General features: G+C 56.9%; 154 protein-coding genes and 3 pseudogenes. 71 read left to right on the forward strand and 86 right to left on the reverse strand.

The genetic code is table 11. The annotated features are described in order from the left end of the window. Positions 1–183 precede the first annotated feature (183 nt). Together ACVCAM_RS05170 and ACVCAM_RS05175 are read left to right on the forward strand one after the other, a co-directional pair. Positions 184–627: a PACE efflux transporter gene (locus ACVCAM_RS05170; protein WP_046092201.1), complete on the forward strand. Its 444-nt coding sequence runs from the start codon at positions 184–186 to the stop codon at positions 625–627. Positions 628–721: 94 nt separating this feature from the next. After that, positions 722–1,093: a VOC family protein gene (locus ACVCAM_RS05175; RefSeq protein ID WP_055321905.1), complete on the forward strand. Its 372-nt coding sequence runs from the start codon at positions 722–724 to the stop codon at positions 1,091–1,093. Between the two features lie 60 nt (positions 1,094–1,153). Here ACVCAM_RS05175 and ACVCAM_RS05180 read toward each other — a convergent pair whose 3' ends face one another. Then, entirely contained in the window at positions 1,154–1,927 is a 774-nt protein-coding gene (locus tag ACVCAM_RS05180) for a DeoR/GlpR family DNA-binding transcription regulator (protein ID WP_021242483.1), read from the reverse strand. A gap of 86 nt (positions 1,928–2,013) precedes the next feature. Between ACVCAM_RS05180 and ACVCAM_RS05185 the strand changes: the two genes are divergently transcribed. Both ACVCAM_RS05185 and ACVCAM_RS05190 read left to right on the forward strand, forming a co-directional pair. Continuing rightward, positions 2,014–2,598 (forward strand): NUDIX domain-containing protein, encoded by a 585-nt coding sequence (locus tag ACVCAM_RS05185; protein WP_023292410.1) that lies wholly within the window; start codon positions 2,014–2,016, stop codon positions 2,596–2,598. A 286-nt stretch (positions 2,599–2,884) separates the two neighbouring features. Further along, positions 2,885–3,577: a helix-turn-helix transcriptional regulator gene (locus ACVCAM_RS05190; RefSeq protein ID WP_447093547.1), complete on the forward strand. Its 693-nt coding sequence runs from the start codon at positions 2,885–2,887 to the stop codon at positions 3,575–3,577. A 14-nt stretch (positions 3,578–3,591) separates the two neighbouring features. Here ACVCAM_RS05190 and ACVCAM_RS05195 read toward each other — a convergent pair whose 3' ends face one another. Then, entirely contained in the window at positions 3,592–4,230 is a 639-nt protein-coding gene (locus ACVCAM_RS05195) for an acyl-homoserine-lactone synthase (RefSeq protein WP_032674790.1), read from the reverse strand. Between the two features lie 438 nt (positions 4,231–4,668). Between ACVCAM_RS05195 and tam the strand changes: the two genes are divergently transcribed. Then, complete coding sequence (gene tam / locus ACVCAM_RS05200; RefSeq protein WP_407223352.1) at positions 4,669–5,427, forward strand: trans-aconitate 2-methyltransferase; 759 nt, start codon at positions 4,669–4,671, stop codon at positions 5,425–5,427. Positions 5,428–5,432: 5 nt separating this feature from the next. On the opposite strand, the gene ACVCAM_RS05205 is transcribed toward tam, so the two are convergent. The 7 genes from ACVCAM_RS05205 to ACVCAM_RS05235 form a co-directional block, all read right to left on the reverse strand. Then, positions 5,433–6,623 carry a cytochrome c biogenesis protein/redoxin gene (locus ACVCAM_RS05205; protein ID WP_407223351.1) on the reverse strand — a complete coding sequence of 397 codons (1,191 nt, stop codon included), beginning with the start codon at positions 6,621–6,623 and terminating at the stop codon, positions 5,433–5,435. 140 nt (positions 6,624–6,763) lie between these two features. Continuing rightward, on the reverse strand, positions 6,764–8,062 hold the full coding sequence (locus tag ACVCAM_RS05210) for an ATP-binding protein (RefSeq protein ID WP_214574306.1): 1,299 nt from the start codon (positions 8,060–8,062) through the stop codon (positions 6,764–6,766). Continuing rightward, on the reverse strand, positions 8,059–8,799 hold the full coding sequence (locus tag ACVCAM_RS05215) for a response regulator (protein WP_045335759.1): 741 nt from the start codon (positions 8,797–8,799) through the stop codon (positions 8,059–8,061). The genes ACVCAM_RS05210 and ACVCAM_RS05215 overlap by 4 nt, the downstream gene beginning before the upstream one ends. Before the next feature lie 44 nt (positions 8,800–8,843). After that, positions 8,844–9,839 carry an alpha/beta fold hydrolase gene (locus ACVCAM_RS05220; RefSeq protein WP_407223350.1) on the reverse strand — a complete coding sequence of 332 codons (996 nt, stop codon included), beginning with the start codon at positions 9,837–9,839 and terminating at the stop codon, positions 8,844–8,846. Positions 9,840–9,984: 145 nt separating this feature from the next. Then, on the reverse strand, positions 9,985–10,425 hold the full coding sequence (locus ACVCAM_RS05225) for a GNAT family N-acetyltransferase (RefSeq protein ID WP_032674786.1): 441 nt from the start codon (positions 10,423–10,425) through the stop codon (positions 9,985–9,987). A gap of 12 nt (positions 10,426–10,437) precedes the next feature. After that, complete coding sequence (locus tag ACVCAM_RS05230; protein WP_045415930.1) at positions 10,438–10,908, reverse strand: GNAT family N-acetyltransferase; 471 nt, start codon at positions 10,906–10,908, stop codon at positions 10,438–10,440. Between the two features lie 11 nt (positions 10,909–10,919). Continuing rightward, positions 10,920–11,507 (reverse strand): hypothetical protein, encoded by a 588-nt coding sequence (locus tag ACVCAM_RS05235; RefSeq protein WP_045415933.1) that lies wholly within the window; start codon positions 11,505–11,507, stop codon positions 10,920–10,922. Between the two features lie 290 nt (positions 11,508–11,797). Here ACVCAM_RS05235 and ACVCAM_RS05240 point away from each other — a divergent pair, with 290 nt between their 5' ends. Further along, a complete protein-coding gene (locus ACVCAM_RS05240) occupies positions 11,798–12,346 on the forward strand; it encodes a GNAT family N-acetyltransferase (protein WP_046092676.1) in 549 nt (182 codons plus the stop codon). Here ACVCAM_RS05240 and ACVCAM_RS05245 read toward each other — a convergent pair. The 9 genes from ACVCAM_RS05245 to sad all read right to left on the reverse strand — a co-directional run bounded on the left by ACVCAM_RS05245 (position 12,334) and on the right by sad (position 22,702). Further along, entirely contained in the window at positions 12,334–13,248 is a 915-nt protein-coding gene (locus ACVCAM_RS05245; RefSeq protein WP_407223349.1) for a bestrophin family protein, read from the reverse strand. The genes ACVCAM_RS05240 and ACVCAM_RS05245 overlap by 13 nt on opposite strands. A 201-nt stretch (positions 13,249–13,449) precedes the next feature. After that, positions 13,450–14,901 carry a tagaturonate reductase gene (locus tag ACVCAM_RS05250; RefSeq protein WP_407223348.1) on the reverse strand — a complete coding sequence of 484 codons (1,452 nt, stop codon included), beginning with the start codon at positions 14,899–14,901 and terminating at the stop codon, positions 13,450–13,452. A gap of 118 nt (positions 14,902–15,019) precedes the next feature. After that, the gene (locus ACVCAM_RS05255) at positions 15,020–15,547 is read right to left on the reverse strand and encodes a GNAT family N-acetyltransferase (protein WP_407223347.1); all 528 of its coding nucleotides are present in this window, start codon (positions 15,545–15,547) and stop codon (positions 15,020–15,022) included. Positions 15,548–15,629: 82 nt separating this feature from the next. Next, positions 15,630–16,595, reverse strand: a complete 966-nt coding sequence (locus ACVCAM_RS05260; protein ID WP_039266395.1) for a sensor domain-containing diguanylate cyclase — start codon at positions 16,593–16,595, stop codon at positions 15,630–15,632. 109 nt (positions 16,596–16,704) lie between these two features. Continuing rightward, the gene (locus ACVCAM_RS05265; protein WP_021242498.1) at positions 16,705–18,153 is read right to left on the reverse strand and encodes a GGDEF domain-containing protein; all 1,449 of its coding nucleotides are present in this window, start codon (positions 18,151–18,153) and stop codon (positions 16,705–16,707) included. A 113-nt stretch (positions 18,154–18,266) separates the two neighbouring features. Beyond that, positions 18,267–18,623, reverse strand: coding sequence for a DUF4186 domain-containing protein (locus ACVCAM_RS05270; protein ID WP_021242499.1), 357 nt, complete (start codon positions 18,621–18,623; stop codon positions 18,267–18,269). Further along, positions 18,623–19,549 carry a glutaminase B gene (gene glsB / locus ACVCAM_RS05275; protein WP_008503201.1) on the reverse strand — a complete coding sequence of 309 codons (927 nt, stop codon included), beginning with the start codon at positions 19,547–19,549 and terminating at the stop codon, positions 18,623–18,625. Before glsB ends, ACVCAM_RS05270 begins: the two co-directional genes overlap by 1 nt. 62 nt (positions 19,550–19,611) lie before the next feature. After that, positions 19,612–21,201 carry a methyl-accepting chemotaxis protein gene (locus ACVCAM_RS05280; RefSeq protein WP_135346303.1) on the reverse strand — a complete coding sequence of 530 codons (1,590 nt, stop codon included), beginning with the start codon at positions 21,199–21,201 and terminating at the stop codon, positions 19,612–19,614. 112 nt (positions 21,202–21,313) lie between these two features. After that, the gene (sad, locus tag ACVCAM_RS05285) at positions 21,314–22,702 is read right to left on the reverse strand and encodes a succinate-semialdehyde dehydrogenase (protein WP_407223346.1); all 1,389 of its coding nucleotides are present in this window, start codon (positions 22,700–22,702) and stop codon (positions 21,314–21,316) included. 98 nt (positions 22,703–22,800) lie between these two features. Between sad and ptrR the strand changes: the two genes are divergently transcribed. After that, positions 22,801–23,679, forward strand: a complete 879-nt coding sequence (gene ptrR, locus ACVCAM_RS05290) for a putrescine utilization regulator PtrR (protein ID WP_021242502.1) — start codon at positions 22,801–22,803, stop codon at positions 23,677–23,679. Here the strand turns inward: ptrR and ACVCAM_RS05295 are convergent. The 3 genes from ACVCAM_RS05295 to ACVCAM_RS05305 form a co-directional block, all read right to left on the reverse strand. Continuing rightward, positions 23,633–24,115 (reverse strand): GNAT family N-acetyltransferase, encoded by a 483-nt coding sequence (locus ACVCAM_RS05295; protein ID WP_262157231.1) that lies wholly within the window; start codon positions 24,113–24,115, stop codon positions 23,633–23,635. The genes ptrR and ACVCAM_RS05295 overlap by 47 nt on opposite strands. Positions 24,116–24,207: 92 nt before the next feature. Further along, on the reverse strand, positions 24,208–24,999 hold the full coding sequence (locus ACVCAM_RS05300; RefSeq protein ID WP_021242504.1) for a PhzF family phenazine biosynthesis protein: 792 nt from the start codon (positions 24,997–24,999) through the stop codon (positions 24,208–24,210). Positions 25,000–25,026: 27 nt separating this feature from the next. Continuing rightward, positions 25,027–25,815: a PhzF family phenazine biosynthesis protein gene (locus tag ACVCAM_RS05305; protein WP_023327464.1), complete on the reverse strand. Its 789-nt coding sequence runs from the start codon at positions 25,813–25,815 to the stop codon at positions 25,027–25,029. A gap of 177 nt (positions 25,816–25,992) precedes the next feature. Here ACVCAM_RS05305 and ACVCAM_RS05310 point away from each other — a divergent pair, with 177 nt between their 5' ends. After that, entirely contained in the window at positions 25,993–27,189 is a 1,197-nt protein-coding gene (locus ACVCAM_RS05310; protein WP_045354025.1) for a sugar transporter, read from the forward strand. Positions 27,190–27,268: 79 nt separating this feature from the next. On the opposite strand, the gene ACVCAM_RS05315 is transcribed toward ACVCAM_RS05310, so the two are convergent. Together ACVCAM_RS05315 and ACVCAM_RS05320 are read right to left on the reverse strand one after the other, a co-directional pair. Next, positions 27,269–28,111 (reverse strand): lysozyme inhibitor LprI family protein, encoded by an 843-nt coding sequence (locus ACVCAM_RS05315; RefSeq protein ID WP_008503532.1) that lies wholly within the window; start codon positions 28,109–28,111, stop codon positions 27,269–27,271. Positions 28,112–28,289: 178 nt separating this feature from the next. Then, positions 28,290–28,955, reverse strand: a complete 666-nt coding sequence (locus ACVCAM_RS05320) for a MarC family NAAT transporter (protein WP_008502235.1) — start codon at positions 28,953–28,955, stop codon at positions 28,290–28,292. 255 nt (positions 28,956–29,210) lie between these two features. Here ACVCAM_RS05320 and marR point away from each other — a divergent pair, with 255 nt between their 5' ends. The 3 genes from marR to marB are packed head-to-tail and all read left to right on the forward strand — an operon-like array spanning position 29,211 to position 30,299. Next, positions 29,211–29,645: a multiple antibiotic resistance transcriptional regulator MarR gene (marR, locus tag ACVCAM_RS05325; protein WP_008502236.1), complete on the forward strand. Its 435-nt coding sequence runs from the start codon at positions 29,211–29,213 to the stop codon at positions 29,643–29,645. Positions 29,646–29,666: 21 nt separating this feature from the next. Beyond that, positions 29,667–30,047, forward strand: coding sequence for an MDR efflux pump AcrAB transcriptional activator MarA (gene marA / locus ACVCAM_RS05330; RefSeq protein WP_008502237.1), 381 nt, complete (start codon positions 29,667–29,669; stop codon positions 30,045–30,047). 33 nt (positions 30,048–30,080) lie between these two features. Then, on the forward strand, positions 30,081–30,299 hold the full coding sequence (marB, locus tag ACVCAM_RS05335) for a multiple antibiotic resistance protein MarB (protein WP_407223345.1): 219 nt from the start codon (positions 30,081–30,083) through the stop codon (positions 30,297–30,299). Between the two features lie 32 nt (positions 30,300–30,331). Here the strand turns inward: marB and eamA are convergent, their stop codons facing one another. Continuing rightward, complete coding sequence (gene eamA / locus ACVCAM_RS05340) at positions 30,332–31,237, reverse strand: O-acetylserine/cysteine exporter (RefSeq protein WP_407223344.1); 906 nt, start codon at positions 31,235–31,237, stop codon at positions 30,332–30,334. A 194-nt stretch (positions 31,238–31,431) separates the two neighbouring features. Between eamA and ydeE the strand changes: the two genes are divergently transcribed. Further along, positions 31,432–32,625 carry an efflux MFS transporter YdeE gene (gene ydeE / locus ACVCAM_RS05345; protein WP_023292430.1) on the forward strand — a complete coding sequence of 398 codons (1,194 nt, stop codon included), beginning with the start codon at positions 31,432–31,434 and terminating at the stop codon, positions 32,623–32,625. 49 nt (positions 32,626–32,674) lie between these two features. Here the strand turns inward: ydeE and zinT are convergent, their stop codons facing one another. The 8 genes from zinT to ACVCAM_RS05385 form a co-directional block, all read right to left on the reverse strand. After that, complete coding sequence (gene zinT, locus ACVCAM_RS05350) at positions 32,675–33,316, reverse strand: metal-binding protein ZinT (protein WP_023344133.1); 642 nt, start codon at positions 33,314–33,316, stop codon at positions 32,675–32,677. Between the two features lie 52 nt (positions 33,317–33,368). After that, positions 33,369–34,067 carry an urea ABC transporter ATP-binding subunit UrtE gene (urtE, locus tag ACVCAM_RS05355; RefSeq protein WP_008502242.1) on the reverse strand — a complete coding sequence of 233 codons (699 nt, stop codon included), beginning with the start codon at positions 34,065–34,067 and terminating at the stop codon, positions 33,369–33,371. A gap of 9 nt (positions 34,068–34,076) precedes the next feature. Further along, positions 34,077–34,874: an urea ABC transporter ATP-binding protein UrtD gene (urtD, locus tag ACVCAM_RS05360; protein ID WP_031275252.1), complete on the reverse strand. Its 798-nt coding sequence runs from the start codon at positions 34,872–34,874 to the stop codon at positions 34,077–34,079. Next, on the reverse strand, positions 34,874–35,947 hold the full coding sequence (gene urtC / locus ACVCAM_RS05365) for an urea ABC transporter permease subunit UrtC (RefSeq protein ID WP_023327457.1): 1,074 nt from the start codon (positions 35,945–35,947) through the stop codon (positions 34,874–34,876). The genes urtD and urtC overlap by 1 nt, the downstream gene beginning before the upstream one ends. Beyond that, complete coding sequence (gene urtB / locus ACVCAM_RS05370; protein WP_023327456.1) at positions 35,947–37,521, reverse strand: urea ABC transporter permease subunit UrtB; 1,575 nt, start codon at positions 37,519–37,521, stop codon at positions 35,947–35,949. Before urtB ends, urtC begins: the two co-directional genes overlap by 1 nt. 24 nt (positions 37,522–37,545) lie before the next feature. Further along, entirely contained in the window at positions 37,546–38,817 is a 1,272-nt protein-coding gene (gene urtA, locus ACVCAM_RS05375; RefSeq protein WP_008502246.1) for an urea ABC transporter substrate-binding protein, read from the reverse strand. 200 nt (positions 38,818–39,017) lie between these two features. Next, a complete protein-coding gene (locus tag ACVCAM_RS05380; RefSeq protein ID WP_095442199.1) occupies positions 39,018–40,121 on the reverse strand; it encodes a cobalamin-independent methionine synthase II family protein in 1,104 nt (367 codons plus the stop codon). Between the two features lie 156 nt (positions 40,122–40,277). Further along, positions 40,278–40,691, reverse strand: a complete 414-nt coding sequence (locus tag ACVCAM_RS05385; protein WP_008502248.1) for a rhodanese-like domain-containing protein — start codon at positions 40,689–40,691, stop codon at positions 40,278–40,280. Between the two features lie 73 nt (positions 40,692–40,764). Here ACVCAM_RS05385 and ftrA point away from each other — a divergent pair, with 73 nt between their 5' ends. From ftrA to ACVCAM_RS05400, 3 genes are all read left to right on the forward strand, one after another. Continuing rightward, complete coding sequence (gene ftrA, locus ACVCAM_RS05390) at positions 40,765–41,772, forward strand: transcriptional regulator FtrA (RefSeq protein ID WP_126307149.1); 1,008 nt, start codon at positions 40,765–40,767, stop codon at positions 41,770–41,772. Between the two features lie 40 nt (positions 41,773–41,812). After that, positions 41,813–42,349: a dihydrofolate reductase family protein gene (locus ACVCAM_RS05395; protein ID WP_407223343.1), complete on the forward strand. Its 537-nt coding sequence runs from the start codon at positions 41,813–41,815 to the stop codon at positions 42,347–42,349. Positions 42,350–42,672: 323 nt separating this feature from the next. After that, positions 42,673–42,903 carry a DUF2554 family protein gene (locus ACVCAM_RS05400; protein WP_008502251.1) on the forward strand — a complete coding sequence of 77 codons (231 nt, stop codon included), beginning with the start codon at positions 42,673–42,675 and terminating at the stop codon, positions 42,901–42,903. Here ACVCAM_RS05400 and ACVCAM_RS05405 read toward each other — a convergent pair whose 3' ends face one another. Continuing rightward, positions 42,904–44,868 carry a peptidase U32 family protein gene (locus tag ACVCAM_RS05405; RefSeq protein WP_025911165.1) on the reverse strand — a complete coding sequence of 655 codons (1,965 nt, stop codon included), beginning with the start codon at positions 44,866–44,868 and terminating at the stop codon, positions 42,904–42,906. It lies immediately after the preceding gene. 80 nt (positions 44,869–44,948) lie between these two features. After that, positions 44,949–45,476, reverse strand: coding sequence for a helix-turn-helix domain-containing protein (locus ACVCAM_RS05410; RefSeq protein WP_248261489.1), 528 nt, complete (start codon positions 45,474–45,476; stop codon positions 44,949–44,951). An 89-nt stretch (positions 45,477–45,565) separates the two neighbouring features. On the opposite strand from ACVCAM_RS05410, the gene ACVCAM_RS05415 reads away from it, so the two are divergent. Next, on the forward strand, positions 45,566–46,732 hold the full coding sequence (locus tag ACVCAM_RS05415) for a benzoate/H(+) symporter BenE family transporter (protein ID WP_123922426.1): 1,167 nt from the start codon (positions 45,566–45,568) through the stop codon (positions 46,730–46,732). Here the strand turns inward: ACVCAM_RS05415 and ACVCAM_RS05420 are convergent. Beyond that, complete coding sequence (locus ACVCAM_RS05420; protein ID WP_023292442.1) at positions 46,712–47,584, reverse strand: helix-turn-helix transcriptional regulator; 873 nt, start codon at positions 47,582–47,584, stop codon at positions 46,712–46,714. The genes ACVCAM_RS05415 and ACVCAM_RS05420 overlap by 21 nt on opposite strands. Positions 47,585–47,757: 173 nt before the next feature. On the opposite strand from ACVCAM_RS05420, the gene ACVCAM_RS05425 reads away from it, so the two are divergent. Further along, positions 47,758–48,654, forward strand: a complete 897-nt coding sequence (locus ACVCAM_RS05425; RefSeq protein WP_008502257.1) for a DMT family transporter — start codon at positions 47,758–47,760, stop codon at positions 48,652–48,654. Positions 48,655–48,688: 34 nt separating this feature from the next. Here the strand turns inward: ACVCAM_RS05425 and ACVCAM_RS05430 are convergent, their stop codons facing one another. Continuing rightward, positions 48,689–49,363, reverse strand: coding sequence for a DUF3313 domain-containing protein (locus ACVCAM_RS05430; protein ID WP_008502258.1), 675 nt, complete (start codon positions 49,361–49,363; stop codon positions 48,689–48,691). Between the two features lie 135 nt (positions 49,364–49,498). After that, a complete protein-coding gene (locus ACVCAM_RS05435) occupies positions 49,499–51,094 on the reverse strand; it encodes an ABC transporter substrate-binding protein (protein WP_106105917.1) in 1,596 nt (531 codons plus the stop codon). Between the two features lie 111 nt (positions 51,095–51,205). Here ACVCAM_RS05435 and pepT point away from each other — a divergent pair, with 111 nt between their 5' ends. Further along, complete coding sequence (pepT, locus tag ACVCAM_RS05440; RefSeq protein ID WP_045335805.1) at positions 51,206–52,435, forward strand: peptidase T; 1,230 nt, start codon at positions 51,206–51,208, stop codon at positions 52,433–52,435. Here pepT and tehB read toward each other — a convergent pair. Together tehB and tehA are read right to left on the reverse strand one after the other, a co-directional pair. Further along, positions 52,432–53,025 carry a tellurite resistance methyltransferase TehB gene (tehB, locus tag ACVCAM_RS05445; RefSeq protein WP_045353998.1) on the reverse strand — a complete coding sequence of 198 codons (594 nt, stop codon included), beginning with the start codon at positions 53,023–53,025 and terminating at the stop codon, positions 52,432–52,434. The two genes, pepT and tehB, sit on opposite strands and share 4 nt — an antisense overlap. Further along, positions 53,025–54,026 carry a dicarboxylate transporter/tellurite-resistance protein TehA gene (tehA, locus tag ACVCAM_RS05450; protein ID WP_407223342.1) on the reverse strand — a complete coding sequence of 334 codons (1,002 nt, stop codon included), beginning with the start codon at positions 54,024–54,026 and terminating at the stop codon, positions 53,025–53,027. The genes tehB and tehA overlap by 1 nt, the downstream gene beginning before the upstream one ends. 122 nt (positions 54,027–54,148) lie before the next feature. On the opposite strand from tehA, the gene ydcK reads away from it, so the two are divergent. Further along, positions 54,149–55,129, forward strand: a complete 981-nt coding sequence (gene ydcK, locus ACVCAM_RS05455) for a YdcK family protein (protein WP_248249264.1) — start codon at positions 54,149–54,151, stop codon at positions 55,127–55,129. Here the strand turns inward: ydcK and rimL are convergent. From rimL to ACVCAM_RS05475, 4 genes are all read right to left on the reverse strand, one after another. After that, entirely contained in the window at positions 55,124–55,663 is a 540-nt protein-coding gene (gene rimL / locus ACVCAM_RS05460) for a 50S ribosomal protein L7/L12-serine acetyltransferase (protein WP_039025093.1), read from the reverse strand. The two genes, ydcK and rimL, sit on opposite strands and share 6 nt — an antisense overlap. A gap of 103 nt (positions 55,664–55,766) precedes the next feature. Next, entirely contained in the window at positions 55,767–57,422 is a 1,656-nt protein-coding gene (locus ACVCAM_RS05465; RefSeq protein WP_407223341.1) for a glucan biosynthesis protein D, read from the reverse strand. A gap of 242 nt (positions 57,423–57,664) precedes the next feature. After that, positions 57,665–58,438, reverse strand: a complete 774-nt coding sequence (locus ACVCAM_RS05470) for a transporter substrate-binding domain-containing protein (protein ID WP_021242531.1) — start codon at positions 58,436–58,438, stop codon at positions 57,665–57,667. Between the two features lie 10 nt (positions 58,439–58,448). Continuing rightward, the gene (locus tag ACVCAM_RS05475) at positions 58,449–59,618 is read right to left on the reverse strand and encodes a pyridoxal phosphate-dependent aminotransferase (RefSeq protein WP_021242532.1); all 1,170 of its coding nucleotides are present in this window, start codon (positions 59,616–59,618) and stop codon (positions 58,449–58,451) included. A 114-nt stretch (positions 59,619–59,732) separates the two neighbouring features. On the opposite strand from ACVCAM_RS05475, the gene ACVCAM_RS05480 reads away from it, so the two are divergent. Next, positions 59,733–60,575: a LysR family transcriptional regulator gene (locus tag ACVCAM_RS05480; RefSeq protein WP_008502268.1), complete on the forward strand. Its 843-nt coding sequence runs from the start codon at positions 59,733–59,735 to the stop codon at positions 60,573–60,575. Here the strand turns inward: ACVCAM_RS05480 and ACVCAM_RS05485 are convergent. Together ACVCAM_RS05485 and hglS are read right to left on the reverse strand one after the other, a co-directional pair. Next, entirely contained in the window at positions 60,562–62,067 is a 1,506-nt protein-coding gene (locus tag ACVCAM_RS05485; protein ID WP_407223340.1) for a carboxylesterase/lipase family protein, read from the reverse strand. The two genes, ACVCAM_RS05480 and ACVCAM_RS05485, sit on opposite strands and share 14 nt — an antisense overlap. 43 nt (positions 62,068–62,110) lie before the next feature. Further along, positions 62,111–63,454, reverse strand: coding sequence for a 2-oxoadipate dioxygenase/decarboxylase HglS (gene hglS, locus ACVCAM_RS05490; RefSeq protein WP_008502270.1), 1,344 nt, complete (start codon positions 63,452–63,454; stop codon positions 62,111–62,113). A 528-nt stretch (positions 63,455–63,982) separates the two neighbouring features. Here hglS and ACVCAM_RS05495 point away from each other — a divergent pair. From ACVCAM_RS05495 to ACVCAM_RS05530, 8 genes and pseudogenes are all read left to right on the forward strand, one after another. Further along, on the forward strand, positions 63,983–64,168 hold the full coding sequence (locus tag ACVCAM_RS05495) for a con-10 family general stress protein (RefSeq protein WP_004150795.1): 186 nt from the start codon (positions 63,983–63,985) through the stop codon (positions 64,166–64,168). Between the two features lie 77 nt (positions 64,169–64,245). Further along, a pseudogene (locus ACVCAM_RS05500) lies at positions 64,246–64,668 on the forward strand (YciE/YciF ferroxidase family protein); the annotation flags it as partial. Between the two features lie 23 nt (positions 64,669–64,691). After that, positions 64,692–64,895: a hypothetical protein gene (locus ACVCAM_RS05505; protein ID WP_181599803.1), complete on the forward strand. Its 204-nt coding sequence runs from the start codon at positions 64,692–64,694 to the stop codon at positions 64,893–64,895. A 24-nt stretch (positions 64,896–64,919) separates the two neighbouring features. Continuing rightward, positions 64,920–65,426: a ferritin-like domain-containing protein gene (locus ACVCAM_RS05510; RefSeq protein WP_014883791.1), complete on the forward strand. Its 507-nt coding sequence runs from the start codon at positions 64,920–64,922 to the stop codon at positions 65,424–65,426. 17 nt (positions 65,427–65,443) lie between these two features. After that, on the forward strand, positions 65,444–66,316 hold the full coding sequence (locus ACVCAM_RS05515; protein ID WP_008502274.1) for a manganese catalase family protein: 873 nt from the start codon (positions 65,444–65,446) through the stop codon (positions 66,314–66,316). Between the two features lie 67 nt (positions 66,317–66,383). Continuing rightward, a complete protein-coding gene (locus ACVCAM_RS05520) occupies positions 66,384–67,787 on the forward strand; it encodes a cytochrome ubiquinol oxidase subunit I (protein ID WP_021242535.1) in 1,404 nt (467 codons plus the stop codon). After that, the gene (cydB, locus tag ACVCAM_RS05525; RefSeq protein ID WP_407223339.1) at positions 67,787–68,797 is read left to right on the forward strand and encodes a cytochrome d ubiquinol oxidase subunit II; all 1,011 of its coding nucleotides are present in this window, start codon (positions 67,787–67,789) and stop codon (positions 68,795–68,797) included. The genes ACVCAM_RS05520 and cydB overlap by 1 nt, the downstream gene beginning before the upstream one ends. Before the next feature lie 8 nt (positions 68,798–68,805). Next, positions 68,806–70,431 carry an alpha-amylase family protein gene (locus tag ACVCAM_RS05530; protein WP_070534141.1) on the forward strand — a complete coding sequence of 542 codons (1,626 nt, stop codon included), beginning with the start codon at positions 68,806–68,808 and terminating at the stop codon, positions 70,429–70,431. Here the strand turns inward: ACVCAM_RS05530 and ACVCAM_RS05535 are convergent, their stop codons facing one another. Genes ACVCAM_RS05535 through ACVCAM_RS05550 form a run of 4 tightly spaced genes read right to left on the reverse strand, consistent with a single transcriptional unit; the run spans position 70,432 to position 72,925 of the window. Then, entirely contained in the window at positions 70,432–71,418 is a 987-nt protein-coding gene (locus tag ACVCAM_RS05535) for an SDR family oxidoreductase (protein WP_407223338.1), read from the reverse strand. A 17-nt stretch (positions 71,419–71,435) separates the two neighbouring features. Further along, complete coding sequence (locus tag ACVCAM_RS05540) at positions 71,436–71,954, reverse strand: 2-oxo-tetronate isomerase (protein WP_063615689.1); 519 nt, start codon at positions 71,952–71,954, stop codon at positions 71,436–71,438. An 11-nt stretch (positions 71,955–71,965) separates the two neighbouring features. Beyond that, on the reverse strand, positions 71,966–72,412 hold the full coding sequence (locus tag ACVCAM_RS05545) for a DUF421 domain-containing protein (RefSeq protein ID WP_407223337.1): 447 nt from the start codon (positions 72,410–72,412) through the stop codon (positions 71,966–71,968). Positions 72,413–72,421: 9 nt separating this feature from the next. Further along, positions 72,422–72,925 carry a hypothetical protein gene (locus ACVCAM_RS05550; RefSeq protein ID WP_045354183.1) on the reverse strand — a complete coding sequence of 168 codons (504 nt, stop codon included), beginning with the start codon at positions 72,923–72,925 and terminating at the stop codon, positions 72,422–72,424. 138 nt (positions 72,926–73,063) lie between these two features. Here ACVCAM_RS05550 and ACVCAM_RS05555 point away from each other — a divergent pair, with 138 nt between their 5' ends. The 4 genes from ACVCAM_RS05555 to ACVCAM_RS05570 all read left to right on the forward strand — a co-directional run bounded on the left by ACVCAM_RS05555 (position 73,064) and on the right by ACVCAM_RS05570 (position 78,138). Next, a complete protein-coding gene (locus ACVCAM_RS05555) occupies positions 73,064–73,453 on the forward strand; it encodes a YdeI family stress tolerance OB fold protein (protein ID WP_008502282.1) in 390 nt (129 codons plus the stop codon). Between the two features lie 64 nt (positions 73,454–73,517). Continuing rightward, positions 73,518–74,402 (forward strand): SDR family oxidoreductase, encoded by an 885-nt coding sequence (locus tag ACVCAM_RS05560; RefSeq protein ID WP_021242539.1) that lies wholly within the window; start codon positions 73,518–73,520, stop codon positions 74,400–74,402. Between the two features lie 180 nt (positions 74,403–74,582). Next, on the forward strand, positions 74,583–75,506 hold the full coding sequence (locus tag ACVCAM_RS05565) for a LysR substrate-binding domain-containing protein (RefSeq protein ID WP_021242540.1): 924 nt from the start codon (positions 74,583–74,585) through the stop codon (positions 75,504–75,506). A gap of 250 nt (positions 75,507–75,756) precedes the next feature. Then, on the forward strand, positions 75,757–78,138 hold the full coding sequence (locus ACVCAM_RS05570) for a glucose/quinate/shikimate family membrane-bound PQQ-dependent dehydrogenase (RefSeq protein ID WP_045335828.1): 2,382 nt from the start codon (positions 75,757–75,759) through the stop codon (positions 78,136–78,138). A 119-nt stretch (positions 78,139–78,257) separates the two neighbouring features. Here ACVCAM_RS05570 and ACVCAM_RS05575 read toward each other — a convergent pair whose 3' ends face one another. The 3 genes from ACVCAM_RS05575 to ACVCAM_RS05585 all read right to left on the reverse strand — a co-directional run bounded on the left by ACVCAM_RS05575 (position 78,258) and on the right by ACVCAM_RS05585 (position 81,534). Further along, the gene (locus ACVCAM_RS05575; protein WP_248249258.1) at positions 78,258–79,949 is read right to left on the reverse strand and encodes a methyl-accepting chemotaxis protein; all 1,692 of its coding nucleotides are present in this window, start codon (positions 79,947–79,949) and stop codon (positions 78,258–78,260) included. Positions 79,950–80,109: 160 nt separating this feature from the next. After that, positions 80,110–81,228 carry an S-(hydroxymethyl)glutathione dehydrogenase/class III alcohol dehydrogenase gene (locus tag ACVCAM_RS05580; RefSeq protein ID WP_021242543.1) on the reverse strand — a complete coding sequence of 373 codons (1,119 nt, stop codon included), beginning with the start codon at positions 81,226–81,228 and terminating at the stop codon, positions 80,110–80,112. Positions 81,229–81,258: 30 nt separating this feature from the next. Next, positions 81,259–81,534: a metal/formaldehyde-sensitive transcriptional repressor gene (locus tag ACVCAM_RS05585; protein ID WP_021242544.1), complete on the reverse strand. Its 276-nt coding sequence runs from the start codon at positions 81,532–81,534 to the stop codon at positions 81,259–81,261. A gap of 201 nt (positions 81,535–81,735) precedes the next feature. Here ACVCAM_RS05585 and ACVCAM_RS05590 point away from each other — a divergent pair, with 201 nt between their 5' ends. Beyond that, entirely contained in the window at positions 81,736–82,359 is a 624-nt protein-coding gene (locus ACVCAM_RS05590) for a hypothetical protein (RefSeq protein ID WP_044596400.1), read from the forward strand. Continuing rightward, positions 82,356–82,853, forward strand: a complete 498-nt coding sequence (locus ACVCAM_RS05595) for a surface-adhesin E family protein (RefSeq protein WP_232930694.1) — start codon at positions 82,356–82,358, stop codon at positions 82,851–82,853. The genes ACVCAM_RS05590 and ACVCAM_RS05595 overlap by 4 nt, the downstream gene beginning before the upstream one ends. Before the next feature lie 83 nt (positions 82,854–82,936). On the opposite strand, the gene ACVCAM_RS05600 is transcribed toward ACVCAM_RS05595, so the two are convergent. Continuing rightward, a complete protein-coding gene (locus tag ACVCAM_RS05600) occupies positions 82,937–83,866 on the reverse strand; it encodes a LysR family transcriptional regulator (RefSeq protein WP_407223336.1) in 930 nt (309 codons plus the stop codon). Positions 83,867–83,956: 90 nt separating this feature from the next. Between ACVCAM_RS05600 and ACVCAM_RS05605 the strand changes: the two genes are divergently transcribed. The 3 genes from ACVCAM_RS05605 to ACVCAM_RS05615 all read left to right on the forward strand — a co-directional run bounded on the left by ACVCAM_RS05605 (position 83,957) and on the right by ACVCAM_RS05615 (position 85,618). Then, entirely contained in the window at positions 83,957–84,433 is a 477-nt protein-coding gene (locus ACVCAM_RS05605; protein ID WP_008502292.1) for a GNAT family N-acetyltransferase, read from the forward strand. A gap of 124 nt (positions 84,434–84,557) precedes the next feature. Continuing rightward, entirely contained in the window at positions 84,558–85,226 is a 669-nt protein-coding gene (locus ACVCAM_RS05610) for an epoxyqueuosine reductase QueH (RefSeq protein WP_008502293.1), read from the forward strand. Positions 85,227–85,345: 119 nt separating this feature from the next. Beyond that, a complete protein-coding gene (locus tag ACVCAM_RS05615) occupies positions 85,346–85,618 on the forward strand; it encodes a DUF883 family protein (protein ID WP_008502294.1) in 273 nt (90 codons plus the stop codon). Between the two features lie 29 nt (positions 85,619–85,647). Here the strand turns inward: ACVCAM_RS05615 and ACVCAM_RS05620 are convergent, their stop codons facing one another. Beyond that, entirely contained in the window at positions 85,648–87,111 is a 1,464-nt protein-coding gene (locus ACVCAM_RS05620) for an EAL domain-containing protein (protein ID WP_407223335.1), read from the reverse strand. A gap of 276 nt (positions 87,112–87,387) precedes the next feature. Here ACVCAM_RS05620 and ACVCAM_RS05625 point away from each other — a divergent pair, with 276 nt between their 5' ends. Then, positions 87,388–88,272, forward strand: coding sequence for a hypothetical protein (locus ACVCAM_RS05625; RefSeq protein ID WP_025911207.1), 885 nt, complete (start codon positions 87,388–87,390; stop codon positions 88,270–88,272). 35 nt (positions 88,273–88,307) lie between these two features. On the opposite strand, the gene ACVCAM_RS05630 is transcribed toward ACVCAM_RS05625, so the two are convergent. The 4 genes from ACVCAM_RS05630 to ACVCAM_RS05645 form a co-directional block, all read right to left on the reverse strand. After that, the gene (locus ACVCAM_RS05630) at positions 88,308–89,483 is read right to left on the reverse strand and encodes an HlyD family type I secretion periplasmic adaptor subunit (protein ID WP_021242553.1); all 1,176 of its coding nucleotides are present in this window, start codon (positions 89,481–89,483) and stop codon (positions 88,308–88,310) included. Then, positions 89,480–91,660 carry a type I secretion system permease/ATPase gene (locus tag ACVCAM_RS05635; protein WP_447093548.1) on the reverse strand — a complete coding sequence of 727 codons (2,181 nt, stop codon included), beginning with the start codon at positions 91,658–91,660 and terminating at the stop codon, positions 89,480–89,482. The genes ACVCAM_RS05630 and ACVCAM_RS05635 overlap by 4 nt, the downstream gene beginning before the upstream one ends. A 72-nt stretch (positions 91,661–91,732) precedes the next feature. After that, positions 91,733–109,738: an Ig-like domain-containing protein gene (locus ACVCAM_RS05640; protein ID WP_447093549.1), complete on the reverse strand. Its 18,006-nt coding sequence runs from the start codon at positions 109,736–109,738 to the stop codon at positions 91,733–91,735. A 121-nt stretch (positions 109,739–109,859) separates the two neighbouring features. Continuing rightward, on the reverse strand, positions 109,860–111,197 hold the full coding sequence (locus tag ACVCAM_RS05645) for a TolC family outer membrane protein (protein WP_008502300.1): 1,338 nt from the start codon (positions 111,195–111,197) through the stop codon (positions 109,860–109,862). A 738-nt stretch (positions 111,198–111,935) separates the two neighbouring features. On the opposite strand from ACVCAM_RS05645, the gene ACVCAM_RS05650 reads away from it, so the two are divergent. Both ACVCAM_RS05650 and ACVCAM_RS05655 read left to right on the forward strand, forming a co-directional pair. Further along, entirely contained in the window at positions 111,936–112,679 is a 744-nt protein-coding gene (locus ACVCAM_RS05650) for a DeoR/GlpR family DNA-binding transcription regulator (protein ID WP_021242557.1), read from the forward strand. Positions 112,680–112,692: 13 nt separating this feature from the next. Beyond that, the gene (locus tag ACVCAM_RS05655) at positions 112,693–113,760 is read left to right on the forward strand and encodes an oxidoreductase (RefSeq protein ID WP_407223333.1); all 1,068 of its coding nucleotides are present in this window, start codon (positions 112,693–112,695) and stop codon (positions 113,758–113,760) included. A gap of 98 nt (positions 113,761–113,858) precedes the next feature. On the opposite strand, the gene cybB is transcribed toward ACVCAM_RS05655, so the two are convergent. After that, entirely contained in the window at positions 113,859–114,389 is a 531-nt protein-coding gene (gene cybB, locus ACVCAM_RS05660) for a cytochrome b561 (RefSeq protein ID WP_021242559.1), read from the reverse strand. Between the two features lie 189 nt (positions 114,390–114,578). On the opposite strand from cybB, the gene gap reads away from it, so the two are divergent. Next, complete coding sequence (gene gap, locus ACVCAM_RS05665; RefSeq protein ID WP_045372776.1) at positions 114,579–115,580, forward strand: type I glyceraldehyde-3-phosphate dehydrogenase; 1,002 nt, start codon at positions 114,579–114,581, stop codon at positions 115,578–115,580. A 49-nt stretch (positions 115,581–115,629) separates the two neighbouring features. On the opposite strand, the gene ACVCAM_RS05670 is transcribed toward gap, so the two are convergent. After that, positions 115,630–116,424: a YdcF family protein gene (locus ACVCAM_RS05670; RefSeq protein ID WP_407223332.1), complete on the reverse strand. Its 795-nt coding sequence runs from the start codon at positions 116,422–116,424 to the stop codon at positions 115,630–115,632. A 327-nt stretch (positions 116,425–116,751) separates the two neighbouring features. Here ACVCAM_RS05670 and ACVCAM_RS05675 point away from each other — a divergent pair. The 5 genes and pseudogenes from ACVCAM_RS05675 (at position 116,752) to ACVCAM_RS05695 (ending at position 123,114) form a co-directional block, all read left to right on the forward strand. Next, positions 116,752–118,075, forward strand: a pseudogene (locus ACVCAM_RS05675) (MFS transporter). Between the two features lie 158 nt (positions 118,076–118,233). Further along, positions 118,234–119,886 carry an MFS transporter gene (locus tag ACVCAM_RS05680; RefSeq protein ID WP_008502308.1) on the forward strand — a complete coding sequence of 551 codons (1,653 nt, stop codon included), beginning with the start codon at positions 118,234–118,236 and terminating at the stop codon, positions 119,884–119,886. 22 nt (positions 119,887–119,908) lie between these two features. Next, on the forward strand, positions 119,909–120,991 hold the full coding sequence (locus ACVCAM_RS05685) for an HlyD family secretion protein (RefSeq protein ID WP_025911245.1): 1,083 nt from the start codon (positions 119,909–119,911) through the stop codon (positions 120,989–120,991). Beyond that, positions 120,988–122,367: an efflux transporter outer membrane subunit gene (locus ACVCAM_RS05690; protein WP_407223331.1), complete on the forward strand. Its 1,380-nt coding sequence runs from the start codon at positions 120,988–120,990 to the stop codon at positions 122,365–122,367. Before ACVCAM_RS05685 ends, ACVCAM_RS05690 begins: the two co-directional genes overlap by 4 nt. 87 nt (positions 122,368–122,454) lie before the next feature. Then, a complete protein-coding gene (locus ACVCAM_RS05695; RefSeq protein ID WP_045416039.1) occupies positions 122,455–123,114 on the forward strand; it encodes an O-methyltransferase in 660 nt (219 codons plus the stop codon). 81 nt (positions 123,115–123,195) lie between these two features. Here the strand turns inward: ACVCAM_RS05695 and hrpA are convergent, their stop codons facing one another. Next, complete coding sequence (hrpA, locus tag ACVCAM_RS05700; RefSeq protein WP_407223330.1) at positions 123,196–127,098, reverse strand: ATP-dependent RNA helicase HrpA; 3,903 nt, start codon at positions 127,096–127,098, stop codon at positions 123,196–123,198. A 205-nt stretch (positions 127,099–127,303) separates the two neighbouring features. Here hrpA and azoR point away from each other — a divergent pair, with 205 nt between their 5' ends. Together azoR and ACVCAM_RS05710 are read left to right on the forward strand one after the other, a co-directional pair. After that, positions 127,304–127,909 carry an FMN-dependent NADH-azoreductase gene (gene azoR, locus ACVCAM_RS05705; RefSeq protein WP_008502313.1) on the forward strand — a complete coding sequence of 202 codons (606 nt, stop codon included), beginning with the start codon at positions 127,304–127,306 and terminating at the stop codon, positions 127,907–127,909. A 90-nt stretch (positions 127,910–127,999) separates the two neighbouring features. Beyond that, positions 128,000–128,686: an RluA family pseudouridine synthase gene (locus ACVCAM_RS05710; RefSeq protein WP_095442560.1), complete on the forward strand. Its 687-nt coding sequence runs from the start codon at positions 128,000–128,002 to the stop codon at positions 128,684–128,686. Positions 128,687–128,693: 7 nt separating this feature from the next. Here the strand turns inward: ACVCAM_RS05710 and ACVCAM_RS05715 are convergent, their stop codons facing one another. Then, complete coding sequence (locus tag ACVCAM_RS05715; RefSeq protein ID WP_023327414.1) at positions 128,694–129,233, reverse strand: DUF2058 domain-containing protein; 540 nt, start codon at positions 129,231–129,233, stop codon at positions 128,694–128,696. Between the two features lie 389 nt (positions 129,234–129,622). Between ACVCAM_RS05715 and ACVCAM_RS05720 the strand changes: the two genes are divergently transcribed. From ACVCAM_RS05720 to ACVCAM_RS05735, 4 genes are all read left to right on the forward strand, one after another. After that, complete coding sequence (locus ACVCAM_RS05720) at positions 129,623–130,738, forward strand: DUF6883 domain-containing protein (RefSeq protein ID WP_407223329.1); 1,116 nt, start codon at positions 129,623–129,625, stop codon at positions 130,736–130,738. 10 nt (positions 130,739–130,748) lie between these two features. Then, on the forward strand, positions 130,749–131,432 hold the full coding sequence (locus ACVCAM_RS05725; protein ID WP_100122597.1) for a YrhA family protein: 684 nt from the start codon (positions 130,749–130,751) through the stop codon (positions 131,430–131,432). Between the two features lie 213 nt (positions 131,433–131,645). After that, on the forward strand, positions 131,646–132,620 hold the full coding sequence (locus tag ACVCAM_RS05730) for a DUF1852 domain-containing protein (RefSeq protein ID WP_320750792.1): 975 nt from the start codon (positions 131,646–131,648) through the stop codon (positions 132,618–132,620). 23 nt (positions 132,621–132,643) lie between these two features. Next, positions 132,644–133,672, forward strand: a complete 1,029-nt coding sequence (locus tag ACVCAM_RS05735) for a methionine synthase (protein ID WP_021241377.1) — start codon at positions 132,644–132,646, stop codon at positions 133,670–133,672. Here ACVCAM_RS05735 and ACVCAM_RS05740 read toward each other — a convergent pair. Continuing rightward, positions 133,647–134,609 carry a LysR family transcriptional regulator gene (locus ACVCAM_RS05740; RefSeq protein WP_023327409.1) on the reverse strand — a complete coding sequence of 321 codons (963 nt, stop codon included), beginning with the start codon at positions 134,607–134,609 and terminating at the stop codon, positions 133,647–133,649. The two genes, ACVCAM_RS05735 and ACVCAM_RS05740, sit on opposite strands and share 26 nt — an antisense overlap. Positions 134,610–134,704: 95 nt before the next feature. Between ACVCAM_RS05740 and ACVCAM_RS05745 the strand changes: the two genes are divergently transcribed. Then, positions 134,705–135,139 (forward strand): DMT family transporter, encoded by a 435-nt coding sequence (locus tag ACVCAM_RS05745; RefSeq protein WP_021241375.1) that lies wholly within the window; start codon positions 134,705–134,707, stop codon positions 135,137–135,139. A 4-nt stretch (positions 135,140–135,143) separates the two neighbouring features. After that, on the forward strand, positions 135,144–135,602 hold the full coding sequence (locus tag ACVCAM_RS05750) for a DMT family transporter (RefSeq protein WP_008502322.1): 459 nt from the start codon (positions 135,144–135,146) through the stop codon (positions 135,600–135,602). Here ACVCAM_RS05750 and ACVCAM_RS05755 read toward each other — a convergent pair. The 8 genes and pseudogenes from ACVCAM_RS05755 to ACVCAM_RS05790 form a co-directional block, all read right to left on the reverse strand. Further along, positions 135,599–136,132 carry a DUF3833 domain-containing protein gene (locus tag ACVCAM_RS05755; protein ID WP_320750791.1) on the reverse strand — a complete coding sequence of 178 codons (534 nt, stop codon included), beginning with the start codon at positions 136,130–136,132 and terminating at the stop codon, positions 135,599–135,601. The genes ACVCAM_RS05750 and ACVCAM_RS05755 overlap by 4 nt on opposite strands. Further along, a pseudogene (locus ACVCAM_RS05760) lies at positions 136,129–136,653 on the reverse strand (hypothetical protein). The gene ACVCAM_RS05755 and the pseudogene ACVCAM_RS05760 overlap by 4 nt, the downstream one beginning before the upstream one ends. Next, on the reverse strand, positions 136,650–137,135 hold the full coding sequence (locus ACVCAM_RS05765) for a DUF2878 domain-containing protein (protein ID WP_407223327.1): 486 nt from the start codon (positions 137,133–137,135) through the stop codon (positions 136,650–136,652). The pseudogene ACVCAM_RS05760 and the gene ACVCAM_RS05765 overlap by 4 nt, the downstream one beginning before the upstream one ends. Next, positions 137,132–138,352 (reverse strand): SAM-dependent methyltransferase, encoded by a 1,221-nt coding sequence (locus ACVCAM_RS05770; protein ID WP_058653757.1) that lies wholly within the window; start codon positions 138,350–138,352, stop codon positions 137,132–137,134. The genes ACVCAM_RS05765 and ACVCAM_RS05770 overlap by 4 nt, the downstream gene beginning before the upstream one ends. After that, the gene (locus ACVCAM_RS05775) at positions 138,349–139,071 is read right to left on the reverse strand and encodes a DUF1365 domain-containing protein (RefSeq protein WP_008502327.1); all 723 of its coding nucleotides are present in this window, start codon (positions 139,069–139,071) and stop codon (positions 138,349–138,351) included. The genes ACVCAM_RS05770 and ACVCAM_RS05775 overlap by 4 nt, the downstream gene beginning before the upstream one ends. A gap of 1 nt (position 139,072) precedes the next feature. Next, positions 139,073–140,332 (reverse strand): NAD(P)/FAD-dependent oxidoreductase, encoded by a 1,260-nt coding sequence (locus ACVCAM_RS05780; protein WP_248224468.1) that lies wholly within the window; start codon positions 140,330–140,332, stop codon positions 139,073–139,075. Further along, entirely contained in the window at positions 140,329–141,048 is a 720-nt protein-coding gene (locus ACVCAM_RS05785) for an SDR family NAD(P)-dependent oxidoreductase (RefSeq protein WP_023292494.1), read from the reverse strand. Before ACVCAM_RS05785 ends, ACVCAM_RS05780 begins: the two co-directional genes overlap by 4 nt. Next, entirely contained in the window at positions 141,045–141,479 is a 435-nt protein-coding gene (locus ACVCAM_RS05790; protein ID WP_008502330.1) for a nuclear transport factor 2 family protein, read from the reverse strand. Before ACVCAM_RS05790 ends, ACVCAM_RS05785 begins: the two co-directional genes overlap by 4 nt. A 257-nt stretch (positions 141,480–141,736) precedes the next feature. On the opposite strand from ACVCAM_RS05790, the gene ACVCAM_RS05795 reads away from it, so the two are divergent. Then, positions 141,737–141,934, forward strand: coding sequence for a hypothetical protein (locus ACVCAM_RS05795; RefSeq protein ID WP_008502331.1), 198 nt, complete (start codon positions 141,737–141,739; stop codon positions 141,932–141,934). A 1-nt stretch (position 141,935) separates the two neighbouring features. Then, the gene (locus ACVCAM_RS05800; protein ID WP_407223326.1) at positions 141,936–142,718 is read left to right on the forward strand and encodes a hypothetical protein; all 783 of its coding nucleotides are present in this window, start codon (positions 141,936–141,938) and stop codon (positions 142,716–142,718) included. Here the strand turns inward: ACVCAM_RS05800 and ACVCAM_RS05805 are convergent. The 4 genes from ACVCAM_RS05805 to ACVCAM_RS05820 form a co-directional block, all read right to left on the reverse strand. Continuing rightward, the gene (locus tag ACVCAM_RS05805) at positions 142,699–143,100 is read right to left on the reverse strand and encodes a GNAT family N-acetyltransferase (protein ID WP_407223325.1); all 402 of its coding nucleotides are present in this window, start codon (positions 143,098–143,100) and stop codon (positions 142,699–142,701) included. The two genes, ACVCAM_RS05800 and ACVCAM_RS05805, sit on opposite strands and share 20 nt — an antisense overlap. 129 nt (positions 143,101–143,229) lie before the next feature. Then, positions 143,230–143,634, reverse strand: a complete 405-nt coding sequence (locus tag ACVCAM_RS05810) for a VOC family protein (protein WP_008502334.1) — start codon at positions 143,632–143,634, stop codon at positions 143,230–143,232. A 30-nt stretch (positions 143,635–143,664) separates the two neighbouring features. Next, entirely contained in the window at positions 143,665–144,300 is a 636-nt protein-coding gene (locus ACVCAM_RS05815; protein ID WP_222664579.1) for a TetR/AcrR family transcriptional regulator, read from the reverse strand. Continuing rightward, positions 144,297–144,692, reverse strand: coding sequence for a DoxX family protein (locus ACVCAM_RS05820; RefSeq protein ID WP_023292497.1), 396 nt, complete (start codon positions 144,690–144,692; stop codon positions 144,297–144,299). The genes ACVCAM_RS05815 and ACVCAM_RS05820 overlap by 4 nt, the downstream gene beginning before the upstream one ends. Positions 144,693–144,864: 172 nt before the next feature. Here ACVCAM_RS05820 and ACVCAM_RS05825 point away from each other — a divergent pair, with 172 nt between their 5' ends. Beyond that, positions 144,865–145,422, forward strand: coding sequence for a histidine phosphatase family protein (locus ACVCAM_RS05825; RefSeq protein ID WP_021241365.1), 558 nt, complete (start codon positions 144,865–144,867; stop codon positions 145,420–145,422). A 113-nt stretch (positions 145,423–145,535) separates the two neighbouring features. Here ACVCAM_RS05825 and ACVCAM_RS05830 read toward each other — a convergent pair whose 3' ends face one another. Then, complete coding sequence (locus tag ACVCAM_RS05830) at positions 145,536–146,114, reverse strand: TetR/AcrR family transcriptional regulator (protein ID WP_407223324.1); 579 nt, start codon at positions 146,112–146,114, stop codon at positions 145,536–145,538. A 103-nt stretch (positions 146,115–146,217) separates the two neighbouring features. Between ACVCAM_RS05830 and ACVCAM_RS05835 the strand changes: the two genes are divergently transcribed. Beyond that, positions 146,218–146,685, forward strand: a complete 468-nt coding sequence (locus ACVCAM_RS05835) for a nuclear transport factor 2 family protein (protein WP_023327398.1) — start codon at positions 146,218–146,220, stop codon at positions 146,683–146,685. A gap of 38 nt (positions 146,686–146,723) precedes the next feature. On the opposite strand, the gene ACVCAM_RS05840 is transcribed toward ACVCAM_RS05835, so the two are convergent. From ACVCAM_RS05840 to ACVCAM_RS05850, 3 genes are all read right to left on the reverse strand, one after another. Beyond that, positions 146,724–147,263: an ester cyclase gene (locus tag ACVCAM_RS05840; RefSeq protein WP_407223323.1), complete on the reverse strand. Its 540-nt coding sequence runs from the start codon at positions 147,261–147,263 to the stop codon at positions 146,724–146,726. A gap of 66 nt (positions 147,264–147,329) precedes the next feature. Beyond that, on the reverse strand, positions 147,330–148,052 hold the full coding sequence (locus ACVCAM_RS05845) for an SDR family oxidoreductase (protein ID WP_407223322.1): 723 nt from the start codon (positions 148,050–148,052) through the stop codon (positions 147,330–147,332). Then, positions 148,049–149,161 (reverse strand): alkene reductase, encoded by a 1,113-nt coding sequence (locus ACVCAM_RS05850; protein ID WP_447093550.1) that lies wholly within the window; start codon positions 149,159–149,161, stop codon positions 148,049–148,051. The genes ACVCAM_RS05845 and ACVCAM_RS05850 overlap by 4 nt, the downstream gene beginning before the upstream one ends. 99 nt (positions 149,162–149,260) lie before the next feature. On the opposite strand from ACVCAM_RS05850, the gene ACVCAM_RS05855 reads away from it, so the two are divergent. The 6 genes from ACVCAM_RS05855 to ACVCAM_RS05880 all read left to right on the forward strand — a co-directional run bounded on the left by ACVCAM_RS05855 (position 149,261) and on the right by ACVCAM_RS05880 (position 156,492). After that, positions 149,261–150,172 (forward strand): LysR family transcriptional regulator, encoded by a 912-nt coding sequence (locus ACVCAM_RS05855; protein WP_407223320.1) that lies wholly within the window; start codon positions 149,261–149,263, stop codon positions 150,170–150,172. Between the two features lie 133 nt (positions 150,173–150,305). After that, entirely contained in the window at positions 150,306–150,920 is a 615-nt protein-coding gene (locus tag ACVCAM_RS05860) for a TetR/AcrR family transcriptional regulator (RefSeq protein WP_407223319.1), read from the forward strand. A gap of 74 nt (positions 150,921–150,994) precedes the next feature. Next, positions 150,995–152,104, forward strand: a complete 1,110-nt coding sequence (locus ACVCAM_RS05865; protein WP_407223318.1) for an efflux RND transporter periplasmic adaptor subunit — start codon at positions 150,995–150,997, stop codon at positions 152,102–152,104. After that, entirely contained in the window at positions 152,101–155,190 is a 3,090-nt protein-coding gene (locus ACVCAM_RS05870) for an efflux RND transporter permease subunit (RefSeq protein WP_447093551.1), read from the forward strand. The genes ACVCAM_RS05865 and ACVCAM_RS05870 overlap by 4 nt, the downstream gene beginning before the upstream one ends. A 34-nt stretch (positions 155,191–155,224) precedes the next feature. Further along, the gene (locus ACVCAM_RS05875) at positions 155,225–155,818 is read left to right on the forward strand and encodes a TetR/AcrR family transcriptional regulator (protein ID WP_008502347.1); all 594 of its coding nucleotides are present in this window, start codon (positions 155,225–155,227) and stop codon (positions 155,816–155,818) included. 74 nt (positions 155,819–155,892) lie between these two features. Then, positions 155,893–156,492 carry an NAD(P)H-dependent oxidoreductase gene (locus tag ACVCAM_RS05880; RefSeq protein WP_023292508.1) on the forward strand — a complete coding sequence of 200 codons (600 nt, stop codon included), beginning with the start codon at positions 155,893–155,895 and terminating at the stop codon, positions 156,490–156,492. Positions 156,493–156,606: 114 nt separating this feature from the next. Here ACVCAM_RS05880 and ACVCAM_RS05885 read toward each other — a convergent pair whose 3' ends face one another. Further along, positions 156,607–156,909 carry a hypothetical protein gene (locus ACVCAM_RS05885; RefSeq protein WP_032651739.1) on the reverse strand — a complete coding sequence of 101 codons (303 nt, stop codon included), beginning with the start codon at positions 156,907–156,909 and terminating at the stop codon, positions 156,607–156,609. A 400-nt stretch (positions 156,910–157,309) separates the two neighbouring features. On the opposite strand from ACVCAM_RS05885, the gene ACVCAM_RS05890 reads away from it, so the two are divergent. Then, positions 157,310–157,861 (forward strand): cysteine hydrolase family protein, encoded by a 552-nt coding sequence (locus tag ACVCAM_RS05890; RefSeq protein WP_348554955.1) that lies wholly within the window; start codon positions 157,310–157,312, stop codon positions 157,859–157,861. Positions 157,862–157,917: 56 nt separating this feature from the next. Here ACVCAM_RS05890 and ACVCAM_RS05895 read toward each other — a convergent pair whose 3' ends face one another. Then, entirely contained in the window at positions 157,918–158,394 is a 477-nt protein-coding gene (locus ACVCAM_RS05895) for a WbuC family cupin fold metalloprotein (protein WP_041910151.1), read from the reverse strand. 140 nt (positions 158,395–158,534) lie between these two features. After that, the gene (locus tag ACVCAM_RS05900) at positions 158,535–159,212 is read right to left on the reverse strand and encodes a DUF1963 domain-containing protein (RefSeq protein WP_325820177.1); all 678 of its coding nucleotides are present in this window, start codon (positions 159,210–159,212) and stop codon (positions 158,535–158,537) included. A 250-nt stretch (positions 159,213–159,462) separates the two neighbouring features. Here ACVCAM_RS05900 and ACVCAM_RS05905 point away from each other — a divergent pair, with 250 nt between their 5' ends. Next, the gene (locus ACVCAM_RS05905; RefSeq protein ID WP_023344070.1) at positions 159,463–159,933 is read left to right on the forward strand and encodes a hypothetical protein; all 471 of its coding nucleotides are present in this window, start codon (positions 159,463–159,465) and stop codon (positions 159,931–159,933) included. Positions 159,934–159,980: 47 nt separating this feature from the next. On the opposite strand, the gene ACVCAM_RS05910 is transcribed toward ACVCAM_RS05905, so the two are convergent. Further along, on the reverse strand, positions 159,981–160,904 hold the full coding sequence (locus ACVCAM_RS05910) for a LysR substrate-binding domain-containing protein (protein ID WP_252074652.1): 924 nt from the start codon (positions 160,902–160,904) through the stop codon (positions 159,981–159,983). A 24-nt stretch (positions 160,905–160,928) separates the two neighbouring features. Further along, positions 160,929–161,465 carry a MarR family winged helix-turn-helix transcriptional regulator gene (locus tag ACVCAM_RS05915; RefSeq protein ID WP_348554956.1) on the reverse strand — a complete coding sequence of 179 codons (537 nt, stop codon included), beginning with the start codon at positions 161,463–161,465 and terminating at the stop codon, positions 160,929–160,931. A 130-nt stretch (positions 161,466–161,595) separates the two neighbouring features. On the opposite strand from ACVCAM_RS05915, the gene ACVCAM_RS05920 reads away from it, so the two are divergent. The 3 genes from ACVCAM_RS05920 to ACVCAM_RS05930 all read left to right on the forward strand — a co-directional run bounded on the left by ACVCAM_RS05920 (position 161,596) and on the right by ACVCAM_RS05930 (position 163,724). Beyond that, positions 161,596–162,756, forward strand: coding sequence for an MFS transporter (locus tag ACVCAM_RS05920; RefSeq protein ID WP_063436446.1), 1,161 nt, complete (start codon positions 161,596–161,598; stop codon positions 162,754–162,756). A 79-nt stretch (positions 162,757–162,835) separates the two neighbouring features. Continuing rightward, on the forward strand, positions 162,836–163,273 hold the full coding sequence (locus ACVCAM_RS05925) for a VOC family protein (RefSeq protein ID WP_407223316.1): 438 nt from the start codon (positions 162,836–162,838) through the stop codon (positions 163,271–163,273). Between the two features lie 13 nt (positions 163,274–163,286). Further along, positions 163,287–163,724, forward strand: a complete 438-nt coding sequence (locus ACVCAM_RS05930; RefSeq protein WP_023616868.1) for a VOC family protein — start codon at positions 163,287–163,289, stop codon at positions 163,722–163,724. A gap of 45 nt (positions 163,725–163,769) precedes the next feature. On the opposite strand, the gene ACVCAM_RS05935 is transcribed toward ACVCAM_RS05930, so the two are convergent. Together ACVCAM_RS05935 and ACVCAM_RS05940 are read right to left on the reverse strand one after the other, a co-directional pair. Next, positions 163,770–164,663: a dihydrodipicolinate synthase family protein gene (locus ACVCAM_RS05935; protein ID WP_407223315.1), complete on the reverse strand. Its 894-nt coding sequence runs from the start codon at positions 164,661–164,663 to the stop codon at positions 163,770–163,772. A 21-nt stretch (positions 164,664–164,684) separates the two neighbouring features. Beyond that, positions 164,685–165,380 carry a B3/B4 domain-containing protein gene (locus ACVCAM_RS05940; RefSeq protein ID WP_115465744.1) on the reverse strand — a complete coding sequence of 232 codons (696 nt, stop codon included), beginning with the start codon at positions 165,378–165,380 and terminating at the stop codon, positions 164,685–164,687. Positions 165,381–165,423: 43 nt separating this feature from the next. Here ACVCAM_RS05940 and ACVCAM_RS05945 point away from each other — a divergent pair, with 43 nt between their 5' ends. Together ACVCAM_RS05945 and ACVCAM_RS05950 are read left to right on the forward strand one after the other, a co-directional pair. Further along, positions 165,424–166,026 (forward strand): helix-turn-helix domain-containing protein, encoded by a 603-nt coding sequence (locus ACVCAM_RS05945; protein WP_023292519.1) that lies wholly within the window; start codon positions 165,424–165,426, stop codon positions 166,024–166,026. Positions 166,027–166,089: 63 nt separating this feature from the next. Continuing rightward, positions 166,090–166,551 (forward strand): GNAT family N-acetyltransferase, encoded by a 462-nt coding sequence (locus ACVCAM_RS05950; RefSeq protein WP_008502363.1) that lies wholly within the window; start codon positions 166,090–166,092, stop codon positions 166,549–166,551. Positions 166,552–166,719: the final 168 nt, after the last annotated feature.

Genomic DNA, 166,719 nt, shown 5'->3' on the forward strand with positions numbered 1-166,719 from the left:
AACGTAAGTGGAGGCAAAATCTGCATTTCTGCGGTCATGATTGACCTGGTCCATTGAATCATGTGAAGCCACCTTTTCAGGCATGATTTGTGTCGAGGCCCCGCACGACCCAACGTCTACGTTTACACATGGTTGAAAGACGTTTGATATACTTCAGCCTTTGCCCACTGCTGCCGTAAACTTATGGAAATTGAATTAGATAAAAGCTTTAGAGAAAGGATTTTCCACGCGGTCATTTTTGAAGTCACGGCCAACATTATCATCGCGCTGTCGCTTGCGTGGCTGATGAACGTGTCGGTACTCCAGTCTGGTTCGCTGTCCGTGATATCCGCGCTTACCGCCACGGCCTGGAATTTTGTGTTTAACAAATTCTTTGACGCTCTTCAGAAAAAATACCAGTTTGAAAGAACGTTCCTCGTCCGCGCGCTCCATGCGGCCTGTTTCGAAGCCGGACTTATCATCACGTTAATTCCTGTGGCCATGGTGATGCTGCATTTAACGATGACGGAGGCATTTTTTGTTGAGATTGGTTTGGTACTGTTTTTCCTGCCGTACACGATGCTGTTTAACTGGATTTACGATTACCTGCGCTGGACATTTGTTGGACGGAAACGGTCTGCTATGTAACGAGATATCTGTCACATAGATGCACCTGTGCTCATATTCGACTCCTGTCACCTTCTATACTCTTCATTTCTCTATCGCTTTCAAGGAGTCGATAATGTTTGATCATGTGAAATTTGGCGTCAGCGATTATGAAAAAAGTAAAACCTTCTTCCTCGAGGCGCTTCGTCCGCTTGGTGTCGAACTCATCGATGAAGGCGCGCCGGATTATGGTGTTGAGATGAGCTCTGGCGACGTTTCGCTTTGCCTTTTCCAGACAAATGACAAACCAGCGCCTCTGCATCTGGCGTTTGTGGCCAAGACCCGTCAACAGGTAGATGATTTTTACCATGCCGCGCTGGGCGCTGGCGGACGTGATAACGGTGAGCCGGGGCTACGTTCCTATGGTGAAAATTACTATGCCGCTTTTGTCATCTCGCCTGATGGTCATAACATTGAAGCCGTATGCCATGCGCCGGAAAGTCGGTAGCCCAAATATTTCGCTTGAGAACATTTTAGAAGCTAAATCCTGACAGCCAGTCGCTGGCTGTCAGAGGCTGTCACGATCTGAGGCCAGCACGACGGATACCCCCTTTTCCGATACCGCGCGGATCCACTCCTTATCTGTACCGTCTTCAACGATGATGGTATTCACTGATGATACATCGCCAATCACAAACGACGACGCGGTGTTGATCTTTTCCGGAGACGCCAGAACGACCGTTTCCGCGGCTCTGCCGGAAAATGCACGTTTGATGCATGCCTCTTCGAAATCGCCGGTTGTCAGCCCCGCATCCGGATGAATACCAGTCACGCCCATAAAGAACAGATCTGCATGAATATTCTCTATGCCTTCGATGGCCGCCGCGCCGACCGCAACAATCGAGTGTTTATACAACCGTCCGCCGATCAAAATCACCTCAATGGCAGGATGATCAACAAGCCCCAGAGCAATACTCGGGCTGTGCGTCACCACGGTGATGCGCAAGTCAGGCGGGAAAAAGGTAATCAGCTCCGAGGTTGTCGTGCCACCGTCGATAATCACTACCTGGCCTGATGAAATCAGCTGGGCCCCTTTCCGGGCCACCCTTTTTTTTGCATCCATCTTCACGGATTGCCGTTCGGCAAACGGAGCAATTGCGGAAGATGACGGTAGTGCGCCGCCGTGAACACGCTGCAAACGCCCTTCTGCCGCCAGCTCGCGGAGATCGCGCCGGATAGTGTCTTCAGAGACGTCGAAAAGAATGCTCAGCGCTTTTGACTGGACCTGACCTTCGGCACCCAGCTTTTCAAGGATCAATTGTTTTCGCTGACGAGTGAGCATCCTGTTTTCCTGATGTTGCATGTTTTACCTTGAAAGTGCATGATATTGCTGTTTATGAGTATTACTCTACGTAAGGAGGAACAATCGTGCAATCAAAACGTGCAGATGTGCGCATCATTAACAGTGAAACCCTGTCAGATAACTGGTACATCCTTAAAAAATACACCTTCGACCTGCAGCGCCGTGATGGCGAATGGCAGCGGCAACAGCGGGAAGTCTATGACCGTGGCAACGGCGCGACGATTCTTCTCTACAACCGTGAGAAAAAGACGGTCATCCTGACGCGCCAGTTCCGCTTCCCTGTTTTTATCAACGGACATGAGGACGATTTAATTGAAGCGGCGGCGGGATTGCTGGACAACATGGATCCTGAAAGTCGCATCAAAGCAGAAGCGGAAGAAGAGACCGGTTTCCACGTTACGCGCGTAGAGAAAATCTTTGAAGCCTATATGAGCCCGGGCTCTGTCACGGAAAAACTCTATTTTTATCTTGCCGAGTATCAGCCGAAAGACAGAACCGGCGCCGGCGGCGGGATCAAGGCTGAGGGAGAAGATATCGACGTGCTGGAAATGACTCTTGAAGAGGCATTACGCCGCATTGAAACCGGCAGGATTGTCGACGGTAAAACCATCATGCTGCTTTATCATATTGCCCTGAAAGGCATTCTGTAACCCACTGGTTTAAATCCTGATTTCAATTTGTTTGAACCTGGGAGAAAAGCGTAAAACCTCCTAAATTTTGCAGCCTACTATATTTAGTGAACGATTTCGAAATTCGATAAAAACATCAACAATTCCCTAAGTCATCTGCATTTACCATTCAAAAATCCCAAACGTTCACGAGGCTGCCAGTTGAGGCAGCCTGTCTTATCTGTTGACTGGATTAAAATGCGACTCGCTACAGATAACGAAGCATATTATACTTGCTCCTCCACTCGTACAGGAGGCAGCAACTCACGTGAAGGATACATATTACAACGACTTAACGATCAATACGCAAATTCAGAGTGAGCTGGACGCGTTTTTTGAGGACTTCAAAGGGATCGTCTTCGCCTACGCCATTATGAACAAGAAAGATCCCTCACAGATGAGGATAATCAATAACAGTCCAGAGTGGTTTACTATCTACCTTGAAAAAAAATATCAGTTCATTGACCCTGTTATCATTCGGGCCTTGCGCTGTGTGGAAGATTTTTTCTGGGAAAGTGATGTTGTCCTGTCAGATGGTTATAACCTGACGCGTATTTTCGACGAAAGTGTCCAGTATGATATTTATCAGGGACAGACGTTTCCTCTGCATGACTATTTGAATAACCTTGTTGTCTTATCCGTCATCAGTCCTAAGCATTCTGGGATTGACATTGAAAAATATCGGCCGCATTTTCTACGCTTCCTTGTTCAGTTACACCAGAAGACACTCAATCTGTATAGTCAGCATCAGCAGAAAAAGAATGTTTTCCTGTCGCCACGTGAGCGCCAAATCCTTAAATGGGTCAGCGCCGGAAAAACGTACGCAGAAATTTCTGTTATATTGTCTATTGCTGAGCGCACCGTTAAATTCCATATGGGCAACATCATGAAAAAGCTCGGTGTGAATAATGCAAGACACGCAATAAAACTTGGAACGGAACTCCGGTTACTGGAGGGCTGAGCCTCAGCCACTGGTTATAAATGGCGTAAGTGCTCGAGCATTTCGCGAAGCCAGTGACTGGATTTGTCTTTGCTAATAATGTCTTCAATAATGCTGGTGCTGGCGGGCATATAAATATAGTAAATAACCTCGCCTTTTTCAGAAACACCACGCTGAATAACTTCAACTTTCCAGTTCGCATGGCGAAATATGGCATACATTCCACGACTGGCTACAGCATACATTCCATGATATTTGTTCTTCATGCAATAAATATTCATTGCAAGAAACAATGCTTTACTGGCGGGCACGCCATGCAGACTTGCGGAATCTCGTATTTCTTTATCTAAAAATAAACGGCTCACTTCACAACAAGGAACATCTGCGGGAAAAATAATGGGGTTGTCGAAATAATTATGAAAAATTTCGCTTATCATTGTGGGCTGCGTTGCGTTAATAAATCGTGCGCCGCATAACAGTTGTCCATCATACATACCCAGTAAATATGTCGTGTTATGGGAATCAAATTGATCCTTCTCCATACCTTCGACGCATTCCACTTTCCAGTCGAGTCGGTCCCGAAACGTTTTTCTCCGGAGTCGGTAAAGTTCGCGCGCTAATGCTGGGGGTAAATCATCGTAGTCGTGTAAAAAAAATTCAATGACAGAATTCATGCTCTTGTTCCTGATAATAACACCTGAAACTATTATCACCTGTCTTTTAGGACAGCTTTCATTGTGCCGCATATTCCCTATACTTAAAAAGTACCTGACCACGAAGTTCTCGCAAAACTAAGCGGCCAGGAGGTCAAAGACCTACGAAACACCAGGGATATACCCATCGATGATTATCTAATATTTAAAGTTTCGGGTACAGAGCATAAGAAGCACTTTGCCGATAAAATATTAAAAAACAATAATCATAAAATAATTACAATAAATGTATTGCCCCTTAATCTTTTAAGGGGTAATATTTCCGTTTTATTATTTTTTGCACCTCTCTTCATTTTCAGACTCTGCTGGCTTCATCTGGCCAAACACCCTCGCCAATACCGCTTTGCAGGCATCTGCCTGTGCTATTCTTGCAGAAACATGCAAAACGGAGAATTGATAATGGCCGACTGGAACCCTTCTCTTTACCTGCAATTTGGCGCAGAAAGAACGCGTCCGGCCGCAGAACTGCTCGCCAGAGTTCCTCTGGATGAGGCCGCTACCATCGCGGATTTGGGCTGCGGACCGGGAAACAGCACCGCGCTGTTGAAGCATCGCTGGCCTTCTGCTCACATCACCGGGGTCGATAACTCCCCTGCCATGCTCGAAGAAGCACGCGCCGCCTTACCCGATTGCCATTTTGTAGAGGCCGATATTCGTCAGTACACGCCCGGCCAGCCGCTGAGCCTGATTTATGCCAACGCGTCGCTGCAATGGATTCCGGACCATTACGATCTCCTGCCGCATCTAGTCTCCCAGCTTAAGCTAAATGGCGTGCTGGCGGTCCAGATGCCTGATAACTGGCTGGAACCCACCCATGTGGCGATGCGTGAAGTGGCGCTGGAGCAAGACTATCCAGACCGTGGCCGCGAACCGCTGCCGGGCGTACACGCTTATTACGATATTCTGTCGGAAGCTGGCTGTGACGTGGATATCTGGCGGACAACCTATTATCACAAAATGAGCTCTCATCAGGCGATTATTGACTGGGTAAGCGCCACCGGCCTGCGCCCCTGGCTTCAGGAACTGAACGAGAGCGAGCAGAAACGGTTCCTGAAACGCTACCATGAACTGCTGGAAGAGCAGTATCCGCTCCAGGAAAACGGGCAGATACTGCTGGCTTTTCCAAGGTTGTTTATCGTGGCTCAACGCCAGCCCTGATCCGATTATGAGCGGGCTTCTTTGAGCAGCTGCTGGATAACCTTTTCCTGTTGCTCATAGTCACCTTCGCCAAAGGCGGTATAGCGCAGCTGCCCTTTGGCATCAAAATAGTAATGTGCTGGCCAGTACTGATTGCCGAACGCATTCCAGATTTGATAGTTGTTATCCGTCACCACCCGATACGGCAGTTGCCATTTATTCACCGCATTTTTAACCGACGACAGCGGTTTCTCCCAGGGATATTCCGGGGTGTGAACGCCAATCACCACCAGACCTTGCGGCTGGTACTTTGTGGCCCACTCCCGCACATGGGGGAGCGTATGCTGGCAATTAATGCAGTCCCACGTCCAGAAATCAATCAGTACAACCTTTCCCCGTAACGATTCAGACGTGACAGGGTCACCGTTTATCCACCCTGTTCCACCGCTTAGCGAAGGCAGCTGGCTGCTGGGCTCTGTCATGACTACCGGCTGGAGCTTCACCGGCGCGGTGGCAGGTTTCGCCAGATTCAAGAGCGCCGTCTCAAGACGGTCCGCGACGCCGTTTGCCCCTTTCAGCAGCGAAGTCATCCCCGTCGCGTTCAGGATGACTGCGGCTAACATCGCCACCCCCGCACCCTGACGCAGCTTCGCCATTAGCGCCGATTTTGCTCTCAGTGGTGCCATCAGCGAGCGTCCGCCGAACACGAGTAGACCCAGCATCAGCGCGCATCCGCTGCCATAGGCGGCAAGCAGTGCGCCTGTGGCGATGGCCGAATGCCCCGCAATATTAATGCTGAAAATCGCGCCCAGAATAGGCCCGGCGCAGGGAGACCAGAGCAGCCCAACCGCTAGCCCGGCCAGAAAAGCCGATGCCATTCCGCGCGTTTGCCCGCTACGGCTGTTGAGAACATGTCCCGCGCTGACGGCCGGTCCCGCAATACGCTGGGCGAAAGACGGGAAAATCAAGGCCAGCGCGGCGGTGGCCAGAATGACGAGCGCAATCCAGCGTCCGACAATGGTTGCCTCTGTTATCCACTCGCTGGCGACGGTGACGACCATTGCCACCAGGGTGAACATCACGATCATCCCCGCAAGCAGGGCCAGAATATGCCGACGCTGCCCCTGGAAACCGGCGAACAGGAGTGGAATAACCGGGAGCGTACATGGGCTGAGCAGGCTTATCATCCCGCCCAGAAAAGCGATTACCAGAAACATAGTGACCTCACATGACATGTACTGCGACACTGCAGTGAGGCTATTTCATCGTGCGGATGTGTTCAGGGTATGTGTAAACGCGTGGGTTTTGTCTTGCTCTGTATCGCCCAGGCCGGGAGATACAAAGCCGTACAATTTCACTAACGACGCGGTAGCGTAATGGCGACATCCAGTCCGCCCCCGGCGCGGTTCGCCAGCCTGAGTTTTCCTTCCAGCTGTGCGGTCAGCTGCGCGGCAATCGCCAGGCCGAGTCCTGTTCCGCCGGTATCGCGGTTACGCGAGGTTTCAACCCGATAAAACGGCTGCAGAACCGCCTCCAGCTCGGCTTCGGGTATTCCCGGTCCGTCGTCCATAATGTGAATAATGACCTCGCTGTCCGACGAAACGTCTATCGCAATCGCAGCACGCTCGCCGAATTTGAGGGCGTTATCCAGCAGGTTGGTCATCACCCGGCGAAGCGCCTGCGGCCGCGTGACGATGGGCAAGCGGGTTTCGCTTGCCTGAAAGTGCACGTTTTTACCGATGTCCTGATAATCGCAGGCGATGCTGTTGATCCAGGCGTTCAGCTCCAGCTTCAGTGACGTCTCCTCCAGTGATTCCGATGACCGGGCATACGCAATGCCCTCCCGCACCAGACGAGACATATTATCAAGGTCGTTCAGGAGCTTGTCGCGAAGTTCAGGCTCTCCGGCCATTTCGACGCGCAGCTTCATGCGGGTAATGGGCGTCTGGAGATCGTGAGAAATCGAGGCCAGGATCTGCGCGCGTTCCCGGAGATAAGACTGAATGCGCGCCTGCATGGCGTTGAAGGCATGCGCTGCCCGCTGCACCTCAAGCGGCCCTTTTTCCGTCATAGGCGTGCTGGCCGCCGGATCCAGCGCATCCACCGCGCGGGTAAAGTGTGAAAAAGGCCGTACCACCTGCCGCACGGCGATCCAGGCGCAGACGGCCAGCACGAGCAGCTGCAGGATGAGGACGACCGGGAGCCAGCTGGCGACGGGCGGCATGCGTGGGATCAGGTCAATGGTCAGCGGTGCGCCATCACGTAACGTAAGGTGGGCCTGAATATGTGAAATGGCGCCAGGAACGGCGGTAAAGCTAAGCGGGTAATGCGCGGCCAGCGTCGCTTTTAAGGTTCTGATGGCGTCCTGCGAACGCTTATCCGTCGGCGCTGCGCCGGGTTCCCCTGTACCCAGGATATAACGATAGTTACCTCGTTCAAGCCGCGGCAGCCAGGCGGCGCGTTCGCTGGCCGGTAAGCGGTCTAAAATGGCGACGCTGGTTGCGACATCGTTTTCCAGATTACCGAGCATCACCGTGCGGGCGCTGTGCATGCGTTCAACCATGACCAGCGTCAGGCTCAGGGCGTTAGCCAGCAGCAGACCGGCCAGCACGACGAGCAGCAAACGGGCCAGCAGCGAGCGCGGCCAGATCGTCATTCGTTAACCTCTTTGATGGTCACCGGCATCGTAAAGACGTAGCCTTCGCTGCGCACGGTTTTGATATAGGCGGGCGTGCGGGCATCTTCATTGAGACGCTGGCGAACCCGGCTAACCAGCAGGTCGATTGAGCGTTCAAACAGCTCGGCGTCTCGCCCCTGCGTCAGGTTGAGCAGCTGGTCTCGGGTCAGCACGCGCTGCGGATGGTCAAGGAAAACGCGCAGCAGACGATACTCCGCTCCGCTGAGCGCGACGATCACCCCTTCCGGGTCGATTAAGTGGCGAGCGACGGTATCGAGCTGCCATTCACCGAACATCACCAGACGCCCTGCTTCCGTCACCTGTAAATTGGGCGGCATCGCGCGAAAACGCCGTAAAATCGCTTTAATGCGCGCCAGTAGCTCACGCGCGACAAACGGCTTCACGACGTAATCATCCGCTCCCATCTCCAGCCCCAGGATCCTGTCCGTCTCCTCGTTACGCGCGGTCAGCATCAGAATGGGCAAATCTTTATACTTCCCGACGCGCAGCTCTCGACACAGCGTAAGGCCGTCGTCACCGGGCATCATGATATCCAGCACCACCAGGTCGATATGCTGTTTATCCAGCACGGCACGCATCTCTTTGCCGTTCGCCGCGCCGGAGGCGCGATAACCGGACTTAACGAGATAGTCGACAATCAGTTCACGAATATCCCTGTCGTCATCGACGACAAGGATGTGGTCAATATGTTCCACCGAACTCTCCAGACCGAAGGGTAACGTACTGAAAATAGCACATTTCACAGCTTGTCCGCGTCGATAACCGCCTTAACGAAATCCTGCGGATCTTCCTGAGGCGGATTGTGCCCCACGGTTGCGCCGAAGGTGCGGTGCTCATATTTGCCGGTAAATTTAGCTGCATAGGCCTGCGGTGCCGGATGCGGCGCGCCGTTGTTGCCGCCTTCGATGGTGATCGTTGGTACGGTGATATTCGGCAGCGTGGCCAGTTTTTGCTCGTAGCGGTCGTATTTGCGCTCGCCTTTTTCCAGCCCTAAACGCCAACGATAGTTACTGAGCGTCACCGCGACGTGGTCCGGGTTATCGAGGGATTTGGCGCTGGCGTTAAAGACCGCGTCGCTGAATTTCCAGTCAGGCGAGGCCTGCGACCAGATTAAGCGTGCAAAGTCATGCGTGTTTTTGGCATAGCCTTCAGCACCGCGCTCGGTGGCGAAATAGAACTGATACCACCACTGCTGCTCTGCTTTTGGCGGCAGCGGCTGTTTGCCAATCAGCTGGCTGCTGATGAGATACCCGCTCACCGACACCAGTGATTTTACGCGCTCAGGCCACAGCGCCGCGACGATATCCGCCGTCCGGGCGCCCCAGTCATAGCCTGCAAATACCGCCTGCCTGATATTCAGGGCATCCATCAGATTAACGATATCTTTCGCCATCGCCGAGGGCTGGCCGTTGCGCGGTGTGTTTGCTGACAGGAAGCGCGTGGTACCGTAGCCGCGCAGAGACGGCACAATGACGCGGTAGCCTTTTGCCGCCAGAGCGGGTGCGACCTCGGCGTAGCTGTGAATATCGTAGGGCCAGCCGTGCAATAAAATAACCGGCTGACCGTCCTTCGGACCAATGTCGACATAACCGACGTTCAGATCGCCAGCGTTAATTTGCTGGGGATGATCAAAGGCGGCCGCGAAATTCGTGCCGGTGGCTTCCGCCTGACAGGACATCACGATGCCAAGCGAAACGGTCAGTGCGAGGGTTGAGTAAGCAAGTTTGCTGAACATGTTGGTATCTCCGGTTGAGTACAATTCACGGGGATATCACAACACCTCAATGTATAGCGGATATGTGCGAAAGCGGGTTTATTGCAAGCCTGTGTATGTATCCGGGACGCTGATACAGTGTGATACAAACACAGGCCTTGAAGTCTTAGAGGGAGAGACGGTAGCGGACGTAGTCGTCAGCTTCACCATATTTGTCATAAAGTTTACGCGCCGGATTGTTCTCCCGGGTGACCCAGTACAGTTTCGACCACCCTTCGCGCTTGCCTTCCTCAATCAGAGCGTCAATGAGCGCCTTACCGGCCCCCGCCCCGCGTTCGGCAGCATCAACAAACAGATCTTCCAGGTAGCAGACGGGGGCCGTTGACCATGTGCCTTCATGCAGAATGCACATCGCGAAACCGATGACCTTTTGGTCCTTCTCCACGACCCGGCAGAACATCGATGAATGCGCTGAGAGCGCCCTTTCCCACGTCGCTGCGGTGACGGATTCCTCAAGGTAGCAATCATAAAAATGGGTATAGCCGTCCCACAGCGGTCGCCATTGGGAATAATCGTCTTTGTATAGCGGTCGTACCGTAACAGCCATGTTTTCCTCACATTACAGAGTAATCGCCATTTCAAAACAGCGTAAATCAGCCCCCGCCATACGCGAGTGATGATAGTTTTCGCGCAGCGTCACAAACCCCAGCTTCTGATAAAACGACTGGGCGTTAGGCGTTGCATCAAGCGTCAGGCGGGTTATCCCCCGGCTACGGGCCTCATGTTTGAGGGCCTCAATAATCCGGGTCGCCATGCCTTTGCCTGAGGCTGCGGGCAAGGTGAAAATCGCCTCCAGGCAATGGGTATCCAGATCGAGGTAGCCGGTTGCCGCAACATCGCCCTTTTCATCTTCAACCACGTAAAAAGGGTATTCAATGACCATGTGCCGATAGCGTTCGGGCATCAGATCGGGCGTCCAGCGCGCAATGACCTCAGCGTCGTAACTGGTTGTACAGCCGTGACGAATCGCCTGATTGCGTATATTCCAGAGTGTTTCGGCTTCCTGTGGCGTGGCTTTTCGTAATGTCATAACCTCCCCCTTTAACGGCTTTTTAGCCGCATTTCCCGTGCCAATCTGGCAAGACGCTGAGTACGACAATAGAGCGTAAACAGAACAAAGCCGCTGCCGTTCATCACCACCCGACAAAGTAACAGCGCGAAAGATGCAATGACGTGTGGCCAGAGGCTTCCATCATGAGAAAGCATGACATGTAGAACCTGAACGAGGGTCGTTATCAGCAGGATGATGAACAACGCCATAAAGCCCGACAATCCCGACGTCCTTCCACGAGCCAGTAGTACGCTTGTCACAATGAGCGCGCCTGTCATCGTCAATGATGGTAAGAAAAAGCTCAATGCATGATGTAAAGGTGACAAACCCTGCAACGTGCTGAGAAAAGGCAAAAGGTTTAGCGCAAACGCCACTAAAAACAGAGGTAACAGCATAGCTACCGGGTAAGGATTTTGACGCGGAAGCTCGCTGAGGGGTCGCGAAAAATACCGTTCCAGCTCGGGAGTGGAATTATCCAGAAGGCGGGTATCACGACGAGCAATAGCCTCCTCTATATCTTTACCATGTTGCAGGAGATCCTGGAAAACCCGTCCGGTTAACAAACTCAAAAACTTCATCAGAATACCGCCAGTGACTGAATGGTACCGATAATGTATTTACCGGTCCGTGGTAAGTTACTGGGCGCTGCAATAACGCCGCTCACCGCACTTCCTGCTAATGCTGCGGCACTTGTTACCACTTGCCCAAGTTGTCGAGTGAGTTCTACCTGAACCGGCCCGGTTGGAAAGCGTTTCGGATAAAGACCCGCGCGGATAAGAGCCTTGATTTTTTTGTTGCCAGAACGTCACATAGATGAAAATACCAGAACGCAAACAAAAGCATAACGCCTAAAAAGGGAGATCCGCGGATGACCATACCGACGTTCATGACAGAACGCTTACTGCTAAAACCGCTGGTTGCCGAAGATGCTGCCCAGATACAAACGCTTTATCCGCGCTGGGAGATTGTCCGCTATATGGTCTCTTCCGTGCCATGGCCCTACCCGGATAACGGCGCAGAAAACTATGTCAATAACGTGGCGCTGCCGGATATGGCAAAAGGGATTGCCTGGTTCTGGAGCATCCGGCGACGTGAGGTGCCGGATGAATTGATGGGCATTATTTGCCTGTACGACGTCGAGGATAACAACCGCGGGTTCTGGCTCGCGCCGGAGTTTCAGGGTTTCGGATATATGCGCGAAGCCAGTATTGCGGCGACGGATTACTGGTTCAACACGCTAAACAAATCCGTTTTGCGGGCCCCGAAGGCCGCCGCCAACAGCCGCTCCCGTCGTATTTCGGACAGTAGCGGCATGCGGCTTATCAGAACGGAGAAGAAAGCCTACGTCAGCGGGATGCTGGACTCCGAGCTGTGGGAGATCACCCGCGACGAGTGGAACGCCCGTCAGGTCAGCTGATAGTGCTTATCCGGCATCAGCCTGTCCGGAATGTTCTCTTCATCATTCATCTGCAGCAGATCGCGTTCCATCATGTTGCAGATGGCGTCCAGCGGCAGGTCGTTATCTTCCGTGCCAAACGGGTCTTCCAGCTCTTCCGCCAGGGTGTCCAGCGAAATAAAGGTGTAGGAAATCAGCGCAGAGACAAAGGGCGTCATGTAGTGCAGGTCCACAACCAGCGCGAACGGCAGCATGATGCAGAACAGATATACCGTGCGGTGCAAAATCAGCGTGTAGGCAAACGGCACCGGCGTGGTCGCAATGCGCTCGCAGCCGGAAAGGACGATAGACATGTCGTTCAGACGGTTGTTCAGGCTATGGAACAGAATGTCTGAGAGTTGCCCGTTTCGCCGCCGCACGGCCAGCCACTCCCCCATGATCAGCAAAATACGGTTCGCCGGTGAGTTGGCGTCCATGACTTTACGTAAATCCTCCGCAGCAAGATAACGAGAGAGCTGCTCAGCATTCAGTTCCCGGCGCAGGGTCATGCGCAGACAGTTGGCGAAAGCAATCTGCAGACGGACAAATTCGCCGAGGTGCTTATCGTCGGGTAAGGTGTTTTTTACCTCGCGAAACAGCGAGCGTGCCGCTATCATCAACTGCCCCCGAAGCAGCCTCGCCTCAACGTAGCGGGAATAACAGGCGTTGTTTCTGAAACCCAGAAAGATAGCGATCGCCACGCCGAGAATGCTGAATGGCGCCACGGTAAATTTGATACCGAGCGAGGTATACCACGGTAACATCAGGATAACGGCGATAGAGAGCAGGAAGTTGAGCAGCAATCGGGTATAGATCTTGGGAAGTACCGAACCGTGCCAGACAAAAATCAGTTGTAGCCAGTGCTGTTTAGGACGAACGATCATAGTGAGTTTCAGGCAAGAAAAGAGCGAGGCTATTAAACGTGATCCCCGTCACCGTTGCAAGCTTGTTAACGGGACATTGCATTTTCTCCCCTGATTAGCGAAATTCGCACGGTGCTGCATGTGCTTTTTTAAAAACAAAGCACATAGTATGTTGTAACTAAATGAGACCTATTCAAACCCGGCCGAAGCCGGGTGAATGCATTAGCAAAGCGGTTTAACCGCGGCGCGCATGCCCTTAAGCAGAATGGCATCCAGATCCAGCGTGACCTGGTCGACAAGACCGCTTACCTGCGTCAAGTCCTGCTCCCAGTGTTCGCGTGCGCTGAGCACCGACTGCACCAGTTCACGGGTGCTAAGCTGCCGATCGCGGTGCTGCGCCCACAGCTGCTGATAACGTTCCAGCCAGCGTGCATCATCCTGCACCGGATAGCTCTCCCCGTTACGCTCCGCGCGATAAAACGCGATCAATGCGGCCAGAGCAAACGTCAGGCGAGCCGGTAATTGCCCCGTTGCCTTCTGCCCTGCCAGCAGCTGCGGCAGGATGCGGGTACGGTATTTGGTCATACCGTTAAGCGCGATGGAGAGCAGCTGGTGTCTGATGTAGGGATTACGAAAACGTCCTGTCACCGCACTGGCGAACGATTCCAGCTCGTTACGCGGCAAATCGAGGACCGGGATGATCTCCTGATAAATCGCTTTTTCGACGAACGCGCAGATCTCCGCATCATTCATCGCCTCGCCTACCGTATCCAGCCCGGCCTGGAAGGCGACCGGCACCAGCGCCGTGTGCGCGCCGTTCAGAATGGCCACCTTGCGTTCTTTGTAAGGCCTGATGTCATCGACAATCAGCACGTTTAACGGGTACTTATCCAGACGAAGTTCGTGCGCAAGAGATGCCGGCCCCTGAATCACAAACAGATAAAAATGTTCGGCCGTGTCGAGGAACCCATCGTGATAACCCAGTTCAGCCTCCAGTGCGGCCGCTTCATCGCGGGGATAGCCTGTGACGATACGGTCAACCAGCGTCGAGCAGAAGCTGTTGGCGTCGTTGAGCCACTGAATAAAGGCGGCAGGCAGCGCCCACTCCTGCGCATAGCGCAAGACGAGTTCACGCAGTGCGTCACCGTTGTAGTCAATCAGCTCGCAGGGAATGATGATCCAGCCCTTGTCAGCCGCACCGTTGAAGTGGCTAAAGCGCTCAAACAGCAGACGCGTCAGCTTCGCCGGATAGCTCACCGCAGGGGCATCGTCGACGCTGTCACCCGCGTGGTAGCTGATACCCGCTTCGGTGGTGTTCGAGAATACAAACCGCATATCGGGATTGTGAGCCAGTTTCAGAAATGCGCCATAGTCGTCATAGACGCTGATTTCCCGGTTAACGGAGCGGATCAGCCGGGCCTCGCTCACCGCCTCGCCCTGCTCATTCAGGCCACGAACGATCGTGGTGTACAACCCATCCTGGGTACTTAACGACGGCGGGAAGTCGCTCTGAATCGGGCGTACGATTACCACGCCAGCGTCAAGATCGGTATGTTCGTTTAACAGGTCAATTTGCCAGTCGACAAACGCACGCAGGAAATTGCCTTCACCAAACTGAATGATGCGTTCTGGATAGTGCGCACCGGGAAAATCACGACGGTTGAGCGTGTTCACAAGGGGATTCCTTTTATGATTAGTCATACAGCCTGATAAGATTGGTACGATAACTTATCAAAACTTAACGACCAGAAACCCTGTTTTGATCAATCCGCGGTGCGGTTGTGCAAAATAATTATAAGAGCTTATAAAACACAGAGGTGGCGGTCAGGGCGCCGTCAGGCATCAGCGCGTAGCGCGGGATCTCACCAACCTTTTGCCAGCCGGCACGCAGGTAGAAAATTTCGGCCCCGCTGCCGGTGGAGGTATCGAGCACCAGCACAGAAATGTCTCTGGCCCGGGCCTCAGCCTCCAGCGCTTCCATTAACGCCAGTGCGGCCCCTTTTCGACGCGCTTTTTCATGCACCAGCAGCTTCGCCACATCCGCCCGGTGCGGCTGGTTTTCCGGCTGGTCTGCGATCAGCTGCACCGTTCCAATGACCCCGTCCTGCGCATCGACGCAGGCAAGCACCAGCCGCTCGCCTCGCGCGACGCTTTCGGCAATACCGCGCCAGAAAGTACGGGCCTTGTCGAGGCTAAAAGGAAGCATAAAGCTGACGGATGCCCCGCCGTTTACGCAGTTTTCGAGGATCCCGGCCAGCGCATCAAGATGGATGAGGATCTCTTCCCGGGTGAGGGTTTTGATTTGCAGTGAGGTATTCATTGTTTTTCCTTACGTTGAATACGCTCACTTTGGGTTTGACAACTTATTAACGCAAGCGGTTCGGACATAGGCTTTTATTATGTCACCGGGCGCGCTGGCGCTGCTGCTTCATGGCATACATCTTTTCATCGGCATCTTTTAACCACTGTTGCAGGTCGTTGCCGTTATGATCGAATTCACTGAGCCCCCATGAGAAGTTTAGCGACCATGGGTGAAGCTTGCGGGCGTTATAGCTTTCCACCTGCTCGGCAAGATACTGCATGGCTATCCAGGCGCCCTGCTCGTCGGTATCCGCGAACAGCACCGCGAACTCATCCCCGCCAAAACGCACCAGCATATCGGCCTCACGGAAAGCGCTGCGCATCAGCTGCGCCATAACTTTCAGCGCCTTATCGCCCTCTTCATGCCCGTAGCGATCGTTAATCTCCTTAAAGCGATCCAAATCCAGCCAGCCGAGCGTCAGCGGCTCCGCCCGGCGTCGGGCAACCGAAAGCGTAAACCGCACCAGCTGATTAAAGCCCCGGCGGTTGAATAAGCCGGTTAACTCATCCGTGGTCGCCGCGCTGATGGCGGCAAACTCATCTTCTGCCAGCGCGCCCAGGTCTCCCAGCACGGCAAGATCGGCCGCCGAGAACTCACGGGGGGCGTAATCAATCAGACACAGCGAGCCCACGCTGGCGCCGTCACGCAGGCGCAGCGGGAAGCCCGCATAAAAACGCACGCGAGGTTCCCCCGCCACCAGCGGATTATCCGCAAAACGATCGTCCTGCAGCATATCCCCTACCACCAGCGGTGCTTCGGTGAGGATCGTATGGCCACAAAACGAGATATTACGCGGAACGGTGTCAGGCGCCTTGCCATCGGCCGACTTCACGATCAGCGAGTGCTCATCAATGAGGTTGACCATTGCCAGCGGCACCTGGAAGAAGCGCTTCGCCAGACGCGTAAGCCGGTCAAACGCCGGGGAACTGTCGATCTCAAGCAGACCTGATTCGCGCAGCGAGTTCAGTCTGTCTGTTTCATTTTCAGGGGTTGCAGGTGCTTTCATAATGTCTCCTGACGTAAAGCGTTACTAAAGCGTAGCTTAAACAGTGACATTGTCAGTGTTCTGACAGTCTGTTAAGCCACTTGCTATTCACGTCAATGCCTTATGACGATTAACGCAGCTCTGTTTCATGCCCGGTGGCGGCAGTAATATGCTCGTCCGCGACCCGGGCGCTGGTACGATTTCGACCCGCTTTTTTTGAACGATAGAGGTGATCGTCCGCTTCGGTCATGAGTTTGTTGAAGACCTCGGTCAACTGCCATGCCTCCGCCTTCCCGCTTCCAAGGCCAATACTGACCGTCAGAGAGAGCGTTTGCTGACGCCATGTAAAAGGATGGTTAGCGACGGTAGTTCTGATACGTTCCGCCAGTTCATAACCGTGTCGAGCGTCGCCAGAGTTGACCACCACCGCGAACTCTTCCCCGCCCATACGCGCGACCATCCCGTCTTCACCGACCACTTGCTGAACCTGCCGGGCGAATGACGCCAGCACGCGGTCGCCACACTCGTGGCCGTAGTTATCGTTGATGCTTTTGAAGTAATCGATATCCAGCAGCATAACGGTCAGGAAACGCGAATGGCGGTGCGTCTCTTCGTGTTTTAACGCCTCATAAAGCCCGGAACGCGAATAAACCTGCGTTAAAAAGTCATAATCCGCCCGCAGGGAAACCTGACGGATCAGGGAATTAATGGCCGCCATGCTGACGGAGACCAGCACCGGACAGATCGCCATCGTGGCAATACCCAGCCGGGCAGAAAACATCATTGGGGTGGTCAGCGGTGTCGCCACGGCAATATTAATCACCGAGTTGGCGACCAGAATAATTTCAATGGCGCCCGTGACAAACGTCAGCAAGCAGGTCACAGGCAATGGGTAGCGTACCGCACACCAGATAAGCGCAGGCAGTGGAAAAGAGAGGCTCCCCGCGCCGCCAATCACGACTGATGCGACCACCGAGACGATCAGCGCAATAACCGGTAACAGCTGCTCCAGACGTAACCTGAATTCGCGCACGGGCATGCCTATCGTGAGCATACACGGCACAACAAGCACGCCGGTTGAGAACTGCTCGCTAAACCAGTCGGCAAAGAGCGGCCAGAAGGTGTGGCTGTCAATCCCGACCGACCCCACCGCACCGAGCAGTGCGCACAGCAATGCGGCAATCAGGCAGTAGTTGAACAGGCGTAATGCGTTAAGCGGATCCGGGGTTTTCTTCATCAGCCGCCTGTCACGCTGAATCAGCACGGCGACCACGACGATAAAGACCATGTTAGACAGGTTGATCACCACGGAGGCTATCCCCCAGTTGGTCGTCACCGCGTCGTACATCAGCATGGCGACATAGGATACCGCGTAGTAATGCAGGCGATTCAGAAAAACATAGCGGGCAAAAATCCCTGCCATCACGCCGTTGAGGGGCCAGAACAGCGACAAGGCCTCCACGAGACGTAATTCCGCACCCACAAAATAGAACAAAGTGGTGAGGATAAAGATCGTCGATGCATTTCGCAGCGGCGTGTCAGGCTGGAACGGCCTGAAAGCGGTAAGAGCAGAACGCATTAAATTTCATTCCATATGAAAGCTTATGGCAGTTATTGCGGTCGTCAGCACGATCGGCGCTCACTTAGGATGAATCTATAACACAAATATAACGGGATCATAACTCGTCAAATTTAGGCGTTCATCTGGAGCACCAGCCAGTGGTGAATCACGCTGACGATATACTGCTGCTGCTGCGCGGTGAGCTGAACACCGTGAGGAATATTATGCCATTTCGCCAGACAGCCCCGGCAACAGGTGGCGGTGGCATGCTGGGCGATAAATACCGGGTGACCGCGCATGGGCGTCTGTTTGCCGTCATTCGCGGGTTGTGCAGGGGCAAGGCGCTTTTCGACAAAATCAGCGGCATGCTGATCAATGGTATCGGGGCCTTTGTCCCAGCAATACTGCCGTTCCTTATCGCCTAAGCGGAAGCGCGAGCGAAACGTCGATCGCGCCAGACGGGAAAAAAGGGGATCCAGGTCAGACATCAGTAAACGGAACGTCCCATACGCTGGGTCAGTTTCTCCAGAACCGCGACACCGGCAAGGGAATTTCCCGTTTCATCCAGCTCGGGGCTCCAGACCGCAATCGCCATTTCATGCGGTACAATCGCCACCACTCCGCCGCCCACGCCCGACTTGGCCGGGAGACCAACGCGCCAGGCAAACTCGCCCGCGTTTTGATACATCCCGCTGGTTGCCATCAGCGCGTTGACCTGGCGCGCCTGGAGAGGAGAAACCACCTCCTGGTCGAGGTGCGGCGCGTGCCCCTGATGCGCAAGGAACAGGAACGTCTGAGCCAGCTCAACGCAGCTCATTTTCAGGGCGCAGTAATGGAAATAGTTTTGCAGGACGGTCGCCACGTCGTTATGGAAGTTGCCGAAGGATTTCATCAGCCACGCGATGGCCGCGTTACGGGCAGAGTGTTCGAACTCCGAGCGGGCCACCACCGGATCGTAGGCAATGTCGTCAACCCCCGAGAGCTGGCGTACTATCTCCAGCATTCGCTGACGCGGCGCGCTGAGGCGGCTCTGCAGCATATCGCAGACCACCAGCGCCCCGGCGTTGATAAAGGGATTTCGCGGTTTACCCTGCTCGATTTCAAGCTGAAGCAGCGAGTTAAAAGGCTGGCCGGACGGATCTTTACCCACGCGCTGCCAGATTTCGTCTTCTTCATACTGGCGCATCGCCGCAACCAGACTGAGCACTTTCGAAATGGACTGAATGGAAAAACGTTCTGTTGCATCCCCTGCCTGGAATCGCTGTCCGTCGATGGTGCAGATAGCAATACCCAGCTTATTCCCGCTGACCGAGGCAAGGGCCGGAATATAGTCGGCAACCTTCCCCTTTCCAATTAACGGACGAACCTGCGCCAGAATCTCGTCCAACATCTCATTATGGATGACCGCAGCCACACTTTGCTCCTTGCCCTCAGGCTAAAACGGGCTGCGAGTATAACAGAGGCTTATGTATTGCGTCAGGCGCTAAGACGAAAACGCGAAACGGCCTGCAATAAAAGATCGGATTGCTTTTGCAGCCGCTCAGAGGCCTCCGAGGCGTCAGAGACCAGCAGGTCCGTCTGACGGGAGACCTGGTTCAGCGCCTGAAGCTGACGCGTCATCAGGTGAATACGCTCTCCCTGACTGAGCGTGGCGGTGGAGATCTCATTCAGCAAACTGCTCAAATTGCCCACCAGACCGGTGACCTGCTGCAAATTCTCTTCCATCAGGGTGACGGCACGGGAACCGTCTTCGATACCCTGCAGTGAACGGTTGATCAGCTCCTGAATGGTCTGCGTCGAGTGGCTGCTCTTTCTGGCCAGGAGTCCAACCTCGCGGGCGACGACGGCAAACCCGCGCCCCTGATTTCCGGCATGGGCGGCCTCAATGGCGGCATTCAGCGCCAGGATGTTCGTCTGAAACGCCACGCTGTCGATCATCGCCACGATCCCGCGCATTTCAGACGATCGGTCGACGATCGCCTGCATGGACGCGTTTACGGTCGACATCATCTGGTCGCCGCCCACGGCTGCCTGGCGTGCTTCATCGGCCCGGGAGCTGGCGAGTCTGGCATAGCCGGTATTCCCTTCCACGTGGCTTTCCAGCGCCGCAATATGCGCCGTCACATCCTCAAGCTCTTTCGCCTGACGTGCCGACTGCTGATACAGCTTCTGGTTACCCTGCGCCAGAGAGTCAATGTTCTCCACCATGGTAGCCGTGGCGTGGCTGACCTGCGTCACCAGCTGCTGCAGGCCGTGCTGCATCGTGGCAATGCTGTCGCTAAGCTGCCCTATCTCCCGGTTGAAGCGCATGACGTTCGGCGGCGTGCCGGAGAGATCCCCTGCTGCCAGCCGGTTGATATGCGCGATGAGCCGACGCAGCGGCGTAATCACCCATCGGGACATACCGAACCAGACGACAGCGGCAATGGCGACTAACAGCAACGGGGCAAACAGGAATAACGTTTGCAGGTCAGAGAGCTGCGCCATGAGGCTCTGACGCCCCTGCATGGCCTGCTTCTCGCTTGCCTGCTGGTAGCGCGCATAGTTGTCGTTAAAATCAGTCTGAAAAGCCTGCGCCGGGACGGCAAAAAAAGCGTCGATGGTATTGGTTTTGACCAGACCTTCCGCCTGCTCGTTGATCGCGCCGTAGAAGAGCTGATAGCTGTTCACCAGGGCGTCGTCTTTCGGTGGATTCAGCGCCAGCCAGGCCTTCCACGCCTGCTGAGACACCGTCAGCGCCTTTTGCGCGTCATCCATCAGGCTGTGCCAGCTTCCGTCGGATCCGGTCTCTTTATCCTGCATAAACCACACCCCGGAGCGGTTAAGGAGATCGCTTGCCGCCAGCAGAGAGACGCGGGCCAGATCCAGCTTGCTCTGCTGCTGCCACGTCAGCAGGTTTTGCTGCTCGTTGCGCTGGGCTTCGTTCAGGGAGGCGTTAAGCAGGAATGACGAGGAGAGCTGCAGCGCGGAGAAAAGGCCAATAATGCAAAAGATCCCTGTCAGCAGGCCAAAGTGACGGGGAGTGAGACGCTGCGCAATACGGCGAAAAATTTGCGTTAGGTTCATAATTAGCTTCATTTACAAGGCGTTAGACGCGAGCGAGTCTACGAAATGAAAATGACAGAACCATTGCAGATTAATGACAACGGCCCTCGCGATGAGGGCCGACATCGCGGGATTACACGCGATCCTTCCACACCGTCTGCACGTTGCAGAACTCGTGCAACCCAAAGTGGGAAAGTTCGCGGCCAAAGCCACTTTTCTTCACGCCGCCAAAGGCCACGCGCGCATCGCTGGCGCTAAAGCCGTTGATAAACACCCCGCCGCACTCCAGCTCGCGGGAGAAGGTCTCTGCCAGCGCATCACTGGCGGTAAAGACCGTGGCAGACAGGCCAAAATCGCTGTCGTTGGCAAGCATCAGGGCATGCTCCGCGTCTTTCGCGATAGTAATGGCCGCGACCGGACCAAACAGCTCCTGCCGGAAGGCCGTCATCTCCGGGGTGACGTTCGCCAGCACGGTTGGGGCGTAATAATTCCCCTCACCGCTAATTTTCTCACCGCCCAGCAGCAGCGTTGCACCTTCCGCCAGCGTCGCCTGCACCTGCTGATGGAGTTCATCGCGCAGGTCAAAACGCGCCATCGGGCCAATATAGTTTTCTTCCTGGTCCGGCGCGCCCAGCTTCAGCGCAGCAACCGCGTCGACAAAGCGCTGGGTAAAGGTCTTCGCAATACCCTCTTCCACAATGAAGCGTTTGGCCGCCGCGCACACCTGCCCGGTATTCTGGTAGCGGCCTGCTACCGCCGCCTTCACGGCAAGATCCAGGTCGGCATCGTTGAGGACGATGAACGGGTCAGAGCCGCCCAGCTCAAGAACGCATTTCTTCAGCGCGGCCCCCGCCTGAGCACCAATGGCTGCCCCGGCACGCACGCTGCCGGTGACGGTCACTGCCGCAATACGGCGATCGTTAATCGCCTGGCTGACGCCGTCATTGGTGGCGTTTACCCAGCCGAACACGCCTTCAGGGAAACCGGCATCCGCAAAGATCTGCGCGATAAGCTCCGCCGAGCCGAGGACGTTGGGCGCGTGTTTGAGCAGATAGCTGTTACCTGCCAGCAGAATCGGCACCGCCCCGCGCAGCACCTGCCAGAGCGGGAAGTTCCACGGCATGACCGCGAGGATCGGCCCCAGCGGACGGTATTCAATGACCGCATTCTGGTTTTCGACCAGCGTCGGTTCCGCCTGCAGCATCGCCGGGCCGTGCTCGGCGTACCAGTCGCAAAGGCCGGCGGATTTCGCCACTTCGGCCCGCGCCTGCTGAATGGGTTTGCCCATTTCACGGGAGATCGTCTGCGCCATCTCTTCAGCGCGATGACGCAGCGCGGCGCCAAGATCGCGCAGCTTTTGCGCCCGGTGGGAGATGCTTTCGCGACGCCACAGGCGATAGCCCGCATCGGACTGAGAAATCGCGCGGTCAACCTGTTCCGACGTCGCCCACGGATACGCGGCGAGGGTTTCACCCGTTGCCGGGTTGACAGAGAAGGCATGTGTTGCAGAGGAATAAGTCATGGTGTTCTCCACGTTTTTCGGTTGATTCATTGTGGCTCACTCTGCTATTTCTTAAAAATGAATAATACTAACCACCTTATTCACGAAACGAGAACATTATGGATTTAACCCAGCTTGAGATGTTTAACGCCGTCGCGCTGACGGGCAGTATCACCCAGGCGGCGCAGAAGGTGCATCGCGTGCCGTCTAACCTGACGACCCGCATTCGCCAGCTGGAAGCCGATCTGGGCGTTGAGCTGTTTATTCGTGAGAACCAGCGTTTGCGTTTATCCCCGGCTGGCCATAACTTTTTGCGCTACAGCAAGCAGATCCTCGCCCTGGTGGATGAAGCGCGCATGGTCGTCGCGGGGGATGAGCCGCAGGGGTTATTTGCCCTCGGCGCGCTGGAAAGTACCGCCGCCGTGCGCATTCCTGAAACGCTGGCACAGTTTAACCAGCGCTATCCGCGCATTCAGTTTGCCCTTTCTACCGGGCCGTCCGGGACGATGATTGATGGCGTACTGGAGGGAACCCTGAGCGCCGCCTTTGTCGACGGGCCACTGTCGCACCCGGAGCTGGAAGGAATGCCGGTCTATCGGGAAGAGATGATGCTGGTCACGCCTGCCGGGCAGGCGGAAATCTCACGCGCCGCGCAGGTGAGCGGCAGCGACGTTTATGCCTTTCGCGCCAACTGCTCTTATCGCCGGCACCTGGAGAGCTGGTTTCACGCTGACCGCGCCGCGCCCGGCCGCATTCACGAGATGGAGTCCTATCACGGCATGCTCGCCTGCGTCATTGCGGGCGCGGGCATCGCGCTGATGCCGCGCTCGATGCTGGAGAGTATGCCCGGGCATCATCAGGTTGAAGCCTGGCCGCTGGCAGAAAACTGGCGCTGGCTCACCACCTGGCTGGTGTGGCGACGCGGGGCAATGACCCGCCAGCTGGAGGCCTTTATAGCGCTGCTAAACGAACGTCTTCAACCAGCGCCTTCTCCATAAACAGGCTGAGCGGGTCGTCAACGTACGGGGGAAACGCCGGACGCAAATCGTATCCGCACTGTTCATAAAGACGCACCGCGGCGCACTGCTTGATGCCCGTCTCCAGCCGTACCGTATGGCAATGACGGCTCAGGGCCTCATCTTCCAGGGCGGCCAATAGCGTCTCCCCAAGGTGCTGCCCACGATGGGCCGGATCGATATAGACCCTCTTCATTTCACCGGTACCGTCGCCGTTGAGCACGATGGCGCCACAGCCAACGGCCTGAAGCTGCTGGTCGCGAATGACCATCAGGATCAGCGACGTTTCCGGCAGCGCAGCCAGATCGATCAGATGATTGCTTTCGGCGGGATAGAGTTCGCTCTGATAGCGGTCCAGCGCCGCGATCAGGCTGAGAATGTCCGGGTGACGTGCAGATTCAGAGGTAATGGAATACATGGCAGGCTCCTTGCTTTTTTTGTGAGGCTAAATGTCAACATAGCGCAGGCCTGCCAGGGTGCTTCATACAATTAACTTATCGTACCGCTCCGTTAGCGCAAAAAGATTTTCCCTTTCAGGTACAGGGTGGCCTGACCGCCAATCAGCACGCGGTCGCCCTTCATTTCGCAGCGCAGATCCCCGCCACGGTGCGCCCCCTGGTGGGCATAAAGTGACGTTTTACCCAGCTTTTCGCTCCAGTATGGGATCAGCATGCTGTGGGCGGATCCGGTAACCGGATCTTCCGGCACCCCTTCCCCCGGGCAGAAGAAGCGGCTGACGAAGTCATATTTTTCGCCCGGCGCCGTCACGCAGACCATTTTATCCAGCGGGATCATCGCCCCAATATCCGGCGTTAACGCTTCCACCTGCTGCTGGCTCTCCAGCACCACCAGGTAATCACGTCCGACGCGCACCTCTTTTGCGTCTGGGATGCCCAGCGCGCTAAACAGCAGCGCAGGTGGGTTCTCGACCACCTCCGTTGACCACGCGGGGAAGTTCAGCGTCAGCCAGTCGCCGCTGCGTTTGACCGTCAGCTCGCCCACGAAGCGCGTGGTGAAGGTAATTTCAGTGTGCGGATAGTCAAGGTATTCGAAAATAACGTGCGATGCGGCAAGCGTAGCATGGCCGCACAGGTTAATTTCATCGAGCGTGGTAAACCAGCGCAGTTCAAACCCACCGTCGGTGCGTACAAAAAAGGCGGTCTCAGACTGGTTATGCTGCTGCGCCATTTTGAGCAGCGTCTCGTCCGGCAGCCACGCTTCCAGAGGACATACCGCTGCCGCGTTGCCGCCAAAGGTTTTGTCGCTGAAGGCATCCACCAGATAAAAATCAATTTCCTGCATTGTCTCTTCCTCTCTTGTTATGGGTATTTAGCGCAGAAAAACTGTGCCTTTCAGATAAAGTGAAGCCTGTCCGCTCATCAGCACGCGCGAGCCTTTCAGCTCACAGCGCACGTCGCCGCCGCGCGCGGAAACCTGACGGGCAAGCATGGCTGTTTTCCCCAACTGTTCACCCCAGTACGGGATCAGCATCGTGTGCGCGGAGCCGGTGACCGGGTCTTCCGGAACGGATACCCCGGGGGAGAAAAAGCGGCTGACAAAATCGTATTCCCCCTCACCCCGTGCCGTCACGCTCACCTTATGCTCGCCCGGCGTCATCGCCGAAAAGCGTGGCGCGAGTGCTTCAACCTGCTGGCGATTGTCCAGCACGATCAGCCAGGCGCGCCCTTTGCGTGCTGCAACGTAATGACGGATACCGAGCGCCGAGAGCATCTCCGGCGGCGGCGTCTCTTCATGGGTTGGACATGCCGGGAAGTCCAGCGTCATCCACTCCCCCTCCCGGCTGACCGTCAGGCGGCCAGAGGCGGTATCAAAGTGGATCCGCGAGTCGGGGTAATCCAGTTCATTAAACAGAACGTACGCGGCGGCAAGGGTGGCGTGGCCGCAGAGATTGACTTCGGTAAGCGTGGTAAACCAGCGTAGCTCAATGCCTCCTTTAGTGCAGACGAAAAAGGCCGTTTCCGACTGATTATGCTGCTGTGCCATTTTCAGCAAGGTCTCATCGGGTAACCATTCCTTGAGCGGACAAACGGCGGCCGGGTTGCCGCCAAACGTGGTATTGCTGAACGCATCGACCAGATAAAAATCAATCTCCTGCATTGTCTTACCGCCTGTTTTTATTGTGTTGTTCTTTTATATTCAATGAAAACAGCGCTCCCGGCTACCGCTTTCATAAGGTAAATATTGAGATCTGCGTCACATAATGGTTGAGTTTTCGCCATTCAACGTTTTAAGATCGTCTCCTCTTCTTTTCAGCAACGAATCTCCGACATCCCTATGACAACGAACACAGTTTCCCGCAGGGTTGCGTGGCTACGCGTGGTCACGCTGGCCATTGCCGCGTTTATTTTTAACACCACAGAATTTGTGCCGGTTGGGCTGTTGTCTGACATCGCTGACAGTTTCCAGATGGAAACGGCGCAGGTGGGCATTATGTTGACCATTTACGCCTGGGTGGTGGCGCTGATGTCCCTGCCGTTCATGCTGCTGACCAGCCAGATAGAGCGGCGCAGGCTGCTGATCGGTCTGTTTGTCTTATTCATCGCGAGCCACGTGCTGTCGTTTATGGCGTGGAATTTTACGGTGCTGGTCATCAGCCGCGTCGGTATCGCCTTTGCCCATGCGGTGTTCTGGTCGATCACCGCGTCGCTGGCGATTCGCCTGGCACCGGCGGGTAAACGCGCGCAGGCGCTAAGCCTGATTGCTACCGGTACCGCACTGGCGATGGTGCTGGGCCTGCCGATTGGCCGCATCGTGGGGCAATACTTCGGCTGGCGTACCACCTTCTTCGCCATCGGCATGGGCGCGCTGGTGACGCTGGTGTGTCTGATTAAGCTGCTGCCCGCGCTGCCGAGCGAGCATTCCGGCTCGCTGAAAAGCCTGCCGCTGCTGATGCGTCGCCCTGCGCTGCTGAGCATCTACCTGCTGACCGCCATCGTGGTAACGGCCCATTACACGGCGTATAGCTACATTGAACCGTTTGTGCAGGTGGTAGCAGGCTTTAGCGCCAACTTTGCCACCGTCTTACTGCTGATCCTCGGCGGCGCGGGGATTATTGGCAGCGTGCTGTTCGGCAAGCTGGGTAACCGGCATGCCTCCTCGCTGGTGAGCAGCGCTATCGGCCTGCTGCTGGCCTGTCTGCTGTTGCTGATGTCCGCCGCGGGCAGTGAAAGCCATCTGGCGATCCTCAGCCTGTTCTGGGGCGTGGCGATCATGATTATTGGCCTGGGCATGCAGGTGAAGGTGCTGGCCCTGGCGCCGGATGCGACGGACGTCGCCATGTCGCTGTTCTCGGGAATTTTCAATCTGGGGATTGGCGCGGGTGCGCTGGTGGGTAATCAGGTCATCCTGCACGTGTCGATGTCGGCGATTGGCTATCTTGGTGCCATTCCGGCGCTGATGGCGCTGATCTGGTCCGTGCTTATCTTCCGTAAGTGGCCGGTGGCGCTGGAGGAACAGGGGCAGCACGGGTGAGGTTTGTTTGTGCCGGGTGGCGGCTACGCCTTACCCGGCCTACAAGATCAGCAGGTCGGATTGACCCACAGCATGTGCATTAATACTGTCGTTCTTCATCTCCACCCAGATAGATAAATCTTTCAAAGGTTCTTTCAGACTGGCACTGATAGATCTTGATTCTTGTCTCAACAGGCGTGGCAGTAGAAGACGCATCACTGATCTTCCCGCATCTTTTAGCCTTCTCGTTAATCCAGAGATTCTGTTCTTTTTTCATAGAGGCTCTGACAGACTCTGGAAGCGATTTCCAGAGATTATTTAACTGACCATCGTTTTCTGAATAGGCAAATATGGCATTGTTTAATTTGTTATCGAGATCGGCTTTCTCAAGTTCGGATTTATTCATTGCCAGCATAGTCATAGCGGCCAGCGACTGAGAAATATAATCCCTACCAGAATATTCATAGGATGCAGAAATATCTTTGCCATTGTCCGCCAGAGATAATAAATAAACAAACTTCTCCCATTGAACACTATTGTTAAGCACCTTGCCGCCCCCTTGATTTATCCCACCTAACTTCTGAGGATAGGATGCAATAAACCCAAGAATTTCCGTTGGCATGGTGAGGGTCACCTTAGCGGTACAACTGCGGTTTGAATCATTTTTATCAAACGGTGTCGTTGTGACATTTTCCAACTGAATAGTTATTTGCTGTGCTTTTTCCAGGTAAGATTTAAGCGGTTTTCCATAAAATTGCGAAGGCGTTGCCAGATACGTTTCCTGCAATTTACTCATCGCATCATCTCTGATTTTAGATTGCATAGCAGCAATGGCATCCTCACGACCACATTTAAATTCGGGCGCAGAATCGAACAAACCGGCAGTGGCATTAAATGAAAACAGCAACGTACTCAGTACGAGAAAACAGTGTTTTGCACGCATGACAATATCCTTAAGTGAAATGAGTGCAGTACATTACTTTAAGAGCTAACAAGCAACAAGCTTGGTGGTGCTTATTTGACCCAGATTAAATTAAAAAGTTATTTTTTCAGAATTGATTTATATTCATCTAATAAATGTTTTATATGCCGGGTAAGCGCAGCGCCACCCGGCAATGAACTTAATGATAGGTCTTAATAATCTCCAGCACGCCGTTAATAATAAACTGCACGCCCATACAGACCAGTAAGAAGCCCATCAGACGGGAAATCGCCTCGATACCGCCCTTGCCTACCCAGCGCATGATGGCGCCGGAGCTGCGCAGCGATGCCCACACGATAATCCCGATAATCGCAAAAATCAGCGGCGGTGCCACCGTCAGCACCCAGTCCGGGAAGGTTGCGCTGTCACGCACCGTCGACGCGGAGCTGATGATCATCGCGATGGTCCCCGGCCCCGCCGTGCTCGGCATGGCAATCGGCACGAAGGCGATATTCGCGCTCGGTTCGGTTTCCAGTTCTTCCGATTTGCTGGTCGCTTCCGGCGACTCATGCGCTTTTTGCGCCGGGAATAACATGCGGAAACCAATAAAGGCCACGATCAGCCCCCCGGCGATACGCAGGCCAGGGATGGAAATCCCGAAGGTATTCATCACCAGTTGCCCGGCGTAGTAAGCCACCATCATGATGGCAAACACATACACCGAGGCCATCATCGACTGATGATTGCGCTCGGCGCTGTTCATATTCCCTGCCAGCCCGAGGAAAAGCGCCACCGTCGTTAACGGGTTAGCCAACGGCAGCAAGACCACCAGCCCGAGGCTGATTGCTTTAATCAAATCCAACATAGTGCGTTGTCGTCCTTATCCATATTTAACACAGCAATTATAGGGGGAAAGTGTGACATTCAGCCATGGGCGCAACGTAACGATTATTTTCCTTCTGAAAAGATCACAGGAAGTTATCCCTATGATTTGAAACACCTTAAAAAAAGTTCATGAAACGTTTTAGCAATTCGTGGCATCGGCTGATTCATTCAGTTGACTCATACTTGCCTGAGCAATAATATCTGCCGTGACTAATTACTTGCCAGGGCAACCATTGTGAAAAGCACCAGTGATATCTTTAACGACGTTGTTCCGCTGGGTCGTCTTATTCATATGGTCAATCAGAAAAAAGATCGCCTGCTCAATGACTATCTGTCACCGCTGGATATCACCGCAACACAGTTCAAAGTGCTGTGTTCCATTCGCTGCGAAGTGTGTATCACGCCGGTTGAGCTGAAAAAGGTGCTCTCTGTCGATCTGGGTGCGTTAACCCGCATGCTCGATCGTCTCGTCTGCAAAGGATGGATAGAACGAAGCCCTAACCCGAATGACAAACGCGGCGTACTGGTGAAGCTGACCAGCGATGGCGCGGCCATGTGCGAGCAATGTCATCAATTAGTAGGACAAACACTGCATCAGGAACTAACAAAAAACTTAACGGCAGATGAAGTGGCAACCCTTGAGCTTTTGCTGAAGAAAATCCTGCCGTAAACAGAAAAAAGAGGTATGACGATGTCCAGACGCAATACTGACGCTATCACCATTCATAGCATTTTGGACTGGATCGAGGATAACCTGGAATCGCCGCTCTCCCTTGAAAAAGTGTCAGAGCGTTCAGGTTACTCCAAATGGCACCTGCAACGGATGTTCAAAAAAGAGACCGGCCATTCATTAGGTCAATATATTCGCAGCCGCAAGCTGACGGAGATTGCCCAGAAACTGAAAGAAAGCAATGAGCCGATCCTTTATCTGGCGGAGCGTTACGGATTTGAATCGCAGCAAACCCTGACGCGTACGTTCAAGAACTATTTTGACGTGCCGCCTCATAAGTACCGAATCACCAGCGTGCCGGGCGAATCCCGATACCTGTATCCGTTAAAACACTGTAGTTAATCATCGCCTGTCACAGACGTAACCGAGGAAATCATGAAAGTTATCGCCTCCGCCGCCCTCGCCTCGCTGGAGCTGTTCTCCAGCCAGACCTTCGCGGAGCAAACCCCTCGTGCAACGCAGCAAAATAATCCTGATACGATGATTTTGCCGTCCGCACATGACCAGTCGCCCTATGATTTCAACCACATGGGTGCTGGTAGCGACAAATCCGACGAATTAGGCGTGCCTTATTATAATCAGCACGGCTTCTGATTCGTTTTTGCCCCGCAGACGCGGGGCTTTTTTTATGCCTTTTCGCTTACCCGCGTCGTCCGACGAACCCGCAGACCAAACACGTTAATGTACAGCCCGGCCATGATCAGCACGGCACCCAACAGCTGCAGCGCGCTCAGCGTTTCATCCAGCAACATCGCCGCACTGGCAAGCCCTACCACCGGCACCAGCAGAGATAACGGCGCGACGCGCCAGGTCTCATAACGCCCCAGCAGCGATCCCCAGATCCCGTAGCCCACAATGGTGGCGACAAAGGCCAGATAGACGAGAGACAGGATCGTGGTCATATCGATGTCGACCAGACTGTTCAGCATCACCGCCGGACCGTCCAGAATACTCGACGCCAGCAGAAACGGGATAACCGGGATCAGTGCGCTCCACACCACCAGCGACATCACCGCCGGGCGCGCCTCGTGCTGCATGATCAGCTTGTTGAAGATATTTCCGCAGGCCCAGCTCAGCCCCGCCGCCAGCGTCAACATAAACCCGAGCAGCGCCACGTGCTGTCCGTTCAGGCTGGCCTCGATCAGCACCAGTACGCCAAACACCGCCAGCGTGATCCCCGCCAGCTGTTTGCCCTGCAGGCGCTCGCCAAACACAAACGCCCCGAGAATAATGGTAAAGAACGCCTGCGCCTGTAACACCAGCGAGGCCAGACCCGCCGGCATACCGAACTTGATGGCGCAAAAGAGAAACGCGAACTGGCCAAAGCTGATGGTCAGACCGTAGCCCAGCAGCAGTTTAAAGGGGATCTTTGGACGCGCCACAAAGAAGATGGCCGGGAAAGCGACCAGCATAAAACGTAAGCCGGCCAGCATCAGCGGCGGCATGTTGTGCAGCCCCAGCTTAATGACCACAAAATTGAGCCCCCATACTACGACCACCAGCAATGCCAGCAGCCCGTCTTTCCGCGTCATATCCCGCCCCTGAATTATTAATAATTTGTTAACACTTCAAGGTAACAGAAAAAAGTGCGTCACGAGAAGATCATTATTTCTGGCAGGCAGCTGAAGCACTTAGGGATAAATCGGGTGCTATACAAGCCCCTTATGTCATGGTAATCCTGTTAACACACATCGAATAAAAGCATAAGCAACTGTCGGGCAGGAATATGAAACCATCTCTCAGGCGCTCAACCGCAGCGCTGCTGGCATCGTCATTGTTGTTAACCATCGGTAGAGGGGCAACGCTGCCGTTCATGACCATCTATCTCACGCGCGTCTACAGCATGAGCGTCGAGAATATTGGTTATGCCCTGACCGTGGCGCTGACCATTGGCGTGGTGTTCAGCCTGGGATTTGGCATTCTGGCCGATAAGTTTGATAAAAAACGCTACATGCTGATCGCCATCGTAGCCTTTATCGCCGGATTTGTGGCGATCCCGCTGGTCAATAACGTCACGCTGGTGGTGCTGTTCTTTGCGCTGATCAACTGCGCCTACTCCGTCTTTTCGACGGTGCTGAAAGCCTGGTTCTCCGACGTCCTCACCTCCAGCCAGAAGGCGCGGGTCTTTTCGCTGAACTACAGCTTCCTGAACATTGGCTGGACGGTCGGCCCGCCGATTGGCACCCTGCTGGTGATGTACAGCCTGCAGCTGCCGTTCTGGCTGGCAGCCTTCTGTGCCGCCCTGCCGCTGGGCTTTATCCACTTCTTTGTGCAGAAAAGCGTGGCGTTAGATACCGCCGAGGAGAAGACGCCGTGGCAGCCGTCGGTCTTGCTGAAAGACCGCGCGCTGTTCTGGTACACGCTCTCTGGCCTGCTGGCGTCGTACGTGGGCGGGTCGTTCGCGAGCTGTATTTCGCAATACGTTCTGGCCGCGCATGCGGACAGTGATTTCGCCGAAAAGGTGGTCGCCGTGGTGCTGCCCGTCAACGCCGCCGTGGTGGTAACGCTGCAATATGCGCTGGGCCGTAAGATCTCAGCCAGCAATATCCGCCCGCTGATGTCCCTCGCCACCCTGTTTTTTATCGTGGGGCTGGGCGGCTTTATGCTCTCCGGGGAAAACCTGGTTTACTGGGGTATCGCTGCCGCCATCTTTACGCTGGGTGAGATTATCTATGCCCCGGGTGAATACATGCTGATTGACAACATTGCGCCACCGGGAATGAAGGCGAGCTATTTCTCCGCGCAGGCGCTGGGCTGGCTCGGCGCGGCGGCAAACCCGATGATCACCGGTATCATCCTGACCAACCTGCCGCACTGGTCGCTGTTTGTGATTATGATGGCCGCGATTATTGTGGCGTGGCTGATGATTTTGCGCGGGATGAGCGTGAAGGCATGGTGCGAGTCACCCAAAGCGGCGTAGCAAATGTAGGCCGGGCAAGGCGAAGCCGCCACCCGGCAAAAGCAAAAACCTAGTGGTGCAACATCTCCTCCACCACCTGCTCTTTATACATCTCGTTCGGATAATAGGTCGGCCAGTTATCCATCTCTTTCAGCAGCGCCTCGTGGGAGGTATTGCCCATGAAAATATGGAAGTGCGAAGAGGCCTTCGGGCCGATGGTATGGTCGCTGAACTGGACGAACTTCGGCGCCTTGCTGCTGGCGTCCTTGCACTCAAAGAGATAGCGCACGCCTTTCTTGCCTGACGCGTAGGTCAGAATTTTGTAGCCGCTGTAATCATACTGGCAGCGGCTGACCGTTTTCCCCTGATGGAACTCCATCACGTTATTTTCGATACCGATGGCATCCACGTCCGTCGCATAACCCGTGCGGTAGTAGGCTTTCACCTCATCAAAGGATTTGCTTTTATCCTTCTGCGCTTTCTGCTTAAAGACCGGATCCAGCGAACCATCGAGCAGGAACGGATAGACCGACTGCCAGGTGCCGTCCCAGTCAGACAGCGCTCTGTCCTTCACGTCTTTATCCTCAAACACGCCGTTCGCCGCTTTCTGTTCTGCTTCGGTCATCTGGTGACCGTGCGAGTGAGCAAACAGCTGGCCGCTGACCAGCAGCGCCCCCAGAGTCATGGCAAATTTCCCAATATGTGCAGCCAAAGTAACGCCCTCATTCCGTTTTATAAGAATAAAGATGTTATATTATAACATTTCAGATCGCAACCAGCCCGCGAACGCCCTCCTGCTCCATATTTTCACCCCGCCCGCGCTGAATAATCGTGCCGCGCGACATCAGCAGATAGCTGTCGGCCAGCTCGGCGGCAAAGTCGTAAAACTGCTCAACAAGCAGGATCGCCATGTCGCCTCTGTTTGCCAGGGTGCGGATCACGTGGCCGATCTCTTTAATAACGGAAGGCTGTATGCCTTCGGTCGGTTCATCCAGGATAAGCAGCCGCGGACGACTCGCCAGCGCGCGACCAATCGCCAGCTGCTGCTGCTGACCACCCGAGAGATCGCCCCCGCGACGGTGCTTCATCTCTTTGAGCACCGGGAACAGCTGCCAGATCTCCTCCGGCACCTGCTTCGCCTCGCGGGCGGAAAACCGCGATAGCCCCAGCAGGAGATTCTCCTCCACGGTCAGGCGCGGAAAAATCTCGCGTCCCTGCGGGACATACGCCACGCCAGACTGCACCCGCTGGTGCGGTTTGCTGTGGGTAATCGTTTTCCCCTGCCAGATGACCTCCCCGGTTTTCGCCGGGATCAGCCCCATCAGACACTTCAGCAGCGTGGTTTTCCCCACGCCGTTGCGCCCCAGCAGACAGGTGACTTCGCCGGTGATGGCCTCAAAGCTCACGCCGCGCAGGATATGGCTTCCGCCGTAATACTGATTCAGTTCGTTGACCTGTAGCATTCCCTCTCCTTAACGTCCCAGATAGACCTCAATCACCTGCTCGTTGGCCTGCACGTCGCGAAGCGACCCTTCCGCCAGCACCCGCCCCTGATGCAGCACGGTCACATGGTCGGCAATCGTTTCAACAAAGCCCATATCGTGCTCCACCACCATCAGGGAGTGTTTGCCCGCCAGCGTTTTGAACAGCTCTGCGGTGTATTCCGTTTCCGCGTCGGTCATTCCGGCGGCGGGTTCATCCAGCAGCAGCAGATGCGGGTCCTGCACCAGCAGCATGCCGATCTCCAGGAACTGTTTCTGTCCGTGGGAAAGCAGCCCGGCCCGTCGGTCGCGCTCCGCGCTAAGGCGCAGCAAAACCAGCATCTCGTCAATGCGGTCACGCTGCTCGCCGTTGAGTTTTGCCCGCAGGCTCGCCCAGACGGACTTATCGGTTTTCATCGCGATCTCAAGGTTTTCCCACACCGTCAGCGCTTCAAAAACCGTGGGCTTCTGGAATTTACGCCCGATGCCCTGGCGGGCGATGGCCGCAGGCTCCAGCGCGGTCAGGTCGATGGACTGATCGTAAATCGCCCTGCCGCTCTTTGGCCGCGTTTTGCCGGTGATGACGTCCATCAGCGTGGTTTTACCCGCCCCGTTGGGGCCAATCACGCAGCGCAGCTCGCCCACGCCGATATTCAGCGAGAGATCGGTCAGGGCCTGAAAACCATCAAAATTGACGTTAATGGATTCAAGCTGAAGTACAGGGTCAGTCTGGTCCCGGTAGCGATCGCCGGGCAGCTGGCGGGTAAATAATCCTTCCGTTGGCTGCATTATTTCTCTCCCTTACGCAACAGACCGTAGACACCGCGCGGCAAGAACAGCGTGACGGCGATAAAAATCAGCCCCAGAAACAGCTGCCAGTACTCCGGCATCGCGACGGTGAAGAAACTTTTCGCCCCGTTCACCAGCGCCGCGCCAATCACCGGCCCCACCAGCGTGCCGCGCCCGCCCAGCGCCACCCAGATGGCGGCCTCTATCGAGTTCGTCGGCGACATTTCACCGGGGTTAATAATGCCGACCTGTGGGACGTACAGCGCCCCCGCCAGACCGCACAGCACGGCAGAAAGCGTCCACACCAGCAGCTTGAACCCGCGCGGATCGTAGCCGCAAAAGGTCAGGCGGTTTTCGGCGTCGCGCACGGCGGTAAGGATGCGGCCAAACTTGCTCTTCGCCAGCGCAAACCCGGTGCCCAGGGCCAGAAGCAGCAACAGCACGGTCGCCAGGAACAGCGCGATGCGGGTGGTCGTTTCCGTTACCGAAAACCCGAGCAGCGTGGTAAAACCGGTAAAGCCGTTATTGCCGCCAAACCCGGTTTCGTTGCGAAAGAACAGCAGCATCCCGGCATAGGTCAGCGCCTGGGTCATAATCGAGAAATAGACCCCTTTGATCTTCGAGCGGAAGGCAAACCAGCCAAACACCAGCGCCAGCAGGCCCGGCACCAGCACAATCAGCACCAGCGCCCAGGCAAAGTGCTGGGTGCCCCACCAGAACCAGGGCAGCTCGCTCCAGGAGAGAAACGACATAAACGCGGGCAGACCGTCACCTGCCGCCTGGCGCATCAGGTACATGCCCATCGCATAGCCGCCCAGGGCGAAGAAGAGGCCGTGCCCAAGGGACAGCATGCCGGCGTAGCCCCACACCAGATCCAGCGCCACCGCCACGATGGCATAGCAGAGGATCTTGCCAATCAGCGTCAGCATCCAGGTCGACAGCGCCAGCGGATGCGTCGCAGGCAGTAAGGCGAAAAACGGCAGTATCAGCAAACACACCACCAGCAGGCTGCCCGCTATCTGCGTGGTGCGTGGCGCTTTGCGCGCCAGCGTTAAGGTCAGCGGCTGGCTCATCAGTCAATCACCCTCCCTTTCAGCGCAAACAGCCCCTGCGGGCGTTTCTGAATAAACAGCACGATCGCCACCAGAATCACGATCTTGCCCAGTACCGCCCCCATCTGGGGTTCAAGGATTTTATTAAAGATCCCCAGCCCAAACGCCGCGGCCACGCTGCCTGCCAGCTGGCCTACGCCTCCGAGCACCACCACAAGGAAGGAGTCGATGATATAGCCCTGGCCCAGCTCAGGCCCGACGTTACCGAGCTGCGATAGCGCCACGCCGCCTAACCCCGCAATCCCGGAGCCAAGCCCAAACGCCAGCATATCGACGCGCCCTGTCGGTACCCCGCAGCAGGCGGCCATGCTGCGGTTTTGCGTCACCGCCCGCACGTTAAGCCCCAGACGGGTTTTGTTCAGAATGAGCCAGGTGAAGAACAGCACCAGCAGTACGAAGCCCAGCACCACGATGCGGTTCCACGGCAGCGTCAGGTTGGCAAAAACCTGCACCCCGCCGGAGAGCCATGCCGGGTTCGCCACCTCGAGGTTCTGGGCGCCAAAGGTCATGCGCACCAGCTGGATAAGCATCAGGCTGATGCCCCACGTCGCCAGCAGCGTTTCCAGCGGACGACCGTACAGATGACGGATCACCGTGCGCTCCAGCACCATTCCAATGCCCGCCGTCAGGCAGAACGCGACCGGCAAGGCGATAACGGGATAGAGTGCCAGCCACTGGGGCGCAAGCCCGGCCATCGCCTGCTGCACCATCCAGGTGGCATATGCCCCCAGCATCAGCATCTCGCCGTGGGCCATGTTAATCACGCCCAGCAGGCCGTAGGTGATAGCCAGCCCCAGCGCGGCCAGCAGCAGTACCGACCCAAGGGACAGCCCCATAAAAGCCTGGCCCAGCAAATCGCCCCACATCAGGCGGTGCTGGATCTGGCTAAGACTCTCTTCTGCGGCCGCGCGCACCGCGCTATCCGGCTCCGTCTGTGGCTGGGTAAACGGGGTGAGCCTGGACTGCACGTCCGGATCGTCTGACTGGCCTAACAATTCGACGGCCTTGCGGCGCACTTCCGGCTGCGGGCTGGCCAGCTGGAGATTCGCGACCGCGAGCAGCAGCGCCTGACGTGTCACGGCGTCCGTCTCATCGTTCACACGCTTTTCCAGAAAAGCGAGCATCCCGGGCTGGGCATCGCGCTGCAGCTGACGCGCCGCCGCCCGCCTTTCGGTGACACTGTCACTCACCAGCTGATGCGTGGCGATGGCGGTTGCTGCCAGCACGCGCAGCCGATTCGTCAGGCGCACGGCTTTGGTTGGGCCCTCTGCCGTCTGACTGTCCCCTAGCGGGATGACGTTGCCATCGCGTTGTGCAAAGGCGTGCTTTTGCGTATCGACGTAGAGATTTTCCTTTTGCAGCGCCTCAAGGAGCGGCAGTCTTGACGCATCCGGCGCGGCGGCCCACTGCGTCAACAAATCCGCCTGCTGGCTGCGGCTGGCGGCAACAAAACGATCGGCATCCGATGCCTGCACCATCCCTGGCAGCAGTCCGGAAAGCCATACAAGAGCGATGAACAGGCGCATGGCGTTCATGACGTTTCTCCCTGCGGTAATGGCTTAGTTGCTGGCGGTTTTCATCGGCTGGTCGGGTTTTTTATCATTCCCGGCGATGAACGGGCTCCACGGCTGGGCGCGTACCGGCTGTTCGGTCTGCCACACCACGTTAAACTGACCGTTGCCTTCAATTTCACCGATCATGACCGGCTTGTGCAGATGATGGTTGGTGGCATCCATGGTGAGCGTAAAGCCTGACGGCGCCTTAAAGGACTGACCGGCCATCGCCGCACGCACTTTGTCCACATCGGTAGTGCCCGCTTTTTCCACCGCCTGCGCCCACATGTGAATACCTACGTAGGTGGCTTCCATCGGATCGTTAGTTACGACGGTATCGGCGTTCGGCAGCTTGTGCGCCTTCGCATAGGCTTTGTAATCCGCTACAAACGCCTGGTTAGTCGGGTTATCCACGGACTCAAAGTAGTTCCAGGCTGCCAGGTTACCCACCAGCGGTTTGGTGTCGATCCCGCGCAGCTCTTCTTCACCCACGGAGAACGCCACCACCGGCACGTCCGTCGCCTTCAGCCCCTGGTTAGCCAGCTCTTTGTAGAACGGCACATTGGAGTCGCCGTTGATGGTCGACACCACGGCAGTTTTGCCGCCCGCGGAGAATTTTTTGATGTTGGCGACGATGGTCTGGTAGTCGCTATGGCCAAACGGGGTATAAACCTCTTCGATGTCCTTATCCTCCACCCCTTTCGAATGCAGGAACGCGCGCAGGATCTTATTGGTGGTGCGCGGGTAAACGTAATCGGTGCCCAGCAGGAAGAAGCGCTTCGCCGCGCCGCCGTCTTCGCTCATCAGGTATTCCACCGCCGGGATGGCCTGCTGGTTCGGCGCCGCGCCGGTATAGAAGACGTTTGGCGACATTTCCTCGCCCTCATACTGCACCGGATAGAACAGCAGGCCGTTCAGCTCCTCGAAAACCGGCAGTACGGATTTGCGCGACACCGACGTCCAGCAGCCGAATACCACCGCCACTTTATCCTGGCTCAGCAGCTGACGGGCCTTCTCGGCAAACAGCGGCCAGTTTGAGGCCGGATCCACCACCACCGGCTCCAGTTTCTTGCCCAGCACGCCGCCTTTGGCGTTGATCTCATCGATGGTCATCAGCGCGACGTCTTTCAGCGGGGTTTCGGAGATGGCCATGGTGCCGGACAGCGAATGCATGATCCCCACCTTGATGGTATCGGCCGCCTGCGCGCCAAAACTCATCCCCATCGCCACGACGGACGCGGATAACGCAAAAGCTTTTAATAAGGTACGACGCTGCATATTTTCACTCCTGAAAAAGAACGCTGTGCGAAAACGTCCGGTACGGCGTGGACGCGGAAAAAAAGTGTCAGCGAAGCAGGAGCAAAAAGAGTGCCAGAATGGAGATAGCGCTATTTCTGGGAGGGGAACGCCGGATGTAAAGAGAACGACTCAGAATGGTACAGCGCTGCACTTTTATAATGCAGCGCCGTATAACGGGGTTACCAGACTTCGCTGGCGATCTGCGTGACCAGCCGGACTTTGTCCCACTGCTGGGCTTCGCTCAGGCTGTTGCCCTCTTCGGTCGAGGCAAAACCACACTGCGGGCTAAGGCAAATCTGCTCTTTCGCCACGTATTTCGCCGCCTCCTCAAGACGGGCTTTAATTCCCTCCGGATTCTCCAGCTCGCCGTTTTTTGTAGTGATAAGACCCAACACCACCTGCTGTTTGCCCGGGCGAACAAAGCGCAGGGGCGCGAAATCCCCGCTGCGGTCGTTATCATATTCGAGGAAGAAGGCGTCAACGTTGACCGTTCCGAACAGCACTTCCGCTACCGGCTCGTAGCCGCCTTCGGAAATCCAGGTGGAACGGAAATTGCCGCGACAGACGTGCAGTCCGATGGTCAGATCGTCCGGCTTGCCCTCCAGCGCCTTGTTCAGCACGCGGGCATAGATGCGCGCCAGCTCATCGGCGTCGTCGCCGCGCTCGCGGATCTGACGGCGCTGGTCGTCCGAACAGAGATAGGCCCAGACGGTGTCATCCAGCTGCAGATAACGGCAGCCCGCGTCGTAGAAGGCCCGGATGGCATCACGCCACGTGGTCGCCAGGTCATCGAAATAGACGTCAAGGTCCGGATAAACGGTCGCATCAATGTCTTTGCGACCGCCGCGGAAGTGCAGCACGCTTGGGCTCGGAATGGTCATTTTTGGCTGGGCGTTACCGCTGATGCTTTTCAGATAGCGGAAATCGTCCAGCATCGGGTGCTCGCCAAAGCCCAGCTTGCCGGTGACGCGCACACCGTGGGCTTTGGTTTGCACGCCGTTAAACTGGATGCCCTGCTGGGAATCGTAACGCTCAACGCCCTGAAGACCGTCGAAGAAGTCGAAGTGCCACCAGGCACGGCGAAACTCACCGTCGGTCACCACATGCAGGCCGCACGCACACTGCTGCTCGACGACGTGGCGAATGGCCTCGTCCTCCACCGCGCGAAGCTGCCTGGCATCAATCTCACCGCTGGCAAATTTCAGGCGAGCCTGCTTGATAGCATCCGGGCGTAAAAAACTGCCGACTACGTCGGCGCGGAACGGGGCGTGGTGTCGTTGCATGGAAATCTCCTCAGTCTGCCGGCAATAATTGCCCGCAGTGATAATTCATCATTTGAAGCTTTAGACTTCTGGATGTCTAAATGTCCAAAAACAATGTCATACCTCATCGGTGCCGGCAAACGAGAAAATTTCACGGGTGTTGAAAAAAATTCATCTTCACAGCGCGGCGACGGACGCCTCGCTGGCAAACGCGTAGCGTTCATCTTCCCAGCCGGTGATCCCACCGAGCATGATTTTGACCGGCAGCCCGAGACGGGCCAGCTTCAGCGCGGCTCTGTCCGCGCCGTTACAGTGCGGCCCGGCGCAGTAGACGACAAACAGCGTCCCTTCAGGCCATTGGGCCATGCGCTCAGCGGTCATCTGGCTCCACGGCATATGCAGAGCGCCCGGCACATGGCGACGGGCAAACTGCTCCGGGCTCCCCACCACGTGCAGCAAAACAAAGTCCTGCTCATTATGCGTGATGGCATGATGCACATCGGCGCAGTCGGTTTCGACGCTCAGGCGACGCAGAAAATGGGTAACGGCTTCCTGCGGTTCGGCAGCCGGAAATTCAGTAACATAGCTCATGATCCTTCCTCATCTTTGGCGTTTGTGTTAACACTACTCTATCCACAAATTCAGCTCATGAATGCGCTCGCTTATGCCAGAAAACAGCAAAAAGATGACAACGTTAAGACAGATTGCCCGCCCGAAGGTGGTGGTGCTGGCGTATGACGGTCTGTGTACCTTTGAGTTTGGCGTGGCGGTGGAAATCTTCGGCCTGCCGCGCCCCGAGCTGGGCGACGACTGGTATCGTTTTGCCGTGGCAAGCGTTGATAACGGTGAGCTTCGGGCGACAGGCGGGATCCGCATCATTACCGATGGCGATCTCTCCCTGCTTGCGTCTGCCGATCTGATCGTGGTGCCGGGCTGGCGGGGGCTGGACTCGCCGGTCCCGGACGCGCTCTGCAACGCATTACGTCAGGCCAGCGCGCGGGGCTGTCAGCTACTCTCCATCTGCTCGGGCGTATTTGTGCTGGCCGCCTCCGGTCTGCTCAACGGACGCAAAGCCACGACGCACTGGCGCTACATTGAGACGCTTAAAGCCCGCTACCCTGACATCGACGTGGTCGAGGATGTGCTCTACCAGGACGAAGGCGAGATCCTGACTTCCGCAGGCAGCGCGGCGGGGATCGATCTCTGTCTGCACGTCGTGCGTCGGGATTTCGGGATGGAAACCGCCAACAGCGTGGCGAGGCGGCTTGTCATTCCCCCTCACCGGGATGGATCTCAGCCGCAACAGCTGAGCCGCCCGGTGGCGCAGCTGCGGGAAAGCCAGCGCCTCGGTCAGCTGTTTGATTTTCTGCACACGCATCTTACCGAGCCGCACAGCGTCGACTCGCTGGCGCGTCGTGTCGGTATGAGTCAGCGCACGTTTCTGCGTCGCTTCGAAGCGGCAACGGGAACGACGCCTGCCCGCTGGTTACTCAATGAGCGCCTGCTGCGGGCGAAAGATTATCTGGAAAGCAGTCGTTTAAGCATCGACAGCATCGCGGAACAGACCGGGTTTGGTCAGGCATCGACGCTGCGTCATCATTTTCGCCAGCAGTTCGCGATTTCCCCGGCCCAGTACCGTAAACAATTTTCTCATGCCGGTACTGCCCGCTGAGGCGGCAGTCTTTTGGTTTCGCTGGAATACGGAGAACCTGATGGTCACCACACACGTTTTTATCGCAACCAGTCTTGATGGCTACATCGCCCGACACAATGAAGATATCGACTGGCTGCTGCAGCGCGATGACCCGAATGAGGATCATGGCTACACGGCTTTCATCGCGGACAAAGACTGGATCGTGATGGGCCGGGGGAGCTATGAGAAGGTGCGGACCTTTGAGACATGGCCTTATGACCGGCCCGTACTGGTGCTCTCCCGACAGCTGGCCGACACGCCCGTACCCGACGCGCTGAGGGGCAAAGTACAGTTTTCCGGCCGCACGCCAAAGGAGGTGCTCGACGATCTGGCGAGGCAGAACGCCCGTCGCGTCTATCTCGATGGTGGGCAAGTCATACAGTCGTTCCTGCGAGAAGGACTGGTGGCCGATATGGTGATCACAACCGTTCCTGTCCTGCTCGGTTCGGGAAAATCGCTGTTTGGCGCCCTTCCCGGGGATATCGATTTGACGCTGGTCTCCAGCCGCTGCTTCCCCTCGGGTCTGGTGCAGTCGCACTATCGGGTGACGCCATAACCCCACGGCCAACACCGCTACGTTATGCGCAAAAAAAACCGCCAAAAATTGGCGGTAAATGCTTGCATGGATAGATTTGTATTTTGGTCTCTACGTCCCGACACTCCATGGCCGGGCTGCGGATCCCATACAACCTAACACTCGTTGTCTTAACGAAGGTTAAACAGCCTTTTTAACCCGCACTGGTAATGTTCTCTGATGAGATGCAGCGCGCCCGAAATCATACTCTTTGACATTCCCTTTGCGCTAATTTGAACTTTTGAATAATAACCATAATAAATAATCGGCATCATTAAGCCGCAACGTTATTCGGCGGCGACCTCATGGTTAAAAAAGGTTTATCTCTCGTGATGCTTATCTGTGCCCTCTTTTCAGGCCAGCTTATGGCCGGGCACAAAGGACATGAATATCTGTGGGTAAAGAATGTGGATCATCAGCTGCGTCATGAAGCCGATAGCGATGAATTGCGAAGCGCGGCGGAGGAGTCGGCGGAGGGTTTGCGCGAACACCACCTGTGGCAGAAATCGCGCAAACCGGACACGCACGTTCGGTAGTTAGCTGCCCTTGCGTTTTGGCAGGGTTTTCATCAGATCGTCCGGGCTGACGGACGCCACAATACTGCCGGGCTGCGGCATTTTGAAGATGTGGTTTTTCATCTTGCCAATCACATGCATTTCGCACGGACGGCAGTCAAATTTGAGGGTCAGCACTTCGTCACCGTTTACGAGCTGCATAGGCGTGGCCTTCCAGCTCTTGATGTTGCCTTTCGCCTGCTTAGGACACAGGTTAAACGCGAAACGAAGGCAGTGTTTGGTGATCATCACCGGCACATCGCCCTTCTCCTCATGCGCCTCATAAGCCGCGTCGATCAGCTGCACGCCGTGGCGATGATAGAATTCACGCGCTTTATGGTTGTAGACGTTGGCGAGGAAGGATAAATGCGTATCCGGGTAGACGGGCGCAGGAACGGTTTCCGCTTTACGGCTAGCGCGCGGGTAGTTCGCCAGGCGCGCGTCATCCAGCATCTCGGCGGTTTCACGGCGGAACTGGTTGAGCAAACTGTTCGGCACAAACAGGGCATCCGGCAGGTTGACCTCAACGTTGCGGGCGTAGTAAATCGTCTGCCCCAGCTTTGCGACGCCATCCTTCAGGCTGTTGCGCGCTTTCTCTGCGTTGTTTGCCACCTCGAACAGGCCATCAAGCGTATGCGTTACGCTGATGCCGTCTTCACAGGTCATGGTCAGAATCAGCTGCTCTTCCCAGCCGCCCAGTTCAATATCCACCGCGATACGACGCTCGCTGGAGGTTTTCAGCAGCGCCTGCTGCCAGTTATGATCGAGGTTACGGTTAAGCGCCGCGTTCGGCCGCGCCTTGTAGAGATCGGCCGGCATTTCATTCGGCCATACGCGGTAGCGGTTCTCACCGGTTTTCTCCACCGTGTTGGCGCGGAAGCCCACGACCTCACGCTTAATCATCACGTTAAGGCCATCGCCGTTCGCCAGCGGCTCCGTCACCGCAACATCAAGGTGATCTTTCGCCACTTTCAGCACTTCACCCACCGGCAAACCGATAAACTTCGGTGAGTCAAACGCGCCGATATCCCCTTTACGGGCGTTCACGAAATAGTCCGTGCTGCCGCGGTGGAACGTTTTGTCCGTCGACGGAATAAAGAAATGCTCGGTACGACCGGCCGACGCGCGCGCCAGGTCACCGCGATCTTCGATGATGGCGTCCAGCATCTGGCGATAGTGCGCGGTGATATTCTTCACGTAGCTCATATCTTTATAGCGCCCTTCAATCTTGAAGGAACGCACGCCCGCGTCGATCAGCGCGCCCAGGTTGGCGGTCTGGTCGTTATCCTTCATCGAGAGCAGGTGTTTTTCAAATGCCACCACGCGGCCCTGGTCGTCTTTCAGGGTATACGGCAGACGGCAGGCCTGAGAGCAGTCGCCGCGGTTGGCGCTGCGGCCCGTCTGCGCGTGGGAAATGTTGCACTGGCCGGAATAGGCCACGCACAGCGCGCCGTGGATGAAGAATTCAATCGTCGCGTCTGTCGCCTGGTGAATATCGCGGATTTGATTCAGGTTCAGCTCGCGCGCCAGAACGATCTGCGAAAAGCCGACGTCGGAGAGGAACTTCGCCTTCTCTACCGTGCGGATATCACACTGGGTACTGGCGTGCAGCTCAATGGGCGGAATATCCAGCTCCAGCACGCCCATATCCTGAACGATCAGGGCATCCACCCCGGCCTGATAGAGATCGGTAATCAGACGTTGCGCAGGCTCCAGCTCATCATCATGAAGAATGGTGTTCAGGGTGACGAACACCTTCGCCCCGAAACGGTGGGCGAACGGCACCAGCTCAGCAATATCGCTCAGGCTGTTGCTGGCGTTATGGCGGGCACCGAAGCCCGGGCCGCCAATGTAGACGGCATCTGCGCCATGAAGGATCGCTTCACGGGCAATGGCGGCGTCACGGGCCGGGCTTAAAAGTTCAAGATGATGGGATTGCAGGCGCATACTTCGTCGTTATCCGTTATGGTCAAAATGGCGGCTATTGTAGTCAGAAGTCTGCGTCAGCGAAACAGTTTTGCGTAGCCTCAGCGGGGATAATGAATGAGGGAGTGAAAATGCACCGCCCGGTCGCTGCTGTTGCGGTAGGCGTGCGGTTTATCGCCGGCAAAACGGACGCCGGAATCGGCTGAAATCGTCTGCCACTTGCCCTCGAGCTTCATCTCCAGCTCGCCACTGACCACCACCACATGTTCAATCACCCCCGCCTCATGCGGCGTGGATTCACTCAGGGCGCCGGGGGCCAGGGTAATGGAGAAATAATCAAACCGGAGCGCCTCGTCCCACGGAAAGAGCGGCTTGACGACCATCGCCTGCTGCTGCGGGTCAAACACCGCCTGCCGGTCCGCCTCCGGTGTGATGAAAGCGGAAAACGGCACGTTCAGTCCCGTGGCAATTTTCCACAGCGTCGACACCGTGGGGCTGGATTCATTTCGCTCGATTTGCCCGAGCATGGCCTTTGATACGCCGGTTTCGTCAGCCAGCTTCGACAGGCTCCAGCCCCGTGCCTGGCGTAATGTTTTCAGTGTTGCTGCAAGGTGTTGTGTGATGTCCATATTTCCTCCTGAAGACGAGCATACCACTTGTACGCTATAACGCACAGTGCTACCTTACTGTGGACGTTATAACGCACAACGGAGTTTTCATGCGCCCTTCCTCTCATCTTATTCCAGTCGCACTGGCTGGATTTGTCGCCGTGCTGGTGGGCTACGCCAGCTCGGCAGCCATCATCTGGCAGGCCGCCGCCGCGGCAGGCGCCAGCGCGCAGCAGATTGCGGGCTGGATGACCGCGCTGGGGATTGGGATGGGCATCAGCACGCTGGCGCTCTCCTGGTGGTACAAAGCGCCCGTACTGACCGCCTGGTCGACGCCCGGCGCGGCGCTGCTCGCCACCAGCCTGCACGGCGTCACGCTGGCGGAAACCATTGGCGTGTTCATCTTTGCGAACGCGCTTATTTTGCTCTGCGGCGTTACCGGGCTTTTCGCCCGTCTGATGACGCTGATCCCCCATTCGCTTGCTGCCGCCATGCTGGCCGGGGTACTGCTGCAGTTTGGCCTGCACGCGTTTGCGAATCTTGAGGGACACTTTCTGCTGTGCGGCAGCATGATTGCGGCGTGGCTGATCGCCAAAGCGCTGTCGCCGCGCTATGCCATCGTGGTCACGCTGCTGGTGGGCGGTATGGTGGCATGGGCCGGTGGTGACGTTGTCACGGATAAGCTCACGCTTTCACTGGTGATGCCCGAATTTATTGCGCCCGCCTTCACCTTCACCAGCCTGGTGAGTATTGGCTTGCCCTTCTTCCTCGTGACCATGGCCTCGCAAAACGCGCCGGGGTTCGCCACGATGAAAGCCTCCGGCTACCCGCTGGCGGCCTCACCGCTCATCATCGTGACGGGTGGACTGGCGCTGCTGTTTTCTCCGTTTGGCGTCTTTTCTATCTGCATTGCGGCCATTACCGCCGCCATTTGTCAAAGCCCGGATGCACATCCGGACGCGGATAAACGCTGGCTGGCAGCCATCGCAGCCGGCGGGTTTTATCTGCTGGCGGGAATTTTCGGTGGCTCTATTACCGGGCTGATGGCCGCCCTGCCGCTCAGCTGGATCCAGACGCTGGCCGGTCTGGCGCTGCTGGGCACCATTAGCGGGAGTTTATATCAGGCGCTGAGTCACGAGGCGGAGCGCGACGCGGCCATCGTCACGTTTCTGACGACCGCAAGCGGCGTCACGATCCTGGGCATCGGTTCGGCATTCTGGGGGCTGGTGCTGGGCGGAGTATGCTACGCCCTGTTTTCACGCGCTCGCCGCGCGTAGCTGCGACGGCGTCATGCCCGTCGCGCTGCGAAAGCGGTTGCTGAAGTGGCTGGCGGAGTTAAACCCGCAGGCCAGCGCAATGTCCGTCAGTGGCATGGAGGTATGCTGCACCAGCTCTTTCGCCTTGACCATTCGCCTGTGCATCACGTACTGATGCGGTGCCAGCCCCGTCGACTGGCGGAACATGCGGGCAAAATGGTATTCGCTGAGGGCAGCCTGCGCCGCCAGCTCGGCCAGCGTCAGGGGCTGCCCCAGGTTCTCTTCGATAAAGGCGAGGACGTTGCGCAGCACGAACGGCGATAACCCTCCCGTAACGACCGGCAGCTTCCACTGCACGTTTGAGTAGTTTTGCAGCAGATGGGTCAGCAGCAGCGTGGAGGCCGTGCTCAGGGTAAGCTGGTTGGCGTGCTGCTGCCAGTCACAGCCCAGTAAAAACTGGCGATACAGCGTGGTGATCTTCGGGTCGCTGCCAAAAATACGCTCGTCCAGGGTCAGCGAAAGCGGCCGCTTATCCCAGATTTTTTCTCCCACGTCGCGCAGGTGTTCATCGGTGCAGTAGAGATGCACAAACGACAGGTCATCGCGGATATCCCACGTCGATTCGCTCTCTTTGGGCATCAGGCAGAAACGGTCCGGCCCCCCGCCGTTCTTCCAGCCTCCTGGCGTTTTTTGATAGCTTTCGTAGCCGTCCGCCACGTACAGGCTGAGGGTATGATGGTTGCTCTTTACGGTGATCGTGTCGTGCTTGTTGTACCACGCGGCCAGCTGAATACCCGAATTCAGCGAGACGGTTTCCCGCAGGACTGCATTCTGTTGGCAAAGCGTTTCAAAGGTATCGTAAGCGTGAGACATAACCGTTAGCGCGTGAAGAATTGGAATATCAGTCTAAGAAGAGTTGCCGCCCGTTGCCAGTCCCTCCAGAAGAAAAAAGCGCAAGATTTTGCAAGTCTGCCGCAAGCGGGTGAAAGCCCGTTACGCAGCTCAGCGTCATACTGCGGGCTTCCGCGGTTTAAGAAGAGACAACTATGAACGCATTATTATACGGACTCGTGGTCATTATCTGGGGAACCACCTGGATTGCGATTTTCCTGCAGCAGGGCCCCGTCGCGGCGCCGGTGTCCATTTTCTGGCGCTTCGCCGTCGCCAGCCTCACCATGATGGTGGTGTTACTCGCCCTGCGTCGCCTGCGCACGCTGGCGCTTCGGGATCATCTTTTTTGCCTGCTTCAGGGATGCTGTGTTTTCTGCTTTAACTTCTGGTGTTTTTACACGGCAGCGGCACATATCAATACCGGGCTGGAGTCGGTGATCTTCTCCATGGCGGTGCTCTACAACGCCATTAACAGCTTTATTTTCTTCGGACAGCGCCCGCCCGCGCGATTCTGGACGGCGGCGGCACTGGGGCTGGTCGGGATTGTCACCCTCTTCTGGGACGACCTGCTGGCCAGCGGCTGGAGCGCGTCACTCCTGACGGGCATTGGCCTTTCCGCACTCGGCACGTATGGGTTCTCGCTGGGTAATATGATCAGCATGCGCCATCAGCGCAGAGGCCTGGAAACCATGACCACCAACGCCTGGGCGATGCTCTATGGCACGCTGGTGATGGGCTGCATTGCTCTGTTCAGAGGCGATAGCTTTGTACCGGAATGGACGGTGAGCTATCTCGGCGCGCTGGTGTATCTGGCCCTGTTTGGCTCGGTGATTGCGTTTGGCGCCTACTTCACGCTGGTGGGACGTATTGGCCCGGGCAAAGCGGCCTACAGCACGCTGCTCTTTCCGCTGGTGGCGCTCTCCATCTCCACGGTGTATGAAGGCTACGTCTGGCATGTCAACGGTATCGTGGGATTAGTGCTGATTCTGGGAGGAAATATGGTGATGTTTACCAAACCGGAAACCTGGTTCAGACGCTTACGAATGGCATAAATAAAAAGGCCTGCATTACGCAGGCCTTTTTATTTTATTTTGCGGTCTTTTTCACATCAAACATGGTGGCGTCCGTCGCCATGTCATCAACAACCTGCTTCAGCGTCGCAAAGGTCATTGGTGTGTTTTCGTTATTCAGCTCTTTACCTTCGCCTTTACGTACCACCTTCATGACCGGTTTGTTGGTGGCCGCATCGATCAGCTCGCCTTCAAAGAAGAGATGCGTATCCATGGTGCGGTGTCCGGTTGCCATCTGCGTCCCGGCAACCACCAGCGCAACAGGCACCACTTCATAGAACTGAAGCCCCTCTTTCTGCGAACTCACCCCGGTAATCGCGCCACGGAAAATCAGGCTGTGTTTACCCGGCGTGGTGACAACTGGCTTACGCGTACCAATCGCCGTTTTCATTTTGTTATTGGTGTAATTCAACAACTCATCAAGCGTTTTTTGCCCAATTTGCGTGGTGGGTTTTGGCGTTGGGTAATAGGTAATTGGTGTCCAGAGAATACTGTCGTAGTTAGCTTCATTATAAGAAGGATCGACCCAACGCAGCGTTGGTTTTCCCGTCGCCGAGGTCGTTTGCTGCAAGCCTGAATAATCTTTTAAAAAGCCGGAGTATTGTTCCGGAGCGGCGACTTTTGAAGAACAGCCCGCCAACGCCAACAGACCAGTAAGCACTGCAACTTTAAAAAAAGTTTGAGTACGCATGATAGTTTTCCATGTTATCTGCAAGTATGCATTTGAAGTTATAGCAAAAGTCTGGCGGGTTTGTTGTGACAAAAAATGATGCCGGGAGCACAAATTGCAAAAAGATTGCCCGGACGCATGCCGGGCAGTGAAAAATTACTGATTTATATCCACTTGCCAGAACAGATGTTTGCCAAACGGATCGATTTCATAGCCTTTCACCTCCTTGCGCACCGGTTCGAAAATCGTTGAATGCGCAATCATCACCGCAGGCATCTGGTCATGCATCATCTGCTGAGCCTGTTTATACAGCGCCACCCGTTTATCATGATCGGTTATCGATTTGGCTTCAGCAACGATCTTATCAAACGGCTTATAGCACCATTTCGCCGAATTTGACCCACCGTTCGCCGAGGTGCAGGTAAAGAGCGGGCCGAAGAAGTTATCCGGATCGCCGGTGGCCGTCGTCCAGCCCATCAGCGCGGCCTGATGTTCCCCGCCCTTCACACGCTTAAGGTATTCGCCCCACTCGTAGGTAACGATTTTGGTCTGTACGCCAATTTTCGCCCAGTCCGCCTGAATCATCTCCGCCATGCGTTTCGCATTCGGGTTATAGGGCCGCTGGACCGGCATCGCCCATAAATCGATGCTGACGCCGCTGGCAAAGCCGGCCTCTTTCAGCAGCGCTGTGGCTTTTTCAGGATCGTAGTCGTAATCCTTAAGCTCGCTGTCGGCGCTCCAGACGCCCGGCGGCAGCAGGTTCTTTGCCGCCGTTCCGGTACCGTGGAACACCGCGTCAATAATGGCCGGTTTGTTGATGGCCATCGCCAGCGCCTGACGGACTTTTACGTTATTCAGCGGTGGTTTTTGGGTATTGAACGCCAGAAAACCGGTGTTCAGTCCGGCTTTGCTCATCAGGTTGATATCTTTATTGGCCTTCATGCGCGGCAGATCGGCCGGGTTCGGGAACGGCATCACCTGACATTCGTTCTTCTCAATTTTGGCAAAACGCACGGAGGCATCCGGGGTGATGCTAAACACCAGCCTGTCCAGCTTCGATTTCCCCTGCCAGTAGTCGGCAAACGCCGTGAACAGGATCCGGGAATCCTTCTGATACTGCGCCAGCTTAAACGGCCCGGTGCCAATGGGCTCCATATCCACCTTCTCCGGCGTGCCCGCTTTCAGCATCGCGTCGGCATACTCCGCCGAAAGGATTGAGGCAAAATACCAGGCCAGATCGGCGACAAACGGCGCTTCCGGGTGCGCCAGGGTAAAGCGCACGGTGTGGTCATCGACTTTATCAATGGCGGTTATCAGGCTGCCGAACTCCAGGCTTTCGAAGTTGGAGTAGCTGCCGTTAGAGACGTTGTGGTAGGGATGATTCACGTCTTTCTGGCGCATAAACGAGAAAATCACGTCGTCGGCGTTAAAGTCGCGGGTTGGCGTGAAGGATTTATTGCTCTGGAACTTCACGCCCTGACGCAGATGGAAGGTGTAAACCTTGCCGTCGTCGCTCACCTCCCAGCGCTCCGCCAGGCTCGGCACCAGCTCCGTGGTGCCGGGTTTGAAATCGACCAGACGGTTATAGACCGGCACGGCGCTGGCGTCGACGCTGGTTCCCGAGGTGTAAAGCTGAGGGTTAAAGTTTTCCGGCGATCCTTCGGAGCAATACACCAGCGTTTTTGCAGCGACGGCGGAACTGACCGTGAGTGCCGCGAGCGCCAATGTGAAAGTTGTGAGTTTGCTTGTCATCATTTATTCCTGTCTTTTTAATTCGACGGCTAATTAATTCTTTTGCCATTTCATAAATAACATTAAAGTGAAGTGGCAAACACCCGAAAAATAAATAAGGAACAAATCACTATGGGCTCGCCGCTTTCCAGACAATTAACGCACCGTTTTTTCCGCTATCTCGCGATCACCAGCCAGAGCGATCCCAGAGTCAAAACTCTGCCCTCAACGCCGGGCCAGCACGACATGGCGCGCGAGCTGGCGCAGGAGCTGGCACAGCTGGGGTTAGACGACATTGTGATTGATGAATTTGCCACGGTAACGGCGGTAAAAAAAGGCAACGTGCCCGGTGCGCCGCGCATCGGCTTTATTACCCATATTGATACCGTCGACGTGGGACTTTCACCGGATATTCATCCACAAATATTAACGTTTACCGGTGAAGATCTCTGTCTGAATAAAGAGAAAGACATCTGGCTGCGGGTAGAGGAGCACCCTGAAATTCTGGCTTATCCGAACGAGGAGATTATTTTCAGCGACGGAACCAGCGTATTGGGTGCCGATAATAAATCGGCGGTCACGGTGGTCATGACGGTGCTGGAAAACCTGACGGCGGAACATCAGCATGGGGATATCGTCGTGGCGTTTGTGCCTGACGAAGAGATCGGCCTGAACGGTGCAAAAGCGCTCGATCTTAAGCGCTTTGACGTCGACTTCGCCTGGACTATCGACTGCTGCGAGCTGGGGGAAATTGTCTACGAAAACTTTAATGCGGCAGCCGCTGAAATCCGCTTTACCGGCGTGACGGCGCATCCGATGTCCGCGAAAGGCGTGCTGGTGAATCCCCTGCTGATGGCGACTGACTACATCAGCCATTTTGACCGCCAGCAAACGCCCGAGTGCACCGAGGGACGTGAAGGCTATATCTGGTTTAACGGCATTCAGGCCGGACAGAACGAGGCCGTTCTTAAGGCCAATATCCGCGACTTTGACAAGGAGCGCTTTGCCGCGCGCAAGCAGCAGATTGCCGACGTGGCCGCGCTGATTGCCGCCCAATATCCGACGGCCAGCGTGGACTATCGCATTGAAGATACCTACAGCAATATCAGCAATGCGATTGGCGAAGACCGACGCGCCATAGATCTGATGTTCGAGGCGATGGAATCGCTCGGCATCACGCCGAAACCGACGCCGATGCGCGGCGGCACCGACGGCGCGGCGCTCTCGGCTAAAGGGCTACTCACCCCGAACTTCTTCACCGGGGCGCATAACTTCCACTCGAAGTTTGAATTCCTGCCGCTGTCGTCGTTTGAGGCGTCTTATAAGACTGCCCTGCAGATCTGCCTGCTCGCCGCCCGTTAAGCGGGCTTGCGTGCCAGCATCGTGGCAAAGCGCAGCTTGATGCGGTTGCCGTTTTCATCGGTGCGGTGCAGTTCGCCAACGTCTTCGTTGTATTTGAGCAACTGCCAGCCTTCATAGTAGTTGCTCAGCTCACCGCTCCTGAACGCAAACGGGAAGCCGACCGTGCAGGGGTAGTCTGCCGTATCCATGGCGGCAACGATCAGATTGTAACCGCCCGGCGTCGTGCAGCGCTGCATATTGGCGATAAGGCCCGGGATGGTTTTTGCCTCCAGGAACATCAGCACCACGGTAGAGAGAATAAAATCGTACTGGCCGTCAAAGCTCAGGTTGTTCAGATCCTTAATCGCGGTATGCAGATTAGCGATCCCTTCTTCCGCCTTGATGCGCTCAATATTGTCGATGCTCATCGGGTTCTTGTCCCACGCGGTGACATCGTAGCCGTTGGCTGCAAGATAAAGGCTGTTACGGCCGTTGCCGCAGCCCAGATCCAGCGTTTTACCGGGCTTCACAATCTCCGCGCTGTACAGCACTTCTGAATGGGTACGGGTTAAGCCATATTTCTCAGTGAAGTAATTCTCATCGACGGTCATTATTGTTCCTCGGATTGCATAAGCTGCGCTTTATCAGCACGAACCAGAAGTTTGCCCTGAAGCAGCAGAATCAATGTACGCACCAACAGCCACCCAATAATCGCGTTGGTGAAGATAAACAGCGGCACGGCAATGGCGTGAAAAAAGCCCGTCGGACTGCTTTGTCCCAGATGCAGACCCGTGGTTGCCAGGGCCGATACGCCAAAGGAAAAACTCCAGAATGAGGCATTGAACGGCTGGGACAAATACCATGGCATCAGGCGGAGCATAAATAGCAGCTGCAGCAGACCATAGCCGAACAGCATTTTCGCAAACGTATCTGCCTGACCGCCATTTACGCTGAACCAGGCGCTACATGCCACCAGCGCGGGCGCCAGTTGAATACCCAATGAAGTACGCAGTGCGGAGGGCAGTTCTCCTGCACTACGAAGACGCTGAAGAATAACCGGTTCCAGGCTGAGCCAGGAAAAGACGCCTGCGCCAAGGAAGACTAACCCTGCATCGTTGAAGCCCAGGGCACCGCATGCCATCGCGCTGATAAAATTATTCGCCACCGTAGGCAGATATAATCCAGGCGTGGTCGCCTCTTGCGGATGTTTCCCGCGCCATAACCCGGCGCTTTGCCAGGCGGAGTATGCAAGCTGCACCACCACGCCAATGCCAAACAATGCCAGTGACACCGCGCGAAACCAGGGGACAAAACCGATGGCGACCAGCATCGTGGTGGCCGGGAAAAGGCTGACAAAACTGCTCATCACCGGGTGTCGCATCTCTGCCAGCACGCTGCGGGGGAAACGGATCGCGCGCGTCACAAACGCGACCGTTAAAAGAAACCAGCATATCAGCGCAAGGGCTACGAGGCCCTCACCCGGCCAACGCGTCACTGGCCAGAGGGTGCTGGCGTATCGCCAGGCGAAACCCATCCCGATGATGCCAAGCACCATGCCAAAATACCCTGCGGGCAAGTTAAGTACCTGTTGGGGTTTGTTAAATTTATTCATTTATTTTAATTTTTAAAATGTATTTTAAATGCCATTTTAAGCGGTTTCTGCAGCGGATGCCAGCGAAACGAACAGCCGAAAATTTGCTACGTTTAGTTGAGATGCTTACCAGAGATCAAACGATGAAAAAGTACCGGCTCAGCGATGAAACCCGCCTCTGGCAATGGAAAAACGGCGAAACCACCCACGCCACCACGCTGCGGCAGATTATCGCCACGGCGGACTTTAACGACGTGACAGTCGGCACGAGAGGCGGCTGGATTGACGATGAGCGCGCCCTCGCGCAGGACGGCGACTGCTGGATCTACGATGAAAACAGCGTGGTGTTCGCGGGGGCAGTCGTCTCCGGCAACGCGCGTCTTACCCTGCCGTGCATCATTAGCCATAACGCGCATATCGGCGACAGCTGCTGGGTGGACGGCGCGGAGGTCAGCCACGGGGCGCGAATAAGTGACAACGTCACCATTCAGCAATCCTGCGTACGGGGCGAGTGCCATATCTACGGCGACGCGCGCGTGCTGCATCACAGCGTGGTCATTGCTGCCAAAGGGCTGACGCCGGACCATGAACAGATTCTGCAAATCTACGATAAGGCGACGGTGAGCCAGTCGCGCATTGTGCACCAGGCGCAAATCTACGGCGAGGCGATGGTTCATTTTGCCTTCGTTGAACACCGGGCCGAAGTCTTCGACAACGCGATCCTGGAGGGTAATGAACTCAACAACGTCTGGGTGTGCGACTGCGCGAAAGTCTACGGCAACGCCCGCGTAATAGCCGGTTTCGACGACGATGCCATCCCGACGGTGCGCTACAGCTCGCAGATTGCGGAGAATGCCGTGGTTGAAGGCAACTGTGTCATCAAGCATCACGTCCTGATTGGCGGTCAGGCATGGCTTCGCGGCGGGCCGATCATGCTGGATGATAAAGTGGTGATCCAGGGGCGCGCGCGAATCAGCGGCGATGTGCTTATCGAGCATCGGGTTGAAATCACCGACGATGCGGTCATAGAAGCGTTTGCTGGCGAGAGCATTCATCTGCGCGGCGAAAAAGTGATAAACGGCGACCAGCGCATCACCCGCACGCCGCTGCTGGGTGCGTTATAGGGTATAAATCCTGCCGTAGATATTCACGTCGTCAAAGCGGCCATTCAGGTATTCCGCTTCCCGCAGGCACCCTTCCAGCGTAAATCCGTTGCGCACGGCAACGCTGTTGCTGTGCTGATTCGCCACCCGACACTTGATCACAAAACGACGGATCTCACCGCGTTCAGCGTAGTAGCGCATAAACGCCTGCAGTGACTGAGAGAGAATGCCCTGACCCTGGTGGGCTTCATCCAGCCAGTAGCCGATGTAGCCGGCTTTGTTGGTCGGTTCAATGGTGTTGAACGACAGGACGCCAACCAGCGCATCATCCTTGAAGATCAGAAACATTTTGGCGTAGCCGCGCTGGTGCAGCATCTGGTTGCTCTGCACGTTGCGGCGGGTATCCTCTTCGCTGCCCACGTGCTGCGCCCAGTCAAAGGCTGTTTGCAGAAAGGCTCTGTTTTTAACAACGAGATTGTGCAGGTCGGCGGTGTAGCGCTCTTCGACGGCGCGAAGTTCGATATCCTGGGTGACGGGGATGATTTCTGAAGACATGGTGCCTCTCAATTGCCGGGTGGCGCTAGCGCTTACCCGGCCTACGTTTCGAAACTGTAGGCCGGGTAAGGCGAAGCCGCCACCCGGCACAATCCCACAAGGGTTAACGCATAACCCTGTCGTCAACATACTGACGTTTATCCGGCGCTGGCGGGAAATACTGGTACAGCCAGGTTTCGCTGATGGCATCGCCCTGGCAGCGCAGGAACAGGCGCATATCCACCGGTTCCGTCGAATCCGACGTTGGGTACCAGTCAAACAGAATGCGATAGCCGTCAAACGGCTCAACGTAGAGGATCTCTACCTGCTTCGCTTCACCGCTGGAGAGCGTAATCACCGGCTCGATGCCTTTCGGCGCAGCAGCCTTCAGGTCGCCGCCGACGAAGTCGATGGCAAAGCGACGGGCCCACACTTTCGGGTAGTTTTCGCCCGGTGCCCAGCCTTCCGGGAAGCCGCCCATGCCGGTGCGGGTGGCGTAGACGTTGGCCAGCGGGGAGCGCACCGGCGGCATCGCGCTCCAGTAGAGGCGATATTTGAAGTCCAGCTCGTCGCCCGCTTTGACGGCTTTTTCCGGCTGCCAGAAGCAGACCACGTTATCCAGCGTTTCACCGGTGGTCGGGATCTCCATCAGGCCAACCGCGCCTTTACCCCAGTCGTTACGCGGTTCCACCCACAGGCTTGGACGCTTGTTGTACCAGCCCATCACGTCCTGATAGTGCGAGAAATCGCGATCGAGCTGCAGCAGACCGAACCCTTTCGGGTTTTTGTCCATATAGGCATTGAACTGCAGCTTCTGCGGGTTGTTCAGCGGACGGCAGATCCACTCCCCGTTGCCGCGCCACATCGCCAGGCGGTCGGAGTCATGGATTTGCGGGTGAATAGTGTCACACATGCGGCGTTCGTTATTGCCGCAGCTGAACATGCTGGTCATCGGCGCAATGCCGAGCTGCTTGATGTCCTTACGCGCGAAGAGATGGTTTTCCACCTCCATGATCACCTGACTCTTCTCGCAGTGGATCACGAATTTATAGGCACCCGTGATGCTCGGGCTGTCGAGCAGCGTATAGACGGTAAAGGTGGTGTCGCCGGGCTTGACGGTTTCAAACCAGAAGGCGGTAAAGTCCGGGAACTCTTCCGGCGTGTCGGTAAAGGTGTCTACCGCCAGACCGCGGGCGGAAAGGCCGTACTGGTAGGTGTCGTCCACCGCACGGAAATAGCTGGCCCCCAGGAAAGAGACGATATCGCGACGCGCCAGCTCCGGCGCCTTAAACGCGCGGAAGCCCGCAAAGCCGAGATCGCTTTGCCCTTCCAGCTGTTTGGTATCCACGCCCGTTTCACCGTAGCTGAACAGCTCAGGACGGAAGTGGATCTCGCGCGCCATAGAGGTCGACTGGTCCAGCGAGAACATCCGCACGCGGCGGCGGAATCCCATTCCCATATGGAAGAACTGCACGTCCAGCTGACGCCCTTCAATGTTGTTCCACAGAGACTGCTTTTCGTCGTAGCGAATGGCGTTGTACGCCTGCGGCGTCATGGTTGCCAGCGTCTCCGGCAGCGGACGCGGCGCGCCACCCCACGGGGTTTTCGCCAGGTCATGCGCCATGGATTGCAGTACGGAGAAGTCAAAACGACGGCTCTGGCCGTCAGCAATGTCAGAGTCGGCAGCGTATGCCGCTTTGGAAAACAGGGAAGCAAGGCCGGATGTGCCGCTCAGGGCTGCCACTGCCAGCGAGCCTTTTAGAAAACGTCTGCGATTCATGCCTGGAAAAACGTCCTTATGGTCGTGTGAATGTGTTCCGCACTCGGCGAAATGACGGCAAGAAAGAACGCACAGCCTAAACAAAAATGGTTAAGAATCCAATTGTTGGCCGGTGATTATATGAACAAAGTGAGAAATATTTTCTGTCGACCAGAACGGCCCGAAAGTGGTGTAAAGAAAGCCTGGAAAATGTGTATAAAAATGCCCCGTCAGGACATCAGCTGACGGGGCCAATGAGGCGGTTATTTTACGCTGACATCGATACCCGGGAAGTACTTATCAGCGAGTTTGGCGATCGTGCCGTCGGCACGTACCTTATCAATTGCGGCATCAAGCTGCTTTTTGGTGGCCTCATCACCTTTGCGCAACCCAAAACCGATCCCACTGCCGAGGATGGTGTCGTCAGACACCGGTTTGCCGATGAAGCCAAACCCTTTTCCCTGCGGCTTGCTGAGGAAACCTGCCTGCCCGGCCGCGGACATGACCAGCGAGGCGTCGATACGGCCATTCAGCAGATCGCCCCAGGCCATATTCTGATCTTTATACGACACCACGGTGACACCCTGCTTTTCCCAGTGCTCTTTGGCATAGGTTTCCTGAATGGAGCCCTGCAGCACGCCGATGGTTTTCCCCTTCAGCCCTTCAGGCGTCGCCTCGACCGCCGTCCCGGCCTTGCCGACCAGCTGCGACGGAATACGGTAGATCGGCTGGGTAAAATCAATGCTCTTGCGGCGCTGCTCGGTGATGTTCATCGCCGAGTTGATGGCGTCGAATTTCTTCGCCACCAGCCCCGGGATCAGCGCATCAAACGAGGTTTCCACCCAGCTGCACTTCAGCGCTGCCGCTTTGCAGATGGCATTCCCCAGCTCAACGTCAAATCCTTCCAGTTCGCCTGCCGCATTGCGGCTTTCAAACGGCGGATATTCGGCTTCCAGACCGTAACGCAGCTCGGACGCTGCGAAGGAGGAAAAGGTACACAGCAATCCCATGCCGACAACTAGCGCGCGTAATTTCATCTCAAACTCCTTAGCGTGGTTTAACCCGACACAGGGCCTGGGCACCTGCCCGTAACGTCGCCTCATCTTTCGCAAAAGAGAGACGAATCAATTTATTATCCGTACCGTCCGCATAAAACGCCGACAGCGGAATGGTGGCAACACCGTACTCAACGATCAGCCGTTTCACCAGCTCGCTGTCGCGCTCGTCGCTGAACTGGCTGTAGTCCGCCAGCATGAAGAACGAGCCGGCGCTTGGCAGCAGCGTAAACGGCGAATCGGCCAGCAGACTCTGCAGCAGATCGCGCTTGCGCTGGTAAAACGCCGACAGCGACAGCCAGGTTTGCGGGTCGACCATATGTTCAGCAAACGCGTGCTGCATTGGCGTATCGGCAGAGAACATTAAAAATTGATGGACTTTACAAATCTCGTCCATCAGTACCGCCGGTGCAACACAGTAACCCACGCGCCAGCCGGTGACGTGATAGGTTTTTCCGAAAGAAGAAATAATCACGCTACGCTCCGCCAGCTGCGGGTGCGTAGCCATCCCGTGGTGCGGCTCACCGTCAAACACCACGTGTTCGTACACTTCGTCAGACAAAATAATGATGTCAGTATTGCGGGTCAGCGCCGCCAGCTGCTGCAGATCGTCGGCGGAGAAGACCTGACCGCTCGGGTTGTGCGGCGTATTGATGATAATCATGCGCGTGCGCGGGGTGATCGCGGCGCGAACCTCGTCCCAGTTGACGGCAAAATCCGGCACGGTGAGCCTGATGGCAACCGGCGTTGCCCCCTGCAGGCGGACAATCGGCGCGTAGCTGTCAAATGACGGCTCAAAATAGATCACCTCATCGCCCGGATGCACCAGCCCGCTGATTGCCGAGTAGAGCCCTTCGCTGGCGCTGGCGGTCACCAGCACCTCGCGGCCCGGGTCATACTGCGTGCCGTAAAGCGTGGCAATTTTATCGGCAATGCGCTCTTTGAGCGTCTGCAGGCCGGTCATCGACGCGTACTGGTTATGCCCTGCCTCCATCGCGCGGGTGACGCCCGCAACAAGCTTCGGGTCGCAGGAAAAATTCGGTGCGCCCTGAGAAAGGTTTATCGCGTTATGCTGCGCCGAGAGCTGGCCGATAACGGTAAAGATCGTGGTGCCCACATCGGGCAGTTTGGAGCGCGTTTGCACAGGCGTTTGTAAAGTCATCCTCTTTCCCTTCTCATGGACATTGCATAACTATTCAAACAACATCTCTGTTGTCGGGACAATCGAATTGTTGTCATAATAGCCATGAGAAAAATGCATAGCTGAGGTGTTTTCATGTCGCGCCGTTCGCTCCCGCTCAATGCCATCGACGCATTTTTAGTCACCGCGCGTCACCTGAATCTCACCCATGCTGCCGCAGAGCTTTGTCTGACGCAGGGGGCCGTGAGCCGCAAGATAGCCTCCCTCGAGGCCTGGTTTGGCTTTCCGCTTTTTGAACGCCACGCGCGCGGCCTGCGCCTCTCTTCACAGGGCTGCGCCCTGCTCCCGGAACTGCAGTCTGCGTTCGAACACTTGCTGACCGTGGCCGACCAGGCCCGCAGCCAGCAAACCGTGATCCGGCTCAAGGCGCCCACCTGCGCCATGCGCTGGCTGGTGCCGCGCCTGCTGGAGGTGGAGCGTGAGCAGCCGGATCTGCAGATCGCCCTGACCACCACCACCGATCATAACGTCAATTTCAAAACCGAATCTTACGACGCGGCCATCGTGTTCGGCACGCACATGAGCGCAGGCGACCTGCTGTTCGAAGAGGCGCTCACCCCGGTGATAAGCCCGGTGCGGGCGGGTGCAGCGCTGGGATCGCTGACGTTCCTGCATCCGACAAGGGATAAAACAGACTGGTCGCTGTGGCTGACGAAACAGGAAGGTCCGGGCTTTGCCATGCACAAAAATCAACACTTCGACACGATGGATCTCGCCATCACGGCCGCCATTCAGGGGCTGGGCGTTGCCATTGCCGACGAAACGCTGGTGGCCGAAGATGTCCGCGCGGGAAGACTGATGCGGCCTTATGAAACCAGCATAAAAACCGGCGCGAGCTACCGGCTGGTGCTGCGCGAAACGCCAGGCGAGGAAAATGGGCTGGCGGCGTTTCGCGCCTGTTTGCTTAATCGAGGCTGACGTGGTGCTTCATCACCCGTTTGAAGAGGCTCATCCGGGCGCGCATAAAGCGGTTTTCAAGCCTGAAACCTGCATGTTTATTCACGCCAATGCGTAATAAAACGTCCCGCCCTTTACGGCATGCGGGCCAGTGCGTCGGCCCGGGCAGGATCTCGCGAGGTCCTGCGTCTCGCGCAAAGCTCACCCAGTAATCGGCCACCTGAGCAGCAAACTGCACATCCCGTTCGTTGACATACTGGCGTGAAGGCTCCACCTGGCCGAGGGTATCAAAGACGTAAGGTACTTCATTGCCGTGCCACGCGCCGTTGATATAGGTGGCATGTTCCGCTTCCGCAACATAGTCAAACCAGTAACGCCAGCACAATCCGCCGACGCGCTGCTGCGCCTGCATCACGACGTAGCCCATCGTGGTGAACGCCATGTCGCGGCACACCTGCCGGCCCAGCTCCTCATCGCCTTTGACGCCCGGATAGAGCAGCTTAATCAGCCCCAGCCCGAAGCGGCGCTCCCGGCGAATCTTCTGGATTTGCCCGGCGAGATCGATGCCAAACACCGCCATAACGCTGGCCTCATCGCTGTTCGAGCCGATCATTACCGGCACGGGGTGCTGGCGAGCGGCGAAAAAGACGTCCAGCATCGCTTCAGGCAGAACGCAATCCCCGACGATGGGGGCCGGAGCAATGTTCAGCGGCGCGGTGAGCGGCCAGAACGCCTCCGGCGGAATAGCGCGCAGCTGCTCGGCTGTCGCCTTTTCCAGGCCAAAATGGGCGGCCAGCGCCTCCCCTTTTTGCAACGCCTGCTCTCGCGGCGTGTCCGGCAAGGTGTACCCGCTTTGCACAATCGCCTTATGGAACAATCCTTCTGCAAGCGGAGAGGCCAGCAGAGAGAGCACGCTGCGCGCGCCCGCGGATTCGCCAAACAGGGTCACGTTAGCGGGGTCGCCACCAAATGCGGCGATATTGTCCCTTACCCATTCGAGGGCGGCGATCTGATCCAGCAGGGCAAAATTATGCACCACGCGATCTTCCTCGCCTTCCAGCGCGGGATGGGCAAAAAAGCCAAGATGACCGAGACGGTAGTTGATCGTCACCACAACCACGCCGCGCGTGGCCAGCGCTTTGCCGTTATAGGGCGGTAAGCCACCCGCACCGATGGTAAAGCCGCCGCCGTGCAGCCAGACCATAACCGGAAGCGGCCCGGCGCGCTCTGTGGGAGACCAGACGTTCAGATAGAGGCAGTCTTCCGAGAACTGACCGGGATCGCCCCCGCCCAGCTCCTGGCAATATTCGCTGCTTTGCCAGCTTGAGGCCGAAAAAGCGGTAGCCTCGCGAACGCCATCCCACGGCTCAGGATGCCGCGGGGAGCGCCAGCGCCACTCGCCAACGGGCGGTGCGGCATAAGGAATACCGCACCAGACGTGGACATTTTCATAGGTTAAACCAGACAGTGCGCCCTGGCGCGTTTCAACCACAGGGGCGGAAGGATTTTGCATAACGACCTTATTTTTTCCATCACACCCCAGCAGAGTAACGCTTTCAGAGCAAACCGCAACGCTGTTTGCTGCGCGTTTCAGCCTCCTCATAGAGGGTAAATTCGTCATACACCGGGCAGCCGAGGGCCGCTTCAAACGCATCGCGGCTGGCGTTACCATGGCTGCGGGCCTGCGTTTCGTTCCCGAGATTGGACTGGAAAATCCCCGCGGCGCTGACCGGGAGGAAATCTTCGTAGGTGATCGGCTGTGCGACGACCCATCCGCGCTCGATCAGCGGCTGCGGATCGTCGCCAGGCCGGAACGCATGGCGATGCGCTTCACCCGCTGGCGTCAGACGATAGCGGAAATACGCCAGCTCCTGACGGCGCATTAACAGTTCGCTGTCAGGGAAGGCGCTAAAGATCTCCTGCAGATGCAGCTGGTGCGTCAGGTTATCTTTGCCGGTGCCGGCCTGGGCAAGGAGGCTATCGTACAGTTCCCGGCCTTTCGGGGTCAGCGCCACGCCGCGCTGCTCAATCTCACCGAAGCGCGCGGTGTGGGTGCCTTTGTGTTCACCGGCAAACAGCACCGGCTCTTCCAGCGCCTTGAAACTGGTTTGACGCAGCAGGACGGGCACCTCGCGACGCGGCGGCCCTTCAATCAAAATTTTCGGCTCGATACCGTACTTCGGCATCAGCTCCTGCACCCGGTCAATATCCAGCGTACGCGGGGTCAGGTGGTTGATGTGGCAGCCCGGGAAGCAGACCACATCGGCGATCAGCCGGTGCTCGTTATGCAGCGCGAGATAAGTCTCCTGATCGACCGTCGCATGGCGGTGCCAGCGGAAGGTTTCCAGCGCTTCCTGCACAAACTCCTGCGCTTGCTCGACGGTAAACTGCCCTTCCGATTCATACAGATCGAGAAGCGCCAGACAGCGCGGGGTGAAGATGTTTCGGTGAGACAGAATTTCCGCCGCACGTTCGCGCAGCGCGACGTTTTCAATCAGCTCAAGGCGCAGCAGCGAAGTAAAGATGCGGAACGGATTACGGCACAGCGCCGCATCATCAATCGGCCGAAATGCCGTTGAGTGGACCGGCACCCCCGCCTGGGAGAGATCGTAATAGCTGACCGGGTACATCCCCATAATGGCAAACATACGGCGCAGGGTTGAAAGTTCTTGCGCACTGCCGACGCGAATAGCCCCGTGACGCTCGACGTTCAGACGCGCAAGCTCATCGGCGTTTGCCAGTTGTTCATGTAATAGTGGATCATTTTCCAGCACCGCCAGGTTTACGTCCGCTACCAGTTCAAGCAAGGTGCCGTACTGCGGAACTTCCTGCTGGTACATCGCCGACATAGCCTGCGAAAAGTGTTCCCGAATGTCATCAGCCGTGATGGTGTTCGCCATGATGTCATGCCTCCAGTGAATATTACCTGGAGTGTAGAGAAACCCGTTCCTTCCGGGGGGAAAGATTTCTGATTTGTGATCTTAAGACGACAGTGGTCAAACCGTGTGCGACTGGCCTCTGAACAAGCCTTAACGAAACCGCCCTTTCGCGCCTGTCGCTTTTTATCCAGGATTTTCCTTATAATTATTTAGGGTTTCGCTTTCTAGCTATAAAGGAGTATTTTTTATTTTCCCCTGACTGCAAATCAACCAATTTGAGTGCGTCATTATTTTTATCCTCAGCTTTCAAATTTTTAGCTCAAAGTTAGGAATAATCTGAACAGTTGTTTACAAGTCCTTCCTGTCTATCCATATTTCCAACGCAAGCGAAGCGCAAATTTACAAATATTTAAAAATAACGCAACCGCAAATAGCAAAACGCATTTGACGGATCTCACACAGCGACTAGAGTTATTACTCGAACGACGAGTGATACGGAATATTTTCGTATCGTACTGACATAACCAATATATGACTATGAGGTTTAATATGGCAGAGCATCGTGGTGGTTCCGGTAATTTCGCTGAAGACCGTGAAAAAGCATCAGAAGCTGGACGTAAAGGTGGCCAGCACAGCGGTGGTAATTTTAAAAACGATCCGCAACGCGCATCTGAAGCGGGTAAGAAAGGGGGACAGAACAGTCACGGCGGAGGCCGTAAATCTGATAACTCCTGATCTTATTTAGTACTCTTTTAATAAAACCAGAGAGCATGCTGCGGGCTGAAAAGCTCGCAGTACCCTTTCTTTATTTTACCGGAGCGTTAAGCAAACTTGCCCGCGCCGCCTCCAGCGAGAAACTGAGCGCCGCCTTTACCGCACACCTTGAAGAGACGCAAGGTCAGATCGAACGTATCGACCAGATCGTGGAACAGGAAGACGGCATCAAGCTCAAGCGCATGAAATGCGTCGCAATGGAAGGCTTAATTGAAGAAGCTAATGAAGTCATCGAAAGCACGGAAAAAAATGAAGTCCGTGATGCCGCATTAATTGCCGCTGCGCAAAAAGTGGAGCATTACGAAATAGCCAGCTACGGTACCCTTGCCACTCTGGCAGAACAGCTCGGCTATAAAAAAGCCGTTAAGCTTCTTGCCGAAACGCTGGAAGAAGAGAAAGAGACCGACCTTAAACTCACCGACCTGGCCGTTGGCAATATTAACCAAAAAGCGCAGAAATGACGCGATAATACAGGTTAAATAAAATGAGCATCAGTCCCAGGACTATTAAACGGTGCCATTTAGCGGCAGCGATAATATGGTTCATTCTCGCCATCCCTTCCGTCACCTGGTGGAAGAACAGCGTGCTATGGGTCATTATCATCAGTATTTATGCCAATATTGTCGGCCATTTATCTGGCTACAGTGCCGCACGCGCCGATCAGGCTGCTGAAAGTGAGACCAAATAAGCGAACCCTAATGAGGATACAATGATGAATCACGTAGAACACTACCATGACTGGCTACGCGATGCCCATGCAATGGAAAAGCAAGCCGAATCTATGCTGGAATCCATGGCCAGCCGTATCGATAATTATCCTGATGTTCGCGCCAGAATTGAGCAACATATTAATGAGACAAAACGGCAAATCACATTGCTGGAGGAAATCCTCGACCGTAATGATATTTCTCGTTCGGTCTTAAAAGACTCGATGAGCAAAATGGCGGCGCTGGGACAATCCATCGGCGGCATGTTCCCTTCTGACGAAATCGTGAAGGGCTCGATCAGCGGCTATGTTTTCGAACAGTTTGAAATCGCCTGCTATACCTCCCTGCTGGCGGCGGCCAAAAAAGCGGGTGACACCGCCTCGATACCCGCTATTGAGACGATCCTCGCCGAAGAGCGCGAAATGGCCGACTGGCTGATTCGTCATATCCCGCAAACGACGGAACAGTTCCTGCTGCGTTCAGACGCGTCGGGTGTCGAAGCGAAAAAATAACCCACAGGAGAGTGAGCATGTTTCGACACGTCAAACAGCTGCAATACACGGTTCGCGTCGCCGAACCGAATCCCGGCCTGGCCAACCTTTTACTGGAACAATTTGGCGGACCGCAGGGTGAACTGGCCGCCGCCTGCCGCTACTTTACGCAAGGGTTGAGCGATGACGATCCGGGCCGTAAAGACATGCTGATGGATATCGCGACCGAGGAGTTAAGCCACCTCGAAATCATCGGTACCCTGGTCGGTATGCTGAATAAAGGTGCCAAGGGCGCGCTGGCGGAAGGGGTGGAAAATGAGGCCGAGCTGTATCGCTCCATGACCGAAAACGGGAATGACAGCCACATCACCTCCCTGCTCTACGGCGGCGGAACCCCGCTAACCAACTCAGCGGGCGTACCCTGGACGGCGGCCTACGTCGACACCATTGGCGAGCCGACGGCGGATCTGCGTTCGAACGTGGCGGCCGAGGCCAGAGCTAAAATCATCTATGAACGGCTGATCAACGTGACTGACGATCCCGGCGTTAAAGATGCCCTGGCGTTTCTGATGACGCGTGAGGCGGCGCATCAGCTCTCCTTTGAGAAGGCGCTGCAGTCTATCCGTAATAATTTCCCGCCGGGAAAACTGCCGCCAATCGAGGAATTCACCAACAAGTACTACAATATGTCTGAAGGTGGAGAGGTTCGCGGAAGCTGGAACAGCGATAAACATTTCGATTACGTTGAGTCCCCCCAGCCTGCGGTGGATGGCGGCGATGGCAGTGCCAGCGTGACGCTCACAACCGAGCAGGCAACCCTGGTTAAGGCGATGTCTGCCCGCACGAAGTCCGATCCACATTCCGACCCGCTGACCGGTGCCGAGCTGGGTGCCGGTAAGACTAAACCGTAATCGGTTTGCCGGGCAGGCCTGACCTGCCCGGCAATTCGCGTGCCCCATCGTCTCAGAGGTACGGACCATGTTCGAACTCGATGCGTTTCATCTGGCCAGAATTCAGTTCGCTTTTACCGTCTCGTTCCACATCCTGTTTCCTGCGATCACCATCGGTCTCGCCAGCTATCTGGTGGTGCTGGAGGGCATGTGGCTGCGCACCAAAAACGACGTCTGGCGATCGTTGTACCACTTCTGGCTAAAGATATTTGCCGTTAACTTCGGCATGGGCGTCGTTTCCGGGCTGGTGATGGCGTACCAGTTTGGCACCAACTGGAGCGGGTTCTCCCAGTTCGCGGGCAGCATTACCGGCCCGCTTCTGACTTATGAGGTGTTAACCGCTTTCTTCCTGGAGGCCGGATTCCTCGGCGTTATGATGTTCGGCTGGAACAAGGTCGGCCCGGGGCTGCACTTCTTTTCGACCTGCATGGTGGCGCTCGGCACGCTGATGTCAACCTTCTGGATCCTCGCCTCCAACAGCTGGATGCATACGCCGCAGGGTTTCACTATCGAAAACGGGCAGGTGATCCCCCAGGACTGGCTGGCGATCGTCTTTAACCCCTCCTTCCCGTACCGTCTTATTCATATGGCTATCGCCGCGTTCCTGAGCAGCGCGCTGTTTGTCGGCGCGTCGGCCGCCTGGCATCTGCTGCGCGGTAACGATACGCCCGCCGTTCGCACCATGTTTTCGATGGCGATGTGGATGGCGCTGCTGGTTGCCCCTATCCAGGCGGTGGTGGGCGATATGCACGGCCTGAACACGCTTGAGCATCAGCCAGCCAAAATCGCCGCTATTGAGGGTCACTGGGAAAATCCGCCCGGCGAAGCCACCCCGCTGCTGCTGTTTGGCCTGCCGGATATGGAGGAAGAGCGCACCAAATACGGCCTGGAGATCCCCGCGCTCGGCAGCCTGATTCTGACGCACAGCCTGGATAAACAGGTCCCGGCCCTGAAAGACTTCCCGAAAGAGGATCGACCCAACTCGACCATCGTTTTCTGGTCGTTCCGCATTATGGTGGGGATGGGGCTGCTGATGATTACCCTCGGTCTGCTCAGCCTCTGGCTACGCTATCGCCATCGACTTTACCACTCGCGTCCGTTCCAGTGGTTTGCCCTCTGCATGGGGCCTGCGGGGCTGGTCGCGCTGCTTGCCGGCTGGGTGACCACCGAAGTAGGCCGTCAGCCGTGGGTTGTCTATGGCTACCTGCGCACCATCGACGCGGTATCGCTGCACAGCACCCTGCAGATGAGCATTAGCCTGCTGGCGTTCTTCGTCGTCTACTCATCCGTATTTGGCGTGGGCTATGTTTATCTCATCCGGCTGATTAAGAAAGGTCCTCAGCCCGTTGATACGCTGACGTCAAACACCTCGGGCACGCCTGCCCGTCCGCTGTCAGCCGCGGAGTCTGTTCCGGAAGAGGAGAGAATCTGATGGGCGTCGATATCTCAGTGATTTGGTTTGCCATCATCGTGTTTGCCACGCTGATGTATATCATTATGGACGGCTCCGATCTGGGGATTGGCCTGCTGTTTAACTTCGTGGGCGATGCCAAAGAGCGCGATGTGATGGTCAACAGCGTGGCGCCCGTCTGGGACGGCAACGAGACCTGGCTGGTGCTCGGCGGCGCGGGGCTGTTCGGCGCGTTTCCGCTGGCCTATGCGGTGATCATTGATGCGCTGACCATCCCCCTCACCGCGATGCTGATCGGCCTCATCTTTCGCGGCGTTGCCTTTGAGTTCCGCTTCAAAGCCACCCCTTCACACCGCAAATTCTGGGACTACTCCTTTGCCGGCGGCTCCCTGCTCGCCACCTTCAGCCAGGGCGTGGTGGTGGGCGCCGTGATCAACGGCTTTGACGTGGAGGGCCGACGTTTTGTCGGCTCTTCGCTGGACTGGCTCACGCCTTTCAATCTCTTCTGCGGCATCGGTCTGGTCGTCGCCTACACGCTGCTGGGCACCACCTGGCTCATCATGAAAAGCGAAGGCGCGCTGCAACAACGCATGCGCGAACTGACCCGCCACGTGCTGCTGGCGCTGATGGTGGTTATCGCGGTGGTCAGCGTCTGGACGCCGCTCGGCTGGCAGTACGTCGCCGACCGCTGGTTTACCCTGCCCAACTTCTTCTGGTTCCTGCCGGTTCCGCTGCTGGTCGGGATCTTCAGCGTGCTGATCTGGCGCCTGACCCGCAATCCGGCCAGCCACGCGCGCCCTTTCCTGCTGACGCTGGGGCTGATCTTCCTCGGGTTCAGCGGTCTGGGTATCAGCCTCTGGCCGAACATTATTCCGCCGCGTATCACTCTGTGGGAGGCCGCGGCCCCGCCTGCCAGCCAGCTGTTTATGCTGGTCGGGACGTTACTGATTATTCCGGTGATCCTGGTGTACACCGCCTGGAGCTACTACGTGTTCCGGGGCAAGGTTTCGGATACTGAAGGCTATCACTGAGGCACGCTATGACGGACTGGCATACACGGGCCATTATTTACCAGATTGATACCGCACTCTTTTATGATTTGAACGGCGATGGCTGCGGGGACATCGCCGGGATAGCGGCCAAGCTGCGGTACATTCGCCGCATGGGGGCGACGGTTATCTGGATCACCCCGTTTTATCTCACGCCCTTTCTCGATGAAGGCTATGACGTCAGCGACCATCTCCAGGTGGACCCCCGCTTCGGAAAGCTGGCCGATATTATTGCCCTGATCGAACAGGCCCGCGAGCTGGGCATGCAGGTCATTATTGAGCTGCTGATCCAGCACACCTCCGACGCGCACCCCTGGTTCCAGCAGGCCCGCCGTAACCCGGCGTCACCCTACCGGGATTACTACCTCTGGTCAGATACTGACGAGGACGATACGCCCCCGATGTTTCCCGGCGTGGAGGAGAGCATCTGGAGCTGGGACGACGAGGCGGGACAATACTACCGGCACATGTTCTATCGCCACGAACCGGACCTGAACCTGACCTCACCCGCGGTGCTGAAAGAGATTGAGAACATCATCCTCTTCTGGCTCAAACTGGGCGTGTCGGGGTTCCGCCTGGATGCCGCCTCCCACCTGACCACGCAGGCGGGAAATGGTGATGAAAAAAAGGGTCTGTGGATCCTCGAGCATATGCGACGTCTTATTGAGGAACATAATCCGGACGCGATCCTGCTGGGTGAAGTGGACGTCGAGGTGGAGGCCTATCAGGACTACTTTGGCAATAATGACCGCCTGAATCTGGTGCTCAATTTCTGGCTCAACAAGTATTTTTACGTCAGCCTGGCCCGCAAAAGCGCCCGTCCGCTGCGCAACGCGGTGAAGAAAATGATCGTCCCGCCCGATTCATGCTGTTTTGCCAACTGGCTGCGCAATCACGACGAGCTGGATCTGGAGGGCATCAGCCAGAAAGATAAACAGTTTGTCCTCGATACCTTCGCCCCTGATGAGGAGATGAACGTCTACCAGCGCGGGATCCGCCGCCGCCTGGCGCCGATGCTCAACGGCGATCTGAAGCGGCTGGCGTTCTGCCACGCGGTACTCTTTTCCCTGCCCGGCGTTCCGGTGATGCGCTATGGCGATGAGATCGGCATGGGGGATGACCTCGATCTGGAAGAGCGCTACGCCGTGCGCACCCCCATGCAGTGGGCGGGATCGCAAGGCGGCGGTTTTTCGGCAGCCGACCCGGAAAAATTTATCGCGCCGATTATTGACCGCGGTCCTTACCGCTATCAAAAAATCAACGTCGCTGATTCGCTGCTCCACCGCAACTCGCTCCTGCACCGCATCATTGATATCGCCAATACCCGCTCGGAGTTCCCCGAAATTGCCGTTGCGCCCTTTCGGCTCCTCACGATCGATAGTGACGCGGTGCTGGGGATCTATTACGAGACCGAAGAACGCAGCATCCTGACCTTTGTTAACTTCAGTGACCAGCCGGTGCAGTTCACCGTGAAGGGGATCCGCAACACGACCTGGACCGCCTGTCTCGCGGACAAACGCTACGATGACGCGCTGGTTTGCGGTAAAACCGTCGAGCTCAGCCTTGGCGGCTACGGCTATCGCTGGTTCTGGACGCACCGCAGCGCGCTGCGCTGATTACGGTTTCCGGCGGGTGAGCAAACGCGTCAACACAATACCCGCCACCGCAAGGGCCCCTAACGCCACTTTGCCCGGCATACCGGAGGTCACGGACGACGCGCGGGTTTTCGCTTCGTCAGTGAAACGGCCATGGATTTTGTGCAGGTCGTTAACCGGCTGGTCGAGATAATCCCGGCGGTCCGGCGCGTTCAGATCGTCGGTCATCTGACCTTCCCAGGCTTTCTTCACCATCAGCCTGTCCAGAAAACCCGGGAAGAGGAACTGCCCGACAATCGACTGAATGGTGCTGCTGCCAACCCACAGCTCGCGCACCGGCTTTTGCGCCACCCTGAAGATGGCGCTGGCGGCGACTTCAGGCTCGAACACCGGCGGTACCGGCCGCATTGCCCACGCGAACTTGTTCCTTGCCCATTCGAACTGCGGCGTATTGAGCCCCGGCATCTGCACCATCGAAAGCTGAACCCGGCAGTTCTCATGCATCAGCTCGGTGCGCACCGCATCGGTAAACCCGCGGATCGCCGCTTTGGCCCCGCAGTAGGCGGACTGCAGGGGAATGGAACGGTAGGCCAGCGCGGACCCTACCTGAATAATCACGCCCCTGTCGCGCGGAACCATAAGCTCAAGCGCCGCGCGGGTGCCGTTCACGTAGCCGAGGTATGTCACCTCGGTCACGCGCCGAAACTCGTCCGGCGTAAGGGTACGAAACGGTGCCAGCACGGCCCCCATGGCGTTGTTGACCCAGACATCAATCGCACCGAGGCGATACTCAATCTCGTTAGCCGCATCCACAACCGCCTGACTGTCGGCGACGTCCGCCTGCACGGCGTGCGCATTTACGCCGAAGCGGCGCAACTCTTCCTGGGTGGAGTGCAGGCTGGCTTCATCGCGGGCGATGAGGCCCACATCGTAACCTGCTTTTGCGAAGCGCAGCGCCGTGGCTTTTCCCACGCCCGCCGTCCCACCGGTAATCACTATGACAGCCATAGAACCTCCACGTGAACTCAACCGTTATGCCCGTCCGACAATGCTGTCACCAGCTCTGCCAGCGAAAAATGCACCGCTTTTTCCACCACGTCCTGACAGTCTCCGGAGAAAAGCACGGTACGGGTTTTCGTCTCGCCACGTATGTTCCACGCAAAACAGACCGTCCCCGCCGCCGTGCCGTCGTCGCCCCCTTCCGGGCCAGCGTATCCGCTGATGGCGATGCTGATATCCGCCTGGGCAATGTCGCGGATGCTGGCGGCCATCTCGGTCACCGTCTGTTCGCTGACGGCGGTATAGCGCGCCAGCGTTTCAGGACACACGCCGAGGATCCGCGCTTTCGCGGCATCGCTGAACACCACCAGCCCGACATCATAAAAATCGGCCGTGTTCTCTTCAGCGCAGAGCGCCACCGAGAGCTTTCCCCCGGTGCAGGATTCCGCCGTGGTTAAGCGCAGCCCGGCATCGGTTAACTTGCTCGCCAGTTTTTTTGTCAGTTCACCGACGGTGTAATGGTTATCATGCAAAAGATTGCTCATCTTGCCGCCTCTTATTTCTCGAAAGGAATGATTGAAATATGTCCATTGCGCTCAAGTATGGCATATTTAATTTGGCTTATTTCGGTAATGACATTATTCTGACGCGCTGACACCAGAATATCATCGCAAGAGACATCGACCTTTTTGAGTTTATCCGCCAGGGGAATGCCGTTTTCCACCAGAATCACGGGCGTGCCGTCCAGAATATTCTCTACCGGGGAAAAATATTTTTTCATAAGGCCAAAAATAATATCCACTACCACCAGGGTGGTAATCGTAATCATCGCGCCGGTGACGGAAAAATCCTGCCCCAGAAGGGCCTGCTGCGTGGCTTCACTAATTATCAGGAGAAGAATGAGATCAAAGCTGGTCATCTGCAGCAGCGCGCGTCGCCCGGCCACTTTAAATACCACCACGAGGAACAGATAAATAGCCAGCGCACGAAAGACCATATCCATATCAGCCTCCTACGGGTAAATAAATTGCCAGAGGGTGATCTCCGGCTCGTTGTTTACGCGGATGACCGAGTTCCATTTACCGGCTCGGGACGGTGTGGTAAAGAGTAATACCGAAAAGTTATCTGTCTTTTTCAGGTTGTGATAAACAAAATAGAGGCTGTTTCCGTGGCTGAACATGGCGTCCGGCTGGGGCCAGACGCTGCCTGGATCATACGCCTCGCTACTCTCGCTGGTGACGCTGAGGGTATAGGTCCCCTCCGTTTTCACCGGAAACGCAAGCTGCATCCGTGTCTCCGTCTCCCGCCGCCCGAAGCGCTCATAGTTTATGGTCAGCGACTTGGCGGAATTTGTTTTTACCGTATCGCTGACTATTCCGCTTGAAAACAGACCGGCAATGGCGGCAACGATAATACCTAATAGAACAATAAACCCCACCTGACGAAACGCGTATTCAAACGTCAGCAAGCGATATCTTTCCTCTATCCCGGGTAACTTTTCATTTTCACGCTTCATGGCCATCGTCACCGTTTCGCTTATTATCCGATAATTTTGATTTCTAACGCGAATGTTTTTAGGACTTATCACATTTGCCACATAAAGGAATAGCAACAATACTTAATAAGTCAAGACACCCAAAATGAAGGATATCCGATGAAATTATCGCTTATTTCCGCTTTTTTGATATTTCTGGTTCCAGCCGCATGGGCAGATAATAACGGCGGGTTACAAAAAGGTGAAGCCCCGCCGCCGCCCCACGCCCTGGATAGCGGATATCGCGGAACCGATGACGCGCGTATTATGACCATCGATCAGGCAAAACAACTGCACGACGGTGCGACCATTTCATTACGCGGTAATCTTATTGACGGTAGCGGCGATAAGTTTGTATTTCAGGATAAAACCGGAAAAATCGACGTTATTATTCCCCAGGCAGTCTTCGACGGCAGAACGGTAAAACCCGACCAGATGATCAGCATCAACGGTTCGCTTGATAAAAAATCATCTCCTGCCGTCGTCCGTGTCGATCGTTTGCAGAAATAATTCAGCGAAGCGTTAACGCTGCAGTTATCCATCAAATCTCACCCCTTGGCTTAAGGAGTCAGCTATGAGTGATACCCAACAACGTACGAACGCTTACCCGCAGCCCCCGTTCCCGGAACAGCCGCAGACGCCACCGGGACTGGCATCCGAAATGCAACCTGTACCCGACCACGGGGAAACCAGCTACAAAGGGCATGGCCGCCTGGCCGGTAAAAAAGCGCTGATCACCGGCGGTGACTCGGGTATCGGTCGCGCAGTGGCCATCGCCTATGCCCGCGAAGGCGCAGACGTGGCCATTAATTACCTGCCTGAAGAGGAAAAAGACGCCGCGGAGGTCATCGACCTGATCAAAGCCGAAGGGCGGAACGCCGTCGCGCTGCCGGGGGACGTTCGGGACGAAACCTTCTGCCAGAATCTGGTCGAAGAAGCCGTCTCGAAGCTGGGCGGGCTGGATATTCTGGTCAATAACGCCGGTCGTCAGCAGTTCCGTGAATCCCTTGAAGAGCTGACCACCGAAGATTTTGACGCGACGTTTAAAACCAACGTCTATGCCCCCTTCTGGATCACAAAGGCGGCGCTGCGCCACCTGAAAGCCTCGTCCGTTATCATTAATACCTCCTCCGTTCAGGCCGTGAAGCCAAGCCCGGTGCTGCTGGACTACGCCCAGACCAAAGCCTGTCTGGCGGTATTTACCAAATCCTTAGCCAAGCAGCTGGGTCCGAAAGGCATTCGCGTCAACGCGGTCGCTCCTGGCCCTTACTGGACGGTGCTGCAATCCAGCGGCGGCCAGCCGATGGAAAAAGTGAAGGAGTTTGGCGGCGATACCCCGCTGGGACGCCCGGGTCAGCCCGTCGAGATTGCCCCGCTGTACGTCACGCTGGCCTCGGATGAATGTTCATTTACCTCCGGCCAGGTATGGTGCTCTGACGGCGGTGACGGCGTGATCTAACCCCTTAACCCTCCCTCTCTGCAGTGAGCAATAAATGAACAAGGATGTTCACTTTTCTTCCCCTGCCGAAAAACATGTTGTAACTCAAACAGATCAAATGTTAAAAATATTTTGCTATCAAGTTATCAAAATTAAACAACTTAGCTTGTCACCCGCATCGCTCTGTTTTTAACATCGCCTATGGAAAAAAATGGTCTGTTCAGTCAGCGCATACGCTTGCGCCATTTGCATACATTTGTGGCCGTCGCTCAACAGGGAACGCTGGGGCGTGCGGCTGAAACTCTTAACCTGAGCCAGCCTGCGCTCTCGAAAACCCTCAACGAGCTTGAACAGCTGACCGGCGCCCGTCTTTTTGACCGGGGTCGGCTGGGGGCGCAGCTTACCATCGTGGGCGAACAGTTCCTTACGCATGCCGTTAAGGTGCTGGATGCGCTCAATACCGCAGGCCAGTCGCTGCATCGAAAAGAAGAACACACCAGCGAGGTCGTCCGCGTCGGGGCCCTGCCCACCGCCGCGCTGGGCATTCTTCCGCCGGTGATTGGCCAGTTCCACAAGCAGCAACGGCATACCACGATCCAGGTTGCCACCATGAATAACACCATGCTGCTTGCAGGGCTGAAATCGGGCGAGCTGGATATCGGGATTGGCCGCATGTCCGACCCTGAACTGATGGGCGGTCTCAATTACGAGCTGCTGTTCCTGGAATCCCTGAAGCTGGTGGTTCGTCCCGATCATCCGCTGCTGCAGGACACGGTGACGTTAAGCCGCGTCATGGAGTGGCCGGTGGTGGTGTGCCCGAAAGGGACCGTCCCACGTCAGACCGCCGAAACCTTGCTGCAAATGCAGGGGTGTACGCTGCCCTCAGGGTGTATCGAAACGCTGTCAGCCTCGCTTTCACGCCAGCTCACCCTCGACTATGACTACGTCTGGTTCGTTCCCTCCGGCGCGGTAAAAGATGATTTGCGCCAGGGCACGCTGACCGCTCTCCCGGTAACGGCCCCCGGCGCCGGTGAACCTATCGGCATTTTGACCCGGGTAGATACCCCGCTTTCCACGGGCGCGCAGACGCTGCTAAGCGCCATCCGTAAATCGATGCCGGTTTAATACCCCTCACCCTAACCCTCTCCCCTAAAGGGGCGAGGGAACAGACCTGCGCGTTAATCAAATAATGCGAAATCATTCATTAACAATTGCGCAAAACAATTTAACAGTTTTATCATAGCCGTGAATTCACCAAATGGTTCACAAACGGTTTGATAAAAACGAATTCACCCGTACTAATCATCAATCCCACCGCATTTATTACCCAACTGGTACATACCCGACACGGCGGCGGGATCTAAAGGAGAGAGAAATGGCATTTGGCAGCGCGCCACGTGGAATACCGCGTATTCTGCAGTGGCTTCTTGCCGGACTGATGATGCTCATCGGTCTGGCGGTCGGCGGGTTGGGCTTTAAGCTCGCCACCGTAGGCGGGAGTAGTTACTTCCTGATAATGGGCGTGGCAATGGTGATTGCCGCGATCCTGATTTTCCTCAACCGCACCAGCGGGATCCTGCTTTACGGCATCGCGTTTATTGCCTCGCTGTTCTGGGCGGTAAGCGATGCGGGCTGGGATTTCTGGCCGCTCTTCTCCCGCCTGTTTACCTTTGCCGTGCTGGCGTTCCTGTGCGCCATCGTCTGGCCCTTCCTGCGTGCGGCAAACCACACTGCACCAAACAAAGCCCCCGCTTTTGGCGTCGCGGCGCTGCTCGCGGTGGCCATGCTGGTCAGCCTCGGCTGGATGTTTAAGCCGCAAACCCTTGTGGCAGCGAACGAGCCCGTGCCGGTGAAACCCGTCGCACCCGGCGAGCAGCAAAAGAACTGGGAGCACTGGGGCAACACCACCCACGGCGACCGCTTCGCCGCGCTGGACCAGATTAACAAGCAAAACGTCAGCTCGCTGAAAGTCGCGTGGGTTGCGCACACCGGCGATATTCCGCAGAGCAACGGCTCGGGTGCGGAAGATCAGAACACGCCGCTGCAGGTTGGCGACACGCTGTTTGTCTGTACGCCGTACAGTAAAGTGCTGGCGCTGGACGTGGATTCCGGTAAAGAAAAATGGCGTTATGATTCGAAAGCCACCGCGCCGAACTGGCAGCGCTGCCGCGGTCTGGGCTACTTTGAAGATCATGCAAACGTGACAGCGTCACAGACCGGAACATCGCCAGCGGCATGCCCTCGCCGCCTGTTCCTGCCCACCACCGACGCCCGTCTGATTGCCATCAACGCGGATAACGGCAAGGTCTGCGACGACTTTGGCGACCACGGCACCGTGGATCTGAGCGTCGGTATGGGTGAGATCAAGCCAGGATATTATCAGCAAACCTCGACGCCGCTGGTGGCCGGGAACGTCGTTGTCGTCGGCGGTCGCGTCGCGGATAACTACTCAACCGGCGAGCCGCCGGGCGTGGTCCGCGCCTACGACGTTCACACCGGTAAGCTGGCCTGGGCGTGGGATCCGGGTAATCCGAACCTGACCGGCCTGCCGCCGGAAGGCCAGACCTACACCCGCGGTACGCCGAACGTCTGGTCTGCGATGTCTTACGACGCCAAACTGAACCTGATCTACCTGCCAACCGGCAACGCCACGCCAGACTTCTGGGCGGGCGAGCGTACCGCGCTGGACGATAAGTACAGTTCTTCCATCGTCGCCGTCGACGCGGCCACCGGCCAGGTCCGCTGGCATTTCCAGACCACCCATCACGACCTGTGGGACTTTGACCTGCCTTCCCAGCCGCTGCTGTACGACCTGCCTGACGGCAAGGGCGGCACCACGCCTGTGCTGGTGCAGACCAGCAAGCAGGGCATGATCTTCATGCTTAACCGCGAAACCGGCAAGCCGGTGGCGAAGGTCGAGGAACGCCCTGTCCCGGCGGGTAACGTTGAAGGTGAACGCTACTCCCCAACCCAGCCGTACTCTGTTGGCATGCCGATGATTGGCAACCAGACGCTGACCGAGTCCGACATGTGGGGCGCGACGCCAGTCGACCTGCTGCTGTGCCGCATTCAGTTTAAAGAGATGCGTCATCAGGGCGTCTTCACCCCTCCGGGTCTCGACCGTTCCCTGCAGTTCCCCGGCTCACTCGGCGGGATGAACTGGGGCAGCGTCTCCGTTGACCCGAACAACAGCCTGATGTTCGTCAACGATATGCGTTTGGGTCTGGCAAACTACATGGTGCCGCGCGCGAACGTGGCGAAAGATGCCAGCGGCATCGAGATGGGGATTGTCCCGATGGACGGCACGCCGTTCGGCGCGATGCGCGAGCGCTTCCTGTCGCCGCTGGGCATTCCGTGCCAGAAGCCGCCGTTTGGCACCATGTCGGCGGTTGACCTGAAAACCGGCAAGCTGGTGTGGCAGGTTCCTGTTGGTACGGTGGAAGATACCGGCCCGCTGGGCATTCGCATGCACATGCCAATCCCAATCGGCATGCCGACGCTTGGGGCATCGCTCTCGACCCAGTCTGGCCTGCTGTTCTTTGCCGGCACCCAGGATTTCTACCTGCGCGCGTTTGATACCGCCACCGGGAAAGAGATCTGGAAAGACCGCCTGCCGGTCGGCAGCCAGTCCGGCCCGATGACCTACGTGTCGCCAAAAACCGGTAAGCAGTACATCATCATTAACGCCGGTGGCGCCCGCCAGTCGCCGGATCGCGGTGATTACGTTATCGCGTACGCGTTACCTGATAAGAAATAACCGATGAAAAAAGGGACCTTTTGGTCCCTTTTTTTTGCCCGGTGGCGCTTCGCTTACGCGGGCCTACAAATACAAGTAGGTCGGGTAAGGCGAAGCCGCCACCCGACAAAACACGCGACTCAGAACGTCTCCCAGTTATCCCCGGAAACCGTCGCCGCCGGGCGCAACGGTACGTTCTGCGCCACCGGTGCAGCCGTCACCGCGCGGTTCGGCTTCGCACCGCTCAACCGAAACGCCCCAACCGCCTCGGTCAGACGCGCGCCCTGTTCTTCCAGAGACGCCGCCGCCGCGGAGGCTTCTTCCACCAGCGAGGCGTTCTGCTGGGTCACTTTATCCATCTCCGAAATCGCCTGGCTCACCTGGACGATACCGCGACTCTGCTCATCGGACGCCGCGGCAATCTCCAGCATGATGTCGGTGACGCGCTTCACCGCGTCGACGATCTCATTCATGGTGTTACCGGCGGCAACAACTTCACCGGACCCCTGATCGATCAGCGAAACCGATTCGTTGATCAGGCTTTCGATCTCTTTTGCGGCATTCGCACTGCGGCTTGCCAGGGTGCGCACTTCACTGGCCACCACGGCAAATCCGCGCCCCTGTTCACCCGCCCGCGCCGCTTCTACCGCCGCGTTAAGTGCCAGAATATTGGTCTGGAAGGCAATGCTGTTAATCACGGCGGTGATTTCAGAGATCTTCTTCGAGCTGCTGGAGATATTGCCCATGGTTTTCACCACGCCGGAGACCATCTGGCCGCCGCGGGTGGCTTTCCCGGAGGCATCTTCCGCCAGCTTGCTGGCATGATGGGCGTTATCCGCGTTCTGCTTCACCGTCGCAGTAAGCTGTTCCATGCTGGCGGCGGTCTGCTCGATGGCGGCAGCCTGCTGCTCGGTGCGGGAAGAGAGATCGGTGTTACCGGCAGAGATCTCGCTGGTGCCGCGGTAAATCTCCTCCGCCCCCTGACGCACGGTGCCGACCGTTTTTTCAAGCGAGTGCTGCATGGTTTGCAGATCGCGCGTCAGGCGGCCAATTTCGCTGCGCCCGGCCACATCGTCCGGCATCGTCAGGTCGCCCTTAGCGATATTCTCGATACGTTTCGCTGCCCGCTGCAGCGGATTGATTACCGTGCGGCGCAGCACGACAAAGGTCATCGCCGTCAGCACCAGCGCCAGCGCAAACGCGCCCACCATAAACATCAGGCCCAGCTGCGTGCGGCTGTGCGCCTGCGCCGTTAGCGCATTGGCACGGTCGGTACGGATCTTAATTGCCTTCAGCAGCACGGCGTTGTACGCGTCGTCCAGCGGACGCGCCGTTTCGTTTTCGTGATTGATGATCGCCTCGAACATGCCGTTTTTGGCGAATTTGACCATCGGCTGCATGCCCGCGATATAGGCGTCATACCGGGTCTTAAGCTCCGCATCCAGCGCTGCGCCCTCGGCGGTACGCACGGCGCGATTCATGTAGGCGGTAAAGCTCTCCTGAGACTGCTTAATGCGCGTTTCCGCCTCGCTGATGTTCTGCTTCATCGCATCCATCTCTGCGATACGGCTTGCCGCACCGGCGTGGATCAGATTGATACGCGCGGTTCGCAGATGGTTTGAGCTGTTCGACAGCCCCATACGCACCTGAATTTCAGCTGTGACATCCTGCTGATCGTTATCGGCCTGCAGCAGGAAATACCCTGCCAGACCCGAGCTCAAGGCAAACAGAAGAATAATGCCACCGAGAATGGAGGAAAACAGCGGAACCAGCCTGATGTGATGCAAGAAGCCCAGCTTGCGCTGCGCCAGCATCGAAGTAGTGTTGTCCATGACCGTCGACTCTCTTGTAGGTAAGATGCGTAAAAACACGCCTGTTAAATAGTCATCGGCACGGCAGAGATTTAGATTACGGCTAAAAACGCCGCACTGGTCACACTTTAGAGAAGATTATTAAAGAAATGCCAGCGGCGAAAAACCGCTGGCAGAAGAGTTACTTGTCGCCGAAATGGATAACGGTACGGATGGATTTTCCTTCGTGCATCAGATCAAACGCCTCGTTGATCTGCTCCAGCGGTAAGCGGTGGGTAATGAACGGATCGAGCTGAATCTTGCCGACCATCGCATCTTCAACCATACCCGGAAGCTGGGTACGGCCCTTCACGCCGCCAAACGCGGAACCGCGCCATACGCGCCCGGTGACCAGCTGGAATGGACGGGTTTTAATCTCCTGACCCGCACCGGCCACGCCAATGATGATGCTCTCGCCCCAGCCTTTGTGGCAGCATTCGAGTGCGGAACGCATCACGTTGACGTTGCCGATACACTCGAAGCTGAAGTCCACGCCGCCGTCGGTCATCTCAACGATGACGTCCTGAATCGGCTTCTCGTGATCTTTCGGGTTCACAAAATCGGTCGCGCCCATTTCACCCGCCAGCCTGAATTTCTCCGGGTTAGTATCGACCGCGATGATACGACCGGCCTTCGCCTGCACCGCGCCCTGAATCACCGCCAGACCAATGCCGCCGAGACCGAACACCGCCACGGTATCGCCCTCTTTGACTTTTGCGGTGTTATGCACCGCGCCAATACCGGTGGTCACGCCGCAGCCCAGCAGGCAGACTTTATCCAGCGGCGCCTGAGGGTTCACCTTCGCCAGCGAGATCTCCGCGCAAACGGTGTATTCGCTGAAGGTGCTGGTGCCCATGTAGTGATAAACCGGCTCGCCGTTGTAGGAGAAACGGGTCGTCCCGTCGGGCATCAGCCCTTTCCCCTGGGTGGCGCGCACCGCCTGGCAGAGGTTAGTTTTGCCGGATTTACAGAACTTACACTCGCCGCATTCCGCGGTGTACAGCGGGATCACGTGATCGCCCGGCTTCAGGCTGGTCACACCCTCGCCCACTTCTACCACAATCCCGCCGCCTTCATGGCCGAGCACCGCCGGGAAGACGCCTTCCGGGTCGTCGCCAGAGAGCGTAAACGCATCGGTATGACATACGCCGGTATGGGTGATTTTGATCAGCACTTCGCCTTTTTTCGGCGGTGCCACGTCAATTTCAACGATTTTGAGCGGCTGGCCGGGGCCAAATGCAACTGCAGCGCGAGATTTCATATGTCTTCCCTTCTTGTCAGGTATGTGGATTTATTTTAGATAAGAGCGCAGTAAATGGCCGACTTCCGCCATGCGAACGGCACGCTGATCCGGCGTGGTTTCCCCCGCTACCAGCTCATCTTTGAGGTGAATTTCAACCATTTCGCCCATCAGGCCATTGGCAGCCCCGCGCACGGCGGCAATTTGCTGCAGGATGGCCAGACAGGGGTCGCCAGACTCCAGCGCGCGTTCCAGGGCATCAACCTGGCCCCGAATGCGGCGGACGCGGGTAAGAATACGTTTTTTATCTTCGGGTGAATGCGGCATACGCCCTCCTGATACTATAGGGGGGTATGGTACCTATTTTGTTACCGCTGTGTAAACCTAAAGATGAGAGGGTTGAGGTTTTGTACAAAACTCGGGGGAGGCATTGGATACGCCAGATAACGAAGCAAAATAGAAAAAGCGTAAAGTCTCATCCTGATAAGCCGATAAAAACAGGGTCTTTTTTTAATATAGGGATATTACATGCGTAAACTCATCTCCTCCATTGGGCTCATAGCAGGTATGGCTGTAGCCACACCCGCGGTTCACGCCAGCACGTTGACACAAACGTTGACCCGCTGCGACTCAACCTTTTTCAACGAGATTTATCATCAGCGAGCCAAACTCAGCCGCGTAGCCCCCTTAACGCTCAACAAACATTCGCAGGCCTGGTTCAAAGCCCCTGAAGACGGCAATCGCACCATCTGGTTTGCTCAACCGCTGCATGAATTAAATCTGACGGTATCGGGATATTACCTGCAAACCAGCAATCTCGATGAAATCAATTACGGTAAGTACTATTACTGGGGACTCATTTTCAAAGAGTCACAAGAAGAAGTGATGTCCAGACTTGATCATTTGTCCTGGAAAAAGGCGGGAGATGATTATGTTTCTCAGACGATGATTAAAATCAACCCAAACAGTGAGTGGGAAGACAATGCGCAGGCGGTGTCAGGTATTGCTCCGGCAAAAGAAAGTACCGAAAAGCTGTTAATGCTCAGCAAAAGCAAAGACGGGACATTATTGCTCTGTACCGTTCAGGGAAATGTAACGCCTGACATGCTGACGACATTACGACCTGATTTATCCGCAGGGGATGCGAAATGAAAAAGCTAACATGGCTGGTATTACTTATGCTGACAGGTTGTACCGGGACAAGTAAACCCCAGCCCCAGTCCACCCCCAAGCCACCGGCAGGCGTCATAAAAATCCTTGAAGATAAGAAAATTGCTTCGTATATCGATCTTCGGGTGATTTCAACTTATCAGGGTAACGACCGCTTACGCCGCTTTTATTTCATCAATAACTACGCCGAGCAGACACTCATTATAAAAAATCCTCCCGTCTACATAGCGAGCTCACGGGCAATCGACGTGATTAACTGCGACAAAAACCAGCGTGCCGTTATGGCGCGAACCTATTTTTCGAAACCGTTCGCGGAAGGCGATGTCGTACATGTGACACAGGATGTGGGACAATGGGAAAGTTACCCGAAAGACTCTCTTTTTGGGATAATAGCGGAAAGCATGTGCAGTATTCCCGTTGAAAAACTCAAGCCAGAGCCAGCGAAAGATAATCGAAAACCGTTACTGGATGAATAAAATCTTCAGGACCTAAGCTTCTATGGACAGACTCGCTCTGCTCTATATTAAAGCGCGGGCTGGGCTGTCCGCTAACAAATAGCCTACCGTCCCCTGACAGCCTGCGCCAGCATCTGCAGTTCCTCCTTCAGCCAGCGGGTCGCGCCCCGCTGGCCGCTGCGTTTATGCGAGTAAATTTTCACTTCAAACGTGCGTATCGGAAACGGTAACGCAAAAATCCTGAGATCCGCTGTCTTAATCAGCTTCTCCGCGGCATAGCGGGGGATCGCCATCAGCAGGTCGCTTTCCGCTACGATAAACGGTGCGCTGAGCATCGACGGCGTTTTGATCGCGATTTGTCGGGTATAGCCCAGCTGCTCAAGCCGTACGTCAAGAACGCCCTGCTTCTCATTCCATGGCGTCACCACCAGGTGTCGGGCCGCGAGATAATCCTCCAGCGTGAGACGCGTCCGGCGCGCTTTGCTGATGACCACATACTCATCTTCAAACCAGTCGATCTCTTCCAGTTCCGGGTGTCGGATATCATCCTGAGTGCTGAAGCCCAGCGCGAGATCCACCTCGCCCGCCAGCAGTTCCGTCAGCGCCGGGCTGTGCGGCAGATAGCGCAATTCGAAACGCAAGCCCGGGGCCGCAAGCTGCAGTTTGTGCATCAGCGCCGGGAAAATGCACAGCGCGGTAAAGTCCGTTATCGCAATTTGTAAGCACTCCGAACTGCTGGCTGCATCAAACTCCGGCTGCGGAGTCAGCTCATGATTCAGGAACGACAGTGCGGAAGCAATCGAAGGCGCGAGCTGAGAAGCATACACGCTGGGGGACATGCGATGCCCTTCGCGGAAAAACAGCGGGTCATTCAGGGTGGCACGCAGGCGCGACAGCGCATGGCTGAGCGCGGATGTGCTCATCGCCAGCTCGTCAGCGGCCAACCGAACGGAGCGGTGGCGGTAAATCGCGTCGAAAACGGGCAGCAGGTTTAAATCAAGACGTCTCAGGGCCGGATGCATAATATTCATCATTTGTTGATTTCATTGCACTTAATTCTTCAGACAATACGCCGTATGCTTAACGCCATCAATCAAGACGCACGCTAAAAAGCAGGTAAAACAATGAGCATCACCCTTCGCCAGGCACGCCCCGAAGATGCGGCGGCCATTTACGCCATGATTTATGAGCTGGCGGTGTATGAAAAAGCCCCGGAAGAAGTGGTTACCACACCGGAGGAGATCCGGGAAACGCTCTTTGGCGCAGGTACTAAAACCGAAGCGCTGATCGCGGAGTGTGAAGGCAAGATCGCTGGCTATGCCGTGTTCTTCACCAGCTATTCAACCTGGCTTGGCCGCAACGGGATTTATATGGAAGATCTGTATGTTTCCCCAGCTTATCGCGGCCTGGGGGCGGGAAAAGCACTGCTGAAACATATCGCCCAGCTCGCCGTACAACGGCAGTGCGGTCGCCTTGAATGGAGCGTGCTGGACTGGAACCAGCCCGCCATCGATTTTTATCTGAGCATTGGCGCGCTGCCGCAGTCCGAATGGGTGCGCTACCGTCTTGACGGAGAAGCGTTGCTCAAATTTGCCGAATAGCGGCACGTCATACCCGAGAAGATCCCGCCCCGCGGGATCGCGCTTTCCTGCGTCGATCCCGTCTCAACAGATTATGAATTTATGCTACCCTTCCATAAATTTCATAAACATAGAGCAGAACGCCATGACGACAGCCCCTTTTATCCGCCCTCAACTCACCCTGCCAAACGGCGCTGACAAACTGCTGCTGCACTCCTGCTGCGCCCCCTGCTCCGGTGAAGTGATGGAGGCTATCCAGGCATCGGGCATTGAGTACACCATTTTCTTCTATAACCCCAATATCCATCCGCAAAAGGAATACCTCATTCGTAAGGAGGAAAATATTCGCTTTGCGGAAAAGCACGGCGTGCCGTTTGTTGATGCCGATTACGACACCGATAACTGGTTTGAGCGCGCGAAAGGCATGGAATGGGAACCCGAGCGCGGCGTCCGCTGCACCATGTGCTTCGATATGCGTTTCGAGCGTACGGCGCTCTATGCGGCAGAAAATGGATTCAGTGTCATCAGCAGCTCGCTGGGGATCTCCCGCTGGAAGAACATGCAGCAGATAAATGACTGCGGCCAGCGTGCGGCGGCGCGCTATCCGGGTATGGTGTACTGGGACTATAACTGGCGCAAACAGGGCGGATCCTCACGCATGATTGAGATCAGCAAGCGGGAACAGTTTTACCAGCAGGAATACTGCGGCTGCGTTTATTCGCTCAGGGACAGTAACCTGCACCGTAAGTCACAGGGCCGCCCGCTGATCCGCATTGGGAAACTGTTTTACGGTCAGGATGACAATGAGAAATAACGGGTTCCGGGTATAGAGATATATCCGAAAACTGCCCTTTCAGGTGCCGAATTTAGCCTTTCGTCTGCCGTATCCACAAAGAGCGGCTATCCTTTAATTATCAACAAAAGGAGGCAAAAATGTCTGATTTCGGTACTGATAAAAACACCCAGTTTGCTGAAGATAAAGCAAAAAATAAATTTGATGAACTTGCAGGTTCAGCGCAGCAGCAGTTTGGTGAATTCGTTGATTCACCAAAACATCAGGTTAAAGGTGCTGCTAAAAAATATGCCGCTCAGGCCAGCGATGCCGTTTCCGATGTCACTGAAGCCGTCAGAAACAATCCCCTCACCGGCCTCGTTGCCGCGGGTGCAATCGGTATTGTTCTCGGCTTGTTGCTGGGCCGGAAATAACCCAGGGCCCTTCGGGGCTTTATTTTTTCTTAACTAAACAACCTGACCATGCGGTCTAACTCCTCCTCTTTCACGGCGCGCGATAAATAATCTCCCTGAAAGTTCTTGATGCCCAGCTCGACTAATTTCTCAAACTTTTCTTCACTATCAACCCCCTCTGCAATACAGTCCGTTCCGGTCATGTCGCTGTAAACCTGTATCGCTTTAATCAAATTATAGTCATTGTCGTTTGCCACAAAATGCTCAACGATGTCCCGATCCAGCTTAAGCCCATCGAAATGCACCTGGCGCACCGGGAACATGGTTTGATGGTTAGAGAAGCAGTCATCCAGGAACAATCGACACCCCGTATTGCGTAAATGCCGCATGGTTTCAGGGATCCTTTTGTCCTTCGTCACGTCAATATCTTCTGCAAATTCAAAAACCAGCTTTTCGGCCCACTGCGGTTTGAGCAGCATGCCGATGGCTTTCCGTGCCATATCAGGCAAAGCATTCCCGGACGCCAGACGAGGCGGAATATTCACTGAAAAATAGTATTTCCCGTTATACTTATTAATACCTGAAACGGCGGCATGGATGACCAACGCCGTAATTTTCAGCCAGATTTCATGATTCGAAACATCCGTTAAAAAACTGGCAGGCTTGACAATTTTACCGTTTTTATTCCAGCGAATCAGGATTTCAAACCCGACCCCTTTTTTATCTCGATCGGTAATAATCTGATATGCCGGAAATATTTCCCGATTACGTAACGCATTAAAAATTTCGGCTTCTTTTTCCGTGAGCCCCACTTTTTGACGCGGGTGTTTATCAGGTTTATCTGCTTTAAAATTGTGCGGATCGTGTAACCAGCGCTTAATTAAACGTAATTTAAGCACACCTTCCTTTCGGTGGGTATAAACCGTTTTATTCGACAATCCCATTCTATCGCACATTTCCTTTACGGACATACCACGATAGAAATTTAATAAAACATCAATCTCTCTTCTTGTTAACCACTTTAGATTTTCTTCCGAGCCAATATCCATGTAGCGTTCACGTAATACTCGAGAACGATCCTTAAAGCTTTTGTAATGGGTATTAAAACAGCCTACTATGTCCGAAACGCTGGCTACGCGAATCAATGATAATTGATAACTGTTATTTAAAAGACTGCCCAGCGTGCGGTACAGCCAGCCGTCAGGAATATCACCATACAGGGTGACATGCCGAATAACGGGGAGTGCATTGAGTACCGAGGCCAGTCGCTTCAGGCTTTCCAGGAGATTGACGACACCTTTCCCGAGGAACACCACGATATGGGCATCCTGATTTTTAAGGATATTTTCAACATCCTGTTGGGATGCCTCATCTCCGTTAAAGTGAATTTGGGAAGCGTGGATTCCGTACTTATTGAGGATCGAACAATACCCCTGAAATGTGAAGCCGCAGGCTGAGATGACAAATTTATGTTCATCGCAAACCCCATTTTTGAGAGACATTTTTTGGGTCATAACCCGCTCCTGGGCACCAAAGCGCCATTTCTGTTTGAGTATGCGTAAAATCTATTGCATCTGTTGCGTAGTATAATTTTACAGTAGCACCCAGGGTTAAGAAACTGTTATCAGCCTAATTCACCGGAACATCTTTGCGTTAATCACAAACGTTTAACTATACTTTTCTTTTCAAATAACCACGGCAAATATTTTATTCTCAGGGTATAATGAAAATTCCGAAAAAGAAGACTGGACACTTCATCTATCGGCTCATTCAAATACGAGAAAAATGCTATGGATAATCATATCTCATCCAGGGCCTTGCTACATCGAAGGGATGTCATAAAGAGCAATCCACGATTCGGTGAGGCAATATTAGAGCACTACACAATTAATGACACCATCTACAAAAAACAACCTTTGTTCTACAAGACAATGCTACAGGAATCACGGTTCAACATTATCCTCTCCATGTGTTGTTTTATTTTTGGCAATCAGGCCGAGTCAGTTTCTGAAATTAAAGAGTTATGTTCTCGCTATAAGATAGCCAGCCCCAACAGCGTTATTGCGATCATTACGATACTCAGAACCACCGGGCGCATCAGGACCTGGCGCTGTACGGAAGACAGACGAAAGACGAGAATCGCGCCAACCGAAAAAGGCCTGAATGAACTAAAGCGTTATATGTCCGGCGCTTTTTTGCCCGTCAGTATTCTTTATCCGACATTTAATATTAATGTAAACCTGCTGGACAATGATATTTTGAGAAGTAACTTCTTCCGCCGCGCGGCAGAATATCTTTTTCGGGGATTAACGTTCAGAAAGGTTTTGCCTGAAGTAGGATTATTTATTGATAAAGATGGTGGCCGTATGATTATGCTTTATCTTTACCTGCAGGCTATGAAAAACAAATCCACCCATGGTGCCGTTATTGACTATTCAGCCAGCACGCTCGCAAAAGAATTTTTTGTATCGCGCATCCACGTCAACCGGATTATCAAATCAGCTCAGGAGGCGGGCTATCTTAAAGATCGGGGTGATGGTCGGCTATCGGTCTATCCGGCGTTTATCGAACTCGTCGAAAATTATGCCGGATTATATTTTGCGTATGTCACGCATTACATCAACGTGGTTCCTAAAGAGCGACGCCACCCTCACAACGTGACGTCAACCGTATAATCCACCAGGCGTTCGGTGTTCCGAACGCCCTTCACCTATCTTTCCCGCAGCGCCTCTTTTGCCTTGTTCAGCGGTTTCAACAGATAATCCAGAATGGTTTTGCTGCCGGTTTTAATGTCTACGGTGGCAATCATGCCCGGAAAGACCGGAAATTCCTGACCCTGCTTATTGGTCAGATGGTTACTGTCGGTACGAATATAGACGCGATAGTAATAAACATCTCTTTTCACCTCATCCTGCAGGGTGTCCGGTGAAATCATGGTCACTTCCCCTTCCAGCCCGCCGTAAATGGAGTAGTCATAGGCCGTCACTTTTACCAGCGCCTTCTGGCCAGGATGGATAAACGCCACATCGCGCGGCGAAATTTTCGCCTCAATCACCATCTGATCGTCAAGCGGAACCAGACTCATCAGCTTGCCGTTCGGCGGGATGACGCCGCCCACGGTCGTGACGTCAATATCCTTTACGATCCCGCGAACCGGCGCATTGAAAGTCAGTCGGGTCAGGGAGTCTTCCCGACCCTTCATCACCGAACGCTGGGCTTCAATCTCCGCATTGGCTTTCGCCAGCTCTTCACGGGCGCGGACGTAATACTGGTTTTTCATCTCGGTGATTTTATTCTCAAGCTCATTTTTTTGACGCTCAAGACGCAGCACCTCCACCTTGCTGGCCGCCCCCTGGGTCACCAGCGGACGGGTCAACGACAGCTCGCGTTGCACCAGCTCGGCACCCTGACGTAAACCAGCCAGCCCCTTTTCAAGGCTCTCGCGACGGGACTGATAGAGCGCCGTTTCCTGCTTAACCAGCTCAACGTCGTCATCCAGCTCCTCGGGAAACGTCAGCTCCGTGTCGTTAACTTCGGCCTTCAGGCGTGCCGCCGTGGCCAGCGCCGCATTCAGACGCGACTCGCTCTCCAGCACGCTCGACTCGGTTTTTGTCCGATCAAGCTGCGCGAGCTGCTGGCCGCGCTCGACGATGTCGCCTTCGCGCACCATCAGGCTGTGGATAATGCCGCCTTCCAGGGACTGGATGACCTGCTCATGAGAAGACGGTATCACCTTACCGCTGCCGGTCGTCACCTCATCAAGTTGGAACAGGCTCGCCCAGGCGATAAACGCCGCCAGCAGGGCGAACAGCGACCATGCCACCAGCGTGGCGCGCGGAAGGCGCGGCTCTTTCAGTCGGCTATTAAAACGGGAGAAATCATTCATGCTGCGCCCTCCTCTGCAACCGCCGCCGGTTTCATGGTCACGGTGCGCTGTGCTGTCTTTTGCGGCGCCATGCCGTGCTGGTGCAGGATGGCGTCGCGCGGGCCGTCCATCACGACCTTGCCGTTTTCCAGCACGATGATGCGGTCGACCAGGTCCAGAATCGGCAGGCGATGCGTCGCCAGCACCAGCGTCCGGCGCTTACCCAGCCATGTGTGAAGATGCTGAATAAACTGCTTCTCGCTCATTTCGTCCAGCCAGGCGGTAGGCTCGTCCAGCAGCAGGATAGTCGGCGAGGTGATCAGGGCGCGCGCCAGCAAAAGCGCCTGACGCTGACCGCCGGAGAGGCCCGTTCCGCCCTCGTTGATGATGGTGTTCAACCCCATTTTCTGTTTGCGCACAAACTCCAGCGCGCCGCTGTTGACCAGCGCCTGGTGAATCTCATCGTCGGTCGCCAGCGGGTTGCCCATCAGGATGTTGTCCCGCACGGAGCCAAAGAACAGACGGGCCTGCTGGCTCAGCAGCTGCATGTCGCGACGCACGTCGGCCGGGTCGAGATGATTAAGGGCAATATCGTCCAGCAGAATGCTGCCCTGCTGCGGCTCCTGCATGCCCGCCAGAAGCTGTAGGAGCGTGCTTTTGCCGGAGCCGTTGCGCCCGAGCACCGCCACGCGTTCTCCGGCGCGGATCTGCAGCTTGCTGATGTTGAGCACGGTGAGTTTCTCTTCCTCGTCGTAATAAAACCCGACGTCCTCAAGGGCATAGTCGCCGCGCAGGTGGGCTTTGTGCACCTTCTTGCCGTGCTGCGGATCGTCAATCGGCCGCTGCATCAGGTCGTCCAGCCCCTTGCGGGCCACTTTTGCCGACTGCCAGCGCGAGAGCACGCCTGAGATCTGCGACAGCGGCGCAATGGTCCGCGACGCCAGAATCGAGGTGCCCACCAGCGCACCGGTGGTCATGTCACCGCTGATGACCAGATAGCAGCCCACCAGCAGCACCACCGCGTAAACAATCGACTGCACCTCCTGCGTCCAGGTGAGCAGCAGGCCCGTCAGCCAGCGCTGCTTCATGCCGACGCTGGCGGCGACGTCGTTGGTGTTATTCCACTGGTTCTGGAAACGCTGCTCGGCGCGCATCAGCTTGATGTCTTCAATGCCCTGCACCGCTTCCACCAGCGTGGCGTTACGAATGGCGGATTCACGCATCCCTTCGCTGGAGAGTTTCCCCAGCGGGCGCTGCACCAGCAGGCCAGGAATAAGCAACAGCGGCACGGCGAGCAGGACCACCAGCACCAGCGGACCGCCAATCATCCACAGAATGAAGACGAACAGCAGGAAGAACGGCAGATCGGAGAGGGCCGCAATGGTCGTCGAGGTGATCAGCTCGCGCACCGACTCCAGCTCGCGGATCTGCGCGATAAACGATCCGGTTGATTTCGAGCGTGCGCCGTTTTTAATCCGCAGCGCGTGGGCAAAGACGCGTTCAGAGATGCGCAGATCGGCGCGCTTCCCCACCACGTCGGAAATGTGCACGCGCAGCATGCGCATGATGAATTCGAACACGATGGCAATCATCACGCCGCCAAACAGCACCCACAGCGTGGCTTCTGACTGCGACGGTACCACCCTGTCGTAGACCTGCATGGAGAAGACCATGCCGGAAAGCGCCAGCACGTTGGCGACCAGCGCCACCAGCATAATGTCGCCGTAGCGTCGCCAGTCCTTCAGCGCCAGCTGCCAGAACCAGTTTTTTTCATACGGTTTGATGTAGTCATCCACGCGGGCATCCGGCGTGGACTCGAGCGGGCGCAGCACCATCAGGCCCTTTAATCGCGACCCGAGCGCCTCGCGCGTCAGCGTCGTCTCCAGGCCGCCGTCGCCGCTGAACTGCAGGCTGACGTTGCCTTCGTTGTCCATGCGGTTGATCACCGCAATCTGCCCGCCGGTGAATTCTGCCAGCAGCGGCAGGCGCCACGGATCGAGGGATGCCGCTTCTGCCGCCACCACGCGCATCCCCAGCCCAAGCTGGCGCGCCATCTCCTCCAGCACCAGCTGGCGCGGCGACTGGCTTTCATGGTTAATCGTGACCCGAACGTGCTCCACCGAAAAGTCCAGCCGGTAGTGCTTCGCGATGATGAGCATGCCCTGCAGCCAGGGTTCGTACTGTGGATGTGTCTTCATAATCTCCGGGGTAACGCAATTCGTCTAAAGAAACGCCAAAAGGCCGCGGGGATCGCTCCCCGCGGCGTTGTTTTACGCAATTAACAGTTGATGGTTCGCCAGCAGCGTCGCCAGATCCGTCTGCACGCCGTTCAGCGTCACCAGGGTGGTTGGCGAGAACTGACCGCCGGTACCGTCCAGGTCAACCTGGATCTCGGTATTGCTGCCGTTCTGCACCACGCGGATGTAATCGCTGATATTCCCCGCGCCGCTGTCCAGCGTGGCCACGCCGTTCACGTAGCTCGCCGAGCCCGTGCCGGTATAGCCGCTGCCGGAGAGCAGATCGCGCAGGTCAATACGATCCGTGTCCGCCGTCCCTTCCCAGGTGCCGACCGTAAAGCCGTTCACCACGTCGTGACCGTTACCGCCCGTGGCATCCGAGGCGTTGATCAGCTTGTAGAGCAGCGTATCGTGACCGCCGCTGCCGATGTTGAAGGTGTCGTTTCCGCCACGGCCTTCGAACCGGTTATCACCGCTGTTGCCGGTGATGACGTCGTCGTAATCCGAGCCGTTAATCCCTTCAATGTTCAGCAGACGCGTGGTGCCGAAGCCGGTGTCCTGCGCGGTTGAGAGGCGCAGGTCAACGGTCACGCCAGAGGTCGCATTGCGGTAATCCACCACGTCCACCCCGCCGGTGTTGCTCCAGGTGTCATGGTCGGAATGGGTAGCCCAGCCGCCGGAACCGTTGTAGGTATAGGTGCCATTTTCGGCGATAAAGGTGTCGTTATACCCGGTTCCGGTAATGGTTCCGCTGTGGCCGCCGGTGGCCGCTTCGGCCGTCAGGACGTAGCCCTCTTTGCCGTTGCCCGCTTCCAGACCGCTCCAGGTGACGTTATCCGACACGCCGTTGGTGATCTTCAGGATCTCGGCCGAATAGGTTTCATTCGGATCCAGCCCGTAGAAGCTCACCAGCGCGGACGTATCGTTCGACCCGATACCGGACTGGGCGTTGATGATCTGCGAGGCCACCAGCACGCCCGCGGCGTTGTACAGGTTGACCGTATTGCCGTAGTAGGCGTAGATGCCCTCGCTGTCGACAATGTGCAGATGCATCGCGGTGCCGTCAGCAATGGTTTTGCTGTTTTGCACCAGCACCACCTTGCCGTTCTGCTGAGAGACCAGCAGGTCCTGCGCACCGTCCCAGTTATAGTCCACTGCCGCCACGCCGGTGGCGTAAGCAATGCCGGACGCCAGCTGGCTGGCGGTCCAGGTGGATCCGTAGCCGTTGTTGGTGAACAGCGTCGCCGTCTGCGAGCCGCCGTAGGTGCTGAGCTTGACGATGTCCATCTGCCCGTCACCGTTCCAGTCCACCGCCACCGACAGATAGCCCGCCGCTGCGTTAGACGCCTCCACCGCGCTCTTGGTGGCCGAGAGCTTCCCGGTACCGTCGTTGTAGTAGATCACTCCGCCGTTGTTGTTGTAGCTGCTGCCCAGGTACAGATCCATGTAGCCATCGCCGTTGAAGTCCGCCCACGTCATGGACGCCGCCGTGGTGGTATTCGAGGCGTTGGGCACAAACACGTTCGTCAGGTTCTGACCGATGGAGAGCGTGCCGTTGCCGTTGTTGTTGATCACGGTTAACGAGTACGCGCCGCTGCGGTTGGTGTGCTGAACCACATCCACGGTGCCGTCATTGTTAATATCGACGCCGGAGATTTCACGCATGGTGGTGAACTGTCCCCAGAATCCCGCGCCGCCGTAGGTGCCGTCAGGCGAGAGTACCCCGTTTTTGTTGATCAGATAGGTAATGGAGTCCGCGCCGGAGTCACCGTACGCCAGATCCAGATACCCATCCCCGGTTTTATCGTAGGCAATCACGCCGCCGAACCAGATGGTGGTGCCCATTGCCAGCTGGCTGGCGTTATAGGTGCTGCCATCGTAGGTCCACATCACCTGCGTTGACCCGGCGTAGGTATTTTCCGTCGCGAAAATGTCCTGCGTGCCGTTACGGTCAAAGTCGGCGGCGGTCTGGCTCACCACGTAGTAGTTACGGGTGTTAGTCAGCGTATTGCCGGCATAGGTCGAGCTATCGCTGCTGGAGTAAGACTGGCCGTTAGCGATGATATTCCACAGACCGCTGCTGTTCATGCCGAGGGTCATGGTGGAGTTGTTGCTGTTCCCCGCCGTGGTTGCCCAGTCGGTGTTCACCGAGGTGGTATCAATCACCAGGCTGCCGGTCGCCGTACCGGTGGTGTTGCCGTTACCCGCGCTGCTCTTCACCTGCGCGGTCACGCTGTAGCTCGCCACGCTCAGCGCATCGCCGTCCGGGATCTGCAGATACCAGGTGTTGTGATCCGGGTCGACCACCACCGCACCGCCCGTCTGGGAGGTGTAGGTTTTGCCGTTCACCGTCACCACCAGGTATTCACCGTTCACCAGGTCAGCGGAAACGGTACCGCTGACAATCGGGGTGGTATCCGACGTGGTCTGCGCGGTAATCGCCGCCGTGGTGGTCGGAATGCTGGTATCGACGTTCAGCACAAAGCCGTCGGACTCCGTGTAGTTTCCGGCCCTGTCGGTGACGCGCACGATGTAGGTGTGATTCCCGTCGCTCAGGCCGTTGTCCTGGAAGGACCAGCTTGCGCTGCCGTTCATGGTCACCTGGCCGAGCAGAACCCCGTCACGGTAAAGCTGCACGATCTCGCCGTCGTCCGGGGCGCGGTTAAGCGTCCCGTTGATCAGCGGCGAGTTATCGTCCGTTGCCACCGCGCTGCCAAAGGTGCCCTGACGCTCACCTTCACCGTCGGTGTAGCTCACGACCGTGCCAACCGTGGTCGGCGGCGTGGTGTCTACCGTGACGACCTGAGACGCGGTGGAACCCACGTTGCCCGCCTGGTCGATAATCCGCACCTGGTAGGTGTAGTCCCCGTCAGGCAGATCGCGAGTATCGGTGTAGCTCCAGCGCTGGTTGGTGACCGTGGTATCAAGCCAGGTATTCCCGCCGTCGAGGCTGATCTGTACGCGCTCGTCGCTTGCCAGCGCGCTGCCCAGCGAACCGTTGAGGGTCAGCGTGGTGTCCATGGTGATGAAATCACTCCCGGACTGGCCGGTATCGTCGCTGATGCTGTCGATGATGATGCCGTACTGCGGCGCCTGGGTATCCACCGTCACCGCCTGCGAGGTGGTGGCCCCGACGTTCCCCGCCTGGTCGACAACCCGCACCTGATAGTTATGGCTGCCGTCGGTCAGGGCACGCGTATCGCTGTAGCTCCACTGGGTGCCGCTGACGGTGGCGTACACCCAGGTCGTGCCGCCGTCCATGCTCACCTGTACGTACTCGCCCGCGCCGAGTTCAGCGCCGAGCGTTCCGTGCAGGGTGTACGAGGTCGAACTGGTCAGGAAGTCGTTATTGTCGAAGCCGGTATCCACGGTGATGTTATCCACCGACACCGTGATCGCCGCATCCGGAGCAATCGTATCGACGGTCACCTGCTGATGGGCGCTGGCTCCCACGTTACCGGCGGCATCCACCACGCGAACGTAGTAGTCATATGTCTGGTTACCCAGCGTGCGGCTATCGACGTAGTACCAGCTGTTGCCGGTGACGATCACGTTCTGCCAGGTGACGCCGCCGTCGAGGCTGATCTGGGCGTATTCGCCGTCGGCCAGCGTCGCGCCGAGCGAGCCGTGCAGCGTCAGGGACGTGTCGCGAGTGATAAAGTCGCTGCTGCTCAGGCCGGTATCGTCGCTGATGCTGTCGATGGCGATCGTTTTGCTGGCGTCCGGTGCAACCGTATCAATGGTCACCACCTGAGAGGCGGTGGCGCTGATGTTGCCCGCATCGTCAATCACGCGCAGCTGGTAGTTGTAATCCCCGTCGGCCAGCGTGCGCCCATCGACGTACGTCCAGCTCAGGCCGCTGACGCTGACGTCGATCCAGGTGACGCCGCCGTCAAGGCTGATCTGCGCGTGGTCGCCGCTGCCCAGCGCCGCACCGAGCGTGCCTTTAAGGCTGATCTGGTTGTCGCTGGTGATAAAGTCGCTGCCGGACAGGCCGGTATCCTGCGTAATGGAATCCACGGTAATGGTGGTTGCCGCAGGCTTCGTCAGATCAATCACCACGTCCTGGCTGTCCGTTGCCCCCACGTTGCCCGCGTTATCAATCACGCGGACCTGGTACTGATACGTCCCGTCCGTCAGGGTGCGGCCATCGGCGTAGCGCCAGGTGGTGCCGGTCACGGTCAGGTCGATCCAGGTGACGCCGCCGTCGAGGCTGATCTGCGCCTTCTCGTTATTGCCGAGCTGCGCGGTCAGCAAGCCGTTGACGACGACCTGGCTGTCGTTAGTGATGAAATCCGTTGCGCTAAGGCCGGTGTCGTTTTGCAGCGAATCAATGCTGATCCCCATCGACGGCGCGGTGAGATCCACCGTGACGGTATGGTTATCGCTGGCGCTGTTGCCGATGGTGTTGCTGACCTGCGCGTTAATGACGTAAGAACCGCCGTCTGCCAGCGCGGCCACGTCAGCGCTGCTGACCGTGTAGCTCCAGGTGCCGTCATTCTGGACGGTAGCCGCATAGGTTTTACCGTTCAACGTGAGGGTCACCGTCTGGCCTGCAGGCGCGTTGGTGGAACCGCTGACGACCAGCGGCGTGCCGTGCTCGGCGGCGTTGACGATGTCGTCCTGCGCAAAGGTGTTAATGGTGATGGTTGGGACATCGCCGTTCAGCGTCACGTCGTGCGTTGCGCTGCCCGGGTTGCCCGCCCTGTCGCTTACCGACGCGGTGATGGTGTACTCCCCGTCGCTCAGGCCGAGGAAATCACGGCCCGGTACGAAGACCGACCACGATCCGTCCGCCCCGACGGTCGCCTGATAGCTGTGCCCGTTGAAGGAGACGGTCACCGTCTGGCCCTGTTCCGCCGTGGTGGTGCCGCGGATGGTCTGGCCCGCCAGCTGCTCCGCGTTGTTGACGATATCGTCATCGGCCACGGTGCTGATGGTCACGGTTGGCGCGACGGTATCCACCGTTAAGGTGTGCGTGGTCTGGCCGCTGTTACCGGCTTTGTCGTTGACCGAGGCGGTGACCGTCAGCGCGCCCTGGCTCAGGGCGGCCAGGTCGGCTGCCGGCACGTCGAGCGTCCAGGTGCCGTCGCTGCCGACAAGCGCAGTGTAGGTTTTTCCTCCCAGCGTCACGGTAACGGTCTGCCCCGCCTCCGCGCTGGAAGATCCGTGCACGGTCAGCGGCTGCTGCGCTTCCGCGGCGTTCAGCATGTCGTCAACCGACAGTGTCCGAATGCTCACCACCGGCGCAGTGGTATCCACGCTGATAGTATGCGTTGCGGAGGCGCTGTTGCCCGCGCTGTCCTGTGCCGATACGGACACCTGATAGCTGGCGCCATCGGTCAGGGCGCTGACGTCTGCAACCGGTACGGTGGTCGTCCAGGTGCCGTCGCTCTGAATGGTGGCCGTATAGCTCTTGCCGTTCAGGGTCACGGTGACCTGGGTCCCGCTGGCGAACTGCGCGCTGGAGCCGTTAATCACCAGTGACGAACCGGCTTCAGCCGCGTTGATGACGTCGTCACCGCTAAGGGTGTTCACCGTCAGCGCCACGGAGGCGGTGTTGACCACCACGTCATGGGTCTGGGTGCTGCTGTTACCCGCGCTGTCGGTAATGGTCGCGCTGAGGGTCACGGTGCCGTCGGTCAACGCGGAAATCACGCTGGCCGGAACGCCCACGCTCCAGTTGCCGCTGGCGTCAACGGTGGTGGTGTACTGGTGCGAACCAAGGGTAATAACCACTTTATCCCCGACGTTCGCGCCGGTTGCCGACCCGCTGACGATCTGCGCCTGGCCGTGCTCTACGCTGTTAATGACGTCATCGCCGGCCACCACGTTAAAGCTGACGGTCGGCGGCGTGGTATCAAGCGTAATCGTCTTGCCCGCGCTGCCCGAGTTACCCGCGGCGTCGCTCACGCTCACCTGCACGATGTAGCCGTTATCCGCCAGCGTGGAGAGGTCGCTGCCCGGCACGTTAACGCTCCAGATGCCGCCCTGCAGCACCTGCGCGGTATAGCTCTTACCGCCCAGCGTCACGGTGACCGTCTGACCGACTTCCGCCGTAGTGGTGCCGGAGATTGCAACGCCCGCAGCCGCTTCGCTGGCGTTAATCACGTTATCGCCTGCAACCGTATCAATGGTCACGGTTGGCGCAGTCGCGTCCACGCTGTACTCCCGGCCCGCCGACGCGCTGTTGCCGTGCGCGTTGGTGACGCTCACCTGTACGCTGGCATCGCCGTCCTTCAGGCCCGCGAGATCCGCAGACGGCACGGTGGCCGTCCAGTTACCGTCAGCATCCACCTTCGCGGTGTACGTCTTGCCGCCGAAGGTAACGGTAACGGTCTGGTTTTCCTCCACGTTCGAGGTGCTGCCGGAGAGCACCAGATCCGCGCCTTTTTCCGCCGCGTTAATCACGTCATCGGTGGCAATCGCATCGATGCTGATAGCCACCGCCGCCAGATCGACGGTCACGTCATGGCTGATGGTCACCGGGTTGCCCGCCGCGCTCTGGCCTGCAACGGTCACGGTGACCGTACCTGCTGCGAAGGCCGCGACGTCTGCCGCCGGGATCGCCGCGCTCCAGGAACCGTCTGCCAGCACGGAGGCCGCATAGGTTTTGCCATTGACGGTCACGGTGAGCGTTGTGCCTGCCGCCAGCCCGTCGCTGGTGCCGGAGACGATCAGGTTTTGAGTATGTTCGATGCTATTGATCACATCGTCGCCCGCTACCGTATCAACGCGCAGGCCCGGCAGGTTAGCGTCGATCGCGATCTCGCGCTCGCCGGTCCCGGTGTTGCCATGGCCGTTGGTGACGGTTGCTGCCACGGTCAAATCGCCATTGCCCAGCGCCGTCAGGACGGACTCCGGCACGTTCACGGACCAGGTCAGATCGTTCTGCACCGTTGCGGTGTAGGTGTTGCCGCCAATGGTCACGTTGACGGTATTGCCCGCCTCCGCGTTCGCGACCTTGCCGCTGAGGGTCTGGCCCGCGGCCACTTCCGCCGCGTTGATGACGTTATCGCCCGCCACGGTGTTGATGGTGACCGTTGGCAGCGCGGTGTCCACCAGCAGGTTCGCGGTGTTGCTCACGCTGTTGCCCACGCCGTTGGTGGCGGTCGCGTTCAGGGTGTAGTTGGCCTGACCCAGACCGGCCAGATCCGCCGCCGGAACCGTCAGGCTCCAGGTACCGTCTGCCGCCGTCGTCGCCGTGTAGTTTTTGCCGTTCAGGGTCACGGTCACCACGGTGCCTTCCGCCAGGTTGGCGCTGGTGCCGCTCACGCTCAGATCCTGACCTTTTTCCACCGCGTTCAGCACGTTATCGTCGCTGATGGCGTTGAAGCTGACCGAAGGCAGACCGGTATCGACGGTCACGTTATGGCTGCCGGTGCCGGTGTTGCCCGCCGCGTCGGTGACGGACGCCGTGACGGTCACGGTGCCGTCGCTGAGGCCGGAAATCACGCTCGCCGGGACGCCCACGCTCCAGTTCCCCGCCGCGTCCAGCACGGTGGTGTAGGTCTGGCCGCCGATGGTGACGGTCACCTTATCGCCCGCGGCCGCGCCGGTGGCGGTGCCGCTGATGATGTGCGCCTGGCTGTGTTCTGCGAGGTTAATGACATCGTCGCCCGCCACGGTGTTGATGGTCACCGCAGGAACGGTCACATCCACCGTCAGGTTGTGGTCCACGGACGCCGGGTTGCCCGCCTTGTCGCTGACCGATGCGGTCACGGTGACGCTGCCGTCGGTTAATCCTGCCAGATCGGCCGCCGGAACGTTCAGCGTCCAGTTGCCGTCCGCGCTGACGGTGGTGGTGTAGTCTTTGCCGTTCAGCGACACGGTGACCGTCTGGCCCGCTTCGGCGGTGCTGGTGCCGGACACGGTCAGTTCGCTCTTCGCTTCGGCGGCATTCAGAATGTCGTCCGTCGCCAGGGTGTTGATCGTGACGGTCGGCGCGGTGGCATCCACGCTGTACTCGCGGCCCGCCGAGGCGCTGTTGCCGTTCACGTTGGTGACGCTCACCTGCACGCTGGCGTCGCCGTCTTTCAGGCCAGCCAGATCCGCAGACGGTACGGTCCAGGTCCAGTTGCCGCTGTCGTCCACCGTGGTGGTGTAGATTTTGCCGTTCAGGCTGATGGTCACGGTCTGCCCGGCTTCCACGTTGATGGTCGCACCGGACAGCACCAGATCCGCGCCCTTCTCCGCCGCGTTGATCACGTCGTCGGTCGCAATCGGATTGATGCTGATGGCAACGGTCGCCAGATCTACCGTCACATCGTGGCTGATGGTAATCGGGTTACCCGCTGAGCTGTCGCCGGTAACGCTGATTTTGACGGTACCTTCCGGCCACGCGCTCACGTCCGCTGATGGAACAGCCGCGCTCCAGCTGCCGTCCGCCAGCACCGTGGCCGCATAGTCTTTACCGTTTACGGTGACGGTCAGGGCCGTACCCGGTGCCAGCCCGTCGCTGGAGCCGGTGACAATGAGGTTCTGCGCATGCTCAATGCTGTTGACCACGTTGTCGCTCGCCACGGTATCGACGCGCAGACCCGGCAGGTTAGCGTCGATAGCGATCTCGCGCTCGCCGGTCCCGGTGTTACCGTGGCCGTTGGTAACGGTCGCCGTCACGCTCAGGCTGCCGTTACCCAGCGCCGTCAGCACGTCAGACGGCACGTTGACAGACCAGGTCAGATCGTTCTGCACCGTTGCGGTGTAGCTGTTGCCGCCAATGGTCACGGTCACGGTATTGCCCGCTTCGGCATTCGCCACGGTGCCGCTCAGGGTCTGGCCTGCGGCCACTTCCGCCGCGTTAATGACGTTATCGCCCGCCACGGTGTTGATGGTGACCGTTGGCAGCGCGGTGTCCACCAGCAGGTTCGCGGTGTTGCTCACGCTGTTGCCCACGCCGTTGGTGGCGGTCGCGTTCAGGGTGTAGTTGGCCTGACCCAGACCGGCCAGATCCGCCGCCGGAACCGTCAGGCTCCAGGTACCGTCTGCCGCCGTCGTCGCCGTGTAGTTTTTGCCGTTCAGGGTCACGGTCACCACGGTGCCTTCCGCCAGGTTGGCGCTGGTGCCGCTCACGCTCAGATCCTGACCTTTTTCCACCGCGTTCAGCACGTTATCGTCGCTGATGGCGTTGAAGCTGACCGAAGGCAGACCGGTATCGACGGTCACGTTATGGCTGCCGGTGCCGGTGTTGCCCGCCGCGTCGGTGACGGACGCCGTGACGGTCACGGTGCCGTCGCTGAGGCCGGAAATCACGCTCGCCGGGACGCCCACGCTCCAGTTCCCCGCCGCGTCCAGCACGGTGGTGTAGGTCTGGCCGCCGATGGTGACGGTCACCTTATCGCCCGCGGCCGCGCCGGTGGCGGTGCCGCTGATAACGTGTGCCTGGCTGTGTTCAGCCACGTTAATCACATCATCACCCGCGATGGTGTTGATAGTGACCGCAGGAACGGTCACATCCACCGTCAGGTTGTGGTCCACGGAAGCCGGGTTACCCGCCTTGTCGCTGACCGATGCGGTCACGGTGACGCTGCCGTCGGTTAATCCTGCCAGATCGGCCGCCGGAACGTTCAGCGTCCAGCTGCCGTCCGCGCTGACGGTGGTGGTGTAGTCTTTGCCGTTCAGCGACACGGTGACCGTCTGGCCCGCTTCGGCGGTGCTGGTACCGGAAACCGTCAGATCGCTCTTCGCTTCGGCGGCGTTCAGAATATCATCCGTCGCCAGGGTGTTAATCGTGACGGTCGGCGCGGTGGCATCCACGCTGTACTCACGTCCCGCCGAGGCGCTGTTGCCGTTCACGTTGGTGACGCTCACCTGCACGCTGGCGTCGCCGTCTTTCAGACCCGCCAGGTCGGCGGCTGGCACCGTGGCCGTCCATTTGCCGTCGGCGCCGACGGTCGCGGTGTAGCTCTTGCCGCCGAAGGTGATGGTAACGGTCTGGTTTTCCTCAACGTTCGAGGTCGCCCCGGAGAGCACCAGATCCGCGCCCTTCTCGGCGGCATTAATCACGTCGTCGGCGGCAATCGCATCGATGCTGATGGCAACGGTCGCCAGGTCCACCGTCACATCATGGCTGATGGAGACCGGATTACCGGCGCTGCTCTGGCCTGCCACGGTCACGGTGACCGTGCCTGCCGCCAGGGCACCCACGTCCGCAGCCGGGATGGCCGCACGCCAGGTGCCGTCGGCCAGCACGGTGGCCGGGTAGGTTTTGCCGTTTACGGTGACGGTCAAGGTGGTACCTGCGGCCAGGCCATCGCTGGATCCGGTCACAATCAGATTCTGCCCGTGCTCGATGCTGTTGATCACGTCGTCGCCCGCCACGGTATCCACGCGCAGGCCCGGCAGGTTAGCGTCGATCGTGATATCGCGCTCAGCGGATCCGCTGTTTCCGACGCCGTTGGTCACGCTGGCGGTCACCGTTAAATCGCCGTTGCCCAGGGCGGTCAGGATAGATTCCGGCACATCGACGGACCAGGTCAGATCGCTCTGCACCGTTGCGGTGTAGCGGTTGCCGCCAATGGTCACGGTCACGGTGTTGCCCGCTTCGGCATTCACCACCTTACCGCTGATGGTCTGGCCGGCAGCCAGCTCGGCGGCGTTAATCACGTCGTCGCCCGCAATGGTGTTGATAATCACGCCCGGCAGAACGGACTCCACGTTTACCGTGTGCGACGCGCGGGTGCTGTTGCCGACGCTGTCCGTGGCTGACGCGGTGACGGTATAAAGCGCCTCGCCCAGCTGACCGACCTCGCTCGCCGGAACGGTGGTGGTCCATTTTCCGTTATCGTCCACCTGCGCACTGTACGCTTTGCCGTTGAGCATCACGGTCACTACCGCGCCTGCCGCCAGGCCGGACGCCGTACCGGAGAGGGTCAGATCCTGGGTTTTCTCGGTGCTGTTGATCACATCGTCACCGGAAACGGTGTCAATGGTCAGCCCCGGCGCGGTCAGGTTCACCGCCACACCGTGCGTGGCGCTGTTGCTGTTGCCCGCCTTATCGGTCAGCGCCGCGGTGATGGTGTAATCCCCGGCGGCCAGCGCGGTAACGTCTGCCGCAGGTACGCCCACGCTCCAGTTGCCGGAGGCGTCCAGGGTGGCGGTGTACGATTTGTTATTGAGGGTAACGGTGACCACGTCGCCCGCCGCCGCGCCGGTCACGGAACCGGTGACAATCAGGGCCTGCGCGTGCTCGGCGCTGTTGATCACGTCGTCGTCGGACACGGTGTGAATGGTCAGCTGCGGGACGGTGGTATCGACCAGCACGTCGCGATCCGCGGAGGCCGGGTTGCCCGCTTTGTCCGATACGGCGGCGCTGACGGTGTAGTTACCGTCGGTAATCGCGCCGACATCCGCGGAAGGCACGGTCACGCTCCAGCTGCCGTTTGCCTGCACGGTGGTGGTGTAGTCCACGCCGTTCAGGGTCACGGTGACGGTCTGGCCCGCTTCGGCGTTGGTTACACCATTAACGACCAGATCCTGCTGCGCCTCGGCCGCATTGATGATGTTATTGTCGCTGACGATCTCGATAGACACCGTCGGCGCGGTGGCGTCCACGCTGTACTCGCGGCCTGCCGACGCGCTGTTGCCGTTCACGTTGGTGACGCTCACCTGCACGCTGGCATCGCCGTCCTTCAGGCTGCCCAAATCGGCAGACGGCACGGTGGCCGTCCAGTTGCCGTCGGCATCCACCGTCGCGGTGTACGATTTGCCGCCGAAGGTGATGGTAACGGTCTGGTTTTCTTCCACGTTGGTGGTGGAGCCGGACAGCACCAGGTCCGCGCCTTTCTCCGCCGCGTTAATCACGTCGTCAGAGGCAATCGGGTTAATGCTGATGGCGACTGTCGCCAGATCCACCTTCACGTCATGGCTGATGGAAACCGGGTTGCCCGCCGCGCTATGACCTTCAACCTTCACGGTAACCGTACCCGCGCCGAGCGCGCTGACGTCGGCCGCCGGAATGGCCGCCGTCCAGGTGCCGTCCGCCAGTACGGTGGCCGCGTAGGTTTTGCCGTTGACGGTGACGGTCAGCTCCGCGCCCGTTGCCAGACCGTCGCTGGAACCGGTGATTATCAGGTTTTGAGCGTGTTCGATGCTATTGATCACATCGTCGCCCGCCACGGTATCGACGCGCAGGCCCGGCAGGTTGGCATCAATGGTGATGTCGCGCTCGCCGGTGCCGGTGTTGCCGTGGCCGTTAGTGACGCTGGCTGACACCGTCAGATCGCCGTTACCGATGGCGGTTAAGACCGAGGACGGCACGTTGACCGACCAGCTCAGATCGTCCTGAACCGTCGCGGTATACGTATTGCCGCCGAGGGTAATAGTGACAGTGTCACCGCTCGCCGCACCGCTCACTTTCCCGCTCAGGGTCTGTCCGGCAGCCACTTCCGCCGCGTTAATCACGTCGTCCGTCGCGACCGGATTGATGGTGACCTGCGGCAGCGCGCTGTCAACCAGCACGCTGTGGCCGGTGCTCGCGCTGTTGCCCGCGGCGTCAGTTACGCTCGCCGTCACGGTGTAGCTCGCTTCGCCCAGCGCCGAGACGTTTGCCGCCGGAACGGTCACGCTCCAGTTCCCGCTCGCGTCGGTGGTGGCCGTATAGTTAATCCCGTTCAGGGACACCGTAATGGCGGTTCCTTCCGGCTGGTTGCTGGTGCCGGACACCTGCAGATCCTGGCCTTTCTCGGTCGCATTGATCACGTCGTCAGCCGCCAGGGTATTGATGGCGACCACCGGCGCGGTCAGGGAGACGTCAAATTCGTGCGTCGCAGTGGTGCTGTTACCGGCTTTGTCGGTGAGGGTCGCTGAGATCGTCTGGTCGCCGTTGACCAGCGCGCCCACGTCCGCCGCCGGAACGCCCACGCTCCAGCTGCCGGACGCGTCCAGCATGGCGGTGTAGTCTTTACCGTTCAGGGTCACGGTAATCACGTCGCCCGCCTGCGCGCCCGCCACCTTACCGGAGACGATCAGCGCCTGGCCATGCTCGGCAATATTCACGATGTCGTCGCCCGCGACGATATTGAAGCTAATCTGCGGTACGGTGGTGTCCACCAGCACCGATGAGCCCGCGCTGGCCGGGTTACCTGCTTTATCGGACACGGTCGCCGTGACCGCGACGCTGCCGTCGGTGATGCCTGCCAGATCCGCCGCAGGCACGTCGAGCGTCCAGCTGCCGTCCGCCTGCACCTGCGCAGTGTACTGATTGCCGTTGAAGGTCACGGTGACCGTCTGGCCCGCTTCGGCAGTAGAGGTCCCGCTCAGGGTCAGATCCTGCGCCGCCTCTGCCGCATTCAGCATGTTATCGCCGCTGATGGTGTTGATGGTCACCGTCGGCGCGGTGGTGTCGACGCTGAATGCCTGCGCCGAAGACGCGGCGTTGCCGTTCACGTTGGTGACGCGGACCTGCACGCTGGCGTCGCCGTCTTTCAGGCCGCTCAGATCGGCAGCCGGAACGGTCCAGGTCCAGTCGCCGTTGGCATCCACCGTCGTGGTGTACGTTTTTCCTGCGAAGATAATGGTGACGGTCTGGCCCGCTTCAACGTTAGATGACGTGCCGGACAGCACCAGATCCTGGCCTTTTTCCGCCGCGTTAAGGACGTTGTCGTCGGTCACGCTGCTGATGGTGATGGCAACCGGCGCGAGATCGACGTCCACGACGGTCCCGATAGCCACGGGGTTGCCGGAGGCATCCTGCGCGCTTGCCTTGATATCCAGCGAGCCATCTGCCCACTGGGACACGTCCGCCGCCGGTACCGCCGCCTGCCAGGTGCCTTCCGCCAGCACCGTTGCGGAATACGCTTTTCCGTTGATGGTCACGGTGACGGCGCTGCCCGCCGCCAGATCGGTGCTGGTGCCGGACACAATCAGGTTCTGAGCGTGCTCAATCACGTTGATCACGTCGTCGCCTGCGACCGTATCAATACGCAGCCCCGGAAGCTGGGCGTCGATGGTGAAGTCGAGCGAAGAAGAACCGGTATTGCCGTGCGCGTTGGTGACGCTGGCCGATACGGTGAGATCGCCGTTGCCCAGCGCGGTCAACTGGCTCTGGGTTAACGGCAGGCTCCAGGTGAGATCGTCCTGTACGGTGGCAGTAAAGGTCTGGCCGCCCAGGGTAATCGTGACAGTGTCACCTGGCGCCGCATTTGTCACCTTACCGGTCAGGGTTTGCCCTGCCGCCACTTCCGCCGCGTTAACGATATTGTCGCCCGCCAGCGTGTCGATCGTTACCACCGGCAGCGAGCTGTCCACCAGCACGTCGTGCGAGGTTGAGGCGCTGTTGCCCACGCTATCGGTGACGTTCGCCGTCACGGTGTAATTCGCTTCGCCCAGCGCCGAGACGTTTGCCGCCGGAACGGTTACGCTCCAGTTTCCGCTGGCGTCAGCGGTAGCCGTGTAGTGAATGCCGTTCAGGGTCACCGTAATGGTCGTGCCTTCCGGCTGGTTGCTGGTGCCGGAAATCTGCAGTTCTTCGCCCTTCTCGGTCGCGTTGATCACGTCGTCCGCCGCCAGCGTGTTGATACCGATAACAGGCGTCACGGTATTCACCACCACATCCAGTGAACTGCTTCCGGTATTGCCGGATCGGTCGGTCACGGAGACGTCGATGGTCCAGGTACCGTCCGTCAGCCCCTGTACGACAGACGCCGGCAGGCCAAGGCTCCAGTTGCCCGCCGCATCCACCACGGTGGTGTAATCGACGCTGTTAATAGTGATAGTCACCCGATCGCCCGCTGCCGCCCCGGTGACGGAGCCGCTCAGGATCTGCGCCTGTGCATGGGCGAGCTGGTTAACGGTATTGGTGTCGGTGACGAAGTGGTTGATGGTCAACTGCGGCACGGTCGCGTCCACCAGCCCAACGCGGTCGGCGCTGCTGCTGTTGCCCGCCACGTCGCTGACGGTGGCCGTCACGGTCACGATGCCATCGTTGAGGGCACCGACGTCAGCCGCCGGTACGATCAGCTGCCAGGTTCCGTCCGTCTGGACCGTGGTCTGATACGTTTTGCCGTTCAGCGTCACGGTGACCGTCTGGCCCGGTTCCGCAGTACTGGTGCCGCTTAAGGCTAAATCCTGCTGCGCCTCTGCCGCATTGATGATGTTATCGCTGGTGAGGTTATCGAGCGTAATCGCCGGCGGCAGCGTATCCACCGTGACCACGCGCGACGCGTCGGCACTGTTACCGTTGACGTTCGTGACGCTGACGCTCACCTGCGCGCGCCCGTCGATCAGGGTTTCCATGGCGCTGGCGGGCACGGTCAGGCTCCAGGAGCCATCCTGCTGCACCTGGGCGGTAAAGGTCTGGTCGGCGAATTTCACCACCACGGTCTGCCCCGCCTCCACGCCCTGCGTCTGGCCGGAGAGAGTTAAATCGGCACCTTTTTCTGCCGCATTCAGCAGGTCATCGCCGGAGACGGTATCAATGGTGACCGCCACGGCGTTGAGATCGAGTTCAATCGGGTGTTCAGCCGCAACGGTATTGCCCCAGGCATCTTTTGCGCTGACGCTAACCGTCATCTCTCCCGCGGTCCAGGCCTGCAGGTCCGCAGCAGGAACGCCAATGCTCCAGCCGCCGCTGGCGGTAACCACGGCGTTATATTCGACGTTGTTAATGGTGACGACGATCGGCGTGCCCGCGGCCAGGTGGGTGCTGGCGCCGGTGACGGTCAGATCCTGCTGCTGTTCGATGGCGTTGATCACGTCATCGCCGGAAATGGTGTTCACGCGCAGGCCCGGCAGCTGTGCGTTGATGTTGATATCGCGCTCGCCGGTACCGGTATTGCCGTGCGAATTGGTCACCGACGCGGTGAAGGTTAAATCGCCGTCGCCGAACGCCTTAAGATCCGCTGACGGGATTTTCACGCTCCAGGTCAGATCGCTGCCCACCGTGGCGGTGAAGCTCTTGCCGCCCACGGTGACAGAAACGGTATCGCCCGCCGCCGCGCCGGTAACGCGACCGCTGAGGGTTTGATCGACACCCGCTTCGGCGTTATTGACCAGGTTGTCGCCCGCAAAGGTGTTGATGATCACCTGCGGCAGCACGGTATCCACCAGCAGCGTCGCCCCGGCAGAGCCGCTGTTACCCACGCTGTCAGTGCCGCTGACGCTGACGGTGTAGAGGGTGTTCGCCAGATTCAGCACGTCGGAAACCGGCACCTGGACCGCCCAGATGCCGTTTTCAACGGTGGCCTGATAGCTGACGTTGTTCAGCGTCACGGTAATGGCGCTGCCGTCAGGCAGGTTGCTGGTACCGGTCAGGCTCAGCGGCTGCATCGCCTCCTGGGCATTCAGCACGTTGTCCTGGCTAATGGCGTCAATCGTAAATTCTGGCGGGTTGCCGCTCAGCGTAATGCCGTGCGTGGCGCTGCCGGTGTTGCCTGCCGCGTCGGTCACGGATACTGAAATCGTGTGGTTGCCTTCACCCAGCGCGCCCAGCACGGATGCCGGAACGCCCACGCTCCAGCTGCCGTCCGCCAGCACTACGCCGGTGAAGGACTGGTCGCCAACGGTCACGGTGACCACATCGCCTGCCGACGCGCCGCTCGTCTGCCCGGAAATAATCTGCGCCTGGCCCTGTTCGCTGGTGTTCAGTATGTCGTCGCCCGCCACGGTATCGATGGTGACCACCGGCGCGGTGGTATCCACCGTGAAATCTGCGGTGACAGACGAACCGTTGCCCGCTTTGTCGCTGACGTTCACCGTCAGGGTGTGATTACCCTCGTTGAGCGCCTGCACGTCGTCCGCAGCAAGCGTGACGGACCAGGTACCGTCGCTGCCCACCGTGGCGTTGTAGTTTTTACCGTTCAGCGTGACCGTGACGATCTGACCGGCTTCCGCAGTCGTTTTGCCGGTCAGCGTCAGCGGCTGGCTGTGCTCGGCGGCATTAATGATGTTGTCCTGCGCGAGGGTATCGACAGAGAGGGTTGGCGCGACGCTATCCACGCCGATTGTCTGGGTGCCGCTCACGGTGTTACCCGCCGCGTCTTTGCCGCTGACGTTGACCGTCCAGGTGCCATCGCCCAGCGCCTGCGCGTCGGCCGCGGGCACGTTAACACTCCACGTCCCGTCAGCCCCCACTTCCGTCGTATAGGTTTTACCGTTCAGCGTCACGGTGAGTGCGGTACCCTGCGCCAGATTCTTGCTGGCACCGGAGAGCGTAAAGCCCGCGGATTGCTCGCTGGCGTTAAGCACGTTGTCGCCCGCCGTGGTGGCCAGCGTAATGGCAGCCTCGGCGGTCGAGACCGTTACGGTAATGTTGCCCGCATCGGTGGTTTTACTGCCGTCGATCTGCACCACCGACCAGGTATGTTCCCCGTCAGTCTGGGTCGGTAATTTTACCGTCCAGGTGCCCTCTTTACCGACCATGGCGCTGGCGATGGTGCTGCCGCTGCTGTCTTTAATCTGGATGGTCGCGCCCGGCTGACCGGTACCGCTAAAGGTTGGCGTGTTGTCGTCCGTGATCGCGTTTGCTGTCAGCACGCCCTGCTTGTCGCCCGCTTTATCCGACAGCAGGAAGGTTGGCGTGGCGCTTTCCACCTCTTTCGTATTATCAATAACTTTTGTTTTAGTCTCGCCGTCGCCGCCGTTTGCCAGCAGCGCCCCGATGGCACCGCCGCCTAATGCAGCTCCCGCAATCCAGCCCCACGGGGCGTCGCTTAAGACGCTACCCTGCTCGAGGAAAGGTTGAATGCTGCTAATCGGTGTGGCCTGCGCGGTTAGCTCGGTCACCGCCACGCCTGACGCTTCCCCGGTATCGGCAAAAGAAATATGCGTCAGTTCCTGACGATCGTTGAACACCAGCTCTGACTGGTTGTGCGTATCAGGATCTTCAACAAAATAGTTATTGCAGCGAATCACGCTGCCATCTTTCATATAAATGAGGAGGTCTTTACCCTGGCGGACATATCGCACCACATCCTGAGCAGAACCCTGGATTTCAATCACGCTCGGGGAGGAAATAGAGACCGACAAATTTCCTTCGCCGGTTAATTTCGTTTTCTCCGCCGTTTTGCGAATGATGACATCAACAACCTTTATGTTACTCATATTTCTCTCCTTGCAGGTGTGCGGATTCCTGTGGATATGTCCACCAGACGGATGTAGCTATCCCTGGGAAAAAACACCCATTATTTTCAGACTTATTTTGCGCGACAATACGCGTCTTTTTTTAACTCAAATCGGGTAGTTTTGCGGCAGCGTTTTTCTCTATTCCAATAAGCGGCATTAAATTATCAACCGCGGAAGCATAATTAATTGCTGAACTCCAGCCATCATACTCAGCGATTATTTTCGCCGAGGTGGCCTGCCAGACATCCTGCTCAACGCTGAGCAGATCGTTAATGCTCCGCTTGCTCAGGGTGTACTCATTTTTATAAACATCACGGGCGCGCAGCGCATTTTCCAGCTGCTGTTTCCCGGCCTCCATTCTTCCCCGCGCGCCGGTCCAGTCCGCCTGCGCGACGGAGGCTTTTTGCAGGACGTCGAAACGCGCCTGATCGACCTGAGAGGAGGCCATCGCCCGCGCGCCTTCAGCCTGCCGCACGCGTGCAGAGACCGCGCCGCCCTGATAAAGCGGTGCGTCAATGTTGAGTTGGATCTGGTCGTCCCAGTACGAACGGTTGTCCGACTCGTAACGGGTACGTCCGCCCTTCAGGCTTAGGGTCGGCCAGTGCTGGGACTTCGCCGTCTCCACGCCATACTGGGCAGAGCGCTCCATGTTTTGCGCGGCCATGACCGCCGGTATCAGCGAATAATCAATGCGGTTGAGCGAATCAGGTTCAACCGCGAGGTTTGCGGGTACAGGCGAATAGTTTTCTGCCTGCATGCCGGTTAATACCGCAAGCCTTGCGCGGGCGCTGTTTAAGGCGGCCTGATACTGCGCGACCGTTGCCTGCATACCGGCAATACGCGTGCGGGTCTGGAGCTCATCGGAGGTCGAGCTCACGCCCGCGTCGGCGCGCAGCTTTGCCAGCTGCTCAACATTTTTCAGGGCCTGAACGTTCTCCTTTGCTGCCTGCAGCAGATCGGCATAGCGTTTGACCTCGACATAGCTCAGCGCCGTTTTTTCCGCCACGTCAGAGAGCGTGCTCATCAGCTGGTAGCGATAGCTATCGCGCTGGGCGGAAGACTGGCTGATGCTGTTATTGGTCTTGCCAAAATCATAGATCAGCTGCGTCAGGCTCAGTCCCCAGGCGGCTGAATTCTTCAGCGACCCGCTGGAATCGGTGGTCTGGCTATGGCCCGTGCTCCCGTTCAGCGATATTTGCGGCATCCAGCCGCTGCGCGCTTCATCTATTTGTGCCTGACCAATACCGAGCTGCGCGGCCTGCTGACTAATAGACGGATCGCGATCGATAGCAAAAAGAATACTTTCTTTTAAGGTGGTCCTGGCAACCGGGGCAATACCCACCTGATTACTATTGGCGTACGCCGTATTTATGGCTAATGAAATGAATGCCAGCGCTGCTGTAAATCGGCGTAACATTGGCTTTCGTAATATCGTCATTTTATCTCCCTGACTCTGAGTGACACTGAAGCAATTACCCAAAAAGAGGTATAGATAATTAGACAAATATCTTTTTTAGCATCCTTGCCGAATTTTAGGTAAAACTCCCCATACCCATTTCCCCCTGGAGATGAGATCTGCCTGCGTCTTATTTAATTAAGAATTTACTTATTTCCTAAAGTGGTTAGCAGCATAACAAAATGTGTTATAGGCCACTACACCCACAATGTTAATGTGGTGTTACAATTAAGGAAAAAGATGGGGTTTCTGGACAAAACTCTTAAAATGACCTTTCAGATGAAACATATAAACCGTCTGTTATTTAAGGAAAATTCTTAATTTGCTCCCTGCACATTTTTGCGTTAATTTCCGCGCGGGTCAGACACAAAGATTTTCAAAGAAGTGTCAATTTAAGTAGCCAAACAGGATGAATTGGGATTTATCGCTATTAAAAAACTAATTAAAGCAATTAATATCTATAAATATCTATTTTGTCGAAACTTAAATCCAGACAATGGTGTTGCACTGGTTACATAATCCAAACCGTTAAATAAAACATAACAATAACATTATGGTTAACATTCAAAACGGCTTGCTTATACCTGTTTAATAAAATTTTAATAATCACGCATCTGAATCATCACCTCACTCCGCGACATCAAAACCACGTTGCCCTTCTCTCTGCGTTAAAATGCTGTATTATGCAAACTATTGCGATATTTTGCAGGAATGTAACCGATGCACAAAACTGCACGACAGCGCCACGTTCTGGATATCCTGAGCGAGCAAGGCCAGGCCAGCATCACCGAACTGGCAGAAAAGCTGCAGGTTTCAGCCGATACCATCCGTCGGGATCTGACCGACCTGGAGAACCAGGGTCTGGCGCAGAAGAACCACGGCGGAGCCATCGCGCTGAATCTCTCCGCCATGAACCGTCAGGGCCGCAATACGCTGCTGCCGGAAACCAAACAGCGCCTCGGAAAACAGGTCGCCCTGCAGGTCCCTGCGGGTTCTACCCTGTTTCTGGATGCGGGCAGCACGGTAATGGCTGTCGCCTCCTTTCTTCGCGGGCCGCTCACCGTCATAACCACGTCGCTGGATATCGCCCAGCATTTTAGCGACCGGGAAGACGTTGAACTGATCCTGCTCGGGGGGAAATGGGACCACCAGCAGCGCCTGTTTGCCGGAAGCGCCACGTTGTCGTTGCTGTCCCGCTATCGGGCAGATATCGCCATCCTCGGGGCGTGCGCCATTCATGCCGAACTCGGTTTGAGCGCCGGTAAAGAAGCGGATGCCGAGGTTAAGCGCGCGATGCTTGACGCAAGCCATGCGCACTGGATTGTTGCCGACCACCTGAAGGTCAACCGCTGCGAGCCGTATCTGGTTTCCGGGTTATCCAACATTCAACAACTCTTTTTAGATCGTCCCTGGCCTGAGCTTGGGGACCCTGGCGCATTGCAGGTCACGGTGTGCGCGAATTAACGTGGAGAAGTTCATGAGTACAGTTCGAACAATTAACATTGCGCTGATCGGGTATGGATTTGTGGGCAAAACCTTCCATGCCCCGTTAATCCAGTCTGTGGACGGGCTTAAGCTGGCCGTGGTCTATTCTCGTGATGAAGAGAAGGTTAAACGCGATCTGCCGGACGTAGAGGTGGTCGCCACCCCTGAAGAGGCTATTCAGCATCCGGATGTTGATCTGGTGGTGATTGCCTCCCCCAACGCCACGCACGCCCCGCTGGCGACGCTGGCTCTGAACGCCGGCAAGCATGTCGTGGTGGATAAGCCTTTCACCCTCGACATGCAGGAAGCCCGCGACCTGATTGCGCTGGCGGAGGAAAAGCAGCGTCTGCTCTCCGTCTTCCACAACCGCCGCTGGGACAGCGATTTTCTCGGCATTAAGCAGATTATTGAGCAGGGCACGCTCGGCAAAATTAAACATCTGGAGTCGCATATTGACCGCTTCCGCCCGGAAGTGCGCGTGCGCTGGCGCGAGCAGAACGTCCCCGGAAGTGGCTTATGGTTTGACCTGGGTCCTCATCTTATCGACCAGACGCTGCAGCTCTTTGGACTGCCGCAGTCGGTTCAGGGGAATATCGCGACGCTGCGCGACGGTGCAGAAATCAACGACTGGGCGCACGTGGTCTTAAACTACCCGGAGCATAAGGTGATTCTGCACGCCAGCATGCTGGTGGCGGGCGGTACGGCGCGCTTTGCCGTCCACGGGGAAAAGGGCAGCGTGGTGAAGGCCAGAATCGATCAGCAGGAAGCACAGCTGCTCTCTGGGGTGATCCCCGGCAGTGAGGCCTGGGGCGAAGACAGCGACAGCATGGTGTTCTTTGGCGCTGACGGCGCATCGCAGACGATCCCTACCCCGAAAGGCGATCAGCGTCAGTACTACATCAACGTGCGTGATGCGCTACGCGGGGAAATCGCCAATCCTGTCCACCCTGTTGAGGCATTGGCGGTAATGGCCGTGCTGGAAGCGGCGGTGACGTCGTCGGAAACGGGGTCAACGCAGACGCTGGCGTTAACGGCTGAAGAGCGTGCTCTGTTGGGTTAAAAAACAAGCCGGGTGACGCGTAGCGCTCCCGGCCTACGATTCTGGAATTGCATCGTAGGCCGGGTAAGGCATAGCCGCCACCCGGCAAGCGTTAAAGACTACGAACGCTTTTTCGGCATCATGCGCAGCAGGGTATTATCTTTCCAGAAATAGTGGTGCATCAGCGCCGCCGCGGCGTGCAGGCCAATCACAAAATAGCCCAGATTTGCCAGCGTCTCGTGCCACTCTTTCAGCATATCTACCAGGTCAAAATTGGACTCCGCCGCATGCGGCATCGCCAGGCCAAAAGCAAACCAGTCGCTGCCCCGGTTATACATCATCACAATGCCAATCAGCGGCAGCGCAATAAACAGCAGATACACCACCAGATGCCCCAGATGAGACATCCCCGTCACCATCGCTTTTGGCTTCGGTTGAATCGGTGGTGCACGGAATTTCAGGCGAACCAGCAGACGCGTCACCATCAGCACCAGGATACTGATCCCGCATGAGACGTGGATCATGTTGATCGTCGGGCGCGCGGTGCGCGGGAAGAAACCTCTGAACTCCATGGCGCAGTAGGCGACGATGATTAACAGAAACACCAGCCAGTGGATGCCGATTTGCAGGCTTGTATATTTAGTGCGCATGTGATTTCTCGATTAAAAACAGTTACCGCGCCAACATAATCTCCTTTCCTTAAAAATTCATTAACTTTTCTGTATGGTTTTTCAAATACATCCTCCCGCATGAAGCATCTTCAATTGCCGCCCTGCCCGTGATGGTCTAAGCCTGGATGAGTTCAAACTGTCACATCGACACGTTTACAGGAGAACACCATGAGTAAAATTGGCATTAACGGATTTGGACGCATCGGACGTCTTGTTCTGCGCCGCCTTCTTGAAACCCAGGACAGTAATACCGTCGTCGCCATCAACGACCTCACCTCTCCAAAAGTGCTGGCCTACCTGCTCAGGCACGACTCCAACTACGGTGGCTTCCCGTGGAGCGTGGATTTCACCGAGGATGCGCTGATCGTTGACGGTAAAACCATCGCGGTGTATGCCGAAAAAGAGGCAAAGCACATTCCGTGGAAAGCCGCGGGCGTGGATATCATAGTGGAGTGCACCGGCTTTTATACGTCTGAAGAGAAATCACGGGCGCACCTGGACGCGGGCGCGAAGAAGGTGCTGATCTCTGCGCCCGCGGGGGACATGAAAACCATCGTCTACAGCGTGAACGACGAGACCATTGACGCCAGTGATACCATTATTTCCGTCGCCTCCTGCACCACTAACTGCCTCGCCCCGCTGGCAAAAGCCCTGAACGACGCGTTTGAAATTAAGGTGGGCACCATGACCACCATTCATGCCTATACCGGTACCCAGGCGCTGGTGGATGGCCCGCGCGGGAAAGATCTTCGCGCCTCCCGGGCGGCGGCAGAGAATATCATTCCGCACACCACCGGCGCCGCAAAGGCCATCGGTCTGGTGATCCCTGCGCTCAGCGGCAAACTGAAAGGCCACGCCCAGCGCGTGCCGGTTAAAACGGGCTCCGTGACCGAACTGGTGGCCATTCTGGGCAAGAAAGTGACCGTTGAGGAGATTAACGCCGCGCTGAAAAAGGCCACTCAGGGCAATAAATCGTTCGGGTATACCGATGAAGAGATTGTGTCGTCAGATGTGATTGGCTCGCATTATGGTTCGGTGTTTGACGCCACGCAGACGGAGGTGTCAGAAGCGGGAGACCTTCAGCTGGTGAAAGCCGTTGCCTGGTATGACAACGAGTATGGGTTTGTGACGCAGCTGGTGCGGACGCTGGATAAGTTTGCGGCGCTGTGATTTTTCCCCCTCACCCTCTCCCCAATGGGGCGAGGGGATTGTTCCGTGCCTAAATTATTTTACGTGCGCCCTTCAGGACAGGATCCTGCTGTAGCTGTTTCCACGCGGCGGTGACGGCCTCAGGGAATTCAACGTGAGCAATATAATCCCGCCCGGCCGGGCCATAGCCGTTAGCGTCGTCATACAGGCGCGGCAACTCCCCCATAACCAGTGAAAGGTAACGGTCAACGGGCCACAACCCGGTGTGGCCCTCGCTGAATTCCACGCCCTCGTTACCGTTTTGCAGCGTCGGCGTAAACCCGGGATGGCTGATCCACTGCGGTGAAACGGGCTCATCACGACACACGCGGGCAAACGTCGCCATCGTGCGGCGCTGCATCGTCGGATCCTGCACCACCAGCACCCGCCCGGTCGTTCGATGACGCTGTTTCAGCATGTTCCAGCTAAAGCGCGCGTTTTCACCGCAGTTGGTGGAGCGATCCTCAACCCACAGACGCGCCTCGGGGATCTGCCAGAACGCCCGCGCAATGTCGGCAAGAATGCTCGCTTCGGCCCGCCCTGTGACCGGTACGGTGTGGTAACGCGGATGATTGCCAATGGCGGTATATAAAAAGGGGGTCGAATGGCCGATGCCGCCGCTGATCAGAAGCGGTACATCTCTCTGGGCGGCAATACGGCAGGCCGCGTCAATGGTTGGGATCACCGCGTTTCCGGCCAGAATCACCGCATCGACTTCCGGGCTCGGACGGGTCGCGCTCAGGTCATCCTGCGCCAGCCATGCGCCGACAGTATTGATGGCCGCCAGCGTGGCATCCGCCAGAACGGGAAAATGGGGCTGAACCATGGTGAACTCCTCACGTTGTTGAAGCGCCGAATTTATCATTTTTCTGAAATAACCAGAAACATCCAAAAATCATCGGGTTGCACCTGCCTATTATGCTTTTGATTTCCAGCCCTACAAAACATTGTATTGTGCAGGCGGCATGAAAAAGCACCCAACGCTGCTTATTTCGCCGTGATCTGACCAGTTTTATCCCCCCTGCGCTTGCCAAAGACAACATCCAACCCTAAGTTGCTTAACAATTTCACAACCTTTTTTATCATCACAGGTTGCACCTGAAGCGCGCCAGGTGACACCTCTCTCATCATCAACGTGGCGGGGTTTCAGGTCATCACAGAACATGAAAGTACGACGACGGTGTTACGTAAAAATAAAAAGGTGTTAATCGCCAGCCTTACCGGGAGCGCCATTGAATGGTTTGACTATTTTCTCTACGGTACGGCGGCCGCGCTGGTCTTCAATAAGATCTTTTTCCCGATGGTCGATCCGGTGATCGGACTCATCCTCTCTTATCTCTCTCTCTTTCTCATTAACCTTCTTTATTCGCCCCATTGGTGGGGTACTTTTCGCCCACATCGGCGACCGCATCGGACGGAAAAAAACCCTCGTGCTGACCCTCTCTTTGATGGGAGGTGCAACCGTTATGATTGGCCTGCTGCCCACGTATGAGATGATTGGCCTCTGGGCGCCTGCGCTGCTGATCCTGATGCGCATCATTCAGGGGATGGGCATCGGCGGTGAATGGGGCGGCGCGCTGCTGCTGGCCTATGAATACGCGCCAGAAAAACGTAAAGGCTTCTTCGGCAGTATTCCGCAGGCGGGCGTCACCATCGGCATGCTGATGGCAACCTTTATCGTGTCGCTGATGACCCTGTTCAGCGAGGAGGATTTTCTCTCCTGGGGCTGGCGCATCCCGTTCCTGCTGAGCTCGGTGCTGGTGTTGCTCGGCCTGTGGATCCGCAAAGATATTGACGAAACGCCCGATTTTCAGAAAGTGAAAGCGTCCGGCCAGGTGGCTAAGACTCCCCTGCGCGATACGCTGAAACATCACTGGCGTGAAGTGCTGATTGCCGCCGGTTTGAAGGTGGTTGAAACCGCGCCGTTCTATATTTTCTCGACCTTCGTGGTGAGCTATGCCACCAGCACGCTGACGTATCAGAAATCGCAGGCGCTGGAAGCCGTGACGCTGGGAGCCCTGGTGGCGACCCTTATGATCCCGCTAATGGGGCTGCTCTCCGATAAGGTAGGCCGTCAGCGCATGTACGCAATCAGCGTCTTCGTGCTGGGCCTGTTTATCGTACCGTGGTTTATGCTGCTCAATACCGGCACCACGTGGGGTATCGTGCTCGCGACGGTCATCGCCTTTGGCGTGTTGTGGGCCCCTGTCACGGCGGTACTCGGCACGCTGTGCTCTGAAATCTTTAGCGCAAACGTGCGCTACACCGGCATTACGCTCGGCTATCAGCTGGGTGCCGCGCTGGCAGGCGGTACCGCGCCGCTGATTGCCACCGGCCTGCTGGCAAAATACGACGGCGACTGGGTGCCGGTGGCCTGGTATCTTGCCGTCACGGTGACCATTTCTTTAATCGCGATTTTCTGCGCCAGCCGCGTTAAGCGCGCCACTCTCATCCAGGCGCAGCCCGAACGTCTCTGACCCTTCCCGGCCCGTCCTGCGGGCCGCTCTTTTTCCTTAAATTTCCCTTCACCATTTGATTAACATGCGTAAATCATATTCACTTGAATTATCATTTGCGGGAGTCGTAGAATCGCTAGCCCGCTAATTATTCAATCATTTCTAAGGTAAACGACGTTATGCGCCTGCCCGAACGCGACCCTTATGCTCCTCGCGAGTGGCAGCCACATGAGAAACCCGCCCTGCTGGGTTCGCCCTCCACGCCCGAACACAGTACGCCAAAACGCATTGCCTATGGCGTCGTGGGCCTGCTGGTCTGCCTGACGGGCGCGCTGGGGAATGCGGTGGTGACCGCCAACCTGCAAAATTTGCAGGGGACCTTCGGCGCCTGGTCAACCGAAATCGCCTGGCTGCCCGCGGTTTATGTGATGACCAACATCTCCATCAACCTGCTGCTGGTTAAATTCCGCCAGCAGTACGGCCTGCGCGCCTTTACGGAAGGTTTTCTGGTGCTGTACGTGCTGGTCACCTTTTTCCACCTGTTCGTTAACGATCTCAGCTCGGCGCTGATGGTGCGCGCCGCGCACGGCATGGTGGCCGCCGCGCTCAGCTCGCTGGGGATTTACTATCAGATCCAGGCCTGGCCTGCGAAGCACCGCCTGAAGGCGCTGACCATCGGCATCACCGGATCGTCGCTCGCCATCCCGCTGGCCCGCCTGTTTTCAACCGAGCTGCTGCAGCTGGACGAGTGGCGCGGGCTCTATTTCTTCGAGCTGGGACTGGCGCTGATCTCCCTGGCCTGCGTCATCGCCTTAAAACTGCCGCCGGGCGACCGGCGCAAGGTCTTTGAGAAAAAAGACTTTATCACCTTCTTTTTACTGGCCCCCGGGATGGCCCTGCTCTGTGCCGTCCTCTCTCTGGGCCGCCTTGACTGGTGGTTCGAAGCGCCTTGGATCGGCTGGTCGCTGGCGCTATCGTTGGTGCTGATTGTCGCAGCCATCGTCTTTGAACATAACCGCAGCAACCCGCTGCTGAACACCCGCTGGCTGTCGAGCGGCAGCATCGTCCGCCTGGGGCTGATTATGCTGCTGATCCGTATCGTGCTGGCAGAGCAGAACACCGGCGTCATCGGCTGGCTGCAGTACGTGGGCTTACAGAACGAGCAGATGACGCATCTGGCGTGGTCCATTTTCGCCGGGATCGTCTGCGGGATTGTCACCAGCTGTCTCACCATCAAGCCGACGAAACTGGCGTGGCCAATCATCACCTCTCTGGCGCTGATGATTGTTGCCTCGCTGCTGGACAGCCAGTCCAACAACCTGACCCGTCCGGATCAGCTGATGGTAAGCCAGTTCCTGCTGGGCTTCGGCAGCGCCTTCTTCCTGGCGCCCGCTATGCTGGCCGCCATTGGCGGGGTGATCGCCGACCCGCGGAACCTGGTCAGCTTCTCGGTGATGTTTGGCATGAGCCAGAACCTCGGTGGCCTGCTGGGCTCCGCGATCCTCGGCACCTTCCAGACCTGGCGCGAGAAATACCACTCCAGCCTGCTGGCGGACCAGCTCACCACGCTCAACCCGCTGGTCAACGAGCGAATTCAGCTTTATACCCAGATGTATAAAAGCCTGATTGGCGACAGCGCGCTGCTGGGCACCCAGGCGATAACGCAGCTGCAAACGGTCACCGCGCTGGAGGCGAATATTCTGGCTTATAACGATACTTATCTGCTGACGGCGAGCATCGCTGCCGCCACGCTGGTCTGGATTTTATGGCGCTTGCTGCGCCTGCGCATTACTGCCCGTCTGGCGCTGAAGAACGCCACCGGCAACAAATAATTGAAAGAGTTCTGGAGAGTTTATGAGTCAGCAGGATGCCGCCAAAGAGCAGGCCAACACCCGCAAAAATGTGCGCATTGTTTCCGTTTTCACCGCCGCCGCCATCGGTATTGTCGGCGTGCTGGTGATCCTTTATGCGTGGCAACTGCCGCCGTTCACCCGTCACGCGCAGTTTACCGATAACGCCTACGTGCGCGGCCAGACGACGTTTATCAGCCCGCAGGTGAACGGCTATATCACCGAGGTAAAGGTTCAGGACTTTGTGCAGGTGAAAAAAGGCGACCTGCTGCTGCAGATCGATGACCGTATCTATCGTCAGCGGGTGCATCAGGCAGAGGCGCAGCTGGCGATGAAAATTGCCGCCCTGAATAACAACCTGCAGCAGCGTAAAAGCGCCGAAGCAACAATCGCCAAAAATGACGCCGCGCTGAAAAATGCCCGCGCCCAGAGCCTGAAAAGCCAGGCGGATTTAAAACGGGTGAAAGAGCTGACGGCGGACGGCTCGCTTTCCATTCGCGAGCGCGACGCCGCGCTGGCCAGTGCCGCTCAGGGTAGCGCCGACATCGACCAGGCGAAAGCCGCCCTTGAGATGTCGCGTCAGGATCTGCAGACGGTGATTGTCAATCGCGGTGCGCTGGAAGCGGATGTTGAAAACGCCAAAGCGGCGCTGGAGCTGGCGCAGATTGACCTGCAAAACACCCGCATTGTGGCGCCGCGTGACGGCCAGCTCGGCCAGATCGCCGTGCGTCTCGGGGCCTACGTGACCGCCGGAACCCATCTCACCACCCTGGTGCCGCCGCAGCACTGGGTCATCGCCAACATTAAAGAGACCCAGCTCGCGGAGCTGCGCGTCGGCCAGCCGGTGAAGTTCACCGTCGATGCCCTGAACAACAAAGCGTATCAGGGCCGCGTGGAGAGCATCTCCCCGGCGACCGGCGTGGAGTTCAGCGCCATCACGCCGGATAACGCCACCGGGAACTTTGTCAAAATTGCCCAGCGTATTCCGGTGCGCATTGAGGTGCTTGGTAAGCCTGAGGACTCTGCCCTGCTGCGTCCGGGTATGTCGGTACAGGTGACCATTGATACGCGGGAGGCGAAGCAATGATCCTTCGCCCGATAGCCGCGCTGGTGGCGGCGGTCATGCTGGCCGGATGCCAGTCCGTTGACGTCAAACCGGCGCAGCCGACGCTGCACATCCCCACCCAGTGGCGCACCGTCTCCGGCCCTGCCAGCCCGACGGAGCAGCTCTGGTGGCGTAATTTCCATGACAACCACCTGAACCGCTATGTGGATCAGGCGCTACAGCATAACAGCGACGTGCTGATCGCCCGCGAACGGATAAACGAGTATCAGGCGCGGGTCTATGCGGCCGACGGCAGCCTGTTTCCCTCCCTCGACGCGGGCGTAACCGGGACGCGCGCCCGTTCACAATCCGCTGCGACCGGGCTGCCGGTTTACGGCACATTGTACAAAGGGAGCCTGACGGCAAGCTATGACGTGGATATCTGGGGCGTCAACCGCAGCACCTCGCGCGCTGCCGAAGCCTCGCTGGCGGCGCAAAAAGCCGCGGCCGCGGCCGCGGATTTGACCGTCGCCTCGTCTGTGGCATCCGGGTATGTCACCCTGCTCTCGCTTGACGAGCAGCTGCGGGTGACCGAGTCCACGCTGAAATCGCGCGAAGAGGCGTTTAACCTCTCGAAGCGTCAGTTTGAGACGGGCTACAGCTCGCGCCTGGAGCTGATGCAGTCGGATTCCGAACTGCGCTCGACGCGGGCGCAGGTGCCCGTGCTGCAGCACCAGATTGCACAGCAGGAGAATGCCCTCAGCCTGCTGCTGGGAAGCAACCCCGGCGACGTGGCGCGCAGCGAAAGCTTTGCGGCACTGACGCCGCTAACGCTGCCGTCGCAGCTGCCTTCTGCGCTCCTGAACCGCCGCCCGGATATCGTCCAGGCCGAACGCCAGCTGGTAGCGGCGGATGCCTCGCTCGCGGCGTCGCGCGCCAGCCTGCTGCCGTCGATCAACCTGACCGCGACAGGATCGGTTCAGGATCGCACCCTTTCCGGCCTGCTGGACAACCCGCTTCAGCTCTGGAGCGTCGGAGGCAGTATTCTCGCCCCGCTGCTGAACCGCCAGGCGCTGAATGCGCAGGTGGATATTTCTCAGTCCCAGCGTAACCAGGCGCTGTACGCTTATGAAAAAACCGTGCGTAACGCATTTGCCGAAGTGAACAACAGCCTTGATGCGATAAGTCGCTATCAGGAACAGCTGACGGAGCTGCTTGCCCAGCAGGATGTGGCCCAGGAGACGCTGCGCATTGCGCAGAATCGCTATCGCAACGGCTACTCCTCCTATCTGGACGTGCTGGACGCGCAGCGCACGCTGTTCTCGGTCCAGACCAGCGTCGTGCAGGTGAAAAATAACCTGCTGCTGGCGCAGATTGATTTGTACAGAGCGCTGGGCGGCGGCTGGGTCAGTGCCTGAAAACCTGCCCGGTGGCGCTTATTCCTCAGCCCTGTAAGCCGGGTAAGGCGTAGCCGCCACCCGGCAATCCCCACAAGGAGTCAATCTATGCAACAACAGTGGTCTGCAGTTGATAATTTCATGATTTCGTCACTTATTCCTGACGATGACGTACTGAATCAGGTGCTGGAAAACAACAAACGCGCCGGGCTGCCTGAACATGATGTCGCGGCCAATCAGGGGCAGCTGCTGGCGCTGTTCGTGCGCATGACGCAGGCAAGACGCATTCTTGAGATCGGGACGCTGGGTGCCTACAGCTCAATCTGGATGGCGCGCGCGCTGCCGCCGGACGGTAAGCTGATTACGCTTGAGGCCGATCCCACGCATGCCCGCGTTGCGCGCGAGAATATTCAGCTTGCGGGGTTAAACGAACGCATTGAATTAATTGAGGGTCCGGCGCTGAGCTCGCTGGAGAATTTCGGCGAGGTTCCGCCGTTCGACCTGATCTTTATTGATGCCGATAAGCCAAACAATCCCGGCTATCTGGAATGGGCGCTGCACTACTCCCGCCCCGGCACGGTAATTATCGGCGATAACGTGGTGCGTGACGGCGAGGTAATCAACGGGGAAAGCGACGACGCGCGCGTGCTGGGCGTGCGGCGTTTTATTGAGATGATGGGGGATAACCCGCGCTTAACCGCCACCGCGCTGCAAACGGTGGGGATTAAGGGTTGGGATGGGTTTACGCTGGCGATTGTAGAACGATAACCAGCCGGGTGGCGGCTTTGCCTTACCCGGCCTCCCCGTTCTCCCGTAGGCCCGGTAAGCGCAGCGCCACCGGGCAAGGGTTTAACCTGAAATCTGCTCCATCGCCTGCAGAATACGCTTATCCGAAATCGGATACGGCGTACCGAGCTGCTGGGCAAAGAAGCTGACGCGCAGCTCCTCGATCATCCAGCGGATCGCCTGCACGTCTTCATCGTCGCGGCGAGCTGGCGGCAGCTTGTTCAGCCACTGCTGCCACGCCTGCTGCACGCTCTCCACTTTCAGCATCTGCGCGCGGTCGCGGTGCGGATCGATAGCCATTTTCTCCAGACGTTTTTCAATCGCCTGGAGATAGCGCAGCGTATCGCCGAGACGGTTGAAGCCGTTGCCGGTGACAAAGCCGCGGTAAACCAGCCCCGCCATCTGCGCCTTCACGTCCGACAGGCCCAGCGCCATGGTCATATCCACGCGCCCTTTCAGACGCTTGTTGATGTTGAACACGGTGGTGAGGATCTGCTCGACCTGTTTGGCAATCTCCACCACGGTGTCGTTCAGCTCCGCACGCACCTTCTCGTGAAGCTGAGCAAAGTCCTCTTCCGTCCAGACCGGGCCGCCCGCCTCGTGGATCAGTTTGTCCACGCCGCAGGAGATGCAGTCGTCAATCAGATCCAGCACCTTGCCGTACGGGTTAAAGTAGAGCCCCAACTTGGCCTTGTTCGGCAGCTTCTCGTGCAGATACTTGATCGGCGACGGGATGTTGAGCAGCAGCAGGCGACGCAGCCCGCGCCACATCATCTGCTGCTGTTCCTGCGGGTTATCAAACAGTTTGATCGCCACGCTGTCGCGCTCGTCCACCAGCGCAGGCCAGGCTTTCACCTTATAGTTGCCGCGCTTCTGCTCGTAGCTTTCCGGAAGCTGACCAAAGCTCCAGATGTGCAGCCCGCTCTGCTCGATGCCGTCGTCGGCCACCGCAGAGAGCGTCTCCTGGACTTTGCCTTTCAGCGCCTCTTTCAGTTCGCCGAGCGAACGCCCTTCCTGCAGCTTTTTGTTTTTATCGTCCACCACGCGGAAGGTGATTTTCAGGTGATCGGGCACCTGATCCCAGTTCCAGTCGTCGCGGTCGATGGTGGTGCCGGTCATGCGGCGGAACTCGCGCTCCAGCGCGTCCAGCAGCGGCAGCTCCAGCGGCGTGACGCGGCCCAAAAACGCTTCCGCGTAGTTTGGCGCAGGCACAAAGTTGCGGCGCACCGGTTTCGGCAGAGATTTGATCAGCGCAATCACCAGCTCGCGGCGCAGGCCGGGAATTTGCCACTCGAAACCGCTCTCGTCCACCTGGTTTAACAGCGGCAGCGGAATGTGGACGGTCACGCCGTCCGCGTCTGCCCCCGGCTCGAACTGATAGGTCAGCCGCAGCTTGAGGTTGCCCTGATGCCAGAAGTTCGGGTAGTCGAGCTTGCTGACCGACTCCGCCCCCTCTTTAATCAGCATGCTCTTTTCGAAGTTGAGCAGGTCCGGCGTCTCTTTGCTGGCCTTCTTCCACCAGCTGTCGAAGTGGCGGGCGGAAATCACATCGTGGCTGATGCGCTGGTCGTAAAACTCGAACAGCGCTTCATCGTCCACCAGAATGTCGCGGCGGCGGGACTTGTGCTCAAGTTCCTCCACTTCCGCGCGCAGCTTCAGGTTTTCGCGGAAGAAGGCGTGGCGCGTCTGCCAGTCTCCCTCCACCAGCGCGTGACGGATAAACAGCTCGCGGCTGAGCGCCGGATCGATCTGGCTGTAGTTGACCTTGCGCGCGGCGACCACCGGCAGGCCGTAAACGGTCACTTTTTCGGTCGCCATCACCGCGCCCTGCGCGCGCTCCCAGTGCGGTTCACTGTACGAGCGCTTAAGCAAATGCTGCGCCACCGGTTCGACCCATTCCGGATCGATACGGGCGGCAATGCGTCCCCACAGGCGGCTGGTTTCTACCAGCTCGGCAACCATGGTCCATTTCGGCGGCTTCTTGAACAGGCCGGAACCGGGGAAGATGGCAAAACGGGCGTTGCGCGCGCCGGTATACTCCTGCTTCTCGGCGTCCTTCATCCCAATGTGGGACAGCAGGCCGGTCAGCAGCGCGATATGGATTTCGCGGTACTCCGCCGGTTCGCTGTTCACCGGAATGCCCAACTCTTTCACCACCTGGCGAAGCTGGGTATAGATATCCTGCCACTCGCGCACGCGCAGGTAGTTGAGGAAATCCACCCGGCACTGGCGGCGGAACTGGTTCGAAGAGAGCGCCTTCTGCTGCTCGCCGAGGTAGTTCCACAGGTTCACGAAGGCGAGGAAATCGGACTCTTTGTCGTGGAAGCGACGGTGCTTTTCGTCCGAGGCCTGCTGTTTGTCCATCGGACGCTCGCGCGGATCCTGAATGGAGAGCGCCGAGGTAATGATCATCGCCTCGCGCACGCAGCCGTGCTTTTGCGCTTCCAGCACCATGCGCGCCAGACGCGGGTCGACCGGGAGCTGGCTGAGCTGGCGGCCCAGCGGCGTCAGCTTATAAACCGTCGCCTGCTCGTCGGTGGTAATCGCCCCGAGCTCTTCCAGCAGACGCACGCCGTCCTGAATGTTGCGTTTATCCGGCGCTTCGACGAACGGAAACGCCGCGATGTCGCCCAGCCCCAGGGCGGTCATCTGCAGGATAACGGACGCCAGGTTGGTGCGCAGAATTTCCGGGTCGGTAAACTCCGGGCGCGACAGGAAATCGTCTTCGGAATAGAGACGAATGCAGATCCCTTCCGACACGCGGCCGCAGCGGCCCTTACGCTGGTTAGCAGAAGCCTGAGAGACCGGCTCAATCGGCAGCCGCTGAACCTTGGTGCGGTAGCTGTAGCGGCTGATGCGCGCCGTGCCCGGGTCGATCACGTATTTAATGCCCGGCACGGTGAGCGAGGTTTCCGCCACGTTGGTCGCCAGGACGATGCGGCGTCCGCTGTGCGGCTGGAAGACGCGGTTCTGTTCGCTGTTGGACAGGCGGGCATACAGCGGCAGGATCTCGGTGTGGCGCAGGTCGCGCTTGCTGAGCGCATCGGCAGTATCGCGGATTTCGCGTTCGCCGCTCATGAAGATCAGGATGTCGCCCGCGCTTTCGTTACCCAGCTCGTCAACGGCGTCGAAGATGGCCTGCAGCTGGTCGCGCTCGGTATCATCCGCCTCTTCCACAATCGGGCGATAGCGCACTTCAACCGGATACGTCCGTCCAGACACCTCAATAATCGGCGCATTGTTGAAGTGCTTCGAGAAGCGTTCCGGGTCGATGGTCGCGGAGGTAATGATAACTTTCAGATCCGGGCGACGCGGCAGCAGCTCTTTCAGGTAGCCGAGCAGGAAGTCGATGTTCAGGCTGCGCTCGTGCGCTTCGTCAATGATGATGGTGTCGTACTGCATCAGCAGGCGATCCTGCTGAATTTCCGCCAGCAGAATACCGTCGGTCATCAGCTTGACCATGGTGTTATCGCTCACGTGGTCGCTGAAGCGCACCTTGTAGCCGATGCAGCCGCCCGGCTCCGTCTGCAGCTCTTCGGCAATACGGTTGGCAACGGTGCGCGCCGCCAGACGACGCGGCTGGGTATGGCCAATCAGGCCTTTTATCCCGCGGCCCAGCTCCATACAGATTTTCGGCAGCTGGGTGGTTTTCCCCGAACCGGTTTCACCCGCCACAATCACCACCTGGTGGTCGCGTACGGCCTCAAGAATGTCCTGTTTCTTCTGGCTGACGGGCAGGTTTTCCGGGTAGGTAATCGCCGGGCGCGCAGCTTCGCGCAGCACAACCTTCCCTGCCGCCTGTTCAATCTCTTTCGCCATCTCCTGGTAAATGGCCTGTTGAGCATCAGGATTTTTAACCTTCTTGACGCCGTGCAGACGGCGGGCGAAGCGCTGTTTATCGCGCAGCGTCAGAGAATCGAGCTGTTGCAGGAGCATCGGGAAGGTGAATTTTTGTTGTTCTGTCATAGCGTTAAAGGGCAGTACACGCCCTGATAAACTCTCTTTTTAATGATTGCTATAGAGTACCACACTGACGCCTTTCGTGCCTTATTCAAAAAATTCGAACATAGGCTTCGATATATTGCGCTATCTCTGTGGCAGGATTGTGAATAGAGTGTCAACAAACAACGGGGCAACCCCCTTCAATCAAATGCAACAACAGGAATCACCCATGAGCAAAGTATTAGTTTTGAAATCCAGCATTCTGGCAGGGTACTCTCAGTCTGGTCAGCTGTCTGATTACTTCGTTGAACAGTGGCGTGAACAGCATTCTGCTGACGAAATCACCGTGCGTGACCTGGCTGCAAACCCCATTCCTGTGCTCGATGGCGAGCTGGTTGGCGCGCTGCGCCCAAGCGATGCGCCGCTGAGCCCGCGTCAGCAGGAAGCGCTGGCCCTGTCCGACGAGCTGATTGCTGAGCTGCAGGCGCATGACGTCATCGTCATCAATGCCCCAATGTACAACTTCAACATCCCAACCCAGCTGAAGAACTACTTCGACCTGGTGGCGCGCGCTGGCGTAACCTTCCGTTACACCGAGAACGGCCCTGAAGGTCTGGTAAAAGGCAAACGCGCTATCGTGCTGACCAGCCGCGGCGGTATCCACAAAGATACCCCAACCGACCTGGTTGCGCCGTACCTGAGCCTGTTCCTGGGCTTCATCGGCATCACTGACGTGAACTTCGTGTTCGCGGAAGGCATCGCTTACGGTCCGGAAGTGGCGACCAAAGCGCAGACCGACGCGAAAGCCGCCATCGACAGCCTGGTTGCAGCGTAAGACTTCACCCTCTCACCGCCCGGTGGGAGGGTTTTTCTTTTCCCCCGCATTTCGCTATCATCCGCTCCCACTCTCCAGCCGGGCGGCCTGATGTCTGCGATCATTGATTCTTTTATTGCCCCACCGTGTCACGATGACATTCAAATCCTCTGGCAGGATGAACATCTGCTGCTGATCGATAAGCCTTCCGGCCTGCTCAGCCTCTCGGGCAAAAATCCGCAAAACCTTGATTCCGTCCATTATCGTCTGGTTCAGACGTTCCCGGGCTGCACGCTGGTGCACCGTCTGGATTTTGGCACGTCCGGGCTGATGGTGGTTGCGCGCAATAAGGCCATTAACGCGGCACTGTGCCAGCAGTTTAGCCAGCGCAGCGTGGAGAAAGTCTACAGCGCCCTGCTTTGCGGCCACGTGGTAAATGATGAAGGGGTCATTGACGCCTCGATTGCCAAAGACCCGGCGCTGTTCCCGCTGATGGCGATCTGCGCCATCACCGGTAAACCCGCCCGCTCCCGCTACCAGGTCGTGGAACGGTTTTATCAGGGGGCGGGATTACCGTTAACGCGGGTGAAACTGATCCCGGAGACCGGGCGAACCCATCAGCTGCGCATTCACTGCCAGCAGCTGGGGCACCCGATTCTGGGTTGCGATCTGTATGGCGGTCTTGACGTGCCGGGCGCTGAAGACGCGCCCCGGCTGATGCTGCATGCCAGCGAGCTGAATTTTATTCATCCCGTGAGCGGCGAGCCGGTTAACGCCCGCCACGCCGCCCCGTTCTGAATGTGGTTTACCACATCAAATCGTCAGGGATTTTGAAGTCCGCGTACGGATCGTCTTCGTCCTGCTCTTCCTGGCTGAGCGCGCTGTTTAACACGATGCTGTCGGCATCGCGCTGGGCAATTTTATCGGCCACTACCGCCGGGATAATCGCGTATTCGCAGTCACCGCTGGCGTTGATGACCAAGCGGGCAATCGCCAGACGGCCGTTGATCAGCTGAGCCTGGGTTTGCTTGTCCACCTCGATTTTTTTGATCAGATTACCGTCGGTGAAGTTAAAGGTAATGTTGCCCCTTGAGACGGTGATGCGGTTCATCTCGATCAGCTGCTTCACCTGCGCCTTAAACTCTTTCGCCAGCACGGCCTGCTTCTGCTGCTCGCTCAGCAGCTTGTCACGCTCGATCTGGGCCTTCTTGTTCTCTTCTACCGCTTCCCGAGCCTCACGCGCCTGAACGCGTGATTTCTTTGCCGTGCGCTGCACTTTCGCCGCTTTCTTGCTGCTGACGAGGCCCGCTTTCAGCATCTGCTCTTGTAAGGTGAGTTTTGTCATGATTATTTCTAAACCGGTTGGAAATTTTGGGGATTATAGCGGGAATTGCGGAGCGTGTGCCAGAGAAGCAGGCATGGCGTTTTGCTGCCGGAGTCTGGTTCATTCTTCATGCAGCTTCTACGAATGGTAATGCGTGAATAGTGGTTAAAAATTACCAGGTCATTTTCTTAAAAAATGAGCCGTTCATAAATATGATGTGAGGTTTATATCTGTACCCACTACAGGCGTTGGTATATTCATAGCGCATTTCAGGAGACTGTAATTTACATTTTTTGTCTGCTTCTATTCATGATCAGCACTGAATTGTTAAAAATTCACTGTGTTCATCGGTTGATTTTTAAACTGTCGAGGCGGAGAATCCACACAAAAATAAAGGATAAGGATTTCATATGTTTCGACTCTACAGGTCACATGAATTAACACGGCGATTAGACCCTGGAGATTTTCAATATATTCTGACGCCTGCGGGCTCGCTGAGAGAGGCATGTATTTATTACGATCTTTCTTATGAAGCGAACGGTCACAGTCTAACTTTTGGTCTCCCCAAGAAAAAATATAGCGTATCCCCACATCAAAGACCGTATGAACGCAGGTATCGCAGCGACGCAGATCCCATTTATGACGAAGTAAAACACGAGCTGAAAATTGGTTGGCTTGTTGGTGTGGATACCTCCAGGCGCTGGAGCAGCGACCGGAACCCGTTTTATATCGACAATAACGGCGAGCTAATTTTTACCCCTACTTCCTCATCGTGGCATGCATGGTATAAGGACGAAATCCTGAGTGCCTACCGGCACGTTATTGCCGATCGCCAAGGCAGGAAGCCCGCTCCTACTCAACGGATGCATTATGATTATTACGCGCCAACCTCTGCACCGTCGGAGAAAACGCTGAACAGTAAAGCTGTGGGTCGTCTGCTCGCCGCTGGTGGTATTTATAACGGCAATATTACAAGGTTTCATGAAACCGCGCTGCAGCTTGGCGGAGATTCTCCAGCAGGTTATGAGCAAGTCATGAACAACAAAGGGTTAATCATTGCGAGCGCCTCCGTTGCGGCAGGATTAACAATGGGCAGGTTAAATCCTTTAAGCGAAATAGATGAAATATCGGGGCTCAGTAAAATACCAGCATTTGAGAGCCCATATGTAAAAGGTTTCACCTCTCAGAGCGGCACACTAGTGAATGCTGAACACGCGGTTGTCGACCCGAAAAAACTCGCGGCTTATGCTTTAGATTCAACACATCCTACTGGAGGACACAAAGCCCGAGTGTTTGAGTCAGCGCTGGGATACAACCCAACTAATGCAGATGTTTTAGCCGCAAGAATTCAGGACGGCGTATTATTGGCCCCAGCAAAAGTTTTGCAGGCAAATAGTTACGGTCAAACAATGGCTGTCGAAATGCCCATTTTAGGCGTCAACGGTGAAACAGCAATCGTGCGTACTGGCTGGATGTATGAAACAGACGCGTTAGTTCCTCGCCTGACAACCCTATTCGTTAAATGAGAAAATACAAATGAAAAGAGCCGAATTAGACGTTGTGGTTTTAGGAGAGGATTTACCGAATGAAGGGCTGGTAAAAGGGACTATTGGTACGATTGTTATGGTTTTCAATACCCCGACGCTGGCCTATCTTGTCGAGTTTTGCGACGAAGAAGGAAGAACAATAGCAATGCCTGCTTTGCTTCCCGCTCAGTTGAAGAGTTATTTCACCCCAAATATCCTTAAAACATTGCTGGTTGACAATAATTTCCCCGTAGCGAACCCAGTAGATCCAGACGTAATAGCAGATTTGATGCGCAACGCCGCCCCTGCTGAATGGGATGCTCAGAAGAGAAGAATTTACGAGGATATCCAACGCCTAATGATTAACCGGCTGGACTACTCTGGTATGTTCGAAATCATGGATGGACTTGAGTATAACGGTTTGACGCTGTACAGCCTGGCGCAGGCGGAAAACGGTGAACCCGTATGGTCGAATATCTACATTCGAAACGTTGAAATACGTGACAACGACATCTATGTTGATCCAAACCTTACTGACAAGGTACTCATTGGTGAAGATGCTATGTCCGTGTTTGCCTACAACTTCAAAGATGACTGTTTCGAGATCCGTGATAAGGCATCGACCGAATTTGCCATTGAATCACATGTTAACTTCAGCGAAATGTTGTCCGCGCTGATTGATACAATGAACTGAAATCCGCAACATCCATTGCTGGTTGTAATTGCAACCAGCCTATTTCTTCCCAGCGCCGCCTGAACAATCACGAAGCAGATAACCATCGCAGTCCGTTCATGAACTTCCCTCATGTTGCATTGAAATTAAGTCACTTCCCCTGCTCCACGGGCTCAGGCATAAATTATGCATTGGTAACTTCTTAGCAACATGAACTTAGGATGCATAACCACAATGAGCAAAGCTTTCACATATACCCTTAAGCGCAGTTGCTTCGATGAGAATTACAACCCGTCAGAAAATACGCGTACGACCACCAACTTCGCCAACCTGGCGCGCGGAGAAAAGCGTCAGGAAAACCTGCGCAATACGCTGGTGATGATCAACAACCGCTTTAATGCTTTAGCGCGCTGGGATAACCCAAACGCCGATCGCTATGCGGTTGAACTTGAAATCATCTCTGTCGATTTGAATATTGGCGCGGAAAAGCCGTTCCCGGCCATTGAGATACTGCAAACCACCATTGTCGACAAGAAAAACAACCAGCGTATCCCTGGCATCGTCGGGAATAACTTCTCGTCTTACGTGCGGGATTATGATTTCAGCGTGCTGCTGCTGGAGCACAACAAGAACCAGCAGCACTTCAGCATTCCGGAAAAATTTGGCGAACTGCACGGCAATATCTTCCGCCATTTTGTGAGTTCACCTGAATACAAAGAGAACTTCACAAAAGGACCGGTGATTTGCCTGAGCGTCTCCAGCAAAGATACCTATCGCCGCACCGGTAACCAGCACCCCATGCTGGGCGTTGAGTACCAGCCGGATGGCGAATCGCTTACGGAGCAGTACTTCGCGAAGATGGGCCTGAGCGTGCGCTACTTCATGCCGGAACACAGCGTGGCGCCGTTCGCGTTCTTCTTTACCGGGGATTTGCTGAGTGATTACACCGACCTCGAACTGATCGCCACCATCAGCACGATGGAGACGTTCCAGAAGATCTATCGCCCGGAAATTTATAACGCCAACTCGGCGGCGGGGCTGTGCTACCGACCGGATTTGAACCAGCAGGATCACTCCTTAACCAAAATTGTGTATGACCGGGAAGAGCGAAGTCGTCTGGCGATTGAACAGGGTCGGTTTACCGAAGAGTACTTTATTAAGCCTTACAAACACATTCTTGAGCAGTGGTCTGATAACTACACGCTTTAATACATTAAAAAAGGTCTTTTATTATGAAAACATTGCTCCCGACTTCAACGGCTGGCAGCCTGCCAAAGCCGACCTGGCTTGCGCAACCTGAGACGCTCTGGTCACCGTGGAAGTTACAGGATCAGGAACTGCTGGCAGGCAAGCAGGATGCGCTGCGCCTGTCTCTGGATGAGCAGATCCGCGCGGGAATCGATATCGTCAGCGACGGGGAACAGACCCGCCAGCACTTCGTCACCACCTTTATTGAACACCTGAGCGGCGTCGATTTTGAGAACCGCCAGACGGTGCGCATTCGTAACCGCTATGACGCCAGCGTGCCGACCGTGGTTTCCGCGGTTGCGCGCCAGAAACCGGTCTTCGTCGACGATGCAAAGTACCTGCGCCAGCTCACGGACAAGCCGATCAAATGGGCCCTGCCGGGGCCGATGACCATGATCGACACCCTGTATGACGCGCACTATAAAAGCCGCGAAAAGCTGGCCTGGGAATTCGCCAAAATCCTCAACCAGGAAGCGCGAGAGCTAGAGGCCGCAGGCGTGGACATTATCCAGTTCGATGAACCGGCGTTTAACGTCTTTTTTGATGAGGTCAACGACTGGGGCATCGCCGCGCTGGAGCGCGCCATTGAAGGGCTGAAGTGCGAAACCGCGGTCCACATCTGCTACGGCTACGGCATCAAGGCCAATACCGACTGGAAAAAGACGCTCGGCTCGGAGTGGCGCCAGTACGAAGAGGCCTTCCCTAAGCTGCAGACCTCTAACATCGACATCATCTCCCTGGAGTGCCACAACTCCCGCGTGCCGATGGATCTGCTGGAGCTGATCCGCGGTAAAAAAGTGATGGTTGGGGCGATCGACGTGGCAACCAACACGGTTGAAACGCCGGAGGAAGTGGCCGATACGCTGCGAAAAGCGCTGCAGTTTGTCGACGCCGACAAGCTGTACCCGTCAACCAACTGCGGCATGGCGCCCCTCTCCCGTCAGGTTGCCAACGGCAAGCTTAAAGCACTCAGCGCTGGCGCAGAAATTATCCGCCAGGAGCTTGGCGCGTAATCCCCTTACGCTGCCAGTACGGCGGCGTACCAAAGCGCTCGACGTAATAATCAATCACCGCCCTGACGTTCAGGGGCGGATGTCGGGCATCAGGGTAGATCGCCGCGATAGCCTGTTGTTCCGTAGTGATGGCGCACTCCAGCGCGGGCAGGAGCGGAATCAGCTCACCGCGCTGGAGCGGCTCGCTCACCAGCCAGTCCGGAAACAGCACAATCCCCATCCCGCCAAGCGCCGCGGCCAGCAACGCTTCCGCATTATTCGAGGTCATCAATGGCGTCACGGGATAGTGTGTCCACGCCTCGCCCGCTCTGCGCAACAGCCAGCGGTTAGGCCCTGACGATCCGCGATACACCAGGCAATGATGGCGGTTCAGATCGTCCGGCACTTCTGGCGCACCGTGTTTACGCACGTAGTCTGGCGACGCGGCCAGATGGTACACCTGCTGCCCAAACACCCGCGCGCGAAACGACGAGTCCGTCAGCACGCCAATGCGGAAGATAAGGTCTGCCGCATCCCGGTGGGGGTCAATGAAATCATCGGTCAGCGTCAGCTCTACGCTCAGGCGAGGATAGCGTGCCGACAGGCCGGGAAGTCCTGGGGCTATGTGCTTCTGGCCGAAAAACACCGGTCCGTTAATGCGGATCGCACCGGACGGCTCCACCGCACGCGCGTCCAGCTCCCGGCGCGCCTCTTCCAGGTTTTCCGCCATCGACCGGGCGTAGCGAATAAACAGATGACCGCTTTCCGTGGGAATGACGGCCCGCGTATTGCGATAGAAAAGCTGCTGCCCGAGCGCATCCTCGAGCTGGTGGATCACGCGCGATATCTGCGAGGCCGATATCCCCTGCCGCCGCGCCACGACGGAGAAGTTCTGCGCTTCATACACGTCGATAAAGATCAGCAGCGCGCGGATGTTGATGTTGCTGGCGTCAACCATTAATGCATATCCTGCAAAGGTGTTTCTACCATTATGGCATTTTTCTCATTGCACAACCCACGTAATCTTCTTCGCCTGAAAACGGAGGAAGAAGAATGCAGTTGGTTTTGATTTTACTGGTGATTGCTGGCGGGATGGGCCTCTCCGTCGAGGCGGGCCTGCTGGGACCGCTGGGGGGGAAGGTCGGGGATTTATGGGCGACGTTCAGCATTTTTGGCGTCGGCGCCGCGCTGACGTTTCTGCTGATGCTGTTTTTCAGCCCGCGCAACAGCCCGTCGTTTTTCGCACAGCCCGGCTGGCAGCTCCTCGGCGGGGTGCTGGGTCCGATCTACGTCGTCATACTGACGCTCGCCACGCCGACTATCGGCATCGCGCTGACGATGATTGGCATTCTGGCAGGTCAGGTTGTTAAAAGCCTGATCATTGACCACTTTGGCCTGCTGGGTACGCCGCACAGGAAGATAAACGCAAGACGCATCGTGGCGCTGGTTTTTATTATTGCCGCACTGGTACTGGTCGCAAAGGGGTAAACACATGACACTGATGATGATAATTCTGGCCATCTGCGGCGGCGCGACGCTGAGCATACAGGCCGCAATTAATGGGCAGCTCGGCAGCAGCGTGGGCGTTTTCAAGAGCGCGTTTCTAACGTTTTCCGTCGGCGCGCTGGTGACCGCCCTGCTCATTTTCTTCTTTGAGCCTAAGCAGGCGGTCACGCTGCTGGACGTGCCGAAATGGCAGCTCCTCGGGGCGATGTTTGGCGTGCCCTATATCGTGATAATGGTGCTCGCCGTACAGCGGATCGGCACCGCCGTCGCCACGGTGGCGGTGATATTCGGCCAGCTCGCCATGAGTATGCTGATTGATAACTTTGGCTGGCTGGGCAATCCCGCCATTTCGTTTTCACCGAGCCGTCTGAGCGCGGTGGTATGCCTGGGGATTGCCCTGTACTTCATCTACTCCAGCAGCAAAACCGGCAGCGTCCGCGACTAAACTGAGGTCTTACGGGTAAAGAACAGCGTCACCGTGGCGACGGTGACGCCCAGTTTCTTCATCTCGGTTTTATTAAACAGATGGTTCTCATCCTGCAGGTACATCCAGTCGTCAAAGTTCAGTAGCCAGGTGCTGCCGTTGGCCTTCACGTTCATGCTGTAATGCCAGTTGAACGCGTTGCCGGCGGCCTGCCCCGTTGCTACCCCTTCAATATCCCCCGCCGTGCCTTCGTAGCGATCGCTCCCCACGCGGCGGATATGCCAGACCCGCTGCTGCTTCTCGCCATCGTCGTAAACGAAGTGCTCGTTCAGCGTCAGCGTATCGCCGATAACGTCCCCGGCAATCTCAACGTGAAAGCGGCGGATCTGCTTGCCGCTGCGATCCTGCACCATCCCCCACGCTTCGGTTTTGCCCTGGAAGTAATGGAAGATATCCAGCCGCGGCTGCTGCTGGCGATACTCGGTCACCTCCGTGCTACAGCCTGCCAGCAGCATCGTCAATGCCAGCGCCATCATCAGGATACGTTTCATTTTTGGCCTCCGATTAACTGCTGACGCAGCTCAGGGTATTGCGTACGAGGGTCGAGCCAGATGGCCAGGAAGCGGGTGCTGAACGCTTCTTACTGACGCGGTCCGAGTGGAATAAAGGCTTTTTGCGCCGCTGACGCGCGATACCAGAACTGCCCCTGCCCGTCGTCGAGCACAAACGCCAGCTGTGCCCCCGGCCGGACATCCGGCCACAGAGAGCGCAGCATCTGTAACCAGGCTTCGCTTCGGGGTTCCCGTTGCAGGATCCCCTGCGCCTGCCACTGGTCGCGGGTCGCCTCGACCAGCTCATCGCGATCGATGTCGCGCGCATAGGTAATTATCAGCGCCTGATCCTGGTTCTCCCGACCGTAACGCCCGTCCGGCGTACGCAGCTGGGAGGTATAGACGGTGAACGGCCCCCAGGTGAGCGTGGCATCACCCACCTTCCGCCAGGCCAGCCAGTCGGCGGCCTGAGCAACAGGAACAACCAGCGTCAGACAAAGCAACAAAACCGCAACTCTCATTTTTTTCTCCCCATCAGCAGGTGGAAAAACAGCATCAACACCAGCCAGCCCGGCGCCATCCAGCTGACGACGATAAAGGTCGGCTCCAGAAACGTGATGGCACCCAGCCGCTCGCCAATCAGGTACGCCACCGGCCCTCCCACGGCGGCCAGCAGGGTGAGCAGCCAGCCGGGCAACGTGGTGGTGCGCGTAAGCTGCGTCCAGACGGTGGCGAACATCAGCCATAATGCCACCATCCATAGCGGCATCAGGGCATCACCCGTGAAGGCGATCAGCCCCGTCAGCGCCCAGAGCGTATCCAGCAAACTGCCCGCCGCGGCCAGCCCAATGGCGTAAAAACGGTATACAGACGGCAAGAGCAGGCACGCGAGGATCGCCAGCGCGAGCCAGATAATCAGGCCCTGTTCGCGAAAGAGCACCACCAGCGCCCAGTAGAGATCGAACGCGACGGCCAGCAGGAAGACCTGAAGATATCGTCTCATACGCGCTCTGCGGTCAGCTGCACCACGCTGATGGTGCGGGCGTTAAACCCGGCTTCACAGTAGCCAAAGTAATAAAGCCACATGCGGCGGAACCGCTCATCAAAGCCGAGCTTTTCAATCTCCTGCCAGGCGTGGACAAAGCGCTGCCGCCAGTGCGCCAGCGTGCGGGCGTAGTCCGGCCCCATGTCGAAGAGATTGCGCACCACGAAATCGGTGTGGCGCGTCATCAGCTCGTTCATCGCGGTGATGCTCGGCAGGAAGCCGCCGGGGAAAATGTAGCGCTGAATAAAATCGACGCTTTTGCTGTAGTCGCGATAGCGCTGGTCCTGAATGGTGATGGCCTGAATCGCCATTCGTCCCCCCGGGCGCAGCCGCGCCTGACAGGTCCGGAAGAATGTAGGCAGATAGCGTTGCCCGACGGCTTCAATCATCTCTATTGAGACCAGCTTGTCGTACTGCCCGGTGAGGTCGCGATAGTCGCAGAGCAGCACCTCAACACGATCCTGCAACCCGGCGCGGGCGATCCGCTCGGTTGCCCAGACGTATTGCTCCTGCGACAGCGTGGTGGTAGTCACCCGACAGCCATAATGACGGGCCGCGTATTCCGCCATCGCCCCCCAGCCGGTGCCGATTTCCAGCAGGTGGTCGGCCTCGCTAAGCGCCAGCTGGTCGCACAGGCGCGCCATTTTGGCCTGCTGAGCCGTCGTGAGATCCTGCTCGTCTGCGGTAAAGAGCGCGCTGGAGTAAAGCAGTTCCCTGTCCAGAAAATGGGCATAGAAGGTATTGCCCAGGTCGTAATGGGCGGCAATATTTTCACGCGCCTGCGCGCGGGAGTTACGCCGCGTCCAGTGGCGCAAACGCTCCAGCGGTCGGCCAAGCAGCCGGAACCCTTTCTCAAGACGGCCAAGCACCTCGCCGTTGAGGGCCAGGATTTGCAGAAGCGGCGTGAGCTGCGCGGTTTCCCATTCGCCGTCCATCCAGGCTTCAGCGGCGGCAAGGCTCCCGCCCGTTAAGACGCGCCAGTAGACGGCGGGCGTGAGGATCTGCACGTCGGCGTGCAGCGCGGAGGATGGCTCGCCAAAATGGAAGGTCTGCGCCCCTTCACGCAGGGTGAGCGAACCACCGCGGATGCCGCTTAACAGACGAAACAGCAGCCATCGCGCGAGGCGGACGTTGCGCGGGATATCGGGTTCTAACGCAAAGACGGGATCGGTCATGAGCGTTCACTCCTGCTGACGGGATGGTTATACAGCGGCACGCGCTTGAGCCACAGCCTCAGCGCCTGCCAGTAAATGGCGAAAACGGTTTTCAGGGTCATAAGCGGGATGCGCAGCAGCAGCGCGCGCAGTGCCGGACGGGTCAGCGGCTCCCGGCGCAGGGCGAGCGTGGCGTCGAACACCTTCGCTTCCTGATGATTTTCAATGTGCATATGCAGCGTGTTATCCGGATCGTTGAAGCGCCAGTGGTAGATCATGTCCATCGGGTTGAAGGGGGAAACGTGAAACGCTTTTTCCGTGGGCTGGGCATGTTGCCCGTCGACCGCGTAATAATGACGCTCGTTCCACGGCGTGTTGCGAACCTCCGCCAGTACCCAGCGCAGAGTCCCCTTCCCGTCATAGCAGTAGTAAAAGTTGACCGGGTTAAAATGAAACCCGAAATACCGCAACTGCGTCAGAAGCATGACCCGCCCGTCCGGCCGTTCCCCGGTCAGGCTCTCCAGCCTGCTGAGCACGTTCTCTTTGAGCGGCGTGCCGAGCGGATAGTCCGCGTCGTGGAACGCGGCGGCGGCAAAGCGATTGCGGCGCACGCCGACGGACGCCAGCAGCGGCAGCTCATCAAGATCCAGCCAGGCCATAAAGACGCTGTAGCGAAATTCATGGGTTTTCGGCTGAAGGCGGCGGTGGCGCAATACGCCGTGATAGAGGCAGCTGTTCATCTCAGTTCCCCTCCCCGGCCGCTATCGCGTTGACCACGTCCAGCGCGCTGCGCACGCCGTCTTCATGAAAACCGTTGTACCAGTAAGCCCCACAGTACCAGCTCCGCTGGTGACCGTTGATCTCGCCGCGCCGCGCCTGCGCCCGCCAGCTTTGCGGGTTAAACAGCGGATGCTCATAAACGAAGCGTTGCAGAACGAAGCGTTCATCCACCGGTGCGTCCGGGTTCAGGGTGACGCAGAACAGCGGACTGCCCGCAGGCAGCCCCTGCAAAATGTTCATGTTGTAGGTCACACAGGCGCTGGCCTGCTCCTGCGCGCTCAGCCGGTAATTCCAGCTCGCCCAGGCGCGCGGCCGCACCGGCAGCCAGCGCGGGTCGCTGTGCAACACCACCTCGTTGCGCTGCCAGCCGATATCGCCCAGCACCTCGCGCTCTGCGGAGGTCGGGTCGTCAAGCATCGCCAGAGCACTGCCGGAGTGGCAGGCAAATATCACCTGGTCGAAGGTATGGCTGCCGTTTTCAAGCTGGAGCGTGACCCCGTCCTCGTGGCGGCTCACCCGCTGCACCGGCGAATTGAGGTGTAGCGTCAGCCGATCGCCCAGTTTGTCCAGCATCGCGCGGATATACTCTCGCGAGCCGCCCGGCACCACGTACCACTGCGGGCGATGGGTGATATCCAGCAGACCGTGGTTTTGGAAGAAACGTAAAAAAAGCGGCAGTGGGAAACGCTTCATCTCCTGCAGCGAGGATGACCAGATGGCGGCCCCCATCGGCAGAATATAGTGGCGCGCAAAAAACGGCGTAAAGCCGTGCTGGTCCAGAAACGTCTGCAGCGTGGCGTTCGGGTCCACTTCCCCGTCCAGCGCCTGTTTTGCCAGACGATTGAAGCGGACGATTTCACCGAGCAGCCGCCAGAATGTCGGATTGACGAGATTTCGGCGCTGGGCAAACAGCGACGTCAGGGTGTGGCCGTTGTATTCCAGACCCGTCTCGGGGTTGTGTACTGAAAAGCTCATCTGGGTTTTTTGCCCGCTGATACCCAGCTCGCTGAGCAGGCCCATAAAGCGCGGATAGGTGCGGTCGTTGTAGACGATAAACCCGGTATCGATCGCGTATGTGCCCTGTGGCGTCGTCACGTCAACCGTTGCGGTATGGCCGCCCGGTGTGGATCCCGCTTCAAACAGGGTCACCTGATGGTGCCCGGCCAGTCGCCAGGCGCACGTCAGCCCGGCAATGCCGCTGCCGATAATTGCAATGTTCATGAACGCACCATCCTGCGCAGCAGCGTGCGCTGAAGAAAAGCAGGCAGCCCTGAGAGCAGCCGCAAAATGAAGCCAAATCCGGCAGGAAACGCGATGTGCATTTTCCCGGCCGCCAGCCCGATACGGATCGCCTTCACCGCCTCATCGACGGTCACCCGACCCGGCATGGCAAAATCGTTTTTCCGCGTCAGGGGCGTATCGACGAAGCCCGGAGAGACAACCGTGACGGTAATCCCTTTTGGCTCCCAGTCGAGGCGCAGGCTTTCGGCAAACCAGCTCAGCGCCGCTTTGGACGCACCGTAGGCCTCTGCGCGAGGGAAAGGTAGCCAGTGGGCCATCGAGCTCACCAGCACCACGCGGTTGCCTCGAACCAGCTGCGGCTGCAGCGCCTCAAGGCAGTTCACCGGCCCGAGGAAATTGGTGTTCATGACCCGCTCCACCAGCGCTGCATCCACCACGCCACCGTCGAGGTATTCGCAGGTACCGGCGCAGAGAATAATCAAATCGGCGTAGCTGCCGGTCAGCGCCTGTCGGCAGGCCTCCCGGTCCGTCATATCGAACAGGCGAACGGTGAGATTGGGGCAGGTCTGATGCAGCGCTTCCAGACGCGCCGGATCGCGCCCGCAGGCAATCACATGATAGCCGTCAGCGGAGAAGGATTTCGCCAGCCCGGCGCCAATACCCGAACTTGCACCGGTAATCAGTACCGTCTTCATGATTTGACCCTCCGCTTCACGCCGCGTACCGCCCAGCCCAGCAGAGGAAGATGTTCGTAGATCATCTCTCCCGCATCGTAGTAGTCGCGCTGGTGGGTGATGAGATCGTTTTCCGTCTCCACCACCGAGCACCCCGGCAGATCGAGCGGTTCGCCTCCGGCAATGCGCGGATGCGACCAGTGCATCACCCAGGTGACAACAAACCGGTTCCCGCTGCAGAGCGGCGGGTCGATAGAAAAACGGCAGTTCTCGACGTTGGCCAGCAGATGGGTGAAATAGCGCTGAAGCGCAAAGATACCGTCGTGCTCGCCGAACGGATCGACAAGCGTGGCATTTGAATGGTAAAGCCCGACCAGCGCGGACGGCGGCTGGCTATCCAGTGCGGCGTAGTACTCAACAAACCGACTCACGACAGAGGGCAAAGTGCTCATGGGTCACATCCTGGCTGTAAACAACGTGGCGTAATCGCATACTTAAAACTTACACAATTAACGTTATTTGTCCAAGTTTGTGCAAGTTTATTTTTTATTACCCATAAATATCAACAAGTTGAGAACTCAATCATTTGACGGTTTTGTAGGCCGGGTAAGGCGTAGCCGCCACCCGGCTTTCACTTTCAGGTTATCCTTAAGGCAAATTCAGCGGTCATCTTCCAGGCTTATCCTTTTTATTCATAAGGATGCCTGACATGAAACGTTTCTTTCTCTCCCTCTTCTCAAGCCCGGAATCCTTACTGCAGGTGATGAGTCAGCAGGAAATTATTGAAGCCGTGGAAGATGGCGACCGCATCATTATCGACCAGGACGGGAACGCCTCGGTGAACTACAAGAGCAACGAGGTGCGGCAGGACTTTCTGCGTCACGTTAACGCGCTGAAGAGGGCCTGATATGGGAACGGCGATATTTATGGTGCTGATGGTCTGCGGGTACTGGTACACCAGCCGCGACCTGTCGACCCGCTTTAAAATCAAGCGTTCCTTTGGCTGGGACGTCTATTTTCTCGTTGCGCTTTACGGCTGTATTTTCGTTCTGCAGGGGGTGATTGCTACGGGGCTGCTCTGGCTGCTGCTGCTCACCCTTTCTGCCGCCAACAACGCTTTCCACTTTGCCTCACCGAAATACACCGACTGGCAAATCGACTTTATGAACTGGAGTTTTTTAGGCATTCAGGCGCCGGTGGTGGTGATGCTGGCGTTTGCCATCCTGTTTTGTCTCTACCGCTCTAACTGGGCAGGCAGCGCCAGGCTGGACGGCGAGAGCCGGAAAAAGCTCTACAAACGGCTTGCGCAGGCGAGCGGGATCGAGCAACTGCTCTATCAGTGTATGGAGCAAGGCGAGCTGGCGCAGGTCACGCTCCGCTCGAGGCGGATATACGTGGGTATGATCCACACCGCGACGCTGGAATATGAAAAAACGGCCAATATCGTGCTGATCCCAATGTTGAGCGGGTACCGGGACGAGAAGACGATGAACCTGCGCATCGAGAATAATTACAGCCGGTGGTACGCCGAGCATGACATTACGCTCGACTCGGAACCCCGCAGCGCCATGTCATTCCGCAAGGTGATTTTACTCAATCAGATAGAGAGCATCTCGCTGTTCGATCCCGCCAGCGCGCTGTCGCTGGCACAGCGGGACGAGAGCCCAGGCCCTAAAGAGACATCCCCATAATTTTGAGTATGCTCTGCTGTGAGGCAGTTTCGAAAAGGACGTTCTTGATGCAGAGCATGCCCTGCTTCTGGTAGAACCGGTACGCTCCCACGTTCTGCTCAAGCACTTCCAGCCAGAGAGAGTCCTTTCCCCTGCTTCGGGCCATGTCGATGATTTTGTTGAACATGTCCTGACCATAGTGCTTGCCGGTCTCGGCAGGATCGAGGTAGAGCTTGTTGAGGAGAACGCCCCTCTTGTCCGTTTCCGGAAGCATGGCGTCCCAGGTCACTTTCATAAATCCCACTGGCCGATCGGTTTCTGCCACAAACCAGGAAACATGGCTCTCGGACAGGCTCTGCTCAATGACGGAAGGGGCATACTCGGCGTCCAAAAAATCCTTCATCTCTGCATCTGATACCCACAAATGCTGAAAATGCGCGGGATAGATACGATATCCCAACTCGCTTAATAGCGTTGAATCGGCCCCGGTGGCCTGTCGAATTCGAAGCGTCATGGAAGGTATCCCGCGTAATCACCCGCGTTGGGCATGTTGATAGAGGTCCCAGCGGTTGCCGTACATATCTTCAAACACCACCACCGTACCGTACTCTTCCTCACGTGGTTCTTCGCAGAAATGAACGCCTTTTGCCTTCATGGCATGGTAATCGCGCCAAAAATCATCCGTCTGAAGGAACAGGAAAACTCTGCCGCCGCATTGATTACCGATAAAACCTTCCTGCCTCTCGTTAGACGCACGAGCCAGCAAAATGTTGCAGTCGCTTTCCGGGTTGGGTGAGACGACCACCCAGCGTTTACCCGGTTGCGGCGTATCCTCTACCAGGGTAAACCCCAGCTTGTCTGTGTAGTACTCAATGGCGCGATCGTAGTCATCAACCACAATAGCCACGCAGCCAAGGCATCGTTTCTGTGTTCTCATTTTTTCGTTTCCTTTGCCCTAATTAACTCATTATGAACGCTTTTCCACTGAATATGCACACATAAAAACAGCGATCGCATGCGCGACCCGACGAGCAATTTCTTCATCAGATAAGCTTTTTCTGGCGCCAAGCTTTATCTCAAGGCTTGTCATCCCGAGCCACAACCCGGCCAGGTCGTCAGCCGCTTCGCGCGGGGAGCACGCGATCAGTAAGCCCTTTTCAACGGCTTCACCGATAATTGTCTCCAGCATCTGCTGCGCCCTGCCGGGACCTGCCGCATAAAAACGCGCGGGTAACTCCGGATGACGAATAGCGGCGGAGGCAATTAAGCGGTCCCAGCCCGTCAGCTCGCGCTGGTTGATGAAGCGGACAAAACGGTTGCCAAACGCGGTTAAGACCTCGGTCAACGACAGATGATGCCGCTCGGAAAAATCACTGTCACTGATGGTCAGATCCGATTCCTTACGGAGTACGGCCTCAACAAGCAGGTCTTTATCCGCGAAATTGGCATAAAGCGTGGCTTTTGCCACCCCGGCAACGCGGGCAATTTCTTCCGTCGTGACATCGAGGCCTTTCTCGAGAAACAGGCTTCTTGCGGCCTGCAGTATCGCCTGCTCCTTTGACGGATCTTTTGGGCGGCCTTTCTGCCGAACCTTTTCTCTCATCGTTTACGACCTGACAAAAGCATGCTCATCATGAGCCCCCCGATAACGGTTATGTGTTCAAGCGCGATATGAAACTCCTGGGTGCGCTGAGGCTCGCTAAATTTCCAGAATGGATGCCCCACCGGAATGGTGAGTAATGTAAACACAATCAGCATTGCCGATCCAATCCATCCGTAGCCGGCAAAATTCGAAATCACCAGAGCAGAGCCTACAAGCTGACAGAGAATGGTGCCTGTCGCGAATAAGACGGGCCAGGGGAGACCCACATCCACCATTTCCAGCACAATCTCTCCAAAGTTGAACAACCCATAAAAGCCTGCCATCCAGAAGAAAAAGGTCAATAAAATTCTTGAAAGACAGAGTGTTGTGATAGATGACGTGATTTTTGACACTGAATTATCTCTTTGATCATTTAAAAGACTGGCTAGTCTACTTATTAATTAACAGACCGACAAGTCTGATAAGTGCGATCACCGCCCTGACACTCCAAAACGGGTGGGTGAACATCAGTGTGAGAACGCGCTAGTCTGCCTCTGGTGAATGGATGGTGAGCGATGAAGACATATGGAAATTATTTTGATGCGCCACGGCGAACCCGAATACAGGGGCGCCGGAAAGGTGTCGTACAGGGAAATGGTGGGATGGATCGACAGCTATAACCGCTCTTCAACGGGCCGCGACAGACCTTCGGAGATGGCTCAAATCCTCGCGTACCGCGCACTGACGTTTCTCAGCAGCCCTCTCCCGCGAGCCCTTTCATCGTTGAAAACGCTGGGGTGTGAACCGGGCTTAATTGATGAGGTTTTTCGGGAAGCAGAGCTGCCGGTGTTCCGTATTCCGGGGTTCCGGCTATCGCCTTTTTACTGGGCAGCGCTGTTTCGCGTTCTTTGGCTCTGCGGCCTGTCTGGCGAGTCAGAGCGCGTAAGCGCCGCAAAAGAACGTGCCGTTAAGGCGGCAGAAATCCTGGTGAATGTAGCGAAGGACTCTGACGGCCCCGTCTTGCTCATGGGGCACGGGGTCATCAACCGGTTCATTGCAAAAGAACTGATCGCATCAGGCTGGAAAGAACAGACTCGTCCGGGTAAGGGGTACTGGGGAGCGGGGGTTTACAGCATGGTATAGCGGCACATGCTGAGGCCGAGGATTGTTCATCCTCGGCGCACGCCAGCCGACTGTTATTCGCAAATGCTGAATGCACCTGTCAGCCTTCGTCTGGAGGACTAAGGGGATCCTCGCTAGCCCCCGATTAAGTCTGCCAGCGCCCTCTTCAACGACGCGATGACCTCATCCGTCTCCATGCCCATCTGCGCATGAATAATGGCGCCGTCAATGAGCAGCATGATTTCATTGACGACGCGCTCATCCGCGATGGTCGTCAGCGACGCAATAATATTCATTGTTTCGATTTTATGATCGCGGCATATCGCTTTTATTTCGCTTTCAATATCTTCGGATTTGGCTTCGGCGCTGGCATTAATAAACGCACAGCCGTGGAACTCAGGCGAAATAAACCATTCACAAAGGGTAGCCGATAGAGCGTCCGCAGGCGTCTGGCCTTCAACGAGATGTCGACGAAGCGTGGCCTCAAACCAGTTAATCCATATTTCATGTCGATAGTGTAAATAGGCGAGAATAAGCAAGCTCTTACTCGGAAAATGGCGATAAAACGTCACCTTCGTCACTTTCGCCTCTTTAATCAGCGTATCCACCCCCGTCGCTCTGAAGCCTGTGGAATAAAACAGATCGTGCGCCGTCAGTAATATTTTATCCCTGACGCTTATTTTTTTATCGTTGTTTTCGGATTCTGCTTTCATTTGTCGATGGCCTCAAAACGGATGTTGACAGCGTTATTTTTCAGGCATAGATTAGCGCAAGTAGACAGATCTGTCTACATAATCACATAACGAGGTAATTGCCATGAACACACGTCCTCCCTTGCCGCCCTTCACACGCGAAAGCGCTATTGAAAAAGTCAGGCTGGCAGAAGATGGCTGGAACAGCCGCGATCCGGCGAACGTTGCGCTGGCCTATACGCTGGATACCCAATGGCGCAACCGTGCAGAATTCGCCACCAACAGGGAGGAAGCGCAGGCGTTCCTGGCGCGGAAATGGAAAAAAGAGCTCGATTATCGTCTGATTAAAGAGCTGTGGGCCTTTACGGATAACCGCATCGCGGTCCGCTATGCCTATGAATGGCATGATGATTCAGGAAACTGGTTCCGCTCGTACGGCAACGAAAACTGGGAGTTCGCACCGGACGGCTTGATGAAGCGCCGCTTTGCCTGCGTTAACGATATGCCGATAAAAGAATCCGAGCGACTGTTCCACTGGCCGTTGGGCAGACGCCCGGACGATCACCCCTCGCTGAGCGATCTAGGGTTATAGGCTCAACGCATCACTCCGGCTTCCCGGAGTGATGTGATTTACAGCGCGCCCAGCTGTTTCATCAGCGTCAGGTTGTCCTCAATATGCCAGTTCGCTGCAATTTTACCGTCACGGATTTCATAGATATCCGTGGCGATAAAATCTATTTTCTGCCCCTTTCCTTTCAGCCTGCCAAATGTCCCGGTGAATGTGCCGTAAAAATGTAAATGTGAGACTACGCGGTCGCCTGAAATAATCATCTGCTCAACGTCGCAGCGCAAATCGGGCACGGCCGTGCGAAACGCCCGCGAGGCTAAAATAGCGCCTTCCGGCCCCTGATTACGGCCTTCCGGCGGTGTTTTATCAACAAAGTTTGCCGCCAGGGCATCACGCGCCAGAGTTTCATTACCGGTGTTCCAGAACGTGGCATATTCTCTGGCAACGGCTTCATTCGTCTTTAATTGCATCTGGGGCAGGCTCTTGTCCACAATCAGCTGTTTCGGCTGTACCCTTTCCCCCTGCGCGGAAATAGCATTGCCCGACAGACCAGCAAAAATAAGCGCCGCGATAGCGGGACGAAAGCACGTCGTATATTTCATGATGTCTCTCTACAGAGTGTTACATTACCCGCAGACGATGCCCTGCGGATCACATTAATGAGGGGGTCAGTTAATTAACGCCCCGCCCTCAATATCAATGACCGACCCGGTGACAAAGGGGTTATCCATGGCGAAAAGATACCCTTGTGCGATGTCCTGCGCCCTTCCCCAGGCTTTGGCTGGCAGGGTTTCCGCCGCGCCTGCGAGCATTTTTTCCCGCGCGGCGGCGTCCATCCCCGCATACGCTTCCGTGTCGGTCAGCCCCGGACTCACGACGTTGACGCGCAGCGGGGAAAGCTCCTTCGCCAGCACTTTTGTCGCGGCCTCAATGGCGGCATTCATCGTGGTTTTTACGATGGCACCCGCCACGGTGCGGCGCGCCACAAAGCCGCTGGTGAAGGTCAGCGTACCGCGGGGGGCGATGTTCCCGCTGAGATAGCGGGCGACATTGAGGCTTCCCCAGAATTTTGTATCAAAGGCATGTCTTGCCGCACGGAGATCCAGTCCGGAAAGCAGCCCGCCCGGCGCCTGTGAGCCCGCAGTGACGACAATATTATTGACCTCGCCCAGCGTTTCACTGAGCGCAACAAGCTCTGTCTCACGGCTGATATCGAGCACGAGAGTGCTAACAGACGCGGCATGAGCGCTCAGTCGTTGACGTGCAGCGTCCAGTTTCGCGCTATCGCGTCCCGCAAGCATAATCTCCTCGCCGCGCCCGGCAAGCAGGGTGCCCACGGCGAAACCAATGCCGGAAGCACCGCCGATAATTAAGGTTTTACGGGTCATCATATTTCCTCCTGCTGGGTGTACGTTGAGTAATCGGTATAGCCCGTGGCGGTGCCGCCAAACAGCGTGGCGGGGTCGCGCACCTGGGCCAGGGGCAAGCGGTGCGCCAGCCGGTGAGGCAAATCCGGGTTGGCAATAAACGGTCGTCCGAAGGCAATCAAATCGGCATAGCCCGCCGCCAGAATTTCTTCGGCTTTGGCAAGGTCATAGTTGCCCGCGACGATCAGGGTGCCGCTGAAGGTCTCGCGAAGCGATTGACGGAAATGCTCAGGAATCTGCGGCGCGTCGTCCCAGTCGGCTTCCGCCAGGTGGATAAACGCAATCCCTTTTTGTTCGCACCAGGCCGCAAGCGCGAGTATGGCTTCAGAGACCTGCGGGTCGTTCATCTCGCGCTGGGTAATAAACGGCGAAAGACGGATGCCCGTACGTTCATGACCAATCGCCTCAGCAATCGCGCTTAACACGTCCTGGGCGAAGCGGATCCGGTTAGCCACCGTACCGCCGTACTCGTCCGTGCGTTTGTTGGAGGTTTGGCGCAGGAACTGGTCGATCAGATAGCCGTTTCCGCCGTGGACCTCCACGCCATCAAACCCGGCCTGAACGGCATTCAAAGCGGCCTGGCGATAGTCCGCGACGATGTTCTGAATGTCCTTGCGTGAGAGCGTTCTCGGCTGCGGGCAGTCAACCATCTGGCCTTCTCCACGCTCATTCACCACCCACACCTGCGCGTCCGGGGCCAGCGCTGACGGGGCGACGGGCTGACCGTCCTGGTGAAAACTGGCGTGCGACATTCGCCCAACGTGCCAGAGCTGAGAAAAAATGACCCCGCCCGCCTGATGTACGGCCCCCGTCGTGAGCTGCCATCCTGAAACCTGCTCCGGCGAATGGATGCCGGGCGTCCACGAGTATCCCTGACCCTGAGGCGAGATTTGCGTGGCTTCGGTGATGATTAACCCCGCGCTGGCCCGCTGCCGGTAATACTCCGCCATCAGCGCGGAGGGAATGTTGCCCGGCTGAAGGGAGCGCGCGCGGGTCATCGGCGCCATGACGATACGATTTTTCAGGTCCAGCGACCCCAGCCTGTAGCGTTCAAAGAGTGAAGCAGGTTTCATGTTTTCATCCCTTATGGTTTGGATGAAATCACTTTACAGTCGGCATCTGATTTTGATAATTACGCTAAAAATAGATGCACTTTTCGGAAAAAATGAATAATGGGTAAACTCGAAGACATGGCCTTACTGGTGGAAGTCGCCGAGGCCGGAAGTCTTTCCGCCGCCGGACGACGCCTGTCGCTTTCTCCTGCCACGATGACCGCCAGGCTGAAGGCAATTGAGGAGCGTTACCAGGCGCGCCTGTTTCATCGCTCAACGCGATCCCTCACCCTGACCCGCGCAGGGGAAGAGTTTTACCACGCCGCGCTGCGCGTGCTGGAAGAGGTGCATCACGCCGAGTCGCTGCTGACGCAAAAAGAGGGCGTGCTCAGCGGCAATATTCGCCTTTCCGCGCCCTCGGACTTTGGCAGACAGTATCTCAGCCCTGCCGTCATTGAATTTTCGCGTCACCATCCTGCCGTCAAATTTTACATCTCGCTAAAAGAACACGTTGAGGATCTGGTCGCTAACCGGCTGGATATGAGCGTGCGCTTCGGCAATTTGCCGGACAGCAGCCTTGTCGTCAGAAACATCCGCCCGAACCGTCGGGTGCTGGTTGCCTCCGGGGCGTATCTTAACGACCACGGTATCCCCGCCACGTTTGCCGATCTAGCCCGGCACCGGTGCCTGGCGCTGGAGTCTCAGGGCGTGGTGATGAACGAATGGCGCTTTGAACATGAGGGAGAGGAAAGCGTTGTTCGCGTCGAGCCCGCCATGGTGTGCGACGACGGGGCATTGCTTCGTCAGTGGGCCCTGGGCGGAGCGGGCATCGCCGGGAAATCGTGGTGGGACGTCAAAGACGACGTTGACGCCGGAAGACTCACGGTGCTGTTTGCCGACAGCTTCACCGGCTTTAGCCGCTACGATCGCAAAGATGTCGGGCTACAGTTTGTTTATCCGCAGCGCAAGCTGCAGCCGCTTCAGGTTACGGCGTTCAGCCAGTTTTTTCTCGACTGGCTTAAAAAACATTAACGTAAAAAACAGTGATACACTTACTCCACCTGGCCGATTGTCCCGTCTTCACGACGTAAGACAGCACAACAGTAACCAAAGTACAAAATGGTCACTCGTTGCCAACCCTGGCTCGTCACGCTAAGCTTACATAATGACTAAAACTATGAACGCCCCATCAATACGTGGTCCACTTGACCATTCTGTCAGAGAGCAAATCGTCGAAGCGGCCTTTGAGCACTTCGGCCATTACGGCTATGAAAAAACCACCGTCGCCGAGCTGGCGAAATCTATCGGTTTTTCAAAATCCTACATTTATAAGTTCTTCGATTCCAAGCAGGCTATCGGCGAAGTGATCTGCGCTAACCGCCTGGAGCTGATCATGGCGGTCGTGCTTTCCGCCATTGAGGATGCGCCGTCAGCCAGCGAAAAACTCCGCCGTCTTTTTAAGTCGCTCACCGAGGCCGGCAGCGAGCTGTTTTTCCACGATCGCAAGCTTTACGACATCGCCGCCGTCGCGTCACGGGAGAAGTGGCCTTCGACGGAAAGGTACACCGAAAGCCTCCTGAAGCTGATTGAGAGCATCATTATCGAAGGCAGACAGGCTGGAGAGTTCGAAAGGAAGACGCCGCTGGACGAGGTCACCTGTGCCGTTTACATGGTGATGTGCCCTTACATTAACCCCGTTCAACTGCAGTACAACCTTGAAACTGCCCCAACGGCAGCGGTACTTCTCTCCTCACTGATTTTAAGAAGCCTGGCTCCCTGATTAGTGACCATTGACTTTATTGGTCACTAATCACAGAATGCGGAAACTGTCCTGTTACTTCAAAAGGGTTTCCCATGCTCAGGCTCACTTCAGCCCGCCTTGCCATATGTCTTCTGCCGTTTGCCCTCGCGGCATGCGGCGATATTTCCGCGAGTGACGATCCGCGCACCAGGCCACCGCTTGTCAGATCCGCCTCCGTCGAGAGGGCGAATCCAGCCGCTCGCACCTTTACGGGCGTGGTGGTGGCAAGAACGCAAAGCGACCTGGGCTTCAGGGTTCAGGGTAAAATCCTCGAACGCCTGGTGGATACCGGGCAGACCGTCAAACAGGGCCAGCCCTTGCTGCGTCTGGATCCGGTTGACCTGAAATTACAGGCTCAGGCGCAGCAGCGCGCGGTGGATGCTGCCCAGGCGCGGGCGAGAAAAGCCACCAGCGATGAGGCGCGTTATCGCGGTCTGGTGGCGTCCGGCGCGGTGTCGGCCGCGGAGTACGATCAGATTAAAGCAGCGGCCGATACGGCCAGGGCGGATCTCAGCGCCGCCCGGGCGCAGGCCAACGTGGCGCAAAACGCCACGGGCTATGCCGTCCTGCTGGCGGATTCAGACGGCGTGGTGATGGAGACGCTTGCCGAACCCGGTCAGGTGGTCAGCGCCGGACAGGTGGCGATCCGCCTTGCCAGAGCGGGACAGCGCGAAGCGCTCGTGCAGCTTCCGGAGACGCTGCGCCCTGCCGTCGGCAGCGAAGCACGGGCCACGCTTTATGGCCGTGAACAACACCCGGTCACCGCCACGTTGCGCCTGCTGTCTGACTCCGCGGATGCCGCAACCCGGACGTATGAAGCACGCTACGTGCTGGCAGGCCAGCTGGCGAACGCGCCGCTGGGGGCAACCGTCACGCTCAGCCTTGAAGACCCGAAAGCGGAAGGTCAGGCCATGCAGGTCCCGCTGGCCTCACTCTACGATGCGGGTAAAGGGCCCGGCGTCTGGCGCATTTCCGCCCAGCCGGCAAAGGTCATATGGACGCCGGTTACGGTGCTGAGCGTGGGCGAAGATGCGGTCCAGATCGCGGGCGGCGTGAAGCCCGGGGAGAAGATCGTTGCGTTAGGGGCCCATCTTCTGCACGAAGGTGAAGTTGTCAGGCTGGCAGAACAGCGCCATGCCGCTCCGGCGGAGAACGCGCCATGAGCGGAAGCCGCTTCAACCTGTCAGCGCTGGCCGTCCGCGAGCGTTCCGTCACGCTGTTTCTGATCGTTCTGGTAACGATTGCCGGTATTTACGCCTTTTTTGGGCTCGGGCGCGCGGAAGATCCGCCCTTCACCGTGAAGCAGATGACGGCGATTGCCGTCTGGCCGGGTGCGACCGCGCAGGAGATCCAGGATCAGGTCGCAGAGCCGCTGGAAAAGCGCCTGCAGGAACTCAAATGGTATGATCGTACCGAAACCTATACCCGTCCCGGCATGGCGTATATCACCCTGTCGTTGCAGGACAAGACCCCGCCTTCTGAGGTGCAGGAGGAGTTCTATCAGGCGCGTAAAAAGCTTGGGGATGAATCCCAGCGTCTCCCGGCGGGCGTCATCGGCCCGATGATCAATGACGAATTCTCGGATGTCACCTTTGCCCTCTTTGCTCTGAAAGCGAAAGGCGAACCGCAGCGGCAGCTGGTACGCGATGCCGAAGGCCTGCGCCAGCAGCTTCTGCACGTTCCAGGGGTCAAAAAAGTGAACATCATCGGTGAACAGGCCGAGCGGATTTATATCGCCTTCTCCCATGACCGTCTGGCGACGATGGGCCTCTCACCGCAGGATATTTTCAATGCCCTCAACGGCCAGAATGCCCTGGCCGCGGCGGGCGCCATTGAGACCCGGGGCGCGCAGATTTTTATCCGCCTGGACGGCGCGTTCGATGAACTGCAGAAAATCCGCGATACGCCTTTAGTCGCCCAGGGCAAAACGCTCACGCTGTCTGATGTGGCAACAGTTGAACGAGGCTATGAAGATCCCCCGACGATGCTGATACGCAATCAGCATGAACCCGCCCTGCTGCTGGGCGTTGTCATGCGTGAGGGCTGGAACGGCCTGGCGCTGGGTAAAGCGCTGGATGCGGAAACGGCGAAAATCAACGATAGCCTGCCGCTTGGCATGACCCTGACCAAAGTCACCGACCAGTCCGTGAATATCCGCTCCTCGGTCGATGAGTTTATGATCAAATTCTTCGTCGCCCTGCTTGTGGTCATGGTGGTCTGTTTTGTCAGCATGGGCTGGCGCGTGGGGGTGGTGGTTGCGGCGGCGGTGCCGCTGACCCTGGCGGTCGTCTTCGTGGTGATGGAGGCCGCGGGAATAAACTTTGACCGCGTCACGCTGGGCTCCCTGATCCTCGCCCTCGGCCTGCTGGTTGACGATGCCATTATCGCCATCGAAATGATGGTGGTGAAGATGGAGGAAGGTTACGACAGAATCAAAGCCTCGGCCTACGCCTGGAGCCACACCGCCGCGCCGATGCTGGCCGGTACCCTGGTGACGGCGATTGGCTTTATGCCGAATGGGTTTGCCCAGTCGACCGCCGGAGAATACACCAGCAATATGTTCTGGATTGTCGGCCTCGCCCTGATTGCCTCATGGTTTGTGGCGGTGGTGTTCACGCCGTATCTGGGGGTGAAGATCCTGCCCGCGATCCCCAAAGTGGAAGGCGGCCATGCCGCCATCTATAACACGCCTCGCTATAACCGCTTTCGCCAGCTGCTTGGCCGCGTTATCGCCAGAAAGTGGCGCGTGGCCGGGTCCGTGGTCGCCATTTTCATTCTGGCCGTGCTCGGCATGGGGCTGGTAAAAAAACAGTTCTTCCCGACCTCCGATCGCCCGGAAGTGCTGGTTGAAGTGCAGATGCCTTATGGCACCTCGATTGCGCAAACCAGCGCCGCTACCGCAAAAATAGAAGCGTGGCTGGGCAAGCAGCCGGAAGCCAAAATCGTCACGGCCTATATTGGTCAGGGCTCGCCCCGTTTCTATCTGGCAATGGCCCCCGAGCTGCCCGATCCCTCTTTTGCGAAAATCGTGATCCTGACGGACAGCGAGACGTCACGCGAGGCGCTCAAGTTCAGGCTCAGGGAGGCCGTCGCCAGCGGCCTTGCGCCCGAAGCTCGCGTGCGGGTGACGCAGCTGGTGTTTGGCCCCTACTCGCCTTTCCCGGTTGCCTGGCGCGTGTCGGGGCCGGATGTCAAACAGGTGCAGGACATCGCCGAACGGGTGAAAGCCGTGCTTCAGGCAAGCCCGATGATGCGAACCGTTAACACCGACTGGGGCTCGCGCGTTCCGGTGCTCCATTTCACTCTCGATCAGAACCGCCTGCAGGCGACCGGCTTAACCTCCAGCGCCGTTGCCGGGCAGCTTCAGTTCCTGCTCTCAGGCGTGCCTGTCACCTCCGTGCGGGAAGATATTCGATCGGTAGCGGTCGTTGCCCGCGCGGCGGGAGATATCCGCCTTGACCCGGCAAAAATCGAAGGCTTTACCCTGGTCGGCAATGCGGGACAGCGCGTGCCGCTGTCTCAAATTGGCAAGATAGAGGTCGGCATGGAAGACCCGATCCTGCGCCGTCGCGATCGCACCCCCACGATTACCGTACGGGGCGATATCGTCGACAATCTTCAGCCGCCGGACGTGTCGGTCGCCATCATGAAGCAGCTCCAGCCGATCGTTGATTCGCTGCCGGCCGGCTACCGCATTGACATGGCGGGGTCGATTGAGGAGTCGGGCAAAGCCACGCAGGCCATGTTACCGCTGTTCCCGATCATGATTGCCCTGACGCTGCTGATCATCATTTTGCAGGTGCGCTCACTCTCCGCGATGGTCATGGTGTTCTTAACCGCGCCGCTGGGGCTGATTGGCGTCGTGCCGACCCTGCTGATATTTAATCAGCCGTTTGGCATCAACGCGCTGGTCGGCCTGATCGCCCTCTCCGGCATTCTGATGCGCAATACGCTGATCCTGATCGGTCAAATCGATCATAACCAGAAGGACGGCCTCGATCCGTTCCAGGCGGTGGTCGAGGCGACGGTCCAGCGAGCGCGGCCGGTCTTACTCACCGCCATGGCGGCCGTGCTGGCGTTCATTCCCCTGACGCATTCGGTGTTCTGGGGCACGCTGGCCTGGACGCTGATCGGCGGAACGCTGGGCGGGACGATCGTTACCCTCGTCTTCCTGCCCGCTATGTATGCGATCTGGTTCCGGATCCGCCCGGTTGAACAACGCGTGCAGCATGCCACGGAAAACGTGTAAACTACCATCAGTAGATAACTGACCTGAGGCAAGCATGGTTGTTAAGCGCTTAAGAAAAGAGGACCGCCGCGTGCAGCTGCTGGAGGTTGCGCGAGGGATCGTGCGTCAGCAAGGCACGGAGGCGTTGACCCTTGGCTATCTGGCAGAACGGGCTAACGTGACCAAGCCCATCCCCTACGACCACTTTGGCGATCGTGAAGGGCTATTGATGGCGCTGTACCAGGACTATAGCGATCGGCAGCTGGCAAAATTCCGCGAGACGCTGGCGGTGGACAGCAAAACGCTGGAGAAGACGATCCGCTTTTTCAGCGCGGCCTATATCGACTGTGCCATTGCCGCCGGGCCTGAAACCGGGCCAATCGCCGCGGCGCTGTCCGGTTCTCGCGCGCTGCAGACGTTTCGGGAAGCGTGCGTGGCCGAATGTGCCGACTGCCTGCGCACCGCGCTTTCTCCTTTTATCGTCTTAAAAGGCGTTCAGGGAGAAGCGGTACTGACGGCCATCATTGGCGCGGCGGAGGCGCTCAGCACCGCGGCGGGCAACGGCGTGCTCGCCCGAAATGTGGCAGAAGATATGCTCTGCGGCGCCATGACCGGGGTGCTGGAGACCTACGCGAATAGCACAAAATGATCGCCGGGGGCGGATTGACACCTAAGTTACCAATAGTAATATAGGCATCACTTCTCCCCCATCTGGAGGTCGCTATGTCTGCAACACATGCCATTAAAAACGCGCTGATCGTGACGGCACACCCGATCGACAATTCGTTATCCCATACGCTGGCAGCTCGTATTGCCGGGAAATTACGCGAGGAAGGTACGCAGGTTGAGATCGCCGATCTGCATGCTGAAGGGTTTAATCCGTCGATGACCCGCGCCGATCTCGATTTGTATCACGGCGATCCGAGCGCCCTCCCCGACGATATTCTGCGCGAGCAACAGCGCGTCGAGCGCGCGGATATGCTGGTATTCGTCTTCCCGGTGTACTGGTGGTCGGTTCCCGCGCTGTTGAAAGGCTGGTTCGATCGCGTGTTAACCCTGAACTGGGCGTATAAGGTGGCCGACGACGGCCGGATTGTGGGCAACTTACGGGATGTTCCCGTCCGCCTGATTGCCACTGGCGGGAGCGATCTTACCGGGTTCGACAAACACGGCTACTCGACGGCGATTCAGACGCAAATCATCGAAGGGGTATTTGGCTTCTGCGGGTTGAAGAACGTTAAGCTCGATATCCTTTACCAGGCAGACACGGCGACGCCCGAGCAGGTTGACGAATTCCTGAGCGAGATCGGCAACCTAAAATAATATCGGCTATCCAGCCAGCAACGGCGTGCCTCCTTCGCCATAAGGAGGCACGAGTTCTCGATGTTACTAACCGTCAGGGATCCTGCTGGCAAACCGGAACGCTCTTTCTTGTGATTATTCAAAAAATAACGAGAAAAGGCCTATCGTCATCACTACACTCATAATCACCTGAATCAAAATAATAAAAAAAGCGATCCCACCCAATACCGTGATTTTTCGACGCAGAATGAAAGTTATGCCGGAAAGTACAGCACTGAACAGAATGGCTTTAAGTATATAGGAAAGCGGCACCATGGCCGGGTGACCGGTCTGTACTCCAGCAAGCCCAATAAGACCCAGTAGAAAATTACCGCAAATTCCCCATCCCCAGAAAGTCATCGGTAAGCTCATCTGCCCCGCGACTAATCTTTTCAACATACGCACATCCTTTTTGTGATTTTTTATCGAAACACAACGGTTTTTATCCAGTCTCTCGCACTATTGGATTGTGCAATAAGTCGAGCCGACAAATACGCAACTACCAAATATGCTGATATGATTTTGTTCATCTTTACATGCATATTGATGGTATTGAAAAGAACTATCGGCAGCAAATTTTTAAAGTTTAACGGCTCGTCCAGATATGATTTAAAAGATATATCAGCGAAGGTCATAACATGTTTACGTCAGTTCAGCCAACAACCACCCTCACCACCACCGGACCCTTCGGCGGCGTGAGTGTATCTGTAGCAAACGACTGACAAACAGAACCTCAATCCCCGCCGGCATGGACGGGGAAATGTTTCTCCGTTCACCACCTTCTGAATGGAGAAAGGAAATGGTTTCATCTGACAATGCTCTCTTGATTATCGACATGCAGCAGGGCCTCTTTCGGGGCCCGATTTCCCCTCGCTCCGCCGATGCCGTTCTGACCAATATCCGCTTGTTAATCGCCAACGCCCGAGACGCGCAGGTATCCGTCTTTTTTGCCCGCCATATTGGGCCGGACGACTCCCCCTTCTCAGAAAAGGGGCCGTTAACACAGCTGATACCTGAACTGGACGTGAAGGAGCAGGACGTTGTTTTCACCAAGCGCTATCCAAGCTGTTTTCGGGATACGGTATTGCTGCGAGAACTTAATCAGAGAGGCATCAAACAGCTGGTCATTGCCGGGATGAAAACAGAGTTTTGCGTCGATACGACCGGCCGGGCCGCACCGGAGCTGGGTTTCAGGACGGTATTAATTTCAGATGCGCATACCACAATGGATAATGACTGTTTATCCGCCAGCGACATTATTGCCCATCACAACAGCACGCTGGCAGGCCCGTTTGTGACGCTGTCGACTGCTCGTGACTGGCTTTTTAGTACGGTGAGTGGACTCAGGTGAGCGCTTATCTCTTTACCCGGCTCGCCTTTCCGCGCGCCGGGCACATAAGAGAATAATTACAGGGTAAAACCACCGTCACCCACCTGTGCCTGAGCGTACCATTGCATCAGCTTCTCGGTGCCGGGCTCGTTTTCTGCCGGTGACCATGGGGCGGTATCATGCTCGGGCACGGGCTGATACGCCCCGTGTTTAACCTCAAAAATGACGCCGCCTCTATCCAGCGACAGCACGGCATGCCAGGTTCCGGCATCCATCTCCAGCACTTTACACTCTTCGCCTAACACCACGCGCCGGGTCACGTTTCCGCTGTCGTCAAAATTCAGCACCAGAAAGCGACCGCTCAGCGCCGTCAGCAGTTCAAACGTGTGCGGATGGCGGTGGGGGCGGACATAGGTACCGGGTTCCATTGCAATGGCCAGGCGCTGCACCGGGTCGCTCAGGTCAGGGTGTAAATTACGGTGCGCGCGTAAGCGAGGAGAATGTGCGGCCTGCTCGCTTTGCTGCTGCAGGTCACTGAAAGTAATCTGTTTCATATACACCTTTAGGAATTTGGGCTGTCTATGGCAACCCGGTTGCCGCAGGACGTTATACCATCCTGAACGGTCGAGGAGCGATGGGATTTGTGAAACAAATCGCTGCCGGGCGAGTGGTCAATCCCCCGACAGGAAGCTCATCAGTAGAACTGACATGAAAACCGCCATTCCCCTTCTGATGACCGGTGAAAGTAACCGATACCGTTATCCGCCCACATCCAGTTTACTTTTTCTTCTGACCCAACCTGAAAAACAAACTCTTCGATTCCCACACCGTGTTGTATCTCAGTCGGAAATCCCCCTACCTTGGTTCCCCTGTAGCGATTGAAATCTTCAAAAAAACTCTCACTGGCCTGCTCATCATCATTTACGCATGAGAGATCAATAATATCCCAGGCATCTTCCCATCCAGGTGCATCGTCAATGACACTCAGCCATTGAACTGGAAACGGCCGATACGGCGTGTCCAATTCAGGCAATGGCTGAAGCCCATCAAGGCTGGCATACTCGCGAATTAACCATCCTTCACCGTGCGGTTTGTCAAAGGGATGTTGTTCCACATTGTGAAACAACACCAGAAGGGCTATGCCCTTCAACTGGTCAGGAATAACAGGAAGCTCGTCGACCCTGATCTGAAGAAGTGGAAACATGGGTTTGCCCTTCCAGGTGGGTAATCCTTCATCTGCGCGAGAAACGCCCTTCAGAAACCATGACGTAATGGGATCTTCAGGCGGCCGGAACCCACCGACCTGCGCGACCGATGCGGGTCTTAGCCTGGTCCGGAGTTCTTCTAAAACTGACGCACTCTCTAATCTCATGTTTGCTCGCCTCTGTAGACGCTTGTCGGACAGATATTCTGCTGTTCATTGTAAGTTAATCATCACATCTGGAGAATCTCATTGAATAATAAAACCTATGTTGAGTAAAACTCACATTGATTCCCACTATTTCTCGTTTTTCAAACGTAATCTCATTGAAATACCATCCCTTCATTCCCGGTCTCTTCCTGACCTGGAACAGAGAGCGAAACTCAAATAATAAATACACCTGCATGCATATGGAGTACGTATGACACTCGATGTTTTATTTCATCTAATGAAAATGATCTCACCTGAAAAAAACATCGCGGGTGAAAATATACATGCGTTAATAACGTTACTTTCGTCAGAAAACGATAGCGCTGAGGTGCTTTCGCCCTTTATTCATCGACTGCATCTGCTCTCGTTTGCCCAAAGCAATCCGGGTAACGCCGAAGAGTTGCTCTCTGCGCATTTACCCAAAGACGACGGGATCCTTCCGGTTCTGGACTTCGCGGACTGGCCCCGGGTGCGTTACGCCGCTTCAGGCGAAGTTCAGACGCCTGAATCTGAGGAGTACTTCCGTGAAATGACATCGGCTACCAATCTGTTACGTTCTGCGCTGATCGAAGCTGAACGCGCAAAGGGAACCCCTGCGCTATATATACTGGATAAATTACTCAACCTGAACAGCGCCCTGCCGGAAAGATATAAAAATATGGCAAATATTCCCTACGCATAAATACGTTCACTGTGCGGAATATTTCCCTGTTAATATTCCGCTATTTATTAAATCCGCTTTTCATTGAAATCAAGACAGACAATATCCAAAGAGGGCACCACTGGCGCATTAAGGTTAAGCCAGGCCAGCAACCGTTCAATACTCTGTCCTCTGAGCGAATGTTTGGGCCAGACAAGGTAGTAACCGTCCCCTGTTGCTATCGCCTCCCTGAAGGGCAGCGCGAGAAGGCCGCTTTTCAGCGCGTCGAGCGTGAGCCGGAGATCCGCCATCGCTACGCCGTGTCCGTGCATGGCCGCAAGGCTGCCCTGCTCCAGGGTGTCGAACACGATCCCGCCGCCCATGTCGAGGCCGGGGAATAAGCCCGTCCTTTTCAGCCAGCGCTTCCAGTCCCGTCTGTCCGGTGACGGATGAATAAGATCGCACTCTGGAAGCTGCTGCCGGGCAGGCTCCAGCAAAGACGGCGTACAAACCGGAATAAGCCATTCGCTGAACAGCAGCCGGCTCTCCGTTGACTCGCCAAAATAGCCGTTCCCGAGGAGGATCGCACAATCGTAGGGCTCGCGGCTGAAGTCAACGGTGTCGAAGTCCATCCAGACGCTGGCGATTTCGATTTTCGGCTTCGCGTGGTTCTCGCGAAAGGATTTAAGCACATTAAGGAGCCATCGCATCGTCAGGGTGCTGGGGGCTTTGAGGCGCAGAAGGTGGTTTTCACTTTTGAATGCGCGACAGGCCCACTCAATATTCGAGAAACTTTCGCTAAGCTGCCCGGCCAGAATGCGCCCGGCGTCGCTGACCTCCACTCTCGGACCCTGCCGTTTAAACAGCTCGCAGTCAAACCACATTTCAAGCGTCCGGACATGCCTGCTGACCGCCCCCGGCGTGATATTCAGGACTTCAGCCGCTTTGCTAAAGGAGTTCAGCCGTGCGGCAACTTCGAACGCGCGCAGCGCATACAGTGGCGGTAAAGACATACGTTCCCTTTTTGTCAGGTGTAATCATGCAGGTTTTGTATTATCGGCGCTCGGTGACGTTTCATCCCATTCCTCAGCCGGAAACGTCAGCAGCAGCACCCTGAGCAGGGACTCAAGCTGCGCGCGTTGCGCCTCAGAGAGGTTTATCAGCAGCGCATTTTGCGTTTCCGTATGCACGAGCAGCGCCTGTTCGATACGCTCCTGCCCGTGCAGCGTCAGGCTGACGAGCGAGCTGCGCTTGTCGTCGGGATCGGCAATCCGCCTGATAAGGCCTTGCTGTTCGAGATGGTTGAGCCGGTTCGTCATCGCCCCTGAGGTGATCAACAGGGATGTATACAGCTGCGTGGGCGAAAGGCAGTACGGCTCCCCGGCGCGGCGCAGCGTGGCGAGGACGTCAAACTCGCCCTCGCGAAAGCCAAACGGCGCCATGGCCTGCGAGCGCTCTTTTCCCAGGTGCTTCATCAGCCTGAGCATTCGGCCAAAAATTTTCATCGACGAGGCGTCCAGCTCGGGCATGGCGCGGCTCCACTGGCCGACAACGAAGTCTACATGGTCTTTCATCTTCACCCCGTATGGCGTGGGAATTTATCGAGTTGTGCGGTACATCTTACACTAAAACAGATTTTATCTTAACGTTAAGATAAATGCTCGCGGCAATTTGCCCGGGCCATTCACACCCGAAAAGGATGCCATGTTGAAACGCACGTCACCGTTACTCTTCGCCGTTATCGCTTTTATCGTCGGGCTAAATCTGCGCCCCATTCTGGCCTCGGTTGGCCCCCTGTTCTCCGTGCTGCAGGGCGAAGCAGGGCTGACCGCGACGCAATTCAGCCTGCTGACGACCCTGCCGGTGGCGATGATGGGACTGGCTGCCCTGTGTGGTCCCTGGCTTTTAGCCAGGATCGGTGCTGTCAGGGGAATTATGCTCGGGCTGTTCATCCTGCTGGTAGCCTGTTCATTACGCGGTTTTAGCACCTCGCTGACGGGCTTGATGGGCACCGCGTTACTCGGCGGGGCCAGCATCGGCACGATCCAGGCGTTAATGCCTGCCCTGATAAAAAAGGCGTATACGCAAACGGCCAGCACGATCATGTCGCTATTCAGCACGGGCATTATGGCCGGTGCGGCAGTCGCCGCCGCCAGCGCCGAGCCGCTGTTTTCATGGCTCACGCTGAAGCCCGCGCTGGCTATGGCAGGCGTGCTCGCGCTGCTGGCGCTGATGCTGTGGTTACCCCTGGTTAAGCAGCCTCAAGGTGAACAAACAGCACATGAATCCGTTACGCTCTCTTCCTCCCGGACTGGACTCCTTCTGCTCTTTTTCGGCGTGGGGACGGGTGCCTACACGCTGGTCTTAGCCTGGCTGCCCCCGCTCTATATTCAGGCAGGATGGTCCGCACGCAGCAGCGGCTATATGCTGGCCTGGCTGACCTTAACCGAGGTGGCCGCCGGGTTTGCCGTCTCCGCGCTGATCGGTAAATTCCCCGACCGCCGTGTTCCGCTGATAACTGTACTGTTACTGCTGCTCGCGGGGTTACTGTGTCTGGTCTTTGCGCCGGGCACCACGCCGGTCTTATCAACCTTGCTGCTTGGCATCGGTATCGGCGCCCTCTTCCCGCTGTCGCTTATCGTCACGTTCGATCATGCGCGAACGCCCGCGCAGGCCGGGAAGTTACTGTCTAAAGTTCAGGGAGGAGGATATATGATCGCCGCGCTCATGCCGCTAGTTGCAGGGATCGTTCGCGACAGTTCGGTCTCGCTCACCAGCGCATGGCTGGTGATGAGTGCGGGAGTCGTGCTGTTGATCGCTATCGCGTTCACTTTCAAACCCACCGTGAACGTGCAGGCGCGGTGAATGCGATACCAGAATTGAGAGTCGTATTTCAGAAGGCTCTACGCTAAATTCCGTCATTTCAGGCTATTAAGGAGTGGATATGTCGCAGACGTTACCGGGAATTGATGTCATGTTCGTCGCCGGGTTCGGGCCCATTTCACAGGATACAGCGTCCAGCACCGCGTTTTATATCCAGACACTCGGTCTGCCGCTGAAGCCGATGGAGGGCAATGCCGAGTATCTGCTCACCGAAGAGGGACGCTTACCGGGCGTGAAGCATTTTGCCGTCTGGCCGCTGTCACAGGCGGCAACGTCCTGTTTTGGTGAATCGGAGTGGCCCGTGGAGCATCCGATACCGCAGGGATGGATTGAATACGAGGTGCAGGATCTCGATTCCGCTACCCGTGTTCTGAGTGAAAGAGGCTATCGGTTGTTGGTCGCCAACCGCACGGAACCGTGGGGGCAAACCGTTACTCGCCTGCTCAGCCCGGAAGGTTTGCTGACCGGACTAACAGTTACGCCGTGGCTGCGTGGATAGAGGATGTTATAAGGTGCTGGCTTATATCACGATAGGGACAAATGACTTTCAGCGCGCCGTGAACTTTTATGACGCTATTTTTAACGTGCTGGGCTATTCACGTCTGCCCGCCTGGACTGATAGCTGGGCAATGTGGGGAAACGAAAATCATCCGGATGACGAATTTAGCTTCTGCATTTGTCCTCCTTTTGACCAGCAACCCGCGACGGCGGGAAACGGGACAATGTTCGCATTCAGAGCCGATAGCGCGGAAATTGTCAGACGCTTCCATGCAGCGGGCCTCCGTGCGGGAGGAAAGGATGAAGGCGTGCCCGGTACACGAACCGCCTACGGCCCCGATTTTTATGTTGCCTATCTGCGCGATCCTGACGGGCATAAACTGGCATGCGTTTACCGGAATTATTCTCCTGATGCAGATACGCTCTCAGGAGAGGAAGAGTCACTTCACTAATAAAATTTTGCGGTAAGGACCGGTAGACACCCAGTCCTGCGGAGATCACTTCAGCTCCAGCGTGCTTATCACATGGGCAATATCCGCGATATCGCCAGCTGACAACGGTTGCAGAGGTCGAGGCAGGCAATCCATGTCGGTAAGCCCAAGCACGCCAGCCGCAGCGGCAATAACGCGAATACTTCCGCCATGTTTCCGGAAGAGCGACCACAACGGCTCAAGGTGGGTTGTCAGGGCTGTAACGCGTTGACGATCGTTTGCCGCCGCAGCTTCGGTGATTTGTTTCGCCATCTCAGGGAACAGACCGCCACACACGGAATACCAGACTTCACAACCGGCATTTAATCCCAGCCCCGCATAAGCGTCGCCACTAATACCGATTGTTACGCCAGGGCGCAAAAGTTGACGTAACGCATTCACCCGTTCAATCGCTGCAGCGGGGCTATCCGGGACGCCAGGGATCTTGACCGAGCGAACCCCCTCAAGTGAGGAGAGACGACCGTGAAGTTCATCCGTAAAGGTAAAATGCGTAGTGCCCGGATTATCATAGATACACACCGGTACAGACACGTGCCGGGTAACGGTCTCAAAGAGTGAAAAGACTTCTTCGTCACGGAGTGGCTGGTAGCTGACCGCCGGGAGTAACAGCGCATTCGCACCAGCTGCCTGTGCATCCTCTGCCAGATGCAGAATGGCATCGGTACTGACCGCTCCCACACACACCATAACGGGGATGTTCCCTGCATGCTGTTTAGCCAAGGTTGCTACGCGCTTGCGCTGCTCCCGGGTCAGATAGGCGTAGCTTCCGGTTGACCCCAGGATGCCCATAGAATCAACCCGAGCGTCTGTAAGACGGGAAAGAATATGGCTAAAACCCTTTTCATCCACGCCGCGGGCAGTGACTGGGGTTAATGGAAACGCCGACAAACCGGTAAACATAACTCTTTCTCCTGAAGGGTATTACAGCTGTTGTTCTTCGATGAGAGCAACTTCAAACCACAGACCGGGCATCATTTTTTCCAGGCCGTCGGTCAGCATCTTCCCGGCTTCGTGAAGTCTATCCAGCGGCATCTGCGGGAGACTCTCCAGAATGAACCACATTTGCTGAGCTTCCACGCCTAAGCGGGTTCTGATCCCCTGTCGCCAGTTCCAGCGACGGCAGGTCACGCCGATATCATCACACCAGATAACCTCGCCTTGTGAAGGATACTCAACGGTGGCCTCTCCCTCTTTGACGGTATCAAAAGGCTCTGTTCCTTTTGCCACAGTCAGACGCGGCGCCCCCTGATAGGCAAAGAGATTCTCTCCACCAACCGGAACGGCATAGCGGAGACTAACGGCATTATAAAGATCAACGATAGGATCGAGCGCTGGCATCGTTCCGTCACGTAACACGCGCTTGCGTAACGCATCTGCTGAGCAAGGGGTGCGTTTAGGTTTAGCACCAAACTTTTGAAAAACGTCGGCCCATGCCGCCAGATGAGAGTCCGCCCAATCTGGTTCACCGGCCAGAACGGCTTCACAGGCTTCACGCAGCGCCGTTTCCCCAATGTCGGGATTAAGCACTGGCGCAGCTTTTACGCAAATGCTCAGTGCACGAAAACCGGGAGCAATACGATAAATTTCAGGGGTAATTGACGGAGATACTATTAGCACGTGATAATCCTGTAATGACCAATTTATTTCATGATAATGACCAATGACCAAAAAAGTCAATTTAATGACCGATGCAAACGCTATCGTCAATACTGTGAATGAAGCCGTATCTCAGCGAATTAAACTCTATCGTAAGCATAAGAAGATATCCCTCGATGAACTCTCCCGTCGGGCAGGCGTCAGCAAGGGAGCGCTGGTTGAGATAGAGGGATGCCGGGCGAATCCCAGCATTGCCCTGTTATGCCGCCTGGCTGCCGCAATGGGGGTTTCGGTGGCTGATTTTGTGGATGTCAGTTCAAAACCGACCGTGCATCTCATTGCTGAAGATGAGATCCCAGAATTGTGGGAAGGTGAAAAAGGCGGGAGAGCAAGATTGCTCGCAGGGTCAGGTGGCCCTGATATGACCGAGCTCTGGATGTGGGAAATGCAGCCGGGGGAAAAGTTTGCGTCCCCCGGCCACACGGAAGGTACGCTTGAACTGTTTTATGTGCAGTCGGGCACGCTCACACTCGGCGTACAGGAACACGTGTATCGGGTAAATACTGGCTGTTCGGCAACCGCCAGAACGGACGTTCCTCATTTCTATGAAAACCAGGGGGAGAACCCGCTGGTATTTATCATGACAGTACATGAAAAAGCATCCTGAGCATTCCCCGGCATAGAGGACAGCCCTGTGCCTCATCACAAGTAGCCCAAAAGGAGGAGTTCGGTGAATAATCAGCATCTGCGTTTTACCAAAGACAAATTTATTGTCACAACCGATCCCAGCTTTTTTCAGCTGGAAGCCATTCATGATTACCTCTCGCAATCGTCCTGGGCTCCTGGTATTGATGCTGAAACGGTCAGGATATCAATCCAGAACAGCCTTTGTTTCGCGCTCCTGGATGGAACAAGACAAATCGGCTTCGCCCGTCTGGTCACAGACTATGCCACTTTTGGTTATTTGTGTGACGTCTACGTGCTGAACGATTATCAGAAAAGTGGTCTTGGACGTTGGCTGATTGAATGCTGTCATGCCCATCCATTGTTGTCACGTCTGCGACGGATAATGCTGGTAACCGACAGCGCGCCATGGTTATACCAGAAGCTGGGGTATAACCCATTGAACCGGCCGGATTTTGTCTGGCAAATCAATCGACCCGATATTTATCGTAACCCCGGGCAAAAATAAAAGTACTTTGCAGAGAGTAATGATAAATGTGAATCCGCAGGGCCTGTCACTCTGATGCAGAAGAATTTGCTCTTTTAGCCGAACGAATCTTACGACATCCGCTTCTGGCACTGAGCGGATATGCTAAGGAAGGTGCGAACAAGTTCCTGATATGAGATCATCATATTC

The sequence above is a fragment of the Enterobacter sp. CFEC122 genome, from assembly GCF_052983755.1.

What these genes read in the sequence shown, in the direction of transcription:
- ACVCAM_RS05170 (WP_046092201.1), top strand. Translation starts at nt 184, where the DNA reads ATGGAAATTGAATTAGATAAAAGCTTTAGAGAAAGGATTTTCCACGCG.
- ACVCAM_RS05175 (WP_055321905.1), top strand. Translation starts at nt 722, where the DNA reads ATGTTTGATCATGTGAAATTTGGCGTCAGCGATTATGAAAAAAGTAAA.
- ACVCAM_RS05180 (WP_021242483.1), bottom strand. Translation starts at nt 1,927, where the DNA reads ATGCTCACTCGTCAGCGAAAACAATTGATCCTTGAAAAGCTGGGTGCC.
- ACVCAM_RS05195 (WP_032674790.1), bottom strand. Translation starts at nt 4,230, where the DNA reads ATGAATTCTGTCATTGAATTTTTTTTACACGACTACGATGATTTACCC.
- tam (WP_407223352.1), top strand. Translation starts at nt 4,669, where the DNA reads ATGGCCGACTGGAACCCTTCTCTTTACCTGCAATTTGGCGCAGAAAGA.
- ACVCAM_RS05205 (WP_407223351.1), bottom strand. Translation starts at nt 6,623, where the DNA reads ATGTTTCTGGTAATCGCTTTTCTGGGCGGGATGATAAGCCTGCTCAGC.
- ACVCAM_RS05210 (WP_214574306.1), bottom strand. Translation starts at nt 8,062, where the DNA reads ATGACGATCTGGCCGCGCTCGCTGCTGGCCCGTTTGCTGCTCGTCGTG.
- ACVCAM_RS05220 (WP_407223350.1), bottom strand. Translation starts at nt 9,839, where the DNA reads ATGTTCAGCAAACTTGCTTACTCAACCCTCGCACTGACCGTTTCGCTT.
- ACVCAM_RS05225 (WP_032674786.1), bottom strand. Translation starts at nt 10,425, where the DNA reads ATGGCTGTTACGGTACGACCGCTATACAAAGACGATTATTCCCAATGG.
- ACVCAM_RS05230 (WP_045415930.1), bottom strand. Translation starts at nt 10,908, where the DNA reads ATGACATTACGAAAAGCCACGCCACAGGAAGCCGAAACACTCTGGAAT.
- ACVCAM_RS05235 (WP_045415933.1), bottom strand. Translation starts at nt 11,507, where the DNA reads ATGAAGTTTTTGAGTTTGTTAACCGGACGGGTTTTCCAGGATCTCCTG.
- ACVCAM_RS05240 (WP_046092676.1), top strand. Translation starts at nt 11,798, where the DNA reads ATGACCATACCGACGTTCATGACAGAACGCTTACTGCTAAAACCGCTG.
- ACVCAM_RS05245 (WP_407223349.1), bottom strand. Translation starts at nt 13,248, where the DNA reads ATGATCGTTCGTCCTAAACAGCACTGGCTACAACTGATTTTTGTCTGG.
- ACVCAM_RS05255 (WP_407223347.1), bottom strand. Translation starts at nt 15,547, where the DNA reads ATGAATACCTCACTGCAAATCAAAACCCTCACCCGGGAAGAGATCCTC.
- ACVCAM_RS05260 (WP_039266395.1), bottom strand. Translation starts at nt 16,595, where the DNA reads ATGAAAGCACCTGCAACCCCTGAAAATGAAACAGACAGACTGAACTCG.
- ACVCAM_RS05265 (WP_021242498.1), bottom strand. Translation starts at nt 18,153, where the DNA reads ATGCGTTCTGCTCTTACCGCTTTCAGGCCGTTCCAGCCTGACACGCCG.
- ACVCAM_RS05270 (WP_021242499.1), bottom strand. Translation starts at nt 18,623, where the DNA reads ATGTCTGACCTGGATCCCCTTTTTTCCCGTCTGGCGCGATCGACGTTT.
- ACVCAM_RS05280 (WP_135346303.1), bottom strand. Translation starts at nt 21,201, where the DNA reads ATGAACCTAACGCAAATTTTTCGCCGTATTGCGCAGCGTCTCACTCCC.
- sad (WP_407223346.1), bottom strand. Translation starts at nt 22,702, where the DNA reads ATGACTTATTCCTCTGCAACACATGCCTTCTCTGTCAACCCGGCAACG.
- ptrR (WP_021242502.1), top strand. Translation starts at nt 22,801, where the DNA reads ATGGATTTAACCCAGCTTGAGATGTTTAACGCCGTCGCGCTGACGGGC.
- ACVCAM_RS05295 (WP_262157231.1), bottom strand. Translation starts at nt 24,115, where the DNA reads ATGTATTCCATTACCTCTGAATCTGCACGTCACCCGGACATTCTCAGC.
- ACVCAM_RS05300 (WP_021242504.1), bottom strand. Translation starts at nt 24,999, where the DNA reads ATGCAGGAAATTGATTTTTATCTGGTGGATGCCTTCAGCGACAAAACC.
- ACVCAM_RS05305 (WP_023327464.1), bottom strand. Translation starts at nt 25,815, where the DNA reads ATGCAGGAGATTGATTTTTATCTGGTCGATGCGTTCAGCAATACCACG.
- ACVCAM_RS05310 (WP_045354025.1), top strand. Translation starts at nt 25,993, where the DNA reads ATGACAACGAACACAGTTTCCCGCAGGGTTGCGTGGCTACGCGTGGTC.
- ACVCAM_RS05315 (WP_008503532.1), bottom strand. Translation starts at nt 28,111, where the DNA reads ATGCGTGCAAAACACTGTTTTCTCGTACTGAGTACGTTGCTGTTTTCA.
- ACVCAM_RS05320 (WP_008502235.1), bottom strand. Translation starts at nt 28,955, where the DNA reads ATGTTGGATTTGATTAAAGCAATCAGCCTCGGGCTGGTGGTCTTGCTG.
- marA (WP_008502237.1), top strand. Translation starts at nt 29,667, where the DNA reads ATGTCCAGACGCAATACTGACGCTATCACCATTCATAGCATTTTGGAC.
- marB (WP_407223345.1), top strand. Translation starts at nt 30,081, where the DNA reads ATGAAAGTTATCGCCTCCGCCGCCCTCGCCTCGCTGGAGCTGTTCTCC.
- eamA (WP_407223344.1), bottom strand. Translation starts at nt 31,237, where the DNA reads ATGACGCGGAAAGACGGGCTGCTGGCATTGCTGGTGGTCGTAGTATGG.
- ydeE (WP_023292430.1), top strand. Translation starts at nt 31,432, where the DNA reads ATGAAACCATCTCTCAGGCGCTCAACCGCAGCGCTGCTGGCATCGTCA.
- urtE (WP_008502242.1), bottom strand. Translation starts at nt 34,067, where the DNA reads ATGCTACAGGTCAACGAACTGAATCAGTATTACGGCGGAAGCCATATC.
- urtD (WP_031275252.1), bottom strand. Translation starts at nt 34,874, where the DNA reads ATGCAGCCAACGGAAGGATTATTTACCCGCCAGCTGCCCGGCGATCGC.
- urtC (WP_023327457.1), bottom strand. Translation starts at nt 35,947, where the DNA reads ATGAGCCAGCCGCTGACCTTAACGCTGGCGCGCAAAGCGCCACGCACC.
- urtB (WP_023327456.1), bottom strand. Translation starts at nt 37,521, where the DNA reads ATGAACGCCATGCGCCTGTTCATCGCTCTTGTATGGCTTTCCGGACTG.
- urtA (WP_008502246.1), bottom strand. Translation starts at nt 38,817, where the DNA reads ATGCAGCGTCGTACCTTATTAAAAGCTTTTGCGTTATCCGCGTCCGTC.
- ACVCAM_RS05380 (WP_095442199.1), bottom strand. Translation starts at nt 40,121, where the DNA reads ATGCAACGACACCACGCCCCGTTCCGCGCCGACGTAGTCGGCAGTTTT.
- ACVCAM_RS05385 (WP_008502248.1), bottom strand. Translation starts at nt 40,691, where the DNA reads ATGAGCTATGTTACTGAATTTCCGGCTGCCGAACCGCAGGAAGCCGTT.
- ftrA (WP_126307149.1), top strand. Translation starts at nt 40,765, where the DNA reads ATGCCAGAAAACAGCAAAAAGATGACAACGTTAAGACAGATTGCCCGC.
- ACVCAM_RS05395 (WP_407223343.1), top strand. Translation starts at nt 41,813, where the DNA reads ATGGTCACCACACACGTTTTTATCGCAACCAGTCTTGATGGCTACATC.
- ACVCAM_RS05400 (WP_008502251.1), top strand. Translation starts at nt 42,673, where the DNA reads ATGGTTAAAAAAGGTTTATCTCTCGTGATGCTTATCTGTGCCCTCTTT.
- ACVCAM_RS05405 (WP_025911165.1), bottom strand. Translation starts at nt 44,868, where the DNA reads ATGCGCCTGCAATCCCATCATCTTGAACTTTTAAGCCCGGCCCGTGAC.
- ACVCAM_RS05410 (WP_248261489.1), bottom strand. Translation starts at nt 45,476, where the DNA reads ATGGACATCACACAACACCTTGCAGCAACACTGAAAACATTACGCCAG.
- ACVCAM_RS05415 (WP_123922426.1), top strand. Translation starts at nt 45,566, where the DNA reads ATGCGCCCTTCCTCTCATCTTATTCCAGTCGCACTGGCTGGATTTGTC.
- ACVCAM_RS05420 (WP_023292442.1), bottom strand. Translation starts at nt 47,584, where the DNA reads ATGTCTCACGCTTACGATACCTTTGAAACGCTTTGCCAACAGAATGCA.
- ACVCAM_RS05425 (WP_008502257.1), top strand. Translation starts at nt 47,758, where the DNA reads ATGAACGCATTATTATACGGACTCGTGGTCATTATCTGGGGAACCACC.
- ACVCAM_RS05430 (WP_008502258.1), bottom strand. Translation starts at nt 49,363, where the DNA reads ATGCGTACTCAAACTTTTTTTAAAGTTGCAGTGCTTACTGGTCTGTTG.
- ACVCAM_RS05435 (WP_106105917.1), bottom strand. Translation starts at nt 51,094, where the DNA reads ATGACAAGCAAACTCACAACTTTCACATTGGCGCTCGCGGCACTCACG.
- pepT (WP_045335805.1), top strand. Translation starts at nt 51,206, where the DNA reads ATGGGCTCGCCGCTTTCCAGACAATTAACGCACCGTTTTTTCCGCTAT.
- tehB (WP_045353998.1), bottom strand. Translation starts at nt 53,025, where the DNA reads ATGACCGTCGATGAGAATTACTTCACTGAGAAATATGGCTTAACCCGT.
- tehA (WP_407223342.1), bottom strand. Translation starts at nt 54,026, where the DNA reads ATGAATAAATTTAACAAACCCCAACAGGTACTTAACTTGCCCGCAGGG.
- ydcK (WP_248249264.1), top strand. Translation starts at nt 54,149, where the DNA reads ATGAAAAAGTACCGGCTCAGCGATGAAACCCGCCTCTGGCAATGGAAA.
- rimL (WP_039025093.1), bottom strand. Translation starts at nt 55,663, where the DNA reads ATGTCTTCAGAAATCATCCCCGTCACCCAGGATATCGAACTTCGCGCC.
- ACVCAM_RS05465 (WP_407223341.1), bottom strand. Translation starts at nt 57,422, where the DNA reads ATGAATCGCAGACGTTTTCTAAAAGGCTCGCTGGCAGTGGCAGCCCTG.
- ACVCAM_RS05470 (WP_021242531.1), bottom strand. Translation starts at nt 58,438, where the DNA reads ATGAAATTACGCGCGCTAGTTGTCGGCATGGGATTGCTGTGTACCTTT.
- ACVCAM_RS05475 (WP_021242532.1), bottom strand. Translation starts at nt 59,618, where the DNA reads ATGACTTTACAAACGCCTGTGCAAACGCGCTCCAAACTGCCCGATGTG.
- ACVCAM_RS05480 (WP_008502268.1), top strand. Translation starts at nt 59,733, where the DNA reads ATGTCGCGCCGTTCGCTCCCGCTCAATGCCATCGACGCATTTTTAGTC.
- ACVCAM_RS05485 (WP_407223340.1), bottom strand. Translation starts at nt 62,067, where the DNA reads ATGCAAAATCCTTCCGCCCCTGTGGTTGAAACGCGCCAGGGCGCACTG.
- hglS (WP_008502270.1), bottom strand. Translation starts at nt 63,454, where the DNA reads ATGGCGAACACCATCACGGCTGATGACATTCGGGAACACTTTTCGCAG.
- ACVCAM_RS05495 (WP_004150795.1), top strand. Translation starts at nt 63,983, where the DNA reads ATGGCAGAGCATCGTGGTGGTTCCGGTAATTTCGCTGAAGACCGTGAA.
- ACVCAM_RS05505 (WP_181599803.1), top strand. Translation starts at nt 64,692, where the DNA reads ATGAGCATCAGTCCCAGGACTATTAAACGGTGCCATTTAGCGGCAGCG.
- ACVCAM_RS05510 (WP_014883791.1), top strand. Translation starts at nt 64,920, where the DNA reads ATGAATCACGTAGAACACTACCATGACTGGCTACGCGATGCCCATGCA.
- ACVCAM_RS05515 (WP_008502274.1), top strand. Translation starts at nt 65,444, where the DNA reads ATGTTTCGACACGTCAAACAGCTGCAATACACGGTTCGCGTCGCCGAA.
- ACVCAM_RS05520 (WP_021242535.1), top strand. Translation starts at nt 66,384, where the DNA reads ATGTTCGAACTCGATGCGTTTCATCTGGCCAGAATTCAGTTCGCTTTT.
- cydB (WP_407223339.1), top strand. Translation starts at nt 67,787, where the DNA reads ATGGGCGTCGATATCTCAGTGATTTGGTTTGCCATCATCGTGTTTGCC.
- ACVCAM_RS05530 (WP_070534141.1), top strand. Translation starts at nt 68,806, where the DNA reads ATGACGGACTGGCATACACGGGCCATTATTTACCAGATTGATACCGCA.
- ACVCAM_RS05535 (WP_407223338.1), bottom strand. Translation starts at nt 71,418, where the DNA reads ATGGCTGTCATAGTGATTACCGGTGGGACGGCGGGCGTGGGAAAAGCC.
- ACVCAM_RS05540 (WP_063615689.1), bottom strand. Translation starts at nt 71,954, where the DNA reads ATGAGCAATCTTTTGCATGATAACCATTACACCGTCGGTGAACTGACA.
- ACVCAM_RS05545 (WP_407223337.1), bottom strand. Translation starts at nt 72,412, where the DNA reads ATGGATATGGTCTTTCGTGCGCTGGCTATTTATCTGTTCCTCGTGGTG.
- ACVCAM_RS05550 (WP_045354183.1), bottom strand. Translation starts at nt 72,925, where the DNA reads ATGAAGCGTGAAAATGAAAAGTTACCCGGGATAGAGGAAAGATATCGC.
- ACVCAM_RS05555 (WP_008502282.1), top strand. Translation starts at nt 73,064, where the DNA reads ATGAAATTATCGCTTATTTCCGCTTTTTTGATATTTCTGGTTCCAGCC.
- ACVCAM_RS05560 (WP_021242539.1), top strand. Translation starts at nt 73,518, where the DNA reads ATGAGTGATACCCAACAACGTACGAACGCTTACCCGCAGCCCCCGTTC.
- ACVCAM_RS05565 (WP_021242540.1), top strand. Translation starts at nt 74,583, where the DNA reads ATGGAAAAAAATGGTCTGTTCAGTCAGCGCATACGCTTGCGCCATTTG.
- ACVCAM_RS05570 (WP_045335828.1), top strand. Translation starts at nt 75,757, where the DNA reads ATGGCATTTGGCAGCGCGCCACGTGGAATACCGCGTATTCTGCAGTGG.
- ACVCAM_RS05575 (WP_248249258.1), bottom strand. Translation starts at nt 79,949, where the DNA reads ATGGACAACACTACTTCGATGCTGGCGCAGCGCAAGCTGGGCTTCTTG.
- ACVCAM_RS05580 (WP_021242543.1), bottom strand. Translation starts at nt 81,228, where the DNA reads ATGAAATCTCGCGCTGCAGTTGCATTTGGCCCCGGCCAGCCGCTCAAA.
- ACVCAM_RS05585 (WP_021242544.1), bottom strand. Translation starts at nt 81,534, where the DNA reads ATGCCGCATTCACCCGAAGATAAAAAACGTATTCTTACCCGCGTCCGC.
- ACVCAM_RS05590 (WP_044596400.1), top strand. Translation starts at nt 81,736, where the DNA reads ATGCGTAAACTCATCTCCTCCATTGGGCTCATAGCAGGTATGGCTGTA.
- ACVCAM_RS05595 (WP_232930694.1), top strand. Translation starts at nt 82,356, where the DNA reads ATGAAAAAGCTAACATGGCTGGTATTACTTATGCTGACAGGTTGTACC.
- ACVCAM_RS05600 (WP_407223336.1), bottom strand. Translation starts at nt 83,866, where the DNA reads ATGATGAATATTATGCATCCGGCCCTGAGACGTCTTGATTTAAACCTG.
- ACVCAM_RS05605 (WP_008502292.1), top strand. Translation starts at nt 83,957, where the DNA reads ATGAGCATCACCCTTCGCCAGGCACGCCCCGAAGATGCGGCGGCCATT.
- ACVCAM_RS05610 (WP_008502293.1), top strand. Translation starts at nt 84,558, where the DNA reads ATGACGACAGCCCCTTTTATCCGCCCTCAACTCACCCTGCCAAACGGC.
- ACVCAM_RS05615 (WP_008502294.1), top strand. Translation starts at nt 85,346, where the DNA reads ATGTCTGATTTCGGTACTGATAAAAACACCCAGTTTGCTGAAGATAAA.
- ACVCAM_RS05620 (WP_407223335.1), bottom strand. Translation starts at nt 87,111, where the DNA reads ATGACCCAAAAAATGTCTCTCAAAAATGGGGTTTGCGATGAACATAAA.
- ACVCAM_RS05625 (WP_025911207.1), top strand. Translation starts at nt 87,388, where the DNA reads ATGGATAATCATATCTCATCCAGGGCCTTGCTACATCGAAGGGATGTC.
- ACVCAM_RS05630 (WP_021242553.1), bottom strand. Translation starts at nt 89,483, where the DNA reads ATGAATGATTTCTCCCGTTTTAATAGCCGACTGAAAGAGCCGCGCCTT.
- ACVCAM_RS05635 (WP_447093548.1), bottom strand. Translation starts at nt 91,660, where the DNA reads ATGAAGACACATCCACAGTACGAACCCTGGCTGCAGGGCATGCTCATC.
- ACVCAM_RS05640 (WP_447093549.1), bottom strand. Translation starts at nt 109,738, where the DNA reads ATGAGTAACATAAAGGTTGTTGATGTCATCATTCGCAAAACGGCGGAG.
- ACVCAM_RS05645 (WP_008502300.1), bottom strand. Translation starts at nt 111,197, where the DNA reads ATGACGATATTACGAAAGCCAATGTTACGCCGATTTACAGCAGCGCTG.
- ACVCAM_RS05650 (WP_021242557.1), top strand. Translation starts at nt 111,936, where the DNA reads ATGCACAAAACTGCACGACAGCGCCACGTTCTGGATATCCTGAGCGAG.
- ACVCAM_RS05655 (WP_407223333.1), top strand. Translation starts at nt 112,693, where the DNA reads ATGAGTACAGTTCGAACAATTAACATTGCGCTGATCGGGTATGGATTT.
- cybB (WP_021242559.1), bottom strand. Translation starts at nt 114,389, where the DNA reads ATGCGCACTAAATATACAAGCCTGCAAATCGGCATCCACTGGCTGGTG.
- gap (WP_045372776.1), top strand. Translation starts at nt 114,579, where the DNA reads ATGAGTAAAATTGGCATTAACGGATTTGGACGCATCGGACGTCTTGTT.
- ACVCAM_RS05670 (WP_407223332.1), bottom strand. Translation starts at nt 116,424, where the DNA reads ATGGTTCAGCCCCATTTTCCCGTTCTGGCGGATGCCACGCTGGCGGCC.
- ACVCAM_RS05680 (WP_008502308.1), top strand. Translation starts at nt 118,234, where the DNA reads ATGCGCCTGCCCGAACGCGACCCTTATGCTCCTCGCGAGTGGCAGCCA.
- ACVCAM_RS05685 (WP_025911245.1), top strand. Translation starts at nt 119,909, where the DNA reads ATGAGTCAGCAGGATGCCGCCAAAGAGCAGGCCAACACCCGCAAAAAT.
- ACVCAM_RS05690 (WP_407223331.1), top strand. Translation starts at nt 120,988, where the DNA reads ATGATCCTTCGCCCGATAGCCGCGCTGGTGGCGGCGGTCATGCTGGCC.
- ACVCAM_RS05695 (WP_045416039.1), top strand. Translation starts at nt 122,455, where the DNA reads ATGCAACAACAGTGGTCTGCAGTTGATAATTTCATGATTTCGTCACTT.
- hrpA (WP_407223330.1), bottom strand. Translation starts at nt 127,098, where the DNA reads ATGACAGAACAACAAAAATTCACCTTCCCGATGCTCCTGCAACAGCTC.
- azoR (WP_008502313.1), top strand. Translation starts at nt 127,304, where the DNA reads ATGAGCAAAGTATTAGTTTTGAAATCCAGCATTCTGGCAGGGTACTCT.
- ACVCAM_RS05710 (WP_095442560.1), top strand. Translation starts at nt 128,000, where the DNA reads ATGTCTGCGATCATTGATTCTTTTATTGCCCCACCGTGTCACGATGAC.
- ACVCAM_RS05715 (WP_023327414.1), bottom strand. Translation starts at nt 129,233, where the DNA reads ATGACAAAACTCACCTTACAAGAGCAGATGCTGAAAGCGGGCCTCGTC.
- ACVCAM_RS05720 (WP_407223329.1), top strand. Translation starts at nt 129,623, where the DNA reads ATGTTTCGACTCTACAGGTCACATGAATTAACACGGCGATTAGACCCT.
- ACVCAM_RS05725 (WP_100122597.1), top strand. Translation starts at nt 130,749, where the DNA reads ATGAAAAGAGCCGAATTAGACGTTGTGGTTTTAGGAGAGGATTTACCG.
- ACVCAM_RS05730 (WP_320750792.1), top strand. Translation starts at nt 131,646, where the DNA reads ATGAGCAAAGCTTTCACATATACCCTTAAGCGCAGTTGCTTCGATGAG.
- ACVCAM_RS05735 (WP_021241377.1), top strand. Translation starts at nt 132,644, where the DNA reads ATGAAAACATTGCTCCCGACTTCAACGGCTGGCAGCCTGCCAAAGCCG.
- ACVCAM_RS05740 (WP_023327409.1), bottom strand. Translation starts at nt 134,609, where the DNA reads ATGGTTGACGCCAGCAACATCAACATCCGCGCGCTGCTGATCTTTATC.
- ACVCAM_RS05745 (WP_021241375.1), top strand. Translation starts at nt 134,705, where the DNA reads ATGCAGTTGGTTTTGATTTTACTGGTGATTGCTGGCGGGATGGGCCTC.
- ACVCAM_RS05750 (WP_008502322.1), top strand. Translation starts at nt 135,144, where the DNA reads ATGACACTGATGATGATAATTCTGGCCATCTGCGGCGGCGCGACGCTG.
- ACVCAM_RS05755 (WP_320750791.1), bottom strand. Translation starts at nt 136,132, where the DNA reads ATGAAACGTATCCTGATGATGGCGCTGGCATTGACGATGCTGCTGGCA.
- ACVCAM_RS05765 (WP_407223327.1), bottom strand. Translation starts at nt 137,135, where the DNA reads ATGAGACGATATCTTCAGGTCTTCCTGCTGGCCGTCGCGTTCGATCTC.
- ACVCAM_RS05770 (WP_058653757.1), bottom strand. Translation starts at nt 138,352, where the DNA reads ATGACCGATCCCGTCTTTGCGTTAGAACCCGATATCCCGCGCAACGTC.
- ACVCAM_RS05775 (WP_008502327.1), bottom strand. Translation starts at nt 139,071, where the DNA reads ATGAACAGCTGCCTCTATCACGGCGTATTGCGCCACCGCCGCCTTCAG.
- ACVCAM_RS05780 (WP_248224468.1), bottom strand. Translation starts at nt 140,332, where the DNA reads ATGAACATTGCAATTATCGGCAGCGGCATTGCCGGGCTGACGTGCGCC.
- ACVCAM_RS05785 (WP_023292494.1), bottom strand. Translation starts at nt 141,048, where the DNA reads ATGAAGACGGTACTGATTACCGGTGCAAGTTCGGGTATTGGCGCCGGG.
- ACVCAM_RS05790 (WP_008502330.1), bottom strand. Translation starts at nt 141,479, where the DNA reads ATGAGCACTTTGCCCTCTGTCGTGAGTCGGTTTGTTGAGTACTACGCC.
- ACVCAM_RS05795 (WP_008502331.1), top strand. Translation starts at nt 141,737, where the DNA reads ATGAAACGTTTCTTTCTCTCCCTCTTCTCAAGCCCGGAATCCTTACTG.
- ACVCAM_RS05800 (WP_407223326.1), top strand. Translation starts at nt 141,936, where the DNA reads ATGGGAACGGCGATATTTATGGTGCTGATGGTCTGCGGGTACTGGTAC.
- ACVCAM_RS05805 (WP_407223325.1), bottom strand. Translation starts at nt 143,100, where the DNA reads ATGAAGGATTTTTTGGACGCCGAGTATGCCCCTTCCGTCATTGAGCAG.
- ACVCAM_RS05810 (WP_008502334.1), bottom strand. Translation starts at nt 143,634, where the DNA reads ATGAGAACACAGAAACGATGCCTTGGCTGCGTGGCTATTGTGGTTGAT.
- ACVCAM_RS05815 (WP_222664579.1), bottom strand. Translation starts at nt 144,300, where the DNA reads ATGAGAGAAAAGGTTCGGCAGAAAGGCCGCCCAAAAGATCCGTCAAAG.
- ACVCAM_RS05825 (WP_021241365.1), top strand. Translation starts at nt 144,865, where the DNA reads ATGGAAATTATTTTGATGCGCCACGGCGAACCCGAATACAGGGGCGCC.
- ACVCAM_RS05830 (WP_407223324.1), bottom strand. Translation starts at nt 146,114, where the DNA reads ATGAAAGCAGAATCCGAAAACAACGATAAAAAAATAAGCGTCAGGGAT.
- ACVCAM_RS05835 (WP_023327398.1), top strand. Translation starts at nt 146,218, where the DNA reads ATGAACACACGTCCTCCCTTGCCGCCCTTCACACGCGAAAGCGCTATT.
- ACVCAM_RS05840 (WP_407223323.1), bottom strand. Translation starts at nt 147,263, where the DNA reads ATGAAATATACGACGTGCTTTCGTCCCGCTATCGCGGCGCTTATTTTT.
- ACVCAM_RS05845 (WP_407223322.1), bottom strand. Translation starts at nt 148,052, where the DNA reads ATGATGACCCGTAAAACCTTAATTATCGGCGGTGCTTCCGGCATTGGT.
- ACVCAM_RS05850 (WP_447093550.1), bottom strand. Translation starts at nt 149,161, where the DNA reads ATGAAACCTGCTTCACTCTTTGAACGCTACAGGCTGGGGTCGCTGGAC.
- ACVCAM_RS05855 (WP_407223320.1), top strand. Translation starts at nt 149,261, where the DNA reads ATGGGTAAACTCGAAGACATGGCCTTACTGGTGGAAGTCGCCGAGGCC.
- ACVCAM_RS05860 (WP_407223319.1), top strand. Translation starts at nt 150,306, where the DNA reads ATGACTAAAACTATGAACGCCCCATCAATACGTGGTCCACTTGACCAT.
- ACVCAM_RS05865 (WP_407223318.1), top strand. Translation starts at nt 150,995, where the DNA reads ATGCTCAGGCTCACTTCAGCCCGCCTTGCCATATGTCTTCTGCCGTTT.
- ACVCAM_RS05870 (WP_447093551.1), top strand. Translation starts at nt 152,101, where the DNA reads ATGAGCGGAAGCCGCTTCAACCTGTCAGCGCTGGCCGTCCGCGAGCGT.
- ACVCAM_RS05875 (WP_008502347.1), top strand. Translation starts at nt 155,225, where the DNA reads ATGGTTGTTAAGCGCTTAAGAAAAGAGGACCGCCGCGTGCAGCTGCTG.
- ACVCAM_RS05880 (WP_023292508.1), top strand. Translation starts at nt 155,893, where the DNA reads ATGTCTGCAACACATGCCATTAAAAACGCGCTGATCGTGACGGCACAC.
- ACVCAM_RS05885 (WP_032651739.1), bottom strand. Translation starts at nt 156,909, where the DNA reads ATGTTGAAAAGATTAGTCGCGGGGCAGATGAGCTTACCGATGACTTTC.
- ACVCAM_RS05890 (WP_348554955.1), top strand. Translation starts at nt 157,310, where the DNA reads ATGGTTTCATCTGACAATGCTCTCTTGATTATCGACATGCAGCAGGGC.
- ACVCAM_RS05895 (WP_041910151.1), bottom strand. Translation starts at nt 158,394, where the DNA reads ATGAAACAGATTACTTTCAGTGACCTGCAGCAGCAAAGCGAGCAGGCC.
- ACVCAM_RS05900 (WP_325820177.1), bottom strand. Translation starts at nt 159,212, where the DNA reads ATGAGATTAGAGAGTGCGTCAGTTTTAGAAGAACTCCGGACCAGGCTA.
- ACVCAM_RS05905 (WP_023344070.1), top strand. Translation starts at nt 159,463, where the DNA reads ATGACACTCGATGTTTTATTTCATCTAATGAAAATGATCTCACCTGAA.
- ACVCAM_RS05910 (WP_252074652.1), bottom strand. Translation starts at nt 160,904, where the DNA reads ATGTCTTTACCGCCACTGTATGCGCTGCGCGCGTTCGAAGTTGCCGCA.
- ACVCAM_RS05915 (WP_348554956.1), bottom strand. Translation starts at nt 161,465, where the DNA reads ATGAAAGACCATGTAGACTTCGTTGTCGGCCAGTGGAGCCGCGCCATG.
- ACVCAM_RS05920 (WP_063436446.1), top strand. Translation starts at nt 161,596, where the DNA reads ATGTTGAAACGCACGTCACCGTTACTCTTCGCCGTTATCGCTTTTATC.
- ACVCAM_RS05925 (WP_407223316.1), top strand. Translation starts at nt 162,836, where the DNA reads ATGTCGCAGACGTTACCGGGAATTGATGTCATGTTCGTCGCCGGGTTC.
- ACVCAM_RS05935 (WP_407223315.1), bottom strand. Translation starts at nt 164,663, where the DNA reads ATGTTTACCGGTTTGTCGGCGTTTCCATTAACCCCAGTCACTGCCCGC.
- ACVCAM_RS05945 (WP_023292519.1), top strand. Translation starts at nt 165,424, where the DNA reads ATGACCAAAAAAGTCAATTTAATGACCGATGCAAACGCTATCGTCAAT.